Here is a 230,686-nt window from a genome sequence, read left to right as displayed (position 1 = left end):
TACTTAATCCATACCAGTCTTTTAAATAACAAAAGCGCCCTGTTGAAGGGCGCTTTTGTTATTTATTCAAGTCAACTCTACAAGACTTACTTCGCTTTCAGATACGCAAATGGAATAATCATTTCTTCCAGCGACACGCCCCCATGCTGGAACGTATTGCGGTAGTGATTCACGTAGTAATTATAATTGTTCGGATAGGCAAAGAAGTAATCCTCCAGTGTAAAGACGTAAGCTGTCGATACGTGTGGCTTTGGCAAAAACAACCGCTCCGGCTTCCGGCCTACAAAGAGGTGGTTATCGTCGAAACCAAGGTTTTTGCCCTGTTTGTAGCGCAGGTTCGTATTCGTCTCCCGATAGCCAACAATCTTCGCAGGCTTCTGTACCCGAATCATCCCGTGGTCCGTTGTTATGATTAGCCGACCGCCCTTATCCGCAATCTTCTGAATAAATTCCAACAAAGGAGAATGCAAAAACCAGGATCGCGTAATAGATCGATAAGCCGACTCGTCGGGGGCCAGCTCTTTAATCATGGCCATATCGGTGCGGGCATGCGAGAGCATATCCACAAAGTTGTAAACCACTACGTTCAAGTGATTCTGTAACAGGTTGTTGAAGTTGTCGACCAGCGATTTTCCCTGATTGACGTTCAGAATCTTGTGGTACGACGACTTGATGTTCAGGCGGCTCTGTTCCAGTTGCCGACGCAGAAACTCATCTTCGTGGTTGTTCAGCCCTTCGTCCTCGCTGTCGTCGTTGACCCACAAGTCGGGATGTTTGCGTTCCATTTCGCTGGGCATCATACCCGAAAAAATGGCGTTACGAGCAAAGCCGGTAGTCGTTGGTAAAATCGAATAATAGGAGGATTCCTCTTCGACCGTAAAGTATTCGGCCAGTAAGGGCTCGATCACTTTCCACTGATCGTAGCGGAGGTTATCAATCAGAATAAAGAACAACGGGGATGTAGTACCGCTCTGATCCAGCAACGGGAACACTTTCTTGCGCATCAGTTGATGCGACATAACCGGGCTATCCATTTTGGGTTCATTGAGCCAGTCTTCGTAGTTGTCCATCACGAACTTACAGAACTCAGCGTTTGCCTCGCTTTTCTGCATGTTCATCACTTCCGACATACTCCGATCCTGCGAACTATCGAGCTCTAACTCCCAGTAAATAAGCTTTTTATAGACATCCGCCCATTCATCAAAATCCATGCGATCATTGTATTGCATGGAGATATTCCGGAAGTCCTGTTGGTAGCCAATGTTGGTACGTTCAGTTACGAGCCGCTTGTTATCTAAAATCTTTTTGACCGAGAGCAGAATCTGGTTCGGGTTGAGCGGCTTGATCAGATAATCAGCGATTTTAGAGCCAATGGCTTCTTCCATAATGTGCTCTTCTTCACTTTTGGTGATCATAACGACGGGTAGATTCGGTCGCATCTGCTTGATTTGCGACAGCGTCTCTAAACCTGTCATACCCGGCATCATTTCATCCAGAAAAACAACATCATAGTTTGTGTTTTCAACCTGGTCAAGTGCGTCAGCTCCGCTGTTAACCGATGTAACGTCGTAACCTTTGTTTTTCAGGAATAAAATGTGGGGTTTCAAGAGATCAATCTCGTCATCGGCCCAGAGTATCGAATAATTTTGCATGCGTTCGGTAGTGGTTTAATTGAGCAGGTTTCCCGGCTGCATTTACACCGGTAACGAAACACAAACTCATTCTTTGTTTAACTTCAAACGTCTGCTTCTGTTCGGAAAGATCGCTTAAATTGGTATTTTAACAAGATTTAACACATCAGCTGGGCCGTAAAATCAGTGAATGCGCGTCTAAATCGTTCCAAATTCGTAACCATTTGCTTCCCGTAATTGCTACTCATATGCACTACGTTAACACCCTCTATCTAGCGGCAAGATAGATGCAATATTGGCATTATCCGCGTTCTATTCTAACTCGAATCAGCTACTGGTAAATTGCACAAAAATCACCTACTTGACGTATTGAATTATGTTTCTGGATAAAGTCGCTATATTTTACGTTATTTTTACAACGTAAGTTGTGCATACAGATAGCAGCGACAAAAACCTACTGTTGTTCAACTACGACACCTATGAAAACACACTCTATTAGTTTCTTTTTTCTTTTATTAATTGGTCTAGTCTATTATCAATCGGCTCAGGCTTATACAAATGCACCGACACGGATTATACCTATCGATTCGATAGGCGTTGAGAAGAAAAATGGCAAGCGCTTTATCATACACCGGGTTAGCGAAGGCCAGACGCTTTATGCCATTGCCCGTCGATACGGCCGTTCGGTTGCCGAAATAAAAGCGGCTAATCCCGATATGAAAGCTACGGTTCAGTATAATCAGTTGGTTAGGGTACCGCTTCCGGATGCTTCACTTAACCGGAAGCAGGAAAAAGTAGTAGACAAAGCCATCCAGAAGCAGGAGAAGGACGAAAAACGAGAAGTTAAGGCCAAATCGGAGGATCGCCCGGTAATAGCAGAAGCGAAAGCCGATAAGAATTCCGATAAAGACGCCAAAAAAGCCGATGATCCGGCTAAAGCGGGAATTCACGTTGTGGAAGCAGGTCAAACGCTATACAGCCTGGCCAGTCGATATGGCGTATCTCAGACCGACCTCCGCAAATGGAATAACCTTCCTGGTAACAATGTGCTGATTGGACAGGCTTTGATCGTTTCGGAGAGAGCCTACCAGGTACGGACGCCTTCAACGCCTGGCCCGGCGGCTAAAACGTCTGAACCGTCTCCCCGAACGGCGGTCGCTCATTCAAGTGAATCCCGACCAACAACCCCGACGACTGAACCCCATGTTGCGGAGCATCGTACACCGCCAGCCGAATCGAAACCTGAGCGACGCACGGACGACGACGCAACAACCCGTCCACGAACGGAGCCCGATGCCCCCAGTAAGGCAACGGCCACAGCCCCTACGTCTGACAATCGGCCAGTAGCCAATCCCAAAACTGCAGATACCGAAGTAGAGATAGAATCGCCCCGACCCGGTAATGACGCACCCATGCCTACGCACGGACGGCGAATTTCGGACAGTGGCGTAGCTGAAATAATCGACGGTACCGACGGGTCAGGTAAATACATGGCTCTCCATCGTACAGCGCCTATCGGAACGCTGGTGCAGGTACGTAACGAATTCAACAACCAAAGCCTTTGGGTGAAGGTGATTGGCCGACTGCCCAATACCGGTATCAACGACAAAATTCTGATTAAACTATCAACGCAGGCTTTCTCGAAACTTTCGCCCCAAGATCGGCGTTTTCGAGCTGAGGTCAGTTACATTGTTCGATAAGACCGCAGCTATGGAAAAAGAGACGAAAGAAGAGCGTATTGCCCGGAGACACCGTGAACGCGATAAGCAAATGAAGGCTTCGCCTGGCTACGTAACGTTCAGCATTATGTTTACGCTGGCTTATCCGTTCATTGCGGTTTTTACCTTTATTATGTCTACTCTGTTATCCTGTCTTTCAGGCGTTTCCCGAGCCATGGCGTGGGTGGTTAGTGGAGGAAGTAGTAAATGATAAATGCTGAGCTCTTAATCAAGACTAGCTCCTTAAAAGACTTTTTAGACAGGAAGGCCGATCAGTACAATCGGCCTTCATTTATTGAGCGCGACCCGATCAGTATTCCTCACCGTTTCAGTCGAAAGCAGGATATTGAACTTATGGGTTTTTGGGCGGCTGTCCTTGCCTGGGGTCAGCGACCAGTCATTCTGAAGAAGGCGAATGAGCTAGTCAGTTTGATGGACGGCGCTCCATACGATTTTGTCCGTAATCATGAAGAAAGCGATCTACAGCGATTTCTAAATTTTAAGCATCGCACTTTCAACGCCAGTGATGCGCTATACTTTCTCCATTTCTTCCGACAGTATTATCTAACCAACGAATCGCTGGAAGATGCTTTTTTGCCTAAAAAAGAATTGATCGACAGCGCTCGATTGGCATCCGATCCAGCATACGTAGTAGAACAAGGCTTAATAGCGTTCCACGACCGTTTTTGCAGCCTCACCGATTTCTTTCCCGAGCGTACGCGTAAACACATTGCTACCCCCGCCCGTAACTCATCATGCAAGCGCCTGCTGATGTTTTTGCGGTGGATGGTGCGTCAGGATGACCGTGGCGTTGATTTCGGCATTTGGACGCGGTTACGTCCCAGTCAATTAGTGATGCCGATTGATGTTCACGTCAACCGGGTGTCCCGCGAGTTAGGATTACTCACCAGCCGGAATGCCGTACCGACACAACCCGATTGGAAAGCCGCTCTGGCGCTCACCGAAGTCCTTCGCGCTTTCGACCCGGCAGACCCAGTACGGTATGATTTTGCCTTGTTTGGCTTGGGTGTTGACGGGGAAATGTAAGAGTCAGCGTTCAAGCTTAGAGAGAACATTAGAAAATTTTAACAAACAATCCTCAAGCCGTTCCGCTTACTATTGTAGCGACCTGTGTTTATATAATCATGCCGTTTCAGATCACTACACAATCCTTCGGACCACTACCGAACAGTACGAAATCACTCACTGAATATCTGCTCGAACACACGGAGTCGGGCGAATTTATCACTGTTATTCCTGAATTTGGGGGTATCCTCAGGCGACTGGTCTTACGAAAAGGAAAAAAATTGTTTGCGCTGCTACAGGCCCCTGATTCGCCCCAGGGATTAATGGCCGATGAAAGTTACGCCAGCGCACTGCTTTTTCCATTTCCAAGTCGCATCCGGCACGGCATCTATCGATTCGATGGAGATGCCTATACGTTAAAGCTGAACGAAGCCAAGCGGGATAATGCCTTGCACGGGTTTGTTCATGGCCGTGAATTTTCAGTAGTCGATCAGGACGTAACGTCGACTCATGCCCAACTGACGCTGCGCTATGACTACATGGGTGATACGGTTGGCTACCCGTTTCCATTTACGCTAACCGTCACGTATGAACTCGTACAGGCCAATTTATTGCCGCATGGCAGTCATCCCGAGGCAGACAAAATGTGTGCCCTTCGGATTACATACGCTGTTCAGAACATTGGTATAACCCGCTGTCCGGTAGCTTTCGGATGGCATCCTTATTTTACGTTTACCGGCGAACCCGTTGATCATCTGTCCTTGACGCTTCCGAATCGCACTCCTATTCTGCTCGACGAAAACATGATCCCTGACGGGCTGAAGCCTTTCGAAGAAGCGAGCACGCTTAACCTTCATAAGCTGGAACTAGACACTGCTTTTGTTATTGAGCCAACGAGTGACCCTAATTCGCCAGAACCGTTCGCCGAAACCATACTGACGTCCTTGAGTACCGGCGTTCGAATGATTGTTGGTCAGCAGACGGGCGAAGGTAAATTCAATTATCTGGTATGTTACACACCTACCCGACGGGATAGTATCGCCATTGAACCACTGACGGCCAACGTCGACGCGTTTAATAATGGCGAAGGCTTAACCGTTCTGGAACCCTGGGATACAATCAGCGGAACAATGTGGGTCAGATTGGATTGATTACGTTGCTACTCAAAGCGAACGTATCTTAACATTCCGAAACCAAACGGAACTACCCCAATCCTGCAAACCGATCCGGCCGGTAAAGCGGCCTTTGCTAATGGGAGCGTCTTTCAGTTTGCTCTCGGCGATACGTTTTTTCCAGTCCGCACTGTTCAGGTCGTGCTCCTGAATACTGTAGCCGTTCAGCGATACAGTCAGTTTATTGTTTTTCAGAATAAAGTGAACCTTGTTCCAGCCTCCTACTGGCTCGACTTCCCGAACGCGCGCATTGGCTACGCTGAAAAAGTCGCCAGCCCGGTGTTTGTTTTCATTGGCCCCTTCGTAAATGGCATCGTCCAGAACCTGAAGCTCCAGACCCGTATCAAAAATATTTTTATACTGCGGAGACTCCTGCACGAAGAAGAAAATACCACTATTAGTGAAGCGCTCGACTTTCCACTCAGCTTTGAATTCAAAATCGCCGTTTAGTACAACATCCGTTACCAGATCTCCCCCATTGGGCGCTTTATTCCCTATGCGATTGGGAACATCCAGTTTCAAAGCGCTCTGCTCTATTTTCCAGGCAGTTCCTACCTCTTTGCCCCCATACGTGTGCCATCCGTCAACGTTCTTTCCATTAAATAGCAGCTTCCAGCCTTCTTTTTTTTCCTGGGCAGATAACGTATTAAGCACTTGCGCCTGTAGCGACGTAACAACAAGGCACATAAATGGGATAAGGAGAGCGTATTTTTTGAACATACTACTTCGAGTAAACATCTATCTTCTATCTAAAGACGTGTAAGTAGACGAACTCCTCATAGTAAAAATAAAATCCCCATGCAGCACACACAAGGATTTTGTCAACTAGCCTGATTACCACGTAATAGCTTTCAGTCGCACGCCCTGGGGATTTTCAGCATCCGACAGCTTAATAGCCACTTTACCATTTTCAACCTGATAGTTCATCTGCTCCTGAATTAACTCATTCGACTTTGCAGCCCGGTCAATGTTGCTCTTTGGTGCACAGGAATAAAAACCACGGTATTTACCGCTCGACGGTGTAATAACGAATGAATGTTTACTGGCGTCAACGATAATTCTACCCTTAAAATACGTGTAAGCTTCCGTCCGGCAATTGTAAGCCGTGGTTGAATTAATTACGTATTCTTCATAAGTGCCATCTTCGTGAATATCGAAGACCAGCGCTTGTTCATAAGCATTACCTGCATACGTTCCGGTATAGTCCCAGAAATTCGTTGGTGAGAATAAACCATATGACCATTTTCCAACCAGCTCAGCCGGTGTTTTGCCAGTTGACGGAGTAGATGGGTTAGACGGTACGTTACCAGGAGTTTCAACGGTCGGGTCGATTACTGTAGCTTCCCCTTTCTTACAGGCTACAGATAGAAGCGTCAGCGCCAGAAGCGCGACAAAATGCCTTTTCATGGATGTATATTCGGTTTTGTTTTACGATGTATTCTGATTTTTAGAATACGCTGCAAAACAAACCAAGCCTCCATCTGTATGCTAAAGCCACAGCCATCAAAAAGACAATCCGTTCCCTGAATTGATAAAAATCAAGTTTGGATTGTTAATGCATCAAGCTAGTCGCCCCTATTAATTTGGGCGACAAATTTCTTAATCAGCGAGTAGTCTATCTTCTAGTTGCATCACCATACGTAGTGAATCACTCTGCATAATTCGTATAAAACTAAGCTTGACCGAACTTAGCCTTTCATTACGTTTTCTCTATTTATGGTGCTCCCAATAAGTTGGACAGCTTTTGAGTTAAGCTGAATAAGCCTGCAAATAGACGTGTTCATATTTGAGCGTTCGCCGGAAACCCTCCACCGCATACTTTCAGCTTATCGAAACGTCGCTTTATGACAGGATTAACGGGACAACTTATACGATAATAACTCCTGTTAATCATGTAAAAGAAGGCGAATCATAATTCAAATGTAATCCCTTGAGCTAATGGCATTGTAGTGCCATAGTTAATCGTGTTAGTTTGTCGACGCATATACGCTTTCCAAGCATCGGAGCCGGATTCACGACCACCTCCCGTTTCTTTTTCTCCTCCAAAAGCACCGCCAATTTCGGCTCCTGACGTACCAATATTCACGTTAGCAATGCCGCAATCGGAGCCAGCCGTCGACAGAAACCGTTCTGCTTCCCGAAGATTTAACGTAAAGATGGCTGACGATAACCCTTGCGGCACGGCATTCTGCTGAGCAATAGCGTCGTCTAACGTACTGTATTTTAGCAAGTAAAGAATTGGCACAAAGGTTTCGCGCTGTACGATAGGCCACTGATTTTCGGCTTCAGCAATACAAGGCTTTACATAACATCCGGACTCAAAACCGATTCCATCTAACAAACCAGGTTCTACAACGAACCGTCCACCCGATTCGCGAATCTCGTTTATGGTTACTTGATAACTTTTTACAGCAGCCTGGTCGATAAGTGGGCCGACATGAAAAGATTCGTCTAACGGGCTGCCTATACGTAACTGTGCATAGGCGCTTTTCAGCCTGTTCTTTACATCGTCGTAAATGCTTTCCTGAACAATAATTCGACGTGTGGTGGTGCAACGCTGCCCGGCCGTCCCTACCGCTCCAAATACAATTGCAGGAATGGCCAGATCCAGATCAGCATGTTCCGAAACGATAATGGCGTTGTTACCTCCTAATTCGAGTAGGCTTTTACCCAGTCGCCCGGCAACGGATTCGGCTACCGCTTTGCCCATGCGTGTACTACCCGTAGCCGATACCAGCGCTACGCGTGGATCACGAGCCAGCCACTCGCCCGCATCGCGCCCACCCGTAACGAGGCAGGATACGCCTTCAGGAACGTCATTGTTACGTAACACGTCGCCGATAATCTGCTGGCAGGCTAAGGCCGTTAGCGGTGTCTTTTCGGAAGGTTTCCAGATGCACACATCGCCACATACCCAGGCAATCATGGCATTCCAGGACCAAACGGCTACCGGAAAATTGAACGCCGAGATTATACCAACTACACCTAGCGGATGCCATTGCTCCATCATGCGATGAGCTGGTCGTTCAGAATGCATGGAAAGACCATACAGTTGACGCGATTGGCCAACGGCAAAATCACAGATATCGATAATTTCCTGTACTTCGCCCAGGCCCTCCTGCAGTGATTTCCCCATTTCGTAGCTGACCAGCGTTCCTAATTCGCGTTTATAGCGCCGGAACTGCTCACCCATTTGTCGGACAATTTCACCCCGACGCGGGGCTGGAACCAATCGCCATTGACCAAAAGCAGTCTGTGCCGTTTCAACAACCCGATCGTAATCAGCGCGGGTTGATACGTGCACTCGGGCAATAAGTTGCCCGTCAGCTGGCGAGTACGAATCAATGATTTTCTGATTGCCCGACGCTTCCGTAGGCCAAAAGTGTTGGCCTGTGCTGGTTCCGGGCTTAACGGGCTGGGTTGGTAACGGAAGAATAGACTGCATATAACCGCTTTGTGGTTTGTTGATCGTCGGCAAAACTATCTGCCTTCAGGCAAATAATACGTACCTAATGGTAAACTTTTTACGGTCAATTCAGTTAAAAAGTAGCAGTAGATTATCCTTACATATACTAAACAACGTTATGAAAATCAGGAAAACACTTGGCCTTGTCGCGGTGGGAATTGCGCTGGCAGCTTCTCATACCTGGGCACAAACAATGCCTACTGGAACCGCTACGTCAACAACATATCCGCAGGGAGCCATTGCCCCTGACTCGATGCCGATGAAAGCTTCACGCGATCAGAAACGGGAAATGAAACGAAATCGTAAAAATTCGCGCATGAACCAGGGAGCTACCACCAATACCTCCACCCAGGATGCTCGCTATAAGGAAAGTTCATCCAGCGATGGTACGTCGATCAACAACAGCAACACAACAAACTACAACAGCAATAACGTAACGAATGCACCCACTGGTGCGGGAAGCAACCCTAATACATCTACAAGTCCGAACACGTCTAAAAAACCTAACGATTGATCATACTGGTAGCCTGATATAATGCAGTGACCTTAACTATCAGTACAATAGGTTTAATTGAGAAATTGACTGGAGTGGTTAACTGGCCTGGCCTTCAGTGACCACTTCGTTCATTATACGCATTTACTTACCAATAGTAAATAACAGCCTCTTACTGTCTTTAACGCAAAGCACACATCTACGTCAGATTCATTTTTTGAATTTCTCTCTATATTTGGCTCACTTAACACCCTCTGCGTGAAACGACAGTCTTCTTTAGTTTCGGAAAGTGCACTGCTCGAAAAGCTTGTTCAGCGCGATCAGAAGGCTTTTCAGTGGCTCTACGATCAATATTCACCTGCTCTATATGGCGTGGTCTTACGTATTGTACGTGAAGAAGAGCATGCTCAGGATATTCTACAAGATGTTTTTATTAAAATCTGGAAAAATCTAGACGCTTATGACGCGAACAAAGGACGTTTATTCACGTGGATGCTGAACGTCGCTAGGAATACCGCTATTGATTCATTACGGTCGAATAAAACCCAGTTATCCAATGCAATCCGAACTGATGAGGAAAACGTACATATTGTTGATCAGCAGCATAACACGGAGCAACCTAACCCAGATCATATTGGTATTAAGGAAGTTGTCGATAAGCTAAGGCCTGAACGTAAACAGTTAATTGACCTTGTTTATTTCGGAGGCTACACACATGAAGAAGCCGCCGAAGAACTGAAGTTACCTTTAGGAACAGTAAAGACCCGCGTTAGAGCTGCCTTGCAGGAATTAAAGGAATTATTCAAACTATGAATGTAACGGAATACATAGCCTCAGGTATCTTAGAATCTTACGTTATGGGCGTGGTAAGCGACCAGGAACGGCGTGAGGTCGAATGCTTGTCGTCTGTTTATCCCGAAATTAGGCAGGAACTGGACCAGTTGTCGTCTACGCTCGAAAGTTATGCGTTGTTGCACAGTATTGAGCCCCCAGTTTCAATAAAAACCAAATTGCTGGAGCAGCTTACGTTTGACGAACCCGGGAAACAGGAAACGATTATTCGGCCGATGCCCGTCGATATTCCTTCATCACCTACGTACCGGATTACCTGGATCGTTGCAGCTTCTGTTGGGTTACTACTATTAGTCTTCTCGTTTTTTTTATTTTCTCAATTACGTACCAATCAGAAAACGCTTGCTTCAACCCGTAACGTTAATCAATCGTTACAATCTCAGTTACGCCAGCTACGTGAGAATCAGTTGCAATCCGATCAGACATTAGCACTATTACGTCAGCCTGGTCTACGAACGTTTGCATTACATGGTAATGAGAAAGCGCCACAGGGCAATATGCTCCTTTTCTGGAATACCCAAACTCATCAGGTTGCTGTACAAGTCCACTCATTACCCCCGTTACCAGCTGACAAACAATATCAACTTTGGTCAATGGTAGATGGTAAGCCAGTTGATGCTGGTGTATTTAATGCGACAAACGAGAATCAATTGGTTCAACGGTTAAACCGCTCAGTTACACGAGCGGATGCGTTTGCCGTGACTATCGAAAAGAGAGGTGGTAGCCCCACGCCTACTCTTTCTACCTTGCTGGCGATAGAGCCCGTAAAAAGTTAATTAATTCCCATCTTTTTGTTACCATTAATAGCTGTTTATCCAAAAACATGTCTATTTTTGTTGGGTATCTATTCCCGACCAGTCTATTAGTAGGCTCAAACCTGAGTAAGAACTATTCGCTTTAACACCACCAAGCTTATTAGTATAGCACTACAAGTTCCATTTCTTTAGATCATCATTCAACAGACACGGTTCCTTACGAAATTGTATCTGTATTATTTATTAAGCATATATATTGGATTAAACGTACTAAGCTTTTACAAGGAGTTTATTTTTAATATAGTAATCCACTGTATTTGCCACGAGCCCGACAAATCGCTGGTTTATCAGCGATCCTTGAAAAGGCACATATTTAGCCCTTACTGATACTAACCAATTTCTATTAATAGGCTTATAACGCATTAGAACTACTCCTCTTCTCAGCCAATGGTTACGCAGCCGCCCTTTGTATTACATCGTTGGAAATGGTTGATTGCATGCCTGGTCGTACTATTAATTTATTTACTGATAATAGTAGCCTATGCAGAGAACATTCCATACGCTGATGATTTAGCTGTTCTCTCATCTTTGTATGATATTCAACATGCCCCGAATTGGTATTTAAAACTAAGAATACTTTTCAATTTTCATAATGAGCACCGAATAGCTATTCCTCGTCTGATTGCTATAGGTATTTATTATATCCAGCATCGACACATAAATATCATGTGGTGGATTATAATTGGGAACATATCTATCTTTTTACTCCTCTATTTATATTTCAAAGCAGGTTTTATCAACCAGAGGGTAAAAAGGTTTTTACCCGTTTTATTTTTCGTATTACAACCCATGCATTGTGAGCTAATGTATTGGGGGATGGCTTCTCTCCAAAATATTGGCGTTATTGTTTTATCATCACTTTCTTTTTATTATCTGTTTCAGTCAAAAAATAATTATCTGGCCTTATTAGTAGCTGTTTTAGCTGTCTTTACAAGTGCTAATGGTCTATTCACATTTATAGTTGGTATAGCTTTACTTATTTATAGAAAGGACTGGCCTAGCAGCATAATCTGGCTAGTTATAGGGCTACTTAGTGGCTTTCTGTACTGGAACGGTTTCATAATAGGCAAGTATTCGGGAGATGGCTTTGGCGAATCACTTGAGCTAGTCAGGTTTTTAATAACATTTATCAGCCTGACAGGCGGAGTCGTTTACACGCAGTCTTTTCCTCTTTTTTCCTTTGCTCTAGGCTTTATTTTATTACTTTTCATAAGCATTTCAGTATATTATATCATTAACAGTCAATCAGTTAACTCAGATTCATCAAAGTTATTTTTTGTAGCTTGCTTAGCTTTTGTTTTATTGACAATTGCAGCCATTAGTCTCGGTAGGCATCCGAGCAATATACTTTCAGGTAGCCGGTATAAGTTATATCCTGCTTTAGTTCTGGCTTTAACGTACATTTTATTGGAAGACAGGGTCAAAGAGAATCAATATATTTTCAAATCGATCCTTTCATTCAGTATGCTTTTTTGGGTTGTCAGTTATGCACACTATACAACCCGATTCAGTACACATTCCCGACTCTTATTTGCTCATTTTTATAACTGGAAATATAGCGGCATTCTGGATGTTCCTTCGCGGTATTCTGAAAAGTATTACTCTGAACGTTGGCATAAATTCTATCAGGATGGCCAGTATATACCACCGCAAAAAATAATAGAGAAATGTCAAAAGATAGTGGCAAAAGTTAATGAACAGGCTATTTTTAAAACCTCTTACTATTTTAACAATAAAGACATAAATATTGATCCGGTAGAGTTGCCTATTCATGAGTACTACGCCGTACATAAGGCGGAGCAAAAAACCACCATTTACCCGTTGATTACAAATAATTTTTACAAGAGTATATTAACCCCTTCTAAAGTAAAATACTCTGCCTCTATTAACTCTTCATACTGGGTAAAGAGCGCTGAAGAATCATTGCTTATTATACCAATGGATTAACTGCAAAACTCCCCCTTGAGGTTTAGTTTATAAGAATTACTACGTAACGAACAAGTTTATATAATTCTCTGTTCTTAGAGTATACTGTTTGTGCACTAATGCTGTTTTGCTTTACCTCAGGTCAACCAGTAAATCCTGTTGATTGATAAAAACGTATATACGCATAAATATAGCAACGTATTAACTAGTGAACCAATGAAAAATATCCTGTTTCTCTTAATTGCTACTTGTAGTTTTTTTAGCCTTGCGTTTAAAAATCCATCGCTCTCAGTCAGGCGGATTTCGGACGACAATCCGCCCCGAAAAGTGGTGAAAACGAATGAAGAGTGGAAGAAAATCCTGACGCCTTCGCAGTATGCCGTATTACGCGAACACGGTACTGAACGGGCGTTTACCAGTCCACTGAACGATATTCATGATCATGGTACTTTTTACTGTGCCGGTTGCCATAATCCCCTGTTTTCGTCCGATACGAAGTTTGATTCCGGTACGGGATGGCCGAGTTTCTACACGCCGATTGCCAAAAATGCTGTTCGCAATATATCGGACAAATCCTATGGTATGGTGCGCACTGAAGTGGTGTGTAATGTCTGTGGAGGGCATTTGGGACACGTTTTCGATGACGGCCCAAAACCTACGGGCCTGCGTTACTGCATGAACGGAGTAGCGATGACGTTCGAGAAGAAATAAGTAGGAAGCAAAGGGGAAATGTAGGCGTTAATGCTTTTTTTCTGCTCAGATTTACTCCTCTCTTTCTCTAATCCTTTAGCCGGGTTGTTCACACGACCCGGTTTTTGTATATTAGATCGGTCGAAAATACATTATATTTGGCGCCTAACGTGGGTTAGGTCGATTTGCACCCACCCAAGTTGGTACGCCAAAGCAGAATTTTACGTTACTATTTTAATGTGGCTGAGTGAACTGGCTGTTTCGGGTGATGCCACTAATTATTATCAGGTTTTCTTCGATTAGATACGCATGAGTCAATATAGGGAGCGATTCCGCGCCGTTCGGCACGCGTTTGGTGCGTTCCGACGTCGAATTCGACAACGCCAGCTGTTAGGCAATGTCAGGCGTGGAGTTGGCCGACAGATCGCACGGGTAGCGGGCGAAGAGCGGGTCAATTCATGGACCAGTACGTACCGCAACTACCGTGACCGTTTCCGTTCAATTGTCCATCAATACGTTGACCCTGATTCCTGGTATTACCCCTATTTGAAAAATGGGCTTAAGGTGATGCTTTGGGGATTTTTACTGATGGGTCTCTACGTTTTCACCCTTAATTATAACTTCCTGTACCTGACTGGCGAAATGCCCAGTGTGGAAGAGTTGAAGAATCCCAAGCTGAACCAGTCATCGGAGATTTACTCGCAGGATGGCGTGATGATCGGGAAATTTTACGCCGAGAATCGGACCCCAATCAAGTACGAAAATATTCCGAAGCAGCTGATTAACGCCCTGATTGCCACCGAAGATGCTCGCTTTTATGACCATGGTGGCGTTGATCCCCGCGCGATTGGTCGGGCCGTCATTAGTTTAGGACGGGAAGGGGGCGGATCAACCATTACGCAACAACTAGCCAAAAACCTGTTCAAAACCCGCCGAAAAACCAGTACGGGTCTGCTGACGAGAATTCCATTCATCCGAAAGGTCATCTACAAATCGAAAGAATGGTTGATGGCCCTTAAGCTGGAACGGAATTTTACCAAACAGGAAATCATTACGTATTATTTCAATACCGTAGACTTTGGCAGCAACGCCTTCGGTTTGAAAACTGCCGCCCGCACCTTCTTCAATAAAGTCCCTGATAGTCTGAATGTTCAGGAAGGTGCTGTATTAGTCGGGTTGCAAAAAGCAACCACAAGTTATAATCCGTTACGTCATCCGAAGCGTTCACGCGAACGGCGGAACGTAGTAATCGGGCAAATGGCTAAGTATAAATTTCTGACTGAAAACCAGGCCGATTCGATCAGTGCGTTGCCGTTGGCAACAGATTTTACACCCGAAAATCCGTATTCAGGACCAGCCAGTTACCTAAAAAACGCCGTTCAGGATTACGTAAAAAAATGGGGCGAAGAGAATGGGTATGACCTGTATACCGACGGTTTACGCATCATCACCACAATCGATTCCCGGATGCAGACTTATGCGGAAGAGGCCACTAAAGATAAAATGAAGCAATTGCAGCGTACGTTCGATAACCATTGGCGTGGCCGCAACCCCTGGGCCGACGAAGATGGTGAAGAACTGCCCGGCTTCATTGACTCAGTGGCCCGCCGTACGGAGCGGTACAAAACCTTGAGCCGACGCTTCATGCCGCTTTATCCCGACTCGATAACGTACTACATGAAAAACGTGAAGTACAAAATGCGGGTCTTTAGCTGGAACAGTAAGCGCGGTTATGACTCAACGGAGATGACGCCTTACGACTCGATTGCCTATTACAAGCATTTTTTACAGTCGGGTATGGTAGCGATGGACCCCCACACAGGCTACATACGGGCGTGGGTAGGTGGCTTAGACTACGACTATTTTAAATACGATCACGTGAAGCAAGGCAAGCGGCAACCAGGCTCGACCTTCAAGCCGTTTGTTTACACAACCGCTATCGACGATACCATTAGTAATCTTAGCCCCTGCGACCGCATCCAGGATCGCCCATTCCGTAAAGAATATCGCGAAAATGGAGAAGATAAAGTGTGGGAGCCTCGCAATTCAACAGGCTATTATACCTACTCGCACATGACCCTGCGCCGGGCCATGGCTCGATCCGTAAATTCCATTACGGCTCAACTAACGGATGATGTTACTCCCGAACGCGTAGCAGAATACGCTCACCGAATGGGTATCAAAAGCCGTCTGGAAGCCGTTCCGTCCATTGGGTTGGGTTCATCAGACGTATCACTATACGAGTTGGTTAGTGCTTATTGCACATTCGTCAACGACGGTGAATCGACTGACCCTGTCATTGTACAACGGATTGAAGACCGCGACGGGAACGTAATCGAAACGTTTACCAGTCAACACAAGCGAGCCATTAGTCCTGAATCGGCTTTTCTAATGCGCTATATGCTCCAGGGCGGTTTGCAGGAATCGGGTGGTACGTCGCAGAACCTGTGGTCCTATAATCTGTTCAAAAACCGGAACGAGTTAGGAGCAAAAACCGGCACTACGTCAAACAACTCCGACGGCTGGTTTGTCTGTATATCAAACAACCTCGTTGTGGGCGCATGGGTAGGTGGCGATGACCGAAGTATTCACTTCCGGTCAACTGATCTTGGCGAAGGGGCAAAAACAGCGCTGCCGCTGGTAGGAAGCTTTCTGGAGAAAGTCTACGCTGATCCGAAATTTAAAACGCTTCAGGGGCCTTTTCCCAAGCTCGACAGCGTCAGCAAAGACTATCAGAACTGTGGCTATTCGGACGATGAAGAAACAAGCAGCGAATCTGATTCGACCGATACGGACGGCCCAGCAAGTGACTCAACCTTTATTCCGACCGCTCCTGAACCCGATCCGACTGTATTACCCGACACAACCGGTCGCTAAAAAAGATAATAACCGGCTCATAAGCCCTCATACTTAGTCAGTATAGTGCAGGATTGGGTCCACACAATACCGTTATGAAACGATTCCTGCGCATTCTTGGCTGGGCTTTATTGACTATTTTTATACTATCAATTGGTGTACTCGTGGTAGCTTGGTTCGTCGACTCCCGGCAGTCTGACCAGGAGTTAGCCGAAGAGTTTCAGGGGCAGCTCATCCATCCATCTGTACATTATTATCAGGTTAACGAACGTAGTGGCGTCCCACGGACAATTCGGTTCATGGAAACACCTGCTCTCCGTGGCGATTCGACGTTGCCCGTTGTGCTTTTCGTTCACGGGGCGCCAAGCTCGCTATCGTTCTTCAATGAGTTTTTTAAAGATTCGACACTGCTCAATCGTGCCCAACTGGTTGCTGTTGATCGACCAGGCTACGGTTACTCAGATTTTGGCCGGGTTGAAACGTCGATTATCCGGCAGGCCGAATTACTTCAGCCCCTCATTGATCGCTATCGGAAAGCGCCTTATTTAATGGTAGTCGGGTCGTCGTATGGTGGCTCGGTATCAGCGCGGTTAGCGATGAATAATCCAGGGCGTGTCAACCACGTAGTATTCGTATCCTCGGCACTTGGACCCGGTCTGGAGCGGACGTATTCGATCAGTTATCTCGCGGATAGTCCGCTGATTCATTGGGGCGTTCCACCATTGCTCCGGCTGGCAAATGATGAAAAGCTGGCCCATCGAGAGGCACTGGAAGCCATTCTTCCCGACTGGCCCAAAATCCGGTCGAACATTACCATGTTACATGGTCAGCGCGACGATCTGGTTTATCCCACTAATGTTTCCTTTGCGCAGCAACACTTGGTGAATGCGCGGGTAAAGCAGTTTTTATTGCCGGAGAATCGTCATGATATCGTGTTCAACAAACGTCAGTATATGACCGAAATTCTCCTTGACATCCTAACCCGACGCGATGTCAAAGAAACGGTTAGAGCCAAATCAATGGCGGTAAAATAAAGGGGAAGAAGGAGGAGGGGGAAGAAAGGGAGGAGAGGGACATACTCCTGCTATCTTTTCCCTTTCTTCCCCCTCCTCCTTCCTCCCCCTAAATTGTTACCTCAATCCTATTTTGTTCCGGGTCCAGCACAACGCTCTCGTAGTAGCCATCCCCTGTACGGCGAGGTCCGTCGACAATCGTGTAGCCATCAGTCCGAAGTTGGTTAGTCAATGTATCAACTGCCGTTTCGCTACCGACTGAGCAGGCAACGTGCGCGTAACCCATCCACTGTGACGGTCCATCCTTTGGAGCTTCCCGAATTCCCGGCATCTGCATAATCTCCAGTCGTGGACCACCATGCGGGAAGCTGAGAAAATACGAAGCGAATTTCTTTTGGGTATTCATGTAGCGACTATTGGCCGTAGCGCCAAAATACGTTTCGTAAAACGATCGCATCCGCTCCAGATCGTGTACCCATATAGCAACATGTTCAATAGACATACATTTTGTCGAGGTTATTTATCAACTCATATAACGGCAATACCAGCAAAATTGGCAGTTTCATTTATACTAAAAATAGCCTGTACAGCTCAAAATTGGCTATTCTAAAAAAATTTAAAATATAATTTCAACAAAGTGAGTATTGGCGGCATGTTCTTACATCCTTACTTCAAAATAGCATAGATAGTACTTGACGCATGCAGGATTACAGGAATCTCGAACCAGAAGAACTAGCCGCTGATTCTTCGTTTCAACGGTGGAAATTAGCTGGTGACCCTGTCGTAAGCGCCTTCTGGAACGAGTGGTTGCTTCAGAATCCTGATCAAAAGGAACAAGTAGAGAAAGCTCATTTTCTGTTGACTGCAATTAGTAGCCAGACTGAACAACGTATTAGCGAACAGGTACAGCTTTCAGATCGGGAAATAGAGCGCGAAATCAGCCAACTCTACAAATCGCTGGACAGACAAAAGCCAGAGCCTGTCAGATGGCTTCAGTTCACACCTGTCCGTTATGGAATGGCCGCCAGCTTGCTGATTCTACTTGGATTATTTGGCTGGTACGTACTAAAGCCGATGAACACGAAGCGCGACGTTACGTATAATGAGCTAGTCGCTCAGGTAACAAGTCCGCTTGACGAAGTGAAGAATACGACTGATAAACCACTGGTGGTAAGCCTACCGGATCAAAGCAGTATTTTGCTTTATCCGAAGAGCCGGATCAGTTATCCCAGGCAGTTTTTGGGTACCAGGCGGGAAGTGTATCTGGCAGGCGAAGCTTTTTTTAAAGTGTCAAAGAATCCGTCCCGCCCCTTTTATGTGTACGCGAATAGTCTGGTGACGAAGGTTTTGGGAACCAGCTTCATGGTGCAGACTAACGAAACCGCTAAACAGGTGAAGGTTGTCGTGAAAACGGGAAAAGTATCGGTTTATGCACAGGATCAGGCAGCATCAACGAGCAAGAAAGAAGATTACAAATTGGGAGGTACCGTATTGACACCAAATCAGCAGGTAGTTTTCTCAGAAAAAGATACACGTCTGGTAAGAAGTTTAGTCAACGAACCAGCCCTGTTGCAAAAAGAGGCTCACAGGCAGTCATTTACCTTCAAGCGAACACCCATTGCCGATGTGTTTGCCGCGCTTGAAAAAGCCTACAGCATCGACATCGTTTTTGACGAAGAAGCCATGAAGAACTGCTACCTGACCGCTTCATTAGCCGATGAGCCCCTTTTCGATAAACTAGCCCTGATCTGTCATACGATCAATGCCAGCTATGATCAACTGGATACGTACATCGTGATCGACAGTAAAGGATGTAAATAAGTATCAGACGTTGTGAGAATTAGATTGAACCAAACCTAAGCTAATCTAAAATCGCCTATGACCGATCCGTTAACAGGAGAAGTATAAAAAGCAAAGTCGAAGATGCGCCAACACCTTCGACTCGAAAACAGCCCCTCGCATAAGCTCATTACGACATCCGCACTGCGGACCCAGGACTTTATTGTGCCGAATTTAAAATCCGACAAAAGCCAAAACTATGTCAAAAAGACTACTTTGTCAAAAGACAATACAGAAAATCATGCGCATTGGCCTCTACCAAGCCTTTCTTTCTGTCGCCCTCGCCACCTTCGCCCACGCCCACGATGTAAGCGGTCAGAAGGTGCTCGAACAAAAAGTGACGTTTCAATTACATAACGCCGACGTTGAGCGGGTTCTGGACAAACTGGAAGCCGTTACGAAAACCAAGTTCATGTATAACCCGCAGATTTTCGGGGTTGAACACAGAAGCAACTACAAATTTCAGAACGAAACGCTCTCCGACGTACTGAATCGGGTTTTATCACCCTACCAGGTATCGTATGAGGTTTTTCAGGAACGTATCATCCTGAAGCGCCAGGAAGTGTTTTCTACCCCGACTGAGTTGAAACCTACAACCATGCGGGAAGCGCCTAAGCGCAAAATAACGGGGGTAGTTCTCGACGAAAAAGGTGCTGCATTACCTGGTGTCAGCGTCGTCCTGAAAGAAACCCAGCGCGGCACTACGACCGTTGCCGACGGCACGTTCTCGCTGGATAACGTACCCGAGCAGAACGCAGTACTGGTTTTTAGCTTCGTGGGTTATCAGCGGCAGGAGGTTACGGTTGGCACACAATCGAATCTTTCGGTAAGCCTGGTCCCCGAATCCAGCACTCTCAGCGAAGTCGTCGTAACGGCCCTGGGTATTGCCCGCGAGAAGAAAGCATTGGCCTATGCCGTTTCCGAAGTGAAGGGTAGCGAATTCACACAGGCTCGCGAAAACAACGTAGCAAATGCCCTGACCGGTAAAATTGCGGGTGTGAATGCAACGGGTATGGCAACGGGTCCGGGTGGTTCCAGCCGCATTATCATCCGGGGCAACGGTTCGTTAAATGGTAACAACCAGCCGCTTTACGTCATCAACGGGATGCCGATGGATAACAGCATTCCGGGTGGTGGCACGGCTGCCGATGGAAACGGCATGAACGTCGACCGTGGCGATGGCATCGGCGGCATCAATCCTGATGATATTGAGTCCATTAGTGTTCTGAAAGGTGGACCCGCTGCGGCTCTTTATGGCGCTCGTGCTTCCAACGGGGTTATTCTGATCACCACGAAAAAAGGACGTGGTCAGAAAGGTGTCGGCATCGAAGTCAACAGCAACACAACGTTTGACAATATCGCTGTCATTCCGAACTGGCAGTATGAATTTGGACAGGGTTTGGATGGCAAAAAACCAACGACGGTGACGGAAGCTAAGAGTACTGGTCGCCTTTCGTACGGTGCCCGCATGGATGGTCAGCCCACGATTCAGGTTGACGGCCAACTGCACCCGTATTCGCCCCAGAAAGATAACCTGAAGAACTTCTACCGAACAGGCACCAATTACGTCAATTCGGTTGCGTTTACGGGTGGTAATGAGTCCGTTAATTTTCGGTTAGGCCTGAACAATACGCAGTCGAACAGCATTGTCCCGAACTCCTCCTTTGCCCGGCGGATCGCTAACTTAAACCTGAATGCGGCTCTGGGTAAAAAACTAAGCGTCGAAACGGTTTTCCAATACAACTATGAAGTAGGGACTAACCGTCCTAAAGTTGGTTATGCCGATATGAACCCACACTGGGCTACGTATCTGGTTGCCAACGTAGTGGATATTCGCAGCCTGGCTCCGGGCTATGATCCGGTGACCGGCAAAGAAATGGAATGGAACCCGGTACCAGCCGCACCAAACCCGTATTTCGTCGTCAACAAGTTCAAAAACGATGACATCAAACATCGCTTTTTGAGCCAGGGAAGCATCCGGTACGACATTCTGGACAATCTTTTCATCCAGGGCCGTGTCAGCCAGGATTACTACAGTTTCTCATCGGAGTACGTACAGCCAACCAACAACGCGTACCAACCCCTGGGTACGTACGATGCCCGCAAGGTGACGTCGTCCGAAACCAATGGCCTGCTGACGCTGAACTACAATACCAACTTTTTCAAGGACCTGAGCTTCTCCGCGCTATTAGGTGCCAACGCGCAAAGCGCTATTTACGATCAGACACAGATTGCGGGCGCTGAGTTCACTGTACCTTACTTCTACAGCTATACGAACCTGGCCACATTAGCCACCACGCCAACCTATCTGAAAAGTGCCATTAATTCGGTCTTTGGCTCGGCTGACTTCGGTTATAAAAATATAGCGTATTTGACCCTTTCGGGCCGTCAGGATTGGTTCTCGGTGCTGAATCCGAAGAGTAACAGCATCTTCTATCCCTCGGTTGGTGGATCGTTCATTCTATCGGATGCCTTCCAGTTGCCTAAAGCCATCAGCTTTGCCAAACTGCGGGCTTCCTGGGCGCAAGTGGGTGGTGCAACGGTCAATGCATACCAGATTTATCAGTATTACAACATGCAGCAGGGTGGTCACAACGGTCGGCCGGTGCAGGTTCTGTCGTCTTCACAGGTACCTAACCCAGATCTGAAACCGCTTACGTCTACAACGTCTGAGGCTGGTATCGAAGCTAAATTCCTGAACAACCGCCTGGGTATCGACCTGACGCTCTACAACCGGAAAACCACGAACGACATCGTTACGTCTAACATTGCCTTGTCGTCCGGCTATACATCTGCGTTGCTGAACGTAGGTGAACTGAGCAACAAGGGGGTTGAATTGCTGTTGACCGGTACCCCAGTAAGAAGACCCGATTTCAGCTGGGATGTGAGCTACAACATGGCTTACAACAAAAGCAAGATCGAACGGCTCGCTGAAGGCATAACCGGCATCGACATTGGTACGGGTGTTGGCGGGGGCATCGTACGGAACGTACTGAACGGACCTTACGGTACCGTTTGGGGCTATCGCAAGAAAACCGACGCTAGTGGCAACGTAGTGTTCAATACGGCCAGCGGTTACGCCGTTCGGGGCGATCTGGAAGAGATTGGACAGGGTACTCCTCCCCTCACGATGGGTATCACCAACAACTTCCGCTACAAAAACTTCTCGCTGAACGTCCTGATCGACGGCAAGTTTGGCAGCATCGTTTATTCGAATCTATACCAGTATGCGTATCGCTTTGGTCTGCCGCAGGAAACGCTGCCCGGTCGCGAAACGGGCGTAACGGTAACGGGTGTAACGCCCGAAGGAACGCCATACACGAAAACCTGGGCGAAAGAAGACGTTGATACGTATTACGATAATGACAAGAATTACACGGCGATGTTCATGTTCAACAACGACTTCATAAAGCTGCGCCAGATCATCCTGAGCTACAATTTGCCTGTCGGTAAGTTGCCGTTCCTGAAATTGCAGTCGGCGTCGATCTCGTTTGTTGCGCGTAACCTGGCCATTCTATACAAGGATAAAAAGAATCAGTATTTCGACCCTGAATCAGGCTATACCAGTACGAATGCACAGGGTCTGGAAGCCTTTGGGGTCCCCAGAACCCGCAGCCTTGGTGTGAGCTTAATGGTAAAATTCTAACCTACTAACTTTCTGACAATGAAACGTCTGATTCAAAAAATACTCTGTGCGGCTCCGTTCTTCCTGCTGTTGTCGTCCTGCGACAAAGGGTTCGAGGAAATGAACGTGGACCCCAACAAATACTCCGAAGTTGTTCCTGGCTACCTGTTTACGCGGGCTCAACTCGACGGCGTAAGCACCAACTTTACGGGCGCGGCCTACCTGACCATCGGTCAATCGATGCAGCAGTTTGCTACGTATAAAGAGGTTCCGGCAGCTGGCGATAAATACTTCAACTACAGCTATTCGACTGGCAACTGGAATGCTTATGCCGGAACGGGTGCTGGCCAGGGTGCTGTGATTTCGATTCGGCAGGTAATCGACGCGGTTTCCACTAACCCGGCTAACGTCAACTTACTTTCGGCAGCCCGGATCTGGAAAGCGTATATTTTCCATCGCCTGACGGATATGTACGGCGACATTCCATATTTCGACGCCGGCAAAGCACTTTCCGATAAAAACTACGGTCCGAAATACGATACGCAACAGGCTATCTATGCCGATCTGCTGAAAGAGCTGGATGAGTCCATCAAGGCGTTCGATGCGACGAAAACTACGTTCGGAACCGCCGATCTGATGTACAGTGGCGACGTAACAAAGTGGAAGAAGTTTGCGTATACGCTGATGCTACGTTTGGGCATGCGCCTGACTGAAGTGGATCCTGCTACGGCTAAAACCTGGGTAGAAAAGGCCATCGCTGGTGGCGTTATTCTGGACGATGCCGATCGCGCCGTGATTGCTTATGTCGATGGTTCTCAAACTGCCAGCCGAAACTTTATTGCTGCCGGTTTACTCAGTACGGACTACATCACCCCCGGTGGCGACAACGTTGAGGGCGGCAAGTATGCCAAGACGTTTATCGATTATTTGAAAAACACGAAAGATCCACGTCTGAACGTCATTTCGATTGTCTGGACAACGACCGACAACAAAACGTTCACGGCCGATACCACGACGGCCCTGCAAAGCGGTATGCAGAACGCGGCTTACAACAATTTGCCTGCCAACTTCAACTCGTTTTCTGAGCCAAACCCCAATACGCTGCTCAGATACAGCGCCCCGCTGATTGTGTTGGGTAATTCGGAAACCAATCTCCTGCTGGCAGAAGCCTCTGTCCGAGGTTGGGCCAGTGGAACGACGGCTGCGACAGCCTACACCAACGCTGTACGGGCGAATATGCGGCAATGGGCCTTGTTCGGAACGGGTGGCACTATCTCTGACGCAAAGATCAACGCTTACCTGACGGTAAATCCATACAGAACGAGCGGCACCGTAGCGCAGCAAATGGAGCAGATCCAGACGCAAAAGTGGGTTTCACTATTCCTGGAAGACGAGTATGAAATCTTCTCAAACTGGAGACGTACAGGCTATCCGACTCTTACGCCAACGCAGTATCCAGGCAACCTCACCGGCGGTAAGATTCCAACCCGCTTCGTGATTCCGGATTCGGAAGAAACGTACAATAAAACCAATTTCATTGAAGCGCGTACCCGCCAGGGCGGCATCAACACGCTTTCGAGTGTTGTTTGGTGGGATAAATAAATGAGTATATGGCTTTCAGTTTGTGATTTACGAGGTAAGTCTACCACAAACTGAAAGCCATACCGATTAACCTTTACTACGTAATGAAAGCGCCCCGCCGATCACTGCTAAAACGTTTCTTCAGTCCGATTACCCGCATAACCGATTCTTCTCATAACATGCAGGAGTCCAGCCAGGACGTTCCGCTTTACTCGGGCATCACCCGGCAGGGCAATCTGTTGTTTGTGCAGGGGATCGGTGCGCATTTCGAGGGAGATGCCCGGGCGCATGCCGACCACATTTTAACAGAGATGGAGAAAATGCTGGTCAAGGTCGGTTCATCGATGCAGAAAGTACTGAAAGTGAACGTTTATCTGCACGACATCAACGATTACAAAGCTATGAACGAGGTGTACAAAGGACGCTTTGGCCCAAAACCACCCGTTCGGACGACGGTTTCGCCACGCGCCGGCATTCCGAATGGATCGTTGGTTGAAATGGATTGTATTGCGTATATCTGATTAATCCTTTCCTGTTTTTTAAAATTGTTACACAAAGATTCACAAAAACTACGCAGAGATTCACGGAGAAAACCTCTGTGTCTATCTTTTTGCTCAGTGTATCTCTGCGTAAAAACGTTTAGACGTATCATTCTCTCTTTTGCTGTTTTACTGACACTCTACCGGGTTGGCTATGCGCAGCAGAGTGATTCAACGCAGTATCTCATCAAAAAAACCGATGATTTTCAGGTCAGCGGAATAGGCGATCACGCCAATTGGAGCAAAACCAATTGGGTGCCCATCACTGTCCAGGAATCGGCAAACCGGCCGCTGGGCACTAAAACCAAAGTGCTGTATTCGGGTACGGGCATGTATTTCCTGTTCCAGTGCGATGACCAGAAACTGACCGCTACCATTCAGGAAGATTTCGGCTCCCTGTTCAAAGAAGACGTAGTGGAAGTGTTTCTGTGGCCCGATCCGGCGGTACCGATCTATTTTGAATACGAAGTATCGCCGTTGAATTTTGAGTTACCCATTCTCGTACCTAACATCAACGGAAAAGCACAGGGCTGGAAACCCTGGAATTACCGGGCAAACAACAAAACCCAACACGCCACAAGCATACAAGGCGGAGAAAAAATGAGTCATTCGGCTATTAACGGCTGGACAGCCGAGTTTTTCATTCCGTACCGGTTACTGAGCCCCATTGTTCCGGCGATTCCAACGTCTGGCACAAAATGGCGCGGAAACCTCTACCGGATCGATTATGACCAGGGGTATCAAACCTGGTCCTGGAAAAAAACGAGCGGTAGTTTTCATGAATTCAAGAGGTACGGAACGCTCGTTTTCGAGTAATACAACAAAACCACTCTAGTCCCAACCACTTTAACTGATAAACGATCATGCTTAATCGAAGAAGTTTACTCAAGCACTTATCGGCCATGCCACTGGTTGGTGGCCTATTTGGCGGCAGTGCCCCATTGACCGCTGCTCTGGCGGCTCCCCTTGCTCCCCGAAACTTAGTAAAAGAACTGGGAATCCGTACCTTCATCAATGCCGCTGGTACCTATACCGCCATGACGGGGTCACTTATGGAAGAAGACGTAGTAAATACGATCCTGGCTTCTTCCAAAGAATTTATGATGCTGGATGACGTACAGACAAAAGTCGGCGAGAAAATTGCGGCCATCACCCACGCCGAATCAGCCGTTGTTTCGGCGGGTTGTTTTTCAGCCATGACGCTTGGTCTAGCTGGGGTTCTGACCGGCATGGATCAGAAAAAGGTAGAAGCCCTGCCGCATCTGGAAGGTACCGGCATGAAGTCGGAAGTTATTGCTCAAAAAGCACATAACATTGGCTATTCGCACGCCCTGACCAACACCGGCTGCAAAATCATTCAGGTCGAAACGATCGAAGATGTCGAAAAAGCGATCAACGATAAAACGGCGCTGCTCTGGTTCCTGAACATTCAGTCCGACAAAGGCCAGATTACCCACCAGCAGTGGGTCGATTTGGGTAAGAAACATAACATCCCAACCATGATCGACATTGCCGCCGACGTACCGCCGGTCGAAAACCTCTGGAAATTCAACGACATGGGTTTCGATCTGGTTTGCGTATCGGGTGGTAAAGCCATGCGCGGTCCCCAAAGTGCGGGCTTGCTGATGGGTAAGAAAAAATACATCGATGCAGCCCGGCTCAGTATGCCACCGCGTGGTTCGACCCTCGGGCGCGGCATGAAGATCAACAAAGAGGAAATTCTGGGGATGTACGTAGCGCTGGAAAAATTCGTGGCTCGCGATCAGGATAAAGACTGGAAAATGCTGGAAGACCGTGCCAAACACATTACCGACGCGGCCAAAAGTGTCAAAGGCGTAACGGTCGAAACATTTGCACCGGCGTTAGGTAACCATACCCCCACTATGCGCGTTACGTGGGATACGACCAAACTGGCGCCGAAAGCGTTGCAGGAAGCTCTACGTAACGGCAACCCATCCATCGAAGTTGTTGGCGAACCCATGGGCATCAGCATGACGGCCTGGATGCTGAAACCCGGTGAGGAGAAAATCGTAGCCACGCGCTTGAAAGAAGAGTTGACCAAAGCGTCGGTGTAAGGTATCGCGGGTCTTCAGCCCGCATAGCCGCAGGCTAACGTGCCCCGGACTAAGAAATGCAGTTACAACTTAGCCTGCGGCTACGCGGGCTGAAGACCGCAATACCTGACATGAAAGAACCAGCCTTCTATGAAAACGATTTACCTTATTTTATTTTTAGCGTTTCCGCTCAGTTTCATCGCTAGCGCTCAACAATATACCCTCCTCATTAAAGGTGGGCGGTTGATTGACCCAAAGAACAACATTGATGCCCTGATGGATGTTGCGATTACGGACGGGAAGGTTACAGCAGTAGCCAAATCGATTGACGCGAAACTGGCCCGGCAGGTTGTCGATGCCAAGGGCATGTACGTAACGCCGGGACTGATCGACATTCACGGACACGTATTTTACGGAACCGAACCGAATCACTACTTAAGCAACGGCTTAACCGCTGTTTCACCCGACGGCTTTACGTTTCGCGTGGGCGTGACGACGATTGTCGACGCGGGGGGCGCGGGCTGGAAATCATTCGATACATTCAAACAGAACATTATTCTGACGTCGAAAACGCGGGTACTTTCGTTTCTCAACATCGTAGGCGAAGGCATGCGGGGCGGCAAATATGAGCAGGATACTACCGATATGGACCCCAAGCAGGCAGCCAAAGCTGCGCTGGATAACAAAAACGACGTAGTCGGGTTTAAAGTAGCTCACTTTCAGGGACCAAGCTGGGCTCCCGTCGATCAGGCCGTAGCGGCCGGGAAACTAGCGAACATGCCCGTCATCATTGATTTTGGCGGCAGTACGCCCCCGCTGCCGCTTGAAGATTTGTTTCTGAAACATCTCCGGGCAGGCGACATTTACACACATGCCTATACGCTGCTGCCCGGTAACGTTCGGGAAACTATTGTTGATGAAGCGACTAAAACGGTAAAACCGTTTGTCTGGGAAGCGCGTAAAAAAGGTATTGTCTTCGATGTCGGTTACGGTGGTGCCAGCTTCAATTATTCGCAGGCAATTCCGGCGATAAAAGCAAAATTTTACCCGACAACGATCAGTACGGATCTGCATACCGGAAGCATGAACGGCTCAATGAAAGATATGCTAAGCATCATGTCGAAGTTCGTAGCGATGGGCGAAGACATTCCCAGCGTCATTAAAGCCAGCACCTGGACACCCGCTCAAGTTATCAAGCGCGAGAATTTAGGTCATCTGTCAGTAGGTGCCATTGCCGACGTAGCGATTTTGAGTATGCGTCAGGGCAATTTCGGCTTTTACGATAAGACGGGCTATAAAATGATGGGCAAACAGAAATTTGAATGTGAAATGACCATCAAAGGCGGAAAAATCGTGTATGACCTGAATGGTATTGTCAGCCCAATGACAAGTAATTAGTAAGGTACCCCGGACTTCAGTCCGTAAAACCAATAACGGACTGAAGTCCGGGGTACCTTATGTAAAATATATTGACCACCTCAGTTTATATATCCCCCTATGTCAAAGCGTTACGTTAAAGGATTTATTCTGTCACTATTAGTTATTGTGGGCTTTACGCAACGGGAATCGAGAAACGGTTTACCCGTTCAGACAGCCGAGAACGGTGGCCTTTTTTTACCCGAAGGCTTTGAAGCCACGGTGGTGATCGATAGCCTTCCCGGTCGGGCCCGGCATATTGCGATTAATGAAAACGGCGATATTTACGTAAAAGCCCGCTTCGCCCGTGATAAAGACGAGTCCGTAATAGCCCTTCGCGACACCAATGGCGACGGTCGGGCCGATGTCATCAAACGATTTGGTGGACTAGCCCGCGAACGGGCGTACGGTACAGCCATGCGAATTTACAACGGCTATCTGTATTTCAGTTCCGAGCTGTATGTGTACCGTTACAAACTGAAACCCGGCGAATTGGTCCCCAGTAGCCCAATGGAAGTGGTTATGGCCGACGATCATCCGCACGGCATGCACGAACACATTGCCAAGCCCATTACGTTCGACAAAGCCGGCCACATGTACGTAGCGTTTGGCGCACCCTCCAACTGCTGCCAACCTAAAAATCGAACACCTGATATGGCTGGTATCGATCCGTGTCCCATGCTGGAAGATCACGGTGGTATCTGGCAATTTGATGCCAACAAAACGAATCAGACTCAGAAAGATGGCCGTCGGTACGCTACGGGTCTCCGCAGTGTGGTGGGTATGGACTGGAACTTTGCCGATAATAGTCTATACGCTCTCCAGCATGGTCGTGACGACTTTCTGATGCTGTGGGCCGAAAAATACAGTCCCTGGGAAAGCGCTGTACTGCCTGCCGAAGAGCTTTTCAAAGTAAAAGAGGGCATGGACGGCGGCTGGCCCTATTGCTACTATGATCAGGTACAAGGCAAAAAATTGCTCAATCCTGAATACGGCGGTGACGGAAAAACGGTGGGCCGCTGCGACAAATGCGAAAAACCCCTGATTGGTTTCCCGGCTCACTGGGCACCAAACGACATGCTATTTTACCAGGGAAATAGCTTTCCGGATCGGTACAAAAACGGGGCGTTTATCGCTTTTCACGGATCAACCAACCGGGCGCCCTATCCGCAGGCGGGTTATTTTATCGGATTCATGTCTGCAAAAAGTGGTGCGATTGCTTCGGACTGGGAAGTTTTTGCCGATGGTTTTGCCGGAGTTGACCCGGTTGCTAACGTGAGCGACGCCGTTTATCGTCCGATGGGCATTGCTATGGGGCCCGATGGCTCGTTGTATTTATCCGAGACCGAGAAAGGAAAAATCTGGCGCGTTACGTATAAAGGCAGCAAAACGAACTTCGGAACGACCCAGCTAGCGCAGATGGAGAAGCGGAAAACAATGTCGAACATCCGCAATCCAGACAAAATTAAGGATGATCTGGACCGGGGTAAACCAATCGTTGGCAGCAAAGTCTACAGCGTATACTGCTCGGCCTGCCACCAGCGTAACGGCATGGGCGACTCGCAACGGTTCCCGCCCCTGGCCGATTCCGAATGGGTACTGGGCGACAAAAAAAAGCTCATCACCGTACTTCTGCAAGGCCTGGAAGGCCCAATCGAAGTGAAAGGACAGTCGTACAACAACGCAATGCCCCAGCATAGTTTTCTTAAAAATGAAGACATTGCCGAAGTGCTTACTCACATCCGGACCCATTTTGGCAATACGGCTGATGCCGTAACGACAGCCGAAGTGAATGAGGTTCGAGTGGCTTTAAATCCCAAATCAACAGCCCCCGCTAAACGTAAAAAATAACTTTTTAACTCGTTGATTATCGTATGAAAACCGAACGCCGTTCCATCTTAAAACGTCTTTTTGCCTCTGCTGCTGGTGTAGTTGGCCTGAGTGCTGCCAGTAAAGCTGCCACTGTGGATACTGCCGCAGTGGATACTGTTACTGAGCCCGCTGTAGAAGCTGTGGCGGAGAAAGAAGTCTTTAATGTGGTTAATCACCAGGACGTACCGCTCTTCTCCGGCTCGACAAAGCTGGGCAATATGGTCTTTGTTGCCGGCAAAGGCTATCACAAAGAAGGCGATATCAAAGTCCATACGGATGAAGTACTCAAAGAGCTGGAGAAGGAACTGATCAAAGCGGGCTCGTCTATGGAGAAAGTCCTGAAAGTGAACGTTTTCCTGCACGACCTGAACGACTACAAAGGGATGAACGAAGTATACAAAGGTCGTTTTGGCAGCAAACCACCAGTACGTACCACGGTCGCCGTTTATGGCGGTGTGCCGGGTGATTCGCTGGTTGAAATGGATTGCATCGCGTATATCTAGTGCCATGTACGCTGCTGGGTTGGCCGTAGTCTGAGACTACGGTCAACAATGAGCTAAGACAGCAACAGATTCAGTAACTGTTTACCGGTTTAGCTCGTTGTACTAGTATGAAAAAATCCGTAGCCGTTACCGCCCTTACTGAGGCCGAATTAGATCGTATTGTCGAAATGGCCTGGGAAGACCGGACCCCTTTTGACGCCATTCAGGCGCAGTTTAATCTGTCGGAGCAAGACGTAATTGACGTAATGCGTCAGCAGATGAAGCCATCCTCGTGGCGTATGTGGCGGGCACGCGTTCAGGGCCGAGCCACAAAACATGCTGCCCTATCCGCCGTTAACGACGCCAGGTTTAAGTCGAATCAGCAACGGGCGGTAACCCATAACAAGCTTACCAAACGTTAATTGACCAACGCTACTGTATGCGAACGTTTTTTACATTCCTCTTCCTTATCAGTTTAAGCTATTCGGTTGTTGCGCAGCCGTATAGCATTGTCATCAAAGGCGGGCACGTCATTGACCCCAAAAATAACATCAATGGCATTATGGACGTCGCCATCAGCGATGGTAAGATTGTTCAGGTTGCCAAAAACATCGATGCGAAAGGCGCTACCCAGACGGTCGATGCGAAGGGACTTTACGTAACGCCCGGCCTGATTGACATGCATACCCATGTTTTCTTCGGAACAAATCTGGATCAGACGTACAGCAATGGTCCAAACGCTCTTCCGCCCGACGGTTTTACGTTCCGAAACGGCGTAACGACCATTGTGGATGCAGGATGCTCAGGCTGGCGTGATTTCGAAACGTTCAAAAAACAAACCATCGACCTGTCGCAAACCCGCGTACTGGCTCTGCTCAATATCGTTGGGAGTGGCATGCGGGGCGGTACGTTTGAACAGAACATTGCCGATATGGACGCCCAGAAAACAGCGGATATGGCGAAGAAATATCCCGAGCAGGTTGTCGGTGTCAAATTAGCGCATTTCAATGGATACGACTGGACACCTACCGATCGGGCCGTTGAAGCGGGCAAACTGGCGAACGTACCGGTTATGATCGATTTCGGCGGCAGTACACCTACGCTGTCCATTGAAGATTTATTTCTGAAACGACTCCGTCCCGGCGACATTTTTACGCATTGCTTCGGGCAATTAAAAACCCGGGAAGCCATTGTCGACGTAACGACGAACAAAATGAAACCCTTTGTTCTGGAAGCCAGAAAGAAAGGCATCATTTTCGACGTGGGTTACGGCGGCATCAGTTTTGCCTTTTCGCAAGCGATTCCGGCCATTAAAAGTGGCTTTTTCCCCAACACGATTAGCACCGACATTCATACGGGGAGCATGAACAACGCCATGAAAGACATGCTGAATGTTATGTCGAAGTTCATAGCGATGGGCATGGACCTACCCAGCGTCATTAAAGCCAGTACGTGGAGTCCGGCGCAGGCCATCAAGCGTCCCGAATTGGGTAGTTTGTCCGTGGGATCCGTGGCCGACGTAGCGATTCTGAACTTACACGAAGGCAAATTCGAAGTGCGCGATACGGGTATGTTTGGCTTCTTCGATTATACCGGCCACAAGATCGAGGGCAAGCAAAAGCTGGAGTGTGAAATGACGGTTCGGAAAGGCCGGATTGTTTATGACCTGAATGGCATTGCCAACCCGGTTATCGTTACGCAACGCCCAAGATCGTAGGTATCACGGTTGGTCAATAGGTATCACGGACTTTAGTCCGTACAACGCTGTTTACGGACTAAAGTCCGTGATACCTATCCATTGGAAGTAGAACGCACTCACTACTCGCTTTTTCCCTAAACCCATCCTTTTTGAAAATGACGTCTAAAGTATTTTGGGGCGTTGCCGCCGTAAGCCTGGTGGTGGCACTGGGTCTGGCCGCTACCGGCAATCTGGCACAGGCTGGCCCTTTATTTATTCTTTTCTTTTTAGCTATTGCCCTTGCCTTTCGACGTAGCGACGCCTTGAAAGGTTTTGCGTACACCGTTATGATTTTCGCGGCTGTCACAACTGCCCTATATTACCCTTCTTATTTCGTTGAAGTAAACGGTTTTAAGTTCAGTAAACTCATTACCCCCCTAATCCAGATCATTATGTTCGGGATGGGCACCTCAATGAGTATGGAGGATTTTGTTGGGGTCGTTAAAATGCCGAAGGGCGTAATGATTGGCGTAGTCAGTCATTTCATCATCATGCCGACCATCGGTTATTCGATTGCCAGCATCAGCGGTTTCCCGCCCGAAATAGCCGCTGGTATTATTCTGATTGGCTGTTCGCCGAATGGTATGGCATCCAACGTAATCTCCTATCTGGCGAAAGCGAACCTCGCGCTTTCGATTACGATCACGGCGATATCGACCATGCTAGCCCCGTTCGTGACGCCCATGCTCATGAAGTTCTTCGCGGGTGCGCTGGTCGACATCAACGTACTGGATATGATGTGGGACATCTTCAAAATGGTGATTATCCCGATTGGAGCTGGCCTGTTGTTCAACAAGTTTCTAAGTGGTAAAGCCAAATGGCTTGATGAAGCCATGCCCCTGGTATCGATGTTCGGGATTGGGTTCATCATCACCATCATTACAGCCGCTGGCCGGGATAAATTATTGACGATTGGCCCCTCACTGATTGGCCTGGTGCTGCTGCATAATCTGTCCGGCTACTTCCTGGGGTACTGGTCAGGACGACTATTCCGAATGAGCGAGCGCGACTGCCGAACCATCGCCATCGAAGTTGGCATGCAGAATGGTGGACTGGCCTCGGGACTTGCCAACCAGATGGGTAAAGTAGCTACCGTTGGTCTGGCACCCGCTGTCTTCGGTCCGCTCATGAACATCACGGGTTCGATTCTGGCGTCCTGGTGGCACCGTCGTCCGCCCAAAGAGGATATTCCTGAATCAGAGCACGTAATGCTTGATAAAGTATAATCACAGTTGACGTAGCGCATAAAACAAAACGAGCTTGACATCTTCCTGTCAAGCTCGTTTTGTTTACGTCCAATACATAATTGGGGCATTAGGAAATCGATTACGCCACTCGGTGTAAAAAAACTCCTTCAGGCGCTTCATGTCATCCGGCTCGTATACGTATTTGACTCCGCCAAACTTATTCCGTTTCTGCGCCCGGTCCGCTTCGTTCATCTCCAGACTCGTGTTTGGATACCATTCCATCAGTACGTCCTTGCTACCGGGCGTGAATCGATGGGTAATAAACTCTACCGTCAGATCGCAGTCGAAATCAAGCGCAATGGCTAAACGATCGAGTAGATCGGTATAATACGTCCGCCAGTCAGGAATCGGCATAATCGGAGCCAGCACAACCCCAACTGGATACGCACCTCCGCCCTGCTCACGCGGCAGAGCCAGTTCACGTAACGCTCTTATCCGGGCATCAAGAGAAGCCGTTCCTCCTTCCAGTCGACGAACGATAGGCTCAGCATTGAGACTTACACGGGCTCGGGTGCGTCCGTTATGCGACAGATTGAGTAGTGAATCCACCTGATTGTACTTAGTCACGAATCGCAACTGAGTTTCCGGACGGCTGGCAAAATACTGAATGCATTCGGCTAAACTACCTGTGAGATGCTCAATACCAATCACATCCGTGTAGCAACTTACTTCAAACGTAGTGAGTTTACCCGGCTGTTCATAAGAAGCAGTATTGGCCAACATCTGAGGCAGATTGGCGTAAACCCGCGTAACGGGTGGCCCCTGCAGACTACCCGCCAGGTAACAGTACTGACAATGAGCAGGACAACCCTCAGCCAGATTCATTTGCCAGTCCGCAGAAGGCGGTATGGGTTGCAACCGAAACGCGCCGGGCGGAGCCTTGACAACGGCCAGCGTATTTTTAGCATTCCGATACGTTTCGCGTTCGTCGGCGCCACGAAGACCAGTCAGTCGATTGCTCTTCAGGACTTCAATCGGTAAATGCAGTTGACTGATACGCTCATAAATTTGTTGACCGAACGGTTCCTCCAGGGCATCGGGCGTGAAAAGTACTCGTTTGGGAAGCCACAAACGGGCACCCGTACGAAGGGATTGTTTTTCAGGTAACGTCGGAGTAAATAAGTCTTGTTGAGTAGACATAAAGGTGTAAGCAAGTCCTTCGTTATCTGTCTGAAACTGAAGAGAACTCACTTACTAAGAGAACACATCCCATTCGTTTATAATTCGAAAAGTTGAATTAATTCTTTTACACAACTAATTGATTATCAGTGATTTATTATTTTTCTTTCACTTTTTCTGTTAATGCTAAATTAACTGATTATAGCTATCTTGCCATGTCAAAACCTGCCCAGGTACGGGTCATTTTAACCAATCCTATAATTACTACATGATACGTCGAAGTTCTTTCACGCTTGCGCTGCCCATCACCGGATTATTGGTAGGATTTGCCGCTTTTCGGTCGCCTATTGTCGATGATTTGTTTAAGTCCAGCGCGTTTACACCCGCTAAAAGTTTTACAGCGGGCGCCGAAGGTCCAGCAGTCGACAAAGCCGGTACATTGTATGCAGTCAACTTTTCGAAAGAAGGGACGATTGGACAAGTAACGCCCGATGGCCAGGCCAGTCTGTTCATCGAATTACCCGCTGGCAGCGTTGGAAATGGCATTCGGTTTAACAAGCGGGGGGATATGTTTATTGCCGATTACCCGAAACACAACATTCTAAAAATAGCGAAAGGCAGTAAGGAGGTAACCATTTTTGCGAACGAACCCCGCATGAACCAGCCCAACGACATTGCCATCGACAGCAAAGACCGGCTTTATGCCAGTGACCCCAACTGGAAAAACAATACCGGCAATCTCTGGCGGATTGATACCGACGGAAAGATAACGCAGCTAGAAGCAAACGTAGGAACGACAAATGGTGTTGAAGTAAGCCCCGATAATAAAATCCTCTACGTCAATGAATCTATACAGCGCAAAGTATGGGCTTACGATCTGTCGGCGGGCGGTACCATCAGTAACAAACGGCTCCTGATCGAATTCCCGGATTTCGGTATGGATGGAATGCGCTGCGATAGTAAAGGTAATTTGTACATCACCCGGCACGGAAAAGGAACCGTCGCAAAAGTATCGCCCACCGGAAAACTCATTCAGGAAATTACGTTGATTGGGAAAAAGCCCAGCAACATTGCGTTTGGTGGGAAGGATGGACGTACGGCCTACGTAACGCTGCAGGACCAGGGCAATATTGAAACTTTCCGTGTCGATGCGCCCGGTCGAGAATGGACTATGCAGCAGTAGTGATTTTCAGATGATTAAACACGTAGCCAGCCAGTACAGGAAGAAGGCCATCTGGTTTTTAAGTGAGCCAAGCGCCCGAAAGAGAAGATTAGCCACCGACTGGCGATTGATCTCCATTAGCTCGGCAATCTGTTCGTTTTCCAGACCTTTGTAAAATTTGAGGAACACAACCTCCTGCTGGCGTTTAGGAAGCGTATGAATCGCTTGACGGACTTTATACTCACTTTCCGAATCGGCTTCGTGCTGTTCAATTTCGGTCTCGATCGTCTGCCAGTCCGACAAATCATTTACCTCTTGGCTATACAGTGACGCTACAGCATGCGTTGGTCGACGAAATTCCTGTAAGAGCTGATTACGTAATGATTTGAAGAGATAAATTGAAACGACCTGAATTGTTAACGTAGTGCGCCGTTCCCAGATTCGGATGAAGATTTCCTGGATCGAATCTTTAATAAAATCCCGGTCGCTGGTGAAATTAGTTGCGTACGTAAACAGCGATCGATACTGTGTCTCGGCTAATCGGCAAAAAGCGTCCTTATCTCCGGCCTGTGCTCTGTGCCAGAGTTTCAGTAAGTAATCGTTCTCCTCGTGAAGCCGCTGTTGAAGATCCAAAACCTGCTTGTTCTATCAATGCGTAAAATAATAGTTAAAATCGCAAAAACATAGATAATCATTTGGTAATTGACGATTTGCGCAAATATTTCCGCTTTAAACTGTTTAAAATGCATTTTTTGTTTTGACTAAAAAAAATCAGGTACGCCTAACCAACTTATCACAGCGCAGGTACCACGGACTGAAGTCCGTTCTTTTAACCACAAAACGGACTTCAGTCCGTGGTACCTGTAGCTTTATTTCCAGGCGCTACGTAGAAACCGAAGCCAGTTTCCAGAGAAAATATTCGCTACGTCCTCTTCCGAATAGCCGCGTTTTGCTAATAAACCTGTCAGGTTTTGCAGGTCGGCAATCGTATCCAGATCCGTAGGCGACTGTTCGGTTCCGTACGTACCGTCGAGGTCGCTGCCGATGGCAATATGGTGACTGTTACCGGTCAATTGGCAGATATGGTCATAATGATCAATGATCGTTTCGAGCGTAATACCGAAATGGGCCGGATTACTGGTCCGTTGCGTAAAACCGGGCTTCATCATCCAGGCGTCGAAGCAGCCGCCGATCACTGCGCCCCGCTCGGTCAGTTGCCGAATCTGATCGTCAGTTAATTGTCGCTGATGCGGTACCAATGTCCGGCAGTTATGGTGACTGGCCCAAACGGGTCCTTTATAGAGTGCCAGCGCTTCGGTAAAACCCTCGTCGGTCAAATGCGTTACGTCCAGAATGATGCCCAGCCGATCCATCTCGCGTACCAGCTCGCGTCCCTGTGCTGTAAGTGGACCACTCAGACCGGTGCCGGGGGCGTAACGACCGGTGCTGTAATGGGCAGGTCCGAGGGCTCGCAAGCCATATCCATACGCCTTTTCGAGATAGGACAGCTTAACGATTGAATCGGCCCCTTCCAGACTCAGAATATAACCTACCGGCTTTTTATCGTTTGGTTTGGTATCGTCCAGCCAAAGCGCCAGATGGGTTTCCAACCCATCCCGGTCTCGAATCTGAATCATTTCGCCCACGTCTTCCATGGCTTCATACCAGGCCCGTTGCGCCTGCGTCATGGCCCAGGCCTGTTCGGGCGAATTCCAGCCAGCGCCCGGTAGGTTTCCGTTGCTCTGGTTAAAGCGCGCAATCTGCGTAGCTACAACCAAGCCAATGTTCCCACGCCGAAGATCGGGCAGCGATACGGTTCCTTTGGCCCGATCGATTTTATCGCTCATCTCGGCTTCTGTCTCCCGAATCTGATGCGCCGATAATCGATAATCCCGATTCCACTCGATCGCATTCAGCGACATATCTAAATGGGCATCGATAATAAATGGGGCAGACTGGCTCATTGGAATGTGGGATCTTCGTCGTTCTTGTGCGCTAGTTTCGTTTTCACTACGTCGGCGGGGTATTTCAGGGCTAGTTTACGGATTTCGTAGCTAAACTCTTCGTAGGTTTTCTGCCATTCCTGCGCTTCTTCGGGTGTGTAGTCATAAAAACCCTTCGCGTTCAATACACCCTTACCGCCCTCCTTCACAATGTCGTCAATCAGTCTCGGCATGTCCGTCTGATTGCTCAACGTCGGAAATAAATCCTTCATAACGGTGTGATAGGCCGGTACGCCCGTCAGGTCCATCCAGCGAAATACGCCCACCAGCGTCATCCAGTAACCCGGACTATTCCGGCAGGCCCGGTCAACGTCTTCAACCGTTGCGTAACCATTTTCCACCAGATTGAATGCCTCCCGATACATGGCGTACATCAGCCGGTTGGTAATAAATCCCCGGATATCTTTCCGAACCAGAATTGGTTCTTTTCCCCACTGATGCGACAGGTCATAAAGCCATTCAGCCTTCTGGACATCGCTTAGATCACCACAGATAATCTCCAGAAATCGGGTCGTGTGCGAAGGCTCCATCCAATGCAGCCCCAGAAAACGGGTGGGCAATTTCGTTTCGCGCTGCAACAGACTGATGGGGATCGCCGACGTATTGCTGGTAATAAGCGCGTCGGGAGAGATAACCGCTTCAATTTTCGCGTAGACGGCCCTTTTAATATCAATATTTTCGAGCGTACACTCAATCACAAGCCGGCAATCTTTCAGCAGACCGTACTCTTCCGTGATACGTAGCTGGTCACTATACGTTTCAGCTGATTGTGTAATTAACCCTTCGTGAAGCGCACCCGCCAGATGGCCTTTGATCCGTGGCTCAGCCGTTTCCATATCAGATGGAATAGGCGCAATAGCCACGACTGGATGACCGGCGATCAGCAGACACGTAACAATGCTGCATCCCATCAGCCCTAAACCAACTACCCCAACCGGTATCTGCGCCGGATCTGCGGAATGCTTCATTTTGCGTTTCAGTAAAGTGTTCGACGTGATGTTATACGGTCAATTGCGGCTTCACAGCACCAGGGCAGGCATCCAGAATACGCCATCGCCCAGCCAGCGGTATCGCTCATTTCTCGTAAAATAGGCAGGATACCGTTTGATTCCGTAAAGCGCGAGGCTCATTAATGCGAGCATCAGAGCCGACCGTTGAGCAAACCGATCACTTGTCAGGAAACAAAGCGAGAATCCGACTACAATTACCCCAATCGTCAGCCAGCGTAAAATTAGATTGCAGCGCTCCTGTCCCCACGCGGTGGCTAGTGAAAAAACAGGCTGGTCAGGCGTTTCATACTGCTCCATCACAGCAAACAGCAACAAATTCTGAAATGCAATCGCGGCAAACATCAGACATTCGGTTATGTCTATCTTGCTTACAGACAGGCGTTGTACCCATACGCTACCCCAAACACCAGCTACGTATAAGGCAGCAACAAGTGGCTCTTTCAGTAGCAGAGCCGGATGCCGGGCCGGAAGCCGGAAAACTACCCCAACATAAGCCGCACAAAGCCCCCCCAGCACAATCCCAAACGTAATGACGCTACCTGGCAGAAAAAAGGTCAACACCAAAGCCAGCGCTGCCGCCATCGCTACTACCCGCCACAATAACGTAGCATGCCGACGATGAAACTGATGCCGAAGGGTTAAGGGTTGACTCGATTTATCGGCTTTGTATTTCCGAATATCCAGGAGCCGATCAACAGTATAAATAATGAATACAACCAGAGCCAGCACGATAGGCGTTGCCCAGTGTATAGGTTCAACATCGGATAGGCGCGCGGCCATTCGATTCGAAAGTACCGCCCCCATCACAACGAGGAAATTCAAATAATAAACGGTACGTAGGGACGTAAGCAAAATAAAATCTATTGAGTAATCAACTTTATTCGTTGGCAGTAACTGGTGCGGGGGCTGCCAGCCACGGTTCCTGGCGGCTAACAACGTCAATGGATTGACCGACGCGCAAACGTCCGAGTGGTAATTGGCCACTAGCCTCAGCCACTACGTTCTGACCGAACAGAATTTTGTGTTTCCATTGCCGATACGTTGCCAGCGTTTTCAATGGTTCTTTTCCCAACCGGGCGGTTTCAGGATCAATGGTCGTCAGCACGCAGCGAGCGCAGGGCTTCACACCGTAAAAATCCACTTCACCTATTCGGAAATGCGCCCAGGCATCTTCGTCGTAAGGCTCGCTCCCAGTCACAACAATGTTGGGCCGGAAACGTAGCATTGATAACGGTTCTGTTGCGCGTTGGTTTAAATAATCGAGCGATGCCTGGCCAATTAAGAGATAAGGGTACCCATCCGCAAAGCTAACAGCATCGTTTTCAGGATCGTGTGTATAATCCGGATCGGCAGCCCGATGAGTTGTTTCGGGCATAAACACCAACCGGCAGGGTTTTTCGAGAACGTTGGTAAACCACTGGTCTGCTTCTCCACTAACCGTTACCGCCGGAACGTCCTTGCTATCCCAAATCGTAACCAGCATAGTTTCACCAATGGAGGATTCTTCTGTATGTGTCGGTAACAATGGCAACTCCAGTATATCATCAGGTCGGCTTCGATGCCAGACACGTAACGTTTCTCCATCAATCGCTACGTCGATCAGCGCCATTTGATGGTTCGTTCGTTGCGTCATGAACTCTCCCGCGGGCGATACAAGCATAAATCGACGATCGTAGCGAAATCCTTTAGGCTCGACAATCACTTCCGGCACCGAAATACCGCCGAGCGATTTAATGGGATAGATGTGAAGTTCGGATATAGTCATGGTGGCTGATAGTGGTTCAAAAACTCATTCTCGGTAGCGGACTGACGGTTTGCTCCGTAAACTCACCTTGTTCGTATTTAAACTGAGCCGCCATAGCAATCATAGCGGCATTATCGGTGCAGTACTCAAATTGGGGGATAAACACCTTCCACTTTTGTTGTTCACCGAGTTGGGTCAAAGCCGTACGCAACCCACTATTGGCCGATACACCCCCGGCAACGGCAATATCACGTATACCGGTTTCACGCGCTGCCCGCTTCAGTTTAGTCAATAGCATCTGCACCAAGGTATGCTGAATACTGGCACAAATATCGGGCAGATTTTGCGGAATAAAATGGGGGTCTGTTTTCGTCTTATCGCGCAGAAAATACATAATCGCTGTCTTGATGCCACTGAATGAAAAATCCAGATTTGGCATTTCACTCATCGGAAACCGATACGCCAGTGGATTTCCTTCTTTGGCATACTTGTCGATGAGCGGGCCACCCGGATACGGCAGTCCTAGCAGTTTAGCCGATTTATCGAAGGCTTCGCCTACAGCATCATCCAGCGTTTGCCCGATAACGGTCATGTTCAGCGGACTATCGACCCGCACGATCTGCGTATGCCCTCCACTAACCGTCAGGCACAAAAATGGAAACGTAGGTTTTGGGCTGTCAATGAAATGGGCCAATACGTGCGCCTGCATGTGATTGACTTCAATAAGTGGGATATTCAGGCCTAGTGCCATTGCTTTGGCGAACGACGTACCAACCAGCAGTGACCCCAATAGACCCGGTCCACGCGTAAAAGCAATGGCCGATAGCTCGTTTTTAGGTACCTTTGCATCGGTCAATGCCCGCTCAACTATTGGCAAAATGTGTTGTTGATGCGCTCGGGAAGCCAGTTCAGGCACTACGCCCCCGTATTGTTCGTGAATTAACTGGGTGGCTATTACGTTCGACAGAATATGCCCGTTGGCCAAAACAGACGCCGACGTTTCGTCGCAAGAGGATTCAATGGCTAAAATATTCACTAAACAAAAGTAATGGATAATGATTTCTTCGTGAATAGACAATGGAAGTTAGGCTTAAACCGTTCCCTCATTTAGTAGTCTAATCGATAGTAACTAGTCATTATTCGTTGTAAATTAGGCCTTTCCGCCCCGGATGCGTCAGTTTTTCGCCATATTCCTTAAAACACTGCTCTACCTGGTCCTGACGGTACTCGGTTTAGTGCTAGGAATTTTGTTGAGCTTACAACTGCCTGCAGTCCAGACACGCTTAGCGCAGAAAGGAGCCAAATGGCTTTCCGAAAAACTTCTTTTTCCCGTTGATATTCAGGGCGTTTCGATTAAATGGTTCGATTCATTGACGCTCGAAGGTGTCCGTATTACAGACCGAAAAGGGCAACCCATGATTACGGTTGGTCGGCTCGATGCCAACTATGATCTCAAAAACCTGCTCGATTCATCGGCCCACAATCTTCATTTAGACGAGATTGTCCTGTATAAGCCTGACGTTCGGATGATCAAAAACCTGACGAATGGCGACACCAACCTGGATGATTTTATTGCTCGTATTGAAGAATTAACTGCCGATCCGACCAAACCAAGCGTACCGAATCAGAACGTACCGTTTAAGGTCAGTCATATTCATCTGGTCGATGGCGCCTACACACTTGAAGACCCGCGCGAACCATTCATACGTGATCCAAAGAGTTTTGATTATAACCACTTTACGCTCCAGCATCTTACCGCTGAGGTTAGTAATTTTTTAGTGCTTGGCGACACGATTGCGTTCGATGCCAAGGGTCTGTCCGGAATTGATCGCGACTCACGAATCAGGATTCGGCAACTGGATACGCGCTTTCTCTATTGCAATACCAAAATGGAACTGGGGAAGCTCTACGCGCATATTGGTAACTCCGTCATACGTAACGAACTGACTTTTCTGTACGACAAGCCGTCGGCATTCGGCGATTTCAACAGTCGTGTGTTGATGCAGGCCCGCTTCCGGGATAGCAAGGTATTATCAAAAGATTTAGGGTTTTTCTCAGAATACCTCCGCGGTCTGAACGAGACGTGGTATTTGACCGGCAATTTTTCCGGTACAGTCAATGACTTCCGGCTGAACAATACGGATTTACGGTTTGGGCCAAATGGGCGGAGTCGCCTGGCAGGTAATATTGCCTGGAAAGGATTGCCCGATATGGACAAAACGACGGTCAATTTTGCCTTTGCGCCTTCCGTCGTGAACATGGCCGATATTCGACAGTATTACCCCGACTCGTCGTTCAATCATACGATTCAGAAGTTGGGGACCGCTTCGTTTAACGCTACGTTCGTTGGTACGTTCGATGATTTCAAAACGAAGGGAACGTTCCAAACGGCAATCGGGAACGTAACGGGTGATCTGGCGCTTAAGCTCGCCACCAAATCCAGCCAGACTACGTATACAGCCAATCTACGCAGCGAAAACCTGGATTTGGGTCAGCTCATCAATCAGCCTGATCAATTCGGCAAACTCGACGGCGAGGGACGTATCGCTGGGCATGGTACCGACCTGAAACAGGCGAGTATCGACTTCAATGGCCAGTTTGGACGATTTGGGTGGCAGGGCTATGAGTACAAAAATGTTGAAGCCAAGGGTAATTTGCAGCAGGCGATTTTTGAAGGCCAATTGCATGTTCACGATCCCAATCTGGCGTTCGAACTCGATGGCCTATTCAACCTGAAAGCACCTAGCAACCGGTACGATTTCCGGGGAACGGTGCAACATGCCGACCTGCGGGCGTTGGGCTACCTGAGCGATTCGCTTGTTGTTAAAACCGGTTTAGATATTCGTCTGGAGGGTAGTACACTCGATGACATTGTTGGTACGGCTACGTTCGACAACGCTACCCTTACGCTTAACCGACGTAACCTGAATGTTGATAAACTCACGCTCTTTTCTTCTACAGAGCAGGAGCTTGTTCCAGCAACGGATTCACTCAAACAGGATGCAGTTACCAATCAACGATATTTCAATCTCGACTCCGACTTCCTGACCACTCGCTTGCAGGGCACGTTTCAGCCACAACGTACCATCGATGATTTGAAGCGGATAGCCCGCGAATATCAGCTTTATTTCAAAGGCGATGCGGCTGGCATGAAGGCTTATTATGACCAGAAACGTCAGCAGGTGGCTCGCCTTGCTGGTCGGAAAGCTTCGGCCCTTAACCAACGATATGGTGTTGACTATCAGGTTATCACAAAAAATAGCGTGCCTTTACTGGATTTCCTTGGGATGTCGGCTTATATCGCACCAACTACCCGGCTCGAAGGTCGATTTATGGTCGATAATACGTCGTTTCTGACAGCGGCCGTCAAAACGGATTCGGTTCGGTTCGGTACAATCAGTTTTGGACCCAGTGATCTTGACTTAACAACATCCAAATTCGTGTACGATCAGGAAGTACTGGCCTCAGCGGTGATTTCCTCGAAACGACAACTGTTCAGTAAGCTCTTACCCACTCGAAATTTACAGGTTGAGGCATCCTGGGATGTCGATCACATTGACTTTACAAGCGATGTTGAACAGGCCGATAGCAGCGGCAAATTCGTGAATCATGCTGATTTAAACGGGGAGTTACGATTCAAAGGTGATGCCATTGACCTGACTTTCCGCCAGTCGAAAATACGCGTCCTTGATGGCGACTGGGTGCTTAACCCCCAGAGCTTGATCCGAAAAGTAGGGGAAGAATACACGATTCGGAATCTTTCGCTGCTCAATGAGAACCAGTTGGTTCAGGCTTCTGGTAAGATTTCGCCCGACTCTGTTCAGAATCTAGACGTAGAAGCGCAGAATTTCCTGCTGGCCTCGCTGAATCCCCTGCTAAATACCGATTTAGGCGGTACGTTGAACGGTAAGCTGGCCGTGCGGAATCTTTATGATACACCAATCATCGAGAGTTCATTAGCAGTTATTGCCTTGTCGTACGATAAGGCGCTGATTGGCGACGTACATGGGCAGGCTCAGTGGGACCAGATGGCAAAACGGCTTAACGTGGATGCACGCATCAACCGAAGCGGAGCCGACGTATTGACACTGATAGGTACATATACTCCTCAACTTAAGTCAAATCCACTGTCGCTAAAGGCAAACGTTAATAACGCTGATCTCAGCTTGCTGGAGCCGTTTACAACCGATCTGTTTTCGAACCTCGGCGGTATTGCCAGTGGCGTTATTGCCGTTCGGGGAACCCCTGCCATGCCAGTGCTCATGGGGCAGGTTGGTATAAAAGGCGGCCGTGGCCGGTTTGATTACCTGAAAGCGGATTTCTCATTCGATGACAATATTTATTTCGGCGAAAACGAGATTATCATTCGGCAATTAACCTTGCGCGATCCGCAGGGAAATACCGCCCTGCTACGTGGGGGCGTCTACCACGAAGGGTTTCGGTACTTCACACTAGGTTTCGACGCTGATTTCAAGAACTTCAAAATTCTGAATACAGCCGCCAAAGACAACGATGCTTTTTATGGACAGGCTGTTGTTACTGGAAAAGCAGAACTATACGGGCCGACCGACAATCTGACCATCCGTGCGAACGTAACGAGCAATAAAGGAACCCGAATCTTTATTCCACTGGATGGCGCGACAACCGTTGCGGACGATGAACAGATTCGGTTCGTTAACCTCAACGGTACGTCATCAGGCAATTCGACTAACCAATCGGCTACCCGACCGGGTACGCAGTCGGAGGGAGATATTGATTTATCCCGAATCCAGATGGATTTTAATTTCAACATTACGCCCGATGCGTACTGCGAGATTCAGCTGGATCGTCAGACGGGCGACATTATCAAAGCCTATGGGCAGGGGCTGCTGTCGATGAAGGTGGATACGAAAGGCGACTTTACGATGACGGGCAACTACGAGATTCTGAAGGGTGACTACACATTTACTTTTCAGAATATCATCAACAAACGCTTCCAGATTCGCCCCAATAGTCGTATCACCTGGACCGGCGATCCATACGGGGCCCTGCTGGACGTAACGGCTGCATACACACAATACACGTCACTGGCTCCTCTGTTAGCGGTACAGAAAACGAATACGACCGCCGATCAGAGCCGTCGATACCCGGTAGATCTGGTCATTAAACTAAATGGCGAATTAGGCAGTCCTGCTATTAGTTATGATCTGGACATTAAGGAGTATCCATCCTCATCAGATTTCCGGCAGGCGGTTACGGCGTTCGAATCACGACTTCAGAGCAACGACCAGGAGCTAACCCGTCAGGTGAGTAGTGTTTTACTGTTTAATCAATTGCTTTCCGAAAACACCAGCCTGTTTGATCAGGGGCAGGTGAACAGTGGCGTAGCCAATAGCGTGAGTGAACTATTATCGAACCAGATTAGTCGACTGGCATCGAACCTCAACGAAAATCTGGACATAGGCGTATCATTCGGTGGCTTTACGAGCGGTCTGCAAAACGAAAACTTGCTCAACAATCTTCAGTTACGGTTTTCATACCGGCTACTGAATGACCGTTTACGGATCAGCCGCGACGGAGGCTTTACGTATGGACAAAGCCAATACAACGCGGCCAGTTTGCTAGGGGAATGGACGCTTGAGTATTTTATTACGTCTGATGGTCGGCTACGGGCCAAAGTCTATAATCGCAACCAGCAGAGTATTCTGGGCCAGTATAGTACAAACAGCACGATCTCAACGGGCGGGGGGCTGAGTTTGCTTTATACGCGTTCTTTCAACCATCTTTTCGATGGAAAACGTAACGCGCCGGGTTTAACGCCCAATCTTCCCGCCGACGAAACGCCTGTCCCAATCCCAACGCCGATCACTACGTCGACAACCAGGGGACGGGAAGCGCTGTAAAGTTCGTTCTGCCTGAGTTAGCGATACCCTCTCTCCTACCGTACTACAACGATAGCCTCCTGTTAGTCTCTCAATAGGTTTCCAGTAAATGTTTAGTATACTGGGCATTACGAAATCTTTTTTGAATCCCCGATAAACTTCTTTCCTAAATCCTTGCGTCTCAAAAATTCGTTCTTTATGTTTGTTTAAAATTAGTCTAAATAATAATTGACGACAATTTCGTAATTATAGCCAAGGCAAACTCTTTTTTCTCAATCCGTAAAAGACCAAGACCTTAAGCCCTGTGCACCGGTAATTCTCCCCCATTGAGATGGCGCACTCAATCCATTACCGGACACAGGCACAAACCCGTTCGCTACATTAATTTCAGCCGCTTATGAACTCCTGCCAACCCACCGTCTTACTTAATCACGAGCATTTTTGCATCGCTCAATGTCAGCATTGCCAGCGGGTAGGTCTGACTTTTCAGAATCTATTGCTGGGGTTTACGCAGGATGAATTCATCAGCTTATGCCGAACCATTGACGGGATCAATTTTGACGACAACAGCGTACGCATGCCCAATGGTCAACTGCATCTACTTATCAACACGGGCCATCCGGACATTCAGTTCAGTTTATCCAAAATTGAATTCGATTCATTTCACACCGGCTTATTGCAGGCGCTACGTCGTCTGAATTTATATCAACTGCTGAAAACTCAAGCCAACTAGACTATTCCTATTCCCAGGACTTATGGATCATCAACATCATCTCAAAACCTTGGCTCAACGCGACAACGGTTACATTGGTTATTGTGCAGGTTGCCAATCCTACAATGTCGCCTACAAAAATTCGCTGTTCATTCTGGCGGAAGCTGAATTTGCCTGTTACCGGGACGTAATGACCGATCGAACAGCCATGCGGCCTTTTTTCACGACCCATGGGAAGGAGTGGCTATTGAAAACGCCGATGCAAAATTACTTCATCATGCTGTCGGACGAGGAAATCGAGGAACTTGTTCAGATGATGGATGAAGCAACAGTACTGATGGAAGTCGATCAGATTTTAAATATAACTCATAGGTTAGGTTAGTAGATAAAAGAAAAGGAACTGGTTTCTGACCGGTTCCTTTCTACCTTTTTTGCCAATTGAGCGAAAATCGAATCACTTTTACACCATATTTCTCTGTCTAATAGTCTTTAAGTACAACAGTTATGGATGAGTCTCAATCCTTACTAGCCACTGCCAGAGCGCGATTAGAAGAGTCGCTTTTAGCGAAAGGACTGCGCAGGTCTTCGGAACGCTTCGCCATTTTAGACGAAGTGTATTCCCGCAACGATCATTTCGACGCCGAAGATCTATATGAGGCCATGCAGCAAAAATCCTATCCCGTCAGCCGGGCAACGGTGTACAATACGCTGGAGCTTCTAGTCGAATGCGGTCTGGTGCAACGGCACCAGTTTGGCGATGAAGATAACGTAAAAAGCCGCTATGAAAAGTCGCTTGGCCGGCAGCAACACGCACATTTGGTGTGTACTGTTTGCCATCGCGTAAAAGAATTCTGCGATCCACGTCTACATCTTATCAAGACGAATGTGAGCAATTCCCTACAGTTTCAGGTCGAATCCCATTCATTGGTCTTCTATGGTCAATGCACGGATAATGACTGTGAGACCAAACCCATCGATAGTCACGTAAGGGAATAATTACCAAGAAAGGGGTAAAAACGATTCTGTTGTTCTTTGTATACCGAACCCCTTTTCTTACATCATGACTATCGCTTCGATAAAGAAACGGCTCTTCGGTAGTACGTTAATTTGTCTGTTTCTTGTTACCCATTTGCTTCTAGGTCAGCGGACCTTTACAAATCCGATCAAAAACTCGGGTCCCGATCCCTGGGTTTTGCAGAAAGATGGGTGGTATTATTACATGAACACCACCGGTCGAAACCTAACCCTCTGGAAAACCCGAAACATAGCCGACCTTGCTACGGCCGAATACAAGGTCATCTACAATCCTCCAACGGGCAAACCTTATTCCAGGGATCTATGGGCGCCCGAAATCCACTTCTTTAACGATAAATGGTACGTTTACTTCTCAGCCGATTCGCTGAATAACCTTACCCACCGGGTCTGGGTAATCGAAAACGCATCGCCTGATCCGATGCAGGGCGAGTGGACGATGAAAGGTAAAATCGGTGATAAGGACGATCATTGGGAAATTGACATGTCCGTTATGGACTACAATGGTCAACTCTATGCCGCCTGGTCAGGCTGGGAAGGACCTACGAACGGTCGACAGGATATTTATCTTGCCAGGCTGAAAAATCCCTGGACCATTGATGGGGATCGCATTAAGATTTCGCAGCCCGACCAGCCCTGGGAAATGCATGGCGACGTACCACAGGAGTGGCAAAAAAACGGCGAGGTGCCTAAGATTTACGTGAATGAGGGACCAGAATTCCTGCGTCACGATAACAAACTGTTCATTGTGTATTCAGCCAATGCCTGTTGGCTTGATTATAGCCTCGGGTTACTGACCTACACAGGCGCAGGTGACTTACTTGACCCTAAAAATTGGGTAAAAAATCCGGGGCCTGTCTTCACACAATCTCCTGAAAACGGTGTCTGGGCGCCTGGTCACGGTGGTTTTTTCCAGTCTACTGATGGCAAGAACTGGATGATTTATCACGCTAATCCATCAGCTACAGATGGTTGTGGCAATAAACGCGCCCCACATATTCAGCCCTTCACCTGGAATGCCGATGGTTCACCTAACTTTGGGAAACCAATGGCCAAAGTGCCTATGCCTGTTCCCCAGGAGTAATAAGTAATTACACTATCAATCAGTATAAACCCAGCAATTCCTTTCATTCATTAATCATTTAACACGAATGCGTACACTTATTTTTCCGGCTTTTATTATCGCTCTGCTTAGTTTGAACGGCTGCAAGCAGGCGAATAAAACCGAACAGAAAGCCATCGATTCTATGGCCGTATCCGCGGGTGACACAGCCGTTTCGTCAGGTCAGGCCGAAACAGGTCGTTGGTCAGCAGAGCGGGCAAATGCCTGGTATGCCAAAGAACCCTTTCTGGTTGGCGCCAACTACGTTCCAGCTAACGCCATCAACGAGTTGGAAATGTTTCAGGCTGACTCCTTCGATCCGAAAACGATTGACAAGGAACTGGCTTTAGCCGAAGGCATCGGTATGAATACGATGCGCGTATTTCTACATGATCTACTTTGGCAGGATTCTACTGGCTTTACCAAGCGACTTGATCAATTTCTATCCATCTGCGATAAGCATAAGATTCGTCCTATGCTAGTGTTATTCGACTCCTGCTGGGATCCTTTCCCGAAGCTTGGCAAACAACATGCACCAACGCCAGGTATCCATAATTCAGGCTGGGTACAGAGCCCTGGTGCCAATGCCCTTAAAGACAAATCGCAGTACCCACGTCTGGAAGCATATGTGAAAGGTGTAGTAGGCGCTTTCAAGACCGATAAACGTATTCTGGCGTGGGATATGTGGAACGAGCCGGATAATACGAATGATAACAGCTACGGTCAGAATCACCTAAAAACTGAACTGCCTAAAGATGAAAAGAAAGCCATCGCAGCGAGTCTATTACCACAGGTATTCCAATGGGCACGGGCGGCTGGAGCGACTCAACCGTTAACGTCGGGAGTCTGGGTTTATCGAACGCCCGACGACTGGCAAAATTCAGCGAAATGGACCCCTATGGAGAAAGTGCAGCTTGAGAATTCTGATATCATTACGTTCCACCAGTACTCCAAACCGAATGATTTGGAAAAGGTCATTCCAGCTTTAGAAACATTCGGACGTCCGGTTATCTGCACCGAGTATATGGCTCGAGGTGTCGACAGCAAATTCCAGACGCACCTTCCAATCGCGAAAAAAGCGAAAGTTGGCATGATTAACTGGGGTTTCGTCGCTGGCAAAACACAAACCTTTCTCCCCTGGGACTCCTGGCAAAAACCTTACGTTAACGGGCGTGAACCAGCTATATGGTTTCACGAAGTATTCAAACAGGATGGTACCCCCGTCGATCCGGCGGAAGTCGCAGCCATCAAACAGGCTACAGGGAAATAATTAAGGTAGTTTCCCTTTCGAGTCATAAAAATATTTTAGGACAAAGCATCTGATTACCAAGGTGTAGACCGGAATAGAATTTTATGGCCACAAAGTTTTTTTAGGGGTCACTTGCGTGGAATAGCCAAAGCGCCTACTTTTGTGCCACGATTAAGGAAGATAGCAACTATTAACCGCTAATCGAAATTGGTTCGGTAGTTCAGTTGGTTAGAATACCTGCCTGTCACGCAGGGGGTCGCGGGTTCGAGCCCCGTCCGGACCGCCACTGAAAATCAAGCACTTATAGCATAAAAACTATAAGTGCTTTTTTGTTGGTGTACATTTTGGTGTACAAAAGCTGCTCACATACTTTAGATGCTGTTATGAATATCTGGCGTTTAATTTCATACCATGAGGAAGATTTAAAGGAAAATGTCACTCGACGCTTTATTGAGCATGGCCGTATTGCTATTGGTTGGGGGCTGGTTGGTGATCTAAATCAGTATCGTTCTCCAGAGGCAGTAAAAGAGGCAATAAGGAAACATTATTCTACTAGTAAAAATGGGCGCATTGGCTGGCCAACGTTGTGGCATATGCGTACAAACGTAATGTTGAACGACTTGATAATCATTGATGCTCAGAAGCCATGGGCGAAAGTCGTAGAGATAATTGGTGAATATGAGTGGAACAACCAGCAACCTAACGTTGCAAATGATCCCAATTACAATCACCAACGACCTGTCAGGCTCCGTAATGATTTAGATCCAGAGCAATTGCTGCAAATAACTACTACAAGACCAGCGCCGGGACAAGCTCCACATCTTGTATTATTCTATTACGGCTCATTTACGCAACGATTACAGCAAAATGAGCAATCCCTTTAGACCGCTAATTATCCGCTTCTGTTTTCTGGTATTAGCCCTTTCTATTTATGGCTGTAAGGAACCTAGTGTAAATGTTCCCAGTAACCCCAACCCAACCCGAGATGACAATTTATCACTGGGCAATCCCGATGGAGCCAGAACCAGCGAGAATAGTCCGAACGCGTACCTCATCACCCGCTCAACGTATTCGCTTTCTTTCAACAACTCGACGGGTATTGCTAATTGGTGTAGCTGGCATCTAAGCGCAGCCTGGAAAGGATCAGCCACGCGGTACGCGGGTAGCTTCATTCCAGAGACACTCTTACCAACGGGCTGGTATGTAGCTAGGCACGCAGACTATACCAACACTGGCTTTGATCGTGGTCACCTCTGCCCTTCGGATGATCGGGACAGTACGGCCGAAGAAAACCGAACTACGTTTATCCTCTCTAACATCGTGCCTCAAGCGCCTACCTTCAACCGGCAATCGTGGAGATTGCTAGAAGAATACTGTCGTAGCCTAGTTGCCAAGGGTAACGAGCTGTACATTATTGCTGGAACAGCGGGTAAAGGTGGTGAGGGAGACAACGGCAAAGTAAGCAGTATAGCCAGTGGCAAAGTAAGCGTTCCTGCTGTCCTTTGGAAGGTGATCGTTATTTTGCCGATAGGCTCGGACGACGTGAATCGAATCAACGCTCAGACGCGGGTTATTGCAGTTTGGATGAATAACACCAACGCTGTAGGTGATCAGCCGTGGGGTAATTACCGAGTTAGCGTAGATGAGGTGGAACGGCAGATGGGCTATGATTTACTATCGAATGTGCCAAGTGATGTGCAGCGAGTGGTTGAAGCGGGAGTGGATAAGGCTATCCTGTAATACAAGTAGATATTATCCAAAAATACTCTTTATTTCCCGCACCTTCACGGATGGACATGAAAAAGGAGGAACTAGAGCTAAGTATTGAAGAGCAAGAGTCAGTTATTAAGGGGCTCGAAGAACTGCTGACCTCACCTGATGAGCACAATACTTTGATGGCGAATTATAAAGTATCTAAAGAGGGGATACCGCAAGCTTTGGAAGAAGCTAAGAAAAAGTTGGCAGAGTTGAAGGAATTAAAAAATGGAGAATAACTGCTCGGTAAATTGATGTTGAGCTGTCTACACATGAAGAAGATTGTATTAAGATTATTGCTATTATTGCCTTTAGTGAGTCAGGCAACGTGTGTTGTTGTTATCAGAAATGATAAAGAGATAATTGTTGGACAGGATAGTAGGCGCATTATTGTAAATGATAAAGGAATAGAAACTGGTTTTAAGGATGACTACTGTAAAATTCGAGAGGTTAACGGGTTTTATTACACCCTAGTTGGCGCAAACGATCAATTGCAAATTGAAGTAGCAAACTCTGTTAAAGATTCAAAAAGTGTCGAGGAATTTGCTTTTAGATTTAGCCAAGAATTAGGTCTGCGATACGAAATTTATTTAGAAGAATTACTAAAAAAAAGTACCGAAAACTATAATAAGTGGTTTCCAGGCACGTACCCTCTTGTTAGTGAAATAGCTATTTTTAAGGTAGAGAATAGCAAGCCTACATTGTTCGTTTCTACGTTTAACATAGCAAACAAATCCCCTGGATCGAATAAAGTAGTTATTGACATTAAAGGTAATGTGATATTAAAAGTGCTGGGATATAATCAAGAATATTACTACATGCCAGCAGAAGAAAGAAGCCAACTCAGGAGTTTAGCAAATACCGAACCCTATAAATTTATAGAAAAAGTTATTTCCTTGGCAAAGGAGAAATACCCTAATAGGGTGGGTGGAGAAATTTATTATTTCACACTATCTGACGATAAAAAGAAATGGCTGCCTAAAGAACCTAAAAGCTAGAGACTAGTTAAAGTCCATCTAAAAAATACGTTGTTAGATTGGAAATATGCCTTCTCATTTAATCAACTGGCTGAGGTGGACTATAGGTGCCACTAACTAGCTCCGTGTTACAGGAAGCAATTCCTTCTTTCAATTCAGCGATAGCCCGCTTGTTTTCCGGTAAATCGGCTAACGCACTTAGAGCCGTTTGTAAGGCTACTTTTCGAGCCCATACTTCTTTAACCTGCTCTTGTGACATACTCATCTTTATTGGGTCTGTTGCGTTGGTTTATCGGCCAGCTTTTTCACATCGTCGCTGTTGACTAATTGAGTAGCTTGGCTTGACTCTCCATCGGGTTGCACTTTCAACTTTCCCGACGGCATCCAATCGATCACCGTGGCTTTATACGGCTTGCGGGTAAACCCCTTTTTAGTGGGGGTGACTAACACCCGATCCCCCTGGCTAATCACTCGATTCATGGCTGTCAACTTACGTTTACTTTACTTCTAATATATCCTCCCACCGGGTCGTATATCTGGGAGTCAGATACGTTGGCTTCATAGGCCACTCGGGATTATAAAGCTGCGAAGCCATCCGGAGCGTATCGCGGCCATAACGTTTATTGACCTTATCCATCGTCTTGGCTAATCGAATCAGGCGCTCGTCGGGACCGGCCGTAAATACCCCTGCTTGCCGAAAGTCAGCCGGTACCAGATCCGTCAGCATCACACCCACTTTAGCGTAGTGATACCCAAACCGAAAGATGGCTTTCAGGGATGATTCGGCGTACTTAATGATTTCCAGCGTCGAACTGGTTGGATGCGGCAGTCGAACCGTTACGCTATTGCTGTACTGCTTAGCAGGCTGCTTATTACCCGGCGTTTTGCGAAACGGGTTAGTACGTAGCCAGACCGTCACGGCCCCACAGAGCGATTCCTGACGGCGTAGCTTTTCGCAGCACCTGGACAAATGCACCGTCAGGGCATCATTAATTTGCACCAGATCCGGAATTACGTGTCCAAACCCGGGCTCGGTGCAGATTGACTTTTTCGGCGGTGGATTCACCTCCAGTAGCTTGCAGGGACGGCCACGCAGTTCATGCACTAACCGGAGTCCGTTGACCGTCATTACTTTCTGAATCCAGTCGTCGTTGACGTCCCGAAGCTGAGCGGCCGTTCGAATACCTACGTTCTTTAGCTTACCCGCCGATTTACGACCCACGCCCCATATGTCCTCGACCGGAAAGTCTTCCAGCGCTTCGTCTATCAGTTCGGGTGTATCCAGTACGCAGACCAGATCGGGACTTTTCTTGGCCAGTTTGTTGGCTACTTTGGCCAGCGTCTTGGTAGGACCAATCCCTACGCCTACCGGCAGATGTAGCCACCGACCAACGTGGCTACAAATGGCGCTGCCTATATCTCGATACGTTGGGTAGATGCCCACGTATTCTTCCAACAGCAGAAAGGCTTCATCGATGCTGTACACCTCAACATCCGGCGCAAAGTGGGTGAGCGTACTCATCAATCGGGCGGACAAATCCCCGTACAGCTCATAATTGGAAGAAAACACCGTTACCCCATGCTGCTGACACAGGTCTTTGGCCTCAAAGAAAAGCTGCCCCATACCAATGCCAAGCGCCTTCGCTTCGTCGCTTCTGGCTACGATATTACCATCCCGGTTGGATAGGACCACAACGGGCCTGCCTACCAGATCGGGCCGAAAGATGCGGTGACAGCTGGCGTAGAAGTTTTTACCATCAACAAGGGCGTACATACTTGGGCGGTTTAGAAACGATGTAGGTAACAACACCCAGTATTTTAAATACTTCTCCCGGCTGGACGTAGATGGGCGCGTAGAGGCTGTTGCTGGACTCGAGCATCACCAGCGGATCTTTGTTAACGTAGCGCTTCACGCACCACCCATCATTGACGTAAGACACAATGACCCTTCCTGTCTCAACCGGTATCGTCGAATCGACCACCAGAATCGAACCGGGATAGATGTAGTCCCCCGTCATCGATTCGCCGGTTGCTTTGACAAAGTGGGTACAATCGGGATGCAGCACGCACAGATCCTGCAGGTTAAGCCGTTCCTGAATGTAGTTTTCGGCGGGGCTGGTAAAGCCAGCAGACACAGGAATCTCCCAAAACGGAATTAGTGCTCTGCGCGATGGATCGACGCGGAATATGTTCTCAGGGGGGATGGGGTCAATGGTGTCAATCATAGCGGTGTCGGGGCGTAAATCGTCAAACCGCTAGTATAATACAAATGTTATATACAATACAAGTAAAACAGAAAATACCGGTTGCTAAAGTGATTTGCTGAAAGTCACAATCCTACTCACCTTTATATAGTCCGGTTGTTTGCCTGCAATAGACCCAATCCCAGAGGATACTGTGGACATCAATTGATTTTTTTCTATTTATCTCTAGTCCTTTTCATTTTTATGTAAAAGCTATGAATCAGCCGTCTGTATTTATTGGTTCGTCTAGTGAAGGCCTTGATGTTGCAAGAAACATAAAGGCTCAATTAAAGAATGAAGCTGAAATAACCATCTGGCAGGAGGGTGTCTTTGGGCTTAATAGTAGTTATCTTGAAAGTCTGGCTAATGCTTTAGAAAATTTCGATTTTGCAATTTTGGTCCTGACTCCTGATGACATGGTAGAGAGTCGAAATCAATCGGCTCAATCTCCCCGAGATAATGTACTGTTCGAATGTGGCCTATTTATGGGTAAGCTTGGCCGAAGCCGAACGTTTATTGTATATGACTCAGACAAACCGATTAAAATCCCTTCAGATCTTGCTGGCATTAGTCTAGCAACTTATCAAGGCCAACGTAGAGATAATAACTTGATGGCAGCCGTGGGAGAGGCTTGTGATCCTATACGAACACAAATAACTAAGCTTGGATCAATAAAAATAACTATTCCTCCATTATGGGAACCGTTTACTTCAAATGATACACAGTTTGTGTTAGGCCGATTTTCAGAGTTTAAATCATTTGAACAATCTGGTTTATTGGGTGTAGGAGATGCAATAAGTTATACAGAAGTTAGTGCCTTTTTAAAAGTAATGGGGCATTCATCTATACGTATAAGCTATGCCGACCGCATAAGCGGAGATTCACTTGGTGCTAATCTTGTCTTAATCGGTGGTCCTGATGCCAATAGTATTACCCGAGAAGTAGTGTCAAGAATAAAGACAAGCTTAATCTTCGGAGATCCAAATAGACACGAGGTATCTTTTACTGATTCAATTACCAATACAACGTATTATCCCGAATATAGTAGAGATTATGAAGAGCCTATTTCGACTGATTGTGGTGTAATAATAAAAGCTGAAAACCCATTTTCACCATCCAACCAAGTGTTGATTTTGTTTGGTAGTTATGGTTATGGCACTTGGGCAGCGGCAAAGCTTTTAACATCAAGAGGCTTTTACAATAACAGTGTAATCTCGAATGGAGATTACTTTGAATGCGTATTTACTACAGATATAGTTAGAGAGACTCCCCAAATGCCAAAGGTCAAAATGTTGCGCAATATTATACCATGAATGATATAATAAAGAGGAGTGCTTGCCTATGGAGTAGAAGTTACTAATGTTACTCCGCAACCGACTTAAAAGAGGCTTTGCGTGGTTTGACCTCCACCAGAAAAGGGCCCCTATGCACCCTTTTTTCCACTTGTCCACAGGCTACCCAAAAACGCTGTGAATAAACTTTGCAAAAAGATGTTTTTGGCCCAGCGGATTATACTAATTATACTTAAAACACGGTTTTAGAGGGGTTTTTATTTCGTAAATGTACCTTTAGCCGTTGGCGCAGGACAATAAAAAAAGATTGTTTTTGAGCCTGCACATTCTACACTTCCTACACGGATTTGTGATCCAGCATGAGCTGGACGACTTCCAAGAACGCTGGGTCAGCCAGGTAATAGTACATATCCCTCTCGCGCTTGTCACTCTTGAGAATGCCCCGGTCTCTCATCCTGATCAGATGGTGAGATATAGCCGACTGCTCCAGGTTAAGTACAGCCTGTAGAGCCGATACATTCAGAGTAGGCTGTTCGCTTAGCAGTAACAGGATTCGTAGCCGTACCGGGTGGGCGATTGTCTTGAGCAGTTCCGAAGCCAGTTGGTTATTGGTTGCTATTGCTTTCATAACGTGGTGAAAAGGGGGGCTAAATTACCCTTTCATACGAATGAAAACTAAAACATTCTAACTATTATTCATAGTAACATAGTAGGCATGACCCACACATGTCGGCTACGGTTTAAGACTAGCAGCCGTCGTATCCAGCTGAGTGCTCAACAGGGCTTCCAATCTGGCTACCTTCCTAGCCAGCTCCTGCGTCGATGGCTGATCTTGACGCGATGCTTTCAACTCCGCCCGAAGCTTGTCATTGTCGGCCTCCAATTTCTCTACCTTTTTGATCAACGCCTGAATAGCAATCAGATTCACGCCATCAAAATCGGCTTGGTTAATACTTTTGTCTTCGCCGATGACCCCTAGCTCGTCATGACCGAAGGCTACAAAGAACTCCTGAGCCATCGGGCCATAGTGCCGGTACTGTTTGGCATCTTGCCCTTTGTAATTCCAACTACCTAGGCGCATATTACTGATTTTTTGAAGAAAAGAAGCGCCGTCAGCGGCCAGGAAGTTCTCTTTGCGAGTCGAGTCAGAAAGCGTCTGCCAAGCGTTGCCACCACTACTCAGAGAGACCCCAATCGTCGCATTTGAATTGGTGAAAAGCTTGTAACCACCCTGGAAGCGCATCATCATCTGATTAGAGGCATCGTTACCGAGCGTACTCCAGATGGTGGCATCGCCAATGATAAAACTACCATGCTGATCGTTAGTGCTCACAAAAGTACCCATGGCCGTAGAATTGTCACCCGTGGCTTTGTTGCCGTTGCCCAGCGCCGTTGCGGCAACACCACTGGCAATATTGCCGTTGCCCATTGCTGTCGACAGGTAGCCGCTGGCCTTGACGTTGTAACCGGACGCAAACGAATATGCCCCCACATTGGTGTTGTCATTCGCCGATGAGCGACTCCAATAGGTACTGACTGCACCACCCACCCGGAAGGCCCCCTGACTAGCATACCAAATGAGTTTGTTTTGACTGCCTACCTGATTGGTATCTTCGCCAAACAGGACCGTTCTGCCGCGAATGACGTTAAAATAAGCTTTAGGTGTAGTTGTTCCAATCCCGACTTGAGCATAGCTGAAGGTGAATTTGAGGACTAGATAGAAAAGTAGAAGTAGCTTATTTCGCATGGCTTGGGGTTTGGTAAAATGAACACCCCAAGATAAGAAAAAGCCCCGACTCTTTGCCGGGGCCTTCTTATGAATGCCACTAACTAATAGAATCACCCGATAGGGTTATAAGGCTCGGCCGAAAAATAAAAAGATGTTTTTAGACCTGTATTTCCTACATATTATCCTACATGGTTTAAGAAGTAGCCCTGCCCGTGTAGGCAGGGCTAATTAGGGTATTGCTATCTGTGGATCAGCCTGATCACTGCTGAAAATATTCCACCTTGTCAGCGTCAATATTATTATTCAGCCTCGCTTCCACGACCGATGTGGGCAGCACCGTCGAACTGACCGTTATCACACCCGAGGAGGCCCCGGGACTTAGCGTTCCCGTTAACCCAAACGAGAGCCGATCACCAGCCGATACGCTCTGCGACGTGGTTAAGATGTAATAGTTCGGATTGGAATTATTGAAACTCCAGACACTGTTTTGCACAGACCGTCGGTTGACACTGGTTAAGCCTGCATCAAAAGTCAAGTCGACTTTTTGATCTTTGGTGACCCGCACCGTAAAGGTGCCACTGGTAGCCACTGAGTTTAGCTCCACCACATCGACGACTACCGTGAAGGGTGTCGAGCCGTAAACGGTCGTCGGCCGGGCGTACACGATGGGCGACAGATCCGAGAGCGCCGTGGCCGTCACCACGTACAGATTTTGACTGACGAGCGTGTTACTAACGATGTGCGTAGCCGCATTGACGGTGCTGCTAGTTGTGACGGTCAGATTGGTACTAGGTGCTGGAGCGTAGGCTAGTTGCAGGGTTGACTCGGTGTAGCCGTTGAGTTCGCCAGGCAGGTAGCTGATGCCTACCCGGCCCGAAAAAAGCAGTGGGGCACTCAACTGATAGAGCCGGTTAATGCCCGGATTGCCCGCCAGGGGCGTACTGGTCCGTTGGATGGTGTTGCTTGTCAGATTAAGACTGGCCGAAGGAATGAGCGAAAGGCCATCGACGGTCAGGGTAGTGCCCATCAGCACACTTATGCCGCCAGTACCCATTGAAAGCTGAGCCGATGCACCAAAGGCCAATAACAGACCCAAAAAAGTTAGATAGGTTCGCATGCTCAGATTAGGGTTTGAGGGTGAGGGCGGAGCTGGTCATCTGGCCTTGCAGGGCGGCTTCGATCTGATCCAGCCGGGCCTGGGTTAGGCTTTCCTGTTTTTCCATGGCGGCTAGCCGGGCTTTGAGCTGCTGGTTCTCTTCGATCAGGGCCTGAATGGCAATCAGGTTGACCCCGTCGAAATCGGCCTGATTTATTGACTTGTCTTCGCCAATGATACCCAGTTCATCGTGACCGAAAGCCGCAAAAAAATCCTGGGCCATGGGACCGTAGTGACGATACGTCTTCGCATCCTGGCCTTTGTAGTTCCAACTACCCAGTCGCAGCTGAGCGATCTTTTGCAGAAACGAAGCGCCGTCCACGTTCCGGAAGTTCTCTTTACGGGTCGAATCGGAGATGACAGACCAAGCATTGCTGCCCGCCACGACCTGTACACCAATGGCCGCCGACTGATTCTGAGGATTGGTAGAATAAAGGCGGTAGCCCCCAGCAAAGCGCATCATCATTTGATTGGCCGTGGTATTTGTATAGTACGAGGCCGCCGGCCGATCCCCAAAAATAAAGGAGCCCAGGTAGCCGTTGGTCCCGACCGAGGTACCCATAGCTACCGAGTTGTTACCACTGGCCGTGAGCCCAGTCCCGATGGCGATTGAGCCGCCCCCTGTAGCCTCGTTGCCAGACCCTAATGCCACCGACTGGTTGCCCCCAGCGTGGGCATTGTAGCCTGCGGCAAATGAGTAATAGCCCACCCGATTACTGTCCCACATGTCACCCTGCACGATACCCGCCCTGAAGGCGGCTTTGCTGGCGTGCCAGATCAGCTTTATATACGGGGTATCATCATTATCGTCGCCTGCAAAGTTCAACGTTTGGCCAAACAGGACGTCTTTTCCTTCGGCCACATTGAAGAATGCTTTGGGTGTGGTGGTGCCGATACCCACCTGGGCGTAGAGACTTGCCGAGCTTAGTAGCCCAGCGGCTAATAGAAAGAATTGTTTCATACTGTAGCACTACGATTGTTAGGATTGATTGAGTTGTTATACACCGCCGGGCCATCCCAACGGTGGAACAATGATCGGTTTTTAGAGCATCATCGACTATAAGACTTGGGGCAACTTACCTCGAATTTGGGGCAGATCAGCCCGCTTTTTGAGCGAACGGTCGACCTCTGTCCATTTGTTAGTCGTTAATAGTCTGCCTGATGAAAATAGAGCTTCACGAAAATAAGAGGATTGTTTTTTAACATCCATTTCATACATATTCTATAGAGAATAAAATCACCTATCAGCTAAGTTGGAATTGATATACCCGTGTAAACACCTGATTGAATAAAAACCGTGTTTACTGGCTGGTTTCTTTTGAACAAACCGGCCAACTTTAAATCCACTCGTTCAGCCAAACAATAGACAATTCAGCCAATGGAAACTACTTACAGTCAACTTGAAACCGCTTTTATTTTAAGTGCCTTCGCCTATTTGTCGACAGACAATTTACTCAAACAGATTCAGAACACGTTCAGTGGTCAGGAAACGCTACAATTTATTGCCACGCCCTCGCCCTACGACAATTACGCTTTTATTACCTACAATCAACAGCTTAATCGCTACACACTGGCGATCCGGGGCTCGGTACCTTTTAGCGCTCCGAACTGGGGTGGGTTTTATAACTGGATTAGTGAAGACTTCAATGTCTTTCAACAGTCGAACTGGCCTTACCCGACTGACACGTCTAACCCTACCCTTCAAGTATCCAACGGCTCACTGCTGGCGCTCACTCAACTCTTATCGCTACAGGATAGTCCGACGGCTTCGGATAATGATCCTCAATCACCGATTTATACCCTCTTGAGTCAAGCCGCTGGCCAGGGTAGTCAAATCCTGATTACCGGTCATAGTTTGGGAGCCAACATGGCCAACAGCTTTGCCGTTTACTTCGCTCAGCAATTGCAACAGGCGGGTCAGTCGATCACCAATGTGTCTTTAATCAGCATAGCCGCTCCGGCTAGTGGTAATCAGGCTTTTGCGGCTATGCTGGATGCAGACTACCCCGGTCAGCAATCCTTTCATTATGAACTGGCTGGAGACATTGTACCTAAATTTCCAGTTGTTGACCAAATTTTAGATAAGCTGATGGTACTGTATGGATCACTTTCTTCATCTGGCGACGTGCCTGAAGCAGCATCGATTGAGGTGTATCCGCCCTATAGCCCTACGCTGGCTAATGCCTTTGAAGTAGTAGCTGGCGCCATTGCTCTTTCCTACTGGCTAGAGGATACAAACGCATACAGCCAGCCAACTAACAACTACGAAATGCAAAGTCAGCCAGCGCCGAGTTCCTTCCCTAACACGATTACTGGCTTTTTTCAGGAAGCAAAAATGTTTCACTCGCTCTATGCTTATTCGGAAGCCTACGCCCCAAGCATAAGCCAGCTGATTAAGCAGGTAAGCTCCTTAGTGCCAGCATATCGCAACGTCCTGCTAGCATAGATTAGTCATTATCTGCCAAGAAATATACACTCATACAGCCCAAAGTGCCTGGCTTAAGTTGACTAGGTGCTTTGGGCTGCATGAGCTGCCCATAACCATCTTATAATACGCTCTCCTAAGCCATATCTTAATTTATAGATTGTTTAAGGTTTCGCGTTCCTCATTCAACCGCCTGCTAGGGTTAAATGACTCAATGGAGGAGCTGGCGGAAAGACTCTATGCTAGTGATACCAATTGAATCGAGCGTCATAGTAATGTTCTAGTATGCTTATATGGCTACAACAACTGAAGGACTAGCAATCCGTACGGTGCTCCTTTGTGCTAATTAAGCCTTATCATAATTATTCTGTGAAGATTAATGAATGCTTAGCCCTACATGTGTCCAGCATAACCCGGTTTTCAAACACGTTGCCCACGACTACTGTCTCTGTTTTTGAGCCATAGAACGTTACTAAATCGTCGTCCCCGTCTAATTCGCCGAACGCGCCCTTTTGAAAGACAACCGTATTCCACGATACATACACTTTGTTCTCGCTCTCACCGTAATGACGCCAATAGAGGATGTCCCCCTCGAAGATCATTGTCCCCTTCGCATCATAGACGCCTGTAAACTGCAATATCACGCACTCAGTACGTATCAAACAGCGAGGAACCAACTGGGCTTTGCTCACCATCCAAGGCAGATAAACAAACCGATCGTTAAAGCTTTCAGCGGGGTACATGGTCCGAGTCGGCTTGTGCCACACTCGAAAAGCCACTAATCGATCATTCATGCTGAAAGCTGTTTAAGCCGCTGGTAAATAGCCTCCTTACGCCGACGGGAGACGGGAACCCACCCGCCAATCTTCAGCAGCAACCGGCCCTGATGACGTACCGAGCCCGGCAGGCAACACACGTAAGCGGGGTTGACCAGGTGCGAACGGTGTGGCTGCCAGAAGTGGGGCACCAGCCGGGCCAAACTAACCAGCGTCCCCGCAACGGGGTACAACCGGCCGTCCTGAGTGCAGACCTGGCAGCGACTGCCCACAGCCTCAATCCGGACAACACTCGCTAGTAGAACCAGCCGGGGCAACCGGTCGATGATCACTGGCAGACTACGGCCGGGAGCAGCTTCTACTCCCGGCGCGTAGGTTGTTATTGCACTTCTCATGGCTCAGATCGGAAATCGCTGCTGGTTGAGTCGGTAGCATTCGTAGCGCTGGCCCGGATTGCGGTGTTTAAGCAAATAGCCCAGATTCACCGCCCTTGTGATAAAGACCTCGGCCCGGGTTTTAGCCAGCGGCACACCAACGATCTCCGAGGCTTCCATCAGGTTGGCCCGCAGCTGAGCGTACAGTAGCGACTCATCCAGAAGGAACGCGCGCCGAAAGATCGCCTGGCGCTGCTCGTCGGTTATGTTGTCCAGAGTGTGCTTAACGAGCCTGACTGGTTTTTCCTCCAGGTAGATCAGCTCGTTACTGGCCAGCTTGTAGAGATCCGCCAGTCGTCCGTAGCGCTCGATGGTATCCAGCAGGCTTTCATTGCCGGCGCGGTTTAATCGGTGCACGTTCACCCCGTATACGTCGTGCATGCGTCGGTACAGATAGTTGTAGGTACTAGCAAAGTCGGCCTGGTGATACGCGCAATAGTTGCTGATCAGGCTCAGAAACCGCTCCCGAAGCTGAGCGTTGTGGCCGGGCGAACTGGAAGTTGGGAGAGCTCTAACCGGTGCAGGTTGTATGGGCCTGGTTCCCCGATTGATCTGGTCAACGTCGGCGCGCAGTTGGGTGATCAATTGCGCTTGCCCGGTCAGTAGCTGGGTTTGCTGACTGATCAGGTTCAGGAGGGTTAGATCAGCGGGCAAAGCGGCCGGAGCGGACAGTTTACGCAGGGCTTTCTCGGCTTCGATGAAATACTGCCGAACTTGCTCGCCTTTTTCGGTCGGCGCTTTCATCGAAAGCTTTTTGGCGAAGTCAATTGAAATGGCGTAATCACTGGTCTGGTTACCGTTCGCCATGATGGCGAACCCCGTCCAATCGGTTCCTTCTGAAGCAAATGGGTTATCGACAATGTTCTTCTTGGACCAGCGGGACCAGTGAGTTTTATCAAGACCCAGAAACTCGAATAACTCGCGAGCGGAGACTATCGACACGCCTTGCTCATTAGTGGTAATGCTGATCAGCTCAGTCACGATTCACCTCCTTTTCGACTAAGTAGCTTTTCCAGTTCCGTTCGTAGTTGATTTTTGCCTCAAGGGTCACGACCAGCTCAATCATGCGCAGCATTCGGCAAATGACCACGTCGTGAAATCGCATGTCTTCATCGGTACTGACGCGGGCTTCTTTTTTGTATTCGGTCAGTACCCACTGTTCGAGCGTGGTACACAGCGCCCGAACGGTTTCAGTAGATCCTTCATCGACGCTGACAAAGGCGTTGATGGTGCGGTCGTATTCGGCTAGTTGCTGCTCGATACGCTGCTGGGTGGTGGTGTGGGTAGTGGTCATACAACAGGACGGTTTAGGACCAACAGCACAAGTGATACATTGGCCGCCTGACTACGCTCAATCTGGGAAGGAGCAAAAGCCTCATCGTCATAACTCAGATAAAGCCGCTCGCTGTCAATAGCTGTCAGACGGCCTACTACGTGACGATCTAAGGGCTTATCCGCTTCATCGACCAGCCACACATCCACCACTTTACCCACCAAATCCGAATGCCAGGCGGGGGGCGTTGAGCGGCACACGTACAAGCCACCAACCCGCAGTTGTGGGGCCATTTTATCGTCGGTTACCGGACAGATAAAGCAGTACTTAGCCTCCTTTTCGGTCAGATCGCCGTTGCTGACCAGCCAGCCCAGCATTAACTGTTGGGTCTGGTAGCTTAGGGGGTGAACACGGTGTTTACTCATGGCTCACCTCCTCTTTGCATTTTTCGATCTGGTCTTTCAGAAAGGTCAGATCCGTTAGCTGGGTTTGCAGCTCAGCCAGCAGCGAGGTTAGATCCAGAGTCAGTTGCAATACATTCTGAGTAGACTTGGTAGTCAGCACCGTCGAGGGTGTGGTTAACCACAAAAACAGGAGTTCATTGATAGCCTCCGTAGAGGTCAGGCCGTGACGTTCGCCAAAATAAGCGTCAACGGTGTCAAGCAGTTTGGTTTGTGCTTTGTGAAAGGCCGCTTCTAGTTCGTGCCGATCCTCGGGCAAAAGAGTCGTCTGTTTCATAGCTTGCCCTCCTTAGTTAACCGCGACTTCCAAAACCGACACCACCCGCGCCATACTGGCAATCACCGACCGGCTTTCGATGCGGTCGGACCATTCCGCGTTATCGCGGCTAACCCGAACGTAATGAGGGGTAATACACACCACGCGGCCTAAGTAAAAAGCGAACCGGTCAGCTTTAACGGTCACGGCTACGACCTTCCCGATAAGGGTATGATACTGGACGGGCTGTACCGTCACGGCTATAAAGTCAACGCCTTCGGGTAGCCTGGGGCTCATGCTGTCGTCCTGAGTGGTGGCAATGCCAGCCTGGGGCCGCTCAAGGGGAGTAATACGCCCTTCCTGACAAAGTTGGTCAATCAGGTAGCGAGAGTAAGAAAAATGGGCTGATGGTCGATTTTCGACCGATGGGACGGCATTTATGGCCGTTTGTAGAATTTGGGTAACCGTTGGCACAGGGGAATTTGCGTAGTTCGCCCTACCCACGTAGTTTTGCTCCGTAGACATTTTAACTGAGAGGTTTGATGTTATACATGCCCCTTTGCTATGGCCTGAGAAACTCTAGCATTGGGGTTTTTTATTGATAGTCAACTCGTTACATACGGTCCAGCGGGCAACCTCCCCGGTACTATTTCGCCTTTTCTGCTCCTTATTGACAATACAATATTACATAAACTTGAATAGCTATTCAAGTTTGAGGGTAAATTTTTTATCTCTTCTCAACACTGATTTTTAAGCGTACTCCTAATGCTTCGATGATTTTCGAAAGAGTTGCTATTGTTGGATTTTGTTTCCCACTTTCATACTTATTGATCATTGATTCAGATACTCCAATCTTCTCTCCTAATTCCTTCTGAGTTAGACCTTTTTCTTTCCGAGTTTGCTTAATGAGTTCTCCGACTTGTTCTGCTATATCTGACATGGCATCTGTGCTGTGAATGATGTAAAAATAGTAATCACTCTTATCGAGCAGACAACATACACCACGAATGGTCAGGAAAAGTGCATTTATGAGTAAAAGGTCTGTATAGCCGTTAACCTAAGCACATTGTTTTGCCAACTATCTCTTCTGTAATGTATAATCGGCCTGACTACTCGCCTTCCCGTTGGCATCAACACTATACAGCTTGAGCATGGAAGTAGAAACGACCTCGACTTTGTACTTCTTCCAGGCGGGGTCAAAACTGCTGTTCCACCTCCGGTAGCTCAATACGTTGTTTGCATCGATCTTGTACTCATATTTATCGATGCTTTTAGCTCCCTGAAAGCTCGAATTGTAACTGTAATAGTTTTTGCCTGCTGAAAAGTCAAAGAACACATCAGTATAAATAGAATACGAACCTTGATCCCAGACACCTTTTAAGGTAGCAAGTAGAGCAGGCGAATTAACGACAGCGGCCGCTTCTTTTTCAAGATTACTGGTTCGGGTTAAAATAATAGGCAGTAATTCAGTATAGGAGGTAGCTGTTTCTATAATTCGAAACAGCCTCATCTCATCGTCAGATATGGGTTGAAATCTGGCGTACTTATTCGTCTTACCGACCGACCCATCTACGGAAATTACCTTATCAACAATCCCGAATTGATAAACTAAGCTAGTCGTTTGAATATCATCAATATACACATAAGGATTATATGTGTTTTTGTAATTCATTATATTACTGGCTTTGGAAAATTCGTAGGTATAATTATCATATTTTTTTCCTTCACCTTTCACAAATGCCCCCCATACGCCTGGCAAAAAATTAACCAACCCGGGGTCATCAACAACATCGGCAAGGCTCAAGTAAAGAGCTGGGATTAAAATGCTGGTTGTTTTTGAAACTTCACCCCCCTTTCCCTTTGCCGTTAGCTTAACATTGTACGAGCCCGATCTTGTGTATTTATATACAGGACTGGCCTCCGTAGACACATTCCCGTTGCCAAAGTCCCAGCTGTACGAATCCGCATTCTTAGTTTTGTTGTTGAAGGTTACTTGGCCATTTGAATTCGTCCAGGTGAAATCTACAATCGGTTTTACGTTGCCTATCTCGATCTCTCGACTGGTCTTAACTGCCCCACCTTTACCGGCAGCCGTTAGTGTGACGGTGTACTTCTTGTTTTCGGTATATTTTACAGATGGGGATACACTGGAGCTTTCGCTACCATTTCCTAAATCCCAGGAGTAGCTCAGCGCATTGGTCGACGTATTGGTGAAAGTCATTTGGCCATCTTCGCCTGATGTCATTGTAAAGCTGGCCACCGGAGCCGCAAAGGACGAGACCTCGACATCCTTGCTAGTCTGATCACCGGCCGTCGGATTCTTAACGCTCAGCGTAACCGTGTACTTTGCGTTCTTCTCAAAGGTATGCTTGGGGCTTTTCTCAGTACTAGTTGGCGATCCGTCCCCAAAGTTCCATACGTAACTATCAGCTTCGGTCGATTGATCAGTAAATTGAATTATTCCATTACCGGAGCTAGACCAGTTGAAGACGGCTTTGGGCGCTGGTCGGGGTGTTTCTTTAGGCGAGCAGCTATTAAAGAGGAAAGCGAGGCAGAACAGGAGGGTAAAGGTTGATTTCATATGGTGTGGTTGAATATTGTTACAGCTTAATCGACAAAGCGAGCCTTATCAGCAAGCTACTGATTGAGATCGTATGTAAACATAGGATCTGTACTGCTCAACTGAAGCGACAAAACATAGTATATCTAATAGAATCATACTTATAAATAGTATGGACTACTCTGAACAGGATATTGAAAACTTAGATAAGATTATTGGTGCCTTAGCCAAGACGTCAATAGGTACAATCCCAGAAATTCTGTACGGCTATCAAGAATTTCCGTCCCACGGGAGTCCTGAAGATTTGGATTGTCGAACGTATGAGGATATTCTAACCAAGAATAACATTTGCTCAATCACGGATGGTTGGACGCCCAATAGTGTCCCAGGGGGATATAAGACCCTTTACTTAGATAGTGGCGGACGTACTATTTTACGTTCAAAAAAAACAATTCGAGACTTTTTTCAAGAGAATGATAAAGATGAAAATCTGTTAGTGACGAGCATTAGCCCTTATAAGTCAATTGGCAATCCTGTGTCAATTGAAAAATATGAAGCGTTCGATTTAATTCTTAGTCACATTTTGACCACTAATCAAGGGCATTCCAATCACATCAAACAAAATATTCCCGCCTTCAAAGATGTAGATCAAGCTCGGATAGACTTGCTGTTAGAAGAAATGTATAATGTAGCGTCTGGCGCATTTCAAAAGAAGCCTTTCCTAAATAGACCAGCACTATTTAGAAATAACTACACTCACCTAATAAAGGAAGAGGGGGGATTCAAGAAATTACTCGAAAAGAGAGAGCAAGAGAACAAAAGCCAACAGCCTTTTATTTCATATAATTTCAATAATTCAGGGCATGGGAATATTATCAATACGGGCAACAATTCATTTTTGAAGGCCACCGCAAATCGAAGTAATAGCGTTAGGGTTTCGACGCCAGAAACGTTAAAAGATGAATTGCAAAAGTTGACCACCCAGATCAAGGATCTGCTTGATAAAATAGATACGCTGGAGTCCGATACCAAAGAAGAGGCCATTCATCAAGTAGAAGTAGTTGAACGGCAGGTGGCTAAAGCTGAGCCCAATTTTAGTCTCATCGGTAAAGCTCTGCAAATGATCGAGACCCTACTAATGGATGCCGTATCAAATGAATACACACCATTGATTCTTGACGGCATACGACACTTACTTCCGCAACTAGCGAAGTGAGTCACATAATCCTATAGCAAAGCGAGTTTCTTTAATCATTAACTTTTTGCTCAAATCAAGAATAACAGTAGCATGTCATCCAATTCAATGCGTTTGAGCTTAGTCGCTAAGCTATTAAGTAAAGGACTATCAAGTGTCGTTAAAATCCTGCGAGAAGGTGGATACAGTGTTGAAATTAATCCTAACTAACAAGTCAATCAGGAACAGTTGGAGTTTCTAGCAAAAAGGTGCAATACCCCATCGCTGATTAAAAACTTCTCACCTGACAATAAGTCAACCTCAAGTCCAATACCTACCGGCTTACCAGGATTGAAAGTAATCGGCAAGATTGATCTTAATGCAAGAACAGACAGCTCACAGTCAAAAACGACCGGTTCTATTAATAAAATGCCTTTAACCAAACAATTGGACGTATTGAAAGAGATTGAAGCAATTAGGAAAAAGATCGGCATCCCTGATTTCATCTACAAATACTCCACAATCAATTCACACTTTCTCAACTCACTGAAAAACAATTATTTATATTTTAATAACCCATCTAATTTTAATGATCCCTTTGACTGTTCAACCAAGCTAGTAGATTTTGTCGGCAGCGACCATCAATACACAGTTTATCTAAAAAAGTTAGGGCAATTTAATGTTAGTGACATCACCTCTGATCAAATTCAAGAAATTAAGGAACACTATAAAAATGCCTTTGAGGAAGCTGTAGGGAACGTTGGCATATCATGTTTTTCCAGAAGTTACACAAATATTTTGATGTGGTCCCATTACGCCTATAACCACAAGGGCGTGTGTATTGAGTTTGACTACAATGCAGATAAGCTTATTCATTCAGCATTGGATGTATATTATACTGATACGTTCTTTAAAACCGATTTTAATGAAGAGCCGGAAATTGCTATTGGTAATATGACCTTCGCCAAAGCTGTCGACTGGCAATACGAGAAGGAACTCAGAATCTATCAGGTGGGCCTAAATTCGGAAGAGAAGAGGAAAATCAACTATAATAAAAAGGCGCTAACAAAGATCATTTTTGGAATGAAATGCAGCGAAGCTAATCGACAGGAAATTGTGTCGATAGTACGAGAATCAGCTTACCCAAACGTTAGTTTTTACTTAGCTAACCCTGTTTCAGGTAAATACGCAGTTGAATTACAAGAACTGAAAGTAAATGGTGCACAGTCTGCTTGACAATATTCTAATATATTGAATCGGGAAACCATAGGAGAAATAGTGCCATCAGCCTTTCTAAAAGTTAGGTTAGTCAAGAAAAATACGATGGTGCTTACTCTACAAGCTTTTTAGCGAATTCCATAATTTGAGGAGCATAATCATACAGTCCACGAGATGTTACACCCGTTACCACAGGAATAACCCATTTCATTACTTTTTCTTTAAGGACAGATTTATCCCCTTGGTTATCTTTTACAATCTCCTTCAGGTCGTCAATTTCTTCTTTTTGAACACCAAGGCTTTCAAGCTTTGAGTAATCGCTGAAGCCGATATTGTTGGTTATATCCTTTTGGACAACGTTTTGCCCAGTTGCTACGTTTACTGGATTATTATTACCCCAGATATGGTTATTGACAATGTTTTCTACCTTATTTAGGTTTTCCTTAGTAGCCATAAATTCGTTTTCTAAGTTGGGAAATTGTTCATACAGATCAAGTAATGTATCTAAAAGCTTTTGCTTAGTTAACTCTATTATTTCCTGATAACTCGCTTTGCGAAACTGTTTCCTTACCCCTTGTAATCCTCCACCTCTTGCAGTTATGTTACTTTGAAAGCGATTTGCTAACGTGCGAGCTAGGTGAGTAGATAATTGTACTACAATATTAATTTCGTCAGTAAGATCTTTCAGTGTGGACTCAATATGTGTTATGCCATCAGTCACACGGTATTCATCATAATATCTTCGTAAGGTAGGATCTGCAACTCCAACGGGTATAATATCTTGGCCACCAAAAGGAAGACCTATAATGATTTCGGTTTGGCATGGAAGGGCTCTGTAATCGGGTAACTGATCATCATTAGGATAACCTTGGAGTTCTTGATTAACCCATTCTCTAAGAGAACTATTCTGCGTTTTACTAGCAATTAGTTTGGCTCTTGTCAGGCCTTGACCAAGCGTTATTCTATCGAATGCGAGGTCTTCAATCAACTGCTTAATCATATTCTGGGCTAAAATATGGACAGTATAATCTACTGACTCATGTATATATCTATTACCGAAAGTTAGTCACGCCAACGTTGCTCTACAAAGCCAGGAATTACCGTTATCAAACTATTAGCACAAAGATCTACTATGGCATATTTTTATAGGAAATTGTCCTGCAAACCACTCTTTTTGCAAAATATTACTCTAGAAACCAATACCCCACTGCCACCCCAAATAACCCCTTCCCTGCCTGCACTCCCAATCCGCCAAACAACCAGTGCTAACAACGTTCCTGCTCGAAAACGGCGGCAAAGCCCCCCGCTTTGACTCGGAAGGTTCAGCTACAATCCTAACCAGCGTAAGAAGGGAAGATTGCTACATTTTTCTGAAAGTGGGGAGCTGGCTACGGTGTCTGGCTAAGGGTCAGTTCATGGCTCATTCGGAGACGTACTTTATGGAGAACTTTCAGCTCGTGTAACTACTGTAGTCACCGTCGACCAACTTTAATACGTATTACCCGCTGGCTTTCCCATGCTTACGAAACGCCTGGATGAGTTGGTAGACGAAGTAGGCAATGAAAACGCGGCTGATGCCTTCGGTAGCCCTAGCCCAGCCGTTGATCTTGGGCTTCTCTCCTAGTAGCTGCTCGGCTACGTAATCTGCTTTATGAATTGGATTAACAAACTCCAGAAAGTACGAAGCGACGTGGCTGAACGTATCAAGATTACCGTCTATTGGCAAAGCTGGCCAGTAGCCTAATATCCAACAATAAACGCCGTAGAAAAGGGAGCTGATTAGTAGAGTTGTACCAAGGCCCCTCTGCCAGCTTTGGCCATGAAACGTAGAATACTTGTTAAGGTTGAGGTTTAATTTTTCCCAGAAGTCATTCCACTTCCACCATGAGAGCGTTGATAAATATGCCTCCATTTCTTTGGCATAGTAACGATTTGCTTCTACCCGGTCACCACGAGCTTCGTAGATTTTTTTTATCTGACTGTAGCCAACTTGTCTTTGTTGATAATCTTTATTTCCATGCTTATCTACGGTCGTGATTTTGTCGGGCATTTTCGTTCCCGTTACAAAGACATCTGTAATTTTAGAGCTGTCGAAATGCAGGCCAAAGCCTGATAGGTCACAGCCCATAAAAATAACCTTACCTAAATCGCTGCTGTCGATTCGTATCTGAGGCTTCTCTGTATTATCATGGTACGATAGTAATCTGCCTTGTTCAAAAACGTCATCTTTCGCAATGACGGGCTGCTTTCCGTTCGGGTAAAGCGGTGTCTTGCGAGCCGACAATTTAGTAGGAACAATAGTGCCTAAATTCTGTACATGATTAAACGTCAAGCTGTAGAACTGACCGCTCAGTTGAATAAATGAGTCTTTAGGAATTGCCGAACGAAATTGTAAGCTATTGATTCGACAATTTTCTTCTATTCTTAGCTTAATAGCTGATGCTATATCCCAAATAGTAAGTCTGTAGATATAACCGCTTCCAAAGTTGACCTCGCCCTTATATGTCCCTCCTTCAATCAAAAATTCTTTGTTAAAAGTAGCGTTGCCAACCGACATTCCCTTGTGAAACGACCCTTGTGAGATAAGAAACTCATCGTCGAATGTACCTTTTGTTATCCCAAATTTGCCGTCAAAGGTGCCATCCCAAACCCGAAACCCACGATTGAATTTTCCACCCTCGATCAAAAAACCTTCCTTGAATAGTCCACCTTCAATGCTAAAACTCTGATTAAAGGTACCGCCTTTAACGATAAAATGACTTGAGAAACTACTGTTGGTTTCTACTCGGAAAGAATCGTTGAAAGTGCCATCCTTAATTGTCAGATTTCCATTAAACGTGCCCCCTCGAATACGAGTAGATCCAAAAGATCCACTCAAAATTTCAATTCCATTAAAAATTCCTCCACTAATTACCAAGAAGTTAATAGCTACATTGTCGAACTGTAGTTCATTAATGAATTTGCCACCTTCTATAGATATTCCCCTGTGGAATGCACTGTCTTGTATAAACAGAGGTAATGCGACTTCTATATTACTATCTAGTTTAACATGATCAGTGATTTCAACCCCTCTAATAATAGTGGCATCAATGGGGTAATCAATCATTCTTTCATAATACTCCGCATACCGCTCCCTATCAACTTCCGTAAGAACATCAATAAACTCCTGAGCCGTCAGCTGACGTAAAGGTGGGTTCTGCGAAGTCTGATCAGCGTTCATGATAAATCAGCGTGGATGAGGTCACAAGATATAGAAAGAGGATTTTTTCAGACTGGATACAGATTATAACGCCATCATTATGTGAATGTAGCTAGCTGGGCAACACTATTACCTATTGTTGGCTAGCCAGGTTTCGATTGGTTGAATGATACTCTCCTCCATCGAATTGATCAGATTGTCTATATTATCATACAGATACGTGTTGAGAACCCAAGGATAACGCCTGAAATGCTCAAACATGCCGTATTCATTCTGGGAGGCAAGCAGTAAGGGTTGAACGGGTACGGAGGGTAGGTTGGGCACAATGGCCATTAACTCCTGGGGAATACTTTTAGCATCGGTAATGTCGGCGATGACAAACTTGGCCATATGGGCCAAAGTGGAGACCGTTTCGGTGATATCTCTGTTGTCGGGGCCAGCGACATCGTGGACGATGGGTAGGTAATTGTGTTTACGAATTTCGTCTCTGAGGGCATCCAGTACCGCTTTACGTTCTTCCGTGAAGCGACCCAGGATCAACACAGTCTTTGCCGTAATGGTATCGATAACACTGCGGACCTTTTTATTATTCAGTAGCAGATGAATGAATTGGGCTACTTCAAGGTCATCGACGGTGATGGTCGGATCACAGTTTTGTGTGATAATAAGATTAGACTGATCTAGAGGTGTGCCCTTTAAATTCCAAGCCGATAGTCCGTAAATCTTGCAGCCAGTTAAGGCTGTCTGTTCGATGGTGGCATCAACTAAGATAGCGTTAGTAAGATCAGCCCCGGTTAGATCGGCTCCTGTTAGATTGGTATCATGGAGAAAAGCTCCATAGAACTGGGCTCCCGTTAGCTTGGCACCTGTAAGATCGGACCCCTGAAGATGGGCCATCATAAAATTGGCTCCAGCGAAATTGAGTCCAGCGAGTTCGCAGCAAGCGAGATTAACACTGCCGAGGTCGGCCTCAACGAAAATGGTTCCTTCTAAAATGGCCCTATTTAGCTTAGCTACGGCTAGATTAGCACATGTGAAATCAGTACCCGTGAGATTAGCGTAATTTAAAAAGCCTTCGATGAGATTAGCTGCCATGAAGTTGGCACCCGTGAGATTGGCTTGAAAGAAATTAACTTCCTCAAGCATGGCCATGTATAGGTTGGCACCCGTGAGATTGGCACTATCAAGCCACGCTTCTTGGAGATAAGCTTCGGAAAGGTTGGCTCCCGCGAGATTGGCACCAGAAAGATGGATACCTGAAAGTTGTGCTCTGGACAAATTGGCTTCAGAGAGATCGACACTAGGTCGATTATTATCTTCCCACCACCTATTCCAAACCTGACTCCCCTGCTTTAGAATATCAATCAGCGCTTGATCAGCCATCTACGGATCGGATTAGAAATGCTCAATCAATACTACGAAATTGTAGCGGCTCTTACGTAATGACCTGTGGCAATCTAAGCCCATTGGACATAACGGCGCCATAATAAAGAATCAGCCGCTTAACTTACTTAAGGAAATTTATAATTAAGGCAAACCCAGCTGACCCTCCCTCAAACGATCAGTTCAAAATAGCGCTCCTTGCCGTAGTAGTGGAGTGTACACTGCCGAAGAAACTCAGTACCCAACAGTAAGCCCCATTCATACATCTGTGGCATAATCTGGCATTGATAAATGAAGACTTGATCTAGGCCCGCAAAGGAGAAGCCGATGGAATATAACGGTGTTTGTACCGTACCCAACACAGGGTTTTGATACTGAGCATGGCCCTCGGCCTGGGTTAGATTAAGCTGTTGGGCCATCTGGGGTGAAACCATACAGCGATACGCACCACTATCCAGAATAGCCGATACGTTCGAAAGGGTTTTATCTCCAAAGGACAGATTCACCAGTAGTTCAGGCGTCCCCCAAAGTGGGCTCAGAATACCCGTAACTTTCCGGCCGCTAGAAGAATGCGATAAGTCCGTCGGTAAGTCATTGGTGGATCGGAGCATTCCACCGGGTGGCAGGCTAACTTGCTTAGTTTCCATTGAGTAAAGATAGCCTATTCACTACGTTTGGTTAGCAACTTATTGAGCATAAATTGACCCCATCGTTAGGAGCGAGGAGGCCATTCAATCTGCTTGTATACTTATGTCAGATAAAGAAAAAAATGAACTATGGGCAACGGCTATGCATGAAGCCGCACATTTGGTTATAGCTATCACAGGTTATGAATGTGAAGGGATAACTGTGAGCTATTATGACAAACCGCTGAATGATATCCCTGTTGCTATCTCAATAGTTAGAAAAGACGATTCATCGGGATACAATGACGTTCCTTCAGATATTGAAAGAGCTGACATCAAATCTCTGCAAGATAAGCATAGGCAAAGCCGGCATATCGTACGAATTCTGGCCGGGTTCGCCGTTGAAGAATCCTGTGAGCTATCGCCTAAATTTGATATTGTGAATGAATTTTATGAGAATAGAGGCAATTTGGCTGGTGGCCATGATTTCAACAAAGTAGCTAGAATTCTATACGATCTGATTGACTACGAGGCTGTCAATTTTGACGATATATACTTTAGCAATGTTCAATCATTTTGGGGGGCAACTTTGGCTATTCTGCAAACACCGTCAATACGTAAGGCGATTTGTATAACAGCAAAAACCTTGATGGTCAAGAAGACGATGTATGTTGAAGATTTAAAACGACTCCGAACCAGGTTAGAATTCACCGGATTGGATAAGTGCTGTATTTCACTGCCTCCTGTTCAACTGACAGTGGGGTGACTGCTATACGTATCAATCAAAGGAAGCTAGATGCCCAGCCACGAATCATGCGTTTGGTCGTTGAAATTCGTACTGGTAGACTCAGGGAAAACCAGTAAGAGGCTGCGACAAAATAAAGCTCCCCTAAGACTCAATCTGTATTGAACCTAAGGAAGATTACTTATGACTAGTTAACCTCACCATCGCCACGTTTGGGGCCTTATTTAGCCCCCTAGCAATCGTTCGACCAACTACCAGCGAAGAATCGAGTAAAACAGGCTATCTTCGCTTACCTACCGTACCTTTCCGGAATGCCCCGCTCTAAGCAACTGCCCAAACCCATTAGACGCCATTACGTCGGTGAGCCGGTTATTGTGATTCCCCTGACTCAACTCGAAGCGCTGCTACAGCACTTGATCGATATTGCCATGCTGGACCGCAAAACGCCTGGTCAGCAAGCCGCTGTCTGGCAGAATCACGAAAAGATTCTTAAACGCTGCCAGGCTGAGATCGATGCGGCCAAAGCGTTCTACCACATCGTTAGTTGATTAGCAAGGGGCCGTACATACGTGCGAATTGATGCCAATAAAACCGTTAGCTCATCCCATTCACTCCCCGCGCGTACCTGACTGCGAAAACTCTTCAATTGGCTGGAAAGGGCCTTTTTGTCAAAAATCGCTCGGGACGGGCTCACTCAGCTGCTTTTCCAGTTGGTCAACCCACGAGCCGTCATCGTAGCGATCGATGACGATATCACCGGTGGTTTCTTCCCGACGGATGTACACCTGAGCAGGCCTTGACGAATCAGTTTTGGGTCGTTCGCTCCAGTGAGCTGATTGCCGGTTTTTAAGCCAGAAGATTGCCGCCGTGACGTTGGGTGGGTAATGCTTGATCGTCGGCGTGAGTACGACCTGCCCGTTATAAACCGAGATATACGTATCGGGGTGCGAATAGCCAATGGCCAGTTGGTAGAGGGCCTTGGCTACTTTGGCGTCGGCAATGGATTTCCCGGCTTTAACTGACTCGGAAAACTCAACGTGACGCTTTTTCCAATGGTGCAGCGTGCGCAGACTGATGGAAAAGAACTCGGCCAGCTGCTGGTCGACGGCTCCTAGCAAACAGTAGTGATACACCAGCCGGGCGTACTCGGGTTGATAGCGGCCAGGCTGACCGCCCTTGTTGCCGACGGCGTTACGTCGGCCCCGCATTGACTGGGCAATTTTGTGCTTTGATGCCGGATCGTGTTTAGCTCCCTTTTTCATAATTAAAACTACACTATTTGCGGTGATTCAGCAAAGCCATGCATGCGCACGGAATAAGCTCCGAAAAATCTCTACTTAGCTAGAAAAGGCGTTTTTCTGATTGGGTTTCACGCAAGCGCGTGCGCGTTTAGGGGTGCATGTACTTAGTTTGGGGCTAAACCTGGTTTATCTTCCTGGCTCCTGAAACTCACCTCGTGGGCAAAGTATCAGTCAGTAAGGGATCATCCCAATCAGGCGGATAACCGTTCCACTGCTTCAGCAGGTAATCGGCCAGGTCCATCCCATCTTCTTTCTCGGGCTCACTGGCCAGCTCCTCCAGATAGCTGGAGATAGTAACGGCAAACCCGTCCGCTTGTAACTGCTGGACTTTATTCTCCCAGCCCCGGTTTGTCTGCCCTTTGTCATTGATTAGATCATAATAGGCGTTCACATCTGGGAACAGAACGATCTTGCGGTTTTTGATGGGGGCCAACCGTTCGGCATTTAGGTACGATTTGCCACCAGCGGCCAGCCAGATGAAGTGTGGGAAATAGTAGCTGCACAGCACGGCCGTTTTGGGCGCTTCGACGATGGCCACGGGTTTACCGGTCGGCTCCGTCTTGAGCTGAGGCAAACCAAACAGACAGGGCGAGCATTCGGCCTGCTGTTCGTAGTCGATCAGCCAAGGGGGTATTGGCCCCGCTTTCTGTAATCGATACTTCAGGGCCGCATGCACCCAACTGGTTTTGCTACGTTTTCGGCCCTCCCGATCGACGTATTTGACCGTATGCCAGTCTTCGCCAAACAGTTTGATTTGTCCACCCCGTTTACGGTTTTGCTCATCAACGTACCAGAATACGCAGGCCCCTTCCCAGCGGCTCGACGTACCGATCTGAAACCGGCTCAGTAAGTCGGCCGCAATCGATGCCCCGAAATGGCGTTGCAGCAGTTTGGCAAACTGATTACGCTCATAATGGCCCTGGGTTTTCTTGAACACTTCCTCCGGAATCGAGTAAACCACCCGTTCAACCGGTTGAGGTTGGTGAGCGGTTACGACTTTAGGCTGACGGGTGGTTAAGATCCTGGGCACCGCTCGCTGCTGATCTTCTTTCCAGATCTGGTAAAGCTCATCGGCGTAGCTCAGGCCGGATGGGCTTTTTTGATAGGGACTCAGGTGATAGCCGCAGTTACTTTCCCGATCGCACCGGCCGTAGCTTTCCGGAAGCGGCTCGCCGGTCCGCGTATCAACGTAGCGACTGAGCGTTCGCCGGTGACGAGGGCCACAATCCGGACAGTCGGATTTGACGGCCTTTTTGGGGAGTTTGTAACGCAGGGTTGTTGTGTGAGCCGTCATCAAATCGGTTATGCTGTCAGTTCTGAATGGATCGGTTTAGCTGCCAATCACCTTAATCACCTTAACTACCTTGATCGCCTTAATTAAGGTGATCCAATCAATCACCTTAATCACCTTAAACGCCCCCTATATATAGGGGCGTTAAGGTGGTTGTTTTTAAGGTGATTCAAATAGAATTCTTTTCGGCGTTGAGTCGGTATGTTTCGTAGCGCTGGTTCGGTTCTTTGCCTTTCCTTAAATAGCCCGATTTCACGACTCTGGGAATAAATGTTTCTACTCTTGACCGAGCCAGTGGAACACCAATAAATTCGGAAGCCTCCACAATGGCGTTAAGTAGCTGACTATACTTAAGTGAGTCCTCGGATTCGAAGACTCGCTTGACGATGGCGCTAATTTGATCTGGGTTCAAACTATCCACGGTGGGTTTACGAGGGCGGGTAGGTGGGGCATCAGTCGACACCTCCCCGACCAGAAAGGGTAAACCATCTTCCCCGATGGAAAAGCCGAAGGGTTCAAACTCTTTATCCCGGCAATACTCAGCCGTTACGATCGATACGTTTTTATCACCCGGGTCACGACTTACCGATATCACCGTCTCAGCTTTGTTGACCAGTTCTGACCCTAGATGACCCCGGGCGTTGCTATTGCCTTTGTTCTCGTGAATGACCGTAATCAGGTGCGCATCTTTTTCTTCGGTCCATAGCAATAGGTCGGTGGCCCGGTCGGTGGCTTCTTTGGCGTCGTTGATGTCAAATACTGTATCGCGTATACCATCGATGATAATCAACCCTAGATTGTGCGTATCTTCAATAGCGACCCGCATGGCATTCAGCCGGTGATTAGGAGCGTGCTTTTTCAAATGAAACACCTGGATCATGGGTAGCTCCTGCTGACCAGCCAGTTGAGCAATTCGCTTCAATACCCGTTTGACGTGACCCTTATGCTGCTCGGTATCGAAATACAGCACCATACGTTTTTGATCCGACAGCAGACCCTGTAGCTTGTCCATTACTGTCCCGCCTTTAAGCCAGCTGGCAACCAGAGCGCTGAGCAGATAGGTTTTCCGACTTTTGGCTTTACCAATCAGCAGCGAGAAATTACCCAGCGTGCCGTACGTAGCGGACTGCTCGCCATCCAGAATCTGAATACATACGGTCGGCTCATCGATCTGATCGGTTAGTCGGACCTGGGCCTCAGTCAGCAGCGAGCGATAAAAGCTGTAAAAGGCGGTGTCGCCTAATTTTCCAGCCGGGCTGGGATCAGGTAACTGACCCACCCGATCGGCCATGGCAGCCATGTGCTGCTGTAAGCCTGGTAGATCAACTTGCCCGGACTCTTCGCCCGCCGTATCTTTGTGCTGGCCATGTCCATTGAGGGAGGTAGGGGGTGATGGGTGCAACTCAATCATGCTTTACCTCCTTTTTCTGAACCAGATCCGGCGCGTACTGGGCAAACCAGTTCCAGAACGTATCGTAGTCTTTAACCACTAGGTACAAACCACCGGCCTGCTGAACCTGAGCCGCGGTTTTCTTCTGATCGGCGCTCAACCGGTCCTTGCCCCATTTGACTTCAATGCTAACGTGCCGGCCGTCGATGATCGCGTGTAGATCGGCCGTACCTCGTTTAGTGGTCGATTGGGTAAAACGCCCAAGCGATTGATTCCACTGGCCCTGACTTTGCACCCGGGTTACGTAACAACCGTGCAACTCCAGGCAGCGCTTAATGGCGTGAGTGAGACTGTTGCTGTCTTTGACAACAAACTTCGATTTTACCCGGCCGTGCTCGGGAACATTCGGATGAGTTCGCCGTTTTTCGGCCATTTCCAGATCGGCTAGGCGCTGAAGTGGAGAGGAGTTGATGGGGATGGGGTGCCTGTTCATGCAGCCTTACGCCCCCCCGTGCGCTGGTGTTGACGGGTAAACTGGTCGTCGGCCTGAAGATCCGTTTCAGATGTCGATGTTCGGCGCTTAGCGTGAAGGTGTTCTTCGATTTCGGTGCGATCAAACAGGATGCGCTTACCCACCTTTGTTCGGCTGAGATGAGCGGTGTCCTGTCGAACGGTCGATTCCGGAATGCCGGGATAGTATTCCCGACGTAAGCCGGAAAAGTCGACTTTACTGCCAGTGTTTGCGGGTGATGTAACGGCCGCAGGTTGGTGATACTTTAGAGCAATACTGACGGCTTCGACCAGCAGTAACTTGAGTTCTTTGGGGGTTGTTAAAATGACCTGGCCTTCCATGTCCTGAGTTGTTTAGTGGAGCATGGGGCAAAAGTGAAGGAAGGGATTGTGCGGATTGTGCGAATAGCGACCAAATGCACTATCCGCACAATCCGCATTATTTTGGCAGTAGAGCGGCAAAGCCTAATCGAATAGAGTCCTTGGCTGTATTCGCAAAAATTCGTGCCGAAGCGCCCATTTTAAGTCCAGGAAAATACTCTTCCAGTAAACTAATCAGCTTCTTTCTATCCTGCATCTTTCGAATTTTATTGCAGTACTCAAGTCGGTCAATCCAGCCAACAAGAATACCCTTACTTCCATCACTCTCCCCTCCTACCCAACGGCCAGTGGCATTGATTACGGGTCGCTCTGGACGAATTAGTCGTAGGGCTTCAACACACGTATCTATATCCGATGCATTAAAAAACAGATCAATAAACGTCTCACCCTGAGCAGGGCCTAATGCGTCTATATTTAATCTTGCCTTATAAAGAAAGTCCACCGAAGGAACTGGGGCAACACTATGTATGGATACATCGTGTCTGGTAGAACTGGGCACATTGATAGATTGACCTTGATTTGAGTATTCTTTTTGAATTATATTTTCTTTCTTTCCTTTAATCCATTCAAGCAAATCAACCCAGTAATAGGCAGAAGCTCTTGTTATCAATTCCTTCGTGTTCACCGCAGGAAGGCTAAGAAAATCGGTTTGATCAATACCTATCAATAAATCTTCTTCTATTCTTATTCCATAACGCTCTGAACAATCAGCAATTAATTCACGATAAAATTCTGAGGATGGCTCATCACGTGTTTCTAACCAGTATGGGTTTGCTTTGAAAACAGAGCGTATGTTTTGATAAGCAATACTAAGAAAATCTAAGGCTACGGTATCGGTCATTGATTCAATCCTATCTTCAATAATTTCCCTTGAGGAGCATCTGTTATTTTCCAAGACTTTACGTTCCTCCGAGTGCTCAGCAGAAAGTATATGATAGGAATATATACCATAACTCTGCTTATGGGAGCGATCATGACCATGTTTTTGTAAAACGGCTACCAACCTGTCAATTGATATTACTTTACTTTCAGTCATTGTCTTACAAATTATCAAAAGCCTCATCAATCAACTCATTCTCAAACGAAGCCAGGTAGGTCTGGGTAATGCTTTCAGTCTTGTGCCCCATCGATTCAGATATTACGGCCGTTGAAACGCCTGACCGTTTCAGAGCCGTAGCGAAACTGTGACGAGCTACGTAGGTCGTTAGGGGTGTTTCAATACCAGCCTGCTTGCCGATCAGTTTAAGATCCTGATTGACCTGACCTTTAATTTTGTGGAGTCGATTGGTAATCTGTACGGGCGTTTGATGCTTTTCCGGATTGAGAATACCGAACACATACGAGTCAGGGTCAGTGAATGTGAACGGCCGGTAGTAATCCAGAATGGCTTTTACGGGCTCGGATAGCTTGAGATTGAATAAGCCGCCTGTTTTCTGGCGGACGTACTGCAGGCGCCCACCCTGCACATTCTGCCATTTGAGTTGCGCCATGTCGACGTAGTTTATCCCCCCGCCGTAGTAAGAAAAAAGGAACAGATGCTTAGCCAAAAGCAACCGTGACGTATCGATCTCAACAGCTTCAATGCTACGAATGTCGTCTTTGGTAATGGCTCGCTTTCGGGTTGATAGATCGAACTTAGCCAGGCTAAATTTATCCCGTTGCGCGGTATGCCGGCTGAAGGGATACAGGTCAATCGGTAAGAGCTTTTCACTGATGGCTCGGTTGATAGCCGCTCGAAGCGTACGGAAGTAAACGCTTAAGGTTGTATCCTTACATCCTTCTGATCGCAGGTAGGTCTCAAACCGGTTTAAAAACGTTACGTTGATTGTAGCCAGCGGGCAATCTTTGTCGCGAAGAAATCTTGACAGCGCCCGGCGTGTGTCATTGTATATATTGGCATTGCCAACCTGCTTTGCTTGCTGAAGCTGCTCAATAATATCATTGAAGTGAGCTAACACCATAACCCCTCCCCGCTCCTTTCGTGGCTTCTTACTGGTTTCCGTTACGGCGTCAATCAGCATGTCAATCGTGAATGGGTGTCCGATCTCATGCAAGCTTTTAGCGGCATCAGCATACGTACTTTCCCACTTCTTAATTAGAGCTAATAAACGCTTCTGTTCGGGATGGCTTCGACGAGGGCTTTCTTTATCGGTATCCCACCACTGGAGCGGGCAGCTCTCCCCAATGGATATATATTTACGCCCGCCGTCTTTGGTTATTCGAAGTCTTAGAGGATGGGAGCCATCTGCCAGCACTTTGCTGGTATACAGCATGATTTTGACCTGGGGCAGTCGATCAGTAGGCAGTGGGCTAGATGCCATTGTAGGGCGGTGTACATTTTGGTGTACATAAAAGTACATCAACAACCGTTATTATCCAACACTAACCGATAGTATGTATTAGCCAATGTACCTGATTTACAGCATAATAAATAACATTAAATTTTATCCATTATAAAAAGCTTCCCGCCTGTCACGCAGGGGGTCGCGGGTTCGAGCCCCGTCCGGACCGCCACTGTTAAAAAAGCACTTATCAGAAATGGTAAGTGCTTTTTTACTTTCTCCTAACACGTTTCCTAACACAAACGTTATTTACGGTTAATATGGCACAAAGAAGAAAGTTACAGGTATTCGTTTCCTCAACTTATATTGATTTGATAGAAGAGCGTCAAGCGGCAGTAGAAGCTATCTTAACAGCGGGCCATATACCGGCGGGAATGGAATTATTTGCGGGGCAGAACGAGGAGCAAATGAATATTATCAAAAGATGGATTGACGAGTCTGATATTTATTTACTATTATTTGGTGGACGCTACGGTAGTATCGAAGTAGCCAGTCAGAAAAGTTATACACACTTAGAATTTGATTATGCAAAGGAATCGGGAAAACCGGTGTTTGTAATTGTCGCAGAAGATAGTTATATAACCCAGAAGGCAAAAGAAAAGGACCCATCTGCTGTGATGGAGCTACAGAACCGAGATAAATACCTACAGTTTAGAAATGCCATTACAGGTAAGTATGTTAAAAATTGGACTAGTATTGATTCTCTCAAATTAGCTATAATAAACACTATTCATATACTAGAAGACGATGAAAATTTAGTAGGATGGATTTCTGGACGTGAAGCTATAAATACGGTGGAAGTTTTAGAACAGTTATCAAAATTAAATAAGGAAAATACTGATTTACGATTACAATTATCGGCACTTACTAAACCTGAAAATAATACTCTTTATAATGGCTTAACATTTGACCAAATGTATTCATTATTAAATCGCGAAGTCAATATAATGGATATGTTTGACTCTAATGCACAATTTAGTTATGGAGAGATATCAAAAGTATTCGGAGATGAGCGACCCTCTCTCTTACATGTACTTGTAATTTGGGGTAAACATTATATAGATAAAAGCGAAGTACCTGATAATACTTCCTCTCCATACTCATTTGCAATTCCGAGCACTCTCCATACGCTTGGTATACTGAAAAAAGAGAGAGGCATACAAAAGACAATTTATCAGTTTACTTCTTCTGGGGGACAATTTTATTTACGACTTAGATTAGAGCGTGATGTAGTTCAAGCCGAAGAGGCATTTAATAAATATTATCGGTTGTTTAATGTAGAGTCTCAAACATAATTGATCTTAACTAGTATTTCGGTAATAACATAGCAATTCATACCGATTACGAATTGGCTCGCCACGTCGGCGAGATCTGAATCTAATTGGTCAGATTATTTAGATATTGTTAATGTTAGACGTTTAAAGATCAAGCCAAAAAGTAATTTCTATTGAGGCTGGTGAGCCAAATCTTCTTTCAACCCACAAGCAAAATACGTATGTTGCTTTAACTCCACTTGGAAAATATATATCGAAAATAGGGTGGTTACCAAAGGAAATAAGAAGATAACTATAGCAGACAGATTGTGTAATATAGGTAATGTCCTAATTGTTTAGATGCGTTGTTAATACTTTTATGTCGTACTAAAATTCATAGGACAGTTAGTAGGGTTCTCTTGATCATAAACGGGAAATTGACTCTTTAAAGTTAGAACTAGCCCCTTTAGATAATATGTTAAATACTAAAACTCTAAATCCAAATAAGAGTTCATGAAGAAAAACAAATTAGTTTAATTTGTTATATAATTACACTCAATTATTAATAAACGTTGATTGTATTTCCGCTTGATGAAGTTTGTGTTTGAATAAAGATTTTAAGTGTATTAAAATTAAAATTACTTTCAGCAATACACTTCTTCAACAGCAGTAATTCTTTTTGTGCAATGGCTGTCATAATATAAGTTACTTTATGAGGTGGTGTTTCGCTAATGTGAGGATAGATTTCATATATTAGATATCTCTCTTCCGTTTTGTTCTCAAATTTATCTTTAAAGTTGAGTTTTGCAATTAAATATATATTTTGAGAACTTATAAACCTTAAGCTATCAGAATCACGAATAGTTTGAAATCCAAATTGTGAAGTTGTTCTTAGCTGTTTATTCTCATTTGGTGCAATAACAAGTCCATAAAATTTTGTCTCTTTCACCTTGGAACACGAACTTATATAATTAGTGTTAAGGTCCATCGAAGCGAGAAAATAGTTTATTTCAATGTCTTTTGCTGGAGCTTTGCCTAGATTAGAAATTGTAAAAATTGGTGTTATTATGAAAAACTCTAATGGTGCTTCTCCTGGCACAATTGATTCTGGCACAAAAACGGAGAAAGATAAATCTGATTTATTAGATAACCTTTGTATGCTTAAGCTATTATTTTGTAAATTTAATGCTTTATTTTGAGCGACTAAGCTATTATTAAGCGTGTTTATTTGAGATTGATATAGCGTTAAATTTTCTACATCATTTATCCTCTTTAATGAATCCTCCACTCTTATCCACTTATTTTCCGCGATTTGCTCTCTGTATTCATTTATCATAATTGTCATTTGAATACTGTCACGAATATTTATCCGTCGCTTCTCTGTAGAGCTTTCTTTTTCGTTTTCATTATTCTGGTAAATACTATACCACAATGTAACAAATGTTAAGAAATTAGCAACTATTACTCCCCAAGGCCAAGCTTTAGCGATATTAATGATTGAGATTGATTGTCTCCGTAAATTTCTGTTAAATCTGTGGGTCATAAGAATGCTATAATTAAAACATCAATAGTGTTTTTTTTTTAATCTAATATTATTGTTACAAATACATTGGTTAACACAAGATTGTCTTTCATAACACATATGATATTTGTTTCACAAAGCAAGCCACAAAGTTTTTACTACTAAAAAGCATTGTAGGCTCGTAAACAAGTTCGTAAAAATTCTCTACTCAGTATCCTGATAAATAGTAAATCATTAGCGCATTGCCCTTACAAACTTACTTGTGCATAAATAAGTGTTAGCAAAAAGCCAATTTTAAATTTATAAAACACTTTCCTAAATAGATTTGAAAACCAGCTAATACCAGATTATAATTAAAGCAAAGACGTTTTGTCCACCATAAAGACGATATATATCTCCTGCTGAGCAGATTTGGATGGGGGATAGTTACCCCATTGTGTACGGCTTTTACGAAAATAGGGGGTTAACCTCGTTCTAACAGGGTAATTTATATCTTTTTTAAGTGATTGTAAGTGTTTGTTACTGATAGTGTATACTTCTATCTATGCAATACAATCTGATTATTATTGTACTAATAATCAGATACTTGTATATTTGTTAATATACATTACTACAATTCAAAATAGTCATTTTTTAATGATTTTCATAAACTTCTGATAATCAGTAGATAACTACTTTTTTCGTGCGCACGCGTGTAAGGCAATAAAAAGTTGAAAAGTAGGAAAAGTAGAGGGAAACAGCTAAACCAGCTCTCACGATGATATATGGAGAAGATAACGCCCGTAGAATTGCTAAAGTGTGGCGAGTCGGTAAGCCTGCACTCTCCCGTTGGAAGCGTCAGAATAGTATACCCGATTACAGGGCACTTTATCAGCCATTAGACAAAGCGGGACTCGCAGTTGAGGATAGACTAATCCGACTGGTCGAATCAGGTTGGTTGAAAGCCCGTTCTATTTCCAGACTGACTGGTAGCGGAGATCGAATAAACGCCTTAATGACGGCTAGACGACATCCCAATGATCTACGTTTTCATGTTAAGCATCTCAACTCGGCTGAAATTATTTACCTTAAACCGTTGCTAGAACAATTACAACGCTCATTAGGTACGCTACTATATCTTGCTAGTTTGACCCCAGAAGACCAAAACTATAGTGAAGTTATTCAAGCTGATTTCCGATCGTTACTGCGTCGTAAATACATCAATGGCGCAAATGTTCGAGCAAGCATGGATAACCGTCAAATAGCACGTTTCTGGGCATTCATGCGTGGGAATATGGCTAGCCGCAAGTACCTCAACGAAATGATATTAAAGTTAAAGATTTTATTAGAGTTATTAACTATAAATAAGGATGCTTCTTCGTGACATCCTAACTTGGCAAGAGTTATTTTAATATGATTTGGGTAATAAGACTCAAGTAGAAATTTTTTATTATTACTAACCAGTAGTAACAAGATCTCTTATCGTAAATTGCTAACAATAAGTATACCTAAATAGAATCAAAAGTTTTATGTTTATGGACCAAGAGCAAATAGTATCTTTAATTGTATCCTTTTTAACGATCTTGGTAACAGTTATACTTATTGTATTTGTAAAGATTTATAGTAAAATCCCTAGTGGCGCAATTGGACCTGAGTTAAATTTGCTCACATATGGAACACTATGGGATTTAATAATTAGCGCTATGAAAGGAGAAGATTATTGGAAGAATATAGAGCCTACATTATTACCTTATAAATCCTTTATATTAACTTTTATTGTTATACTAAACTTTGTAATGATGGCTTGGAACTTTAAATTAGCTAATTTAATAGAGAAAAAACGTAGCTTGTCAATGCACACAAAAAAGCAATTAAAAGGGGTTTCACTATTTTTAGGATTGATTAGTCTTTGTTTCTATACAGTATTTCAAGTATTCTGGAAATGATTAATTTATTTATATATATAATATTAGCAATTGCTTTTACAAGTATTATCTCTTATTCTGTATTAGAGATTGAAGAATCTGTATGGAAAATAAAAAATAATCGTACTATTAATAAAATATTTTCTTGGATTATACTTTACCCATTACTTGATTACTTTATAAAAAAAATAAATAAATCTGATAATAAAGAGCCCAATAAACTTCACAGAATTAATCAGTCTAGTCTTTCTTTTTTGACGTTCCGTCTATCAGAATTTTTCGAATTTACTCTTTCTGCATATAACTATAAAGCGCAGATTCCTCAATACACTTTTTCTATTATAAAAATAATAGTTGTAGCATCAATAAGTCATTTATTTTTAAATGGATTAGCTATCAAACTAGATAGTGTATATAAGTATATTTATAGCATATATGATTGATGAAATGATCTTTTAAAGAATTTTATTAAATTATTAGCAAATTATTAAAGCAATATCTTATGTATTTCTTGCGTCCTATCCTTTATCTAATTGGAATAGCTTCGGCTTTGTTTGCCATATATTTCTTCTATACGGAGATTAAAGCGAATCATTTGATTATAACTAGCCCAATTTGGTTTCTATTTGCAAGCATATTTTGTTTTTTAGTATCATGGCGATTATCGAAAAAATATGAGGTAATACACATATATAAAAGGCATAAAGCTAATTACACTAATAAGAAAGAATTAGAATATTGGCTCAATAATTCTTTAGATATTACGGAAAAATATGTTGGAAGAAATAATCACTTACGGCATTCTTGGATAGGTTTAATTAAAAACCAAACTCAACCTAGAATAAATGATAGATCAATGGCTTTAATTGATGAGTGTATTAATTATATAAAGTATAATGGTGTATATAAGTCTGCTCGGAATAATTTCTTAGGAGGTTTTACGGATGAAGTGTTAGTTCCTCTACTTGCTACAGTATTTACTGCCTCGATTGCTGGTGCATTTACTATAGGGCTAGCAATTAATAATGACAAGAACGCACCTATCCTCCAAAATGACCATGTAAATAAACCGTACAATGCAGAGCAAGATGTTATAACTCATACTGATTCGTCCTTTATACTAAAGGATATAACTGGCGTATACTCGATTGAAGCGGCTGATTTGTTCTCTATTGATTTCCGTCCGAATATGCTAGGAGTAGTCAAATTTTGTCAGTTTTTGCACGGTAAGGGCCACGATGGAAACGGCTTACTGACTAAATGGAATAAAAAGCCATTCAATAATAAGCGTGAACTTGGAATGTCAATTCTAAAACTAGAACAACTATCTGATGAAGCTGGGTACAAGGGAGATTTATGGGGAGTAAATAGGCGATTAATTAAAGAAAATCGTTAACTAGATAAATCAGTTAGAAAAAGGTAAAATATAAATTGGAGTAATAAAATATTCGCTTATTATTTGGTTAATGAAGCTAGTCCCATCGAACGAAATGCTGGGTGCTGGCACTGCCACGCGTGAAACGACGTTGCTCTGACCTTTTGAACGGCCTTTGACTGATTATTCTCATCCGATTCGGCAAAATGTGCATTACGTTTCTCACCAGTCAAGCCTTCTAACTGATCTTCTGTAGGTTCGGGATTAGTCACCGAGTTGACCGCCGTTTCAGTTTGCTGGACGGATTTACGAAGCGATTGAACTACATAAACCGGACGAATTGTCTCCTGTGATTCGTCGGTAGTAATCGGCATTGACAAACTGGTCTTGCATCAAAACACTGGACATGGTACCCGGAACACATCTTTAAGCAGCCTGTTGGAGTTGCGCACTATAATGATAACCTAATGTTGAATACCTGCGTTGTTGGTTGTACCGCACGGATTTCCATGGTTCACTGTACAGTTAAAGGTAGCAGGTCCAGAATTTTCCAGCTATTATAAATTGGCCAGCCGAAGCCGCGAAAGAAATGCCAAAGCGTTCTTTTTTCCATCACAACCGCACAGGCGGCCCCGCATTACCGGCTTCATGGTTCTGTTAGGTTTGTAGCACCTCAGCAAAAGTGGGAGAAGAGGTAATGTATGACACAACTTTTTCAGAAAATCTGTCTAGCTAATAGAGGGCTAAGACAGGAGTATCCCCAGTTGTTCAGTAAGTTATTCAAGTGCAACAGGAGTTCCTCCCCACTAAATTTCGCCATTTATTCAATTAAGTTACCTCTTGGCGGTATTTTGGCGGTGTATTACACTCTTCTATAAGAGGGGCGTATGGCCAAGTGAGAACGTGTGCCGTACCTATCTATAGATAGACCTAACGTTCGTGTCGTATGAAAAAAAAGATAAGACAATTTCTCATTGAACCGCTGCAGGCGCAAATCCAGGAAGTGCAGACACAAATCCGGGAAGTGCAAGTCCAACTTAACCAAACGAAAGAAGACAACGCAGCCACTAAACTAGTGATGGGAGCTGTGCTGGCCAAACTAGCGAAACAGGCTACCTCTCTGAAGGAAGCGGAATTTAAACTATTTTCCCAGTTTGGGGATGACGGCATTATTCAGTACTTAATTAGCTACGTCAAACCACGGGTGGATACGTTTGTTGAATTTGGCGTTGAAGATTATGAAGAAGCAAACACTCGCTTTTTATTGATGAACAATAATTGGAAGGGGCTGATTATCGATGGTTCACCAAATTTTATTGATCACATCAAGACAAGGTCATTTTTTTGGCGCTATAGCCTAAACGCCATTACGAGTTTTGTTACCGCCGAAAACATCAACCAACTGCTGGCTAGTAATGGAATTGTTGGTCAGATCGGTTTGCTCAGTATTGATATCGACGGCAATGATTATTGGGTGTGGAAAGCCATTACAGTGGTCGAAGCCGACATTGTGGTGATCGAATATAATAGTCTGTTCGGATCTAAGAGATCGATTAGTATACCTTATCAACCTGATTTTGCGCGCGAGCAAGCTCATTATTCGTACTTGTACTTTGGCGCTTCGCTCCCCGCTTTATATGACTTAGCGCTTGATAAAGGCTATGCCTTTGTGGGCTGTAATCAGGCAGGTAATAATGCGTATTTTGTGAAAGAAGAGAAATTAAATGGTTTAACCGCTTTGTCGATTGAAGAGGGCTATGTGTATTCTCGATTTCGAGAAGGCCGAAACCAAGCAGGAATAATGTCTTTTCTGGATGGCGTCGATCGAGAAGCCATCATCGAAGGTCTACCGGTAATTAACACAAAAACGAACACAGAAGAATATCTGTAAGCCTGACCTGTGTGGGTAAGTTTGCCGACAATAAGTAGAGACGAACTCTAAAGCCTGACACCTGGTCTATTGTTTATTCTGCTTCAGGAAAATACATCAATACAAATGTTAACCTGTTGAGTTAGCTGGATTTCTGTACAAACAAAAGATAACGATGCCAGTCCATCAACAGTTCATGATTTAGTTACTGCTTATAAGAAGTGAGATTCGCAGTAGCGGGCTCGACCTTTTACATAGGCGTCTGTACGTTTATTCTGGTAACGACTGACACCGATACGTATCCAGTGTGCGTAAGACCTAAATAGTAACTGAGTTGTTCTTTCCCAACGAACATCATTAAGCTTAAAATTTTGCCTCAAGCCCAACGTTTCCACCATCCGTAATACCCAGTTCGATCGTTTGTAGTCTTGAGATCGACCGATGGGGAACCACCTGAGCATTGTATAAATTGATTGCTTTGGCTGTCATACCGTTAGAAATTTCGATCAGGCACAAACCACCAACCAGTAGCCCTATGCCACCCATTAACGTAGGTAGACTTCGACTGGTGTAGTCGACCAGCACATCGGGTGGGCTGGGATTAGCTGACGTACCAATGCCCTTAGCGAACGTAGTCTTGGGCGTGCCTTTTACAGCCATATATCCAATAACCAAGCCCGAAGCAATCAACAAGGGTCCTATTGGCTTTAACAACTGACTTCGGCGATAGAGTGTCTGAGCCTGAGGAATGTCTTCCATCACCTCGATAATGGAACGACGATTTAACCGATTACCCTGCTGCCGAACGGTGGTTGAGAAAAATTTCCTTTGGGCTAACAAGGAATCTGACTCCTCAGCCACAGTCAAATCCCTGCTTGAACGAGTCAGCCTTTCCGATGGCGCTTGCTTAAGTGCTGACACGGCTGTTTCTGCCAATATAGGCGTTGGCCCAACTTGTCCCACAGTCGCCGTCTGAATAATGGCTGATACAAGCAAACCCATGGATAGTGTGCGCGTAAATAGCATAAATAATACGGGTCTGAATGAGAAAAATTAGAAACTCCGACTGGCGAGCAGGCTAATACCCATATTCTGTTTAAAAATCCCAGCTCCATCGTATCCAACATTGGCCGTCAGTTGATACGCGCTGACGGTAACCGTAACTTGTTGTTGAGCAGAAAACTGGGTGTAATCAAGCGACGTAGTGTAATTGCCCAGATTATTACTCACCGACAATCGGGTTAGTAAATCAAACTGTCCGTAATGGCTTTTCACACCTAGTGTCAGGGCATTCACCCGATTATTGACAATGTAATGCGGGTTTTTGGCCAGATCCTGCGGCAACCCGGTTGTGTAGTCAAGCGGCATAATAAACGGAGTACCAATGGTCTGGTGCCGGTACACCCAACCATCAATGTAGCGGCCATTATTGAAATAATCTTCATAACCTCGCAATTGGGGCGTCGTGCCTGCCCGACCGGATGCCAGTGGACCGCCCTGGCTCGACGTATGCAGGTATTCCAGCACAATCCGCTGAATACCCTGCGTTACGTGTTTACGATTCAGCGATAGACCGGTCAGACCATCAGCAATGTTATTCAGGTAAAATAAGGCTCCCGCTTCGTAAATGGATTGTCGGTAGAAAAACCACCGATTGTGTTCGTCTTCGTAGTCAAACCCGAGATCGAGCGTACCTAAATGATTCCCTACCCGGTTCCCGCCCTCAGCCGACGCAGCATTGTTGGTGATGGTCAGTGTATCCTGCACATACAGGGATTTATCATCGTAGAGTGACTTGCCCGTAACGACAAACATGTACGATTGCCAGTCGCTGCCAAACTGCGTGATCCGTACACCACTGTCGAATCGGGGATACAATACGGTTCCGCCCCACTGCACCTGATGGTTGAAACCAGCATGGATTTTAATTCGCCAGTCGGGTTTGCCGAGCCGAACGTAGAAGCTTTTCTGATGTAAATAATAATTGGCAACCGAGTCACCTGTACCGAACCAGCCGTGGGCATAGTTACCCTTGATGGCAAGCAACCCGTTTTTCAGGATCGGCGTATAGTCCGGGATGGAAATTTGCAGTTTCGGCATGGGCAGAGCATTCCCCGACCATATATACGAACCGGAACTCAGCACCGAATCGACCAGCCCCATCACTTCGCGCCGTCGACCGGCGTAAAGCTCAAGAGCGCCATAGCGAATTTTACCGTAAGCCTCCGAGAGTAAAAACTGGTTCGTTGACCCGGCGTTGAATACTGCCCGAGCGCCGTACCCGTACGAGAATTTTTTGTCGGATCGCGGAGCATAATCCCGCTGTAGTTGAGCCCGGACAGTAAAAACCGATGATGCCAACGGAACCTCACCGTATTGATTGGAGCGTACCCAGAACGGATTAGTACCCGCCGTAGCTAAAAAAGTACCTGCTTCAACGGTGTACGTTGTTTTTTTGCCGGTGCTCTGGGCTTGCCCGTCCAGACAGACAACTGTAAGGCTAACGGAAAACACGATAAACAAGTAACGAATGCCCATCAAGCCGAAGCGATTAAGAAATAAGCAGGTTTACAAACAGATGAATAGCCTCACTACTCTGAATTGGCCAATATACGTAACACAGTAGGAAATTCTGTAATACGTTTGACGTGAACGTAATGGGTCTTACTCCAGTAGCGCTTTTCCCACTTTGTCGACAAGTGTTCGGCCGGTATCGACGGATATACTGACTCCCAGCGACTCCAGACGTAGCACCAGTTTTTTACCCTGATGCGCTACAACGTGTCCCTCCTGCTCCATGAACACGCCTGAATTGATACGTACCTTATCCGAAACGCTGTACTGCTGAAGTTGAATGGCAGCATGGTCAACATCGTTGAGCAACTTCTTGATTATCTCGATTTCTTCATCCCGAACGATGGCCGGTTTTTTTAACCAGTGGAGATACCCAACCACACCCGCTACGCCAAATACCTGGTTGCGCTCATTGTCAGATACATGCACAAAACAGTACGACCTGAATAAGGGATTTTCCACTATTTTCACTCGGTCCGACCATTTTCGCTTCTCCCGGATGAGGGGACAGTAAACCGTAATATTTCGCTTCCGTAGATCGTCCGCAACGCGTTTTTCCGTATTTGACTTCGTGTAAATAACAAACCAAGGCATAGTACTATCAATTTGTATTTTTTCGACTCATAAGGAACATCAGAGTTACCAAATATACAAATTATAAACTAATGACCGTGTAGATTGCAATCAAACTGCTCGAGTGAGAATATCAATAATCGATTGTGCTGCTTGCCCATGTCCATACAAAAGAGGAAATGTACCTTCCCGAGTCTGGCTGTAAGCAAGAAAGCCTTCCAGAATTCGCTCTGTATTAGCGTCGCAGAGTCGGGCGGCTCCCGCGGCAACGATTTCGACCCATTCGGTTTCAGCCCGTAGAATCAGGCAGTTTTTTTTGAAGAAATAGGCTTCTTTCTGAACACCGCCCGAATCCGTTATGATTAGGCTTGCGTGTTGCTCCAGACGAATCATATCCAGGAAGGAAACCGGCGGCAGTAAGATGATAGCCGGAGTTGATGAAATCGCCTGATAAAGGGCGGGCTCCAGCAGGGCAGCCATTTGCTTCCGAGTGCGGGGATGCAGCGGCATAACCAGTTTAGCAGCATACGTAGTGGCCAGGCTTTGCAGGGCCGAAAAGATAGCATTCAGCCGGGCGGCATCATCTGTATTGGTATTTCGATGCAGGGTTGCCAGTACGTAGGCACCCGGTTCGAGTTGTTCCCGTTCCAGAATGGTGGATCGTTCAGCTGCTACGTTAGAAAAGTACAGGCTGTTATCGTACATAACATCGCCAACCCTGAATATCCCCGGATTATCGGCTGTGTAAGGCGGTAACGTATCAGGATGAAAGCCTTCATTAAGGAGATTTTCGTAACCCGTTTCTGTGGGTGGGAATAAATAGGTTGATACGTGATCACTCAGAATCCGGTTTATTTCTTCCGGCATCTGTTTGTTGAAGGAACGTAATCCGGCTTCAATATGCACAATCGGTACGTGTAGCTTGGCGGCTGCCAGCGCCCCCGCGAGTGTCGAGTTGGTATCGCCGTAAATAAGCAGGTAATCCGGCTTCTCCACGTCAATAACCTCTTCGATACCAACGATCATTTTGGCCGTTTGCACACCATGTTTACCGGAACCCACCTGTAAATTATAGTCAGGCTCTGGCAGACCTAATTCCTCAAAAAACACGGCCGACATTTGCGGGTCGTAGTGCTGGCCGGTGTGCACGATTACCTCGTTGACCAGATGGGAATACTTGTTTTGGATGGCGCGGCTGATGGCTCCTGATTTAATAATTTGCGGTCGGGCACCGATGATGGTGAGCAGCTTTAGCACGAAATCAGCCGTTAGGAAGGATATACTTTTTTAAATTTCAATTCCACTACCTCGAAAATTTGAAAAGGCGCATGCAATGTTTTCGTGTAAACAGTATGATTGCTTCTTATTACCTCAAAACCAGCGGCTATCGTAAAATCTTCGGTTATGTCAAAGTGCCGTATGTATTCTATAAATAAGCCAACTTCTTTTAGCGTAGCCACAAGATAATTCAGGTCCAGAATCCGGTATAAATATTCATTTCGAATAGCCTCCGTATAATCACGCTGTACTTTTCGTTGCTCGATGTTCAAAATTGGCACCAGGAAGAAGTCTTTTACGTAGACAGATCCCCCCTGTTTCAGCACACGGGCCACCCCCGCAAGGACCGTACGAAGATCATTGGCGTAGCCCAGCGTTTCCATAAAATAAACCAGATCGAAGGTATTGGGCGCATACAGTTTCGATAGATTGGCATAGTCCGCTTTCGTTACGTTTATACACGTGTCAAGCCCATTTTCGGTTACGTATTGCCTGGATTTGACGACCTGAACCTCGCTAATCGTAATGGCCTCAATCGTGATACTATTGTTTTTTGCCAGACCCACCGCAGGCCCACACACACCACAACCAGCATCGAGTAAATGCATACCATCGCGGACAGCCATACTCTTCGAAAAATAGTTAATGAGGTCGGTATCTAAAGAAGGGCGATCGGCCTGGATTATTACCCCGTACGTGCTGAGATACGCATCCGTTTCTCTATCGTAATAGTCCTCAACTTCAGTGGTATTGGGCGCAGCAATCGGTTTGCGAATGGCCTTGTTCATCTGGGACAACCGTACTCTTGCGACCATCGACTTGACTTGGTTTTTAACAAATCGGTACCCGCGCCTTCCGAGTACATAGGGTCCAACTCGATTGAGTAGTCGTACTGTCGTCGTATGTAAACGCATTTATCTGGTTAATAAAAAAAGCTGAAACGGCGGGTAAGTAAACTAGCCGATCTCGTAGCCACGATATTATAAAAAATAAGTTACTTTTGAATAAACCTGTTGCGCACAATTATTTGCCACGTATGGATTTTCCTATATTTCGTAACGTTAAATCCGTACTACGTACCGGCCAGTTAGCGACTAAAATCGCACGCGCGGGTGAATGGTGGGGTTACAAGGTTGCTTCTGTGCTGGCCACTGGCTACGCAACAGTGGGGTTGTTCAACCAGCCACTTTGGCCGTTGGCTCCCTACTTATTGCTCCTGACGCTGGCACTGACTATCGGGGCCATTTATGTTAGTATTCTCAACGACTGGACCGACCGGGCTGATGACCAGTTGGCGGGAAAAACAAACCGGCTGGCTACTAAATCGACGCTATTCTTTGGAACAATATTGAGCCTTTTTCTGGTGGGTGGCTTGTGTCTGGCGGCTTATTTCTGGCAGTTAAGCCCGCTGGGCAGCCTGCTGTATTTGGGAAGTTGCGCTGCTTATTCGCTGTATTCGTTGCCACCGGTTCGGCTCAAAATACGTGGATTGGCAGGCGTATTGGCCGATGCGCTGGGCGCTCATTTGTTCCCGAATCTGTTTGTTGTCTCACTGATCGGATACTGGTCGGGGCAGTCAATACCGTTGTTTTGGTGGATAGCCGTAGGGAGTTGGTCGCTTGCCTGTGGTATTCGTAACATTCTTAAGCATCAGTTGGGAGATGCTGCTGCTGACAAACAGGCGGGAGTCCAGACTCTCGTGGTCCGTTGGGGAGAGCGCCGGGCCCATCGGCTGGGCATCTGGGTTGCGTTCCCGATTGAGGTGCTTGCTCTGGGTGGCATGTTGCTTATGCTGGATCAGAGGATTCCGATCCTCTTTTTGCTGTTTTATCTGGGACTGGAAAGGCTGCGGGCGCGCTTCTGGCAAATTCACCCCGTCATTCTGGACCCCAACCAGCGTATCCTTTTCGATGAATATTATAGCACATTTTTTCCACTTGCCTTGCTGCTAACCCAGTGCCTGCGGTATCCCGGCGATACGTATGTTCTGGTGCTTCATTGTCTACTTTTCGGTTGGCACGCCATTGGCACCGTCCGGGAAGCAAGCCGGCTTCTGATCACCGCGCTGCACAGGGTTTCCAGGCAGTTTAACTGACTATACCCGGCAACATGCCCAGATTAGTTAGCCAGTTGTTTTTTCAGGAAAGGGCGCAGCCGATACACTATCTTTCTCAGAATTCGCCGACTCATCGGGGCAGGCGATAAACTGAGGCCGATGACCAGGTGTTTCATCACATGGCTGAATGACGCACCCTGCCGTCGACTGATGGAGGCATATTTCAGGTGATGGAACCCAATACGTTTCCGGAAAATGCCCCGTTCTGCCGGACTTAACAGGTGCTGAAACCGCTTCAGTAATAGTGTTTCGTCGTGAAAACCTAACTCCTGAGCTACCTGTCCTGCATCCCGCTGGTCATAGATGTTGCTGTCGTGAATGTGTTTGTACCAGTTCTGGGTGAGCGTGAAAGCAACGCGACAGGGCCGGTTCACCACCATGTCTAGCAGCAGACACCAGTCATCCGCAATGATCATGGTTTCGTTCCAGGCGGGCGGCATAGTGCTTCGGCGCATCACCATCGACGACGAGATCGCCGGACAGGATTCAATCATTAGATGGCGAGCCTGAGCTGGCGTAAGCAGCCACCAATTTTCGTCGGGTTGGGTGCAATAGCGCTGTCGTCCATTGGGTTGAAGCAGGAAGTAAATACAGGCATCATTACCCAGACTGTTGGTATAGTTGGAAAACACAAAGTCTAACTCGTGTTTCTGGAGCATGGCCACACTCTCCGACAAAAAGTTTGGGTACCATTCATCGTCCGAGTCGAGCGAGGCAATGTACTCACCCCGACTATGACGCAAACCAGCATTGCGGGCCGATCCCTGTCCCTGATTATCCTGGTAGTGATACTCGATGTCGGTAGCACTGGCGAGTTGCTGGCGGGTATCGTCGGTCGATCCGTCGTCGACAACAATGAGCTGCCAGTTGGTGTACGTCTGAGCGCGCACACTGCGGATGGCCCGTTCGATGAGATGCCCCCGATTGTACGTAGGAATAATGATCGATATGAGTGGCTGGTTGCTAGGCGCACTGGACTCGACAGGCGGATGCAGTTGATGAACGACGTCAAGTACTTGTCGGATAAACTGTTGAGTCGCGTTGGGCGGTATAATGGTTCGGATGTAACGCGAGGCTTCTGCCCCCAGTGCTGGCCATTCGTTTCGGCGATTCCAGGCCCGTTCGAGCGCTTCGTCCAACGCCATATCGGAAGGTGAAACCGCCAGAAAACCCGTTACGTTATCGACTAGGACTTCATCAATCCCACCCGCCCTGGCCGCAATAGCGGGTCGTCCGCACAGCATCGCTTCCACAAGGGCAAGGGGCAGTCCTTCGCTACGGGAGGGTAAAATCAGGGCATGGTGCGTTTGCCATATCGCAGCCGGGTCGCTAACATGACCCGCAAAATGAACACGGTCGGTTATGCCCAGGAACCCAGCCATCTCCTCCAAGGCTATCCGATTCGGTCCCTCGCCAAAAAACGTGACGCAGAGCTCCCGTGATCGCCATTTAGCCTTTGCCAGTACCTGCAACAATAGATCCTGCCCTTTTTCCAGCACAAATAAACGAGCAATGCAGGCCAGACGTAGCACTCCAGTAGTATTAGGAAATGGATTGTCGCCCGGTGGATCGTAAGGAACATTGACCGGATTGACGATGACTTTGCCATTCGGTAAGGGAAGCGCTAACTGGAGCCGAGTCAGCTCAAGGTTGTGGCGAGAGACAAAAAAAGCACACTTGGCGGTCTGGTAAGCCTGCTGAAAACGAGACCGGTCAGCATCCATTGGATAAAGATCGTCAACCGCTTTCTGGGCAATCAATACGTATGGATAGTTGGAACGGCGGCACAGATCCGCATAGGGCATACCATCGAAGTTGCTTCCCTGCGCGACAATCGTAAGATGCGGCTGAATGGCCCGAAGGTTATGGTCCAGTGTTTGTAGCGTCCAGTCTGTTTCGGTCGACCAGCCATCTGGCAAAGGAGACAAGTGATAGAGATCCGTGACGATACAACCAGCCTGTCGTAAATCGATGATACGTGGATGCTCCGGATTGACCTTCGTCTTGAAAACAAACACCCGATGTCCAGTTCTGGCTAATGCTTGAGCACTCGTCCCCCATAATTCTTCACTCCCCCCCCAGTCCTCCGGGCAGGAGCTTATGATCATGAAGCGAAAGCGTAGCGTGGTCGTATCGGTTTGACTGGCCGTAAATGGATTCAAAACAGTAGGAATGTTGCTGGATAAAAAGGTTTTATTCAGCGCAATAAAGTTATGTTGACGAGGTAGCATAAAACCAGTCTGAACTAGTCGTTGAGCCTTTTAGGCTGTTGTTCCACGTTGCTCTTACTCAAGCCCCTGGCCAATAGAAAGCCAAGCAATACGCCCAACAGGTTGGCCAAAAGATCATTTACGTTGAAGGTTCGGTACGTTAAGGGCAACTGGATGTATTCACAGGCAATGGCAAAACCCAGAACCGCAGCGAACCATATCCGCTGCTCTTTGTTGGTCTTAAGCCGCAATGAGTATCCCCACCACATCAGCACCGTCCAGGGAATGAACAGTAGCGTATGGGAAATATAATCATACCGAACTTGTAGAACGTAGTTATCATTAAGCTTTCCCAATACCTGATCCTCACCGTTGATCGGGAGTGTTACCAGCAACAGAATCATGACAGTATAGACTGCCGCCAGGATTCTGAGGTGCGCTTTAGAAAACCATTGATTCATAACGTATTGGACTGATAACTAGAGAATACAGTTATTACCTAACGAAGAAATAATGTTTCACTACGTTCTTGATTCTCTGAGACGTTGCCTCTTTTAGCCAGAAGAACGTATTATCGCTCCAGCGTTGTGGATGAAACGTAAACATTACCTGATTCGGTAAAGCCTTCTGCTGTGCCGCCTGAATGATATCATCCGTCTGTCGAAAAACGAGATTAAATCCAGAATTGACCTTGTCGCGAACGCTAACTTTCTCACCATCCCACCGCCGGCCTGTGTCGGTCAGATACAGTACGTTCGTGAAATCGACATCGAAATACGGTTCACCCGTTATGCCAAAGTCGCGGTAGTTATACGTTTTCCAAAGATCCCGGGAATCAAAACGAGACAGCGGACTACCGTGCATACACACCGTCAATACCGGCGCCAAGCGACGGAGAGCCATCAGGTTTTTCTCAAAATCCTGTATAGCTAGTGATAGATTGCCTTTGCAGGTGGTCAGGCATTCGTAGTGGTACCCAATCTCATGGCCTAACGTAGCGATTTTCCGGATAATCCGTTCGTCCCAACTCTGGGGCACGGATCTAAAATAATAGACGCCCGTGATTCCCAAACCCCGTTGCAGTTCGGCAAACCGCAGCGCATGTTCAGGTAGCCGATCGACGTCGTGCCGCAGGACGATGGTTTTTGGGATGGCATCTTTCAGAAAACAGTCAAACGTTTGAAAGTCATACCCTGCCTGGAGCAAGCTGGTCAGCAGCGTCTGGTATTTTTTCAGCGAAAAATCCATACGATCAGGACAGCGAATCATGGACTACTTTCTGATTTACCTGACTGAAACTCTCGGGATAGTTCGTAACAAAGCCAACCAGAAACGTAGTCAGGTCAATCTTATCGGCCAGCATACGCTCTTTTCGGCGATTCCACTCTGCTTTTAGATCGGGCGTTTCCAGCAGTTTATTTATCTGGAGCAGCATCTTATCGAAGTCGCCCGGCAGAAACGAGTAACAGAGTTCGTAACGCTGTTCGAGCTCGTTGGGAATGGAAAGTCGACCAGCGAACGAGTTCAGTTTGATGGCGGGCGTACCCAGCAAAGCGGCTTCCGAAGTCATGGTCTGGCTGTCGCCGATGAATAGGGAAGCATAGTACATGAGCGAATGAATTTTCTCCGGCGAAACCGGCACCTGGTACTTTTTCAATTCCGGATCAATGCTACGTTCCGTGGTTATAAAGAGTTTTCCGTGTGGTTCCAGCAGAGCAACCAAGGCTCGTTTTTGCTCCATCGACAGGCCTTGGGCACCCTCGTCGTGGTGGGCTTTAAAGGCGTTGAACCGCAACACAAAGAAAGGTTCATGCGGTACAACCCCGACCTCGTCCAGAATGGCCGGATCAGGCGTAAACCGATTCGGATGCAGATACGCTAGCTCATGAAAACTGGCATGACAAACGTGATTGGGGCCTCTGTTCTCGTAGGCAAGAGCGCTGGGCGTCAGGTTAACATCCGCCCAGGAAACAAACTTCCCGAAAACAGGCGTAACTGCTACGTCGTCATCATCCAGACAAAACGACTTCATGCCGGTTACGGTCGACACCACCGGCAGCACCATAGACACTCCAATGCCGTACTCAATGCGTTTCGTAACGACGAGCCAGAGTACGTTCAGTACATGAAAAAACTCAACGATGTATTTCCAGAATAGTCCATCTTTTTTGCGACCCGTCAGGATAAAAGGAATGCCGTAGCGGGTAAGCAAGCTAACGATCGACTCTACATTTTTAGCCGTGACAAACACCTCGTAGCCAGCCGCTTTCATCTCGCCAATGAAATGTCGAAACAGGTGAACGTGAGCCGGGTGATTAATATCAACAAGTATCTTTTTCTTCATGAAAAGGCGGTGAGCTGCTCCCTGAATGACCCACGTTTTGCATAGCGGGCGAGGGCTTCATCAATGATCGACAGATCGGTTTGGGTTAGTGCGTCGTGGCAGGGAATTGTGATGACCTGTTCAACCAGTTGATCAAAATGGGGGCGGTCGCCACGCTGATAGCCAAACGAGGATGCCCACAAACTGGCATGTTGAAAATGCTTTCCTGCGCCGATACCGCCCTGGATGAGGTGATTGAACAAATCGTCCCGTTGCTCATGCAAGCAGACCAGCGCAAAACACGTACTGTCCGGGTCTTGATTATAGATAAAATTGAACGTAGCGTTGTGTTTATCGATGATAGCCAGTGCGTTACGTCGCTGTCGGATGGCTGCGGCCTGGATTTCTGCTACGTCTGTCCGAAGTCGTCCTTTCACGGTCCTGTATATTTCGTTTTCCAAGCCGGAATGAGTGTCAATTTGCTTGCCCCTATCGGCCAACCGTCTACTGAAGAACTTGTAAATCAAGGAGTATCCCACTCGCGAATAGAGCAGTGATTTGATAAGCTGACGACCCACAAAGGCCAATTCGCTGAATAGGCTATTCGGTTTTAACTGATGCATCCGCTCGTTAACGGCATCCACGTACTGACGGTTGTTAACGACCAGTAAGCCTCCACTGCCGAGAGCTGGAAATTTGCCATTACCAAATGAAAAAACGGCCATGTCGAAGAAGTTTCCGACCTGAACGCCGTCGTATCGACTACCAAACGCGTGGGCACAGTCTTCAATAACGGGCAAATCTTCCACCAACTCTTTAATCCGCGCTACCTTGGCCGAAATGCCGAACGTGTGTGTGACGATAAGCGCATCCAGCCCCGTAAGCTTGTCGGCTAAATCGTTGGTATCGAGCGTAAGGGTTTCATCAATATCGATAAAGACCAACCTGAAACCGGCCTTCTGAATAGCTACCATAACCGACGAGCAGGTGTAGGGTTGTACGCCGACACGGGCGTTTTCTGGAAGCTGAAGTGCAGCCAGAGCGTAAGCAATTCCGGCCCGCGCGCTACTAATTTCGTAGACCGTAGCAGCCGGAAATAGACGGGTATAAACCGGGGCTCCTGACGGCTCTTTCGCAAATAAAGCGGACATTGCCCCCCAAACCTCCCGTACCGAAAATGAGTAGTTAAACCGGGGAATCATCGGGTAAATCGCTGCCAGAGCGTGAAGGCGTTGCGAATGACGGAAAACGTATGAGGATAATGCGCTCGTTCGTACCGTCCGTAACTGACGAGTTCTCCGCCAAACTGTTTTTTGTAGTCCCGCACGCCGTACGGAATCCCCGGCTTGCCAGCTCCTCCGAAATCAAAACGGACGAAGTCATTTTCTTTTGCCCACCTAAGCACCCACCACGGCAGTAAATCGTTCGGATACTTTTTATAATGCCGACTGTAGGCTCCCGCATAATAATCGAATAATACGTTGCCGTGAGCCAGACAAAACATACAGGCAATGATCTCGCCCTGCCAGCTTACGGTGAATAGTCGAAGTCCCGAATGGTCGTCTGCCTGCTGGTATAACGACTCGAAATGGCCAACGTCAGGCAATGGTAATCTGGCTCGTTGATACACTTCTTCCAGAATTGAATAGCTGGCTCGCAGCGCCGGTAACGAGTCCTGTTTTTCGGCTATACAACCTTCTTTTTCGGCCCGCCGGATCTGGTTACGTCGTTTGGTCGATACGTCCTGCCAAAGCTCCGTTTCGGAACGGGTCAGGTCAATCAGTATCGTCAGGTGATCGTCGTAGGCAAACCCGTAGCGAATAAACTCGTCTTTGTACGCAGACGTATCAGACAGATTTCTAACCTGCGTGTAGAGCGTTGCCGGGCAGTTGTTCTGATAAAAATGAAGCAGTCCATCGACAATCGCCGGTAGGTTATTGTGGACAACCGGTCCGCCCAAGATAAGGGTTCGGCTCGACAAAAAGGAGGCCACCGGCAGGGTTATCTGTACCTGTTTGACATACAATAACACACCGACGATGGCCAGCTGTTGCCGGGCAATGATGTAACAGGGCGTGAGTGTTTTCGATGAATAGCAAACAGAAAAAAAACGGGGTGACTGAAAGTAGTGAAAGCCGGGGCAGGTTTCCAGAAACGCGGAAATCGTCCTTTCAAGTTCAGGCGTCAGGTGCGTTAACGTACCGAACTGATACGGCTCACTCGTCGTGCTCATTTCGGCTAGTCGTATCGGCTGTTCAGAAATCATAAATCGCTACTGTCAGCTTTTAGCTCCAATCATGTCGTTGGCCGAAACCGACATAGGTGTAAAGGCGTATAATTTTTTAAGAACAGGCCGAAAATTTCGGACTAGCTTAAAAATGAATGCGTAGTCGGATGGATAGTCGAATGTGTTGTGGGTTGGTGCCGACCAAATCCGTTGAAATTCGTCGTTGGACAAGGCTAATTTTTTCACTACGTATGCCCGGGTGTCTTCCAATTCTTCCTCCGTTCCGAAGGGTTGTTTTAGCTGCGTCAGCGCTTCCTGCCGCGTCATAACGCCACTCAGAACCTGGGCTGAGAGGGTAATTTTTCGCTTGTCGATGCCGAATTTTCGAGGGAGCCAGTACGCCATTGCGAACTTGGTGAACAGGTTTTCGTGATGGTGTCCGCCATAGTCTTTCCAGCCGTACGTTTCCATGAGTAAGCGTTTAGCCTCCTGTTTGGTATAGTCGAGGTAATAGTAAGGCCGAATGTCTTTTATGCCTTTTATCAAACCGGAGTAAATCAACAGCGGCAAAGGCAGCAGGGGATACGTTTTCAGGGAAACGGACGTACCGAATTGCCGGTGAATGAACCGCAGTTGTTTACTATCGGCATACGTCCACTCTTTAGGCTGTTTCCCTTCCGACCGAAAATCATTGCCCCGAAGAATGTAGGGGATTCCTTCGGCCCGGGCTACTTTGTACATAGTTGCTTTAATGGCCAGATCCGTCGGTGAGTCAATCCAGGGCATACCGGCTTTCATGTACGCCCGAAGCAAATCTTTAATCTCTTCGTAATCAATCACGTACGTCTCCAGATCAATTCCCAGCGCCGACGTTACGTTAAAAATATTCTGAACAGCAATGTCGCGGCTAAAGCCGTTGTCCAGGTTGACAGCAAGCGGCCGCAGACCGTACTCATGGGCCAGGTGTAAGAGATACGAGCTATCTACTCCCCCACTGACGCCCAAAACACAATCGTACCGTTTGCCTTTGCCAGCCGCTTTCATGTCCGAAACCAGCTTTGCCCAGTCAGTCTGTCCTTTCTCACCGCGTGGGTAGTCGGCCATTAACTTCTCCTGAAGATAGCAGAAGTTCGACACCCCGTTGTCATCGAAGGAAATACCGGGAATGGTCTCGTCCCAAACACCTTTTGTGCAAATTTTCATGATGGACTGAACAGCGTTCGTAACGTATCGTTTGTGGGGTAATTGACCAGAACGGCTTTGCGGGGGCCGTGGTAAACGAAGAGTGAACCGGCGGCAACGGCTGAGGCATGAGCGGTCACAGTAGCGGCTTTCAGATCGGCTAAACAACCGGCTCCGCCAGCCGCAATAACCGGTATTTCAACCACCGCCGACAGCTTACGAATCAAGGCCAGATCGTATCCCTGCATCATACCGTCGTGGTCAATAGAGGTTACCAGCAATTCACCCGCGCCGTTGGCTTCCAGTTGCTGAGCCCAATCGACCGGATCGAGGCCCGTTGACCGACTGCCACCATCAGCATACACGTACTGTTTGCCGAAAAAATTCTTTTTTACATCCATCGCTACCACGATGGTTGAGTTTCCAAACTCCCCGGAAGCGGCTTTGATAAAGTCGGGGGTACGGATGGCGGATGAGTTAATCACCACCTTTTCGGCACCAGCATGGATGCAATTCTTGATCTGCTGAATGGTCTGAATGCCCCCGCCAGCCGCAACGGGCATGTTCGCTTCGTCGCCAACCTGCCGCACTACGTCCAGGTCGATGCAACGTTTCTCCTTCGTAGCCAGAATATCAAGCAGTACTAATTCATCGGCTTTTAAGTTATTGAATATCCGAACGGCGTTGATCGGGTCGCCAATGTAGGTGTAGTTTCGGAACCTGACCGATTTAACCAGCCCCTTATTTCTGAGCAGCAAGAGCGGAATGACGCGGGGTCTGAACATGTATAGTTAGCAGCAAACCCCAAACGTTAGGAGTCACATGCCTATAAATTGACGAAATTCCGGATCAGTTGCTCACCCAGATCGTGGCTTTTCTCAGGGTGAAACTGTGTGCCGTAGAGGTTGCCTTTCTGAATGGCCGATGCAAATGGAGCCTCGTAGGTCGTGCGGGTAAGTACGTCCTCTGGATTATGACAGACAACGTAATACGAGTGCACAAAGTAAAACATGGCGGTATTCGATACGTCAGTCAACAGCGAAGACGATTTAGTTGGCTCTGCCGTATTCCAGCCGATATGCGGCACTTTGTAAACCAGTTTATTGCTTACCCTGAATCGCACGACCTCCGCATCGAACCAGCCGAAGCCTTCGACATCCCCTTCTTCGCTATAGCGAGTCATCAACTGCATTCCCAGGCAAATGCCAAGAATAGGCGTCTGGTCAATCAGAACGGCCTTATTCAGTACGTCCCAAATCCCCGATTCCTTTAGCTTTCTAACGCCACTTGCAAAATGCCCAACACCCGGCAAAACCAGTTTATCTGCTTTGGCGATGACAGCCGGATCAGACGAGATACGTACAGCTTTATGCAAGCGGTGGCATTTCTTTTCCACCGAGCGCAGGTTGCCCGCTCCGTAGTCGACAATGACAATGTCGGCGGATGTGGGTTCAGCACTGGCTGTAAACATCCCGAATTTGTTTAGCAATCAGTTGATTGTCGAAACGGCCCATGTGATCACGCGACTGAAGAGGGGATTGATACGTTAAAGCACTACGTATGCTGGCAGCCACGTCATCTGGCTTGTATGAAGTAATGTAGCAACCCTCGATATTGCCCATCACTACCCTGGCGTCACCAACATCCGTTGAAACAACTGGGCAATTGCAGGCTAAGGCTTCCTTGAGAAATTGTGAAGACCCCTCCGAAAAAGACGTGATCAGCGCCAGATCGACAGCCGTCAGGAGAAGTGCAACGTCAGCTCGTGTGTAATTTTTCAGTTCAAGTAATTCAATCGTATCTTCCTTAAGCAAGTCAATGGCTTTTTTAGCCAGTCCGTAGTTTTTAACCGGATTATCGAAACCCGATGAAAACAGAATGTAGGTTCGGTCTGGCGATAGCCCAAGTTGCTGACGACTTTGCTGTTTGGAACGCGGCATAAACAACGAAAAATTGACTCCGCAGGGAATCACGAAACTCTTTTTGGGACTGGCATATACTGCTTTTTTTTTAAGCTGCTGACTAACATAAATCGTTTTTCGACTCAATACGTCAGCCAGTAACGAGAGCATTCTCAACCGTGGGTCGTTGATGTCCGACCCATGAAACGTAGTAACGACCGGCACGCGTCGCTGCATAGTTGCCAGCAACGACGCCATCACGACGTGGGCATGAATGAGGTGATAGCGTCCCCGCCGTAGCTGTTGCAGTAAGTGCGGGAAGCACAACAGATAGCCCCATAGGCCTTTGCCGGTAATGAGAAAATAATCAAACTCCAGCGTAGCGTCCACCTCTTTCAGCGATTCAACCTGATCGTAAATAAAAGCCTGATGCTTTTGTAGGTCAAAATTCGGTGCGTTGCCACTACAAACGATTAATATCCGCATCAGGAACTCAGGCTCGGCCCGCCAGCTTAAACCAGTTCCAGCCAAGGATCAGCAGACCAACCAGCACCAGATAGGGAACGTAGTAGCGGGTATTTTTTCGATTCATTTGCGACACGCCGTATGCCGCCATAATGAGCAGGAACGGAATCAACGGCAAATGAAACCGCTCCGACAGGGCAAACCCACTGGAGGCCAACACGAAAATATACGAAAAGATGACGGACAGCAGCAGTACGTGTTCTTTCAACTGTTTTCGCTGGTACAGAATGAACAGTGCAACGAAAACAAAGAACGCATACACGTTCCGGGTGAAATAAGCCCCCCCCAGCATCATTGTATTAGGTTGGTCGTAAATGTAAACCAGGGTTGGAAACGGTGCAATGAGCATCACCGGCAGAAACACGCCCCGCGACCCATGGTGCGCCAGTTTATTGGCCCCCTCCCGTACGGAAAAACTCCACATCTGCTTGGATTGGCTTTGATCACTGGCTTTCAAATACTCAGTAATATTATCGCCGACGGGGGTAACAATAATCAGCAGCGAGGCAACGACCAGAACTGAGATGAGACCAATCCGCCGACTGATCATTGACACCTGCCGGGCGGTGAAGAGCGTAGCCAGACCGATGGAACCAATCAAACAGGCCGCCAGTACGGTTCGGAACAGGAACAGCAGCGCGCCGATGACGAAGAGCCAGCTCAGATCGGACAGCTTTAGGCTACGCTTCCGAATCAGTTTATCGCCCAGGTAAACAAACCAGACGGTCAGAAAGACCATTTCCGTTTCCTTGACGTGCAGACCACAGTAATAGATCAGATTCGGCACCAGCATGGCCATAATACCCGCCATCCGACCCGTACTTTCACCGAAATTATTACGTCCAATTTTATAGACAAACAGGCAGGTCAAGCTACCCAGCAGCACTTTGATCAGGCGGGGCAGCAGCACGTAATCACCAAACAGGTAATAGAGACTACCCAGATACGTAGGGTAGCCCAGATCGGAATAATTTTTTCCGATGTAGGTTGTATAGACGTGCCATTTATTGTCTTTCAACAAACCCGCCAGCCAGATGGCTTCGTTGTGATAACCCACCGAGTCAGCACTCTGAAATTCAAAAGGTTGTCCCGTTGTCCACTTATAATAAAAATAGCTAAAAATTACCCATACAAACCGGATGAAAAAGGCTGTTTTTGTCAGTCGCTTCGTAAAATCGAGGGTAGACAGTGCAGCCCAACGTACTGACAACGTTGACGATAAACGAAAGAAAAAGATAACTTCCAGGAAGTTGAATACGTACCACTGTTCAGGAAGAAACCGGTGTGAAAACAGCAGGACGTTCAAAACCATTATCGCCACAAAAGCCGTAACGCCTTTGCGTGTAAAGTAGCGGGGAATATGGCTGACGAGCGAATCCGCTTCGTACTTCATCCTGACATTCATCGGACGCGTTTCAATAACTGGCGCTTGGCACCGACTAACAGGTTGGTAATCGAAACGCCCAGTAGTCGGTGGAATATAAACTTCTTCAGCTTATACTGAACCGGTTGCCACGAGCCTTCGAAATGGTGAATGCAGTATGTATTTGGCGTCAGGATAATTTCGCCCGCTCGTGTTTTGGGGCAGAAATAATCTTTCGGAAAAATGTGCATACAGTCTCTGTAAACCTGATACGTATTGTTCAGCAAAAACCCGTTGGCCTGCATCGATCTGGAAATGATTTCGACGTTGGTAGTATAGTCGAATGACGTATCATCGTTCAGGAATGGCCGATCGGTATAATAATCGAGCTGTTCTTTCGCCCACGGGTTATGTTGTTCGACGGCCATAATTCCCGTCGGGATGTCGGTATCGCTTTCAAATCCGGAAAAGCCGGGCAGGTTTAGCAACGTATCCAGGCTTTTCAGGACTTCGACGTCCGTGTCCATGTACACACCGCCGACATGATACAGGGCATAAAGTCTGACGTAATCGGTGACGAACGCGAATTTTCTGGCTTCGTATGCCTGCTTCACGTAACGCACCTGATGAACGTCGAAGGTATCTTCATTCCACAGATAGAGTTCGTAATCGGGTAGGTACTTCTTCCAGGATTCGATACAGTACATAGCCTTGGCCGGCATTTTACCCCGTCCGAACCAGCAATAGTGAATGATTTTAGGAATCATACCTGATAACAGAGTTCCTTACGCTCCTCAATCTGCCTGAAGTACGCGACTATTTTTGCTGAAGCGGTGCCGTCACCAAAGGGGTTCTGCGCTTTAGCCATCGTCTCGTAAGCCAACGTATTATCAAGCAGTTCGCTGGTTGCGGCTATAATTTGATCGGGCTCGGTTCCCACCAGCTTTACGGTACCGGCTTCAATCGCTTCGGGTCGTTCGGTGGTATCCCGCATCACCAAAACGGGCTTACCCAAACTCGGTGCCTCTTCCTGAATACCGCCACTGTCGGTCAGAATGACGTAGGCCGCTTTCATCAGATAAACAAACGACAGGTAATCCAGCGGACTGATCAAAAAGATATTGTCAAGTTGCTGTGCCCCAAGCGTTTGCCAAACGGGTTCCTGAATAGTGGGATTTAAATGAACAGGATAAACAAAATCAGTGTCCGAATACCGTACCGACAGCGTTTTGAGCGCACAGCATATATTCAGAATACCCTGTCCAAAATTTTCGCGACGGTGCCCGGTAATGAGAACCAGCCGTTTCCCCCGTTTGAGCCGATGCACTTTATAACCGGCTAAACAGATCGTGTTGATTAAGTCGGCTTCGATGGCGTCATCTGTTTCAATGCGCCTGACAATGGTTTGGAGTGCATCAATAACCGTATTGCCAGTGACGGTAATCTGCTGATAGTGAATTCCTTCAGCTAATAAATTTTCTCTGGCCCGCTGGGTGGGTGCAAAATGAAACGTGGCCATCCGACTCGTTAGTTGGCGATACGTTTCCTCGGGCCAGGGGCTGTATCGATTTCCGGTACGTAGCCCCGCTTCGACATGCGCTACGTCTATTTTTTGGTAAAAAGCGGCCAAGGCTGCGGTCGTAGACGTAACGGTATCGCCGTGTACAACAACAACATTTGGCTTGCTATCGGTAAGAACGTCGCGCATACTGACCAAAATACGGGCCGTTATATCGTACAAATCCTGCCCTTCTTTCATAACAGCGAGATCATAATCCGGCTTGATGGCGAACAGCTCCAGAACCGGCGCTACCATCTCCTTGTGCTGCCCCGTCACGCAAATGAGTAGCTCAAATAACGACGGATACTTTCGGAACTCCTGAATGAGCGGACCTAGTTTGATGCCTTCGGGCCGCGTTCCAAACACAAACAGTAACCGTGTTTTCATCGTACGAGGGCCAGGCGTTTCCGCCGAAAATCGGCTATCGCCTGTTTAGCAGCAGCCCCTACTCGTTGGGCTCGAAAATACAAGTTGATTAGTTGACTGGGTAATCGATATAAGAGCCTGTAAAGAACAGGTTGATGAGCAAAATTCACCTCCTTGAGCACCTTTTTTACTGGTTCTCTATATTGCCCGGACAGATAGTAGGGAAGCAGGGAACGAACACGAAGTCCGTCGGTTAATTTTTTCAAGGCAGGTGATTTTTCCTCGGCCGGTTTGAGAAACGACAGGTTGAACGTAACGTGGGCCTGGGGTGGGTATAACTTGCTTCCACCGATTGCCCGCTGCGTAACGTCAACATCCTGATTGGAATACGCCAATGGTTTGTTAACGTAGGCAACCTTGCCGAGCAGCGCCAGTCGAATCCATAAATCGAAATCTTCGCCCATCCGTAAGCTCGGTTTAAAGCCTTTAACGGCGTTAAAAGCCGATTCACGAACAACTACAAAGGAGCAGTTTATGGGCACACAAAAACTGGCAGCATAAATCGCGACGTAATCAATATAACCTACCGTAAAATCTGGCTCTAATCCTTTGTATTCCAGACGATTTTGGCCGTGCTTAACGTAATAATAATTACTTCCATACAGCACAGCATCGGGATAGTCGGCAACTAACGTATCGAGTTCCTTCAGGAAATCGGGGTGCCACCAGTCATCCGCATCTAAAAATGCGATTAGTGAATAGTTTGCCAGGTCGACACCCCGATTTCGGGCAATAGATACGCCAGTATTAGGCTGGCTGATTACTCTCAACCGTGGATCGCTAATACTATCCAGACGTTGTCGGCTTTTATCCGTTGAGCCATCGTCGATTACGATCAACTCGAACTCCCTGAAGGTTTGCTCCAGCACCGAACGCACCGCTTTTTCGATGTAACGCTCTTTGTTGTGAAGTGGAATGATAACCGAAAACATTGACTACGTCAGACGACCTATCGCTTATACTGAAGAAAATACTGCATTACAGTCCTGGGCTGCACGTACTGATTGTAATAACGTCTACTTTGTTCTTCAAGGCTCAACCGATACGTAGCATCCGTCAGCAGTTTTTGAACAGCCTTCTGCATGTCATCCACTGAGCCAGACACAAAATGAATGTGTTTGCCGTGCTCCAGCGGAATCGGTAATTCATTATAAAAGGGTGTGGATAGAATTGCTTTCCCCAGGGCTAAATACTCGGCTAATTTCCAGCCATGACACAAATCCCAGGCAGGTGTATTAAAAACAAGCGCGGACTGCTGCGTTTTCTGAAGATACTTTTTTTTGGGAATCCATTCGTTCGTTACGTATTCCTGGAAAACCGGATTTTCGTTTTTTTTCTGGCTATACACAAACCCAATGTCTGCCCGAATAGACCGGAATGCTGAAACTGCCTTGTAGAAATGTAAACGCATACAATTAACGGTCTCATCCGTGTTGATCCACTCATTACTAAACCAGAGCGTATTGATTGAAAAAATATAGTCTGGTAAAGCAGAAACTGATTGGTAAGCGTCTAAAGGAAGATGTCTGATTTGTTTGACATAACCGGATAGAAATTTTTTTAGTGACGGTGGTCGAGAAATTAGTTTCCGGTAATTTTGAACAGCGATAAGAAAAGTCTCGATCGGGTTCCATATACGAATACCGAAGCTTGGTGGAATATTTATAATTTTCGAGTGGTCATCAGTCGGCAAAAACGATTGTCTTAAATTTATTTTACCGTAATATAAACACCAACTATAGGCTGTTTTATTGATATAAGGACTATCATTATAATCAATCGTATAGTTCGTTAGTTCTTCGCCATTACTCAGTACAAAATTTAAATTTTCCGTATCAGATAAGTCGAGAAAATAACGCATATTGAACGAAACATTTTCTTTACCCAAACACTCATATAAACCTTTTATGTAAAATGCACTATATTCTATATTACAGCGCGGGTCGATGAATGCTTGTATCATGCAGCTGTTCGTTTCACACCGATGCTAGCTGATTAAGCAGCCCTATCATGCTTTGCTCAAACTCCGCATGGCAAAATAAATAATCATTCAACTTGTAACTCGCCGGGGACCATAAGCTTATGTTGATAGACTCAACCCGCTCAAATTTTCTGATTCGTTTTTTGTCCTGATGCAACTGAAAAATAATGTAGTCGTGCTTATTCAGCAGACGGCACAGACAATCAGCTCGCTTCTGCGTAAAGTCAAGAACTTCAGCACTATAGCAATCCAGTACTTCACAGACGATCAATGGATGGAAAGCGTCAATGGCTTGTTGCATTCCCGTTATCACCTCCAGTTCCGCTCCTTCCACGTCGATTTTTATAATGGATACGGGCTCTGTAATACCCGACTCATCAAACGAGATACAATCAATAAGAATACTGTCTTTGAAGTAATCAGGTCTGAGATTGGCTATAATTGACGCCGATGCGTCAGTCAATTCATTAAGAGCCAGTTTAGCTCGTTTGTTCCTGTCCGAAAGCGCGTAGTTCCTGACTTCGCAATGACTATACTTATTTAACCGAATCAAATCTGTCGTGTAGTCAACGCAAACTCCATTTGGCTCAAAGCCAATGTATTTTCGATCTCTATCAACTGTTTTAATTTTCAGTAAAGTCTGCCCTATGTTCACGCCTACATCCACAAAAACGCCCGGCTTCGCTGGCAAAAAAAGGTGCATTAGTTTAAGCAGAAAATCTTCTTCAATAAATACATTAGGATAGCCAATTTCTTTACGTAGCGGTATAGTTATCTTTTTCTGGTTGAATACAATGGGGAAGTTAACTGTTACATACTTTAACAAACCTACTTTTTTCAGCACTCTCAAAAAAAATGTAGCCAAAGTATACAGCACGCAATTTTCTGATCAGGCAAGCTGAGCGAGGACACAAACGTCTTCGTTCGGTCGATTATGGGTAAACGGAATATTCGCCAGCGTATCGATCAACGTAATCTCTTTAATTTCTTTGAATTTTTTCGTCCGCTCAAGCTGATACATTAATCCTTCGGCGTCGTAGCACCATTCGTGCCGCTCATGTTTGACACTGTGCGTAAAGACGGAAAAATAAAAACTATTGGGGCTTTCTTTCTTGATTCGATTTAAAGCCCAATCGTAATTATTTCGAATTTGATCCGTCAAATAAAAGCCGATGTACTTCTTTAAGTCCGGCGTAGAAATCAGCAAATAGCCGTTTGGGTTTAACAAATTAGCGCAATTGTTCAGTACAGTCAGCCCATCTTCTGGTGAGAAATGTTCGAATACGTGTTGCATACGTATCAAGTCGAACTTGCCCAGTTTTATAAATTCCTCTTCGGTAGCATTAACGATGTCCAGACGATGATAAGCCCCCTTCTTATTGACCAGCGTATTTGGAAATAAATCGACGTATACGAAGTTCTCTTCAAACGTACCACCGCACCCGATTTCAAGCCATTTTGTCTTTTTTTCCTGAATCAGTTTCTCCCGTAGTCCTTTGTTCGCTTTCGCCCGTAAAAAGTCCGTTTTATCCTGTAGAATTGGGTACGTCTCTTCCAGCTTAGCCGTCTGGTACGTACGTAATTTTCGCTTGGAAATCAGCACAAAACCCAGTTTGTCAATGAAAGCTGCAATAAACTTTTTCATGTCCAAAAGAAGCTACGTCTATCGTTCCTGTGCTACGTAACGATCCAGTCGAATGACGAGTCGGTACAGATTCAGAATGAAAAACCAGAGGCCCGGCAGTTTCTTTATTTTTCGGATGATGGTCAGGTCCCGGGCAAATTCCTGGTAATCAGCCAGAATGGGTTTGGGCAAAACGGCGGCTAACACCTGTTCCCGTTCCTGCCTGTCCAGCGCTTTATTGGTGCTGCTAATGCCCTGACTATCAAACCAGACCACGTCAATATCCCGGTACAGTACGGTCTCATTGTTAAGCCCAACGGCAATCAGATAGAACTTCCAGTCTGACACGATTTTCAGCGTTTCGTCGTAGAGACCATAGCGGTCAAAAAGCGTTTTTTTGATGTAGGTCGGTGCATGAAACAGGGTGGAGACGTACATGTCGAATAACGTAATCCGGCGCCCGGCGTAACTTTTTTCCACCCGGTCGACGCCGTTGTAGCGCCGTATTTTATTTCCATACAAAATGCTGCAATCTGGCGTCACATTGGTCAGCATTCGTTCGGTGACGTCCGGTCTCAACAGGTAATCGCCGGAGTTCAAAAACTGGCAGTACTCTCCTTTAGCCTGCACGATCCCTTTGTTCATAGCCTGGTAAATGCCGCTGTCGGGCTCGCTGACCCAGTAGGCAATTTTACTTTCGAATTGCCGGATCATCTCAACACTTCCGTCGGTCGATCCCCCGTCGATGATGATATACTCAAACTCGTCGCACTGCTGTCCAATGACGCTGTCAATCGTTTTTGCCAGTCCCGGCGCATTGTTATAATTGACCGTAATGATGGACAGCTTCAACATACACTTCCTTAGAATACAGGCTGTTGATCAGATTGACAATTCGGTCAATTTCGGCGAACGATAATTCATAAAAAAGAGGCAATCGAACCAGACAATCGGCATACGTATCAGCAAACGGCAAGACCCGTCCGTCATGTTTGGCCTGATAATAGTGGCTTCGGTGCAAACTCAGGTAATGAAATACAGCCAGAATTCCTTCCGCTTTCAGCGTGTCAATAAGTCGTGAACGATCGGTTTCGTTCTGGCAGATGAGGTAAAACAGATGCGCATTATTGCTGGAATAATCCGGCAAAACCGGCAGACGAAACGCACCCGTATTTGCCAGCGGTTCGAGCGCCTGGTAGTAGTAATTCCACAGCGCAATACGTCGTTTCTGAATGTCATCCAGATTTTCGAGTTGGGCGTATAGAAACGCTGAAACAATCTCCGACGGCAAAAACGAAGAGCCAATATCAACCCAGCCGTAGGTATCGACTTCGCCCCTGAAAAATTCGCTTCGGTTCGTGCCTTTTTCCCAGATGATTTCAGCTCGCCTGAAAAATCGTTCGTCGTTGATAACCAGCATTCCCCCCTCACCGGAGATAATATTTTTGGTTTCGTGGAAGGAAAAAGCCGCCAGATGTCCGATTGACCCGAGTGGCTTGCCTTTGTAATAGCCGTCGATTGCCTGAGCAGCATCTTCAATCACCAGCAGGTTATAGCGATTCGCGAGCGCCATGATCGGGTCCATGTTACAGGCCACACCAGCATAATGAACCGGCACAATGGCTTTTGTCCGGGGGGAGATCAGGGCTTCGAGCTGGCGAATATCCAGGTTCGGATTTTCTAGACTACTGTCCGCAAAAACGATTGAAGCCCCCTGACGCACAAACGCAAGCGCGGTTGACACGAACGTATACGAGGGGACAATGACTTCATCACCTGGTTGAATATCCGCCAAAATAGCCGCCATTTCCAGCGCGTCCGTACAGGAAGTGGTTAACAGTACCTTGGGGAAACGGTATCGGGTTTGAAAGAACTGGTGGCACCGTTGCGTGAAGATGCCATTCCCCGAAATTTTACCGGATTTTACCGCGTCAACGATGTATTTCGTCTCGTTACCAGACAGATAAGGCTTGTTATAGGGGATGGTAAAAGACGTCATAGCCAGATATGGGAAACGTTGACTTCGCTCTTGACGGTAAATCCGTTTCGTTCGTAAAAGCGACACGCTACGATGTTCTTTTTTTGCGTCGCTACGTCCAGATGTATCGCTGAAGACGCGCGTAAGTCGTGTTTGACGTAGTTCAGCAAGGCGCTGCCAACACCCCGCCCTCTTACCGATTTATCCGTTGCCAGCAAGCCAATCGTCGCAACTGTCGGTTTTTTCTGGACGGTTATAAATCCCTGAATGGCCTTATCCACTACGTAAACGAAGGTATCATCGGCAGCCTGCCCGGATACGCTGTTATCAATCCACTGCCGATAAAGCCGCTTAAAATTCTCTTCCCCAACTATTGCATCCACCTTGAAGCGGGAATAGTCACCACTTTGATAAGCAAGTTCATAGAGTTGCGCTACGTCCTGTCCGGCTGAGAATATTTCTATGGGTCCGAAAGCGGCTACGCTTTCATCCTGGCCGACCTCATAACGGTACGTTATTTTCGTATCCACCAGGTAGCCAGTATACGTATCGACTATGTTTGGGCTTAATTCGGTAGCATTATCCGTAAACACGTACAGCAACTTAACCCCCTGCTGCCAAGCTTTTTCCACTAACGTTTCCAGTTCGATCTCATCGTAAGAAAGCATATCGATTCGGCCGACGGTATAGCCAAAGAAACGAGTATCCCAGGGCAGTATTTGTAAGTCGGAGACCATGGTTGCAGATAAGTCCTGCTTAGATAACATTCGTTAACTGGTCCATGACAACCCTTTTGCTGAAGGTTTTTTCGGCGAATTCCCGGCAACCGGCAGCCATTTGACCATACTGTTCTTCCGACAGACCAAGTACAGACTGGATGCCCTGAGCCAGGTCGGCCACATCACCCAACCGGGCTCTGTAGCCAGTTTTTCCGGTTATTACCAGGTCCTGGGCTACTCCCGTGTCGAAGGCCACGACGGGCGTACCGCACATCAGTGCCTGGTTAACCATCATAGGACCCGAATCTTCCAGGGAGGGACAAACAAACACATCAGCTGCCTGATACGCTGTAATCAACTCTTCTTCAGATAAATAACCGGCCTGCTTTACCGAAAGACCGACAAGCGGCAGCGTACATTCACCAGCAACCAATAAGCAAACACTATCCGTTTGTAAGCTTGACAGGGCTTGTTGCAAAAGCGCCATTCCTTTCCGCCTTTCGGTCAGGGACGACGCCCCGAAGAAAATAATCTTTTTGTCAGCAGACAGTGAAAAATAAGACCGGGCTGATCGTTGGTTACCCACTGTGAATTTTGTTTCGTCAACAAAACCGATCAGTTTTAGTACGTCTCGATCCCGAAAAAGCGCGGATTGGCAGGCTCTGTCATAATCGCTGTTCGAAAACGCCACGGCTTTCGCCGACTCGGGCAAATACTTCTTTTTGAAAGCTAAGTTCTCCGACGCTACGTACTTGATATTATCAGCCAGAATAGCCGGACAATCGGCACAATCTTGCTTGAAACCCTGACAACCCCACGGATAATGGCAACCACCCGTCAGCGGAGCGTTATCCACCAGAAAACAATAGATGCTGGCACCCGTGAGTTCATACAACTCGCTCAGCGTCTGGGCATTGATGAAATCGGTGACCCAGTACGTAATGATGACATCCGGCTTCGCTGGAATTTGTTGCAGCACTTTCCTGGCGGAAACGGTCGTGCAGCGTTCGTATTTGTTATAGAAATAATAATCGTACACAAACTTGTTGTCGGTAAGTCGCTGTTTATTAAGGCTGCGCATCAACTTCCCTTTTGGCTTATCGTACTTGGAATTCGGGTAGACAACGGCCTGGCTGTGCTTGTTTTTTGCCTCTTTCACGAGTAAATAGGAAGCCATACCACTCGCCTGCAAGAGGTTGTTGAAATCAACCGCAAATGCGCCCGCTCCGCCAAAATCGCCTGCGGATAAGTTTAGTACGGTTTTTTTATTGGCTGTCATCGTAACAGACTACGTAGCAATCAGGCGGATACTTTTCAGCAGGATTTTTTTCCAAACGCTTCTTTTCTTGGGGTTGACGAACCGCTCAAAAACAACCCAGTCGAATAGTTTATCGATGTTTGGTTTCGCGTGCTTTAGGGGAAACGTGATCGGATAAACAGGCAATTTGGCTAACAGGTCATTTTCGTTAAATGAGTGGGTCGCGTCGGCATGAAAGCCAATGTTCGAGATTAAGTTAACGGCTGGAACAATTGTGTACCCGCCATTGACCCACCGGGCAAATAACCACTGGAAGTCCCACACATCCGCCGGGCGTGTTTTCTGGTACGTTACGAATTGAGCCAGATAGTAGTCGGCGTACCGGTTATTAGACAACGTAGCACACAGGCGTTTTTGCACCCGTTCCGTATCGACGTCTTTCATTTCGTAATCGAACGCTTGCCAGGCTCTTCGCCACGACGCCCAGCCCAGGCTATGCGCCATGTACGAAAAAAAATACGATTGTCGGGATCGAAACCATCGTTTCAGGGCGTTGGTACCGGTTATCATATACACCCGCTCGTCGGTTTCGTATCGCTTCAGGAGTTGTTGGCAAAACGAGAAAAAACTTAATTCTGGCAGACAATCATCTTCCAGGATAATACCCGCTTCTACGTGACCAAAAAACCAGGTAACTGCTTCGGCCGGACCGTGTCCACAACCCTTATTTTCTAATCTGAATAGCGTTTGGAGATCACATTCCCAGTCAATCTGCGTTTCAATGATGGTCCGGGTGGCGCGGCACCGTTCAGCATCCTCCGGTACGTTGGCCCTTGGTCCATCAGCCGCTACGAAAAGATACTTGGGTCTGAGCTGTTTTAGTACGTTGAACGTCTGTTGCGTCGTGCTGGGTCGGTTGAATACGATCAGTAAAATAGGCGTTGTGAACATCAGGGATGAGCTACCAGGCTATTGCACTGATCGACCAACGAATCAATGTACGTGAGTTTGTCCTCATATAATTCATAGACCCGTTTTACGTTTACTTCGTCCTGTCGATGATGCAACTCGTTGTTCCACAGCTGGATTCCACCAGTACCCAGCCCTCCGATTTTAAAATTTGCCGGATAGTGTCCAATATGCAGGCCCAGTGTCCAGGCTCGTAAACACACTTCGGCATCGTCCCATTGGAATGGGGCAAATTGTACGTCAAAATCGTGCAGCGCACTCAAAAATAAATCCCGTCTTATCCACATGGGCGCCCGGTCTACGTACTGAACGTACGTAAGTCCCGATTCTGACTGTGTGTTTCTACACAGTTCAATGTTGAACGAGTTGGCGCGGATGGCAAAATTACCCTCCATCACAAAAGGACCTCGCTTAACGGTATTGTCGTGATAAACGGGCAACAACCTGGCTCCGTCTCTGCCGCCTAAAATGACTAGTTGATCGTCATGGTCGAAGTAATTTAACCCTTCACTTACCCAGTTAGTCGTCTCGAAATCATCATCATCCTGCAACAGAATGACGTACTTACCTCTTGCGAACTGTAAGGCCCGGCTGTAAGTTATTACTTCATATAAATCATTGCAACGTAACAGAAACTCGTTGGCATTCGTCAGAAATTTCGTGAGCTGTATGGTATGTTCCAGCGTTGAGCCATCGTCAATGACAATAATCTCGGTGGCAGGAATCACTCTCAGCTTTTTGACCAGAAGAAGTACATTCCCTGATTTATTATGAGACTGTATAATAAAGCTTATCGCTGGCGACGAATTATAATTTTTCGACGCCCAACCCGCATAGGTTTTCTGCTCAGGCTTTTTAGCAAGTACAGTTTTTGATTTAAGCAAAGCCAATAGTTTCCGTAGCTTTCTCATTCGACGGCAGGAATACTATCCCCTTTTTTAACAGTAACGTATCGAACTGCCCTGGTGAATCGTCTTGATAATTTATAGACTAGTTTTATAACGCTATACCTATATTTTTTTGATTTTATCCAATCAAAATAGACGCTACTCTGATCCTGTTTTTCAGCCAACCAGCTTCGATAATCGTCAAGTACGCGCTCAGGAAAATGCTCTTTCAGGATAAGCGGTATTTCTTTATGAATGTCTGGATTTTCATGGATGCTGCTCGATATGCCATCCAAATTATAGTCCGAAATCAATACGTCGAGCGCGGCTATCGAACAGTTTCCGAGGACGATAGCCCGAATCCAGAAAGCGAAATCGGCGTTAATCTTATATTTTTCCTCATAGAGCCCAAATCGGTTAAACAAGGCTGTTTTGATGAATGTAGCCTGGTGTGGTAAAGTATTCCCGATGAAGGATTTTAGGGTAAGATCAGCTGACGGCTTCGTGATAAAAACAGATTCTCCATTCTCGGAAATCCGACAGCGCCCAATCAGCATATCAGCCGTTGGACTGGTTGAGAACACAGTAGCTAAAACGGCATTATTCACAAGCCAGTCACCCGAATTAAGGAACAGGCAATACGTTCCTTTCGCCTGTTGTATACCTTTATTCATGGCATGGTAAATTCCGTTATCCTTTTCTGAAACCCAGTACGTTAGTTTGTCGCTAACGTGTTCAATAAGTTCAGCGCTACCATCCTGAGAACCGCCATCAATAAGTATAAACTCGTAATTTTTGTAAGATTGATTCAGTACGCTGTTAATCGTCGCTTCCAGACCGATTTTGTTGTTCAGATTAACCGTGATCAGTGATACAGCGACTGTATTCATTTGAAAAAATAACCCTCCACCTGTAGTAATTCTCCCGTTTCGTAATTGCGATGGCCGCCCTCAATGAGTTTAAGCTTATAACCCGCCTGCCTCAGCAAATCGATCATTTCGGCCATCAGGGTTTCCTGCTCATACAGTTGCTGAATGGAAAGTTCTACCTGAAAGCCTTTAATCCGGTCAAACGATTGACTACACCCTTCAAACACCTGACGTTCAAATCCTTGCGCATCGATCTTTACATAAATATTCTGGCCGGGGCGACTATACTGATTTATGACGGAATCGATCTTCAGCATGATAATGGTTTCCTTTCGAACATAAACGGCATCGACTTCGCTATCCACATGCAGCGGAAGAATGTCCAGTAACGAGCTACTGTATGAATTGCGGGAAACATTTATCTCAGCGATACCATCATAGTGACCAATCCCCGACCTAACCGCTTGCCAGGCCTGGTCGTTTTGGGCCGTAAGCTGAAGTTGGTCATAGGCATCCGACAAGGGTTCAAACGATACGATAGACCCTGTATAGCCAAACGAACGGATCTTTTTACCAAACTGACCTGTATTGGCCCCCACGTCGAAAACCATCTCAATGTTGTTTGACCGCATTAAATCCAACCATTGACGGACGATCGGATCGGATGGTAAATGCACAATATCATGGCCGAAACGCTGGGCAACTTTTTTAATAAATCCTTTCATTTCCGCCGAGCTAGCATTCGCAGAACAAACCGCTTTATCCGTCGAAGAAACACGCCTGACTGGATGATTCTGCTACGTTCCAAAAAAAGATAAACAGCGTATTCCCGACTGGCGAACCATTGCTGTCGCTCTTTTTCGAATTTATCAAGCTGCTCATAATCAGCCATAAATCGTGGATAACGGGCCTGCAACATAAGCCGCTGTTCCTGCCGGGGCAAACCATTTGTAGCTGGATTGCAACTTATTCCGTCCATGTTAAAATAAGCGATGGGTGCCGGATAGTGCGCGTAGGAACACTGGTGGACGAGCAGAGCCTCTACGAAAAACAACCAGTCGGAAGCAATCCTGAGTTGCTCATTATAGAGTCCTACGAGATCAAACAAGCGCCTGCGAACGAACGTAGCCTGATGAGGCAACGTACCCAGAAAAAGGGTTTTAGCCGTAATTTCCTCCGGAGACGTAACGTGCCACTGGACCGTCTGCTTCTGATTGTCATAGAAGTAAATGTCTCCCGCCACCACATCGGCTTGCGGCTTTTTGGCAAACACTTCCTCCAGTATGGTCGGCGTAGCGAGCCAATCACCCGAGTTGAGAAAAAGGCAGTACTCACCTTTTGCCCGCTTAATGCCTTTATTCATAGCGTGATAAATGCCCTGGTCATGTTCCGATATGGAGTAGGTAATCCGATCTGAAAATTTATCAATCATTTCTACGCTCTTATCCGTTGACCCACCGTCGATAATGATGTACTCGAAATCCAAAAACGTCTGCTCATTCACGCTCCGAGCCGTTTTTTCAAGTCCTGCCGCATTGTTTAGATTGATCGTAATAATCGAAAGCGGTATCACCTGGGATTGTATCGGATGGCTTTTTTGATTACCCGCTTAACCTTTTTGAACGTAGTATCGACATCAACCCGCCCAAAAAGCATAGGCTGGATGAATAAATCGGCGGCATAATTTCGCTCAATACTGCTCGGATGCTTAAATGGAATCGCTAATTCATACGTCGGCACATTGGCAAAATAGCTGTCTGGATTTTGAGAGTGCGTAGCATCAGGACCGTAACCAATGTTTGTGACCAGGTTCGCTTTGGGAATTATGGCCAGTTGATTACGTATCATGCATAGGTAATGAAATTGAAAATCCCACATATCCTCCGGCTTATTTTCATACAGCCAGGTAAAATAATTCAGCCACCACTGCGAATATTCTTTCACTTCGAAAAGATACGTTTTCAGTTTAGCCTTATTGGCTTTCGGCCAGCCTGATAGGTGATAATCGAATCCATCCCACGAGCGTCTCCAGGTTGCCCAGCCATGCGAACTTGGGAAAATAGAAAAGTAATAATCCGAGTCTAATGCCATAGGTTGGATTTGCTGGAAATTATTTCCGGAGATCATGGATATTTTGTGTTCATCTCTATATTTATCCAGCAAATGCAAACAAAACGTAAAGAAGGTGTCGTTCGGCAGGCAGTCATCTTCCAGAATAACCCCTTCTGTTACGTGCTCAAAAAACCACGTTATAGCCTCCGATGGTCCTCTGCCACACCCTACATTTTCATCTCTGAATAACGTTTTAACTTCACAATTCCAGTCGATATTTTCCAGAACCCATTGCCGGACGTATTTACATTTTTCAACTTCCCCTTCTTTGTTCAGCCTTGGTCCATCAGCCGCGACAAAAAGGCGAGATGGTTTTTGTTTCTTTATTACATTAAATACTCGTTTCGTTTCGTCTACTTTATTAAAAATAATGAATAGTACATTTAGTTGCATTGAGCTGTCCTTATAGAAAATCAATAGTTGTATCGGTGTAGTATACGTTATTAACTGTTTTGGCAATCAGCTTGTAATTCACCTCATGCAAATAAGCATCCAGTACGTTCTGACTTTTTAACTGTAGCGACTCGACCACGATTATTCTAGGGCGATATCGGGTCCAGTCGTTGGAATTAAGTACGTCTAATTCAAAACCTTCTACGTCTAAAGACAAAAAATCAATTACCTGATTGGGCGGCAAAAATTCGCCTAAAATTGCCTTCATGGTACGGGTACGGGTTACTTTTTTTTGCGAAACCACGTACCCTTTATCTTCCATTTCGACAGCAAATTTTTCCGAAAACGTATTTATTCCTGTTTGTTCAAATATATAATACGGCAAATCGCTTTCGTTTTCAGCCACGCCCGTTTCTACATTAATATCTTCTGGACGAATTTTGTTGAAAGCTATCATGCTTCCGGGCATAGCATCGATGTTAATTCCTCGCCAGCCTTTTAAATAAAACTTATACGTATTTGAATATTTGATAGGATGATAAGCGCCAATATCCAGAAAGAAACCCTTATCAATTCCGTAGAAGTATTGCGATAGTATTTGATCTTCCCCCTCCTGCGAAAAACAAATAGTCAAATACTTAAAATAGTCATGTTCATTGAGTAACTCCTGTCTAAGAAAGTCCTTGTAACTCGCTGGAATACGAGCATAAATCATTTTTTTTACTCTTGCCGTAAAACTTCCCATATCAGCCTGCGCAATAGCTTAAATTAATTAATCCGCCATCCCGGAACGAATAATTATAGCCGCTGTCGTTAACGAAACCCTCACACTCGACCGTCAGGCCTCTTGGTATGGCCATAAAAAGCTGTATCAGGGGTTCGACAAAAAGAAAATTAATATAGAATCTGCCTTTGTTCATTCTGGTAGGAAGATGCATAATCTTCCGTATTTCGAACGTACCAACTGGAATTGTTTTTAGGGTTCCAAATGAAAAATCGGGATTATAAATAGCGAATGGAATATCATTTTCGTCGACGAATACCGCTTCAAAACAAAGGGGCAATGGCTCTGTCAAAAATCCTTTTATGCTAACTTCCAGTGAAGCGCTTTGTCCCGAAATATGTATGCAATCGGAGGACGAACCATTCACGCATATGTCTGAAATAGAAAGGCCGGGATGTAGGGTTGACATCTTTTCGATGATAGTAGCGCCTTTCGAGCCTTGTATGGAAAAATAATAGTCGATTGCTTCAACCGTTTTTCCTTCAAAAGAAACCATGCCTTTGTCCAGCACGAGTCCTTTGGTACACAAATTTTTAACGGCAGCCATATTGTGACTAACGAACAGAACCGTTCGTCCCTCATTTCGGCTCACATCCTGCATCTTGCCAATGGCCTTTTTCTGAAATTCAGCGTCACCAACGGCCAATACTTCATCAACAATCAGAATTTCAGGATCGAGATGAGCGGCTACCGCAAACCCCAAACGTATTGTCATGCCGCTGGAGTAGCGCTTCACGGGCGTATCGATGTAGCGTTCGCAGCCGGAGAAATCAATAATCTGATCGAGTTTGGATCGGATTTCGTGTTTTCGCATGCCTAGTATCGCGCCGTTCAGGAATATATTCTCACGACCAGTCAGCTCGGGATGGAAGCCCGTTCCCACTTCAAGCAGGCTGCCTATACGTCCATCAAAGTCAATTCGGCCCGTGGTGGGACCCGTCACTTTTGAGAGGATTTTAAGCAACGTTGATTTACCCGCCCCATTTTTACCAATGATTCCCAACACCTCACCGGGCATCACCGCAAAATTGATGTCTTTGAGCGCCCAGACGTACTCGCTGTTTCCTTTTGATGCCCGATCATTAAAGTCGCCGACTTTCAGGAACGGGTCTTCTTTCCCTTGCAGACGATGCAGCCATCGTTGCACATCATCCCGAATTGTGCCGGTGCCGATGGTTCCCAGACGGTATTGTTTAGAGAGGTTTTCTACGTTAACAATCGGCTTCACTCGGCGTTTCTGTAAAAACCTTGTTCAATCCCTTCTCCTCTCAAGTGTATACCGTCCATTCGTCTGCTAGCACATGGTAATTCGTAATCAAAACACTGATTCGATCCTATAGGATAATAGCATTTGATTTTCTTATCGATGAGAAAATAGGCAAACTCTTTTTTCTGGGTCAGAACCAGCGGATAGGGCAATAGAAATCGCTGCGCTATATGCTTGGTGAAATGCCAGGGATGAAACCAGTTCTCTTTTAAAAAAGTGAATAAGATCAGTATATCAAATACATAAAAACCGTACTTATTACTGGTGCCTTTTAGCTTGAATGATTTAACTGATACAAGTATCGCTGCCAGGAAAAAAGCGGCACTTTAACGAAGACTTGGCGAGTTCATGTACATGAATACAATCCCAAAAACAGACACGCCAATTATAGTTACGTAATCGTTGGATAACGAAACTTTTTTCAGTAACAAACGGGACAGTAAAATGAGTAGCGTGATTGTACTGATTACGATAACTGACAAATCTGTTCCACTCTGGTTAAGAAACCACGATTATATTACGTTACCCCCTGAATTTTCGCCTGAAACGTAAAAGCGTCTAATGTCTTCTTTAAGAGAGACAACATCCTGTTTTGGCAATTCCCAATGCCAATCGTTGAAAATAAACCCGTTCGTACGTAAAATTTACTAGAAACAATTCTATCGCTGATATTAAAAATAAAAGGGCAATTGTGTTGTTTATTGAATACTCTAGCGAGATTAAGGTAAAAACAGCGTTGGATATCGCTAAGCCTATCAGGAAATCATGAAAATAGGAACTGTTCCAGCTAGCAATCCTCCTGACTATCGACCCGATACTGATGAAGCAAAAACTGCAAAGTATACATCCAATTAATTGAGCAATCATTAGGCCGGTTTCTCTAGGGCTTATACCGTATCCATAAAATTTTTCTCCGTTCGGTTAAAAATGGCCAGGCCAATTACAAACACAATTACGGTGAAGCTTGCCGAGTATGTTAGCAGCGAACCCGAAAAAGCACCGGTTCCCAGAAATCCGTATTTGAAGGCTTCGATAACCCCCGTCATGGGATTCAGGGTCATGATAAATTTGTATTTTTCCGGCACTGCCGACAGTGGCAGAATAACCGGCGTAGCGTACATAAGTAGTTGTACGCCAAACTCAACCAGGTATTGTAAATCCCGATAGCGGGTGGTCATGGCCGATACCAGCATACCCAGTCCCAGCCCCATAAACCCCATCATGACAACCAACAGTGGCATCAGCAGGATCGTACTGTTTGGATGTAGATTATACGTACCGAAGGCGTAGAATGCATACATGAGCAGGAAAAGCACCAGCCCAATACCAAACTGAATCAAATTGCTGATAATGACCGACAACGGCATCACTGCTCTTGGAAAATAGACCTTCCCAAATAGCGCGGCATTGGCTGTAAACGTATTGGAAGTTGTGCGCAGGCAATTGGCGAAGTAATTCCAGGCCGTTACGCCCGCCAGATAGAACAGAATCGGGGGAACTCCATCCGTCGACAGACCCGCCATACCGCTGAAGACAATAGCCAGAACGGCTGTCTGGAAAATAGGCTGAATGAAAAACCAGATTGGGCCCAAGATGGTCTGTTTGTACTTAGCTACAAAGTCACGACGGACAAACAGAACAAGTAGATCGCGGTATTGCCAGATTTCGCCCAGTCGCAGATCGAACAGGCTCGTCTGGGGTGTTATAGAATGGGCGTACGTAGCGGTTTCGTCAGCCAAAGCTTCTATTCGTTACGGAATACACTAAACGTTCTCGTCGCCTTTCCATTCAGCATGGGATGATAATCGCCCGTTAATGAACTCAGGCTGGCATTACGAATCTGGTGGACGACCTCGATGGACGGGTAAGCCTCGGACAGTCCGAAACCTTGCCCGACCAGAATACGCTCGTAGCTCTGCGTATGTAAATCCGTGAACCCATCACTAAACTCAATCTCCTCACCTTCAATACGTAAGGATCGATACGTCTGTTTATTTTTTAACCTGACAACCTCGGGAAGCGTCCTGTAATCCGTACTCAAAAACCAGCGGACGCGGGCTTTTTCCAGTTCGAGGTAACCGGCGGCTTTGTTGGGTTCGTGGACATGCACGACATTCCGCTTCACGCTGCCGAACAGCCAGATAAGCACATCGAAAAAATGCACCCCAATATTCGTAGCGATCCCGCCCGACTTGGCCACGTCGCCTTTCCAGCTCGTGTCATACCAGCGACCACGCGAGGTAATGTAGGCCAGGTCAATGTCGTATAGCTTATCCGGGCCGTTGCTGATACGTTCTTTCAGGGCCATCAAACTCGGATGCAGCCGGAGTTGCAGAATGTTATTAACCGTTTTGCCCGTTTCCTGTTCTATTTCGCGCAGACCGTCGATGTTCCAGGGATTCAGCACCAGCGGCTTTTCGCAGATAACGTCAGCAGCGTTACGTAGGCCGAACCGGATGTGGGCGTCATGCAGGTAATTGGGGCTGCAAATACTGACGTAATCAACTCCCTGTTTCTGTCGCCGGAGTTTATCAATGTGCCGGTCAAACCGTTCGTATTCGATAAAAAAATCGGCTTCGGGAAAGTAACTATCCATGATCCCTACCGAATCGAATTTATCGAACGCTGTAACTAACGTATTACCAGTGTCCCGAATGGCTCTCAGGTGGCGTGGTGCTACGTAGCCAGCTACCCCAATCAAAGCGAATCGTTTCATACGTGAGTAAATTATCCCTTCCCTTACGTCGGTGGTCTGTCCACCTCCCCGATTAGAAAAAGTAATGCTTAGTTGAGAAGTGTAATTCTGTTATCAGTCAACCGGTATAACTGGCCGCTTTCTGGGCAAACGGCTGTACCACCCGCGTCAAATGTCAGTCGATGACCGTATTCGCTGACCCAGCCTCGTTGGCGGGCAGGATTACCCATGACCAAGGCGTAAGGCGGTACGGATTTGGTAATCACCGCACCTGCTCCAATGAATGCATACTCGCCAATGTCGTTACCGCAAACAACGGTGGCATTAGCGCCGATGGTCGCGCCTTTTCCTACGTGCGTTTTCTGGTATTGATCCCGTCGGTTTATGGCGCTTCGGGGATTAATAACGTTGGTAAAGACCATCGAAGGACCCAGAAAAACGTCATCATCGCAGGTGACGCCCGTGTAGATCGATACGTTATTCTGAACTTTGACATTGTTACCCAGCACGACTTCAGGCGAAATCACTACGTTCTGACCGATGTTACAACGTTCTCCGATTATGCAATTCGGCATGATGTGCGAGAAATGCCAGATCTTCGTGCCTTCACCGATCTGGCTGCCTTCGTCAATGATCGCCGTTGAATGGATAAAAACAGACTCCGCCACGTTACTGAAAATAGTCGGTGATGGTTTCGGTGATGTAATCAATCTGTTGTTCAGACAATTCGGTGTGCATGGGCAACGAGAGTACTCGCTGACATAGCTCATGCGTAATGGCCAGATCACCCACTACCCTACCCAATTTTTCGTAAGCCTTCTGGGATGAAACAGGGATCGGATAATAGACCATGCTCGGAATGCCCTTCTGCTGTAGATAGTCTTTCAGCCCATTACGTTGGTCTGGCGGTACTTTCAGCGTGTACTGATGAAATACGTGTGTTGAATACTTACTTCGATGCGGTATTTCGATGGCGTCAATAGCACTTAATCGGTCGTCATACTGCGCGGCTGCCTGCTGCCGGGCCTGCGTATAAGCCAGGAGATACGGTAGTTTTTCGGACAGAATAGCTGCTTGCAGGCTATCCAGCCGCGAGTTGATCCCGACTAACTCGTGATGATATTTTCGCGACTGTCCATGATTCGCAAGCATTTTCACCTGCCCCGCCCGTTCACTATCCTGGGTCAGTATAGCCCCCCCATCGCCGAAGCAACCTAGGTTTTTAGAGGGAAAAAACGAAGTTGTTCCAAAATCGCCCATCGTGCCTGCCATACCCGACGTACCATCCGCGAACGTAACCATTGCACCGATGGCCTGCGCGGCATCTTCGATAACGTGTAGCTGATACTGGTTGCAAATCGACAGAATACGTTCCATGTCAGCACATTGACCAAACAGATGCACCGGTACCACCAGTTTTGTTCTGGAGGTGATGGCTCGTTCGATCTGCTCCGGACTGATGTTGAATGTCCGTGCATCGACATCCACCAGAACGGGCGTCAGACGCAAAAGCGCAATCACCTCTGCCACAGCAATGTAAGTGAAAGCCGGAATAATAATCTCATCGCCCGGCTGTAGGTTGAGCGCCATGAGGGCCAGTTGCAGCGCATCGGTTCCATTCGCACAGGAAACGACATGCCCGACGTTAAGAAAATCCGCCAGCTGGTTTTCAAAATAACTTACCTGTGGCCCTTTGATAAAGGCCGTTGTATCGATGCACGCCTGAATAGCACGGTCGATGTTTGCTTTTATTTTCAGGTACTGACCGTGTAAATCAACCATTTGAATGGTAGCCAAATCCTGTTCCTGAACGGTATTTCCCCCCATCGACTTACTTACTACGGGCTTTATTGAAAAAAATATTCATGAGAATGCGCTTGAAATAACGCAGGTCGGTGGCGAACGGAGCGGCTTCGTAAGCCGTCAGGTACGTTAATTCGGATTGTACAATTTCGTCAAACGTTTGCGGAAGATCGGCATAGAACGGGGGCAGTAATCCGGGCTTATGTCTGGTTCGAATAACCTGAGCAGACGCTGGATACAAACTGAAATAGTGTTCGCTGATGGGCCGTATGCCAATCAATTTCAAATCGCCACGTAGTAAATTGTAAAGCATGGGGATCTCATCGAGCCAATACTTCCGAATGACTCGACCGCCCTTAATCACCCTGAAATCGTTTTTGAACTTTCCGCCCCGATCAAGGCCATTCCGTTCGTGCAAATACGCCTGCACATACTCCGCGTACGGATGCATGGTACGTAGTTTGTAAACCTGAATAGGCTTCGAATATTGACCAAGACGCTGCATTCGTAGTATAAATCCCTGACTGGGGATGGGCCTGGTTTGGCTGGGGTCGCTGGCAAAATTGGGTTTTACGATGAGAGTTGTTTCACGGGTTTCTTCCCTGATGTCGATTACCGAAAAGCCCTTGTAAATGAGCCGTCCCATAATTTCAGCCTTCGATATGTCGGGGATAATAGTCAATAGCCGGCATATCCTCCGCAATCCCGTTAGCTTGGGCAATACCCGCTTTACTAAAAAATAGAATGGGTAATACAGCGTAAAAATTAACGTATTAAACTCGCTGTTGATACTAAATTTTACGTTCTCAGCTGTGATGAGGCTAAATACGAAATAATGCTGTGGCGCTAAACGACTTCGTACCTTTTCGAAAACAAGATTGGGGTCCTGCATCCGGGTGACGGTGCTTTTGAGATAAATATTTTTTGCAGGTAAAGGACTGTTATTCTGAAGTACTTCCTCCAGACAAACAGACTCCCAGGTCGTCAACTGGGCGTAATTCGACAGGTAATTAGGCAGCTCCTCAACGGATGGATTAGCCTTGATCGTTATCCTGGGTAACGTATCGACATACGTACCATCTACCAACGGATAGGGTAAAAGTGGTCTGCTGTAAGCCATAAGCTAGTAGCTATTCTTCCCGGCTGGATTTACTCAGCCAACTCAGAGCCGAATGTCGGTCTGTTCCCTGTCGAAGATTGATTTGACGTCAAAGACAATCGAGTTTCGGCATCGTTTCAGGGCAGCAAGGTCCAGAGCCAGAAACTGCTGATGAGCCACCGAAATGATGATTCCGTCGTACTGGTGTGGCAGAAGCGTTTTCTGCAGGACAATCCCGTATTCGTTTTCCACTTCCTTCGCCGACGCCCACGGGTCATGCACATCGACCGTCAGGCCAAAGTCTTTCAGCTCACGGTACACATCAACGACTTTCGTATTTCGGATGTCAGGGCAATTTTCTTTGAACGTTAGCCCCAGAATCAAGATCCGGCATTGTTGCATATTTAATCCATTGGCGATCAATCGTTTCAGAATTTTCTTCGCGATAAACTGCCCCATCCCGTCATTGATCGAGCGGCCGGATAAAATCACCTGGGCATGATAGCCCAGACTTTGCGCTTTATGAACCAGGTAGTAGGGATCAACACCGATGCAGTGCCCCCCCACCAGGCCCGGCTTAAACTTCAGAAAATTCCATTTGGTACCAGCCGCATCCAGTACGTCATTTGTGTCGATACCCATGCGGTCGAAGATGAGAGCCAGCTCATTGACGAATGAAATATTAATGTCCCGCTGAGCGTTTTCGATGGCTTTGGCGGCTTCGGCTACTTTTATCGAAGGCGCCAGATGCGTACCAGCCTCAATAATTGACCGGTATAACGTATCAACAAACAGAGCGACTTCGGGTGTTGAGCCGGAGGTTACTTTCACAATTTTTGTTAACGTCCGTTCCTTATCCCCCGGATTGATACGTTCCGGCGAATACCCGCAGAAGAAATCCTTGTTATAGATCAGTCGACTGTGTTTTTCCAGAACGGGAACACAATCCTCCTCGGTGCAGCCTGGATAGACGGTCGATTCGTAAATAACCGTATCTCCTTTTTTCAGCAGTTTTCCTACTGCGGCCGACGCATTGATCAGGTAGCTTAAATCCGGCTTCTTGAACGAATCGATGGGCGTCGGCACTGTAATGATAAAAACCGAACAGTCTTTCAGGTCATCAATGGCGTTAGTAAACGATAGATGCTGAGCGGACGCAATCGATTCGTACGATAGTTCACAAGTTTCATCGACACTATTTACGAGCTGCTCAACGCGGACTTTATTGATATCAAATCCACAGACCGTATATTTCTTACCAAACTCCACCGCCAGAGGAAGACCTACGTAGCCAAGGCCAATGATGCCAATCCGGACAGGTACCGGAAAGTGAGGTAAGTGCTCAGCCGTGACCCGTGCCGGAAACGTTACGTTTTTAGTCATGGCTCCGGTTGAACATCCGCCTGAAAAATCCTTTTTTGGCTGAGCTTACTCCGTAATAGCCTTCTTTTCCGTAGCCATACACATAGCCATATCCGTAATCGGGCGAATTCTTATAATTAACGGCGTTGAAAATGATATTGACCGACTTGAATATTTTCTGATTATGTAAATCCGCGATATGGCTCAGGTAGATTTTCGGCGTCTTTTCGTGCCTCACCAAATAAAAACACACGTCACTGTAGGGGGCCAGTAACGAAGCATCCGTAACGAGACTATACGGCGGGGTATCCAGCAAAATGAAATCGTAGCTAAGCCGGAACTGATCGATGATGTTTCGGGTGCGAATGTTGTCCAGCAGTTCTGACGGATTGGGAGGAATAGGCCCGCTGGGCGCTATAAAAACGTTGTCGATCGACGTCGCCTGAATGATGTCCTCCGCGTTGACTTTTCCAATCAGATAATCCGAAATCCCAACCCGGTTACTGATATTCAGGTAGTGGTTTATTTTTGGCTTTCGCAGATCCATGCCCAGGATAAGCACCTGCTTGTTGAGAGCGGCCAGCGATATAGCGATGTTCAGGGTCAAAAAGCTCTTTCCTTCACTACCCGTCGAGGAAGTAATCAGAATAGTACGTCCTCCCGAGTGAGGATTATTACTGACCAGGTATTGCAGGTTGGAGCGAATGGACCGGATTTGCTCGCTCACAAAACTTCTGCTCCGGATATCAATAATCGTTCCTTCCTTTTTGGGATTTATACCAACCTCACCGAAAACCTTTAACCCGCTCTTCCGTTCGATTTCTTTTTTCGACTGTACCGTAGTAGTTACTAAATTTCTCCCCATGATAAAGGCGATGGGGATTAACAAGCCAATCATTATTGCCGCCAGAAAAATATTTTGTCGGTTAGGGCTTATCTGCCCGCCTGATGCGTAAGGGACATCAACCACCCGGCTATCCGTTACGGTCGATGCATACGAAAGAGCAGTCTCCTCGCGCTTCTGCAGCAGCATCAGGTAAAGATTTTCTTTGATACCAGCCTGCCGTTTTATACCCACCAGTTCCCGCTCTTTTCGGGGGACCGACAGGATCGTTTCATCGATACGGCTCTTGCTGGCGAGCAGGCTATTTTTTGTGACTAAGAGGTTATTTTTCTGGTTGTTCAGGTTTTCTTTGATGGCCTGTTTCACATTGTTCATTTGTGATTTGACCGTCTCCAGATACGTATTGCCCGGCTGAACACTCTGCGCCAGTTTACTACGTTCCACTTCAAGCTCCATCAGTTGCGCCATGTACGCATTGAGTACCGGATCGTTCACCATCAGCGTGGCGGGCGCAACATTGTTGACGTTGGCCCCGTTAACGTAGCGCTCAATACCGTCCAGTACGTTAAGCTGGATATCAACTTCGTTTAGTTTCGAGTCATTCTCCTGTGCTTTCTGCAGGAACAGCGTCGTCTCGGAGCTAAGTTCGGTGATTCCTTTGGTCCGGCGATACAGTTCAACGGCTTGTTCAACGCTGCCTAACTCAGCCGTTACCAGTTTCAGTCGTTCTTCAATAAACCGCAGCGTATTGGTGGCTTCGCGGTTTTTATCCGCCAGCGATGTAAACGCATATTCCTCAAGCAGTTTGGATAAGATCGCTTTGCCTTTGTCGATAAGGGCGGTTTCTACACTCAGCGACAGGAACGAACTATACTCGTTAAGTTGACTTATGGCAATACTGCCAATGAGCGCATCAACTATACCGTCGTGGTCAGCAAACGATATTTTAATAGGCGTATTGATCACCACTGGCTTTTTGTCTTTCCGGAAGATACGGAACCGGCCATAAGGTGAGACGACCGGTGCACCATAGTCGAAAATGCCGATCTGTTTCTTCTCAGGGTCCAAAAGTCTATACCTGTTGTCAGACAGACAGACAACAAACATCGGATTGCCATACGCATAACCCGTTACGTCCGTCGTGTTAAGCTTTATCGGACAGTCATCGTATAATTCAACATCGCGGCTACGTCCCTCTGTCCAGTAGGAAATGGTCAGGTTCAGATCGTCAACTACTTTACCAATCAACGCCCTGGACTTGAGCAGGACAATCTCATTCTCAATCCGTTTGTTAGCCGTAGCGGTAAAATCCTCAACCACATCATTCGCTTTTCGGGGCGATTGTTCATCCTTAATTAGCAATGTGGCAAACACTTTATAAATGGGTGTAATCCGTTTTAGGTAGAAATAGGCCCCGATAAGGCAGATGGCGACCGTTAATAAAAACCAGTACCAATAGCGCAGGTACCCCAGTAAATAGCTGAGGAGATCAAAGTCATGATCCTGATCTTCTGCCAGAAAGCTGTCGTTATTACTGATCATTATTCAACGACTAATCAAAGCCTTGATCCTAAGAAAATAAGTGACACAACGGATGTTGCCAGACCTACATAAATGGCCACTTTCTGAAGTCCGGCGCTGAGTGGCTTCGGAGCAATCACTTTATCCTGAGTGGGCTCGACGTACACTACGTCGCCGTTCTGAATATAAAAGTATGGCGACTTGAATACAGCCAGGGAGCGCAGGTTTACTTTACCAATTTCCCGCATACCGTTTTTATTCCGTATGACCGTAATGCTATCCCGTTTCGCGTACTCGGTCAGATCGCCACAAGCGGCCAGTACGTCCAGAATCGTTGTTTGATCGTCCAGTAGATTAAAGGTGCCGACCTGTTTCACCTCTCCCAGCACAGAAAACTTGTGATTCATGAACCGCACGTTCACAGAGGGCTCTTTGAGCGTTTTTTCCAGGTTAGCCCGAAGTTTACTTTCGGCCAGTTCCAGCGTAAGCCCGTCTACTTTCTGACGCCCGATGATAGGCATCGAAATATAACCGGACGAGTCAACGAGAAACCCCAACGGTTGGCTCCCTCCACTAACGCTTCCCCCTGAAAACACAGACACCGGAAGCGAGTTGACATTCGTAAAATTTAGAATTTCGTTCGATTCTTTGTTAAGGCTACTCACAATAACACCGAGGATGTCACCCTTTTGAATTCTGGAAACCTGAGGTACAACGGTCTCAACCAACTTGGGAAACGATCGGTCTTTACTCTTAAAGTAGTCAAACTGAGGTGGTTTTACACTCGTGCAGGAAGAAAGCTGAACCACCGAGAAAAGGAAGACAGTAACACCGATTACTTGCTGACGCCTGACCAGACCGGTTAGCCTGATTACCATATCCGAAAGAGGAATACTGTTCAAACGATAGCAGCACAACCTCTTTCTCCTACTTCTCGTCACTCTTACTAAAGTTATAGCATGCATGAGGTTGCCTCAAAGATTTACTTTATTTCTCCACGGCTTCGCCCCTTCAGTCCCATGTTACGGAACATCCAGAGAAAACAGGCCAAAAGGTGCCCTATCAGGTTTATAATCACTCAGCTTGCTGAGCATATATAGCCTGTATTGTGCAGATTAAATTCTTTAACGAATGTGTGGTGGAAGGTGCTAAATTCGTGTTACTCTGAGAGTGAATTAGTTACTTCGAAAAAAGGGCGTTATCTGGCCATAAATCGAAGCTTGTGTGACTACGGAACTATACTATGCCTGTCAATGGTACCAATAAGCAAGACTTTGTGTACATACATAAGCTGGCAAGTATTTAGAAAATCTAAATTCATTTGTTACCCCAAAAATAAAATAGAATACTACATTTTCAACTTTTTAGTTTTCTTTTCAAAATTTTATTTAAAAAAATAGGTTTTTAAATCACTATAAGTTTACTATCAAAACAAAACCCGCATCAATCTCACTATGCCTTACTGATTCAGGCAGGGAGTATTATCTCCTAGATCAGATCTGGTGTTGACGATGAAAGTAGATAACGAAATAGGTTACACCCATTTTTAAATACTACCACTGGCTGGTAAGAGGTGCGTAAAGCTTACACACGTATACTATCAAGCCCTAGCCTGGATACAATGACAGTAGGTAGAGTCGCTTTCGGAAGATATTAACTGAAGGCCTGATTGTTAATCCACTTTCCCTAAAGCCTATCTGGTCAGCCTGTTCCAAATCACAAAGCAGAGCGTCAGGCGTTTTTATTTTCCAATACGTTAAAAATCAGTAATTCAATTCATACATGATCATATTAATAGTTCGACACGACATTAAAAAAATAGTTTAGTACAGCTTTTAATTAGTATAAAAAGACGAGTGAATAGGCTGAGTAAATCTGATGTAAAATCAACCAGCAAAAAATGGTGAACTTTTACGTTTTCGTATTTATTCCTGACTGACGAACTACCTCGCTCACATACTATGCATAAAAAGAACAGAAAATCAAATACTGCCCAAGCAAATTATTTATATATACAATGCTGATAATCAATAAAATGACAGTGATTTTATCTATTTCTTTATATATATTTTCTTACGTTAAAATGATTTAATTTTTTGAATTTGAGCGCAGATAATCTAACCGTTTAAAATGCATTTTTTGTAATTACTGACAACTGTTACCAGCAATTTATGCAGCTATTAATCTACCGAATTTTAGTGACCGTAAACGCAATTATATAAACAAATAACTCATCGAATGTATTTCTAATAACCAAATTCAATATTTTTTATTTGACATTGATAATTGCTTTTCACAATAATTATATTTGTACAACCCATAATCCTTATACCAGCGCTTACCCTCCCTATGAATGTTCAACTAACTGACGAAGAAATGATTCGTCAACACCTCTCGCAGGCTCCTAATCAATGCTTTGAAGCGCTATACAAGCGCTACGTTTCCAAGGTCTACCAACGATGCTTGTTTATGACCAAGGACTCCGAACAGGCGCAGGATTTCACGCACGATATTTTTATTAAGGCATTCGATAAGCTTGAAGCCTTTCAGCAGCGCTCCAGTTTCTCGACCTGGCTTAATTCCATTGCGCACAACTACTGCTCAGATCAATTGCGTCTAGCCAGGCGATTAAACGTTACCTCGATCAATGAAGGTCTGGAAGATAGTTTGGGCGAGTCCAGGGAAGCCCAGTTGACCGAGGAAAGCATTCAATTAGTTCGGATGGCACTGGCTAGTCTCCCCGCAAAGGAGCAAGCTTTATTACGGCTTAAGTATGAAGACGGGCTGAGTATTGAGCAGATCTCAGAATTGTACAAGATTAAGACCAGCGCCGTTAAAATGCGGCTCAAACGCAGTCGGGCGAAAATTCAGGAATTCTACAATCAACATTATACTATCTGACGATTTATCTACGCTGCTTCTCACTGCTGAAAATATTCGATCTTTTCAACATCGATATTGTTCGTGAGCTTATTTTCTACCATAGTGGCAGGCTGCAGAGTACAACTGACTGCGATCATACCGGTTGTAACGGATGGGCTCAGTGTTCCGATTAACCCAAACGAAAGCCGACCGCCAGCCACAATGCTCTGAGAGCTGCTGAGCACGTAATAATTCGGGTCTGATGCATTGAAGCTCCAGGCGCTGTTCTGTACCGAACGTCCGTCCACGGTCGTAGCGCCTGTAGGAAAGGTTAGACTGAATTTAGCATCTTTATTCACTTTTACGGCGAAAGAACCGCTGGTAGCTACGGAGTTAAGCTCGGCAACGTCAACCACTACGTTAAACGGAGTGGTACCGTACTGTACAGTCGGTCGAATATATAGGATAGGGGTTAGATCGGGCAAAGGTATCGTATAACTCACTTTCAATAGAACGCCACCTCCGCCCCGGGCAATAACATACAGGCTACCATTCCGACCGGTTTTTATACCCACGGGAGAACTTAAACCAGTAGCAAACGTAGCGACTGCTTTTGTAACTGGATCAATTGTTCTGATCCAGTTCCCGCAGTAATCAGCAAAAAAATATTTTCCTGAATACTCCACGGGAAATTGAGCAACTGACGGATTATAGAATTCACCTGCCGTAATCGAACAACCCGAGCTATGACTGTATGCATAAAATGGGTCCTGGTAATTAGCTGGTGGGGTTTGGGTAGTTCTGACGCCTTCAATACCGGGCCATCCGTAGTTTTTACCAGCTATGCCTTCATTGATCTCTTCGTAGGTACCTTCGCCAACATCATTGATAAAGACCGTTCCTGTTCCGGGTTGTATGGCTATATTAAACGGATTACGTAGTCCTAGTGTCCAGATCGCCCGATTAATACCTGTTGTAGAGCCATAATACGGATTATCGGAAGGGATGCTACCATCCGGATTCAGTCGGAGAATTTTGCCTTTTGGCGTTGTAAATAACTGAGCATTTGCACCACTGGCATTATCACCAACGGTAATCAGCAGTTTTCCGTCTTTAAATACGAGTGAGCCCCCGTTATGATTACTTGCCGAGGAGAGTGCGTCGATATTCAGTAATATCAGTTCGCTACCGCTCACAGCGACATCGCCATTGGCCGTAAATCGGCTGACGCGGTTATTGCTGACCGTACTACCCGTTGCTCTATAGGTGTAATAAACGTAGACAAAATTGTTGCTGCTGAAATTGGGGTCCAGCGCAATACCTAGCAATCCGCGCTCGCCAGCGTTATCCACATTCGGTATCGTAACGAAGGGAGTAGCCAACAAGACATCGTTCTTAACGACCCGAATCCGGCCACTCTTTTCGGTGAGAAAAATCCGACCGTCAAGCGCGACGTCCATCGCTACCGGGTCAATCCCACTGGCGATCTGAACACTCGTAAAACTAGTCGGAAATGTCTGGGCAACCGCTTGCGGCCCGATCAGTAGCAGCGCAATTGAAACCAACGCGGTTATGTATAGAGAAAGGTAGAACGTAGAAACTGATTGGACAGGACGTATTGCTCCTACATGCGCAAAGGATAAATTTTTCATAAGGGCTTAGAGTTGGAAGATTAGATAATCTGGTACTGCTAGTTGATCAGGAAAACTGTTCGAATCCTATGAACTGGCTACTATTCGAACCCGTTGATAACTTCCAGAGCCACCATAAAGGCACGTTCCTGGTATTGGTGACCAATTTTTAGTTACCTTTTGATTCATGAATAAAACAATTAATTACCATCCAACTCTAATTGCCGCCATATGGTTTTAATTATTTATAATATGGCTCCTATCCAGATCTTATCAAGCGCTGGCTAGGAAAAGTAAAAGCTCAGGGTTAATACCTGTAGAATGGGGATTTCATCAACAGACTAGTTGACTAGGAGTACTCTTTCAGGATAGGTGATCGAGGCAAACATTTAATCAACTCGTGTAGATTCTTTATCGACTCTGCTGTTTTTCCCGAACCGATTTCAGCAAGATAGCTAGTTCACTAACGATCTGTGGATTCTGCTCCGCTACGTTCTTTTTTTCGCCCTGGTCCGCTTTTAAGTCATAGAGTTGCGGCTGCGGATCATTTCCTAACTCGGTATTCGTTTCTTTATTGAGTTTTGGCCCATCGCTCGGCTCAATATATTTCCAGTTTCCTTTGATAATCGAAAGCGTTCCTCCAATCGCCTGCTCAATGACATAGTTACGACCTTGCTGGGTTTTACCGAGCAGCGCATCGGTGGACACAAAGCTATCCGGTGCGTCAGCGCTATCCAGCGATTGGCCGGTCATAGCCGCGAATGAGGCCAGCAAATCGACCTGACTAACTAACGCATCCGACGTACCGGCTTTCACATGACCCGGCCAGCGCACCAGAAAGGGCACGCGCGTTCCAGCATCGAACGCGCTGTACTTGCCGCCACGTAACGGTCCTGCGGGCTTATGGCCATTCAATTTTTCGACGGCCTGATCGACATACCCATCGTCGACAACTGGACCATTGTCGCTACTGATAATCAGCAACGTATTGTTTTTCAGACCCAACCGGTCGAGGGCTTTGGTTACTTCGCCAACGCACCAGTCTAATTGCAGGATGGCATCGCCCCGTGGACCCATACCACTTTTGCCTGCAAAGCGGGAGTTCGGCAGACGCGGCACGTGAATGTCGTGCGTAGCGAAATAAACGAAGAAAGGGCTTTTCTGATTCGCTTCAATAAACTGAATGGTTTTTCCGGTCAGTACGTCGGCCATGTCTTCATCAACCCAGCGTGCAGTTTTCCCTCCGCTCATGTACCCGATTCGACTAACGCCGTTCACGATAGTCTGGTCGTGGCCATGCGAATAGTTCATCTTGAGCAATTCGGGATGTTCTTTTCCAGTCGGTTCGTTACCAACGGGCGCGGTATAACTTACCTGAATTGGGTCCTTCGAATCGAGGCCGACAATACGGTGATTTTCGACGTAAACACAGGGAACGCGGTCGCCGGTAGCGGGCAGAATAAACGAGTAGGTAAAGCCAAGCTCCAGGGGACCGGGTTTTATCTCGCCATTCCAGTCGGGACCGCTCTGTGGACCTAGGCCTAAGTGCCATTTTCCAATTGCACTGGTTTTATATCCCGCTTTCTGCAATATGCCGGGCAGTGTCTGTTTATCGGTTGGAATGATGAGTGCCGCATCGCCGGGGGCAATGCCCGTGCCTTTCTTTCGCCACGCATACTGCCCCGTCAGGAGTGAGTAACGCGAGGGCGTACAAATCGCCGACGACGCATGAGCATTGGTGAATCGCAAGCCTTCAGCGGCTACGCGGTCAATATTGGGCGTTTTTATTTTCGTTGCTCCGTAACAGCTCACGTCGCCAAACCCCAGATCATCGGCATAAATCAGAACGATATTCGGTTTGGTCTGGGCTTGGGTTACCAGACTCCAGATAGCCAATAAAAATGTGCCAATGACGATGCGGTTATGATTCATTTTGGTATCATGGACTTTAGTCCGTGTTGGTTAATGTAATTATGTGTTGAGGCCGGGCCAGTTAAATTTCGGTTGTACGGACTAAAGTCCGTGGTACTTACTTAACTGTCTTCTTGCGCCAAGCTCGTAATTGATTTAGCAGTTCAGTACGTTTAGCTGGTAATTTCTCCGATAAATCGTTTTGTTCACCCAGATCGTCGGCCAGATTAAAAAGCTGAACCTGATCCTTATCGAAGTATTCAATCAGTTTATAATCGCCACTACGTATCGCTGCTGCCGAGCGTCCGCCCAGAAAATGAGGCTTGGGCAGTGGATAATGCCAATAGAGCGTTCTTGGAATAAGCTTCAGTTTTCCTTTCAGAACTGACGCAATACTGATGCCATCAAGCACCTGACCGGCATCTGGTTTTACAGAAGCTAGTTCCAATAAGGTCGGGTAGATGTCCAGCGTATTAACAACCTGATTGGTAACCGAACCTGGTTTAATTACACCCGGCCAACAAGCTAGAAAAGGCTCGCGAATGCCGCCCTCGTATAACTCCGATTTTCCACCACGTAGTGGAGCATTCGACGTTACGTTGCTTTCTCCGCCATTATCGGACGTAAACAAAATCAGTGTATTTTCGCTCAGTCCCAGTTCCTTCAACGTAGCAACAATCTGCCCAACGCCATCGTCGATACGTTCCAGCATAGCGGCTAACTCTGGATTATTCTGTTTCGTACCCGCTCCGGTTTTCTGTTTATATTTCGCTACGTCGTCTGGTTTTCCCGCTAATTTGGTATGTACGGCATAGTGGGATAAATACAAAAAAAATGGTTTTTGGTGGTTGCGTTTAATGTAGTCAACGGCTTCCTGATTCAGCCGATCCGTCAAGTACTCGCCTTCGGTTCTGGCCTGGACATCCGGCATAAAAAAGTACGGATGAACGTAATCTCCATTAGCGATGTAGCCGGTTTCGGAACAGATCACTTCGTCCCACCCATGTTTAGCGGGTTCACCCTTCTTTTTGGTGTAATCGCCCGTCAGGTGCCATTTTCCGATCAATCCGGAATGATAACCGGCTTTCTTCAATTGCTCGTTAAGCGTTACGTAATCAGGTGATAAGAACTTCTCATCTTTTGCATCCAGATAATCCGTGATGCCGACCCGCGCTGGATGCTGCCCGGTCATCAGCGCAATACGGGTGGGGGTACAAACGGGTGCGGTAGCGTAGGCCTGGGTGAAACGCATTCCTCCTGCCGCTAGTCGATCCAGATTCGGCGTTTCATTGAAGCTCGGTCTGCCGTTACGGTTACCATAGCAACCCAATTCGCTCCAGCCCAAATCATCAGCCAGAATAATGATGATGTTGGGCCGTTTTCTTGTCGCACTCGTCTGAGCTATTCCCGCAAAGGAATAGGCGATCAGCAAAACAATAGTAGGAATCAATAGTGTTGCCCAACTTCTCATAATCAGTTGATTTATTAACCACAAAGTCACAGAGAACACAAAGGTGAAATTAATAGACTCATAGACTTTGTGTTCTCTGTGCCTTTGTGGTTAATAATTTTTTCTTATACAAACGTCATGGCTTTTTGGCGTAAATAGTGTCGATCGCTGCGCCTTCGTCGCCCTGCTGCTTCATCCACGCCTGAAGTTTCTGTTTGTATTGATTGATACGTTCCTGATACGTTGGGTTATCGGCCAGATTATTCATTTCCCACGGATCAGCCTGCGTGTCGTAGAATTCAACAGCTGGCCGTTTCACAAACCGCTCAGTAAGTCGCTTCGCTTTCGAATCGCTGGCGGCCTTGCTGGTCCAGGAAGACCACACCGATTCAGGGTCTTGTTTTTTAGCATTCATCATGAACCGATTGTAGTACTCCGCGTCGGGCGTCAGGTTCAGGATTAGTTTGTAACGGGTATCGCGGATGCTACGTATTGGGTACGGATTGCCTTCCGGGATGTTGTTGTGAATACCATACGCATACTGCCGCGCGCGCTGACTTTTTCCAGTTAAAACGGGCAGGAAACTTTTGCCGTCCAGTCCGTCGATTTCTTTTCCACCCGCCAGATCAATCAGTGTCGGTGTAATATCTTCGTACTGAACGAGCGCTTCCGTTTGCGTGCCGGGTTTAACCATTCCGGGCCATTTGACCAGCATCGAGCTTTTTTGTCCGGCGTCCCAGAGGTTCCATTTCGCGCCCGGAAACTGTGCGCCCTGCTCGCCCAAAAACACGACGATGGTATTTTTGTCTTGTCCGGTTTCTTCTAATAATCGGGTAATGTCGCCAACCTGATTGTCCAGCCGCCGAATTTCCGCCAGGTATTTTACGTATTGCTTTCGTGTCACGGGCGTATCGACCCAATCGGCGGGAAGAATCAGTTTCTTCGGGTCAAATTCGGTGCTATCACCTACCGTCCAGGGTGTGTGCGGATTGATGCTCATGACAAACAGACAGTACGGTTTGTCATCCCGAGTAATGTATTCCTTTACGTCATTTAGCTCGTAATCGTCTGTTGGGGCCACACAATTTGGTTCGAAGCCTTTGATAATCTCGAACGGGAAGACCGTTTTGGGTTTTGTGCTGTGATCTTTACCCGTCAGCCCGACGCGGTACCCCAGATCGCCCAGGTAATGACCGACACTTTTCAGGTTATCGTAAACCGGTTTATGATTCTGAAACGACCCATGACGTACCGGATATAAGCCCGTAAACAGCGACGCCCGCGTCGGAACGCACATTGCTTCGGAGGTATAGATCTGATTAAATTTCATCCCATTAGCCGCCAGCGCGTCGATATGGGTTGTTTTGAGGTTTTTGCCACTGTAACAACTCAGTTGCCGACTGTCCAGATCATCGGCCATGATGATGATCACATTGGGTTTGGCTACCGAACTTTTCTGAGCAAACGTACTGGTTAAGCTGCTAAGAACCAGCAAAATCAGGCCAACATAATGACTTATAGAACACTGATTTTTATGATTTCTATAATAAATCATGATTTTTAGTATAGTGCATTCATGAAGGTACCATGGACTTCAGTCCGTGCTGTTGTGACGTTTACGGACTAAAGTCCGTGGTACCTTTGAGCCACTACAAAGACTCCGCAATCGAAGCCTCAATCTCTGCTCTCGGCGTTACGCCCGATTTCTGCCAGACAATCTGTTTGTTCTTGTACAACACTAAAGTCGGCAGTGAGGTGATTCCTAATTGTTTGACCAGGTCTTTGTTTTCGTACGCTTCGATGTTAATCACGTTCACAACGGACGCTCGCTCGGTTTTAATCGCATTAACGGTTGGCGCCAGCTTTTTGCAGGAGCCACAGTACCGGGAGCCAAAATCGACCAGCACTAATTTTTCGGATTGCAACTGGGCCTGATAATCGGCCAGCGATAACCCCGCTCCAACCGTCGACTCCACCGGACGACCGGAGCCAATCCACTTGCTTAAACCGCCGGGTAATTCCGTTACGTCAGCGAAACCGTTTTGCTGCAATTGTTTCGCCAATATGCCGCTACGTCCGTTGCCGATGGAATAGACGAACACCGGATTTTCCTTCTTCAACGTTTTAATCTGTTTCTGAAAATCCGCGTCGTTCGCTACGTTAAAACTGATCGCTCCTTTCAGATGGTTCTGCGTGTACTCTTCTTCCGAGCGGGCATCCAGAATCTGTGCCCGGCTACCCGCCTGCTTTAATTTAGCTTCAAACGTATCAAATGTTGGCGCTGTGTTCTGCGCGTTTAATCGGATCGATACAAACAGAACAAGGCCCAAAATGGCGGCTACTAGTTTGGTTTTCATGGGTTTATATGAGTTAAAAATGAAATTATTTGCTTCGTGAAGTACACTCCAGAGATGTTACAGTCTAGTTTTATCTTGGTTTTGAGGCAGCTTGATCCCGAAGGGATCGCATGTTTATAGAAAAATCGAGCACCTTCTTCGTCCAGTATGCCGGAGGTATGCAATAAGAGCAATGGTGGCATACCTCCGGCATGCGGTATAAGCCTACAAATACCCTCAGCTATAAACATGTGATCCCGTAGGGATCAGAGCCGAACCGTACGTCTTGGCTGTCAATGCGTCCAAACCGTTTAATTCGCGTTCCGCACAGCCGTTTGACCGGGAATGGCGTCGTTCTGCGGTTTGATTCTGTCGTAATCAACAACGCCGTTTTTCTCGGCCCAGCGGACGTAGTCAGCCGACAATTCATTGACAATGTCGGGGCGGGATTCGGCCAGATTCTGGGTTTCGCCCCGGTCGCCCTCAAGGTCGTAGAGTTCCCATTTGTAGCTCGGATACGTCGAAACGATTTTCCATTTTCCTTTCCGCACCGCCCGATTTCCGGCCCGTTCCCAGAAAATAGGCTCGCCCCGGTTCACTTCGCCCGCTTGCCCGAACAAGACGGGTAACAGGCTTTTCCCCGTGAGCGGATTGGTTTTGATTCCATTCAACGTGGCTGGATACGTAATACCGGCCAACTCGTAAAACGTCGGCGCCAAATCGATGATGTGGCCGGTTCCTTTGGCGATACTGCCCGGCTTAATCTGTTTAGGATACCACGCAATGAACGACGTACCAAAACCCCCTTCGTGGAAGTTGTTTTTGTACTGCCGCAGGGGTGTATTCGAGAGGTACGCCCAGTTTTGTTCCTGATAATCAAATGAACCCGCCGTTCCCACCGGGCCGGTATTGCGAACAAGACCCCGACGAAGCTGATTACCATTGAAACCGCCCTGTGCGCCGTTGTCGGACAGAAAGACAATCAGGGTGTTATCCAACTGATTCAGTTCTTTCAGTTTTGCCAAAATCCGGCCGACATTTTGGTCCATCCGATCCACCATAGCAGCGTAGACTTCCATTTTAGCTTTCCAGAACTGCTTTTCGTCGTAGGTGAGTTTATCCCAGAAGGGCACTTCAGGATCATGTTGCGCAATCCGTTGACTCTCGGTCAGAATACCTAGTTCTTTCTGACGTTTAAGTCGCTGAACCCGTAGCGAATCCCAGCCCTGATCGTACTTACCCCAATATTTGGCAATGTCTTCGGGCAGCGCCTGAAGCGGCCAGTGTGGCGCGGTGAACGCTGTGTAAAGAAAGAATGGTTTCTTGTCGTTACGTTGCTCTTCCAGAAATTGGATCGCGTTGGTTCCGATTTCGTCGGTGAAGTAATACGAGTTGTCTTTCGGGTGTTGGCGGACATTGTTCTTAATGAGCGCGACCGGATACGGATTGGCACCAAACGGAAGCGGCTTGGTGTCGAAGTAATCCGATGCGCCACCCAGAATCCCGTAAAACTTGTCGAAACCCCGCTGATTCGGCCACGACAGGCTGTCTTTGCCCACATGCCATTTCCCTGACAGCAACGTACTGTAGCCACCCGCCCGGAAGACCTCGCCCAGTGTCAGTGATTCCCGGTTCAGGTATCCCTGATACGGTGGTAAGCCAAGATTAACGTCGAAATAACCGACACCCGCTTTATGTGGATATTGCCCCGTTAACAGCGACGCCCGCGTGGGTGCGCAGATCGAGTTGTTGTAAAACTCACGGAGCCGAATTCCCTCTTTTGCCAGTCGGTCGAGGTTGGGCGTACTGATTTCGGAGCCATAAGCACCCAGGTCAGAATAACCCATATCATCCACCATAATCAGGACGATGTTGGGCTTATTGGTGGTGGTTTTGGCCGAAGCTCGTGGTTTTTGCTGGGCTCCTGCTACGTTCGTCAGAAGTATTGTAAGCAGCAGGCTACTAATTATTCGTTTCATATGGTTTTTGTTCATGAAATCTTAGGTGATCTTAACAAGGGTTGAGGATTTGATCTTGCTCATTTCCATTATTCAGCAAAACTCGACCGTAGTTTCACACCCCACTTTCCATTCTCTTTCGTCAGTACGTAGAGCGACTCATACGAAGCCACTTTGCTGCCATCTTTTCGGTAGCGGGTAAACTTCGTGTCGACATGTACCTTCGTTTCCGAGGCCTGAACAATGTTCCGATGATCCCACTTGCTGTAATCCCAGCCCGCTTTTTGCAGTGGGCCAAACACACTGGCCGAATCCCGCAGACCCGCCTTTTCCAGCACCGACATTTTGCCGCTGGCTAGCCGATAATGCGGAAACTGATACGTTCCCTCCCACCCTTTCAGGTCTTTGGCGTTAAACGTCGTGAGGTAATCATCGAGCACCTTGTTGATGGCGGTTTTCTCATTACCCGGTAACTGATGGGAGCCGTCGTTCTGGGCGTTTGCCAACGTACGGATGCCCATCAACAGGCTCAACATGAATATGGCTTGTTTCATAGTTGTAATAAGGTACCGCGGACTTCAGTCCGCATAGCCATAAGCTAACAAGCTACCTGTTTAGCCTACGGCTGTGCGGACTGAAGTCCACGATACCATTAATTCTTCGCTTTCAAATACGACTCTTGGGGCGCTTCAAAATCAAGGGTGACTTTGTTGATTTTGCCGGTAAAGGCAAACGGCACTTTATACGTATCGGAAACAGGCGTCAGATCATCCAGACCTACGTTTACGCCTTCATGCGAGTACAGATTACCCAGCGTTTTACTGAGCGTTCCTTCCCCCACTTTTGCGTTATTGACGTACAAACTGACGAGTCCTGAGCCATTTTGGCCATACGTAACGTCGGCCCGCAATTGAACGGCACCCGTCGGCAGGGGCGTATTGTCGGAAGTAACGGTGTATTTCGTTTCGTCGCCCAGTACGTATGTCAGGTTTATTTTTTTGTTCTGAACAAAGAAACTCAACCCACCAGCGCGGCCACCCCGCGACAACAGTACGCCCTCAGCTCCATTCGCCGGAATCACTACGTCGGCGGTGAGGCTAAACGAACGTTTGATGGCAAACGGGCTGGCAATATCCGGTACGGTCGATTGGCCCGGATACAGAACAACTTTACGCTGATTTTTATAGGCATTAGGCAGTTCGAACGGGGTCAGTTCATCTTTCAGCGGATAGACGTTGTATTTGGTCGCTTCGCTGTCGAACAAGGCGCGTAACTCGGTTAATTTTACCGGATTCTGGGCGGCCAGATTATTGAGTTCGTTAAAATCCTGTGCTACGTTGTACAGCTCCCATTTATCCTGCTCGAACGGCTGTCCTTTTACGTGCAGCGTACCCGCTTTCCAGCCATCTTTGTAAATGGATCGGCTCCCTTTAATTTCGTAATACTGCACTGTATGCCGGTCTTTGGCTTTTGAATCGTTGAGGCTGTAGGCCAGACTCGTTCCTTCAATCGGGTCCTGTTTGTAGCCATTGATACTCGCCGGAACCTGCGCTTTGATCAATTCCAGCGTTGTCGGCAAGATGTCCGTTACGTGGCTGTACTGGGTCCGTAATCCACCTTTTTCTTTGATGCCTTTCGGGTAATACACAATCAGGGGGTTACGCGTACCGCCTTCCGAATTGGCATCCTGTTTCCACTGCCGGAAGGGCGTGTTGGTAGCCGCTGCCCAGCCCAGGGGGTAATTGGCTTTCGCAAACTCCGTACCGATCAGGTCAATGTTGGCGATGTTTTTCTGTAACCGCTGCTCATCCGACAAATCCGTTCCGTAGTTGTTGATCGTGCCAACAAACGTACCTTCTTTACTAGCGCCGTTATCACCGACCGACACAACAATCAGCGTGTTCTCAAACTGGTTGATCTCTTTCAGATAATTCACCACCCGGCCAATTTCATAGTCTGTATACGACATAAATCCGGCGTAAACTTCCATAAACCGGGCAAAGAGTTTCTTTTCATCGGCCGACAAGGTATTCCAGTCTTTGATACCGGGATTGCGGGGCGGCAATACGGTATTTTTCGGAACAATACCCAATTTGATCTGATTGGCCAGTACGTCATCCCGGTATTTATCCCAGCCACTGTCGAACTTACCCTTGTATTTGTCCGACCATTCTTTGGCTACCTGATGGGGCGCATGACCGGCACCCGTTGCCAGATACAGGAAAAACGGCTTATCCACGTTCGCCGATTTCTGGTCAGCGATGTACTCAATGGCCCGATCAGCGAGCAGTTCATTCAGGTATTTGCCGTTCTGCTGATCCGGGATGCGGTGAATGCCTTCCCAAAGCTCCGGATGTACCTGATCTGTACTGCCCCGCGACGGAAAACCATAGTATTGTTCGAAGCCACGACCTGTTGGCCAGCGTGTAAAGGGCCCGGCCGGTGTCAGGTCGGTTAAGGGTGTAATGTGCCATTTGCCCAGCGCGAACGTATTGTAGCCATTTTCTTTCAGGATTTCGGCGACAGTCGCTTTTTCGAATGGAATCTGCGCGTCATAGCCCGGCGTACCGATGGCGGTTTCAGGGAAGAGACCCATGTGTGCCGAGTGCTGATTGCGTCCCGTTAGTAAGGCCGCCCGCGTCGGTGCACAAATCGCTGTTGTGTGAAAATTCGTATAACGGAGGCCTTTATACGCAAGCTCATCAATGTGTGGGGTTTGTATCAATCCACCGAACGAGCTGACAGCGCCAAAGCCCACATCGTCCAGCAAAATCCAGACGACGTTTGGCGCACCCTGTGGCGCTTTCTTGGGTTCCGGCCACCATTGTTTGGTTGCCTCAACGGTTTTGCCGAGGGTTCCCTTGTAGGCGGGCGTTGGCGCGTACTGCGCCTGCGTTCCGGTTCCGGTTACCAGCAGCGCCCAGGCTACCAGCGAGAATTTAGTTAAAGACGTTTTTTTCATAAAGTATAATGTTAAGCTCCTTCAGAAGTAGGAAATGATTTCAGTCAGACGGAATTAGTTTATTTACTCGCCGAGGCACAGAACACACAGCCTAGTAAATGATTGATGAGTACACAAGTACATCTCTGTGTGACCCCGGCGGGGTCAGATGTTTATATAAAGGCCGTAGTTGCTATAAACATTTGACCCCGCTGGGGTCACACGGCATCTTACATCAGGTTATTTCGTATGATTGCTTACGCCAGTTTCAACTCGGGTTCAACCGCAACCAAGCTGGGCGAAACGAGTTGAGGCTCCAGAACCGGCTCTACTACGTCATCTTTAACCATCGGCCCATTGTGCGACAGTTCGCTCCCCTCCTTCTTCGATTTCAGGATCGGCCACATAAATTGAGCGTACCATTCTTCCTGCTGATAGGAAGCAATGCCGTAGGATTTCGGATACTGACGCGTAATCAATCCGGTTCCGAAAATGACATCCCACAGGAAAAACATGTTGCCGAAGTTGCCTTTGTAGTGTCCAATACCATCGTCCGTTGAGTCGGCATGGTGGGCGTGGTGGGTAGCAGGCGTCGAAATCAGGCGTTCGAGCACCCAGGCAACCGGATGCAGAAACTTGTTCTCGTAGAATGGTTTATCCCAGGGAATACTCGAATGGGCCAGGGTGGTAATAATCGACTTTATTCCTTTCACAAACAGCGCCGGGTAGCCCAGCCCGATGTACACCAGCATCGTTGTCAGATACGTCTGCGAGAAGAACAGCGAGTAAATGACATTCTGGCGACTGGCCATTGCCATGCCCATGTACGGCGCGGAATGGTGCGTCCGGTGGAAACGCCACAGAAACGGCACTTCATGGTGTAATCGGTGATACCAGTATTGCGTCAGATCGTCGGCGACGGCGATAATGGCAAATCCCCACCAGAACGGCACCCAGTCGAACGCACCTTTCGAATCAGGCAGTACGTAGGGATGAAATTTTAGCCCAAAATAAGCCACCAGCGGCTTGATAACCAGTTTAGGAATCGTAAAGCAGGTAATATCCAGTAGAATCTCATTTCGGTTCCAGTGCTTTTTATAAAGACCCAGCGAGAACTCCACAACGCCCAGCATAAGAACTAGGGTAGGCAAACCCCAGGTACCGAGGTTTTCAAAGATTTTTTCAAAAAATGTAACCATCGTTTTATGATTTAAAGGTTTGAGAGGTAATCGTTATGGGATGTCGGGTTCTGGAACCCGACATCCCGACAAACGGTACGTTACTTCCTTGTAAGCACAGCCTGCGCCTTTTTCGCTTTCTTCTCCCACGGACGTTGGTTCGTCAGGTAGAACGTAGCGAACATGAGCAATACTGGCAAGGCGTACAGAAACAGGCTAAGCAGAGCGTTGCGAACAATGCGCCGGGCAATTCTGGGTTCCATTTTCATTGGCGTACGTTAGTTTGACGGTTGAATCGATGACGTAGTGGCAGGCGCTTTGGTGAGCAGTTTTTGCGTGAGCCGAAGGCCCCAGAACAAAATCAGGGCGGGGATCAGCGCTACGAGAATGCCAACCAGAATTTTCTTTCCCAACAGGGTTATATCAGCTAGAGTCATAATGGAGAGTTAGTTAGTGGATGTACCGGATTAATAGCCTGGATTCTGCGTCAGTAAAGCGTTGTTATCGATTTCTGACTGGGGAATCGGATACAGACGATGCTTCTCGGCGGCATTGTTCTTACCCACTTTTTGCAGGTTAGATACAAACGTACTTTTTCCCGACGCGTCTTTCTGGCGGATCAGATCGAACCAGCGCTGGTACTCGAACACCACTTCCAGCCGTCGATCCAGGTAGAGCGAATCCCGGAACTGATCCTTGCTAAGGCCAGCCGTTAGGTTAGCCAGACCCGCCCGATTCCGAACCCGGTTCAGCGATTTGTAGGCTTTCGTCGTCGGGCCATTGGCTTCGTTTTCGGCTTCGGCATGAATCAGCAGCAGTTCGGCATACCGTAAAATCGGCACGTTGGCCGCTGATTCGCTGGTTACCGACGTGGAGTTTGGGTCCCACCATTTGTGAAAAAAGGGCGTTGAATCATTGGCAACGACTGAATTGGTAATCGGCAGCGCGTACTTCCGCCCGTTGGTGGGGCTGACAAAATACCGGACAAACGTTACGTCCCGGCGTTTATCAGTCGGTTTAAACAGTTTGTAAATACTGAAAAAGTTGTCCTTCCCGTTGGTGTAATACCGAACCATGTGGGCGTAATTGCCATTCAGACCAGGCACAGCGGAGAGTATACTTCGTGGGTTCTCGTTGTTGCCCTGTCCCTGCGCATTCGACTTAAACTGGGCCGAGAAGATGTGTTCGACCCCATTTTTAGAAGCGGGCAGAAACACGTCGGCGTAATTCGAAAACAAGTTGTAGCCATACGTACCGGTACCACCATCAGCCGACGATAGCACTTCTTCCGCTTTCTTAACGGCATCCTGATAATGCGAAGCGATGCTGAGTGGAAACGACGCTTTGGTCAGATACACCTTCGCCAGCAGCGCCCTGGCCGCTCCCTGCGTAGCCCGGCCTACATCCGGTGAGCTATACGTAGCGGGCAGGACGGCAGCTGCTTCGGTCAGGTCTTTTTCAATCTGCGCATACACCTGCGTCGACGGCGTTCGGGCAACGGCATACTCAGCCGCCGTGACGAACTTCTGGTACTCCGTAACGAGGGGAACATCGCCGTATAAACGGACCAGATTGAAGTAGTAAAGTGCTCGCAAAAACTTCGTTTCCCCCAACAGCCGGTTTTTCAGCGTGTTGTCGAAACTGATGGCAGGCACTTTTTCCAGGACTACGTTGGCTTTTTTGATGGCGGCATAATGTTGCTGCCAGAGTTCATAGATTCGTAGGTTCGTCGATGAATGCGCCAGTACGGCCAGCGATCGCACATCAGCGTTGGTTGCGCCAGGGCCCGGATCTTCATCGTCACCGGCCATATTCATGCCCGTGTTAAACAACGTATTGTAGGGTGTTTGTATAGAACTGCCGCCTGAGTTCAAAAAGAAATAAACGCCGTTAACCGCGTTGATCGCGTCGGCCTGGGTCTTGTAATATTGATCTTCCGAAATAAATGACTCTGGATTTTCGGTTAGATAGTCTTTGCACGAGGTCGTAGCCAGGAAGGCTACAGCCACGACCGCATAACGAAATGCTTTCATTGTATATCTGATGATTTTACTCCTACATCCTCTTTAAAGGATTATAGGTGTATTGTTAGATTAGAGTGATAGCGACAGTCCGACCTGGTAGGACTTGCTGTTGGGATACACGCTGGAGTCAACGCCTTTGTTGATCAGCGACTGACCGTTCAAACTGACTTCCGGGTCATAGCCGGTATAGTTTGTCCAGGTTAGCGCGTTCTGCGCCGATACGTATACACGCAGGTTGCTGATGTGCGCTTTGGCGAGCAGAGATTTGGGCAAGGAATAGCCAAACGACAGATTTTTCAGTCGGCCATACGTAGCGTCTTCGATGAACCGATCGGAGATGGTGATCGCCGGGTCCTGATAAGCTGCTTTTACGTCGGTGTTGGTATTAGTCGGCGTCCAGCGATTGAGCAGGTCTCGGGATGAGTTCGTGTAACCCGTTCCCAGTTCCAGGTTGGCCCGGTTGGCGTTGTACAGTTTGCCACCAATAGACGCCTGCACGAAAACCATCAGGTCGAAGCCTTTGTAATTGAACGTATTGGTCAGCCCCGTCGTGAAACCCGGCTGATTGGCAATGATGATCCGGTCGCCCGCCTGAGTAATGACGCCATCGCCATTAATGTCTTTATATTTCTGTCCACCCGGTTTGTTGTTCGCCTGCGGAGTTAAGGGCGTCTCGCCGGACTGGATGATGCCATCGGTTTGATACACAATAAACGACCCGACCGGATAGCCTACTTTCGCAATCGACGGACTGGATATCGACGGAATAATCTGGTTAACGCCGTCGCCCAGACTCAGAATCTTGTTGGTGTTGTTCGAAAAAACCAGGATGGTATTCCACTTCAGATCGCCGACCAGATTGCGCGAGTTCACGTAAAACTCAAACCCCTGGTTCGACACTGCACCAATGTTCTGGTAGATCGTGGAGGCCTGACCGTTGTAAAAATCCGACAAGCCCGAGGTTCCCGGTACAGTTCGGGACAAGAGCAAATCCGTGGTTTTTTTGTAGTAATAATCCGCAACGATCTGAATCCGGTTACCTAACAGGCCAAGATCAATACCCGCGTCGACCTGGAACGTTTTTTCCCAGCCCAGGGCCGGATTTGGAACGGTATTCGGCGCAAAACCAGAGACGGTCGTGTTCGAGAAGTTGTACCGGAAGTAGCTTAGCTGCGACAGCGACTGATACGGCGGAATGCTCTGATTACCCGTCAACCCCGCGCTCAGTCGAAGTTTCAATAAGCTGATATTCTTGACATTGCTAAAGAATGATTCGTTGCTGACATTCCAGCCCACAGCCGCTGATGGGAAATACCCCCATTTGTTGCCTTCGCCAAACTTCGATGCCCCATCGGCACGTAACGTTAGGGTCAATAAATACTTCTCATCGTAGTTATAATTAACCCGACCCAGGTACGACGCCAGCGACCATTTGGTGGCAAACGAGCTGGGAGTCCGGTTCGTGATTCCCGTGCCTAAGTTGTTGTACGAAAACGCATCGGTGGCAAATCCAGCCGCTTCGGCAACGGCCCCTTTCGAATCCGATTGCTGCGACGTAAACCCAACGATGGCATTGATTTTATTTTTTGCGTTAAGCTCTTTGACATAGCTTAACGTATTTTCATTCAGCCAGTTGGTCGTGAAAATTGACCCAACCAGGGCGTTTCCCTGTAACGCCAATCCTTCCGCCGTGGAGCTGGGCAGATAGCGGTTCTGTTTGTTATCAACAATGTCGGCACCAACTAACACTTTGGCAGTCAGACCATCCAGAATTGTGTACTCTGCCGAAATATTCCCCAGAAACCGGTTCGTACGCGTTTCGTTGAGTTGATTATACAGCGAGTTGATGGGATTTTGCAGGCCCGATTCAAACGGACTGTTGATCACGAACGTACCATCCTGTTTGTAAACCGGCAGCGAAGGCGGGGTTAGCACTAGGTTCGATACGATGTTGGCGGGTGCTACGTTGGCTTTGGTCGTACTGGCCGTTAAGGCTGAGCTGAGTCGTAACCGTTTGCTGTAGTCATGGTCTAGTTTGACTCTGGCCGAAAACCGCGTAAAGTCGGTGTTCTGAAGAATCCCATCCTGTTTAAAGTAATTACCGGAAAGGGCTAGTCTGGTTTTTTCAGAACCCGACAGAATGGATAAACTATGGCTCTGAATCGCGGCCCTGCGAAAGGCAGCCGCCTGCCAGTCGGTACCTACACCCGACGTATCAAGCGCGTAATCCGTTACCGAAGGCAAACTGGTCGTTTTACCCGAATTCGCGGCCGCGTCTTTCCGAAGCTGCCACCATTCGCGGGCGTTCAGCAGCGGAAGCGTTCGGATTACGTCCTGAACGCCGTAAAACGCATCGTAGTTAATTGAGGATTTATTTTTAGCACCGCTTTTGGTGGTGATTATCACCACGCCATTAGCCCCACGCGAACCGTAGATAGCGGTGGCCGACGCATCTTTCAATACGTCGATGGATTCAATATCCGACGTATTAATCGACGACAACGGATTGATTTTTGCCCCGTCGGTTACCTTAGCATCATTCAGCGAGTAGTCGTTATTGATCGGAAAACCGTCGATGACGTAGAGCGGATCGCTACCGGCCGTAATGGAGTTATTGCCCCGAATCTGTACGCTGACACCCCCACCCGGCTGTCCGGAAGTTTGGGTAACAACGGCCCCCGCTACCGAACCCTGCAAGAGTCGCTCGACAGAAGAAACCGGCTGACTTTTTATTTCCAGCGGCACCGAAGCAACCGCCCCCGTAATGTCGCTACGTTTCTGGGTGCCGTACCCCACGACCACAATTTCGCTGAGCTGACTGGCGCTTTCTACCAGCTCGATACTAACCTTATTCGTAACGGCTGTTACTTCCTGAGGTTTGTAGCCGACGTAATTAACGACGAGGGTGTAGGGTAAAATCTGACCGGTTTTGAGCGTAAATTTTCCTTCAATGTCCGTTACCGCTCCATTGGTTGTACCTTTAATCTGTACCGTAGCGCCAATTAAGGCCTCTTTGGTTTTTGAATCGACAATCGTACCCGTCAGCGTGGAATTGATAATGGGCTGCGTTGTCTGGGCAAGAAGGGCGATCGGCTTAAATAAAATCCAAATCCATGTTAATAAAATAAACCTTTTTTTCATTGCTTTGTACTGGTTAAAATAAAAAATGGGGTTGCGTGACAGTCGCGCAAACGACTGCACCAAATCAGTTGCCACTGAGCCTTGTTTTTTTGACCGGCCAGTCCTGCTGCAACAGGACTGGCTTTTTTATTCATTTCACTCCCATCCGCCCCGCTGCAACAGGACTGACGGGTACCCCGGACTTTAGTCCGTCTAACTGTAAGCTAAATTGTATCCGGACTAAAGTCCGGGGTACCTTACCAGACGTGCTGCCACAAGTCTGGTCTTAACTCTCTATTGTAACTGAGCCGTTTTTACACAGCGAAAGCCCAAGTTATTACTGGCACTGGTCGTTTCGCCTTTGCCGCGACTGCCCGCTTTATAGCGAATACAATACTGATCACTACACAAAAATGAGCCTCCGCGCTGAACGTGTTTAACCATGCCGGGTTCTTCTGGATCATAGCTGTCTCTGGGTCCCTGTGGATTATTTGCCGGACTTTTCTGGTAATAATCCGGACGATAGAGATCGCTACACCATTCCCATACATTTCCGTCCATGTCATACAGGCCGTTCGGATTGGCCGGAAACGTTTTGACCGGTGCCAGCGTCCGAAAGCCATCTTCCGTTGTATTTTTATTCGGAAATTGCCCCTGAAATATATTGGCGGACCATTTACCACCTGGTTTCAGATCGTTTCCCCAGTAATACTTCGTGCCCTTCCGTCCACTTCGAGCCGCATACTCCCACTCAGCTTCGGTCGGTAGGCGTTTACCTGCCCACTTCGCATACGCAGCCGCATCTTCATAGCATACCTGCACAACCGGATCATTGCCTTTCCCGACTATACTGCTTTTAGGCCCCTGCGGATGCCGCCAGTTAGCGCCCGGTACGTATTGCCACCACGCTAATGGATTCTCCAGCGATACGGGTTGCGTTGGGGGTGTGAAAACAGCGGAACCCGGCACTAATTTGTCGGCAGGAACTCCCGGATAATCTTTCGGATTTAGGGGGCGTTCAGCCACCGTTACGTATCGGGTAGCGCTGACAAATTTTTCAAACTCGGTATTGGTCACTTCGTGCGCATCCATCCAGAAACTATTCACCGAAACAGCATGAACAGGTTTAGCATCCGGAAAATCAGCGGAGCCCATTTGAAAACTACCGCCTTTAACAAGCACCATATCGGTTGAAACACCCGAATAGGCAACCGCCAGTTTAGCCGAAGCGCCTGCCCGTAAGGCGGCTGCCCGCGACGGCACTTTGCAGACACCTGTGCTGCATATGGGAGCAGATGACTTGGCTTTTCGAGTCGGCGGTACGTTGACCAGTACGCTTTTGGTGATGAAAGCAGTAATGGTCAGGAAAGCAATACCAATCAACGCTACGTAATATACTTTCATGGAAACAGGCAATTAATCATCAACATCATTCGATTTTTACTACATCAATACTACAACAAGTACCGTAAAAGTCCTCGAATGTGTGCACTATTTTGCTCATACATCGTGAGCGCCAATGCGTTTTTACTAGTAAATACAAGAAGACACGTTGAGTAACTAATATATCCTATAGAATTAATAGAATAATGTAGTATAAAAAAAAGAAACCTAAGTTAAAGCCACAAACTAGTGCAAGGGATGAAGTGATTATAACAACAGCAACGTGGATGAGCGTACATGACAAGCTTTTCAGTATAAATAGGTGCCGGATATGATGATTACCTGGACAGTAATTTAAATATCTGCCCCAAAGGTAAGATGGTAGATTTCATACAAGCAAGCAATTTCTTATTTTTTTGATTTTGCTCTATGGTAAAACTAGACTTATTGTGCGTATCTAATTAAAAATTAAATAAAACATTGTGCCTGATACAATCCGGCCAGTGGATCACAGCAGGCAATCGGAGAGCATGGTGCATTCCAGTCGCTTAACTTATTGACTTGCTGTATCATCTGTCTTCATCCAGACGACTTTCTGCTCCGACTTGTGTGACTGTCCGATGATATCGCGGTAAAGGTCGGGGCGTCGGGCATTCCGATATCGATGACCACCCGCCTGATGAAGTTTTTCCGGACTGCACGTAGCGGTGGTCACCTCATTGCCCAATTTCCGGCACTCAGCCAGCACATCTCCAAAAGGATCGACAATCATCGAACAACCGTTTTTAAGCTGATCATCGTCCATCCCGATCGGATTGGAGAAAACCACATAAATGCCGTTGTCGTATGCGCGGGCGGGGAGCCATTTCATCAACCAGGCGCGTCCCTTCATCCCGTCAAATTCCAGACGAACCGAAGTCGGATCGTTTTCCCGATTGGCCCAGAGTGCTGGATCGGCAAACCCAGCGCCTGGCCGGGTCGATGGGGTCAACATCGTTACGTGCGGCATGAAAATAACGTCGGCCCCCAGCAAAGCGGTTGCCCGCACGTTCTCAACGATGTTATTGTCGTAGCAGATCAGAATCCCACATGTCCAGCCGTGTAAATCGAACACAACATATTGATCGCCGGGAATGAGATGCGGGTTAATAAACGGATGCAGCTTCCGATACTTGGCTACAAGCCCGTTTTTATCGACACATACATAAGCTTTAAACAGCTGATCCTGTTTATCTTTTTCGAACAGGCCCGCTAAAATGGCAATGTTATGGTCGCGGGCAATCTGCGTAAGCGCCTGGATACTTTCTCCTTCAGGTATGTATTCTGCTACGTCCAACAATTGTTCGCGGGACAGATGACGGGCAAATGTGTAGCCAGTAACCGAGCATTCGTGAAAAGCAACAACCTGTGCGCCCTGTTGAGCAGCCTCAGCAGCCAAGCTCCGAATAACGCTAAGATTATACGTTTTATCACCACTGGCATTCTCAAACTGAGCCGTTGCAATCCTGAGGTTTTCCATAAAACGAAATAAGTAGGTTGATTGACAAATAATTGGATGTGGATGTCGGCTCTGCTACGTTACGTCCAGAGTTGGTTGGTAGCCGTCAAGATAATGGGCTGATTATCGGTTATTAAAATGGTGTGTTCATGCTGAGCGACGAAGCTGCCGTCGCCGGTTACGAATGTCCAGCCGTCGCCTTTCTCTTTCGCATACGTAGCGCGGGTAGATATAAACGTTTCAACAGCGACGACGGAGTTTTTCCGAAAGCGAGCCGTATTAGAGCGATCATAAAAGCAGGGAATTTCGGTGGGGTCTTCGTGAAGGCTCCGGCCAACGCCGTGACCGACCAGATTCCGGATGACCTTAAAGCGGGCTCTTTTCGCTTCAGTTTCGATCAGTCGACCAATGTCCGCTATTTTTACTCCACCCCGAATCTGACTAATGGCCCGCTGTAAAATCCGTTTCGACGTTTCGACCAGATCAGCGCGGTGATAAATATCCGTACCTAAAACAAATGATCCACCATTATCGGCCCAGTAGCCATCCAGCTCGGCCGATACGTCTATGTTAATTAGATCGCCTTCTTCCAGCACCGTTGACACCGACGGAATGCCGTGTGCGATTTCACTATTCACACTAATGCATGTCCAGCCCGGAAAACCATAAGTCAGTCTGGGAGCGGATCTGGCGCCAAGGCGGTTGAGAATTTGTCCGCCAAAGTCATCCAGTTCTTTGGTCGTCATACCCGGTCGGGCGTGTTCGCGCATCAACTTCAGGGTGGTTCCGACGATTTCGCTAATTTTCTGAATACCCAATAATTCGACCTGAGATGTGACAGACATAGGTTTGGTTTTAAACGAACGAAATAACTTCGAAAGAGCGGCAAAAATACGGAAATCGCCCAAAATCACGCCAACCAGTCAGTAAGTCACCGGAACGTATTGCTCTTATTCCATTCGGCTGTTTTTCACGTGCTGGTCGTTATTCCGCTTCATTGATATGCTTAGCCGGTTCACCTTTCTTTTGTTCCGGTCTGTGATGAAAAGCCTCGGTCACACCCTCCAAACAAGCCAATTTTGATACGTTAATTCAATTCTATCTTTACCAAATCAGGCGTTTCGTTTGTGATTACAGAAGTTGATTTTTAGACAACATGGATACTGAGAAAGAATTTACCATCATAGGCGCAGGAATTGCAGGTCTTACTACGGCCATTGCCCTACGCCAGCTTGGCCTTCGGGTTACCCTTTTTGAAGCCGCACCTATTATCAAACCGTTGGGAGCCGGTCTGGCTTTAGCCGCGAATGCCGTGAAAGCCTTTCAAAAACTAGGGATTGCCGATTCGATTCTTCCGGCTGGACGCTTACTCGATGCGTTCGTGATCAAGGATCAACAGGGGCGTACGCTTACCCGCACGGACAGTCGGGCAATTAGTCGCACTTACGGTATTGATAACTTCTCCATTCACCGGGCAGCACTGCATCGGGAACTACTGAAACAGGCCGAGGGCATTCCGCTGATGACGGGTAAACGCGCGATCCAGGTTGACCAGAACACCCAGGGCGTTCTTCTGACGTTCGACGACGGAACGACGCGCCAAACCGATTATCTAATCGTTTCCGATGGTATTCACTCACTCATTCGCCAGCAACTCTTACCCGGCAGCACTCCCCGCTACGCGGGTTACACCTGCTGGCGAGCCGTTATTGACAGCACGGGGCTAAACCTATCCGAAGCGACTGAAACATGGGGAACCAATGGCCGACTGGGTCTGGTGCCTCTGGCCAACAATCAGTTGTATTGGTTTGCCTGCCTCAATGCTCCGGCGAACGATGTCCGAATGCGCCAGTTCACGACCAACGACCTCCTGAACGTGTTTGGTACGTATCACGCGCCCATCCCGGAGGTGCTGGCCCGTACAAACGATACGGATGTACTCTGGAACGACATCTTTGATCTGAAGCCCCTCCCCCGCTACGCTTTTGACAACGTAGTGTTGCTGGGCGATGCGGCCCACGCCACCACACCGAATATGGGTCAGGGCGCCTGTCAGGCGATCGAAGACGCTGTGGTGCTGGCTGATGAACTAAAGAAAGGAGGTTCGGTACCAGATACGTTCAAACGGTTTGAGCAACGACGTCTGGCGCGAACTCATTACATCATCACTAATTCCCGGCGCATTGGTCAGATGGCGCAAGTGAAGAGCCCCCTCCTGGCATGGCTACGTAATGGCTTGTTCCGACTCCTGCCTCCGAGTATCAACGAACAGCAATTGACAAAGCTTTACGCCGTAGATTTTTAGAAGGAAACATGAAAACAGCACTTCTTCCAGCCAGGCCTTACAGTTGGGCGATGAAACCGCTTACGAGCGCCCAAACGACTTTCACTATCTTGCCCTACGGCAGCTTTGAACTACGTATCGAACACGATTTGATTCGGAACGTAACGCCCGACATGCTGCTTTGGTGGTTTCAGCACATCGGCGATACAATGGAACACGAAGGCGCTACGTATCCTCGCTACTTGATCTGGCACCCAATTGACCATATTCATTGGGAACTGACCAGGCCCGCGCCCGGTGGTGGCGCAGGTGTCGGGGCACATTTTCGAATTGTCGAAGCATTCGGCGGTAACATGGACCAGCTGGTCGATAGTACGGAGGAAGTGATTAAACTTGATCGGAATGGCATTACGTTGGTAGTCCGTATTCTGGGAAAGGAAGTCTACCGGTTGGCACACCAGTTTATACCGGTAGAAGGTGGAACGCTGTACCGGTCGCGTATGCAGGTCGGGCGAGAAAGTTTATTGGGTCAATGGCTGATCAACCCGATTATGCACCAATTTGTCTTTACGAAGGCAATGGGGCAGGCCTGGTTAAAACACAACGTGGAGGAGGTAGGGAATTTCGAGTCTTTCCTGCCCGAACTTTATCATACATACGGTATCCTGGGCTTCAGCCCGTGCCTCGAAGGCTTTACGGGCTGAAGCCCAGGATGCTAAACACTAGAAGCACTCAAAGCGCGGTTTCGCGCAACAGTTCCGCAGGTTCATTCACTACGTAGCTTGTCCTGAACTCATCTTCCCTCAATTTTGATGCACCACACTGCCACAGATAACCAATTGATGACCCGCCATGAAACTCCTGACCATTGAACTTGAAACAGCCGATCCCGTAGGCACCCGGAAATTTTATACGCAGCAGTTAGACCTACCCATTGTAGCCGAGTCGGCCGAGTCGCTTACGGTGCAGGTTGGCTGGACCCAGCTAACGTTTCGATCCGTACCGGGGCCAGTAGCACCTTATCATTTTGCCATTAACGTACCGAGTGGAATGCTGGAGCTATGTATGCACTGGTTCTCTCTGAACTATATGGATACGCAAAGTCCGGGTCAGACAATTGCCGAGTTTCCTGACTGGAAAGCCCGGTCCGCTTATTTTCTCGACAACAACGGCAACATTCTGGAGTTCATTGCCCGACGCGATTTACCTTATATCGATGCCAACTTAACCGTTGGCGATCTATTTCAATGCATCAGCGAGCTTGGGATCGTTACGCCCTGCGTGGTTAAAACTAGCTATCAATTATCGAAGCACTTTGGCGTTAAACGTTTCAGTAAATCCAAACCCATGCATGACTTCGCGGCTCTTGGCGACGATAACGGTTTGTTTATTGTCTCGAAAGAAAATCGTACGTGGTTGTTTACCAATACTCCGGCGGTCGTAAATAACTACCGGGTAACGTTCGAGTCAGAGCCGGGCGGTCCTCTTCAAACCTTGACACGTTGCGAATTGAGCCCGTTGGTATCGGCTGCCAGCATCGCCTGCTCCTGCCCACTATCATCCAGACATTCTCAGGTAGTTGAGGAAATGGCTTAATTCAATTCTGACGAAAAAGCCTCCCTGTCAGTTAAGCAAGGGAGGCTTTCCGTTAGGCCAGACGAACTAGTGTTGCTCCAATTTAATTCTTATTTTAGGTACCACGGGTTTTAACCCGTTCAGAGATTGACCCAAAAACGGGTTAAAACCCGTGGTACCTTTCTCTCAGACCATTAAACTGGAAGAGTACTAGTGTAGCTGGCTTGATTTCTTCGTTAGTTCTTTACGTACTTTATCAGCCGCAGCCAAGTCCGTCAGGGTTATATTGAGCCTGTGCCGAAGCGTTGGTGAAGCACTCAGAATTTCACTGGCCATCTGAATCAACGTAGCGGCAGTAGCAGCTCCATCCACTTTCCGACGAGTAGCACGAGCTACTCTTGGCTGAGCAGTAGAAGGCGTTAGTTGCGTTAAGGTAATTGGCTCCATTTTTCGCTTAGAATGAGTTGTTTACGTTCTATATTAAGAACAAAAAAAACATAACTTTCCGCACGAAAATGGGTACTTTTTTGCGCACTATTCACGCTAATTTTTACGTCATTTAGCGGCTTTGGTTAAGCTACATTTAGCCCAGCTACACGGCATCATTGTTGAAAGTACTCGACCTTATCGGCGTCTACGTTGTTGGTCAGCTTCGTTTCAACTACCCCCTCCGACAACAGCGTCGAGCTAACCGCCAGTATACCGCCCGTAGCGCCGGGATTAAGTGTTCCGGTTAAGCCAACCGAGAGTCGATCACTAGCAGCAACGCTCTGTGTGGTACGTAACACGTAATAGTTCGGATCGGCGGAACTGAATGTCCAAACGCTGTTCTGCACGGTTTTTCCACCAATCAACGTAACGTCGGGTGAGAAGCTTAGAACAGCCTTCGCATCTTTGGTAATTCTAACGGTAAAAGCCCCTCTGGAAGCTACCGAATTAAGCTCTACCGCATCGATCACTACGCTAAAACCACTTGTACCATATTGGGTAGACGGGCTAACGTACGTAATGGGGGTTAGATCGTGCGAGAAAGCCGACTCGTAAGCGCCCATGTCGATCAACCCATACTGAATTCGGGTGTTACCGGCCAGATCCGTAGCGGGGCCGTTCACTGCGGTGTACGCCAGGTTACTACCCGCGTTAATAGCTGGTGAACCCGCTTTCAGTTGCAGATCCGTATTGCTGACGAAGGGCGAAGTAGACGTAACCAGGTTGTTACTCCCGTCTGTGTAGGTGTACTCATAGACATCTGGCTGCAATAGTGAATAACTCACAGTAGGAGGGGTTGGTCCAGCAAAAGTCTTTTCGCCCCCATTGTTCCAGAGAACACAATTGGTCAGTTGGACAGCACTGTTATTATAAATACCCCAGCCAGTTCCGTCTTCCGACCGATTACTTATTAAGGTACAGTTAATTAGTTGAAGTTGGCTACCTCCTTCGTTACAGATACCACCTCCCGTGTAGAAAGCGCCAGCGTTACCCTGAAAAGTACAATTAGCCAGTATAGGTTTGCTATCAACCCCATAACTATATAGCCCTCCACCACTTTGAAGAGCTGTATTTTCCATAAAGCCACAATTGACGAGGAAAGGGCTACTATATTCATTATATATTCCCCCACCCATTCCACCGAGACTAACAAAATTACGTGTGAAATTACAGTTGATTAATTGAGGATTACTGTAAAAGTTACACATCCCTCCTCCAAGTCCCCTTGTATAATTATTCGCAAAATTACAATTGGTCAGTATGGGATTACAAACTCCTAAAGGTCCGCTATAATTGCTCCCATCGTTACATACTGCCCCTGTACTATTGGTATTATCAATGAAACTACAATTGGTCAGCGCGGGATTACTTGTACCGCCATTCCATGCTCTGTTATGTATTCCCCCCGCTCCCCCAACAGCGGTATTAGAGGTGAAGCTACAGTCGGTTATAGTAGGAGTACTGATGCCGCCATTTGCTATGTTGAGTATCCCCGCTCCACCGCCACCAGCACGATTATTAAGAAAGCTACAGTTCCTGATCGTAGGGCTACATATGATACCATTACTGCCATCGTTGTATATGCCTGCGCCATTGGAATCATTGTTTCCTCCATTGGCATTGCCTCCAGTAATAACAAAGCCATCCAACACCGCCGTACTGGTCAGACTCAACGAAGCTGGGTTATTAATGATGTGGTAGCTGTTATCACCCGCGGTATTGACGTTACCAACATTTCCTGACAGAATGGTGGTGTAGCTGGCCGGTTGTCGGTTCGCGAGCGTACCGGTCCCATCCGCGGGGAAGCCTCCATAGATCGTTACGTTATTCCGCATCGAGAAACTGATTGCCCGGTTGTTACCCGAAGTTGGTTTATACGTACCAGCCGCTACCCAAACTTCGCCCCCTGTGGCCGACAAGGAATTAATCGCTCCCTGAAGATTGGTTGTACTCGTGGCCCAACTGATTGCGCTGGTGGGGTCAGTGTTGGTTCCGCCAACCGAAACGTAGCGGATCGTTTGAGCACTCAGCGGTATTGCTCACAAGAGTTGTAGCACAAGCGCCAAAATCAAACTCTTTCCTAAACGATGTTTTGTCAGACAGGATTGCAACGAACGGGATTGATAGAGTTGAATCACAGAAAATGAGATAAAGAGGTTATTAGATGACTTTTCATCAGTGAAGATAGCGTGGTCGACTTTATACTAGTTACAAATCTTCTTCGATACGAACCAGCAAGCCAGCTAATGAGACAAAGATGTTAAAATCACTCACCTGAATGTTCTTGCTCTGATGAGCGAACGTACTGGAGACGGTAAATTGTACGATAAATAAGCAATCTTCAAAAACATATTAAACGGCATAACGTTCTCATAATGAACTTTATCCCTATTAGTCATGCAACTCTCAATTATCAACCAGATCATGGTCGAAAATGATCGTGTCCAACAACTCCGGATTAGTCAGGAACCCGCCTTACTGATCCGGGCTCATAAACGATTAAAAAAGCTGGTTCATCAATTAAATCGCGTTGCTCCAACCAAGAAGAGTTACTGTCTGGCCTTCACGATATTATCTACTTGCCTGGAGATGAGCTTAGAGCAGATGCAACAGCAGTATTACCGGTCTGGCAGTGATCGGTTGGCCCGAGACACTTACACTTTGGTGTTTGAACGTATTCAGTATCAGGCCAATTTGGCGGTATCGATGCTCTTGTAAAGAGAGCCGATCAGGGAGCCGTCATTCACGTTGTAATCATACCATACTCCTCGATAAGTAAGGCCCGGTCAGTTAATGCCGGGCCTTACTATTCACCTCAGAATAAGTCAGCAATCTGGCTTAACTAACCTACGGTTATACTACCTATCGAAAATTCGCTCAGGCTCTTTTTTCATTGCTGAAAATACTCGGTCTTATCAGCATCGGTGTTGTTATTAACCCGACCCTCTGAGCCTCCTATCAACGTAGCACTGCAATTGATCACCCCCGTTGTGCTACCCGTTGTCAGTTGCCCCGTCAAACCAAAACTCAGTTTATCGCCCCCCGTAACGGTTTGACTGGTAGTCAGAATGTAGTAGTTCGCATCTGAGCTAAAACTCCAGTTGCTGTTCTGAACGGCACGGCCATCTATGTTCGTCAGGCTTGCATCCAGACTGAGCGTTAGTCTGGCGTCTCTGGTCACTTTTACTGTAATGGGCCCGCTGCTGCTTATTCCATTGGTTTCAACCACGTCCACTACCACATTGAACAGAGAGTTACCATATACCAGCGATGGCCGGGCGTAGAGGATCGGCGTAAGATCAGGTGTGGTAGGTATAGCCGCGCCAAGAAGCACAACGTCACTCCGAAATTTCTGGAAATTGTCCTGAGCCAGGTCTTTTGAGGCCGTTCCGTCGGTGTACCAAACGGTACTGCCATTATCGGTTACCAACTGAATCGGGGTGGTATCGGTCAGCCCCAATGGTACGTCCACAATCGTCTCGAAACTACCACCCGTATTTAACGCGGTCAGATCGGCACTACGTAGCACAGGTACATCGGCAGGATTACCTGTCCAGGTATATAAGGCGAATGTAGTTGACGCGCCGATGGGTCCGCCAATGATCAGGTACTCGTTGTTGGCATTCCGTTCGATGCTGCGAATACTACGTCCGCCCAGGTCCAGGAAAATTGGCGCACCGAACGTAGCCGGACTGCTGGCAGGTGTTCCCGTCACCAAAGCAGATAAGTTCGTTATGGGAATAATGAGCGCCTTGGTCCGACCGGCCGTTGGTTGAAGCGGAGCCCGGAAGCCCAGATAACCCGTTGTGCCATCGGGAGCCAGCGTGAAGCCTTCAATGTTGAAACCCGTGGGTGTTTCCGGATCAACGCCAGCAGTCGTACTACCTGCCAATCCTAAATAACCCGCTCCCAATCCGTGTCCATTGCTGTTGTCCCAATTTACCAGATCCGTTCGTAACGACGAATAATAGCCACCAAAGGTCAGTGTCGTAGCGGCTCCCGATCCATTGACAGTGGTACTAAAAATACGTTGCCGGTTCGACGAACCTCCTTCAGCATGGGACCCTATCCAGTAAATTGTATTCCCCGTTCGGGTAGAAGCTTCGATATCGACTTCACCATTTCCCGATAAACCCAACGACGAGGCAACGTTGAAACTGGCCAGAGGAAGACCTGATTTGGTTCGGTCATAGAGCCGGATGGTTTGGTCTTCATCGTCGGCCACCAACATGTAATTCGCATCGATGGCAATGGCCGTTGACGCATCGCTGGTTCCCGTGTGGTAGCGCGAGTTAGTAGCCGCCACCGACGCTGCCGAAGCCGCATAATTAATGATATACGTACCGATGGCACTGCTGCTGCTGGCTGAGATTGTAATAGTCGCATAGCCAACACCGGTCGGCGTGATTTTTAAATTTCGGTTGACACCCACGCCAGTTAAAACAAGGTTGGCGTTCGCTACTACGCTTGTGTTGCTACTAATGGCAGTTACGGTCAGATCCGAAGCCGCGCTGAGAATGAAATTCAGCCCAACCATACTGGCTGGGTCGGTGGGGTCATTAACTACGCCACTCACAAAAGCTGGACCTGTAGTCGGTGTATTAACAAAAGGGCCATTGTTTGTCGCACTGATACTGACCGGCTGAGCCGCCGGGGGATCACTGACGTGTACCACAACCGGATTCACCGAAATACCATTGTACGCAACATCCGCACTGGTAGCACTTTGGGTAATCGTTAGTGAGCGCGTTCCCTGTACCGTAGCGTCATCCGTGGCTGACACGGTTACCGTTTGAGCCGTGCTGTAATTCGTCGGCGTAAAGACTAAGGCTGTTGGATTAACACTCAGCGGGCTTCCCGGCACATTGATCATAAGGGCCACATCGGCAGACGGTGCACTGTTCAGCGCGACGGTATACGTATCGGTTGCGCCACCTTCAACGACGGTTGTGCTATTGAGCGTTTCGCGCACCAGCACCCGATTGAGCGGAACAGTATAGCCCCCTGGATTGCCCGTATTGCCATCGGCCGAAACGTAGGTATTCTGCGCGTCGCCAACAACGGATAACTGCCAGGCGGCCGCCGTAGTCGAACTCAGATTCGACACGGTTGGGTAGGCACTCACCCCATTAGCCGTTACGTTCCCGCCACTGCTGTAGGTAAGCTGATCAACCAGATTGTCATTGCTATCGTAAATATTGATCTCATCACTACCACCGAGATTATTGTTATTACCACCAACTACTTTGACCGACGCCGGTAAAAACCAGTTGGTCCGGAAAGCGGCTGCGGACGCTTCTGAAATGATGACTGACTCGCCAGGTGCCACAGTACCCACACTACCAATTGGAAACGAATCGGGTTGCCGTGAACTGTCGTCGAAACTCCAGCCCGTCATGTCTACCGGTGCGCTACCGACATTGGTCAGCTCAATGTATTCTGAGCCATTATACATGTACTCCGTAATCTCGATTCGACCGGCGGATGGAGAAGAGACGGTGCCACTCAGCGTCAGGTTAGCGGTTAATGTACTGCTGCTGGTGTGGGTAACCGTACCGCTGAAGGCGCCGGTCGGAGCAGTTGCCGATAGCCGGGCGAACAAAGGCTGACTAATCGTTCCACTGGTTGGCGTGAACGTAGCAACCGAACTAAACGACGTTCCGTCTGTACTGATTTCCGCACCAGTCGAAGCCGATACCAATACGTTACTCGTCAGATCACTACCTGTCAATGTGTAGGTTTGCGTATTGGAAGCCGTCCCCGGAGTAGCTGTGAAACTGGTTAACGAAGCGGGATTAACGGCTAATGTGGGTTGCGGAACAATGGCGACACCCCGAACCGTAAGCATATCGAATCGCCAGGTACCGGTTGTGTTATATCCAGTGGCCAGAGTTGCAGATGTATAGCTGCCCGGAACCGTCGTAGAAAATTCAGATACGATTCGGAACCGGGTATTGGGGTTGTTATTTAAACCAGAAATAGCCGAAAAATCGTAACTGTTGTTGTTATACCACGCATCCCCCGGATTTGCCGTAACGGAAAATGGAGCGTCCGTAAACGTTACACCATCTGTTGAATACTGCAATCGAGCCCGATTACCTGCTGAGTTACTGAATCGCTGATCCCAGGAGATAGACAGGCTTTGAAACTGTGTCGTGTTTACCTGTATATCAATTCCCCGGGTTTTATTACCCGTTCCCTGCGCAGCAAAAGCCGTAATATTCCAGGCCTGGTCAGCATTTGTTGATTCCGGGTCGGTTGATCCTGTACCAGCGTTACCAGAAGCAAACGTAGCCGTTGTCCCACCAATTAAGGCTAAAGAGCCGGTGCCGGTGGAAGGGACAGTGTTACTACCATTAAAATTCCATTGCACCAACGTTGTTTGCGCCCAGACGTCAGATGGCGCAACAGCACTCAGCATTAATACGGCGTAGCAAAAGAAACATCGTATAAATGGTTGTATCGCTTGTTTCATAGGAGAAGTTCAAAAAAGTTCTTCTCGCAAAGCTACAGCGGCTACGATTCGTCACTGGTTAACGTATCATTATGTTCTGATCGTTTTAGCCAACAATTGGTTAATAATCAGCGCTCCATTAAGGCTAGATAGAGCCTGGTATCCTAGACTAAAATTTCGCCAGGCTCAATTCACACAAAGCGAGTCAATTAGTCGTCACTTGTCTTGAGATAGAGCATCGCATTTTATTCCAGTGGAGGCTGTCAGGTCCGGAGGCTTTATCTTAAAAATAAAGACGATGTCCACAGCCCCGATTTTCGTCAGGACTGTGAGTATCAGTGATCAACCCATCGTGCTTACTAGTATGGTCTATTCTCGCTGCTTCGGTGGCAGTGGTTGCGGATTGAGGGACGTAGCAACACCAGCCCCAATACGTCCACCCGCGTAGGCTGCGATGGATTTGGCAACCGTGCTTTTACCAAAAACAACGGCAGCTCCCAATCCAACTGCCAGCGTAAGCCCTGCGGTAAACAAGCGATTTTGTCTCACATCGGGTGCAGGATCCCCCAACCCAGGCCCTTTTGTCCACCACCAGGACGGGAGCGACGAAATGGCGACGAAAATAGGAAGTAAACGGTTCATTAATTTGTCTGTTAAATGTGGAAATCAATACGTTAGTCGTTCTTGATTGTTCACTGGGAAACAACGCATAATCTTAAAAGGCGCTCTTACTCCATATAGGCTTGTATTTCATGAAATCAGTTTCAAAGAATCTCTGTCAGGCTGTATTACCGGTCCGGGAGGCCAGTTAGTGATTGTATAGAATTAAGCTATTTTTGGGTAGGTAACCCTGGCCCGGTATGCGTAGTGCCTTGTTCTGACAAGTCTCCCCGTTTATTTTATACGACATATCGCTGCTTCATGCGCAAACTATCCCATTTTGCGGGTAACTTGATCACCAGCAATCAATCGGCGCACTATCAGAGCATCTACCCGCTACGTTGGCGCTCAACGGTCCTATTTCCTTAAGATTTATGAAAACCTTTCCACTTTACTACGTATTCTTCCTGCTTTTTACCCTGGGAACGACAAGACAGCTTATGGCCCAACCACCTGGCGATAGCTTTGTCATTGGCGATCTGCTCCCTAATGCGCCCGAACTGGCAGCTCGGGGAAGCCAGGGTGTGGGGGTACGAACAATAACCTTAACTCACCAGGCGCAGGTAGATGTTCTTCACACGAAAGACGGGAAACACCCGCTTTATGATCGTCCATTGACCCTTGAGATCTGGTATCCGGCGCGCATTCCTGCCAATAAACCGACGCTGGTAACTTACAAATCCGTGCTTGGTCGATCCAATGACCCTAAACGACCTCTTATTCCGTTTACTTTCTCGGGGCGGGCTGCCCGGGATGCCGAACCTGACCTCAGTGCAGGGGCGTATCCACTGGTTATCGTTTCTCACGGTTACCCAGGGTCACGCTTGTTGTTAACTTACCTGACTGAGAATCTGGCTTCGAAAGGCTACGTCGTCGTAGCGATCGACCATACAGAATCGACTTACAGCGATCTGGCAGGATTTCCCAGTACATTACTGAACCGTTCCCTGGATGATCTGTATGTGCTAAATGAAATAGCCCGGCTGGGCGCTAAAACCAGCCAGAGCTTCCTGAGTGGGTTGGTAGATGCGAATAATACGGCCCTGATCGGCTATTCGATGGGGGGCTACGGCGCACTCAACGCTGCCGGAGCGGGTTATAGCCCCCAGGCAACGAAACTGTTTGGCCAAATGATCGGAGGCAGTACTGCCCTTGACGTTCGCTCGATGGGCTCGCCATCCTTTAAAACGTCCCTGGACTCCCGAATAAAAGCCGTTGTTGCCTTTGCGCCCTGGGGTATGGAACGTAGCGTTTGGGACGCCACTGGCCTTGCTGGATTGACCCTACCAACCTTATTCGTGGCGGGTAGTCAGGATGATGTGTCAGGGTATGAAAAAGGCATAAAAGCCATTTATGACGGAGTTGTCAATGCGGATCGGTATTTGCTAACTTACGTCAATGCCCGGCATAATGTGGCTCCCAATCCGCCCCCGATGGCGTCGCTCCTACCCGGGGTGTCAGCGGACGAATACATGCACTATGCCGAGCCAGCCTGGAACGAGCACCGGATCAATAACATCAACCAGCACTTTGTCACGGCTTTTTTAGGGATTTACCTCAAGAAAATCGATTATGCAAAGTATTTAACGCTACCAGAGACCGACGCTACCGGACCGTGGACTGGCTTCAAAGCCCGAATGTCAGTTGGGTTGGAAATGCGTCATGCGAAACCATAAAAGTCAGCTCGCAAACTTCCGTAGTTAAAAGCTAACTTTTTTAGCTCGTTTTATTGTTGCCAATTGGTTACAAACAGATTCGATTTACTGGATAGCTTTCTTTCTTCAGGAAATTCGTCCACTAAACTGGTGTTTTTCAACTTGCTAATCTCAGCCTTCCCGTTAATTTTACAGACTTACATACATGATTGGCGCGATGGTCATGTAACGATAAAGGGTAGTCTTGCTGCCCCTACCCTATTTACTCACCTCTTTTCAAACTACTGGATCAATGGCTATTCTGTCCAAAGACGAAGCGAAGAAACTAATTGACAGGGTGTTGTCTTTTTCAAAGGCGGATGAACTAAGTGTCAGTCTGAGTGGCGACAAGGGCGGTAACATTCGGTACGCCCGAAATGCGGTGAGTACCAGTGGCCAGTCCGCTAATTTGTCAATGGCTGTTACGTCGGTGTTTGGAAAACGCTCGGGTACCACCACCGTTAATGTATTCGATGATCAATCCCTGGAAAAAACGGTTCGACGAGCCGAAGAGGTAGCCCGCTTAGCGCCTGAAAATCCAGAGTACGTGCCTGGGTTAGGTCCTCAGAATTATTTGGAAACCCATACCTATAACGAAGCTACAGCCGCCATTGATCCTGCTTATCGGGCCAAACTGGCTCTGGACAGTATTGACATTTGCAAAAAGAATTCCGTTAATTCCGCGGGATTCCTGGAAAACTCAACCGGCTTTACGGCGATAGGCAATAGCAAAGGACTTTTCGGGTATACTAAATCGACATCCATTGATTTCTCGGTAACCGTCAGAACGCCAGACGGTACCGGTTCGGGTTATGTCGTGCGGGATTACAATGATGTTTCCAAACTTAACAGTGGTCCGCTTACGCAGGTGGCCGTTCAAAAAGCCTTAGCCTCGTCTAAGGCGCAGGCACTGGAGCCGGGTAAATACACCGTTATTCTGGAACCAACGGCCGGTCAGGAACTGATTCGTAACATGATGTCGAACATGGATGCGCGCAGTGCCGAGGAAGGGCGTAGTTTCTTGGGTAAAAAAGGAGGAGGAACCCGGCTGGGCGAAAAATTATTCGACGAACGTATCACCATTTACTCCGATCCTATGAATGCCGAGATTCCAGGAGCGCCGTTTGTTTCTGGAGGTAGTCGCCCTGGTTATGGCGATCTGCTGGGAGGTGGTGGTGGAGGTGGCAGCAGCACCGACGGGCGACCACAGGAGAAAGTAATGTGGATTGAAAAAGGCGTGATTAAAAACATGTTTTATTCGCGCTTTTGGGCTAAAAAAAAAGGGGTTAAAGCCATTCCGGCTCCTGACGGAATTATTATCGATGGTGGTAATGAATCACTGGCCGATCTTATCAAGAGCACCCGAAATGGTATCCTGGTTACGCGGTTCTGGTACATTCGGGATGTTGACCGGCAAACCCTGCTGTATACCGGCCTGACGCGGGATGGTACATTTTATATCGAAAACGGTCGTATCAAGTTTCCCGTCAAAAACTTCCGTTTTAACGAAAGCCCCATTGTTATGCTCAACAACATCGAAGCGATGGGTAAACCTGTTCGGACAAACGGTAGCTTGATTCCACCGATGAAAATTCGTGATTTTACTTTTAGTAGCTTATCTGACGCCGTCTGAACGTGCGATTTAGACTGATTTTTCAATACGTTCACCACTAGCAACAGAATTCTGATTTTTAGGATGGTTACGATTACGTGTGATTTTTCCAGCCGGTAGTGCAGGCTGGTTTAAAATCATAATCCTATCGTACTGATCATAAAAATCTGCCGATGCAGTTCTATTGCGATAACCTGAATTCAACTTGAATCGTCGAGATTTTATTCAACTAACCAGCGTAGGAGCTAGTGCGTGGCTGTTGCCGGGTATGGCTGCTGGCGGAAGAGTCATTGATACTGAAGCACTTCTGGACCCTGGCCTTGATCTGACCATCAAAAAACGCCTGGCCGATGCCGGTCTGAATGCCGCTAAAGCAAAAGGCGCTACGTATGCCGATGTTCGTATTGGCCGGTACCTCAACCAGTTTGTGACAACGCGTGAGGATAAGGTGCAGAGTATTGTTAATCTGGAGTCGTTTGGCGTAGGGGTTCGGGTACTCGTAAACGGGTGCTGGGGATTTGCCTCGCTAGGTGATGCCCATACAGAAGCACAGGTTGCTGAAACGGCCGAAATGGCGGTGGCAGTAGCCAAGGCAAACATAGCCTTGCTGGACGAGCCGGTACAACTGGCTCCGCAGAAAGGGTTCGGCGAAGTCCATTACCAGACGCCTTTTACAAAAAACCTGTTTGAGATTCCCATCAAGGAAAAAGTCGATCTTTTGCTGTCGGTTAACGGTGCCGCTATGACCAACGGCGCCAACTTTGTCAACTCAGTGCTGTTCATGGTCAATGAGCAAAAGTACTTTGCTTCGACCGATGGCTCGTATATTGATCAGGATATTCATCGGATCTGGCCTACGTTTACCGTAACGGGAATTGATCGGACCACGGGTCAATTCCAGACCCGTAATTCATTGGGTACGGCGAAGGCAATGGGGTATGAATACCTGCAAACCGCTCCCAGTGATCGTATTACTGGCCGCCCGACTACGTTGTTTAATACGTATTACGACATGCTGGATGATGCTACGTTAGCAGCCAGACAAGTTAAGGAAAAAGTCAAGGCGAAGTCGGTCGAAGCCGGGAAGTACGATCTGGTTCTGGACCCTTCTCACCTCCGCCTGACAATTCACGAATCCGTGGGGCATGCTACGGAACTGGATCGCGTGTTGGGCTACGAAGCTAACCTGGCCGGTACGTCTTTTGCCACAATGGACAAATGGAAATCCAAGACCTTCAAGTACGGTAGTCAGCAGGTCAATATTTTTGCCGATAAAATTCAGCCCGGTTCAATGGGTGCTGTTGGCTGGGATGACGAGGGGGTGAAAACCAAAAAATGGGATCTCATCAAGGACGGCATCCTGGTCAATTATCAGGCCATTCGGGACCAGGTTCATATGCTGGGCGAAACCGAATCGCATGGATGTTGCTACGCCGACAGTTGGAATGCCGTTCAATTTCAGCGTATGGCCAACGTATCACTAGCGCCAGGAACCCAACCCCTGTCGGTGGATGAGTTGATCAAAGATGTAAAAAAAGGTATTTATATAATTGGATATGGCTCGTATTCGATTGACCAACAGCGGTATAATTTCCAGTTTGGCGGTCAGTTATTCTATGAGATCAAAAACGGTGAGATTGCGGGCATGCTAAAAGATGTCGCCTACCAATCGAACACGCAGGAGTTCTGGAATTCGTGTGTAAAGGTTAGTGACCAGCGCGATTATCGGGTCGAAGGGTCGTTTTTCGATGGAAAAGGGCAGCCGCCCCAGTTAAGCTGTGTTTCGCATGGGAGTGCCACGGCTCGCTTCAACGGCGTTAATGTGATTAATACGGCCCGAAAAGTGTAGCACGAAGCGAGTTCAAACATTTAACCCCAGTCAACTTCATGGTTAACTGGGGTTAAATGTTTGTGACTAATGACTGAATGTCGAAAGTACCTTCGATCGGGTAGCTTAGATCTACTTTTCTTTATCGTCAAGATCATTCGCTTTCAATGATCCTGCATCATGGGAGTATCTAACTCTTGTTAATTTTATTTCATCCATAGCACTGATTGCGCATCAGTCCCTTTTGTCCATTTGGTGAGGTACAAGTGGTAATACGTCTATCTAAGTCCAGATCAGGGTTTACCCGGATAGCCTAAGGCCGACCGGGCTGCATAGGATGCATCATACATGGCATTGAAGCATTTCCCAAACGATATGTCGCCATTCGGTCCCTGGGTCAGATCCCAGAACGGCAGCATCGCCACCAGTGACACTTCTATAGTTGGGTCGTAAACTACGAGCGTCAGATAGCCCGCAATGGCCCCGTTGTGGCCGTAACCTAAATTGGCGAATAGGGAGGTACCCAGCGCATACGTGGGCTTGGCGGTTGAACCCTCGGTTTGCATCAGCTCGACCGTATGGGTATTCAATACGTTCTCACCCCGCATCAGCGAACGCACGTAGGTGTTCAGAGCCGCCATGGTGCTGTAGCCATTGCCCTCCCCGACGTGACCACTCATATTGACCCGACCGAAGCTTTCCAGCTTGCCCGATGGCCGCCAGAGCAGGCTGGCTACGCTGGGTTGGGGTAGCTGAACGTCGTTAGCCCGGTAAGGAAACGAGACCGGTACGGGCACCCGGCTGGCCGGTCCGGTGATGTGGTCGTAGAGGTAATCGGCATACGTCTTCGCGCTACCGCTCCTGGCCGAGTAGACCCGTTCGATGATCCGACTCAGGATGACATAGCCCGTGTTGCTATAGTGTTGACCGTTACCGGGTGTGAAGTATTTAAGATCGTGATCGATCAGTTGTTTGATCATTTCCTCAGCCGTGAACTGATGGGTCGAATCCCGGGATAGAACGTAATTGACGAAACTCTCCCCGTTATAGCCCGGCACCGGGTCATTATCCACATCGAACACGCCTGCACTGTGATTGAGCAGTTGCTCGATGGTGATTTGACTTTTGTAGGGAAAGTTCCAGTCCGGGGTATTCGGTACGTAGGGCAGATTGGTATTCGGGATCAGATCGTTGACGTGAGCTTTGTAGTCGAGCCAGCCGTCCTGATACATCTTCATAATAGCCGCGCCAGTAAAGTTTTTGGTTACACTGGCGAATCGATAAACGGTGTTGGGAGTGACAGGTTGACGCCCCGCAGCAACCGAAGATGCGAAGTAGGTTTGGGTAGGCGTCTGAATCAGTACATTGAGGGAAGGGACCTCCTTCTGAAGATCTTTTTCCAGATCGGCCCGCACTTTATTGACGGCTTCCTGGACCCGCTGCGTCGCCGGAACAGGGTGATCGTCCAGGTTAATGACGTTACAGCCGAACAGCAAGCTGGTCATTCCGCCAACCAGAAAACATCTGATAAAAATGGTGTGAATAGTTGTCAGCGAGAAAGCAGACCGCTTGCGGTAATGGGTAAAAAAGAAAGAGTTCATCTTACTTGATTCGAGATTTTTAACAAGTGGTTAATAAGAGCTGGTCATAGAAATCAGTTAAACCGATGCTTACTTATTCGCGATCTGAGCCGCGCGTAAGGCCGTATTCCGCACACCCAAAGCCAGCTCCAGAAAACCAGCATCCCGGCTAGTTATATCACCGGGGATTTCTGGTATACCGCTGATCTTAATAAAGTTGGCGACTAGAAGCACAGTTGTCTTCGTAGCCGGGTTGTACCGCAGTGTAGAGACAAAACTTAAATGGGCACCGTCGTGACCATAGCCTAATCCTTCGTTGAACGTAAGTCCTAATCCATAAACACCGTGGGATACGTCAGCGGGTAGCATCTCCTGCATCATGGCTACGCTTTGGGATGTCAGTCCCGCCTGGCCTGTCATTAACAATTCCATCCACCGGGTGATGTCGGCAGGCGTTGACACCAGATTGCCCTCCGTTACGTACAACGACATGTTGTCTTCGGGAGTATTCTCTACAGGCTCGCCGGGTAAGTAAAGATAGGATTGAACAAATGGGTCTTTCATTCGCTGGTCGGTCCCCTGCCAGACACTGTATGTATTAGTCAGCTTCAACGGCTCTAGAAACCGGGTCCGGATAAAATCGCTATACGACATGCTCGAAATTTTCTCAATAATTTTGCCCAGCAGATTGTATCCCGTATTTGAATACTGGAATGTAGTGCCCGGAGCGAAGTTGGACAGCTTGTTCTGAGCCACAACACCGACCTGTTCGTCAAACGTGAAGGTGTGCGTGTCCTGTTTAAGCTCTTTCCGAACATATTCGCCGTAGCGTTTGCCTGCGTAGGGCTGATTAACGGTTTTAGGTATGTCCTGATTAGTTATATCAAACACACCCGCCCGGTGCTGGAGGAGTTGTTTAATAGTAATCTGACCCTTGTAAGGGATATCGTAGGCAGGTGTATTAGGCAGATAAGCCGGAATAAAGTCGTTAATGTTCAGTTTACCTTCCTGCTGAAGCAGTATGATGGCCGCTGCCGTAAAGGTTTTAGTTATACTGGCGATCCGGAAATATGTATTTCCCTGAACACCGGGCTCGATGTTGCTCGACACCAGATTCGATCCGGCAGGCGTATTGACTTGCAGAAAAAGCCCTCCTTCATTTTTCCCGATGCCCCATTTTCCGTTAAAGCGCTGATAAAGACTATCAGTCAGGTACTGGAGCTGAGCACGGGTATCCGTAGGGGATACGTGATCGATTTTGAGACAGGAATTTAGTATTGTGCTACCCAGGACAAGAACGGTAACCAGGGTAAACATTGACTTGATATTCATGGTACTATGAGTTAAGAGAAAAGTCGAAAAATCATTTTTGGTTGCGTTTCAGGAAGCCGTTAACAAAGTCTTACGTCTACCCGCTTGCGGATCGAAATCACCTCACTGATCTCGACCCAAAAGTAGGCGGTAGCCATTCCGCAAAACGATAAGAAATGATCCAAATCCGATAAGAATTGGTCCAATTGGTTCCACCGGCCTACTCAGTTGGGCTTTTATAGTCTCTGGGCCGCGGTAATTAACGCTTCGCAAGTTGGACCGCTCTTACGGCCGTTTTCTGTAATGAAGAACTCAGATACGACAAATCAGCTTTGGTTTCATCCGGACTGACGCCAATTTTGAAGAAACTAGCCACAATCAAAACCGTCGTTTTCGTCGCCGGGTTGTAGCGCAGGATAGACATATAACTCAGATGAGCGCCGTTGTGACCATATCCCAATTCGTCCACCGAAAGCCCCAATCCATATACGCCACGCTCGGTGTCAGCTACTTCCATTTCTTTCATTAAGGCTACGTTTTCGGGCGAAATTCCAGCTTTGCCCGTCAGCAATAATTCGATCCATTTGGTAATATCAGCCGGCGTATTGACTTGCAGGAAGATACGCCTGTGTTCTTCTCGATGCTCCATTTCTGATTGACGTGCTGATAGAGGCTGTCGGTGAGTTGCTGGAGTTGGGCATGGACATCCGTCGGTGGTGCATGATCAACTACGGTAAAACAGGACTGAAGCGTTACGCTACCCAGAATAAACAGGGTTATCAGGCAAAGGATTGACGTGCGTTTTATGGTAACTGATCGTTAGGGCCTGCCTGGATATCCTAAGGCCGCCCTACCATCCCAAGCCGCATTGTATATAGCGGTGAAACACTTAGCAAACGTGCTATTCTGGCCTTCTTTACCATCGCTTTTATCAACCAGATTTATAAACGCCACGACCGACACGTCAGTAACGGGATCATAAGCCATAAGTGACAGTGTCCCACAGCGCTCTCCATTATGTCCAAAGCCCATATTCGGCGTGAAGAAGCATCCAAGGGCATAGTGGTTCCTGTTACTTGTATCTATTTTAATATCGGCTTGCATGAGAGAATCTACGGTGAACGATGTCAATACGTTCTGGCCTTTCATCAGCGTCCGCACGAACGTATTGAGTGAGGCTGGAGAGCTGTAGCCATTGCCCTCCGCTACCTGTGCACTCATGTTGTAGTCTTTGTAGATTTTTGGCACCTTTCCGAGATTCCGTTCAATGCCCATCACATAGGGGTCCGGCATCTTCGTATCATCAGCTCTGACGGGGAAATGAATAGCCAACTGAACAGGCGCAATTCCCCCAACGATGTGATCTCTCAGGTAATCCTCGTAAGTTTTGGGCGTTAAAAATTTCGTCGAATAGATGCGAGCAATAATATAGCCCAGTATTGTATAACCCGTATTGCTATACTTAAAACCGGTACCCGGAGGAAAAGAATATAGCTTGTACCAAACTAGTGGCTTAACCAGTTCGTCGGCCGTAAACTGATGGGTGGAGTCAACGCCCTGCGTATAGGCAGTATAGGACAGTCCACCGGTTCCAGGAACAATCCCATTATCAACATCATAAACGCCAGCCGAATGTTGCAGCAGTTGCTCAATGGTAATCTCATTTTTAAAGGGAAAATCCCACTCAGTCGTATTAGGCACGTAGGGGATGTTGCTCCCCGGAATGTTGTCGCTGATTTTCGCGTGTATGTTCAGATAGCCGTCCTGATGCATTTTCAGAATAGCCGTAGATGTAAAGGTCTTGGTATTACTGGCAAAGCGAAAGTTGGTATTTTCGGTGTAGGGCGTAGCGCCTGCTGGTACCGAGGAGGCAAAGATTTTTTCGGTCGGTGTCTCAATATACAGATTCAGCGAAGGGACCGAATTGCCCAGTTCCTTTTCCAGGGCGGTGCGAACGTTGTTGACCGCTTTTTGCACCCGGCTCTGGCTACTGGGTTGAGGCCCCGTCAGGGGATGATCATTGAGCAGGGATGAACAGGCGGTAAAAAATACAGAACTCAGTGCAACCATACCCAGGCGTATCGCAACTTTCGAGGGACATGAGTTATTGAACATATCTGGTAGTAAAGGAAAGTTAGTCATCTCGTTAATTTCTACCCAAAAGTAGACGGCAGCCATACCTCAAGACGATAACAAATGGTCCAAATACCATAACGAATGGTCCATTTAATGCCAAAACAGATAAACAAGGCCCATACCAGTCAATTCTGACTGGCAAACTCTTGGGACATCGGGCATATTACTCAAGCTATTTGTTACCTACGTAGGTTGTGATGGCTTATGTCCAATGGCCCGGGTTAGCCGTCGATGAAGTGTCGGGGCTGGGCGGCTGACCGGGCCCGTGCGAAGGCAGGAACTAGATTGGTTGTTGTCTTCTCCCAGCCCGTGGCACAACGCCCGAATCCAGTCCTGATCGGTGTAGTCAATACCACTCTTTCTACGAGTGATAGTGAGCTTCATTGCTGAAAATAGTCGACCTTATCGGCGTCTACATTGTTGGTAATCCGCACCTCTCCACCACTTCCCCCCACCACCGTAGCACTCACCGTCAGTACCCCACTGGTGGCCCCCGGACTGAGCAATCCGCTCAACCCAAAGCTTCGGACAGCCCCCCCGCCAAGGGGCTGACTGCTGGTCAGCACGTAGTAACCGTCCTCACTGGTAAAGTTCCAGCTCGTATTCTGAATGCTACGTCCTCCTAACGTGGTCAGGCTGCCATCGAAGCTCAGGGGGGCTTTGGCATCTTTGGTGACTTTGACGGTGATGAGCCCACTGGTGGCAACCGAATCGATCTCCACCACATCCACCACCACCGTCAGTGGAGTATTGGCATACACGGTCGAGGGCCGGGCGTACAGAATCGGCGTCAGATCAGCAACAGCGATGACCGTCGTTATCGCCGTTGCTGAGCAGCCATTGCTCCCCGTTAGAGTGACTGAGTATAAGCCAGGCGTCGTGACGATAGCCGTATTGCTGCTATTGACCTGCGTAGCACCGGTACTGAAGGTGTAGGAAGTCGCTCCCGGTGAAGCCGTTAACGTAACACTGGCATTGGGCGTTGCGAGTGGGCCACTGGCCGTCAGGCTGGCGACTGGTGAAACGTTGACCGTTACGTCCACAGTTGCTATGGCCGAGCCCTCACTCGTACTGACGGTGAGCGTGAAGGTCTGGAGGCCCGAACCGCTGGCCGTTAGGCTCTGGCTGAATGTGGGACTGCTGGTCGAACCATTAAGGGAGGTGCTGCCATTGGTAAGCACATAACTATACGATCCCGGCGTGCTACCGACCCCCGCCGAGAAGCTCAGGGGAAGGCCCGCGCAAACGGGGTTAGGAGAAGCACTCAGGTTGATAAGCGTTGGTGGAGACGAACACAAGGACACCCCTCCAGTCGTAGCGACATAGACGGTGCTACCCAGAGCATATACACCATTGACCGAATTACTGCCTAAGCCATTAGCCGTCGTATAGGTCGTGAAGTGTTGGCCTCCATTCGTGGAGATGCTCAGTCCTCCAGCTGTAGTGGCATAAACGGTGCTACCCAAAGCATATACACCCGTGACGAAATTATTGCTTAAGCCATCAATGGTGGTTTTATTAGCAAAGCTTTGGCCCCCATCCGTGGAGATGCTTAACCCTTTTTTCGTAGCGGCATAGACCGTACTACCCTGCGCATACACGCCATTGACCACATTATCGCCTAAGCCATCGGTGGTGGTTTTAATAATGGTGAAGCTTTGAGCTCCATCCGTGGAGATGCTTAATCCATCATCTGTAGCAACATAGACAGTGCTACCCTGCGCATACACGCTATAGACCACATCATCACCTAAGCCATCGGTGGCGGTTTTATTGTCGAAGCTTTGGGTCCCATCGGTAGAGATGCTCAGTCCCCCAGCCGTAGCAACATAGACAGTGCTGCCTTGCGCATATACGCCATAGACCGAATTACTGCCTAAGCCATCAATCGTGGTTTTGTTGGCAAAGCTTTGGCCCCCATTCGTGGAGATACTCAGCCCTCCATCTGTAGCGGCATAAACGGTGCTACCCAGAGCATATACCCCTGTGACCACATTACTACCTAAGCCATCAATGGTGGTTTTGCTGGCAAAGCTTTGGCCCCTATCCGTGGAGATGCCCAGTCCCCCACCCGTAGCGGCATAGACGGTGCTACCCTGCGCATATATGCCAGTAATCAAATCAGTGCCTAAACCATTGGCCGTACCACGGTTTGCGTAGCTCCCACAGGTTGGCCCATTGGTTTGTGCCCATGTCCTGTTTGTTAACAGACCCAGCAGAAAAAGACTCAGACATACGTAGCTAGTCAGCCGACTAGCAACGGGTCGAAGCTTGTTGATCGGTGGAAGCCCCATTAAAGAAGGTTGCATAAAAGAGAGGATTTGAGAAAAAACTATGACCGAACGACGGCAATGGGTAGAGCATTGGCTAAGCACGTCCTTTATAGAAAAGTTACCGCTTCGGTGTGAAGATCGTAATAGGCGCCCACTATTTTTATTTTTCCCTGCTCACTCATCTGGTTCAGGATGGGACTTCTAGCTTTAATCGTCTCGATTATGTTGAGAACATTGTTCTTGATAACTACCTCCACATAGGCAGCATTTCTGGCCGTCTTGTCACCGGTAAAGTCCCTGGATCGAACCATAACGGACCTACTGTTAGCTAGCATAGCGGTTATATTCCCCAAGTGCACCTCATCAATGGCGGCCTTGATGGCCTAACCCCAAAATCAGTTTAGCCTCCGATACCTTGCAGCCAACTCCATACTGCCCCCTACATCGGTGTTGACGACATTGCCCGCCACCCGCCCCACGAAGAGATCGCCGATGCCTTTATCAAACACATCTTCGACCGGCACACCACTGTCTAGACAGGAAAGAATGACGGCTATGGGGAACTGGCCCGCCGAGGCATAGCGTACCATACTATACTGGAACGATTTCCTGAATAAGCTCAGCAAACCAGGTAAAACATATCCTGTTAACGGAGTGAGAAATAACGTTAAGCCCACTCATTCTACACTTCCACAAGTGGGCTTAGCGTCGCGTAGTTTATTTGAGTTTAACTAAGTCGGGGAAAGCTCCTCCGGTGAAATCCCAGTTATCTCCATTGATATCAAAATAATAGGCATCACCGGGACCAGGACCTTTTTCATAATCTTTTCTTATGTCATGATAGCCAAAAAAGTCAGGCTTTTCCTTGTTAAATTGTTTAAATACATAATCGCGGGTAAATAACCCCTCATCGTTTAAAGTTTGCTCCGGCCTGCCATCCTTAAATAATATATAGGCAGCCTCATCCGATAATTCGTAACCATCGAATGTGAAATACCAGTAACGATAATAAAAACCACCATTAAGCCCGGCGGGGGAATAATAGCCCCTCACATAGTAGGCTTTATGCTCTTGGTAAATTCTTTCTGCGTAGTGGGTAGGGTGGTAACTATCATTATAATAGGTGTCCTCATGCCGAATAGTATAGTTTAACTGACCAGTTTTTATGATCATCATATTCCAAAGGTCTTTTCTAAATTTCTCGTATGCAGCCGTCTGTAGTTTTACGTAATCACCACCGTTAGAAACAGTTGGGAAATGTATGTCCGCCAACTCTTTAAGGGTGTATTTTTTGTTATTAAATTCAATCTCTTGCTGCCACGCATCCCGCAAGCTCTTGTAATTGTCTTTTTCATCTGCCAGTAGGAGTAGCTTGTCCCTAACGGCTATATATATTATTTCATGTTTATTCTCAAAATCTCCGAATGTAGTATCAAAACTTGCAGGCCTATCATACCCGGATGCCCATTTATTAATAAAATTAACGGTAATGGCAAATGCCGGCCCGAGAAAAGGGATTTCTAATCCTGCTACGTCGAAGACGCCGAGCGCTACAGTAATGAAGGAGTTTATAAGAAAATCTTTCCAGCTCGATGGCTTTTGGCCTGATTTAAATAATGTGTGAATATTTTTTTCATAATTACCCGTGGTAAGGTATAATTCTTGCCACCAGGCTGCCATATTTTTTAAGTTCTGTGATGCACTTCTTAGCTCACCTTCTGTTATGGGTGTCCCCCCCAGGCCACCACCCGGCTCCGGGATCACATGATCGGCACAACTGGTCAGCAAAGAGGGTGACAAAGCAACACCGGTAACCGCAATGGCGGTATCACGCAGCCAGTTCCTTCGACTTAGTTTGTTCAGGGTGTTTTGTGATTGCATGGCAAAGTTTAGTTTAAACGTCTTGATACGTGGTCAATGAGTGATTACCCCTTAGACAGCCGGATCGCTTTATGCGCTAGACTGGCCTAAAATAAGCCTGTCTGTCAGATAGGTAGGGAAGCGAAGCGACGGCCTAAATGACGGGTCAAAAGTAGGTTGTCGCGTTGGGGAGAAACGATAAGAAATGATCCAAAAACGATAAAAAATGGTCCACTTGATGCCAAAACGCCAGAGCAATGAGCTAAAAGGTTACTCAATCAGGCTTGAGTGGCAAATTCACTCAGACTCAACTGATAGAGCTCCCGAAAACACGTACTAACGTAGGCCGCACGCTCGAAGCCTATCAGATAGGCCATTTCACTCACCAGGACGCCCGACTACAGGAGATGATCCTCTTGTTTCAGACAGTAGTTACGGAGCCTCGGGAGCCGGATGGGACGAAGCCAGATTAGGATTACGCAGACTGGCCTGCACCCGCTCCCGCTGCTTACGGACCAGTTGATTACGCCCCCGGCGAGCGCCCCACCAGCCTGATTAGAAATGGCTCCTTAAAACTCGATGATATCGCTTTTTGAAGGAATCACATTCGTGAATAATTCGGGTGTTGTGGGCATAAACACAGAGACAGGCTGTCGAGTCAGGAAATTATCGGGGGCGGTACCCAGTTTCTTAAATTCAGGAAAGGAATACGGAAGTCCTTCCAGAAACAAACCATCAGCGTAATTGACCAGTTTTTTCCTGCCCGGATTAGCCACCACATGAAAATGAAGATGGGGCGCTAAGGAGTTGCCTGAATTGCCTAAACGACCTAGTTGCTGACCGGCCGTTACTTGTTGACCCACCTTGACAAGCACCGAGTTAGGAATCATGTGCGCATACATAGCCAGCGTACCATCACTGTGCTCGATGTACACCACATTACCCGTCAGGTTTGTATAATCGATTGGGTAATCTATTTTTCCTGGCGTGACGTTATCGGCTATGCCGTCTGCTGCAAATACGACCGTACCGCCTTCAGCCGCCATGACGGGTTGGTTATAGCAATACCAGTCTTCGTTTTTATCACCCTTATTCTTGTAAGGAAGGCCGTCGACGACTTTAGCGAAATCAATAGCGTACCGTTGTGGATTGTTGCCAAGAATATACCCATTTTGTACGGGATCAAATACTGGCTGTGGAAGCAGGAACAGGGCTTTTGTGTGGAGGGAACTGGTAGCAGGCGCATCTTCGGCAAACCAAATGCCGGATGGTACCGGAAACCCGACTCGTCTTTGATCTGGATATTGATGGTCGATAGTTAATCGGAACGTACTGACGCTCACCGTGCCAGATTGGGCCAACTGAAACCGATTCGTTAGCACACCTGGGTTCCATCCAATTTTGGGGTAAGGAAGCCAGATATGGGCTAGATAAAAATCATCCTTTACCGAAAAATCAGTATAGGTCACCAGTACTTTATCGCCTTGCAGTACGTCGATTTTCTGAAGCGTACTACCCGGCGGAGTGTGCAAATGTAAATCGTAGACCAACCATTCTCCGCTTGTATTGGTAACTTTAACGGGTAACGAAGGGAGGGCGGCTGATACGTTGGGGGTGCCGTCAGGATTGATCAGGTGATCCTGACAACCCAGGAATAATCCGGTGATTAAAAGACAGATTCCTAATGCGATTCGATACGTCATATCATCAATTGGTTGAACTGGATTCACTATGGATTGTAAGAAAGCCTCTAATTATTTTCGACTCAAAGCTGGCCGTGTTGCATACCCGTCAAGGCTAGAGTATGTAAAAGGATTCTGTCTGTAATACCGTGATGAGAAGAATAACTCACGTCAACCGTTTTCATTTCAGGTCATGCAGATACAGATAAATCGCTCTTAATTCATCATCGGAATAGGTAAACGCTTTGACAGGCATGTATTTGCTCAATACCCGTCCTTCGGGCGTTTTGCCTGTATGAAACAACTTGACAAATCCTTCCTGCGTCCAGTGGCCCAGATTACCCGTCGAGGAAATGTCGGGGATGGGCGGCTGACCGGGCTCGTGCGAAGGCCCTCCTTTGAAACTGTCGGTGTGGCAACCCGTACACGTAACGGCCAGGTACTTTCCGTAATCGGCATCGATCGCTGGTTTCACCTCATCGGCATACGTAGCACTGTGGTCAATCTTTTCGGCAGAAAGCAGTGGAAACTCCCCCATGAACGTAAGCACCCGCCCCAGTGGCTTGATCGACTTTGGCGGAGTGGTTTTATCAACGGGTGTCTGCTTCCTGACGTAGCTGATCAAATTGGCCATATCCTGGTTCGACAGGCCGCAGATCTCGTGCGAGGGCATAAACCAGAGTGGTTTATTGTCTTTTCCCAGCCCATGGCGCAACGCCCGAATCCAGTCCTGGTCGGTATAGTCAATCCCACCCTTGCCGCTGGTAATGTTCGACGCCTGAATAAACCCAATGGGCGAATTTGCATCGGCGAATACTTCGCCCGTGGCCAGATCAGCACCATGGCAACCGATGCAGCCCCTAATCTCAGCAACGTGTCGACCAGCCAGGTACGAAGCTGAATCGTCGGGAATGCTCAGGCTCTGGAGTTTTACGTCGTATACTTTATTGATGCTGGCTTCGGTTTTGGCATAGACGATACCATAAAAAATGAGCAGCAGCAGGACCAGGCTACCCAGTACAATGCCGATCCATTTGACAATTTTATTGAGCACGGTGATGACGGATAAATTAGTGAAAATTCAGTGAATACCCTTAGTGATCCAAGAGCAGGTCAAAAGTAGGGTGCGGGCGTGCTGGGGAACGATAAGGAATGGTCCAAATCCGATAAGGATTGGTCCAATGGACACGTGATGCGCTGGAAGTTTGCCCAATCAGGATTGGGTAGAGAATTCACTCGGGCTCAATTGATAGAGCTCTCGAAAACATTTACTGAAGTAGGCCGCACTCTCGAAGCCGACCTGGTAGGACGATTCACTGACTGACACCCCCGACCGCAGGAGTTGGGCCGCTCGTTTGAGCCGGTAGTTGCGCAGCAGTTCGTGGGCCGTCAGACCCGTCAGCGCTTTTACTTTGCGGAACAGGTTGGTACGGCTCATGCCCAGTTCACGCATGATCTGTTCGAGACCAAACCCGGAATCGCTCAGATTTGCTTCGAACAAGGCGTATAAGCGAGCCAGAAACGGATCGTTAGATTGGGAGGCCGATTGGGACGAAGCGGGATCGGGATTGCTCAGACTGGCCTGCACCCACTCCCGTTGCCGCTGTTTACTAACCAGTTGATTGCGCACCCGTAGTTGCAGTTCGGCTAACTGAAAGGGCTTGGTTAGGTAATCATCGGCCCCCAGCGAGAGGCCCGCCAGCCGATTCTCCACCGAAGACTTAGCCGTTAGCAGGATGACGGGGATATGACTGGTGCGCTGGTCGGTTTTCAACTGATTGCAGAGCGTAAAGCCGTCCATCAGAGGCATCATCACATCCGAGATGATCAGATCAGGTACGTGTTCCAGGGCCTGTTCCAGTCCATCGCGTCCGTTGACGGCCCGCCGAATGCGGTAGTTCATGGGCAGACTTTCAGCAATAAACCGGGCCAGTTCATCATTATCTTCCACCAACAGCAACCGAGGTTCATCCGATTCATCCGAAGCTGTCCAGGCATCGTCATTAACGCCCCGGTGCCACGGGGCCGCTACGTCCGGAACTGCTTCCGACGTATCAACGGGTCGGTAGGGTAACTCGACAACGAACGTAGTACCCTGGTTTAGCTGGCTCTCAACCGAGATTTGCCCCCCCTGCAACTGGACCAATTCCTGCACCAGCGCCAAACCGATACCCGTACCCGGCGTAGCGTTTGTCGTACTAACCTGATAGAAACGGTCGAAAATATGGGGTAAGTGCTGAGCATGAATACCAACACCTGTATCGGAAACGGTTAGCCGGATACGACCCGACGCTTCTGTCAACGATACCGTAACCGTACCGACTGTGGTGAATTTCAGGGCGTTGGCGGTCAAATTATAAACAATACGTTCCAGCTTTTCGGCATCGAACCAGTAGTCGCCCGTTACCTCAGAATCAAACGTCAGACTAAGCCCGTGGGCGGTTGCCTGATCGGTTAAGGGGTCCAGCCAGTGGCGGATGAATTCGGTGAGATTCCCTCTCGACTCGTGAATGGGCATGACGCTGGCTTCCAGCTTGGACAGATCCAAAAGCTGGTTAATCAATCCCAGGAGCTGATGCGCATTCTGTTCGATCGTTTGCAGTCGCCGACGGTTTTTAGGGTTTGGATTCTCGCCCGCCATTTGTTCGGTAGGGGCCAGAATCAGCGTCAGCGGTGTACGAAACTCGTGGGTGATGTTGGTAAAAAAATTGGTTTTGATCGTATCGACGGCCCGAAGCTGATCGGCTTCCTGCTGGCGAATCCGAATGGTTTGGTTGAGTCGAAGCCGATGCAGATAAATCTGAAGTAGCCCCCAGGCAATGCCCAGACCGATCAATACATAGACAAGAATGGCCCACCAGCTGGCCCAGAAAGGGGGCTGGATCGTAATAGCCAGTTTGCGCACGTGCCGACTCCATTTCCCTGCGGTATTGGCGGCATTGAGCAACAATACGTAACGACCCGGTGGCAGGTTGGTATAATTGGCCTCGGGTCGGGTCGTCCCCTTCCACCCTTCTTCCAGGTCTTCCAATCGATACCGGTACTGATTTTTGGTCGGCTGGTTGAATTGCAGAGCGGCAAATTGAACGGTCAGGTAATTCTGATTGTAGGCTAAGGTGAGCTGCCTGGTGGCCTGGATGGGTAACGTGCCCAGAACGGAGGTTCCCAGTAATGATCGGTTGGCAGAGGTAGGGGTGTCCGCGCTTTCAGGCCCCGGCAGGTCGGGCTGAATGACCTGATTATTAACCTGTAGCTCGGTCAGCTCAACGGCTGGCTCAAAGGCGTCCTGACCGACCCGCCGGGGATCAAAAGCCGTGAATCCTTCCAGGCCACCCATCAGTAGTTTACCGTCAGGAAACTGGACGTAGTGATTCCGGTTAAACTCGTCGGCCATGATGCCATCGTCTCGGGTAAAGGTCTGGGTGGTGAAGGTCCGGCGGTTCATCCGGCATAGACCTTTGTTTGTACCCATCCATAGATACCCATTCCGGTCCGGTTTCACCGAATACACGACGTTGTTGGGTAGACCGTTGGCCTGGGTAAACCGACGAAATTGACCCGTTCGTTTATCGAATCGACACATCCCACTGCCAAAGGTGCCCATCCACAACACATTGGGGTCGGCTGGATCAGCCGACAGGCAGTACAGCGAATTGCTGCTTAACGAGGTGGCATTGCCGGGGCGGTTGACAAACTGCCGGATTTGACCCGTCTGGCGGTCAACCTGATATAATCCATCGGTCTGACTGGCCAGCCAAAGGGCCTGCTCATCGACCACCACTTCGGTAATTCGATCGTTAGGCTGGACAGCAATCGGGTATTGGAACCGGGTCCATTGCTTCTTTTTCTCATCAAACCAGAAAGCAGATGAACCTTTGATCGCCCAAACGTGGCCCTGCGAATCGGTCGTCATCGGACAGGCAATACTAACGGCAGATTCCTCGCGAAAGACAACTGGTAGCGGAAAATGTTCAGTCTGGCCCGTTTTTCGATCCAGCCGGTAGAGATCCGAGGTGCCTACGTTAAACCAGAAGCGACCCTCCTTATCGAACGTATACCGAAAATTATAACTACTCAAACCACTCAGCCTGGCTAAAGCCACCGGGGAAATGGAGGGCAGTCCCAGCGAATCGCTGGTGAGCAGATCCTCATAAAAGCTACGGTGGTATGGGCGTTTCTGAAAGGGATTTGGCTGTAGATCGTAGGTGCGGATACCAGCTCCATCCGTGCCGACCCATAGCACATTGGTTCGATCGATGATCAAGGCGCGACACGCATCGTTACCTTGTCCCCAGCGGGTAACGACCTGGACGCCCTGCTGGTCTGTAAACCGAAAGAAAATATTGGCCTGTTCAAAATAAACTGCTCCCTGCTGGTCGATGGCGGCTTGAACCTCAAGAAGTTCGGTTCTCTGAACCGGCAACCTGTAAGAACGCATCTGGCCCGTACGGGGCTGTAGCAGGGTAAGGTAGTGCTGGGAGAAGATCACGAGTTCTCCGTTTGGCCGTAAACGTACAGCGGCTACGGCATTCTCAGGCATTGACTGAGGATTGCCCGGCTGATGACGCAGGTGTGTAAAACTAAACGTAGCTTCCTCAAAGCGATCCAGCCCGTTCGCCGTAGCCAGCCAGATCGTTCCATCTGCTCCTTCCGACACGTCGTACACAAGATCGCTGCTGAGGGATGTCGCTTTCTGAGGCTGATGACGAAACCAGTGTCCCTGCTTTTTGGCAATATCCCAGAAAATGACGCCCTTACCATTCCTTAGCCAGAGTCGATCCTTTCGATCGATGAAAAAGGTAAATCCCATACCGGGTTTGACCAGTTGGCGAAAATCGGCTTGTCGGGAAAAATTGGTAAAGGTTTCGGTCCGTGGGTCGAACACATCAATATCCTTGCGCTCGGAAACAACCCAGATACGCCCATGTCGGTCCATCTCAATTTGGTCCAGCCCGGCAAACGAGAGGGAAGGGCGTCCATTGGGGTCGGGTTGAAAGACTTTGAATCGATAACCGTCGTAGCGACAGAGCCCATCGCGGGTGGCGGCCCAGATGAAGCCCTGTTTATCCTGAAGAATGGATGGGACAAAAGCCTGGGGTAAGCCCTGACGGTCGGTGATGACTTCGGGCTGAGGTAAGCGAAACGGCTGCGCCCGCAGCCATGCTGGTGAGGCCAGCAGGCCTATCAAACAGACCAGAACGCGTACGATCGTCGGTATGTGCTTATTCATACCAGATTGAGGTGCTTAGATCACTTCGTTTACACTGAAGTATAGTCTGAAAGCATCGCTCATTTATTGACTGATTGGTTGAGGAAAGATTGTGGCAAAACTAACTTTTTTACATTAAAATCGCCCTTTTTGGCCTCAAAATGAGTGGAGTTTACCCATTCAGTAGCAGCCTATCTATGGAAGATGTTTAATAGGTTTCAAAATCGAGAACAAGTGGTTTTCAACGAACGATACTACGTATATAGTCCTAGCCTGTAATGATGTATCCTCCAAAATTTCATGCTAATCCCTGGACCAAGTATACAACGATGAATATTTATTTTTGCTTAAGCACAATGATTGATACTAATAGCCCCAGCCCTTTGTAGATTTCAATTCCGGTCTGGTACGATTACAATTCGACGCAGAGCAGGCCTTTATGAGCGCAACCACAAATTTCAATTCCATTATGGTACGATTGTTATCGACGCACCGGATTCACGGGTGGCCATTGGTCAAAAATTTTAATTCCAGGCAGGTACGATTATAAACAAAGGCATTAGGGCGAAGGTCCGGAGGGAAGCGAATGTGGCACTGGTTTTCATAAATAGGGCTTAATTAGAGCTAAAGAGAAAGTAGTTTCAGTTGTTGTGAGTTCGATATACGTACCTTGACAGCACCTGCTCAACCATGGCGACGTATCAAAAAGACCGGAAAAGGTTCGCCGGTTGACATAATGATGAGGGTACATCTGCCCAAAAAGAACCCAACCGGCAGATGTACTCACTAACAAAACAGAATCCTGGCCTCACCTGGATTTGCTGCCGAAAATACTCGATCTTATCGGCATCAATATTGTTGGTCAGCCTGTCTTCCACCACCGCTGTGGGCAATACTGTAGAGCTAACCGTCACCACACCCGAAGAGGCTACTGGGCTGAGTGTGCCCGTCAGCCCAAACGACAGCCGATCGCCTGCCTCAACACGCTGTGAGGTAGTTAAGATGTAATAGTTTGGGTTGGAATTTTCCAAATTCCAGGCAAGTAAAGAGTTGAAGCGCTTCAGGTAGCCTCCTCGTAACCCGCAATTCTGCTTCAGTTGTCGAGTTAGCTTCCATATAGTCCAGTTTAAAAGGTGATTATATTTAAAGGCGGGAAAGCGATAGCCCATAAAGAGAAAATGGGTGGAGGAGCAAAATCAGTACCGCATAAAATACCGTTAATTTGATTAAACTAAGTATCCAGCAGGAATAAAAAATTACGCTGACGTTTTACACCGGAATGCGGTCTTTGGTGGGGTGCGATAAGCTTACCCGGAAACCCATCACTCATCACATCCAGGATGGCATCGACAAATTATCTGTGACTAATCAGGGGGTCATTATCCTTGACGAGGACCGGAATCAGGTGTTGATGGCGTACTTCCTCCACCGTTTCAGTTAGGGTTTTAGTCTTAATACAAGCCCATGTTGAGAATGGCTGCACTAGTTCACGGATAAGGTGTTGTTGGTAACAGGTCGATTTCAACAGGCATGTGTTCCATTGTTATTGGGGTTAAACAGTTTTAACCCCAGGTGACCTATGTTAGACTCCGGCGAGGGACGAGCCTTTTTTCATCCTGTTGATCGGCCATTGTTCAGTAGGCAACTGGGGTTAATGGATTCCAGGTTAACCCTGATAAGGTTAACTACGAGCATCGGGGCTCACTAAATCGATTTGCTTTCATTTTTCTTCCGTTTTGTGAAACGTTACGGGGAAGACTCCACTTTTCAACCGATCACTTTTGGGGGAAGCTTACAAGGTAAAGCTCGATACAGAAAACTAGTGTCATCAAGTGGAAGACAGAATCATGTTTTACCCAATTTTATAAGGGGTACTATGTCTAACAGTGTCCCGTTGGTCATAGTACCCCTTATAAAATTAGCTCCGTCCTTTTACAGCAATCCTTCTTTTGATCACAGGCCTTATTAAATCTGCATGGCCAGTTTCGAAAGAACGCTGCTTTCCAGGTCGATTTTACAGTTATAAAGTTGCTGTTGCAACGTTTCTAAACTGGAACTGTAGCCACTAAACTGTATATCAGCTTGTAGAGATGACCTTATACCGATAAACCACTGGGCATTTTGGTTAAAAGTCGAACCAATACTTCTTACCCGATAGCCTAGGTGTCCGCCATGATTATCAGCATTATCATTCAGCGAAAGATACCCACCGTTGAAACCATTGAATTGACCAATAGAAAGATCATGAAGCGTAAAGGTTAAAATCTCATCGCACCCAACGGCCTTTATCCAATCGGCAGAATAGGGTGCCTGCACCTGTAGATAATAATTAATATCATCTCTTACACTAGCATAAATCGGTTGCCCAATACAACTGACTACGGGTGATAAAGAAATATGCTGATCATCTATTTTACTGAACTGCCACAAAAAAGTAGAATTATCGTTTGGGTCACAATTGAGCGACGAATACAACCAGTTACAGGTAACTCTTAATTTGCCCCGGCCCGTAAGCGATATTATTTCAGCTTGCATAAATGGTCCAGTATTCGACGCTTTTAGTAACTCTCCTAAACTACCGTTCGTGATCGCTGTCATGGCTAGAAAAAAGTTGGATTGGTCCAGTATTGCTGCTGCCCGGCTACCATAGATGGAAAAGCCGAGGCTTCGGCCTGTATACTTCGCCAGCAGACCAGAGCGGCCTCAATATTTAGTGATGCCAGAAAAGCCATTGTTACGTCGATGGGCGAAGCAAGCGTGTTGGTTAAATCGGCTGTAATAGCCTGCCATTCGCCAACGACTAAGCCAGCCGCATTTTCCAGTAACGTAATTTGCTCACCAATAGGCGCCCATAAGTTACCCAGCTGATCCTTGTGAGCTGCTATCTGACTATCAACAGCAACGTTATCATTAAGAAAATTGAGTACCTGCGTCGAAACGAGCTTGTATGAACTAGCCATTGGCGTTGTATCTGCAGCAAGCTGTTGAAGCAGGGATTTGGTCAGCTGCTTCAACTCATCAGTTACGACACCATCACCTTTACTAACTGCTTTTACCTGTTCATTCAGGCTACAAAAGTTGACAATAGCCTTATCGGCATAATTAGCCAGTTGATGCGACAGATCGACCAGGCTATTAAACGTAGTCTGCTGCCAGAGCAGACTACTACGTAGCAAGGCCGGATACGCATTCAAATACTGGGTAATAAAGGCCTGCGCCGGTTGGGCTTCCAGAATAACCCCTACCCGCTTGTTGATCAATGTCCAGTCGCTGGCAGGGATTGTGTACAACTGACTTACAGAACTGCTCGCTAATGTGGGCATATATACATCGTTTACAGTTGTATTGATCTGAACGCTGCCCCCGTCGAACCGATAGTTGACCCTTCAAAAGACATGGTTATTTTACTTACGGCGGAGTAATCCAGGCCAGGGTTATTCGATAGCAGGGATATACTCCACTCGCTGAAAGGTGTAGGCTGAAAATAGGCGTAAGCTACTTCTTTGTCTACTTCACCATCGATCTGCACGAATCCCAGGTTGCCATTGTCGAATGTCCAGTTAGGGTTTTGCCCTTGCTTTGCAACCAGATATTCGAATGATCGATTCAACCCTTTACTATTAAACTGATAGTTTGTTCCCTGGTAGGTGTCCAGATAATTCCCGGCCGTGGTAATGATGACGTAAACGGAATAGCTTTCGGCATTTGATTTGGTACCCTCCAGCCAAACCCTGATGTTACTAAGCCTCACCCGCGTGTGACCCGCAAAATTCGGGTTGTCAAGCGGTACCACCCAGGTAGCTCTCCCCGTCGTTCGAAGCGTTTCCAGAACCGATGGCTGGGTGATCTCAACATACGTATTCTTCATCACCTGTGGCGGTGGATCAAAGCGGGTTAGCGCATTGGCAAAATCCATCGTTATTTTGGTGATATCCTGAATGCCGGAGTCGAGATTACTCACCGGATCAACGATCTTCGGATGAACATTGGAGGGACTAAGAGCCCAATAAAAATAGGATGCCTGGTAAGATCGTAAGGCAGCGAACAGCAAACTCTTCGCGTCTAAATACTTTTGGTAAAACTGTTGCATCATGGCCAGCATAGGCGCTTCACCAGCTTTCAAGGTGTTCACCAGATTCTGTAGGTTAGCTTGTTTTTGCTGAGTGTAATGCAATTGGAACGTAATGGCTGCCACTTGCTGCCCCGCTTTTATAACGGCGAGTTGTGCTGCTGAAAGCGACTGACCATAAATAACCAGAATATCGAGAGCCTGCTTGTAATCGGCAGCAAATTTGATCCCTTTATCGACCGAGTCCTGTAATACGTCATCGGCTTTCAGCTTAAAGATGGCCCAGCCGTCAGCTGCGCTCAGATCCGCACCATCCGTAGTGTCCTTCATCTCCTGAATGGTGTTCATTTGGGCCTGGGCACTGCTTATATTATCAGCTACCTCTTTTACCGCCTTAGCCAGTTCATACACTTTTTGCAGAACCTCCACCAGCTTCTTAAGTTTCGCCATAGTATCAGCTAATTCGCTGGCCTTTTTAGCGACGGCAGCGCCAGTGTCGGCTGCTTGCGCAACAGCCTTGGCACCATTTACAGCGCCTTCGGCTGCGGCTGGTGCTGCGGCTTCGTCGCCCATAGCCATTGCACCGATAGCCGCACCAAACGTTACTACCGCTGTAACCAAACTGACGATGGCTTTAATAATCTGTTCCCGTTCGTAATCCGGTATACCTATCTGCTGAAAGTTAGCCTGAACCGCGTTTACGGCCAGTTGCTGATTATTGAAATTGATTTGAGCCTTGGTTGCAGCAGCCTCCGCATTGCTATAGTTGTTATTAGCTTGTTGCAGAAGTGCCGTTACGTATTGATTTTCTGCATCTGCATTGGCTACCATCGTTTTAGCCAGCGCAATATTTTCATCGGTTAGCGTTTTTTGCGTGCTTAACGTTTCGTAATGCGACTCATATTCGCTTGCGTAGGAAGCAAAGGCGCGGGCTAGGTCCGTATATACACTTGATGTGAGATAAGGAACAAAAACAGCGCCGTTGGCAGTAGCATTTATTTGGGCACTCAACAGTGTAACCAGACTAGTACTGCGATAAAACAAATCTTCAAACTGGCCACTTTGGGCCGCCCAGCTTTTTACCCATAAAAATATGGATAAGGCCAGATCGGGATTCTGGTCGTACAACAGCGAACCGAAAATGAATGAATTGTTCAAATACAGTTGCATATCATCTGCTACCTGAAACCCAATACCCTGTTGTAGCTGAAGAGGCTGACAGACGGGCTGGCCATTGGTGTTATTAACCGAAATGCCCGGAGCAAGCGTATCCTGGTTAATCGTAAAGAGAACAGGCTGCTCCTGATTAGGAACAACCGCAGAACCTGTTAGAGTACCCACTAACTCATCAGCAAACACAACTAATTGTGCTGTATTACTTTGCCGATAGTCAAGAATTATCGTAGCACTACCCGTTACTTCAATCCTGCGGGCAAAAATCACCAGGCCTGTCGACTGAAGCAGCCAGTTGGTTAAGTCAGGCACCAGTAATACGTCAGCGTAGATGGTGGTCAATATCGGCGTCTGACCAGACTGTCGGATACTTTCTTTAATAGCGGAGAAATCCAGGCACATACCCCGAAGAATCGCATTTTGCGACCCGATCAGTTCGGTTGAGGCATTCGGTACGTTGCCTTTAGTTTGTAAATCGGAATAAAACGAGGGCCAATCCGGTGGCGAGAATGACTGGTTAGTGGCAGTGATTATAGAAGACGTCATAGTTTTTAATATTCATCAAAGAGGAAGGGATTATTCAGGATTTTTATGCTTAGTGAGGGCAGACGTATAGCTATAAACGTCTACCCTCACTTACCGAACTTCGGTTTATAGTATCCTATTTGTTCGGTCAGGCATTCAAGCAAGCATTACTTATTAACGGTTACGTATGCGTTAACTCGGTAGGCATCCGCTTCCTGGCCCACAGCCGTCCAGGCATTGATGGCTGATTGCACACCCAAGTTCATGATGATAGGCAGTGCTTCCTGAATATTCGTTTTTATTAGATTGATTATATTGTTGAGATCATCGGCAATCGCCCCCCACACACCCTGTATTTTTTGAATAATAGGCAGCGCGGCATTCAGGGGACCTAGTATATTCGTAAGCCCAGACTCGACGGAGTTGATGGCAATCATTAAGTTGGCATCAGCAGCCAGCTTATCAGAAAGAGAGTTAATTTGTTGTTGAGCGGCCCGGACTCTTTCCAGCGCTTTAACCGCTTTATCCCCATAAATACCCGCTACAATAGCTGCGGCAACAGTACCAATTGGCCATACCCAGGCATATGTAGGTGTCGTAGCAGCTACGATAACATCGTGATTATAGTCTGCATTAGCAGCATCAAGTACCAGTTTTTCAGCTTTCAGTTGTTCAGTAATCGTAATTACTTCCGTACTGGTCGCTCCATACTTATCATTATAGTATTTTTGCAGTCCCCCCTTGCCATCTGTGCCACTCAGCTTCACTTTATCACTCTGCGTTTGATCCGCAAAATCCTTAATTTTCGCAGCCACTGAAGCAGCATTCTTCTGGTATTCAGTGGCTTTAGACGACAGTAAACCCAAAATTGCCGTCAATTCATCTTTAGCAGTCTGATCATCAGGATTAGCAGTAAGTTTCTGGGCAAGCGGTAAAATAGGATTGTAGTACGTTGGCGCTTGCTGTGCATAATTATGAATGTCAGAAGCAAGCGAAACGCTTTGGGGAAAGGTATCATTCTGCCAAGTGGTAACATGGTCGTGAATACCCCCATAGGCCGCTACGAGTTGACTAAAATCGCTCATGTCAGACGGAGCACCAGAACCAATTGATGTTTTTAGGGCATCTAACGTGGTGGGTAAAACCAAGGCGTCGATAACGTAGGTTTGGATGCTGATCCATTCAGTTGCAGAAAGTGCAAATGCGGGCCCTCCCGAAACAGATGCTTGTGCAATAGAGCCGGGGCCAAGGCTGGGAGTTTGGGTTACTGATTCCTGTTCCATAATTTGTTAATCTGATTGTAAGTAGTTTACTGGTTGTTGTGAGGAAATAATACTGACGTAAACAAGAGTTTGCCTGATTCTTGTTAATAGTTACCAATGAACTGCTGCAGCAATCCCATTTGGTCGAAGTTTCACCCTAAAAGCATACACAAAATGTTGCTCTCAGCGGATGGAATCAAATGTAAATGGTTATATATTGTTAATACTTGATTATTTACTAAGAGGTAGTATATAATTTATGTGCATTTATTACTCTAAATAGATACATTATTCTAGTCTATTTATAATTTGTTACAACCTAAAATAAACTTGGAGTAAGTTTAACTTGTGTGACCGGCAACAGTCGCTTTACATGGCTCTGAAAGACGTGGGACGGGTGTATAAAACTAATTATATATTGTTTTATGTGCATGATCCCGAATTGCAGGCCACTGTGGAGGTATGCTCACCCAGATGGGGCACAGGAACAAGTTTAGCCGTGCTATCATATTGGGAAATAATCAGGCTCTGGTCAAACCGACTGGGAGCGACGGGTTACTACTGGTGGCAAAGTCGTCATTATGAATGCCATTATAGTACTATCTGCTGTACCTGTCGGAGCGGTTACGACAATGTTCAGCGCTAAGCGAACGGGAGGAGTTATAAAGTACATTTCTGCAATCGTCGACGCATCGCTGGCATCACATAAATCCGGGCGGTGAGGGTGATTTTACAGATGCTGATAATCAGGAATCCGTTTTTGATTTGGAGACTCTGCTAAACTTTTCCTTGCCTAGACCATCTTGTTCGGTTAGAGCCGCCAAATGGCGCCAGCGGCCGATCGTGATTATGTAATTTTCCGCAGAACTAAAGAAGTATCATTGGCTCATCAGCATAGGGGTTGTCTACTGAGAGACAGGAGATTTGTGGCAGAGCATCGTGGGGGGCCTTTAGGAAAGCAGCAACAGCATGATTTGCTAGAGTGGGCTTCCGCTTGTGTGAAACATGTCTTAGATCGTATCGGTGAGCAATCAAATCAGCCTTTGCTAGATATACTGAAAGTTGGTCATGCCTGGAAGCAGGGAAAAGCTTCGGTTGGGGATGCACGCAAAGCAGCACTCAATGCTATTGCTATGGCCAAGCAGCTTGAGGACCCGGTTAAAATAGCCATCACCCGGGCGGTTGGGCATGTTGTAGCGGTGGCTCATATAGCTGGCCATTCGTTAAAAGCAGCGGATTACGCTTTAAAGGCAATCAACAAAGATGGTAGGCCTCTAGAACAGCAATGGCAACATGAGCAATTACCATCTTCTATCAAAACGATTGTCTTAACAGCTCGAAAATAAAGGAGAAATGAACCTCTCGTTCGTCTCTTAAAAGCCCCATTAATGAAGCAGATACACGAACGCTCATTCATCTCGGGTAGAAGCGTTTGAAGAGACAGTTAGTTTTAATAACTGTCAACTTCCGTTAGTAGCATACGCTATTCAATCAGCGCATTCACCTTGTCAGTTGCAACCGGAAATGGAAACTGGGTATTAAAAAAGCGCACAACTCGAACGAGTTGTGCGCTAAGGAACAATAAATTACCGTCTACAATTAATTATAGTCCCGATTTTAACGCATTTAGTACGGCTTCGTACGCTTTCTTTTTGGCACCAGCCGGCGTGTACAGAAGCGGGTAATCGGCCCCGTTTCTGTAGCGCCAGCTTTGATTGTCCAGTAATCCCCAGATGGTTACGCCATAACGCTGTGACTTGGGCACATTACGCATATACGAATTGACGATATAGCTATACATCTCGGCCTGAGTAGTTTCCAGGGCATCAGTAAGTACTAAACTGGTCGCATTCGTCGTATTCACACCTATATCCAGTTCAGAGACATGAATCAATAGGCCAGTAGCCGCCAGTTTCCGGAAATGGGTATCTATTTGCTCTTTATTGGTGTTAATGCTAACATGCATCTGGGTGCCTATTCCGTCTACTTTAGCTCCTCTGCGTCTGATTTCGGCTACATAAGCAATCATAGAATCCAGCTTGGCCGTTGAGGATTCCAGGTTGTAATCGTTTATAAATAACTTAGCCGCCGGGTCCGCTTCTGCGGCATAGGTGAATGCTTTAACCCCAAAATCACGACCTAGGTAGTGGCTCCAGACAAATACATCGTTAGCCGTAGCATTGGCTGTGTTCGTATTGTTTCGAATAGCCCCCGCAGGCCCATCGGAAAACATTTCATTGATTACATCCCAACCGCGCACCTTTCCTTTGAAATGCCCTGCAATCTGTTGAATCGTTGTTTTAAGCAGGCTATCTACCTTTGTATAATTATTGGCAGATCCACCCGCTGTGACTAATTCATTGACACTCACATCATCAATAAAATACGTGTTGCTATTACGTCCCATATCAAATACAATACGGGTTTGGGCTTCATTAGCGGTAATAAGCCAGGTTACCTGCTGCCAGGAAGTACCGATCGTCTGATCGCCCTGGTACAAAGCAGAAGGTTGAGTTGAAAGTCTTATAGAACCATTGGCCGCGGCTGCTTTTACCCAATAGCTAACCTGGTATTGTTTGCCCACCGTAAGCGGAATAGGATCAGAAGCTACCTGCACGCGCCATTGCTCTGTGGTGTAAGCGGTCGGGTTTACCACTTTCATAGAGCGGCTACCGGAGCGTACTTCAGCCGCGCCGGAACCTACACTTATGGTAGCCGTTCCAGCGGGGTTGCCCGTATTCAACACAGTGAACCGAGCAAAACTGGTCGCATCTCCGTCTTCAAAACCAGGATTTTGTATTAAGTTCGTATCACTCGGACGGGCAGACGTTAAAATGCTTCGGTAATAGGTGCCTTGCGCTTGTGAGTGCCAGGCTAAAACATGCCCATGAACTTGCATATTAGCCGCTTGTGCAGCTGCCACCATGGCATCGGCTGTCGTGAAATTATACCCCCCGGAACTTGTTACCAGGGCATTGTTTTTCATTTCATTTTCAAACGTAATGCCATTGAAGTCCCGCTTGATGATAGTCGATGAGGTAGGATTGGTTATGAAAGCCCCATTGCTACCTGCCACAGCAATCGGAAAAGTAGCCACCGATTTTAATGACACGGTTCCCATTACAGGGGGTTCCACGCCTTCATGATCGGTCATACAGGCGGATACAACGGCCAGCAGCCCTACAAATTCCAAAATTCTTTTTTTCATATAGATTTGATTTATACTCATACACATAGCTACTGATCGCTTTAGGGCCATAATTGCTTGAATTAAGTCCGTTCATAGGCTTCTTCCGTCGTCAGCATCTTTTACATCACTACTGCCAAGCCGAAGCCGTAATTGCTTTGATCGGCCCTTCTCTTTTGGGTGTTGATAAGTTCTTTAAAGGACAATTCCCTGATCATTTCTTCAGAAATTGCGTCGTACGCAGTTACTAATAAATTCGGTTAAGATTAGCCGCTGGGATCGAGCAGTGTCAACGCTGACTTTTTCATGCCGTGGGTTCCCAGCATGTGCAGACGGAGCCAGGCGCCCAATAGTACGTAGTAAAACTGATCACCAGCTGATAAGACGTTTCATACTGTTACATACTGTTGTAGTCGTGAAGTTTATGTTAGAGGGTGTTTTTATCGGATAAACTTATTCTGGATAAATGGCACTAGTGGACTTGCAACAGTATAGTGAAGATTTTTTCAGGCGGCCATTGCGGTAGTGAAAAAATAAGATTCTTGTTGACTGGGTGTTCGGTCATACCAAATTGGTGTCCGTCTATGAGGCACAGATAGTCGCTTTGAAAACGGCTATCAAAGAACTCATTGACGTAGACCCTATTCTCAAACCTCGTGTTGAGCGGCTGGTATCCATCAAAGGGCTAGCTTTACTGTCGGTGGCCATTCTCGTCGCTGAAACCAACAGTTTTGAAGGCTTCAACAACCAGCGTCATTTAGTTAGCTATGCGAGGTATAACGTCATAGAGAATCAGTCGGGTAACCACTCGGGCAAAATGCGCATCTTCCAAAAGGGTAACACGGGGCCGCCCGAGCCGAGCGGTCGGCTTCGTTGTATCCTGCATATGTTTGCTTTTAATGCGGTTCGGTTCAATAAACCCAGTTGCAAAGCCCTTTATGATCGGGTCTACAAACGAACTCGTATTAAGATGAAAGCCTATGTGGTTGTTCAAAAGCGATTGCTTTTGATTGCCTACGACTTATGGCTTCATGAGATCAAGTATGACCTTTTGTATTTAGCGAACCGAGCCGAGAAGAACAAAAAAATAGTCCCGCCGGTCGGGGACTATACAGTATCAACTGGCCGAAGCCGAGTTGTCCTATTTGTAATTCAAAAATATGAAAAAAATTCTATCTCAAAATTTGCTTCTCACAACAGTACCAACGGTCCGATTTTCAACATCAATCGAAAAACGGTAGTCGATACTTGGGTGCAAACGGCGCACATTATACTGCACGCGCTTCGGTCAATATAGTTGAAAAGCTAATGATGCGCATCTTGCCGGTCAGAAATTGAACCGTCTCTACTAATTCTGCCTTGAAACTCCCCCAGAACGACTCAACATGAATGTTCTGATAGTAGGCCACTTGCATACGTTGCGCAAAATTTCATCGTCTCATTGTTTTGGAAGCGTACCTGGCAACTATTCAGATCGACTCTATTTATTCGACATAAACCCAGAATGGGTAATGGGTACGATAAAAAAGCCTGGTCACAACGCAGCCAGGCTTTCCGCATCTATCCACACCAGTAGGGAACCGACTAATTCCCCTAGATTTAGCGAATATAGCGGCTTGATCAGGTAAAAGTCTTATTAATTATACACTGTAAACTCGAATGAAGGTAAACTCGACAGTCCTTACCCTACTCGTTGCCTCCCTGTTTAATTTTTCAGCACAAGGGCAAAAGACCGATATTATGCTGTTGGGGTCCGATCACCTGGCCCAACTCTATAAAAGCGATAACCCAAACACGGACGTTTTGCTGCCCAGGCAACAAGGTGAGCTTGCCGCATTCACCAAACTCATTCTGCCTTACCAGCCGAACATGATCATGGTAGAGGTGTTGCCGGAAAAACAAAAAATGATCGATAGTTTGTATAGCTTATACATGCATGATAACCTCAAACTGGATCAACTGGCAGATGGCCGAAGTGAAGTCTATCAGTTAGCCTTTCGAATGGGGAAACAGCTTGGACTAGCCAAAATATATTGTGTCAATGCGCCAGGGGGAACTTCGCAAAGCATTCTGGACAACGGCGAGAACATCCATTTGTATAAAGAAGAAGGAATGGCCTTGCGATCGATGGTCGTTGACAAAGTGAAAGCCTTACAGGAAAATAGGTTGTCGTTGAAAAACTATCTGGTTTTTATCAATCAGCCGGAGACCTATAACAAAATTTATCATTTGCGCTACATTACCCCAGCCCGAGTGATAAACGGAACATTTAAAAATCCAGACGCGATGGTTGACACGGCCTTTGTCAATCCGAACTATATTGGCGCTGAGCTGATTTCTGTTTTTAAAAATAGAGATTACAAAATCTACTCGAACATGGTTACGGCTCAACTAAAAACGAAGGCAAAACGGGTGCTGTTACTCATTGGCGCGGCTCACCTTGGTTCGCTCAAAAGCATTTTACGGGATGATCCTGCTTATACGGTAATCGATCCCACTACGTATCTCGACAGATAATTGGCCGTGTCAATCGTCCATCGCAAACGGACAGATACAAACGGGCTACGTAATGATTTTAGTGTCTAACCCCTCTGTGCTGAATTAGCCGACCGTTCAGCGCTATCTCAGGAAATAGTTCCAGCTATGTTCCTGCGTTATATAACCTTTCAATGACGATGAGTGTACCAGAAAACCAACTAACTAACAAGCCATCAATTACCACGTTGTTTATTGATATTGGGGGCGTACTCCTTTCTAATGGCTGGGACCGGGCTGCCCGCAGGTTGGCAGCCGAGACGTTTGCCCTGGATCTAGCTGATCTGGAAGAACGACACCATCTGACCTTTGACACCTACGAAACGGGTAAGCTCACCCTGGACGAATACCTGGATCGGATCGTTTTTTATCAAGCCCGATCCTTCTCGATGGACCGTTTTAAAGAATTCATGTTCGCCCAGTCGAGGCCTTATCCCGACATGATCGAGCTGATTCGGCAGTTGAAACAAACCTACCAACTAAAAATTGCCGTCGTCAGTAACGAAGGTCGGGAGCTGAACAGACACCGGATTGAGACCTTTGGCTTAGCTGAATTTGTCGACTTTTTTGTCTCCTCCAGCTTTGTTCATTTACGCAAGCCAAACGCCGATATTTATAAAATGGCCATCGATTTGGCCCAAACACCGATTGATCAGATCCTGTATCTGGATGATCGATCTCTCTTTGTCAGTGTGGCCGCGAGCTTAGGCATTCAGGGCATTTGTCACGTTGATTACCAGACCACCCGAACCGCCCTCGATCGGGTCGGCCTAAGCGTTGATCAATAAGGAGTGACATTAACGATTTCCTCAATAGTCCTACCAGCAGCTTCACTGATCGATCCGATATCGTTCTATGAGTAGCTGAAACCTAGATTTGTACACTATGCGGTACATAATCAATTTAAAAGACTCCTTAGCCCAAAATAGATATCTCAAAGGTTTGCCCGTCGACTGTAAGCATCCACCAAGTCGATCCACAGAAAAAACATTCTATTTTCTCGTCCAGTTGTCCAGTCATGTTACTAAACCATGAGAATACACCCCATCCCAAGCGTTCCGATTTACTGGCCCGATTTGGTCGGTTTCTGCGAGAGCGATTCAGTCTGGAAGAGGATAAGGACGATGAAGCGGAGGTTATCCAATCGGTTAGCCGAGGTATCGAATTTCGGGGCATAAATCTGTGGACGTTAATTTTCGCGATTTTCATTGCCTCCATTGGATTAAATATCAACTCCCCGGCGGTTATCACAGGTGCGTTTCTTATCTCCCCGCTAATGGGCCCTATAATGGGAATTGGCATGGGAGTCGGTATCAATGATTTGGCGATGATCACCCGCGTGCTGAAAAACCTGAGTATTGCGGTTTTCATTAGTCTGCTGACCTCCACGATCTATCTCGTTCTGAGCCCTTTACACCTCGCTCAGTCGGAACTGTTAGCTCGTACATCGCCCACCGTTTGGGATGCTTTGGTGGCCTGGCGGGCATTGTAGCAGGCTCACGTCGAGAGAAGGTCACCAATGTTATTCCAGGAGTGGCCATAGCTACCGCTCTAATGCCTCCCCTGTGTACAGCAGGTTATGGCATCGCTACCGGTAATCTGTACTACTTTGCGGGCGCGTTTTACCTATTTCTCATCAATGGGATCTGTATTAGTCTGGCTACGTTCTTGATTGTACGATTCCTGGGCTATCATCAAAAAGAATATCCAACGTCTGAAGTTGAACGGCGTGTGCGCAATACGATTTGGCTGGCCGTGTTGATTGCCATTGTACCTAGCACGTATCTGGGTTATCAAATTGTTCGTAAGACTATTTTCGAAGAGGAGGCCAAGCGATTTGTTGCCAGAGAGTGTGATTTTCACTACCGGCAAGTCATAAAATATGATGCACATTTCAATCAGCACCAGAGCCGACTCGAACTTACGCTGGTTGGAGAGCCGTTGCCCACAGACTCCATCAATCTGCTGAAGGCAAAAATGCCCACGTATGGCCTGAACGATGCGCAACTAATTGTGCATCAGGGCAGTTTCAAGGATGCGCCTATTGACGTTGATGCCCTTACCAATACGGTAGCCGACCAGGTAATCAAGCCCGCAAGGATCAAACCATTGATTCATTACGTCGGCATATCGAGCTAACCCAAACCTCCCGATTGCCCGTGGCTGATTTGCGCAATGAACTCAAAACCCTGATGCCCGATCTGCAAACCTTCACTGCTGCCCGTTCACTGGTAGTGAATGCGGCCACTATAAAACCCGATACGGTTATGTTGGTGTATGCCAAATTCGCCCGTCAACATACCTGGGCTGAACACCAACGCATTGAGAAGTGGCTACAAAGTCGGACGAAAAGTAAGCGAATTAAACTCTTAGTCGAGTGAGCGATAACGTACCTTTTCGTGTTCCAGGTTCATAATTTATTGCCTAAAATTTGCCCCTAGCTTCGGATAGCTATTCACTGATCGAAGGGTTTTCGTCCACGAAAACACATTAATGCCATTTTTGTACTTTTAGTAGTTGTTCTAATTACTCTCTCAAATTCAACTGAGTAATGCCAATTGTATAATTCATATACTACTATAGAGAGTTAGTCACCTTCTTTGACTATTCCCTATAAAACAAATACAGCGAACTGGATGCTGTCCGGCGATCGAAGGCGGCTTTCTTACGTTCTGAAATATGGCAGTCAATCTATAAAAATGAACAGCAAAATTACGATTGGGACACAAAGTCGCGGGGCGCTAGCCCATACAACTTCCGAAAACATTTAGCGAAATAAGCCGGACTCTCGAAGCCTACCCGGTAAGCTGTCTCACTGACCCTCAGCCCTTCGCTTAGGTAGTAGGTGGCCTGTTTGAGACGGTATTGACGCAGCAGGTCATTGGCCGATAAACCCGTGAGCGTTTTCACTTTACGAAACAGATTCGTGCGGCTCAGGTTTAGCTGGCTCATCATCGTTTCTACACCGAAATCCGGATCGCTTAGGTGCGCATCCAGGAGATGGTAAAGCTGGCCCAGAAAAGGATCGGGCGCTTGATTAGTTAGGTCCATTAACTGGTTGATCAGATTCAGTAACTGGCGGGCATGGGTTTCGATCCCTGTTAGTTGTCTCTGTATAGGCGTGGACTGTCTTTGCAGTAACAATTGTTCGAGAGGACCCAGAATCAGGGTCAGGGGAGTGTGAAATTCGTGGGTGATGTTGGCGAAGAACCGGCTTTTCATCTCGTCTAACTGTCGGAGATTTTCGGCCTCCATCTGCCGATGGACGAGCTGTTGGCGTAATTTATACCGACTGAGCAACGATCGATACAGCAGTACTAAACCACTGGTAAGGGTCAGGCCCAGCAACACAAAAAACCCGCCGGTTTTCCAGAAAGGAGGTTGGACAATCAGCCGGAATGTATGCCATCTGGCCTCCCATTGACCTGCTTTCTGCGCTCGATTCACCGTAAAGGTGTAATTGCCGGCTGGCAATTGATAACTGGCCGTAGCGTCGACCCCTTCCTCGACATTCCCTTGTTGATCTGTTGGGCCTCCAGTATGATTTATAACAATAATAATGCTGTTTTAGTAGTAGTGTTTACTTCCCGATACAGAAAGTAATGCACAAGCCCAAGCTCCTTATAATTAGATATATACACTTAACAGAAAAACTCTAAGGTACAAATAATACACAAATTGTAAATTTCTTTATTGGGCTTGTGGGATTTATTATGTTTAATCAGTGTAAGCAGTTCAGCGTTTTCGGATATGGACGCTGCTGGAGACATAGTAAGCAAGCCTGAGTATAAATTATTCCGTTACTGCTCATGTATACTATAATGATGACCTTCTAACACAAAGAAAGGAATTGTCAACAACCTAGGCGTTTTGGCTTTATATTGTCACTTTCTTTTACAAACTGCTTAAAAAGTAATAATGGCGTTTAATGAGAATACGCGTGTAAAAATTCCTGCAATTCTGCACCTTAATCGATTAGGCTATCGGTACCTCTCCTTGTCGAATGCCAACCACGATGAAAGCACCAATATCTTTACCGACATTTTTCACGAAAGCCTTTACCAAATCAACCCTGGCGTTGATGCCCAAGATGTAAGTCGCTTACTCGAAAAAATAAAACTTGCGTTAGACAACGATGATTTAGGGCAGGAGTTTTATAAAATGCTGCTGGCCACGTCGGACATCAAACTAGTTGACTTTAAAAATTTTGACACGAATGACTTCCGTGTAGTTACAGAACTGACGTGCAAAAACGGGGACGATGAGTTCCGCCCTGATATTACGTTACTGATCAATGGAATGCCGTTGGCGTTTATCGAAGTGAAAAAGCCAAATAATCGGGAGGGCGTTCTGGCCGAACGGGATCGGATCAACAAGCGGTTCAGCAACCCGAAGTTCAAACGGTTTATTAATATTTCCCAGCTTCTGGTCTTCTCCAATAATATGGAGTACGACACCGAGTCTATTGTTCCCATTCAGGGTGCATTTTACGCTACCACGTCCACGCAGCAGGTCAACTTCAACTGCTTTCGAGAAGAGTTATCCAACGAGCTAGCCCACCAGCTGGCCCTTGAAGATGATACGCTGGAAAACGTTATTCTGAAGGACAACAACCTGGCAGCCATCAAGCACTCGCCTGAATTCATTACCAATAAAAACCCCAATAACCCGACCAATCGCATCCTGACATCACTTTTTAGCCAGGAGCGGTTAAAGATGATCCTGAAATACGGCATTGTTTATGTGCATGAAGAAAAAGGGCTTGAGAAGCATGTAATGCGCTACCCGCAGTTATTTGCGACGAAAGCCATTGAAAAAACCATTGACGAGGGCAAACGGAAAGGAATTATTTGGCACACGCAGGGGAGTGGAAAAACGGCACTCTCTTTTTATAATGTCGCCTACCTGACGGATTATTTTCAGCGCAAAGGGGTCATTCCGAAATTCTATTTTATCGTCGATCGGATTGATTTGATGAACCAGGCTAAACGCGAGTTTTCCAGCCGGGGACTGGTCGTTCATACCGTGAATTCAAAAGAGGAACTGGTCAGCGATTACCGAACGCCCAAAGCGATTCATAATCTGACAGGACAGCCTGAAATCACGGTCGTCAATATTCAGAAGTTTAAGGAAGAAACCAGCGTCCTGAAAAGCAGTGATTATGCCATCGATATTCAGCGGGTTTATTTTGTTGACGAAGCACACCGGGGTTACAAACTGGAAGGGAGTTTTCTGGCCAACCTGTCTACGTCTGATCGAAAAGCAATTGTCATCGCGCTGACCGGTACACCCCTAATTGGTAAAGACGCTCGTTCGAAGGATATTTTCGGCGACTATATTCATAAATATTATTACAACGCTTCCATTGCCGATGGCTATACGCTGAAACTGATTCGAGAAGGCATCGAAACAAATTATAAAATTCAGTTGGAACAGGCCTTGAAAGAAGTCGAAATTCTGAAAGGCGATGTGGATCGACGGCTAATTTACGCGCACCCTACCTTTGTTGAGCCTATGCTCGACTATATAATTCTGGATTTCACCGAAAGCCGAAAGCGGCTGGGCGATCAAACCATTGGGGGTATGGTGGTGTGCGATAGCGCTGATCAGGCTGAAAAACTGTACGAACTCTTTCAATCGAAATACGTGGCTACGGCTACCGTTGTTCCGCTTAGTACTTCATCTAGTATTGCGCTTGCTGCTGACCAACAGGGCATTTATACAACCACGGCTAAATCCAAAAAAGCCCTTTCGGCTGCGCTGATTCTGCATGATGCCGGTACAAAAGACGATCGACGGCAGCAGGTAGAGGAGTTTAAGGAGGGTCGAATTGATCTGCTGTTTGTGTACAATATGCTCCTGACGGGATTCGACGCCAAACGCCTGAAAAAGCTATACCTCGGGCGGGTTGTCAAAGATCATAATCTGCTGCAAACCCTCACGCGTGTAAATCGACCCTACAAAAGTTTTCAATACGGCTACGTAGTCGACTTTGCCGACATTCGGAATGAGTTCGATAAGACCAATAAAGATTACTTTGACGAGCTTCAGCAAGAACTCGGCGATGAGATGCAGACCTATTCGAATCTCTTTAAAACCAAAGAGGAGATCGAGGCCGAAATCAAGGACATTAAAGAAACTCTGTTTCCCTATGATCTGCGCAATTCAGAAATTTTCTCACAGCAAATCAGTGAGATCGAAGATCGTAGTACGATGTTGGCCATTAAAAAGGTGCTCGCCAACGCCCGAAATCTGTATAACCTCATTCGACAGTTCGATCATGTAGAGCTGCTGGCCAAAATCGACTTTAAAAAGCTGAATGAGCTTTTCCGGGTAGCTGCCGATCATCTGGATCTGGTGAATCAGAAGCTGTCACTACAGAATAGTACCGACACCACCAACCTGCTTAACATAGCCCTGGAAAATGTACTGTTTATGTTCACGAAGGTGTCGGAAAATGAACTGGTGTTGGCCGATCAGTTGAAAGATACTCTCCGTAAAACCCGCGAAGCCCTACGTAGCAACTTCGACCAGGACGACCCGGATTTTATTACGTTGTATGAGGAGTTGAAACGGCTTTTCAAAAAGAAGAACCTCGACGAGATTACGCAGGCCGACATGATTCAGAACATCGGGTCACTGCGCGTGATCTATGAGCGGGTGAACGAACTGAACCGAAAAAACAATCTCTTACGGGCTAAATACGAAAATGACACGAAATATGCCCGTGTTCATAAGCGGATTTTGGAGCGGGGCGACATCACCAAACGCGAAAGTGAAATCCATGAAACGCTCTTGATTATCAAACAGCAGACCGACGATCAGGTATTAAAAAACTCCCGATTGCTGAATAATGAGGGCTTTTTTACCCAAATGATGCAGCAGGAAGTTGTTAAGGGTTTTCAGCAGACAAGCGTTAAATTAGCACCTGACTCCGCTCGCTATATCAATGGTCTGGTGGTGCGGGAGTACGTAAACGAATATCAGGGTAATTATAGATGGTAGTACAAGACTTTACAGCAAAGACGAAAGAACTGATTGACAACCTGAAGGGCGTTTGTACGTCTTACGGACTGGGTAATGATGGTAATGAATTTAAAATCATCACGCAGGTTTTTCTGTACAAATTCATGAATGATAAGTTTGGCTATGAAGTCAAACAACTAGATTCAACCCTTAAAAACGCTGAAAAGTGGGAAGAAGCTATCGCTGGATACTCAGACGATGCTTATGAGATGCTGCTGCTGGGCATGAGTCCCAATAGTGCCCGGCTCAAGCGCCAGCATTACATCTCGTATCTGTTTGGCAAACAAACGCAGGAAGAATTTGCCAAGTTTTTCGATGATACGCTGCGCGATATCGCCATTACGAACAACGATATTTTTTCGGTTAAAACTAATTCCGGCTCCCGTATCAGGCTGTTCGATGAACTGAGCCAATATATCTCCGATCCTTCGCAACGCGACAACTTCTGCCGAGCTCTGATCAACCAGTTAGTTAACTTTAGCTTCGAGCAAATTTTCGATCAGAAATTCGACTTCTTCTCGACCATTTTCGAGTACCTGATCAAGGATTACAACAAAGACGGGGGCGGCAAATATGCTGAATATTATACGCCCCACGCTGTTGCAAAGATCATGGCGTCTATTCTGGTCGATACGCCCGTATACGACGTGACCTGTTACGATCCATCGGCGGGCTCGGGGACGCTTCTCATGAATCTTGCCCATGCCATTGGCGAAGATCGCTGTACTATTTACTCTCAGGATATTTCGCAAAAATCATCAGGGATGCTACGACTGAACCTGATTCTGAATAACCTCGTCCATTCGATTCCGAACATTGTTCAGGGGAATACGATGCTGTCGCCATATCACAAAACGGGTGATGCACTGATGACCTTCGATTATATCGTATCGAATCCGCCCTTCAAACTCGATTTTAGCGACTATTACCCCGAACTCGACACCAAACGAAACAACGAACGATTTTTTGCTGGTATACCCAATATCCCCAATAAAGACAAGGATAAAATGTCGATTTACCTGCTCTTTATTCAGCACATTATCCATTCCTTGTCACCGAAGGGTCGGGCGGCTGTTGTGGTACCAACTGGATTTATTACGGCGCAGAGTGGTATCGAAAAGAAGATCCGGCAGAAACTCGTCGATGAGCGCATGTTGCGGGGGGTGGTGTCAATGCCGTCCAATATTTTCGCGACTACTGGTACCAATGTATCGATACTGTTTATCGACAAAGCCAATACCAAAGGTGATATTGTGCTGATGGATGCCGCTAAACTGGGCAAGATCATTAAAGAAGGTAAAAACCAGAAAACTCTGCTTTCCCATGATGAAGAGCAGCAGATTATCAATGCGTTCAATCGTCACGAAGCCGTTGAAGATTTCTCGGTGGTGCTCTCGTATGAGCAGATCCGTGACAAAAACTATTCGTTCAGCGCTGGGCAGTACTTCGACGTAAAAATCGACTATACCGACATTACGCCCGACGAGTTTCTGGCCAAAATGAACGGCTTCACACAGAATCTCAACGCTCTTTTTGCCGAATCCCGAACGCTGGAAGACGAGATTAAAGCTCAGTTAGCCGGGTTACGCTATGAACACTAATTTGCCCGATGATACGCGGCTGTTTGGTAGAATAGCTGTGTTGATCGAAATCGCCCGGAAGCAGGTTGTGACGGCCGTTAATCTAGCCATGGTGCATACCTATTTCGAAATTGGCCGTATGATTGTTGACGACGAACAGCAAGGTATGGGACGCGCGGGCTATGGAAAGCAGGTATTGAAAGAGCTATCGGTTCGCTTGACTAATACGTTTGGCAAAGGCTTTTCGGAGGTCAATCTGCGCCAGATGCGCGCCTTTTATGAGACGTACTCAATTCAGCAGACAGTGTCTGCTGAATTGCAACAACCTAGTTTTCAGCTATCCTGGTCGCATTACCTGATTCTGATGAGGATTGACAACCCCGATCAGCGTCGGTTCTATGAACTGGAGTGCGTGGCCAATAACTGGAGTTTACGGGAATTGCAACGCCAGTATAATTCGAGTCTGTACGAACGCCTGGCGCTGAGTCGGGATAAAGACCAGGTACAGAAACTGGCTCAGGAAGGACAACGGGTAGTAGCACCGCAGGACGTGATTAAGAATCCGTATGTGCTGGAATTTCTGGGACTGAACGCCGAAACGGCCTATTCTGAATCGCAACTGGAAACCCGGATTATTGATCAGATGCAGCATTTTCTGCTCGAACTGGGTAAAGGCTTTTTATTTGAAGCACGACAGAAACGGTTCACGTTCAACGAAGACCATTTCTTTGTCGATCTGGTCTTTTATAACCGACTACTGCAATGTTACGTGTTAATTGACCTGAAGACCGATAAGCTCGTGCATCAGGATCTTGGGCAGATGCAGATGTATGTGAACTACTACGACCGTTATGTAAAGCTCGATCACGAAAAGCCAACACTTGGAATTTTGTTATGTAAGCAAAAAAACGACGCACTTGTAGAGTTAACGTTGCCCAAAGAGGCCAACATCTACGCATCGGAGTACAAGCTTTATCTACCTGACAAGCAGTTGTTACAGCAGAAATTAATTGAATGGACAGAGGAGTTTGATACTAACTAGTTTTGAGGAGTGATGAGTGATTGGAAAAAAATTGGGCAGATTGTAAATTTTAAAAGAGGATATGATTTGCCTTCGCGTTTGCGAGCGGACGGGAAATATCCAATATTGAGTTCAGCAGGTATCACAGGATATCATAATGAGTACAAAGCTGAAGGTGAGGGTTTAGTAACAGGTCGATATGGTACTCTTGGAGAGATGTATTATATAAATGGCCGATACTGGCCACATAATACAGCACTGTACGTCATTGATTTTAAAGGAAACTACCCTAAGTATGTTTATTATCTACTAAAGAGTTTAAATAGTTTAAGTCAGTCAGATAAAAGCGCAGTACCAGGTATTAACAGAAATGATTTACATGAGCTAAAAGTCCCTTACGTTGAAAGAAAATACCAGATTCCTATAGCATCTGTCCTTTCCGCTTTAGATGCCAAAATTGAGCTTAACAACCGCATCAATGCTGAGCTAGAAGCAATGGCTAAAACCTTGTACGACTATTGGTTCGTGCAGTTTGATTTCCCCGATGCCAACGGTAAACCCTATAAAAGCAACGGTGGCAAGATGGTTTGGAATGAAGAACTGAAACGGGAAATACCGGAAGATTGGGAGGCTGGAAATATTTTGAGAGTCGGTGATTTATTAGGTGGTGGCACACCTAATACAAAAGAACCATCTTACTGGTCAGGTAATATTCCTTTTTTTACGCCCAAAGATGTAGAGGATTCTATTTTCGTAGTTTCTACACTACAATCTATTACCGAAAAAGGATTAAAAAATTGTAGCACAAGGTTATTTCCAAAAGGAACAATATTTGTTACTGCACGCGGAACTGTTGGAAATGTAAATATTGCAGCACAGGATATGGCCATGAACCAATCCTGCTATGCCTTACAGGCAAAACCAGATATCAATTATTATTTTCTGCACTTATGTGTCTGTGATGTTGTAAGGCAGTTGAAATCTAAAGCAAATGGCTCTGTTTTTGACGCAATTGTTTCTAATGATTTTAAGTTAACGTCAATCTCAATACCGCCGGTTGATATTATTAAAAAGTTTGATTCTATTACTGGAAGCTTCTACGAAAAAATCCTCAGCACTAAAAAAGAAAACCAACGCCTTTCTACGCTTCGCGACTGGCTGCTGCCAATGCTGATGAATGGTCAGGTAACGGTAAACAGTATTAATCAGCTTGAAGAGCAAGATTTGAACGTAATAAAGCAGGAAGATCTATTCATTGCCGACAACAAGAAAGCATTTGCCAAGCAGGTGTTAGGGGGAAAAATCGTCTCCCTGTTTCAGAACGATCCTCATTTTACAAATATCAAGTTTCAGAAAATTCAATACTTAGCTGAGCACGTAGCCGAAGTCGATTTGAACTGGAATTATTACTATCAGGCTGCTGGTCCATACGATAACGTCTATATGCACACCATTTCGGAAAAGTTTAAAGCCTCGAACTGGTTTGCAAAAGAGGAGAATAAGTTTACCCCACTCGAAAAAAAGGGACAGATTGACGGCTATTACCAAAGCTTTTTTCAGCCTGTTGTAAACCGCCTTGATAACCTATTTACGTTGTTAGCCGATGTAACGGACATCGAAGCCGAAATAATTGCTACGTTGTATGCGGTCTGGAACAACCGAATTGTCCTGAATCAGCCTGTGGCCGAAGAACTACTAATCCAAGACTTCTACAATTGGAGTGACCGTAAGCTGCTGTACACACCCGAACAATTACAAAAAGGATTGCAGTGGCTACACACAAATAATATCATTCCAAACGGCTTTGGGAAGGAAATGAAGAAGGCCAAAGGGAAAAAGTAAAACACTAGTTGTACTCTAGTAAAAAAGGTTAAAAGACTTGTCATAGCAGTTCCAATGCAAAACGTTTTACACCAGAACCCGCTATCCGCCTGGAAACACTTGTGTAGTGCTGGTGGAATAGAACTCGATGGAAGGGACGAAGGCCTTGATAAAAAGATACATTTAGCCCTTAACCCTTCATCTCGGTCATTAGAAGACGCTCTATCTGGAGCAACCATGAATGAGTTTCTTTCGGCATTTTTTGCAGGAATCCACCCATTTATCCTGATTTTTAGGGATATACTCGACTTTTTTGAAAATGCAGATGCCACTAAAGGTCAGGCGCAATGGATGCTACAAGTTGATAATGTAGACGTAAGCCTTGAGCACTTTCGAGATTGGATAGAAACCTGGTCAAAAATAGAGAATGTAAAGCAGGAAGTTTCTGCGCTTGTTTTTCAGGATACCGGGGAATTATTGGGGATTTTACGTAAACCTAATGTTGTTGAAAAGCAGTTACAGCTATCTTTAAGAAATGAGTTGTTAAGTCTTCCTCAAGATGTTCAAGAGTGGACAAGAGCATATAACAGTGGAAAGTATTTACCCCTCCCAAAATCACTGTCCTCACCTGACTTTCCAGGTGAATTGCGTGAGAGCGTCTCGATTGCTCAGGCAATTGCCTCTATACTAATAAATTCTAAAATGACCCAAGGGGAACTTAGGCAGACATTGGTCAAACAGGCATATCCGCAAGGGGAATCCATGAATTCAATCGACTTTTGGGCAATTGTTCATCGTGAAACGGATTATTTATTACGATCATTAGTTATTGCCCTATCGTCTTGTGGTACCCTTCTTAAACCTGTTGAATTGGCAGAACTGTCCGTAGAACTGAACACTTTCATCGATAAGTATCCAAAGGTGCCATTAGAGATGGAAATTCATCTCAGTGATTTTGACTCTATCCTTTCTTTACCAATCTGGAAAAAGCGTTATGAGCTATATTCGGTTTGGATTGCAACGGAGATTATAAAAGCACTTCATGGGCATAATATCGAATTACACCATGATAAGGGCCGAATTGCTTTTGCCTTTCACGAGACATTAATTGCAACTGTTCACTCAGCAAAAGATCCATTTATACTTGTCAGTGAACGCCGATCGCCACTATTTGATCCAATAGGCAAAGGGCGTTCAAGTGCTGTTCAGCCTGATTATGGCTTATGGAAAACAAGAAAAGGTCAAGAAGATTGTGCAATGGTTATTGAAGTCAAACATTACAAAAAATCATCAAAGAAAAATTTTGTTGATCTCTTCGTTGACTATGCACGTGCTTTTTGTCTAGCAGAAGTATACCTAGTAAATCATGGACCGACTGGAAAGGTTATTGAAGGCGTTAAGTCTATTTCAACAAATTTGGCTAACCGATGTCACCCAATTCAGCACTTAACGCCCTTAAATACAGAGGCTCGTGAAAAATTTGCCGTTGCTGTACGTAAGTGCATTGGTGAACCACAAAAGGTAATGTTGGTAAAAAACCAAGGTGTGGTAAAAACCGTAGTGTTCGATGTCTCAGCCTCTATGAATACTCTTCTAAATTCTTCAGCAGCAGACGAACTCAAATCCTCTATTTTGGGAATTGACCAATTACAAAACCTAGTAGCTGTCGATTACAGACTTGTAGGAAATTTTCCAGTTTCAGAGGCAGGCTTCGCAGATTTGCTTAAATCAGGAGGAGGCTATACAGATTTGAAAAGGGCAGTCCAAACATTGTTAATTGATAATTCAATCATTATTATAGTGACAGATACTGAAGGCTTGGAGACCCTTAACGGTTTAAATGTGGTTACTCACGAATACCAAAAATACGCACCGAAAGAACTTAAAATTTGCGTTTGTATTAAGTAACTCAGGTTTGCAGACATTTTTGGATCAATAACATAATCAAGGCCAAAGGGAAATGGAGGCCCATAATGAGAACTACTAACCAGGGTATGAGCCCCATTCATCAGTTGCCTTTATTATGTACGCCATCACATTCTGCCGAATTATACTAAATCAGTCAATCAATGGCATACTTGATCACTTGTGCAAATTGCAAGACAAAACCAGTGGTAAAAAATCCGAGCCAGCTTGACCGACTGGCTTTTCATGGTACGTTATTTGTAGCAAGAACTCAGCTAATCAAATTAGCAGACATCGATCTTGATTGGAATTACACGCTTCCTGCCTGGGAATTGTACTCTGGAAAAAGAAGTAAACTGTATCCGCAGATAGCTGAGGCTAACTGGAAAAAACCTTGTGTCGACATAAACATCATATCGGCTCTTTTTGGGTGGATTAAGCATACCGATTTGATCCCCTATTACGATTTGAAAATGGATGCTCGAAAAGGGGAAAAGAAGCAACTTATCTGGCGTGTGTGGCAAGAAATGAATGTTCTTCAGGAAGTTGTAAGTCCTGGTGATATCGACTTACTGTCACAGCTGTATCGCAAAGCCGTAAATGAGAATGGTCTTGCAGTAGCAACAGTGCCAACTGTGCGCTTTACGGATCGTGGTGTTCAGAAAGGTATTTGGCTAAATCATCAACTTAACAACGTACTCTGCGATTAGATTTTATGATTGAAAGTATCAAAAACTACGTTCATTCGAATTCAGTACCACTCTTCGAATGCGATAGCCAGGTGCCTTTAAAAGCAATCTTTGATAAACAGGGATTTTCGTTCTCCAAAGAAGCATCAGAGAAATATGCATTGGTGAAAAACCGACCCCATCTATACGTTGCCTATACAGACCTGAAAGAAAGATTTTATTACGTCGGGAAATCGTTTCAAGCTGGAGGACGGTGGAAAAAACAACACGCCTATCATTTAGGAACATTAGCTCATCATTTACTGGGGACAATACGTTACGATGACCAGAACCATCAGCATTGGATTAAAAGTTGGATGGACATAGAAACTGTTCAGACTGAGCTTGAACCTTATTCTATCTACCTGAAAGGAAACGTTTTTATCTCGTTTGTTCCTTTTGAACTATATTCTAATACAGCTTTAACAGACCCACTGGACAAGCCCGGGATGAAAGACATAAATAAATCCATTGAAAGGCAACTGATTGAATCCTATAGGAGAGAGGGATACACGCTGTTAAACGTTCACCACAATATACTCCCAATTTAACAGTTCGTTCGTCAGTGAGTGATTCTGATGATATATTAAGTTAATAAATCAGAACTTGACGAGTTTACAAGAAGGAAGACACTACTAGCTATATACAGTCTTTCCTCCCAAAGAAAAATGTGCCCAAATCCGTTTCTGACGCGTTCCGGTAGATTGACTAATAACTTTGTTCTTACAGAAACGCTACCTTGCCAGGGAATGCCAGTAGCCGGTGCAACGATTTTTTCATCCGCACAAACAATCCTAACTATTTCGCCATCGAACGAAAACGTTGTGACATCCTCCTCGTTAGCTAGCAAGGATAACTTTCTCATTCGTCGAATCATCAATCTAAAATATTCGTGCTCGATCGTTGCGGAAGGTTTATTGTTATAAGCAACCTTTTCTTTTTCCCAAGGCAAAAGATGTTTCCAGATTAAACCCTGATCATACCAGGCCGGTACGATTTTAGCGTCGAATCGATTGCCTAACCCAAATGATATAAAAGCGACCCCCTGTTCAAAAGATTCGACTTCCAATGGAAGTTCAAAGTCAATCAAGGTTAATTTCCGGGCAGTTCTATTTATACCAGAGCACTGTAGTATTTCGACGAAGTGCCTGTTCATTGACTCAATGACCTCCAATTTGAAATTCCCGAAATCAAATTCAAACCCTGCGTTGCCATTATAAGCCGTTGTTCTAGAATTTGAAATTGTCTTAAAGCCAATTTCCATTAGGATGTCATGTGTAGAGATGGAAGGCATATTTGCTGGTTTTACTTCGGATTGTCTATAATCTATCGGTTTCCATTTCACAAGCTCCGGCGAAATAAGCGCTCCTTTTACTGGTCAATTATAGTAAATTTTAATATAGTATGGTCAGTAAGATAGCCGATAACCCTCCTACTGACCATTAAAGCTTATAGACAATGGCTTAAGAATGTTTATGCATTCCAAACTGGAATACTTATAACCAAGTGTGCCAGTTTGGGAACCTTGCAACTGATGGTGCAACTTGGACCAACTCCTCTGGGGTAAATCGAACATCAGTCGTAAACGCTTGTATAGCCTCTCGTGCCTGATCTAAACACGACTCCGCCAAGGTGAAATTATACGTAGCCATACTGTACTGATAAATCTGGCCCAACCTATCAAGTTCTAAATTGAGTCTTTTAGCGGCTTGTTGCTTTCGGATAGCTTTGTATAACGGTACAAGTACAAAGAACCAAATGAGAATAAAAATGATAAAACCGACCATGGTGGAAGGGGTTAGAATTCTAACAAAACGATTTAAAAATGCCACATCCGTTTTCAGTGGTTTTTGTGCGGAGACCGTCTCAAAAGCCGTGGCCAGCAAAATGCAGCATAACCCTCACCTATAAAAAAGCAGGAGCCAATCGACTCCTGCCTTCCTGATTATATCGTTGATAGATTACTGAAGATACCAGTTTGTCCCTTGCCCATCTAAACCCGATCGTACCTGCTCCACGAACTCCAAGGCATTCACCGAACGATCTAGAAATGTGTCAATGTAACTGGACTTGTTAACGCCCGTGAACAGGTTGTAGAGCCGCCACAGGTTGATACTACCATCATCTTGTCGGCAGAAACTCTCATCCCGGTAATAGTCTTTGCAGACTGCTCCCAGTTGGGTATCACCAAACAGTAAAGGAGGGATATACTTTCTGGCGTTAGCAGGTAAATGCCCATACATCCGACACCGGCCCAAAAGCAGGGCGAACTGCTGTTCCGAAAGGGTATATTCGGGTAAAGACCGCACACGGTGCAGCAGGTTATCTTGACTGTACATCTGGAGCATCCTGTAGATGGCCATTCGCAATTGGTCCAGGTTCTTCACCCGCAGATCATTCAGATAGCCATCAGTCCACACGCACATGTTGGTGCAGACCTTGTTCTGAAAGCCAACGAACACTTTAAAATGCTCATCTGCCCCTTTCTTTTGGTAGAGGTTATCCAGATTGTAGGCTTTGACGCCCCCGACGGTCAGCGAAAGGGTATTCCCTCCCACCATGTCCCGGATAGAGGCCACTTCCACCGCAAAGATGAGCCGTTCGTAATAGATCGTTTTTTCCCACTCCTGAAGCTGACTGGCCGGTTTATCTTTGGCATCTGGAATACGGCCTTTGATGGGATGCGATACTCGAACCTGGGGTAACAGGATACGTTCCCCCCGAAATACATCGCTCATCGCGTCCAAGGTGGCATTGATAAAGTCACCGTGACTGATGAGGGGTTCATTATCCTTGACGAAGACAGGGATCAGGTGTTGGTGTCTTACTTCATCGACGGTAGCGACGAGGGTATTGGCTTCGATAAAGGCACGAGCGGAGGATTGCGGCTCCACTTCATAGGCTAATGATGAGGGCAACAGGTCGATTTTAACGGGTATGTGTTCCATGTTTTCTTTGGGTTTGACAGTTTGCTGAACCCAAGTGGACTGTGTTAGTCCCAGGCGAGGAACGAGCCTCCTTATGTTAGTGACGCGCAATTTGTCTGCAAGTATTTTCAGTTAACTGATTTCTGTTTAACCGTGAAAAAGTTAACTGAAAACATGGGGGGTGAGGGTAAACCTTAAAAGCACCGGGGGAGGGTACGGGGGTAGGTACTGGCTCTCGACGGCTCATCTATTTTCCGAAATGCATAAAAATTTTATAAAATTTTATGGTGACCCCTCAATGAAAGTTGTATGATGAGTCCGTCTTTTTTATGATATGCTGAGAAAATCATAGTGATTATTCAGGAAAGACAAATAGGGACATACGAAAGGAGGAAAGCAGGAAAAGCTGAAAAAGACCCGATACTTAGTAACCTCTCACACTCGCACGCACACAATATATTTCACCACTATCTGCTTTTGACTGAGCTGAGGTCTTAGGAATGTAGCTGTTTCCGGGCTTTTCCAGCAGTATGGTAATACATAATTTTTTAGCAGAGCAATTTATGCGGAGGTAGGTAAACTTTTTTATTGATTAAGACACTACATCCTGCGGTTGCGGTTATCACTCAGACTATTTTCGGTCTAAACTGACCAGTAAAACGATTACCTGTCTGGATTCATTTTTAAAATCATAGGGATTACAGGAAAGAGGGTCATCTGGCAAAATCTAAAACTAATTGAAAAAACTCGAATGAGTCAAAAGTCCATTGAACGTTTTCCAAACAGATGCTTACTGCCTGCCGTTAGGTCATAAATAGCCGCGGGGTCAATGTAACATTTTATCTGTTGACCTTAAGTGAAGTATAGTGAGCTCAGAGTCTATATCGGACTAAAATCGATTCGGGTTAAATTGGATTTAGTTAACCCCGGTTAGGTTAAGGTCGAGCATGGGATAAGATTGAAAAATACAGGCGGAGATATTAGATTGTGACCACACGGTGGGTTTGTAGCAGACCAAAATTCACTAAGCTATACAGCAAATTCAGCGTGGTGACATTATCGTCGTGACTCAACGCTGAAATCATAACCATCATAAGTAGACCAAAGGGTTCTGTCGGAAAATCAATTATATTCAGATACTTTAAAAACGGACTCGTTAAGTACCACCTTATGCGCGCCTATTCATGTGACGGCTCCTTATCATGGATGAAGAGTATGTTCAATCATTTCTACGGCAATATTCGATGAGTTAAAGCCATTACAGCCACTTCGGCCATAGCCGCCATGGTTATAATGGCTTTAACTCCAACTGACCTGATCAAGTACAATCGTCTCCCTGGCATTACTTTGCCAACAGATTTTAATACGTTTGACAATACATAAAATATGTCAGGTTTAGAGAACCCTGAATCTGGCAATAAAGTCAATTTCAACTATAAAAAATGCGTTTGTCTGACCGTTTTATGTTACTATCAATGTTCAAAAACAATTAAATAAATAAGTGTAGCCTACTAACGACCCATCCATCCACCGTCGACCGTTAAAATGGTTCCATGAACGTAACGAGCTGCATCGGACGCCAAGAATACAATGGGGCCTTTGAAATCATCTGGCTCCCCCCAACGCCCTGCCGGAATACGGTTTAGAATGGATTGGCTGCGCACTTGGTCGTTGCGTAAAGCATCGGTGTTATCGGTCGAGATATAACCTGGTGCAATGGCATTAACATTGACACCCTGGCCAGACCACTCGTTGGCAAAGGCTTTTACCAAGCTGCCAATCGCTCCTTTGCTGGCTGCGTAGCTGGGCACGTTGTTACCACCCTGGAACGTTAACAGCGAAGCCGTAAAGACGATTTTTCCACTTCTGCGGGCCACCATCTCCTTACCAATTTCACGGGTCAGCAGGAACTGAGCGGTCTGATTGATGGCAATCACTTCGTCCCAATAGACATCGGAGTGCACTACAGCTGGCTGGCGCTGAATCGTTCCAGCGTTGTTCACAAGAATATCGATAACCGGATGATCTTGCTTAACCTGATTTATAAAGGCATACAGCGAGTCTCGTTTCCCAAAATCGGCCTGGTAAGCAAAGAATTGCCGACCCATCGCTTCGACGGCTTTAGCCACTTCGCTGCCTTCCAGCTCCAGATTGGCCGATACGCCAATAATATCGGCACCCGCTTCTGCTAAAGCCTCAGCCATGGCCCTACCAATGCCGCGTTTACAACCTGTAACCAGCGCTCGCTTACCAACCAGTGAAAACGTACTTAATACCGAACTCATATGCCAAAAAGAATTTTCAAGCGTTTAGTCTGTATCTGGTAGGAGAATGAGCTTAAGGATTAATTTTCACAACTGGCGGATGTTTCAGTTGGCTGGCGTACTGTCGTAAGTAGGCAAACCAGCTATCACTGGAAGTAATTAATCCGGCTTTGTCCCAGGCTCCCCCTGCGTAGTACGTCAGTGTTTCTCCTGATTTGGCGCTCACTTTAGCCAGACCGTGCTCATATTTTCGAAGCATCGTAACATACTGCCTAGGAAAAACACAGCCTATACCAATAGTACCATCTTCACCATGTCTAGGCTCCCAGTACCCGAGAATAGCTTCTTTCTCATCCATCAGTAGTGGACTTTCCTGCTGCCGCAGGGTAATCCCAACCACCACAGGTAATTCTCCTGAGGACGTATGCGTAAAGCTGACCTGTATTTTACTTAACTGGGAACCTGCATCCAGCGATACGGTCCTGGTTTCATTTACTGTAATGCCTTTGAATGTATAAGGATCGAATTTGACGCGAAACGTAGAGCGGAGTGGACCGTTGTCCAAAATTTCCCAGGAGCGGTAGTTATGAATAAACTGGATGGAGTCGTTCAGAAAAACGCCAATATCACCTGCACCCAGCGTCAGCCCAACATGGTAGTAATCCAATCCTTCGCCGTGATCCTTATGGTAATCATTCTGTTTATACCACTTGTCCAGAATCATCGTGGGTGTGCGTTTTGCCCAGATATCTGATCCATAGGCATTATCCGAGCGACCGTTCAGAGACGCCCCGTAGATCCGAAACGCCACCCTGTCATTTTCCCAGGCAAAGTCGTCGTATCGTTCTGGCACATAACGGCAATAGGTTTTAGAGGCTATCTGTGCGGAATGGCCTCGACGTAACATTACACGAACCGATTGTTTTGGCCCCAATGATACCTGAACCAACAGATTTTGAATGTCTTTCTGACCTTTGTGTTCAAACTGATAAGCTACCTCTTTTCCGCTGGTAGCCAGTAACACTTGTAGCTGAGCCGTGTCGACCTGTGGGTAAACCTTTAAAACTGTTGCCCAGGGAATTTCGACTACGGATTGGATAAGAGAAGTAGTGTTGGGGTTGGTAATGGCAATTGTGGCCGGTTGAGCTGTTAAGTGCCCGCTCAGCCCTGTCCACAAAAGCAGAATTAATAAAAATCGCATATCTTCCTCGATTAACTTCAACTCAGTGGTTTTAATACCATTTCCTGATCGTCCGTTGGATGACGTTGTATAACTTCGAATAGGGCCTACCAGTAAGGTCTCCAACAGTGTCAGAGACCTTTACTAAACCAACCTATGATAGGAGAAGGCCATTTGTCAGTTCCTGAAGCTGGCTTTTAACGAGGCTTGTACGCTTTTCCCCGCTTTTACTTTCTTCAATCGCAGTAAAGCTTCGATGTAGTAATAGTCAGCATAATTGATCGATGCGTCAATTTCACTATTGTTGGGTTTGTGTCCCGTGCTGTGCAGCAGAAACGCGCTATTCACGTTGCGGCTCTGGTATCGATCAGAGGATAGGGTTTCCAACATTTGTTCGGCTTTTGTGCGATACAGACTGGCTTTTGTTTTATCCTTCAACAGCGTTGAAAGCTCCAGCAAGGCCGAAGCCGTAACGGCTGCCGCTGACGCATCTCTTGGCGCGTTTGGTATATCTGGTGCACTGAAATCCCAGTACGGGATTAGATCCTTAGGTAAACGCTCCAGATAGACATCGGATACCTTCTGAGCAAAGTCCAGAAACTTCGGGTCTTTGGTTTCCCGGTAGGTCATGGTATAGCCATAAATGGCCCAGCTTTGACCCCTTGCCCACATCGAATTATCAGCATAACCCTGGTGCGTAACACCCTTGATCTTTTTACCGGTTTCACGATCGTAAACGACTACATGGTATGACGTATAATCGGGTCGAAAATGATTTTTCATGGTTGTGGTTGCGTGCGAAACGGCGATATCGTAGAGCCGCTTACTCCCACCGTTTTTGGAAGCCCAGAACAGCAGTTCAAGGTTGATCATATTGTCCATGATTGTGTTGTGCTGTGGCCATTCCATATTGGGCACGGACCGTGGCCATGACAGAATCGTACCTACTTTTGGATTGAACAGTGTCGCCAGCGTATCCGCAGTAGCCAGCAGAATCTTTTTGTATTCAAGATTACCGGTCAGTCGTAGTCCATTTCCAAAGCTGCAATACATCTGAAAACCCAGATCATGATCGATTGCTTTCTGGTAGGCTAACGGCGTCAACTCCCGTGTAAAGGTGTCGGCTTTGGCTTTCCACTTAGGGTCTTTGGTATGCTCATATATGTACCACAACGTACCTGGCCAGAAGCCGCTTGTCCAGTCCTTGTAACCGACGTAATTCCAGGTGGCTTTATTTTTCAGAATATTACGTGGCAGATTGGGCTGTGCGGTGGGGATGGAAGCAGCTGTTTTAGCTGCCTGCCGGACGCAGTAACCAATTTGTGCATCAATATCCAGAGACGCCTTCGGCACAAACGCCAGCAGCAAAATTGCCAGAAAATAAATTCGCGTGGTTTGCATAAGCGGGTTAGTTAGTAGCTGGTGTCAGCCAAACGGCCTGCCCACCTCGGGGTAAAAGAGTCATATCTAAGGTTTGTCCGGCTTTCAAAGTTTTCGTCGTCACACGGACCTGTGTTTTTGTTTGCACAGTCGGATCGTCGGTATAAATGTGGGCGGTATAGCTTTTGCCTTTTGGCAGAAAATCCAATGAAAGCTTCAACGCACGTCCATCATTATTGGTGATAGTGCCCACGAACCAATCAGTTCCACTACGGCGAGCAATAGTGACGTATTCACCAATAGCATCGTGAATTACTTTAGTATCGTCCCAGACGGTGGGCACTTTGGCAAAAAACTCGATTTCAGGTTCTCCCCCATAAAACGCAGGCTTGTCATACCAGAACACCGATTGCAATGGACTGTAGGAAATCACGTTCATCGCCAGTTGATGGGCATGGGTATTTTTCAGCCGCTTATCGTAATAACAGATCGTATAGTCACCGGCTCCGGCCACATAGCGCGTAAACGGAAGAATGGTATTGTGCGTCGCATCAGGGAATTCTTCGTTACCCCGAATACCCTCCTGCGTCATGACGTTCGGATACGTGCGACTGGTACCGGTTGGACGATACTCATCGTGGATATTGACCATCAGATTATTTTCCAGTGCTTTTCGTTTGGCTTCGGTCAGCCAGGTCATCCAGCGGTGGGAACCCACTTCTACAAATCCAAACTTTACCCCCTTAACCCCCCATTTTTTATACAGCGGAAAAATTTCGTCCATCTGTTTATACAATGCCTGAAGATTGACGTAGAGAATAACGCCCACATTTTTTGATTTTCCGTAGGCAATAACTTTAGGCATGTCAATTGGTGCCACAACCTGCCTTGCATCGGAGTTGAACGTAAAGGCGGGACCGTACCATTTCCAATCGAATAGGATATATTGCAGATTGTGAGCCGCGGCAAAATCGATACACGACACGGCTCCTTCGGTCGTTAGCGTCACTTCCCGCATCATCTTCCCTGGCTTAATCCAATCGGTATTAACTGTGGTTGTCGGTGGATTCAGATTCAACAAAATATCATTGTTTTCAAGCAGCTTACCCGGTCGTTCAGCTACCATCACTACGCGCCAGGGTGTACCCACATCCGACATTAGATCAGCACTCTCGTACATCGACGTAACCACCGTGTTGGGCTTACTGGTCGAAAGCTTAAACTTCGTCATAGCGTAATCGGTCAACTGTGCTTCGGCAAGAGCGGCATATAAGCCATTAGGCAATGAAAGCGTCAAGGGACGTTCAGCCGTTTCGGGCCAGTTGGTGAGGGGTAGCGCCTGGTATGCCCCCTGCGCCCAGGCGGTGTACCAGGCCCTGGTATCAGCAGGCAATGTGAACTCACTGTTTTCGGCCATCACGCGGTAATACAGACCGTTCGGATGTTCGGGAAAAAAGTACCGAAAAGCGATCCCGGAATTGTAGGCTCTGAAAATGACATGGAGACCATAATCAGGACTATTTTCTTTTTGAAGCTGGATCACGAGTTGATTGTACTGATCCCGAATCTGACTTCGTTCGCCGTAAACAGGATTCCAAGTAGTGTCTTCGGAGGTCTTGACGACATTTTTAATAACCAGATTATCACACCAGTTCACTCCCAGCGTTCCGGGTGGCGTCGTTACTTTATGCGCCATTGAGTGCTCGAAAACATGGTTATCGATCTGAATTCCCAGCGCTGATTCAAGGATAACTGGCCTTCCCTGATAATTGACCTTATAAGTCATTGGCCGTTTTTCCGACGTGCTATTCTTCTGCGAAAAAATAATTTCCAGCTTTCCATCGGGCGATTGCAGGCGGTGTTCTGTGGTTTGACCAAAGGAAATCTGGCTAAGCAAAACCCAGAAGAGTAGCGAATAAAAACGTATCATGCGTATCCGTCAGTAAGGACGTAATTATCTGGTTTCATCGATCTCAATTCGCAACATCTTATCTGGATCGTATTGCGGAGAAACCGTTTTATTATTGACCGTTAGTTTGTTGACCTTTTCAAATCCCAGTGATGCCTCAATCAACGGCTGTCCCTTTAGCTGTACATCGAGTTGATTACCTCTTTTTGCCGCGTACATAAACACTTTGGAGAGCGAGCTTAGCAATGGTTTATCATTCCGGCGCAGATAACTCCCATTGCTGATGAAAACTGAGGAGAGTTGGGCCGCATCTTGGCGGTCAACTCCTTCTGGAAAAGATACTGTCGAAATGTAGGCGTCCGTTTCCCAGCCATTCATTATAGCATTGGCATTACGGTGCATTAATCGGCCATCAGCCAGCAGGTTGATATACACTTCGGTGACTTGCCCGTTTTGCGTGATACGTACTCCGATGTAATTGGTGCCTTCAAACTTTTCGATAACGGGCAGATTACTTCGCCCGGCGGCTCCACTGGCTCCCGATGAGCCTGTCGCGGTTTGGATCGGTTTATTAGTTCCGTCCAGCAACAGAATGGCATTGACAAACTTGGTTCGATCGGTTTTCTCCGGAGGGGACAGCACGTAATACGGAATCTGTACGTTCGTGGTTCGATCTTTCAGACCGTACTCTGTACGAAACTTCATCTTTTCAGGCAGATCGTGTGGATAGCCCAGCGGGAGCATTTCGGGATATAGGGGTCGAAACAGGATAGCTGCGCTGTCTCTGGTAATCTCAAAATCAGGGCCACGTTTGACAGCTTTATCGGCGTAGTGCAGTAGATAATCGAACTTGCCGATGTCGTAGGCCTTTACATCGTCAATAACCAGAATGACATTGCCGATCCATAGGAAATTGCGGTAGTTACGCAGGAAGTTACGGGACGTTGGACCGGTCGCATCAGCCA

198 protein-coding genes, 1 tRNA gene and 2 pseudogenes (1 of these 201 running past the window's edge) are annotated in these 230,686 nt (G+C 46.9%); 72 read left to right on the top strand and 129 right to left on the bottom strand.

The window, feature by feature from the left end; genetic code table 11:
* Positions 1–86: 86 nt before the first annotated feature.
* A complete protein-coding gene (gene porX, locus IC230_RS07295) occupies positions 87–1,652 on the bottom strand; it encodes a T9SS response regulator signal transducer PorX (protein ID WP_191038313.1) in 1,566 nt (521 codons plus the stop codon).
* A gap of 458 nt (positions 1,653–2,110) precedes the next feature.
* Here porX and IC230_RS07290 point away from each other — a divergent pair, with 458 nt between their 5' ends.
* The 4 genes from IC230_RS07290 to IC230_RS07275 all read left to right on the top strand — a co-directional run bounded on the left by IC230_RS07290 (position 2,111) and on the right by IC230_RS07275 (position 5,526).
* Complete coding sequence (locus IC230_RS07290; RefSeq protein WP_191038312.1) at positions 2,111–3,331, top strand: LysM peptidoglycan-binding domain-containing protein; 1,221 nt, start codon at positions 2,111–2,113, stop codon at positions 3,329–3,331.
* A 10-nt stretch (positions 3,332–3,341) separates the two neighbouring features.
* Positions 3,342–3,560, top strand: a complete 219-nt coding sequence (locus IC230_RS07285; RefSeq protein ID WP_191038311.1) for a hypothetical protein — start codon at positions 3,342–3,344, stop codon at positions 3,558–3,560.
* On the top strand, positions 3,557–4,396 hold the full coding sequence (locus IC230_RS07280) for a TIGR02757 family protein (protein ID WP_191038310.1): 840 nt from the start codon (positions 3,557–3,559) through the stop codon (positions 4,394–4,396). Before IC230_RS07285 ends, IC230_RS07280 begins: the two co-directional genes overlap by 4 nt.
* A 98-nt stretch (positions 4,397–4,494) precedes the next feature.
* Complete coding sequence (locus IC230_RS07275) at positions 4,495–5,526, top strand: aldose 1-epimerase (RefSeq protein WP_191038309.1); 1,032 nt, start codon at positions 4,495–4,497, stop codon at positions 5,524–5,526.
* Positions 5,527–5,538: 12 nt separating this feature from the next.
* Here IC230_RS07275 and IC230_RS07270 read toward each other — a convergent pair whose 3' ends face one another.
* From IC230_RS07270 to amaB, 3 genes are all read right to left on the bottom strand, one after another.
* A complete protein-coding gene (locus tag IC230_RS07270) occupies positions 5,539–6,267 on the bottom strand; it encodes a 3-keto-disaccharide hydrolase (RefSeq protein ID WP_191038308.1) in 729 nt (242 codons plus the stop codon).
* Between the two features lie 114 nt (positions 6,268–6,381).
* Complete coding sequence (locus tag IC230_RS07265) at positions 6,382–6,954, bottom strand: hypothetical protein (RefSeq protein ID WP_191038307.1); 573 nt, start codon at positions 6,952–6,954, stop codon at positions 6,382–6,384.
* A gap of 502 nt (positions 6,955–7,456) precedes the next feature.
* On the bottom strand, positions 7,457–8,992 hold the full coding sequence (amaB, locus tag IC230_RS07260; RefSeq protein WP_191038306.1) for an L-piperidine-6-carboxylate dehydrogenase: 1,536 nt from the start codon (positions 8,990–8,992) through the stop codon (positions 7,457–7,459).
* 139 nt (positions 8,993–9,131) lie between these two features.
* Here amaB and IC230_RS07255 point away from each other — a divergent pair, with 139 nt between their 5' ends.
* The 7 genes from IC230_RS07255 (at position 9,132) to IC230_RS07225 (ending at position 17,679) form a co-directional block, all read left to right on the top strand.
* Positions 9,132–9,527, top strand: coding sequence for a hypothetical protein (locus IC230_RS07255; RefSeq protein WP_191038305.1), 396 nt, complete (start codon positions 9,132–9,134; stop codon positions 9,525–9,527).
* 237 nt (positions 9,528–9,764) lie between these two features.
* Complete coding sequence (locus IC230_RS07250; protein WP_191038304.1) at positions 9,765–10,319, top strand: RNA polymerase sigma factor; 555 nt, start codon at positions 9,765–9,767, stop codon at positions 10,317–10,319.
* Entirely contained in the window at positions 10,316–11,134 is an 819-nt protein-coding gene (locus IC230_RS07245) for an anti-sigma factor (protein WP_191038303.1), read from the top strand. Before IC230_RS07250 ends, IC230_RS07245 begins: the two co-directional genes overlap by 4 nt.
* 426 nt (positions 11,135–11,560) lie before the next feature.
* Positions 11,561–13,120 carry a hypothetical protein gene (locus tag IC230_RS07240; protein WP_191038302.1) on the top strand — a complete coding sequence of 520 codons (1,560 nt, stop codon included), beginning with the start codon at positions 11,561–11,563 and terminating at the stop codon, positions 13,118–13,120.
* Positions 13,121–13,315: 195 nt separating this feature from the next.
* Entirely contained in the window at positions 13,316–13,810 is a 495-nt protein-coding gene (msrB, locus tag IC230_RS07235) for a peptide-methionine (R)-S-oxide reductase MsrB (protein ID WP_191038301.1), read from the top strand.
* Between the two features lie 288 nt (positions 13,811–14,098).
* Positions 14,099–16,666, top strand: coding sequence for a penicillin-binding protein 1A (locus tag IC230_RS07230; RefSeq protein ID WP_191038300.1), 2,568 nt, complete (start codon positions 14,099–14,101; stop codon positions 16,664–16,666).
* A 74-nt stretch (positions 16,667–16,740) separates the two neighbouring features.
* Positions 16,741–17,679 (top strand): alpha/beta fold hydrolase, encoded by a 939-nt coding sequence (locus tag IC230_RS07225; protein ID WP_191038299.1) that lies wholly within the window; start codon positions 16,741–16,743, stop codon positions 17,677–17,679.
* 88 nt (positions 17,680–17,767) lie between these two features.
* On the opposite strand, the gene IC230_RS07220 is transcribed toward IC230_RS07225, so the two are convergent.
* Entirely contained in the window at positions 17,768–18,160 is a 393-nt protein-coding gene (locus tag IC230_RS07220; protein ID WP_191038298.1) for a VOC family protein, read from the bottom strand.
* Positions 18,161–18,357: 197 nt separating this feature from the next.
* Between IC230_RS07220 and IC230_RS07215 the strand changes: the two genes are divergently transcribed.
* The 12 genes from IC230_RS07215 to IC230_RS07160 all read left to right on the top strand — a co-directional run bounded on the left by IC230_RS07215 (position 18,358) and on the right by IC230_RS07160 (position 34,030).
* Positions 18,358–19,479: a FecR family protein gene (locus IC230_RS07215; RefSeq protein ID WP_191038297.1), complete on the top strand. Its 1,122-nt coding sequence runs from the start codon at positions 18,358–18,360 to the stop codon at positions 19,477–19,479.
* A 217-nt stretch (positions 19,480–19,696) separates the two neighbouring features.
* Positions 19,697–23,143 carry a SusC/RagA family TonB-linked outer membrane protein gene (locus tag IC230_RS07210; RefSeq protein WP_191038296.1) on the top strand — a complete coding sequence of 1,149 codons (3,447 nt, stop codon included), beginning with the start codon at positions 19,697–19,699 and terminating at the stop codon, positions 23,141–23,143.
* An 18-nt stretch (positions 23,144–23,161) separates the two neighbouring features.
* Entirely contained in the window at positions 23,162–24,724 is a 1,563-nt protein-coding gene (locus IC230_RS07205) for a SusD/RagB family nutrient-binding outer membrane lipoprotein (protein WP_191038295.1), read from the top strand.
* An 83-nt stretch (positions 24,725–24,807) separates the two neighbouring features.
* Positions 24,808–25,224 (top strand): RidA family protein, encoded by a 417-nt coding sequence (locus tag IC230_RS07200; RefSeq protein WP_191038294.1) that lies wholly within the window; start codon positions 24,808–24,810, stop codon positions 25,222–25,224.
* Between the two features lie 96 nt (positions 25,225–25,320).
* Complete coding sequence (locus IC230_RS07195; RefSeq protein ID WP_317171773.1) at positions 25,321–26,058, top strand: carbohydrate-binding family 9-like protein; 738 nt, start codon at positions 25,321–25,323, stop codon at positions 26,056–26,058.
* 47 nt (positions 26,059–26,105) lie between these two features.
* Positions 26,106–27,317 carry an aminotransferase class V-fold PLP-dependent enzyme gene (locus IC230_RS07190; protein ID WP_191038293.1) on the top strand — a complete coding sequence of 404 codons (1,212 nt, stop codon included), beginning with the start codon at positions 26,106–26,108 and terminating at the stop codon, positions 27,315–27,317.
* A 129-nt stretch (positions 27,318–27,446) separates the two neighbouring features.
* Complete coding sequence (locus tag IC230_RS07185) at positions 27,447–28,694, top strand: amidohydrolase/deacetylase family metallohydrolase (protein WP_191038292.1); 1,248 nt, start codon at positions 27,447–27,449, stop codon at positions 28,692–28,694.
* A gap of 99 nt (positions 28,695–28,793) precedes the next feature.
* Positions 28,794–30,563, top strand: coding sequence for a PQQ-dependent sugar dehydrogenase (locus IC230_RS07180; protein WP_191038291.1), 1,770 nt, complete (start codon positions 28,794–28,796; stop codon positions 30,561–30,563).
* 23 nt (positions 30,564–30,586) lie between these two features.
* Positions 30,587–31,087 carry a RidA family protein gene (locus IC230_RS07175; protein ID WP_191038290.1) on the top strand — a complete coding sequence of 167 codons (501 nt, stop codon included), beginning with the start codon at positions 30,587–30,589 and terminating at the stop codon, positions 31,085–31,087.
* A 107-nt stretch (positions 31,088–31,194) separates the two neighbouring features.
* A complete protein-coding gene (locus tag IC230_RS07170) occupies positions 31,195–31,488 on the top strand; it encodes a TIGR03643 family protein (RefSeq protein ID WP_191038289.1) in 294 nt (97 codons plus the stop codon).
* 17 nt (positions 31,489–31,505) lie between these two features.
* A complete protein-coding gene (locus IC230_RS07165; RefSeq protein ID WP_191038288.1) occupies positions 31,506–32,783 on the top strand; it encodes an amidohydrolase/deacetylase family metallohydrolase in 1,278 nt (425 codons plus the stop codon).
* 137 nt (positions 32,784–32,920) lie between these two features.
* Positions 32,921–34,030, top strand: coding sequence for a bile acid:sodium symporter family protein (locus IC230_RS07160; RefSeq protein ID WP_191038287.1), 1,110 nt, complete (start codon positions 32,921–32,923; stop codon positions 34,028–34,030).
* A gap of 63 nt (positions 34,031–34,093) precedes the next feature.
* Here IC230_RS07160 and IC230_RS07155 read toward each other — a convergent pair whose 3' ends face one another.
* Positions 34,094–35,191 carry a spore photoproduct lyase family protein gene (locus IC230_RS07155; RefSeq protein ID WP_223860400.1) on the bottom strand — a complete coding sequence of 366 codons (1,098 nt, stop codon included), beginning with the start codon at positions 35,189–35,191 and terminating at the stop codon, positions 34,094–34,096.
* A gap of 247 nt (positions 35,192–35,438) precedes the next feature.
* Here IC230_RS07155 and IC230_RS07150 point away from each other — a divergent pair, with 247 nt between their 5' ends.
* On the top strand, positions 35,439–36,353 hold the full coding sequence (locus IC230_RS07150; RefSeq protein ID WP_191038286.1) for an SMP-30/gluconolactonase/LRE family protein: 915 nt from the start codon (positions 35,439–35,441) through the stop codon (positions 36,351–36,353).
* A gap of 6 nt (positions 36,354–36,359) precedes the next feature.
* Here the strand turns inward: IC230_RS07150 and IC230_RS07145 are convergent, their stop codons facing one another.
* The 6 genes from IC230_RS07145 to tsaD form a co-directional block, all read right to left on the bottom strand.
* On the bottom strand, positions 36,360–36,965 hold the full coding sequence (locus IC230_RS07145; protein ID WP_191038285.1) for an RNA polymerase sigma factor: 606 nt from the start codon (positions 36,963–36,965) through the stop codon (positions 36,360–36,362).
* 236 nt (positions 36,966–37,201) lie between these two features.
* Complete coding sequence (locus tag IC230_RS07140; RefSeq protein WP_191038284.1) at positions 37,202–38,296, bottom strand: dipeptidase; 1,095 nt, start codon at positions 38,294–38,296, stop codon at positions 37,202–37,204.
* Positions 38,293–39,303 carry a 3-hydroxyacyl-CoA dehydrogenase family protein gene (locus IC230_RS07135; protein ID WP_191038283.1) on the bottom strand — a complete coding sequence of 337 codons (1,011 nt, stop codon included), beginning with the start codon at positions 39,301–39,303 and terminating at the stop codon, positions 38,293–38,295. The genes IC230_RS07140 and IC230_RS07135 overlap by 4 nt, the downstream gene beginning before the upstream one ends.
* Before the next feature lie 51 nt (positions 39,304–39,354).
* Entirely contained in the window at positions 39,355–40,167 is an 813-nt protein-coding gene (locus IC230_RS07130; protein ID WP_394355473.1) for a UbiA prenyltransferase family protein, read from the bottom strand.
* Positions 40,168–40,222: 55 nt separating this feature from the next.
* The gene (locus IC230_RS07125) at positions 40,223–41,110 is read right to left on the bottom strand and encodes an MOSC domain-containing protein (RefSeq protein ID WP_191038281.1); all 888 of its coding nucleotides are present in this window, start codon (positions 41,108–41,110) and stop codon (positions 40,223–40,225) included.
* A gap of 16 nt (positions 41,111–41,126) precedes the next feature.
* Positions 41,127–42,125: a tRNA (adenosine(37)-N6)-threonylcarbamoyltransferase complex transferase subunit TsaD gene (gene tsaD, locus IC230_RS07120; protein WP_191038618.1), complete on the bottom strand. Its 999-nt coding sequence runs from the start codon at positions 42,123–42,125 to the stop codon at positions 41,127–41,129.
* Between the two features lie 133 nt (positions 42,126–42,258).
* Between tsaD and IC230_RS07115 the strand changes: the two genes are divergently transcribed.
* From IC230_RS07115 to IC230_RS07065, 11 genes are all read left to right on the top strand, one after another.
* Positions 42,259–46,971 carry a translocation/assembly module TamB domain-containing protein gene (locus IC230_RS07115; protein WP_191038280.1) on the top strand — a complete coding sequence of 1,571 codons (4,713 nt, stop codon included), beginning with the start codon at positions 42,259–42,261 and terminating at the stop codon, positions 46,969–46,971.
* A 376-nt stretch (positions 46,972–47,347) separates the two neighbouring features.
* A complete protein-coding gene (locus IC230_RS07110) occupies positions 47,348–47,683 on the top strand; it encodes a DUF6686 family protein (RefSeq protein ID WP_191038279.1) in 336 nt (111 codons plus the stop codon).
* Between the two features lie 22 nt (positions 47,684–47,705).
* Complete coding sequence (locus IC230_RS07105; protein WP_191038278.1) at positions 47,706–48,044, top strand: DUF6686 family protein; 339 nt, start codon at positions 47,706–47,708, stop codon at positions 48,042–48,044.
* 122 nt (positions 48,045–48,166) lie between these two features.
* Positions 48,167–48,658, top strand: a complete 492-nt coding sequence (locus IC230_RS07100) for a Fur family transcriptional regulator (protein ID WP_191038277.1) — start codon at positions 48,167–48,169, stop codon at positions 48,656–48,658.
* A 64-nt stretch (positions 48,659–48,722) separates the two neighbouring features.
* Positions 48,723–49,778, top strand: coding sequence for a glycoside hydrolase family 43 protein (locus IC230_RS07095; RefSeq protein WP_191038276.1), 1,056 nt, complete (start codon positions 48,723–48,725; stop codon positions 49,776–49,778).
* Between the two features lie 163 nt (positions 49,779–49,941).
* Entirely contained in the window at positions 49,942–51,066 is a 1,125-nt protein-coding gene (locus tag IC230_RS07090; RefSeq protein ID WP_191038617.1) for a cellulase family glycosylhydrolase, read from the top strand.
* A 188-nt stretch (positions 51,067–51,254) separates the two neighbouring features.
* Positions 51,255–51,331, top strand: a tRNA-Asp gene (locus tag IC230_RS07085).
* 97 nt (positions 51,332–51,428) lie between these two features.
* A complete protein-coding gene (locus tag IC230_RS07080) occupies positions 51,429–51,929 on the top strand; it encodes a hypothetical protein (RefSeq protein WP_191038275.1) in 501 nt (166 codons plus the stop codon).
* Complete coding sequence (locus tag IC230_RS07075) at positions 51,913–52,785, top strand: DNA/RNA non-specific endonuclease (protein WP_191038274.1); 873 nt, start codon at positions 51,913–51,915, stop codon at positions 52,783–52,785. Before IC230_RS07080 ends, IC230_RS07075 begins: the two co-directional genes overlap by 17 nt.
* A gap of 56 nt (positions 52,786–52,841) precedes the next feature.
* Positions 52,842–53,039: a hypothetical protein gene (locus IC230_RS07070; protein ID WP_191038273.1), complete on the top strand. Its 198-nt coding sequence runs from the start codon at positions 52,842–52,844 to the stop codon at positions 53,037–53,039.
* A 33-nt stretch (positions 53,040–53,072) separates the two neighbouring features.
* Positions 53,073–53,798: a hypothetical protein gene (locus tag IC230_RS07065; protein ID WP_191038272.1), complete on the top strand. Its 726-nt coding sequence runs from the start codon at positions 53,073–53,075 to the stop codon at positions 53,796–53,798.
* Positions 53,799–53,856: 58 nt separating this feature from the next.
* Here IC230_RS07065 and IC230_RS07060 read toward each other — a convergent pair whose 3' ends face one another.
* Genes IC230_RS07060 through IC230_RS07045 form a run of 4 tightly spaced genes read right to left on the bottom strand, consistent with a single transcriptional unit; the run spans position 53,857 to position 56,002 of the window.
* Positions 53,857–54,042, bottom strand: coding sequence for a hypothetical protein (locus tag IC230_RS07060; RefSeq protein WP_191038271.1), 186 nt, complete (start codon positions 54,040–54,042; stop codon positions 53,857–53,859).
* A 2-nt stretch (positions 54,043–54,044) separates the two neighbouring features.
* Entirely contained in the window at positions 54,045–54,257 is a 213-nt protein-coding gene (locus IC230_RS07055) for a hypothetical protein (protein ID WP_191038270.1), read from the bottom strand.
* Positions 54,258–54,273: 16 nt separating this feature from the next.
* Positions 54,274–55,551 (bottom strand): Y-family DNA polymerase, encoded by a 1,278-nt coding sequence (locus tag IC230_RS07050; protein WP_191038269.1) that lies wholly within the window; start codon positions 55,549–55,551, stop codon positions 54,274–54,276.
* Positions 55,535–56,002 (bottom strand): S24 family peptidase, encoded by a 468-nt coding sequence (locus IC230_RS07045; RefSeq protein ID WP_191038268.1) that lies wholly within the window; start codon positions 56,000–56,002, stop codon positions 55,535–55,537. Before IC230_RS07045 ends, IC230_RS07050 begins: the two co-directional genes overlap by 17 nt.
* Before the next feature lie 233 nt (positions 56,003–56,235).
* Between IC230_RS07045 and IC230_RS07040 the strand changes: the two genes are divergently transcribed.
* Positions 56,236–57,333: a TIR domain-containing protein gene (locus IC230_RS07040; RefSeq protein ID WP_191038267.1), complete on the top strand. Its 1,098-nt coding sequence runs from the start codon at positions 56,236–56,238 to the stop codon at positions 57,331–57,333.
* A gap of 316 nt (positions 57,334–57,649) precedes the next feature.
* Here IC230_RS07040 and IC230_RS07035 read toward each other — a convergent pair whose 3' ends face one another.
* The 4 genes from IC230_RS07035 to IC230_RS34440 all read right to left on the bottom strand — a co-directional run bounded on the left by IC230_RS07035 (position 57,650) and on the right by IC230_RS34440 (position 61,158).
* Positions 57,650–57,940, bottom strand: coding sequence for an ArsR/SmtB family transcription factor (locus tag IC230_RS07035; protein ID WP_191038266.1), 291 nt, complete (start codon positions 57,938–57,940; stop codon positions 57,650–57,652).
* A 105-nt stretch (positions 57,941–58,045) separates the two neighbouring features.
* Entirely contained in the window at positions 58,046–59,059 is a 1,014-nt protein-coding gene (locus IC230_RS07030) for a tail fiber domain-containing protein (protein ID WP_191038265.1), read from the bottom strand.
* A 241-nt stretch (positions 59,060–59,300) separates the two neighbouring features.
* Positions 59,301–60,158, bottom strand: a complete 858-nt coding sequence (locus IC230_RS07025; protein ID WP_191038264.1) for a hypothetical protein — start codon at positions 60,156–60,158, stop codon at positions 59,301–59,303.
* Positions 60,159–60,165: 7 nt separating this feature from the next.
* Positions 60,166–61,158, bottom strand: a complete 993-nt coding sequence (locus IC230_RS34440; RefSeq protein WP_191038263.1) for a tail fiber domain-containing protein — start codon at positions 61,156–61,158, stop codon at positions 60,166–60,168.
* 417 nt (positions 61,159–61,575) lie between these two features.
* On the opposite strand from IC230_RS34440, the gene IC230_RS07015 reads away from it, so the two are divergent.
* Positions 61,576–62,643, top strand: a complete 1,068-nt coding sequence (locus tag IC230_RS07015) for a lipase family protein (RefSeq protein ID WP_191038262.1) — start codon at positions 61,576–61,578, stop codon at positions 62,641–62,643.
* Between the two features lie 341 nt (positions 62,644–62,984).
* On the opposite strand, the gene IC230_RS07010 is transcribed toward IC230_RS07015, so the two are convergent.
* The 9 genes from IC230_RS07010 to IC230_RS06970 all read right to left on the bottom strand — a co-directional run bounded on the left by IC230_RS07010 (position 62,985) and on the right by IC230_RS06970 (position 68,403).
* Entirely contained in the window at positions 62,985–63,416 is a 432-nt protein-coding gene (locus IC230_RS07010; protein ID WP_191038261.1) for a YopX family protein, read from the bottom strand.
* Positions 63,413–63,793 (bottom strand): LytTR family DNA-binding domain-containing protein, encoded by a 381-nt coding sequence (locus IC230_RS07005; RefSeq protein ID WP_191038260.1) that lies wholly within the window; start codon positions 63,791–63,793, stop codon positions 63,413–63,415. Before IC230_RS07005 ends, IC230_RS07010 begins: the two co-directional genes overlap by 4 nt.
* A 3-nt stretch (positions 63,794–63,796) precedes the next feature.
* Positions 63,797–64,813: an antA/AntB antirepressor family protein gene (locus tag IC230_RS07000; protein WP_191038259.1), complete on the bottom strand. Its 1,017-nt coding sequence runs from the start codon at positions 64,811–64,813 to the stop codon at positions 63,797–63,799.
* Complete coding sequence (locus IC230_RS06995; RefSeq protein WP_191038258.1) at positions 64,806–65,126, bottom strand: hypothetical protein; 321 nt, start codon at positions 65,124–65,126, stop codon at positions 64,806–64,808. Before IC230_RS06995 ends, IC230_RS07000 begins: the two co-directional genes overlap by 8 nt.
* Positions 65,123–65,530 (bottom strand): hypothetical protein, encoded by a 408-nt coding sequence (locus IC230_RS06990; RefSeq protein WP_191038257.1) that lies wholly within the window; start codon positions 65,528–65,530, stop codon positions 65,123–65,125. The genes IC230_RS06995 and IC230_RS06990 overlap by 4 nt, the downstream gene beginning before the upstream one ends.
* Complete coding sequence (locus IC230_RS06985) at positions 65,523–65,843, bottom strand: hypothetical protein (RefSeq protein WP_191038256.1); 321 nt, start codon at positions 65,841–65,843, stop codon at positions 65,523–65,525. Before IC230_RS06985 ends, IC230_RS06990 begins: the two co-directional genes overlap by 8 nt.
* A 12-nt stretch (positions 65,844–65,855) precedes the next feature.
* Complete coding sequence (locus IC230_RS06980) at positions 65,856–66,347, bottom strand: hypothetical protein (RefSeq protein WP_191038255.1); 492 nt, start codon at positions 66,345–66,347, stop codon at positions 65,856–65,858.
* 202 nt (positions 66,348–66,549) lie between these two features.
* A complete protein-coding gene (locus IC230_RS06975; RefSeq protein WP_191038254.1) occupies positions 66,550–66,762 on the bottom strand; it encodes a helix-turn-helix domain-containing protein in 213 nt (70 codons plus the stop codon).
* Between the two features lie 138 nt (positions 66,763–66,900).
* The gene (locus tag IC230_RS06970; RefSeq protein WP_191038253.1) at positions 66,901–68,403 is read right to left on the bottom strand and encodes a PKD domain-containing protein; all 1,503 of its coding nucleotides are present in this window, start codon (positions 68,401–68,403) and stop codon (positions 66,901–66,903) included.
* A gap of 151 nt (positions 68,404–68,554) precedes the next feature.
* On the opposite strand from IC230_RS06970, the gene IC230_RS06965 reads away from it, so the two are divergent.
* Together IC230_RS06965 and IC230_RS06960 are read left to right on the top strand one after the other, a co-directional pair.
* A complete protein-coding gene (locus IC230_RS06965; RefSeq protein WP_191038252.1) occupies positions 68,555–69,598 on the top strand; it encodes a hypothetical protein in 1,044 nt (347 codons plus the stop codon).
* Between the two features lie 207 nt (positions 69,599–69,805).
* Entirely contained in the window at positions 69,806–70,792 is a 987-nt protein-coding gene (locus IC230_RS06960) for a DUF2971 domain-containing protein (RefSeq protein ID WP_191038251.1), read from the top strand.
* 94 nt (positions 70,793–70,886) lie between these two features.
* On the opposite strand, the gene IC230_RS06955 is transcribed toward IC230_RS06960, so the two are convergent.
* Positions 70,887–71,774, bottom strand: a complete 888-nt coding sequence (locus IC230_RS06955) for an AbiTii domain-containing protein (protein ID WP_191038250.1) — start codon at positions 71,772–71,774, stop codon at positions 70,887–70,889.
* A gap of 262 nt (positions 71,775–72,036) precedes the next feature.
* Here IC230_RS06955 and IC230_RS06950 point away from each other — a divergent pair, with 262 nt between their 5' ends.
* Complete coding sequence (locus tag IC230_RS06950; protein WP_191038249.1) at positions 72,037–72,237, top strand: hypothetical protein; 201 nt, start codon at positions 72,037–72,039, stop codon at positions 72,235–72,237.
* Between the two features lie 35 nt (positions 72,238–72,272).
* On the opposite strand, the gene IC230_RS06945 is transcribed toward IC230_RS06950, so the two are convergent.
* The 3 genes from IC230_RS06945 to IC230_RS06935 all read right to left on the bottom strand — a co-directional run bounded on the left by IC230_RS06945 (position 72,273) and on the right by IC230_RS06935 (position 76,003).
* A complete protein-coding gene (locus IC230_RS06945; protein ID WP_191038248.1) occupies positions 72,273–73,994 on the bottom strand; it encodes a hypothetical protein in 1,722 nt (573 codons plus the stop codon).
* A gap of 108 nt (positions 73,995–74,102) precedes the next feature.
* Positions 74,103–75,356: a pentapeptide repeat-containing protein gene (locus tag IC230_RS06940; protein WP_191038247.1), complete on the bottom strand. Its 1,254-nt coding sequence runs from the start codon at positions 75,354–75,356 to the stop codon at positions 74,103–74,105.
* Positions 75,357–75,526: 170 nt separating this feature from the next.
* Positions 75,527–76,003: a pepsin/retropepsin-like aspartic protease family protein gene (locus tag IC230_RS06935; RefSeq protein WP_191038246.1), complete on the bottom strand. Its 477-nt coding sequence runs from the start codon at positions 76,001–76,003 to the stop codon at positions 75,527–75,529.
* A gap of 103 nt (positions 76,004–76,106) precedes the next feature.
* On the opposite strand from IC230_RS06935, the gene IC230_RS06930 reads away from it, so the two are divergent.
* Positions 76,107–76,748, top strand: coding sequence for a hypothetical protein (locus tag IC230_RS06930; protein ID WP_191038245.1), 642 nt, complete (start codon positions 76,107–76,109; stop codon positions 76,746–76,748).
* 290 nt (positions 76,749–77,038) lie between these two features.
* On the top strand, positions 77,039–77,275 hold the full coding sequence (locus IC230_RS06925; protein WP_191038244.1) for a hypothetical protein: 237 nt from the start codon (positions 77,039–77,041) through the stop codon (positions 77,273–77,275).
* A 120-nt stretch (positions 77,276–77,395) separates the two neighbouring features.
* Here the strand turns inward: IC230_RS06925 and IC230_RS06920 are convergent, their stop codons facing one another.
* The 7 genes from IC230_RS06920 to IC230_RS06890 form a co-directional block, all read right to left on the bottom strand.
* The gene (locus IC230_RS06920; protein WP_223860396.1) at positions 77,396–77,989 is read right to left on the bottom strand and encodes a terminase; all 594 of its coding nucleotides are present in this window, start codon (positions 77,987–77,989) and stop codon (positions 77,396–77,398) included.
* Positions 77,990–78,176: 187 nt separating this feature from the next.
* The gene (locus IC230_RS06915; RefSeq protein WP_191038243.1) at positions 78,177–79,322 is read right to left on the bottom strand and encodes a DUF6371 domain-containing protein; all 1,146 of its coding nucleotides are present in this window, start codon (positions 79,320–79,322) and stop codon (positions 78,177–78,179) included.
* A 166-nt stretch (positions 79,323–79,488) separates the two neighbouring features.
* Positions 79,489–80,730 (bottom strand): AAA family ATPase, encoded by a 1,242-nt coding sequence (locus IC230_RS06910; RefSeq protein ID WP_191038242.1) that lies wholly within the window; start codon positions 80,728–80,730, stop codon positions 79,489–79,491.
* Positions 80,723–81,202, bottom strand: a complete 480-nt coding sequence (locus tag IC230_RS06905) for a hypothetical protein (RefSeq protein WP_191038241.1) — start codon at positions 81,200–81,202, stop codon at positions 80,723–80,725. Before IC230_RS06905 ends, IC230_RS06910 begins: the two co-directional genes overlap by 8 nt.
* A complete protein-coding gene (locus IC230_RS06900) occupies positions 81,199–81,561 on the bottom strand; it encodes a hypothetical protein (protein WP_191038240.1) in 363 nt (120 codons plus the stop codon). Before IC230_RS06900 ends, IC230_RS06905 begins: the two co-directional genes overlap by 4 nt.
* Before the next feature lie 97 nt (positions 81,562–81,658).
* Entirely contained in the window at positions 81,659–82,636 is a 978-nt protein-coding gene (locus IC230_RS06895) for a hypothetical protein (protein WP_191038239.1), read from the bottom strand.
* A gap of 4 nt (positions 82,637–82,640) precedes the next feature.
* Positions 82,641–83,921, bottom strand: coding sequence for a site-specific integrase (locus tag IC230_RS06890; RefSeq protein WP_191038238.1), 1,281 nt, complete (start codon positions 83,919–83,921; stop codon positions 82,641–82,643).
* Positions 83,922–84,202: 281 nt separating this feature from the next.
* On the opposite strand from IC230_RS06890, the gene IC230_RS06885 reads away from it, so the two are divergent.
* Positions 84,203–85,237, top strand: a complete 1,035-nt coding sequence (locus IC230_RS06885) for a DUF4062 domain-containing protein (RefSeq protein WP_191038237.1) — start codon at positions 84,203–84,205, stop codon at positions 85,235–85,237.
* A 520-nt stretch (positions 85,238–85,757) separates the two neighbouring features.
* Here the strand turns inward: IC230_RS06885 and IC230_RS06880 are convergent.
* Positions 85,758–86,738, bottom strand: coding sequence for a hypothetical protein (locus IC230_RS06880; protein ID WP_191038236.1), 981 nt, complete (start codon positions 86,736–86,738; stop codon positions 85,758–85,760).
* 736 nt (positions 86,739–87,474) lie between these two features.
* Here IC230_RS06880 and IC230_RS06875 point away from each other — a divergent pair.
* The 4 genes from IC230_RS06875 to IC230_RS06860 all read left to right on the top strand — a co-directional run bounded on the left by IC230_RS06875 (position 87,475) and on the right by IC230_RS06860 (position 90,017).
* Positions 87,475–88,080 carry a hypothetical protein gene (locus IC230_RS06875; RefSeq protein WP_191038235.1) on the top strand — a complete coding sequence of 202 codons (606 nt, stop codon included), beginning with the start codon at positions 87,475–87,477 and terminating at the stop codon, positions 88,078–88,080.
* A 151-nt stretch (positions 88,081–88,231) separates the two neighbouring features.
* Positions 88,232–88,642 (top strand): hypothetical protein, encoded by a 411-nt coding sequence (locus tag IC230_RS06870; RefSeq protein WP_191038234.1) that lies wholly within the window; start codon positions 88,232–88,234, stop codon positions 88,640–88,642.
* A complete protein-coding gene (locus tag IC230_RS06865) occupies positions 88,639–89,064 on the top strand; it encodes a hypothetical protein (RefSeq protein WP_191038233.1) in 426 nt (141 codons plus the stop codon). Before IC230_RS06870 ends, IC230_RS06865 begins: the two co-directional genes overlap by 4 nt.
* Before the next feature lie 59 nt (positions 89,065–89,123).
* Positions 89,124–90,017, top strand: a complete 894-nt coding sequence (locus IC230_RS06860; protein WP_191038232.1) for a hypothetical protein — start codon at positions 89,124–89,126, stop codon at positions 90,015–90,017.
* 59 nt (positions 90,018–90,076) lie between these two features.
* Here the strand turns inward: IC230_RS06860 and IC230_RS06855 are convergent, their stop codons facing one another.
* A complete protein-coding gene (locus IC230_RS06855) occupies positions 90,077–90,370 on the bottom strand; it encodes a hypothetical protein (protein WP_191038231.1) in 294 nt (97 codons plus the stop codon).
* Positions 90,371–90,942: 572 nt separating this feature from the next.
* Between IC230_RS06855 and IC230_RS06850 the strand changes: the two genes are divergently transcribed.
* The gene (locus tag IC230_RS06850) at positions 90,943–91,887 is read left to right on the top strand and encodes a FlxA-like family protein (RefSeq protein ID WP_191038230.1); all 945 of its coding nucleotides are present in this window, start codon (positions 90,943–90,945) and stop codon (positions 91,885–91,887) included.
* Positions 91,888–92,229: 342 nt separating this feature from the next.
* Here IC230_RS06850 and IC230_RS06845 read toward each other — a convergent pair whose 3' ends face one another.
* The 5 genes from IC230_RS06845 to IC230_RS06825 all read right to left on the bottom strand — a co-directional run bounded on the left by IC230_RS06845 (position 92,230) and on the right by IC230_RS06825 (position 97,106).
* Positions 92,230–92,892, bottom strand: a complete 663-nt coding sequence (locus IC230_RS06845) for a hypothetical protein (protein WP_191038229.1) — start codon at positions 92,890–92,892, stop codon at positions 92,230–92,232.
* Positions 92,893–92,919: 27 nt separating this feature from the next.
* On the bottom strand, positions 92,920–94,404 hold the full coding sequence (locus tag IC230_RS06840; protein ID WP_191038228.1) for a capsule assembly Wzi family protein: 1,485 nt from the start codon (positions 94,402–94,404) through the stop codon (positions 92,920–92,922).
* A 126-nt stretch (positions 94,405–94,530) separates the two neighbouring features.
* Entirely contained in the window at positions 94,531–95,034 is a 504-nt protein-coding gene (locus IC230_RS06835) for a UpxY family transcription antiterminator (RefSeq protein WP_191038227.1), read from the bottom strand.
* A gap of 90 nt (positions 95,035–95,124) precedes the next feature.
* Positions 95,125–96,270, bottom strand: a complete 1,146-nt coding sequence (gene wecB, locus IC230_RS06830; protein WP_191038226.1) for a non-hydrolyzing UDP-N-acetylglucosamine 2-epimerase — start codon at positions 96,268–96,270, stop codon at positions 95,125–95,127.
* Between the two features lie 11 nt (positions 96,271–96,281).
* Positions 96,282–97,106: a class I SAM-dependent methyltransferase gene (locus tag IC230_RS06825; protein ID WP_191038225.1), complete on the bottom strand. Its 825-nt coding sequence runs from the start codon at positions 97,104–97,106 to the stop codon at positions 96,282–96,284.
* Positions 97,107–97,327: 221 nt separating this feature from the next.
* Here IC230_RS06825 and IC230_RS06820 point away from each other — a divergent pair, with 221 nt between their 5' ends.
* On the top strand, positions 97,328–98,386 hold the full coding sequence (locus tag IC230_RS06820) for a UbiA family prenyltransferase (protein ID WP_191038224.1): 1,059 nt from the start codon (positions 97,328–97,330) through the stop codon (positions 98,384–98,386).
* Between the two features lie 23 nt (positions 98,387–98,409).
* On the opposite strand, the gene IC230_RS06815 is transcribed toward IC230_RS06820, so the two are convergent.
* From IC230_RS06815 to IC230_RS06635, 37 genes are all read right to left on the bottom strand, one after another.
* Positions 98,410–100,638 (bottom strand): glycosyltransferase, encoded by a 2,229-nt coding sequence (locus tag IC230_RS06815; RefSeq protein WP_191038223.1) that lies wholly within the window; start codon positions 100,636–100,638, stop codon positions 98,410–98,412.
* A gap of 14 nt (positions 100,639–100,652) precedes the next feature.
* Complete coding sequence (locus IC230_RS06810) at positions 100,653–101,078, bottom strand: VanZ family protein (RefSeq protein WP_191038222.1); 426 nt, start codon at positions 101,076–101,078, stop codon at positions 100,653–100,655.
* A gap of 34 nt (positions 101,079–101,112) precedes the next feature.
* The gene (locus IC230_RS06805) at positions 101,113–101,886 is read right to left on the bottom strand and encodes a hypothetical protein (RefSeq protein WP_223860394.1); all 774 of its coding nucleotides are present in this window, start codon (positions 101,884–101,886) and stop codon (positions 101,113–101,115) included.
* Entirely contained in the window at positions 101,870–102,961 is a 1,092-nt protein-coding gene (locus IC230_RS06800) for a DUF354 domain-containing protein (RefSeq protein WP_191038221.1), read from the bottom strand. Before IC230_RS06800 ends, IC230_RS06805 begins: the two co-directional genes overlap by 17 nt.
* Positions 102,958–104,142 (bottom strand): DegT/DnrJ/EryC1/StrS family aminotransferase, encoded by a 1,185-nt coding sequence (locus IC230_RS06795; RefSeq protein ID WP_191038220.1) that lies wholly within the window; start codon positions 104,140–104,142, stop codon positions 102,958–102,960. Before IC230_RS06795 ends, IC230_RS06800 begins: the two co-directional genes overlap by 4 nt.
* Positions 104,139–105,206, bottom strand: a complete 1,068-nt coding sequence (locus IC230_RS06790; RefSeq protein ID WP_191038219.1) for a lipid II:glycine glycyltransferase FemX — start codon at positions 105,204–105,206, stop codon at positions 104,139–104,141. Before IC230_RS06790 ends, IC230_RS06795 begins: the two co-directional genes overlap by 4 nt.
* Before the next feature lie 12 nt (positions 105,207–105,218).
* Positions 105,219–106,370 carry an N-acetyl sugar amidotransferase gene (locus IC230_RS06785; RefSeq protein ID WP_191038218.1) on the bottom strand — a complete coding sequence of 384 codons (1,152 nt, stop codon included), beginning with the start codon at positions 106,368–106,370 and terminating at the stop codon, positions 105,219–105,221.
* Positions 106,367–107,134, bottom strand: a complete 768-nt coding sequence (locus IC230_RS06780; RefSeq protein WP_191038217.1) for an AglZ/HisF2 family acetamidino modification protein — start codon at positions 107,132–107,134, stop codon at positions 106,367–106,369. Before IC230_RS06780 ends, IC230_RS06785 begins: the two co-directional genes overlap by 4 nt.
* A gap of 41 nt (positions 107,135–107,175) precedes the next feature.
* On the bottom strand, positions 107,176–107,820 hold the full coding sequence (hisH, locus tag IC230_RS06775; protein WP_191038216.1) for an imidazole glycerol phosphate synthase subunit HisH: 645 nt from the start codon (positions 107,818–107,820) through the stop codon (positions 107,176–107,178).
* On the bottom strand, positions 107,801–108,736 hold the full coding sequence (locus IC230_RS06770; protein WP_191038215.1) for a glycosyltransferase: 936 nt from the start codon (positions 108,734–108,736) through the stop codon (positions 107,801–107,803). The genes hisH and IC230_RS06770 overlap by 20 nt, the downstream gene beginning before the upstream one ends.
* A 7-nt stretch (positions 108,737–108,743) precedes the next feature.
* Positions 108,744–110,168: an ArnT family glycosyltransferase gene (locus IC230_RS06765; protein WP_191038214.1), complete on the bottom strand. Its 1,425-nt coding sequence runs from the start codon at positions 110,166–110,168 to the stop codon at positions 108,744–108,746.
* Between the two features lie 8 nt (positions 110,169–110,176).
* A complete protein-coding gene (locus tag IC230_RS06760; protein ID WP_191038213.1) occupies positions 110,177–110,905 on the bottom strand; it encodes a glycosyltransferase family 32 protein in 729 nt (242 codons plus the stop codon).
* Entirely contained in the window at positions 110,902–112,086 is a 1,185-nt protein-coding gene (gene wecB, locus IC230_RS06755; protein WP_191038212.1) for a non-hydrolyzing UDP-N-acetylglucosamine 2-epimerase, read from the bottom strand. The genes IC230_RS06760 and wecB (IC230_RS06755) overlap by 4 nt, the downstream gene beginning before the upstream one ends.
* Positions 112,083–113,057: a glycosyltransferase family 2 protein gene (locus IC230_RS06750; protein WP_191038211.1), complete on the bottom strand. Its 975-nt coding sequence runs from the start codon at positions 113,055–113,057 to the stop codon at positions 112,083–112,085. Before IC230_RS06750 ends, wecB (IC230_RS06755) begins: the two co-directional genes overlap by 4 nt.
* Before the next feature lie 17 nt (positions 113,058–113,074).
* Complete coding sequence (locus IC230_RS06745; protein WP_191038210.1) at positions 113,075–113,536, bottom strand: glycosyltransferase; 462 nt, start codon at positions 113,534–113,536, stop codon at positions 113,075–113,077.
* A 565-nt stretch (positions 113,537–114,101) separates the two neighbouring features.
* Complete coding sequence (locus IC230_RS06740; RefSeq protein ID WP_191038209.1) at positions 114,102–114,971, bottom strand: FkbM family methyltransferase; 870 nt, start codon at positions 114,969–114,971, stop codon at positions 114,102–114,104.
* A gap of 24 nt (positions 114,972–114,995) precedes the next feature.
* Positions 114,996–115,751, bottom strand: a complete 756-nt coding sequence (locus tag IC230_RS06735) for a methyltransferase domain-containing protein (protein ID WP_191038208.1) — start codon at positions 115,749–115,751, stop codon at positions 114,996–114,998.
* A gap of 18 nt (positions 115,752–115,769) precedes the next feature.
* Positions 115,770–116,585: a glycosyltransferase family 2 protein gene (locus tag IC230_RS06730; RefSeq protein WP_191038207.1), complete on the bottom strand. Its 816-nt coding sequence runs from the start codon at positions 116,583–116,585 to the stop codon at positions 115,770–115,772.
* Positions 116,551–117,729, bottom strand: coding sequence for a dTDP-4-amino-4,6-dideoxygalactose transaminase (gene rffA / locus IC230_RS06725; protein ID WP_191038206.1), 1,179 nt, complete (start codon positions 117,727–117,729; stop codon positions 116,551–116,553). The genes IC230_RS06730 and rffA overlap by 35 nt, the downstream gene beginning before the upstream one ends.
* Positions 117,726–118,475: a GNAT family N-acetyltransferase gene (locus IC230_RS06720; protein ID WP_191038205.1), complete on the bottom strand. Its 750-nt coding sequence runs from the start codon at positions 118,473–118,475 to the stop codon at positions 117,726–117,728. Before IC230_RS06720 ends, rffA begins: the two co-directional genes overlap by 4 nt.
* Positions 118,465–119,706, bottom strand: a complete 1,242-nt coding sequence (locus IC230_RS06715; RefSeq protein ID WP_191038204.1) for a glycosyltransferase — start codon at positions 119,704–119,706, stop codon at positions 118,465–118,467. Before IC230_RS06715 ends, IC230_RS06720 begins: the two co-directional genes overlap by 11 nt.
* A gap of 9 nt (positions 119,707–119,715) precedes the next feature.
* The gene (locus IC230_RS06710; RefSeq protein WP_191038203.1) at positions 119,716–120,636 is read right to left on the bottom strand and encodes a hypothetical protein; all 921 of its coding nucleotides are present in this window, start codon (positions 120,634–120,636) and stop codon (positions 119,716–119,718) included.
* On the bottom strand, positions 120,636–121,565 hold the full coding sequence (locus IC230_RS06705; RefSeq protein ID WP_191038202.1) for a glycosyltransferase: 930 nt from the start codon (positions 121,563–121,565) through the stop codon (positions 120,636–120,638). The genes IC230_RS06710 and IC230_RS06705 overlap by 1 nt, the downstream gene beginning before the upstream one ends.
* A complete protein-coding gene (locus IC230_RS06700) occupies positions 121,562–122,431 on the bottom strand; it encodes a glycosyltransferase family 2 protein (protein WP_191038201.1) in 870 nt (289 codons plus the stop codon). The genes IC230_RS06705 and IC230_RS06700 overlap by 4 nt, the downstream gene beginning before the upstream one ends.
* Positions 122,428–123,135: an FkbM family methyltransferase gene (locus IC230_RS06695; RefSeq protein ID WP_191038200.1), complete on the bottom strand. Its 708-nt coding sequence runs from the start codon at positions 123,133–123,135 to the stop codon at positions 122,428–122,430. The genes IC230_RS06700 and IC230_RS06695 overlap by 4 nt, the downstream gene beginning before the upstream one ends.
* Entirely contained in the window at positions 123,132–123,983 is an 852-nt protein-coding gene (locus IC230_RS06690) for a glycosyltransferase family 2 protein (protein ID WP_191038199.1), read from the bottom strand. Before IC230_RS06690 ends, IC230_RS06695 begins: the two co-directional genes overlap by 4 nt.
* A complete protein-coding gene (locus IC230_RS06685; protein ID WP_191038198.1) occupies positions 123,980–124,915 on the bottom strand; it encodes a hypothetical protein in 936 nt (311 codons plus the stop codon). The genes IC230_RS06690 and IC230_RS06685 overlap by 4 nt, the downstream gene beginning before the upstream one ends.
* A gap of 10 nt (positions 124,916–124,925) precedes the next feature.
* Entirely contained in the window at positions 124,926–125,630 is a 705-nt protein-coding gene (locus IC230_RS06680; RefSeq protein WP_191038197.1) for an FkbM family methyltransferase, read from the bottom strand.
* A gap of 31 nt (positions 125,631–125,661) precedes the next feature.
* Positions 125,662–126,927: an ABC transporter ATP-binding protein gene (locus IC230_RS06675; RefSeq protein WP_191038196.1), complete on the bottom strand. Its 1,266-nt coding sequence runs from the start codon at positions 126,925–126,927 to the stop codon at positions 125,662–125,664.
* Positions 126,928–127,853: 926 nt separating this feature from the next.
* Positions 127,854–128,705 (bottom strand): ABC transporter permease, encoded by an 852-nt coding sequence (locus IC230_RS06670; protein WP_223860386.1) that lies wholly within the window; start codon positions 128,703–128,705, stop codon positions 127,854–127,856.
* 5 nt (positions 128,706–128,710) lie between these two features.
* Complete coding sequence (locus IC230_RS06665) at positions 128,711–129,682, bottom strand: Gfo/Idh/MocA family oxidoreductase (protein ID WP_191038195.1); 972 nt, start codon at positions 129,680–129,682, stop codon at positions 128,711–128,713.
* Positions 129,683–129,750: 68 nt separating this feature from the next.
* Complete coding sequence (locus tag IC230_RS06660; RefSeq protein ID WP_317171772.1) at positions 129,751–130,329, bottom strand: acyltransferase; 579 nt, start codon at positions 130,327–130,329, stop codon at positions 129,751–129,753.
* Position 130,330: 1 nt separating this feature from the next.
* Positions 130,331–131,488 carry a DegT/DnrJ/EryC1/StrS family aminotransferase gene (locus IC230_RS06655; RefSeq protein ID WP_223860384.1) on the bottom strand — a complete coding sequence of 386 codons (1,158 nt, stop codon included), beginning with the start codon at positions 131,486–131,488 and terminating at the stop codon, positions 130,331–130,333.
* A 4-nt stretch (positions 131,489–131,492) separates the two neighbouring features.
* The gene (locus IC230_RS06650; RefSeq protein ID WP_191038193.1) at positions 131,493–132,584 is read right to left on the bottom strand and encodes a sugar transferase; all 1,092 of its coding nucleotides are present in this window, start codon (positions 132,582–132,584) and stop codon (positions 131,493–131,495) included.
* Between the two features lie 42 nt (positions 132,585–132,626).
* Positions 132,627–133,946: a nucleotide sugar dehydrogenase gene (locus tag IC230_RS06645; RefSeq protein ID WP_191038192.1), complete on the bottom strand. Its 1,320-nt coding sequence runs from the start codon at positions 133,944–133,946 to the stop codon at positions 132,627–132,629.
* Entirely contained in the window at positions 133,939–136,311 is a 2,373-nt protein-coding gene (locus IC230_RS06640; RefSeq protein WP_191038191.1) for a GumC family protein, read from the bottom strand. Before IC230_RS06640 ends, IC230_RS06645 begins: the two co-directional genes overlap by 8 nt.
* A 14-nt stretch (positions 136,312–136,325) precedes the next feature.
* Entirely contained in the window at positions 136,326–137,168 is an 843-nt protein-coding gene (locus IC230_RS06635) for a polysaccharide biosynthesis/export family protein (RefSeq protein ID WP_191038190.1), read from the bottom strand.
* A gap of 1,471 nt (positions 137,169–138,639) precedes the next feature.
* On the opposite strand from IC230_RS06635, the gene IC230_RS06630 reads away from it, so the two are divergent.
* On the top strand, positions 138,640–139,191 hold the full coding sequence (locus IC230_RS06630) for an RNA polymerase sigma factor (RefSeq protein WP_191038189.1): 552 nt from the start codon (positions 138,640–138,642) through the stop codon (positions 139,189–139,191).
* 20 nt (positions 139,192–139,211) lie between these two features.
* Here the strand turns inward: IC230_RS06630 and IC230_RS06625 are convergent, their stop codons facing one another.
* From IC230_RS06625 to map, 16 genes are all read right to left on the bottom strand, one after another.
* On the bottom strand, positions 139,212–140,804 hold the full coding sequence (locus IC230_RS06625; protein WP_191038188.1) for a PQQ-dependent sugar dehydrogenase: 1,593 nt from the start codon (positions 140,802–140,804) through the stop codon (positions 139,212–139,214).
* A gap of 390 nt (positions 140,805–141,194) precedes the next feature.
* On the bottom strand, positions 141,195–142,715 hold the full coding sequence (locus tag IC230_RS06620; RefSeq protein WP_191038187.1) for a sulfatase family protein: 1,521 nt from the start codon (positions 142,713–142,715) through the stop codon (positions 141,195–141,197).
* Between the two features lie 97 nt (positions 142,716–142,812).
* Positions 142,813–144,165 carry a sulfatase gene (locus tag IC230_RS06615; protein ID WP_191038186.1) on the bottom strand — a complete coding sequence of 451 codons (1,353 nt, stop codon included), beginning with the start codon at positions 144,163–144,165 and terminating at the stop codon, positions 142,813–142,815.
* A gap of 115 nt (positions 144,166–144,280) precedes the next feature.
* On the bottom strand, positions 144,281–145,699 hold the full coding sequence (locus tag IC230_RS06610; RefSeq protein ID WP_191038185.1) for a sulfatase family protein: 1,419 nt from the start codon (positions 145,697–145,699) through the stop codon (positions 144,281–144,283).
* Positions 145,700–145,793: 94 nt separating this feature from the next.
* Entirely contained in the window at positions 145,794–146,501 is a 708-nt protein-coding gene (locus IC230_RS06605) for a thioredoxin domain-containing protein (RefSeq protein ID WP_191038184.1), read from the bottom strand.
* Between the two features lie 290 nt (positions 146,502–146,791).
* Entirely contained in the window at positions 146,792–148,459 is a 1,668-nt protein-coding gene (locus tag IC230_RS06600; protein WP_191038183.1) for an arylsulfatase, read from the bottom strand.
* 68 nt (positions 148,460–148,527) lie between these two features.
* Entirely contained in the window at positions 148,528–148,992 is a 465-nt protein-coding gene (locus IC230_RS06595; RefSeq protein ID WP_191038182.1) for a hypothetical protein, read from the bottom strand.
* Between the two features lie 98 nt (positions 148,993–149,090).
* Complete coding sequence (locus tag IC230_RS06590; protein WP_191038181.1) at positions 149,091–151,400, bottom strand: arylsulfatase; 2,310 nt, start codon at positions 151,398–151,400, stop codon at positions 149,091–149,093.
* A gap of 236 nt (positions 151,401–151,636) precedes the next feature.
* Entirely contained in the window at positions 151,637–152,578 is a 942-nt protein-coding gene (locus IC230_RS06585) for a sterol desaturase family protein (protein WP_191038180.1), read from the bottom strand.
* A gap of 80 nt (positions 152,579–152,658) precedes the next feature.
* Positions 152,659–152,820, bottom strand: coding sequence for a hypothetical protein (locus IC230_RS06580; protein ID WP_191038640.1), 162 nt, complete (start codon positions 152,818–152,820; stop codon positions 152,659–152,661).
* 15 nt (positions 152,821–152,835) lie between these two features.
* The gene (locus IC230_RS06575; RefSeq protein ID WP_191038179.1) at positions 152,836–152,994 is read right to left on the bottom strand and encodes a hypothetical protein; all 159 of its coding nucleotides are present in this window, start codon (positions 152,992–152,994) and stop codon (positions 152,836–152,838) included.
* A gap of 30 nt (positions 152,995–153,024) precedes the next feature.
* Complete coding sequence (locus tag IC230_RS06570) at positions 153,025–154,590, bottom strand: RagB/SusD family nutrient uptake outer membrane protein (protein WP_191038178.1); 1,566 nt, start codon at positions 154,588–154,590, stop codon at positions 153,025–153,027.
* A gap of 60 nt (positions 154,591–154,650) precedes the next feature.
* The gene (locus IC230_RS06565; protein ID WP_191038177.1) at positions 154,651–157,722 is read right to left on the bottom strand and encodes a SusC/RagA family TonB-linked outer membrane protein; all 3,072 of its coding nucleotides are present in this window, start codon (positions 157,720–157,722) and stop codon (positions 154,651–154,653) included.
* 273 nt (positions 157,723–157,995) lie between these two features.
* Positions 157,996–159,105 carry a formylglycine-generating enzyme family protein gene (locus IC230_RS06560; RefSeq protein WP_191038176.1) on the bottom strand — a complete coding sequence of 370 codons (1,110 nt, stop codon included), beginning with the start codon at positions 159,103–159,105 and terminating at the stop codon, positions 157,996–157,998.
* 532 nt (positions 159,106–159,637) lie between these two features.
* Positions 159,638–160,603, bottom strand: coding sequence for a nitrilase family protein (locus tag IC230_RS06555; protein ID WP_191038175.1), 966 nt, complete (start codon positions 160,601–160,603; stop codon positions 159,638–159,640).
* Between the two features lie 59 nt (positions 160,604–160,662).
* On the bottom strand, positions 160,663–161,427 hold the full coding sequence (gene map / locus IC230_RS06550) for a type I methionyl aminopeptidase (protein WP_191038174.1): 765 nt from the start codon (positions 161,425–161,427) through the stop codon (positions 160,663–160,665).
* 311 nt (positions 161,428–161,738) lie between these two features.
* Between map and IC230_RS06545 the strand changes: the two genes are divergently transcribed.
* The 3 genes from IC230_RS06545 (at position 161,739) to IC230_RS06535 (ending at position 164,462) form a co-directional block, all read left to right on the top strand.
* Entirely contained in the window at positions 161,739–162,887 is a 1,149-nt protein-coding gene (locus tag IC230_RS06545; RefSeq protein WP_191038173.1) for an FAD-dependent oxidoreductase, read from the top strand.
* An 8-nt stretch (positions 162,888–162,895) separates the two neighbouring features.
* On the top strand, positions 162,896–163,570 hold the full coding sequence (locus tag IC230_RS06540) for a DAPG hydrolase family protein (protein ID WP_191038172.1): 675 nt from the start codon (positions 162,896–162,898) through the stop codon (positions 163,568–163,570).
* Positions 163,571–163,718: 148 nt separating this feature from the next.
* Positions 163,719–164,462 carry a VOC family protein gene (locus IC230_RS06535; protein WP_191038171.1) on the top strand — a complete coding sequence of 248 codons (744 nt, stop codon included), beginning with the start codon at positions 163,719–163,721 and terminating at the stop codon, positions 164,460–164,462.
* 189 nt (positions 164,463–164,651) lie between these two features.
* Here the strand turns inward: IC230_RS06535 and IC230_RS06530 are convergent, their stop codons facing one another.
* Positions 164,652–164,888 (bottom strand): hypothetical protein, encoded by a 237-nt coding sequence (locus tag IC230_RS06530; protein WP_191038170.1) that lies wholly within the window; start codon positions 164,886–164,888, stop codon positions 164,652–164,654.
* A gap of 155 nt (positions 164,889–165,043) precedes the next feature.
* On the bottom strand, positions 165,044–166,849 hold the full coding sequence (locus tag IC230_RS06525) for a choice-of-anchor Q domain-containing protein (RefSeq protein ID WP_191038169.1): 1,806 nt from the start codon (positions 166,847–166,849) through the stop codon (positions 165,044–165,046).
* A 478-nt stretch (positions 166,850–167,327) separates the two neighbouring features.
* Between IC230_RS06525 and IC230_RS06520 the strand changes: the two genes are divergently transcribed.
* On the top strand, positions 167,328–167,648 hold the full coding sequence (locus tag IC230_RS06520; protein ID WP_191038168.1) for a hypothetical protein: 321 nt from the start codon (positions 167,328–167,330) through the stop codon (positions 167,646–167,648).
* 172 nt (positions 167,649–167,820) lie between these two features.
* On the opposite strand, the gene IC230_RS06515 is transcribed toward IC230_RS06520, so the two are convergent.
* Entirely contained in the window at positions 167,821–171,405 is a 3,585-nt protein-coding gene (locus tag IC230_RS06515) for a lamin tail domain-containing protein (RefSeq protein ID WP_191038167.1), read from the bottom strand.
* A 348-nt stretch (positions 171,406–171,753) separates the two neighbouring features.
* Positions 171,754–172,026, bottom strand: coding sequence for a hypothetical protein (locus IC230_RS06510; RefSeq protein WP_191038166.1), 273 nt, complete (start codon positions 172,024–172,026; stop codon positions 171,754–171,756).
* A gap of 392 nt (positions 172,027–172,418) precedes the next feature.
* Here IC230_RS06510 and IC230_RS06505 point away from each other — a divergent pair, with 392 nt between their 5' ends.
* The 3 genes from IC230_RS06505 (at position 172,419) to IC230_RS06495 (ending at position 177,199) form a co-directional block, all read left to right on the top strand.
* A complete protein-coding gene (locus IC230_RS06505) occupies positions 172,419–173,720 on the top strand; it encodes an alpha/beta hydrolase family protein (RefSeq protein ID WP_191038165.1) in 1,302 nt (433 codons plus the stop codon).
* A gap of 271 nt (positions 173,721–173,991) precedes the next feature.
* On the top strand, positions 173,992–175,371 hold the full coding sequence (locus IC230_RS06500; RefSeq protein WP_191038164.1) for a TldD/PmbA family protein: 1,380 nt from the start codon (positions 173,992–173,994) through the stop codon (positions 175,369–175,371).
* A gap of 184 nt (positions 175,372–175,555) precedes the next feature.
* On the top strand, positions 175,556–177,199 hold the full coding sequence (locus tag IC230_RS06495; RefSeq protein ID WP_191038163.1) for a TldD/PmbA family protein: 1,644 nt from the start codon (positions 175,556–175,558) through the stop codon (positions 177,197–177,199).
* A 272-nt stretch (positions 177,200–177,471) separates the two neighbouring features.
* Here IC230_RS06495 and IC230_RS06490 read toward each other — a convergent pair whose 3' ends face one another.
* The 3 genes from IC230_RS06490 to IC230_RS06480 all read right to left on the bottom strand — a co-directional run bounded on the left by IC230_RS06490 (position 177,472) and on the right by IC230_RS06480 (position 180,718).
* Positions 177,472–178,779 carry a serine hydrolase domain-containing protein gene (locus tag IC230_RS06490; protein WP_191038162.1) on the bottom strand — a complete coding sequence of 436 codons (1,308 nt, stop codon included), beginning with the start codon at positions 178,777–178,779 and terminating at the stop codon, positions 177,472–177,474.
* Between the two features lie 69 nt (positions 178,780–178,848).
* Positions 178,849–180,090: a serine hydrolase domain-containing protein gene (locus IC230_RS06485; RefSeq protein WP_191038161.1), complete on the bottom strand. Its 1,242-nt coding sequence runs from the start codon at positions 180,088–180,090 to the stop codon at positions 178,849–178,851.
* Positions 180,091–180,328: 238 nt separating this feature from the next.
* Positions 180,329–180,718: a hypothetical protein gene (locus tag IC230_RS06480; protein ID WP_191038160.1), complete on the bottom strand. Its 390-nt coding sequence runs from the start codon at positions 180,716–180,718 to the stop codon at positions 180,329–180,331.
* Positions 180,719–180,729: 11 nt separating this feature from the next.
* On the opposite strand from IC230_RS06480, the gene IC230_RS34435 reads away from it, so the two are divergent.
* The gene (locus IC230_RS34435) at positions 180,730–180,864 is read left to right on the top strand and encodes a hypothetical protein (protein ID WP_262893149.1); all 135 of its coding nucleotides are present in this window, start codon (positions 180,730–180,732) and stop codon (positions 180,862–180,864) included.
* A gap of 24 nt (positions 180,865–180,888) precedes the next feature.
* On the opposite strand, the gene IC230_RS06475 is transcribed toward IC230_RS34435, so the two are convergent.
* The 13 genes and pseudogenes from IC230_RS06475 to IC230_RS06415 form a co-directional block, all read right to left on the bottom strand.
* On the bottom strand, positions 180,889–182,211 hold the full coding sequence (locus IC230_RS06475) for a serine hydrolase domain-containing protein (protein WP_223860382.1): 1,323 nt from the start codon (positions 182,209–182,211) through the stop codon (positions 180,889–180,891).
* 177 nt (positions 182,212–182,388) lie between these two features.
* The gene (locus IC230_RS06470) at positions 182,389–182,589 is read right to left on the bottom strand and encodes a hypothetical protein (protein ID WP_191038158.1); all 201 of its coding nucleotides are present in this window, start codon (positions 182,587–182,589) and stop codon (positions 182,389–182,391) included.
* Positions 182,586–184,514, bottom strand: coding sequence for a hypothetical protein (locus IC230_RS06465; RefSeq protein ID WP_191038157.1), 1,929 nt, complete (start codon positions 184,512–184,514; stop codon positions 182,586–182,588). Before IC230_RS06465 ends, IC230_RS06470 begins: the two co-directional genes overlap by 4 nt.
* 71 nt (positions 184,515–184,585) lie before the next feature.
* Positions 184,586–185,068, bottom strand: a pseudogene (locus IC230_RS06460) (carbonic anhydrase).
* Positions 185,069–185,195: 127 nt separating this feature from the next.
* On the bottom strand, positions 185,196–186,359 hold the full coding sequence (locus IC230_RS06455; RefSeq protein WP_191038156.1) for a hypothetical protein: 1,164 nt from the start codon (positions 186,357–186,359) through the stop codon (positions 185,196–185,198).
* 548 nt (positions 186,360–186,907) lie between these two features.
* The gene (locus tag IC230_RS06450; protein ID WP_191038155.1) at positions 186,908–188,041 is read right to left on the bottom strand and encodes a M23 family metallopeptidase; all 1,134 of its coding nucleotides are present in this window, start codon (positions 188,039–188,041) and stop codon (positions 186,908–186,910) included.
* A gap of 160 nt (positions 188,042–188,201) precedes the next feature.
* A complete protein-coding gene (locus IC230_RS34605; RefSeq protein ID WP_191038154.1) occupies positions 188,202–189,074 on the bottom strand; it encodes a c-type cytochrome in 873 nt (290 codons plus the stop codon).
* Positions 189,075–189,233: 159 nt separating this feature from the next.
* Entirely contained in the window at positions 189,234–193,250 is a 4,017-nt protein-coding gene (locus tag IC230_RS06440; protein WP_191038153.1) for a hybrid sensor histidine kinase/response regulator transcription factor, read from the bottom strand.
* A 680-nt stretch (positions 193,251–193,930) separates the two neighbouring features.
* On the bottom strand, positions 193,931–194,398 hold the full coding sequence (locus IC230_RS06435; protein ID WP_191038152.1) for a hypothetical protein: 468 nt from the start codon (positions 194,396–194,398) through the stop codon (positions 193,931–193,933).
* A gap of 796 nt (positions 194,399–195,194) precedes the next feature.
* On the bottom strand, positions 195,195–195,659 hold the full coding sequence (locus IC230_RS06430) for a hypothetical protein (RefSeq protein ID WP_191038151.1): 465 nt from the start codon (positions 195,657–195,659) through the stop codon (positions 195,195–195,197).
* Between the two features lie 170 nt (positions 195,660–195,829).
* The gene (locus tag IC230_RS06425) at positions 195,830–196,552 is read right to left on the bottom strand and encodes a hypothetical protein (RefSeq protein WP_191038150.1); all 723 of its coding nucleotides are present in this window, start codon (positions 196,550–196,552) and stop codon (positions 195,830–195,832) included.
* A gap of 11 nt (positions 196,553–196,563) precedes the next feature.
* Positions 196,564–199,017: a hypothetical protein gene (locus IC230_RS06420; protein WP_191038149.1), complete on the bottom strand. Its 2,454-nt coding sequence runs from the start codon at positions 199,015–199,017 to the stop codon at positions 196,564–196,566.
* Between the two features lie 146 nt (positions 199,018–199,163).
* Positions 199,164–200,279, bottom strand: a complete 1,116-nt coding sequence (locus IC230_RS06415) for an alpha-xenorhabdolysin family binary toxin subunit A (protein WP_191038148.1) — start codon at positions 200,277–200,279, stop codon at positions 199,164–199,166.
* A gap of 325 nt (positions 200,280–200,604) precedes the next feature.
* Between IC230_RS06415 and IC230_RS34750 the strand changes: the two genes are divergently transcribed.
* Together IC230_RS34750 and IC230_RS06405 are read left to right on the top strand one after the other, a co-directional pair.
* The gene (locus IC230_RS34750; RefSeq protein ID WP_223860380.1) at positions 200,605–200,904 is read left to right on the top strand and encodes a Tn3 family transposase; all 300 of its coding nucleotides are present in this window, start codon (positions 200,605–200,607) and stop codon (positions 200,902–200,904) included.
* A 178-nt stretch (positions 200,905–201,082) separates the two neighbouring features.
* Positions 201,083–201,604, top strand: coding sequence for a putative immunity protein (locus tag IC230_RS06405; protein ID WP_223860378.1), 522 nt, complete (start codon positions 201,083–201,085; stop codon positions 201,602–201,604).
* Between the two features lie 257 nt (positions 201,605–201,861).
* On the opposite strand, the gene IC230_RS06400 is transcribed toward IC230_RS06405, so the two are convergent.
* Positions 201,862–203,466 carry an endo-1,4-beta-xylanase gene (locus tag IC230_RS06400; protein WP_191038146.1) on the bottom strand — a complete coding sequence of 535 codons (1,605 nt, stop codon included), beginning with the start codon at positions 203,464–203,466 and terminating at the stop codon, positions 201,862–201,864.
* A gap of 583 nt (positions 203,467–204,049) precedes the next feature.
* Here IC230_RS06400 and IC230_RS06395 point away from each other — a divergent pair.
* From IC230_RS06395 to IC230_RS34590, 5 genes and pseudogenes are all read left to right on the top strand, one after another.
* A complete protein-coding gene (locus tag IC230_RS06395; RefSeq protein ID WP_223860376.1) occupies positions 204,050–204,742 on the top strand; it encodes a transposase in 693 nt (230 codons plus the stop codon).
* A gap of 362 nt (positions 204,743–205,104) precedes the next feature.
* Positions 205,105–205,962, top strand: coding sequence for a DUF5694 domain-containing protein (locus IC230_RS06385; RefSeq protein WP_191038144.1), 858 nt, complete (start codon positions 205,105–205,107; stop codon positions 205,960–205,962).
* Positions 205,963–206,120: 158 nt separating this feature from the next.
* The gene (locus IC230_RS06380; protein ID WP_223860368.1) at positions 206,121–206,768 is read left to right on the top strand and encodes an HAD family hydrolase; all 648 of its coding nucleotides are present in this window, start codon (positions 206,121–206,123) and stop codon (positions 206,766–206,768) included.
* Between the two features lie 230 nt (positions 206,769–206,998).
* Positions 206,999–208,119 (top strand): annotated as a pseudogene (locus tag IC230_RS34745) (DUF389 domain-containing protein).
* A gap of 20 nt (positions 208,120–208,139) precedes the next feature.
* Entirely contained in the window at positions 208,140–208,361 is a 222-nt protein-coding gene (locus IC230_RS34590) for a hypothetical protein (RefSeq protein WP_317171769.1), read from the top strand.
* A gap of 331 nt (positions 208,362–208,692) precedes the next feature.
* On the opposite strand, the gene IC230_RS06370 is transcribed toward IC230_RS34590, so the two are convergent.
* On the bottom strand, positions 208,693–209,427 hold the full coding sequence (locus tag IC230_RS06370; RefSeq protein ID WP_191038142.1) for a helix-turn-helix domain-containing protein: 735 nt from the start codon (positions 209,425–209,427) through the stop codon (positions 208,693–208,695).
* A 471-nt stretch (positions 209,428–209,898) separates the two neighbouring features.
* Between IC230_RS06370 and IC230_RS06365 the strand changes: the two genes are divergently transcribed.
* From IC230_RS06365 to IC230_RS06335, 7 genes are all read left to right on the top strand, one after another.
* Positions 209,899–212,985 carry a type I restriction endonuclease subunit R gene (locus tag IC230_RS06365; RefSeq protein WP_191038141.1) on the top strand — a complete coding sequence of 1,029 codons (3,087 nt, stop codon included), beginning with the start codon at positions 209,899–209,901 and terminating at the stop codon, positions 212,983–212,985.
* Positions 212,979–214,607: an HsdM family class I SAM-dependent methyltransferase gene (locus IC230_RS06360; protein WP_191038140.1), complete on the top strand. Its 1,629-nt coding sequence runs from the start codon at positions 212,979–212,981 to the stop codon at positions 214,605–214,607. The genes IC230_RS06365 and IC230_RS06360 overlap by 7 nt, the downstream gene beginning before the upstream one ends.
* Positions 214,597–215,628 carry a PDDEXK nuclease domain-containing protein gene (locus tag IC230_RS06355; protein WP_191038139.1) on the top strand — a complete coding sequence of 344 codons (1,032 nt, stop codon included), beginning with the start codon at positions 214,597–214,599 and terminating at the stop codon, positions 215,626–215,628. Before IC230_RS06360 ends, IC230_RS06355 begins: the two co-directional genes overlap by 11 nt.
* Positions 215,629–215,640: 12 nt before the next feature.
* Entirely contained in the window at positions 215,641–217,449 is a 1,809-nt protein-coding gene (locus tag IC230_RS06350; RefSeq protein WP_191038138.1) for a restriction endonuclease subunit S, read from the top strand.
* 54 nt (positions 217,450–217,503) lie between these two features.
* The gene (locus IC230_RS06345; protein WP_191038137.1) at positions 217,504–219,336 is read left to right on the top strand and encodes a hypothetical protein; all 1,833 of its coding nucleotides are present in this window, start codon (positions 217,504–217,506) and stop codon (positions 219,334–219,336) included.
* A gap of 161 nt (positions 219,337–219,497) precedes the next feature.
* Positions 219,498–220,043, top strand: coding sequence for a peroxide stress protein YaaA (gene yaaA, locus IC230_RS06340; RefSeq protein WP_191038136.1), 546 nt, complete (start codon positions 219,498–219,500; stop codon positions 220,041–220,043).
* A 5-nt stretch (positions 220,044–220,048) separates the two neighbouring features.
* Positions 220,049–220,612: a hypothetical protein gene (locus IC230_RS06335; RefSeq protein ID WP_191038135.1), complete on the top strand. Its 564-nt coding sequence runs from the start codon at positions 220,049–220,051 to the stop codon at positions 220,610–220,612.
* Positions 220,613–220,647: 35 nt separating this feature from the next.
* On the opposite strand, the gene IC230_RS06330 is transcribed toward IC230_RS06335, so the two are convergent.
* The 7 genes from IC230_RS06330 to IC230_RS06300 form a co-directional block, all read right to left on the bottom strand.
* On the bottom strand, positions 220,648–221,325 hold the full coding sequence (locus tag IC230_RS06330; RefSeq protein ID WP_191038134.1) for a hypothetical protein: 678 nt from the start codon (positions 221,323–221,325) through the stop codon (positions 220,648–220,650).
* Between the two features lie 697 nt (positions 221,326–222,022).
* Entirely contained in the window at positions 222,023–223,009 is a 987-nt protein-coding gene (locus IC230_RS06325) for a DUF3871 family protein (RefSeq protein WP_191038133.1), read from the bottom strand.
* Positions 223,010–224,499: 1,490 nt separating this feature from the next.
* Positions 224,500–225,273 carry an SDR family oxidoreductase gene (locus IC230_RS06320; protein ID WP_191038132.1) on the bottom strand — a complete coding sequence of 258 codons (774 nt, stop codon included), beginning with the start codon at positions 225,271–225,273 and terminating at the stop codon, positions 224,500–224,502.
* Between the two features lie 52 nt (positions 225,274–225,325).
* Positions 225,326–226,453, bottom strand: coding sequence for a DUF4861 family protein (locus tag IC230_RS06315; protein WP_191038131.1), 1,128 nt, complete (start codon positions 226,451–226,453; stop codon positions 225,326–225,328).
* Positions 226,454–226,609: 156 nt separating this feature from the next.
* Positions 226,610–227,833, bottom strand: a complete 1,224-nt coding sequence (locus IC230_RS06310) for a glycoside hydrolase family 88 protein (RefSeq protein ID WP_191038130.1) — start codon at positions 227,831–227,833, stop codon at positions 226,610–226,612.
* A 7-nt stretch (positions 227,834–227,840) separates the two neighbouring features.
* Entirely contained in the window at positions 227,841–229,742 is a 1,902-nt protein-coding gene (locus IC230_RS06305) for a glycoside hydrolase family 97 protein (RefSeq protein ID WP_191038129.1), read from the bottom strand.
* A gap of 24 nt (positions 229,743–229,766) precedes the next feature.
* Positions 229,767–230,686: the 3' portion of a heparinase II/III domain-containing protein gene (locus IC230_RS06300; RefSeq protein ID WP_191038128.1), read on the bottom strand. Its footprint extends 1,420 nt past the window's final position; only the last 920 of its 2,340 coding nucleotides appear in the window; the start codon falls outside the window, past its right edge; the stop codon is at positions 229,767–229,769.

The sequence above is a fragment of the Spirosoma validum genome (assembly GCF_014699035.1).
Classification (GTDB): domain Bacteria; phylum Bacteroidota; class Bacteroidia; order Cytophagales; family Spirosomataceae; genus Spirosoma; species Spirosoma validum.
Note: the sequence above shows the minus strand (reverse complement) of the source record. Positions and strands in the feature narration are given on the sequence as shown.

Excerpts from the sequence above, each read along its gene's own strand:
- porX (WP_191038313.1), bottom strand. The coding sequence starts at position 1,652 with ATGCAAAATTATTCGATACTCTGGGCCGATGACGAGATTGATCTCTTG.
- IC230_RS07290 (WP_191038312.1), top strand. The coding sequence starts at position 2,111 with ATGAAAACACACTCTATTAGTTTCTTTTTTCTTTTATTAATTGGTCTA.
- IC230_RS07285 (WP_191038311.1), top strand. The coding sequence starts at position 3,342 with ATGGAAAAAGAGACGAAAGAAGAGCGTATTGCCCGGAGACACCGTGAA.
- IC230_RS07280 (WP_191038310.1), top strand. The coding sequence starts at position 3,557 with ATGATAAATGCTGAGCTCTTAATCAAGACTAGCTCCTTAAAAGACTTT.
- IC230_RS07275 (WP_191038309.1), top strand. The coding sequence starts at position 4,495 with ATGCCGTTTCAGATCACTACACAATCCTTCGGACCACTACCGAACAGT.
- IC230_RS07270 (WP_191038308.1), bottom strand. The coding sequence starts at position 6,267 with ATGTTCAAAAAATACGCTCTCCTTATCCCATTTATGTGCCTTGTTGTT.
- IC230_RS07265 (WP_191038307.1), bottom strand. The coding sequence starts at position 6,954 with ATGAAAAGGCATTTTGTCGCGCTTCTGGCGCTGACGCTTCTATCTGTA.
- amaB (WP_191038306.1), bottom strand. The coding sequence starts at position 8,992 with ATGCAGTCTATTCTTCCGTTACCAACCCAGCCCGTTAAGCCCGGAACC.
- IC230_RS07255 (WP_191038305.1), top strand. The coding sequence starts at position 9,132 with ATGAAAATCAGGAAAACACTTGGCCTTGTCGCGGTGGGAATTGCGCTG.
- IC230_RS07245 (WP_191038303.1), top strand. The coding sequence starts at position 10,316 with ATGAATGTAACGGAATACATAGCCTCAGGTATCTTAGAATCTTACGTT.
- IC230_RS07240 (WP_191038302.1), top strand. The coding sequence starts at position 11,561 with ATGGTTACGCAGCCGCCCTTTGTATTACATCGTTGGAAATGGTTGATT.
- msrB (WP_191038301.1), top strand. The coding sequence starts at position 13,316 with ATGAAAAATATCCTGTTTCTCTTAATTGCTACTTGTAGTTTTTTTAGC.
- IC230_RS07230 (WP_191038300.1), top strand. The coding sequence starts at position 14,099 with ATGAGTCAATATAGGGAGCGATTCCGCGCCGTTCGGCACGCGTTTGGT.
- IC230_RS07225 (WP_191038299.1), top strand. The coding sequence starts at position 16,741 with ATGAAACGATTCCTGCGCATTCTTGGCTGGGCTTTATTGACTATTTTT.
- IC230_RS07220 (WP_191038298.1), bottom strand. The coding sequence starts at position 18,160 with ATGTCTATTGAACATGTTGCTATATGGGTACACGATCTGGAGCGGATG.
- IC230_RS07215 (WP_191038297.1), top strand. The coding sequence starts at position 18,358 with ATGCAGGATTACAGGAATCTCGAACCAGAAGAACTAGCCGCTGATTCT.
- IC230_RS07210 (WP_191038296.1), top strand. The coding sequence starts at position 19,697 with ATGTCAAAAAGACTACTTTGTCAAAAGACAATACAGAAAATCATGCGC.
- IC230_RS07205 (WP_191038295.1), top strand. The coding sequence starts at position 23,162 with ATGAAACGTCTGATTCAAAAAATACTCTGTGCGGCTCCGTTCTTCCTG.
- IC230_RS07200 (WP_191038294.1), top strand. The coding sequence starts at position 24,808 with ATGAAAGCGCCCCGCCGATCACTGCTAAAACGTTTCTTCAGTCCGATT.
- IC230_RS07190 (WP_191038293.1), top strand. The coding sequence starts at position 26,106 with ATGCTTAATCGAAGAAGTTTACTCAAGCACTTATCGGCCATGCCACTG.
- IC230_RS07185 (WP_191038292.1), top strand. The coding sequence starts at position 27,447 with ATGAAAACGATTTACCTTATTTTATTTTTAGCGTTTCCGCTCAGTTTC.
- IC230_RS07180 (WP_191038291.1), top strand. The coding sequence starts at position 28,794 with ATGTCAAAGCGTTACGTTAAAGGATTTATTCTGTCACTATTAGTTATT.
- IC230_RS07175 (WP_191038290.1), top strand. The coding sequence starts at position 30,587 with ATGAAAACCGAACGCCGTTCCATCTTAAAACGTCTTTTTGCCTCTGCT.
- IC230_RS07170 (WP_191038289.1), top strand. The coding sequence starts at position 31,195 with ATGAAAAAATCCGTAGCCGTTACCGCCCTTACTGAGGCCGAATTAGAT.
- IC230_RS07165 (WP_191038288.1), top strand. The coding sequence starts at position 31,506 with ATGCGAACGTTTTTTACATTCCTCTTCCTTATCAGTTTAAGCTATTCG.
- IC230_RS07160 (WP_191038287.1), top strand. The coding sequence starts at position 32,921 with ATGACGTCTAAAGTATTTTGGGGCGTTGCCGCCGTAAGCCTGGTGGTG.
- IC230_RS07155 (WP_223860400.1), bottom strand. The coding sequence starts at position 35,191 with ATGTCTACTCAACAAGACTTATTTACTCCGACGTTACCTGAAAAACAA.
- IC230_RS07150 (WP_191038286.1), top strand. The coding sequence starts at position 35,439 with ATGATACGTCGAAGTTCTTTCACGCTTGCGCTGCCCATCACCGGATTA.
- IC230_RS07140 (WP_191038284.1), bottom strand. The coding sequence starts at position 38,296 with ATGAGCCAGTCTGCCCCATTTATTATCGATGCCCATTTAGATATGTCG.
- IC230_RS07135 (WP_191038283.1), bottom strand. The coding sequence starts at position 39,303 with ATGAAGCATTCCGCAGATCCGGCGCAGATACCGGTTGGGGTAGTTGGT.
- IC230_RS07125 (WP_191038281.1), bottom strand. The coding sequence starts at position 41,110 with ATGACTATATCCGAACTTCACATCTATCCCATTAAATCGCTCGGCGGT.
- IC230_RS07115 (WP_191038280.1), top strand. The coding sequence starts at position 42,259 with ATGCGTCAGTTTTTCGCCATATTCCTTAAAACACTGCTCTACCTGGTC.
- IC230_RS07110 (WP_191038279.1), top strand. The coding sequence starts at position 47,348 with ATGAACTCCTGCCAACCCACCGTCTTACTTAATCACGAGCATTTTTGC.
- IC230_RS07105 (WP_191038278.1), top strand. The coding sequence starts at position 47,706 with ATGGATCATCAACATCATCTCAAAACCTTGGCTCAACGCGACAACGGT.
- IC230_RS07100 (WP_191038277.1), top strand. The coding sequence starts at position 48,167 with ATGGATGAGTCTCAATCCTTACTAGCCACTGCCAGAGCGCGATTAGAA.
- IC230_RS07095 (WP_191038276.1), top strand. The coding sequence starts at position 48,723 with ATGACTATCGCTTCGATAAAGAAACGGCTCTTCGGTAGTACGTTAATT.
- IC230_RS07090 (WP_191038617.1), top strand. The coding sequence starts at position 49,942 with ATGGCCGTATCCGCGGGTGACACAGCCGTTTCGTCAGGTCAGGCCGAA.
- IC230_RS07080 (WP_191038275.1), top strand. The coding sequence starts at position 51,429 with ATGAATATCTGGCGTTTAATTTCATACCATGAGGAAGATTTAAAGGAA.
- IC230_RS07075 (WP_191038274.1), top strand. The coding sequence starts at position 51,913 with ATGAGCAATCCCTTTAGACCGCTAATTATCCGCTTCTGTTTTCTGGTA.
- IC230_RS07070 (WP_191038273.1), top strand. The coding sequence starts at position 52,842 with ATGAAAAAGGAGGAACTAGAGCTAAGTATTGAAGAGCAAGAGTCAGTT.
- IC230_RS07065 (WP_191038272.1), top strand. The coding sequence starts at position 53,073 with ATGAAGAAGATTGTATTAAGATTATTGCTATTATTGCCTTTAGTGAGT.
- IC230_RS07060 (WP_191038271.1), bottom strand. The coding sequence starts at position 54,042 with ATGAGTATGTCACAAGAGCAGGTTAAAGAAGTATGGGCTCGAAAAGTA.
- IC230_RS07055 (WP_191038270.1), bottom strand. The coding sequence starts at position 54,257 with ATGAATCGAGTGATTAGCCAGGGGGATCGGGTGTTAGTCACCCCCACT.
- IC230_RS07050 (WP_191038269.1), bottom strand. The coding sequence starts at position 55,551 with ATGTACGCCCTTGTTGATGGTAAAAACTTCTACGCCAGCTGTCACCGC.
- IC230_RS07045 (WP_191038268.1), bottom strand. The coding sequence starts at position 56,002 with ATGATTGACACCATTGACCCCATCCCCCCTGAGAACATATTCCGCGTC.
- IC230_RS07040 (WP_191038267.1), top strand. The coding sequence starts at position 56,236 with ATGAATCAGCCGTCTGTATTTATTGGTTCGTCTAGTGAAGGCCTTGAT.
- IC230_RS07035 (WP_191038266.1), bottom strand. The coding sequence starts at position 57,940 with ATGAAAGCAATAGCAACCAATAACCAACTGGCTTCGGAACTGCTCAAG.
- IC230_RS07030 (WP_191038265.1), bottom strand. The coding sequence starts at position 59,059 with ATGCGAAATAAGCTACTTCTACTTTTCTATCTAGTCCTCAAATTCACC.
- IC230_RS07025 (WP_191038264.1), bottom strand. The coding sequence starts at position 60,158 with ATGCGAACCTATCTAACTTTTTTGGGTCTGTTATTGGCCTTTGGTGCA.
- IC230_RS34440 (WP_191038263.1), bottom strand. The coding sequence starts at position 61,158 with ATGAAACAATTCTTTCTATTAGCCGCTGGGCTACTAAGCTCGGCAAGT.
- IC230_RS07015 (WP_191038262.1), top strand. The coding sequence starts at position 61,576 with ATGGAAACTACTTACAGTCAACTTGAAACCGCTTTTATTTTAAGTGCC.
- IC230_RS07010 (WP_191038261.1), bottom strand. The coding sequence starts at position 63,416 with ATGAATGATCGATTAGTGGCTTTTCGAGTGTGGCACAAGCCGACTCGG.
- IC230_RS07005 (WP_191038260.1), bottom strand. The coding sequence starts at position 63,793 with ATGAGAAGTGCAATAACAACCTACGCGCCGGGAGTAGAAGCTGCTCCC.
- IC230_RS06995 (WP_191038258.1), bottom strand. The coding sequence starts at position 65,126 with ATGACCACTACCCACACCACCACCCAGCAGCGTATCGAGCAGCAACTA.
- IC230_RS06990 (WP_191038257.1), bottom strand. The coding sequence starts at position 65,530 with ATGAGTAAACACCGTGTTCACCCCCTAAGCTACCAGACCCAACAGTTA.
- IC230_RS06985 (WP_191038256.1), bottom strand. The coding sequence starts at position 65,843 with ATGAAACAGACGACTCTTTTGCCCGAGGATCGGCACGAACTAGAAGCG.
- IC230_RS06980 (WP_191038255.1), bottom strand. The coding sequence starts at position 66,347 with ATGTCTACGGAGCAAAACTACGTGGGTAGGGCGAACTACGCAAATTCC.
- IC230_RS06975 (WP_191038254.1), bottom strand. The coding sequence starts at position 66,762 with ATGTCAGATATAGCAGAACAAGTCGGAGAACTCATTAAGCAAACTCGG.
- IC230_RS06970 (WP_191038253.1), bottom strand. The coding sequence starts at position 68,403 with ATGAAATCAACCTTTACCCTCCTGTTCTGCCTCGCTTTCCTCTTTAAT.
- IC230_RS06965 (WP_191038252.1), top strand. The coding sequence starts at position 68,555 with ATGGACTACTCTGAACAGGATATTGAAAACTTAGATAAGATTATTGGT.
- IC230_RS06955 (WP_191038250.1), bottom strand. The coding sequence starts at position 71,774 with ATGATTAAGCAGTTGATTGAAGACCTCGCATTCGATAGAATAACGCTT.
- IC230_RS06945 (WP_191038248.1), bottom strand. The coding sequence starts at position 73,994 with ATGAACGCTGATCAGACTTCGCAGAACCCACCTTTACGTCAGCTGACG.
- IC230_RS06940 (WP_191038247.1), bottom strand. The coding sequence starts at position 75,356 with ATGGCTGATCAAGCGCTGATTGATATTCTAAAGCAGGGGAGTCAGGTT.
- IC230_RS06935 (WP_191038246.1), bottom strand. The coding sequence starts at position 76,003 with ATGGAAACTAAGCAAGTTAGCCTGCCACCCGGTGGAATGCTCCGATCC.
- IC230_RS06930 (WP_191038245.1), top strand. The coding sequence starts at position 76,107 with ATGTCAGATAAAGAAAAAAATGAACTATGGGCAACGGCTATGCATGAA.
- IC230_RS06925 (WP_191038244.1), top strand. The coding sequence starts at position 77,039 with ATGCCCCGCTCTAAGCAACTGCCCAAACCCATTAGACGCCATTACGTC.
- IC230_RS06920 (WP_223860396.1), bottom strand. The coding sequence starts at position 77,989 with ATGAAAAAGGGAGCTAAACACGATCCGGCATCAAAGCACAAAATTGCC.
- IC230_RS06915 (WP_191038243.1), bottom strand. The coding sequence starts at position 79,322 with ATGACGGCTCACACAACAACCCTGCGTTACAAACTCCCCAAAAAGGCC.
- IC230_RS06910 (WP_191038242.1), bottom strand. The coding sequence starts at position 80,730 with ATGATTGAGTTGCACCCATCACCCCCTACCTCCCTCAATGGACATGGC.
- IC230_RS06905 (WP_191038241.1), bottom strand. The coding sequence starts at position 81,202 with ATGAACAGGCACCCCATCCCCATCAACTCCTCTCCACTTCAGCGCCTA.
- IC230_RS06900 (WP_191038240.1), bottom strand. The coding sequence starts at position 81,561 with ATGGAAGGCCAGGTCATTTTAACAACCCCCAAAGAACTCAAGTTACTG.
- IC230_RS06895 (WP_191038239.1), bottom strand. The coding sequence starts at position 82,636 with ATGACTGAAAGTAAAGTAATATCAATTGACAGGTTGGTAGCCGTTTTA.
- IC230_RS06890 (WP_191038238.1), bottom strand. The coding sequence starts at position 83,921 with ATGGCATCTAGCCCACTGCCTACTGATCGACTGCCCCAGGTCAAAATC.
- IC230_RS06885 (WP_191038237.1), top strand. The coding sequence starts at position 84,203 with ATGGCACAAAGAAGAAAGTTACAGGTATTCGTTTCCTCAACTTATATT.
- IC230_RS06880 (WP_191038236.1), bottom strand. The coding sequence starts at position 86,738 with ATGACCCACAGATTTAACAGAAATTTACGGAGACAATCAATCTCAATC.
- IC230_RS06875 (WP_191038235.1), top strand. The coding sequence starts at position 87,475 with ATGATATATGGAGAAGATAACGCCCGTAGAATTGCTAAAGTGTGGCGA.
- IC230_RS06870 (WP_191038234.1), top strand. The coding sequence starts at position 88,232 with ATGGACCAAGAGCAAATAGTATCTTTAATTGTATCCTTTTTAACGATC.
- IC230_RS06865 (WP_191038233.1), top strand. The coding sequence starts at position 88,639 with ATGATTAATTTATTTATATATATAATATTAGCAATTGCTTTTACAAGT.
- IC230_RS06860 (WP_191038232.1), top strand. The coding sequence starts at position 89,124 with ATGTATTTCTTGCGTCCTATCCTTTATCTAATTGGAATAGCTTCGGCT.
- IC230_RS06855 (WP_191038231.1), bottom strand. The coding sequence starts at position 90,370 with ATGCCGATTACTACCGACGAATCACAGGAGACAATTCGTCCGGTTTAT.
- IC230_RS06850 (WP_191038230.1), top strand. The coding sequence starts at position 90,943 with ATGAAAAAAAAGATAAGACAATTTCTCATTGAACCGCTGCAGGCGCAA.
- IC230_RS06845 (WP_191038229.1), bottom strand. The coding sequence starts at position 92,892 with ATGCTATTTACGCGCACACTATCCATGGGTTTGCTTGTATCAGCCATT.
- IC230_RS06840 (WP_191038228.1), bottom strand. The coding sequence starts at position 94,404 with ATGGGCATTCGTTACTTGTTTATCGTGTTTTCCGTTAGCCTTACAGTT.
- IC230_RS06835 (WP_191038227.1), bottom strand. The coding sequence starts at position 95,034 with ATGCCTTGGTTTGTTATTTACACGAAGTCAAATACGGAAAAACGCGTT.
- IC230_RS06825 (WP_191038225.1), bottom strand. The coding sequence starts at position 97,106 with ATGGTCGCAAGAGTACGGTTGTCCCAGATGAACAAGGCCATTCGCAAA.
- IC230_RS06820 (WP_191038224.1), top strand. The coding sequence starts at position 97,328 with ATGGATTTTCCTATATTTCGTAACGTTAAATCCGTACTACGTACCGGC.
- IC230_RS06815 (WP_191038223.1), bottom strand. The coding sequence starts at position 100,638 with ATGCTACCTCGTCAACATAACTTTATTGCGCTGAATAAAACCTTTTTA.
- IC230_RS06810 (WP_191038222.1), bottom strand. The coding sequence starts at position 101,078 with ATGAATCAATGGTTTTCTAAAGCGCACCTCAGAATCCTGGCGGCAGTC.
- IC230_RS06805 (WP_223860394.1), bottom strand. The coding sequence starts at position 101,886 with ATGATTCGCTGTCCTGATCGTATGGATTTTTCGCTGAAAAAATACCAG.
- IC230_RS06800 (WP_191038221.1), bottom strand. The coding sequence starts at position 102,961 with ATGAAGAAAAAGATACTTGTTGATATTAATCACCCGGCTCACGTTCAC.
- IC230_RS06795 (WP_191038220.1), bottom strand. The coding sequence starts at position 104,142 with ATGATTCCCCGGTTTAACTACTCATTTTCGGTACGGGAGGTTTGGGGG.
- IC230_RS06790 (WP_191038219.1), bottom strand. The coding sequence starts at position 105,206 with ATGATTTCTGAACAGCCGATACGACTAGCCGAAATGAGCACGACGAGT.
- IC230_RS06785 (WP_191038218.1), bottom strand. The coding sequence starts at position 106,370 with ATGAAAATTTGCACAAAAGGTGTTTGGGACGAGACCATTCCCGGTATT.
- IC230_RS06780 (WP_191038217.1), bottom strand. The coding sequence starts at position 107,134 with ATGTTCAGACCCCGCGTCATTCCGCTCTTGCTGCTCAGAAATAAGGGG.
- hisH (WP_191038216.1), bottom strand. The coding sequence starts at position 107,820 with ATGTTTACAGCCAGTGCTGAACCCACATCCGCCGACATTGTCATTGTC.
- IC230_RS06770 (WP_191038215.1), bottom strand. The coding sequence starts at position 108,736 with ATGCGGATATTAATCGTTTGTAGTGGCAACGCACCGAATTTTGACCTA.
- IC230_RS06765 (WP_191038214.1), bottom strand. The coding sequence starts at position 110,168 with ATGAAGTACGAAGCGGATTCGCTCGTCAGCCATATTCCCCGCTACTTT.
- IC230_RS06760 (WP_191038213.1), bottom strand. The coding sequence starts at position 110,905 with ATGATTCCTAAAATCATTCACTATTGCTGGTTCGGACGGGGTAAAATG.
- wecB (WP_191038212.1), bottom strand. The coding sequence starts at position 112,086 with ATGAAAACACGGTTACTGTTTGTGTTTGGAACGCGGCCCGAAGGCATC.
- IC230_RS06750 (WP_191038211.1), bottom strand. The coding sequence starts at position 113,057 with ATGTTTTCGGTTATCATTCCACTTCACAACAAAGAGCGTTACATCGAA.
- IC230_RS06745 (WP_191038210.1), bottom strand. The coding sequence starts at position 113,536 with ATGCGTTTACATTTCTACAAGGCAGTTTCAGCATTCCGGTCTATTCGG.
- IC230_RS06735 (WP_191038208.1), bottom strand. The coding sequence starts at position 115,751 with ATGAAAAAGTTTATTGCAGCTTTCATTGACAAACTGGGTTTTGTGCTG.
- IC230_RS06730 (WP_191038207.1), bottom strand. The coding sequence starts at position 116,585 with ATGTTGAAGCTGTCCATCATTACGGTCAATTATAACAATGCGCCGGGA.
- rffA (WP_191038206.1), bottom strand. The coding sequence starts at position 117,729 with ATGACGTCTTTTACCATCCCCTATAACAAGCCTTATCTGTCTGGTAAC.
- IC230_RS06720 (WP_191038205.1), bottom strand. The coding sequence starts at position 118,475 with ATGTTATCTAAGCAGGACTTATCTGCAACCATGGTCTCCGACTTACAA.
- IC230_RS06715 (WP_191038204.1), bottom strand. The coding sequence starts at position 119,706 with ATGACAGCCAATAAAAAAACCGTACTAAACTTATCCGCAGGCGATTTT.
- IC230_RS06710 (WP_191038203.1), bottom strand. The coding sequence starts at position 120,636 with ATGTTCACAACGCCTATTTTACTGATCGTATTCAACCGACCCAGCACG.
- IC230_RS06705 (WP_191038202.1), bottom strand. The coding sequence starts at position 121,565 with ATGAGAAAGCTACGGAAACTATTGGCTTTGCTTAAATCAAAAACTGTA.
- IC230_RS06700 (WP_191038201.1), bottom strand. The coding sequence starts at position 122,431 with ATGAATACAGTCGCTGTATCACTGATCACGGTTAATCTGAACAACAAA.
- IC230_RS06695 (WP_191038200.1), bottom strand. The coding sequence starts at position 123,135 with ATGAAAGGATTTATTAAAAAAGTTGCCCAGCGTTTCGGCCATGATATT.
- IC230_RS06685 (WP_191038198.1), bottom strand. The coding sequence starts at position 124,915 with ATGCAACTAAATGTACTATTCATTATTTTTAATAAAGTAGACGAAACG.
- IC230_RS06680 (WP_191038197.1), bottom strand. The coding sequence starts at position 125,630 with ATGATTTATGCTCGTATTCCAGCGAGTTACAAGGACTTTCTTAGACAG.
- IC230_RS06665 (WP_191038195.1), bottom strand. The coding sequence starts at position 129,682 with ATGAAACGATTCGCTTTGATTGGGGTAGCTGGCTACGTAGCACCACGC.
- IC230_RS06655 (WP_223860384.1), bottom strand. The coding sequence starts at position 131,488 with ATGGGGGGAAATACCGTTCAGGAACAGGATTTGGCTACCATTCAAATG.
- IC230_RS06650 (WP_191038193.1), bottom strand. The coding sequence starts at position 132,584 with ATGGCTTACAGCAGACCACTTTTACCCTATCCGTTGGTAGATGGTACG.
- IC230_RS06645 (WP_191038192.1), bottom strand. The coding sequence starts at position 133,946 with ATGACTAAAAACGTAACGTTTCCGGCACGGGTCACGGCTGAGCACTTA.
- IC230_RS06640 (WP_191038191.1), bottom strand. The coding sequence starts at position 136,311 with ATGATCAGTAATAACGACAGCTTTCTGGCAGAAGATCAGGATCATGAC.
- IC230_RS06635 (WP_191038190.1), bottom strand. The coding sequence starts at position 137,168 with ATGGTAATCAGGCTAACCGGTCTGGTCAGGCGTCAGCAAGTAATCGGT.
- IC230_RS06630 (WP_191038189.1), top strand. The coding sequence starts at position 138,640 with ATGAATGTTCAACTAACTGACGAAGAAATGATTCGTCAACACCTCTCG.
- IC230_RS06625 (WP_191038188.1), bottom strand. The coding sequence starts at position 140,804 with ATGAAAAATTTATCCTTTGCGCATGTAGGAGCAATACGTCCTGTCCAA.
- IC230_RS06620 (WP_191038187.1), bottom strand. The coding sequence starts at position 142,715 with ATGAATCATAACCGCATCGTCATTGGCACATTTTTATTGGCTATCTGG.
- IC230_RS06615 (WP_191038186.1), bottom strand. The coding sequence starts at position 144,165 with ATGAGAAGTTGGGCAACACTATTGATTCCTACTATTGTTTTGCTGATC.
- IC230_RS06610 (WP_191038185.1), bottom strand. The coding sequence starts at position 145,699 with ATGATTTATTATAGAAATCATAAAAATCAGTGTTCTATAAGTCATTAT.
- IC230_RS06605 (WP_191038184.1), bottom strand. The coding sequence starts at position 146,501 with ATGAAAACCAAACTAGTAGCCGCCATTTTGGGCCTTGTTCTGTTTGTA.
- IC230_RS06600 (WP_191038183.1), bottom strand. The coding sequence starts at position 148,459 with ATGAAACGAATAATTAGTAGCCTGCTGCTTACAATACTTCTGACGAAC.
- IC230_RS06595 (WP_191038182.1), bottom strand. The coding sequence starts at position 148,992 with ATGAAACAAGCCATATTCATGTTGAGCCTGTTGATGGGCATCCGTACG.
- IC230_RS06590 (WP_191038181.1), bottom strand. The coding sequence starts at position 151,400 with ATGAAAAAAACGTCTTTAACTAAATTCTCGCTGGTAGCCTGGGCGCTG.
- IC230_RS06585 (WP_191038180.1), bottom strand. The coding sequence starts at position 152,578 with ATGGTTACATTTTTTGAAAAAATCTTTGAAAACCTCGGTACCTGGGGT.
- IC230_RS06580 (WP_191038640.1), bottom strand. The coding sequence starts at position 152,820 with ATGGAACCCAGAATTGCCCGGCGCATTGTTCGCAACGCTCTGCTTAGC.
- IC230_RS06575 (WP_191038179.1), bottom strand. The coding sequence starts at position 152,994 with ATGACTCTAGCTGATATAACCCTGTTGGGAAAGAAAATTCTGGTTGGC.
- IC230_RS06570 (WP_191038178.1), bottom strand. The coding sequence starts at position 154,590 with ATGAAAGCATTTCGTTATGCGGTCGTGGCTGTAGCCTTCCTGGCTACG.
- IC230_RS06565 (WP_191038177.1), bottom strand. The coding sequence starts at position 157,722 with ATGAAAAAAAGGTTTATTTTATTAACATGGATTTGGATTTTATTTAAG.
- IC230_RS06560 (WP_191038176.1), bottom strand. The coding sequence starts at position 159,105 with ATGAAAGTATATTACGTAGCGTTGATTGGTATTGCTTTCCTGACCATT.
- IC230_RS06555 (WP_191038175.1), bottom strand. The coding sequence starts at position 160,603 with ATGGAAAACCTCAGGATTGCAACGGCTCAGTTTGAGAATGCCAGTGGT.
- map (WP_191038174.1), bottom strand. The coding sequence starts at position 161,427 with ATGTCTGTCACATCTCAGGTCGAATTATTGGGTATTCAGAAAATTAGC.
- IC230_RS06545 (WP_191038173.1), top strand. The coding sequence starts at position 161,739 with ATGGATACTGAGAAAGAATTTACCATCATAGGCGCAGGAATTGCAGGT.
- IC230_RS06540 (WP_191038172.1), top strand. The coding sequence starts at position 162,896 with ATGAAAACAGCACTTCTTCCAGCCAGGCCTTACAGTTGGGCGATGAAA.
- IC230_RS06535 (WP_191038171.1), top strand. The coding sequence starts at position 163,719 with ATGAAACTCCTGACCATTGAACTTGAAACAGCCGATCCCGTAGGCACC.
- IC230_RS06530 (WP_191038170.1), bottom strand. The coding sequence starts at position 164,888 with ATGGAGCCAATTACCTTAACGCAACTAACGCCTTCTACTGCTCAGCCA.
- IC230_RS06520 (WP_191038168.1), top strand. The coding sequence starts at position 167,328 with ATGCAACTCTCAATTATCAACCAGATCATGGTCGAAAATGATCGTGTC.
- IC230_RS06515 (WP_191038167.1), bottom strand. The coding sequence starts at position 171,405 with ATGAAACAAGCGATACAACCATTTATACGATGTTTCTTTTGCTACGCC.
- IC230_RS06510 (WP_191038166.1), bottom strand. The coding sequence starts at position 172,026 with ATGAACCGTTTACTTCCTATTTTCGTCGCCATTTCGTCGCTCCCGTCC.
- IC230_RS06505 (WP_191038165.1), top strand. The coding sequence starts at position 172,419 with ATGAAAACCTTTCCACTTTACTACGTATTCTTCCTGCTTTTTACCCTG.
- IC230_RS06500 (WP_191038164.1), top strand. The coding sequence starts at position 173,992 with ATGGCTATTCTGTCCAAAGACGAAGCGAAGAAACTAATTGACAGGGTG.
- IC230_RS06490 (WP_191038162.1), bottom strand. The coding sequence starts at position 178,779 with ATGAACTCTTTCTTTTTTACCCATTACCGCAAGCGGTCTGCTTTCTCG.
- IC230_RS06485 (WP_191038161.1), bottom strand. The coding sequence starts at position 180,090 with ATGAATATCAAGTCAATGTTTACCCTGGTTACCGTTCTTGTCCTGGGT.
- IC230_RS06480 (WP_191038160.1), bottom strand. The coding sequence starts at position 180,718 with ATGGAGCATCGAGAAGAACACAGGCGTATCTTCCTGCAAGTCAATACG.
- IC230_RS06475 (WP_223860382.1), bottom strand. The coding sequence starts at position 182,211 with ATGACTAACTTTCCTTTACTACCAGATATGTTCAATAACTCATGTCCC.
- IC230_RS06470 (WP_191038158.1), bottom strand. The coding sequence starts at position 182,589 with ATGAAGCTCACTATCACTCGTAGAAAGAGTGGTATTGACTACACCGAT.
- IC230_RS06465 (WP_191038157.1), bottom strand. The coding sequence starts at position 184,514 with ATGCAACCTTCTTTAATGGGGCTTCCACCGATCAACAAGCTTCGACCC.
- IC230_RS06455 (WP_191038156.1), bottom strand. The coding sequence starts at position 186,359 with ATGCAATCACAAAACACCCTGAACAAACTAAGTCGAAGGAACTGGCTG.
- IC230_RS06450 (WP_191038155.1), bottom strand. The coding sequence starts at position 188,041 with ATGACGTATCGAATCGCATTAGGAATCTGTCTTTTAATCACCGGATTA.
- IC230_RS06440 (WP_191038153.1), bottom strand. The coding sequence starts at position 193,250 with ATGAATAAGCACATACCGACGATCGTACGCGTTCTGGTCTGTTTGATA.
- IC230_RS06435 (WP_191038152.1), bottom strand. The coding sequence starts at position 194,398 with ATGGGCTATCGCTTTCCCGCCTTTAAATATAATCACCTTTTAAACTGG.
- IC230_RS06425 (WP_191038150.1), bottom strand. The coding sequence starts at position 196,552 with ATGCCCACATTAGCGAGCAGTTCTGTAAGTCAGTTGTACACAATCCCT.
- IC230_RS06420 (WP_191038149.1), bottom strand. The coding sequence starts at position 199,017 with ATGACGTCTTCTATAATCACTGCCACTAACCAGTCATTCTCGCCACCG.
- IC230_RS06415 (WP_191038148.1), bottom strand. The coding sequence starts at position 200,279 with ATGGAACAGGAATCAGTAACCCAAACTCCCAGCCTTGGCCCCGGCTCT.
- IC230_RS06405 (WP_223860378.1), top strand. The coding sequence starts at position 201,083 with ATGGCGCCAGCGGCCGATCGTGATTATGTAATTTTCCGCAGAACTAAA.
- IC230_RS06400 (WP_191038146.1), bottom strand. The coding sequence starts at position 203,466 with ATGAAAAAAAGAATTTTGGAATTTGTAGGGCTGCTGGCCGTTGTATCC.
- IC230_RS06385 (WP_191038144.1), top strand. The coding sequence starts at position 205,105 with ATGAAGGTAAACTCGACAGTCCTTACCCTACTCGTTGCCTCCCTGTTT.
- IC230_RS06380 (WP_223860368.1), top strand. The coding sequence starts at position 206,121 with ATGAGTGTACCAGAAAACCAACTAACTAACAAGCCATCAATTACCACG.
- IC230_RS06365 (WP_191038141.1), top strand. The coding sequence starts at position 209,899 with ATGGCGTTTAATGAGAATACGCGTGTAAAAATTCCTGCAATTCTGCAC.
- IC230_RS06360 (WP_191038140.1), top strand. The coding sequence starts at position 212,979 with ATGGTAGTACAAGACTTTACAGCAAAGACGAAAGAACTGATTGACAAC.
- IC230_RS06355 (WP_191038139.1), top strand. The coding sequence starts at position 214,597 with ATGAACACTAATTTGCCCGATGATACGCGGCTGTTTGGTAGAATAGCT.
- IC230_RS06350 (WP_191038138.1), top strand. The coding sequence starts at position 215,641 with ATGAGTGATTGGAAAAAAATTGGGCAGATTGTAAATTTTAAAAGAGGA.
- IC230_RS06345 (WP_191038137.1), top strand. The coding sequence starts at position 217,504 with ATGCAAAACGTTTTACACCAGAACCCGCTATCCGCCTGGAAACACTTG.
- yaaA (WP_191038136.1), top strand. The coding sequence starts at position 219,498 with ATGGCATACTTGATCACTTGTGCAAATTGCAAGACAAAACCAGTGGTA.
- IC230_RS06335 (WP_191038135.1), top strand. The coding sequence starts at position 220,049 with ATGATTGAAAGTATCAAAAACTACGTTCATTCGAATTCAGTACCACTC.
- IC230_RS06330 (WP_191038134.1), bottom strand. The coding sequence starts at position 221,325 with ATGGAAATTGGCTTTAAGACAATTTCAAATTCTAGAACAACGGCTTAT.
- IC230_RS06325 (WP_191038133.1), bottom strand. The coding sequence starts at position 223,009 with ATGGAACACATACCCGTTAAAATCGACCTGTTGCCCTCATCATTAGCC.
- IC230_RS06320 (WP_191038132.1), bottom strand. The coding sequence starts at position 225,273 with ATGAGTTCGGTATTAAGTACGTTTTCACTGGTTGGTAAGCGAGCGCTG.
- IC230_RS06315 (WP_191038131.1), bottom strand. The coding sequence starts at position 226,453 with ATGCGATTTTTATTAATTCTGCTTTTGTGGACAGGGCTGAGCGGGCAC.
- IC230_RS06310 (WP_191038130.1), bottom strand. The coding sequence starts at position 227,833 with ATGCAAACCACGCGAATTTATTTTCTGGCAATTTTGCTGCTGGCGTTT.
- IC230_RS06305 (WP_191038129.1), bottom strand. The coding sequence starts at position 229,742 with ATGATACGTTTTTATTCGCTACTCTTCTGGGTTTTGCTTAGCCAGATT.